A 224071-nucleotide genomic window follows, 5' to 3' on the forward strand; every position below is an offset into this window, starting at 1 on the left:
GAACGCTACCGGCACTGAGGGGGCTGTGGATCGGGCGATCTGAGCGGTGCGAGGCCCCGGGACAGACGCTGCCTTCGCGTCGCGGCCGAACATCGCCACGGGCTCCGCGGGGAGCCGTTGGCGGGGGCCGCCCGGGATAGGCTGGTTGTGCCACCGGCAAACGAAAAAACCCAGAAGCGCATGCTTCTGGGTTAGGGCGGATCGTGCGATCGGCCTGGTGAGACCGGCCTGTCAGAATGCGCGAGCGCGTTCCTCGCCGTCCCTGACCGGGCCCGGCCCGAAGGCCGGGCGGGTGTTGGGTCTTAGTACGAGCCGAACTTGTAGTTCAGGCCGGCGCGGACCACGGCGAACTCGTCGTCGCGGCGGCCGATGGCGCTGTAGGCGACCGGGACGAGGTTGGCGGCGTTGACCACCAGCGCGCCCTGGTTGCGGTTGCCGCGCTCCAGGTTGACGTACAGACCTTCGATCTTGAACGTCACGGCCGACGAACGGAAGAAGTTCAGGAACGACTCGGTGGGCAGGGCGAACTCGACGCCGCCGCCGACGGCGTAGCCGGTGCGGAAGCTGTCGTTGCCGGCGTAGCCGCCGAACGAACGGTCAGCGCTGCCCGAGCCGTAGGCGAAGCCGCCGGTGCCGTACACGAGGGTGCGGTCGAAGGCGTAGCCGAGGCGGCCGCGCACGGTGCCGAAGTAGTCGAGGCTCGACAGGCCGCGCGGGTCGGTGACGTAGTAGCCCGGGGCGACGGCGCCGCTCACGAAGGCGTTGTTCCGGCTGCGACCGAAGTCGAGGTACTGGGCGTCGGCCTCGATGCCGACCACCACGCCCGAGCCCGGGGTGAACTGGACGTTGTAGCCGACCTGGGCGCCGCCGGAGAAGCCGTCCTGGCTGCGGTTGCGGAACGTGGCGGTGGTGCCGGGGACGGCGTAGGGGAAGGGCACGCCGAAGGTGGAGTTGTTGGAGCGGCTGCTGGCGTCGAAGGCGTAGCCGGCGTTGATACCGAAATAGGCGCCGGTCCAGGTGAACACGGGCACCGGGGTGAAGACGGGCGGCGGGGCGGCGCGGCGCGGCAGGTCGGCGGCGAAGGCCGAGCCGGCGAGGGCGACGCCCGCAAGGGCGGTGGTGGCGCGAAGCAGGGATTTCATCATCTGGTCCTCACGGGTGGCCCCGCCCCGGCCTCGCAAGACCGAAACGGAACGCGGATCTGGCTGCATTCCAGCGGTTCCAGGGCTGCTTTACGCGCTGCGGTATCGCCGACCGCTCATCACGGCCCCTTCTGGCAATCCGCGGTTCTTCCCCGGCACCTCGAGCGTCTAAACGCGCCCGAATGGTCAAGGTTCGCTTATGGCCACGCTTTTTTCCGCCCATTCGGTTTGACAAAGTGTCGCACCCCCTGGACGGCATCGGCCACGCTTGCGTCGGGCCGTGTCAAAAGGTCAGGGCGTCAGCGCGATGGCCGAGATCAGGCGCCCGTAATCGGGCTCACCGCGGTGGGTGGTCCGGCGATAGCTGTAGAAGCGATCCGGATCGGCATAGGTGCAGAGGTTCAGCGTCGCAGCCTCGCCGATCTCCGCCTCGCCAAGCCGGGCCAGGATGAAGCCCGGGAGATCGAACTGCGCGTGGTCGGCGCGGGTGCCCGGGCCGAGGAACCGGTCCATGCCGGGCGCCTCGGTGCGGAAGCGTGCGACGAAATCCGGGCCGACCTCATAGGAGGCCTGGCTGATCGTCGGCCCGAGCACGGCCACGATCTGCCGTCTCCGGGCGCCCAGCGCCTCCATGGCGCGGACGGTCGCCTCGATCACCCCGGTGAGCGCGCCCTTCCAGCCGGCATGGGCTGCGCCCACAACCCCGTTCTCGGGATCCGCGAACAGGATCGGCCCGCAATCGGCGGTGGCGATTCCCAGGGCGAGACCGGGCATCCGCGTCACCATGGCGTCGGCCTTCGGGCGATCCGCGGCCGGGATCGGCGCCTCGACGGTGACCACTGCGGCGGAATGGACCTGATACAGGCTGACGAGCCGGTCCGGCGCCAGGCCTAGCTGCGCGCACATGCGTGTCCGGTTCTCGGCGACACGCTCCGGGACGTCCTGGGAACCGAGCCCGCCGTTGAGCGTCGCGTAGATGCCCTCGGACACGCCGCCGACCCGGGTGAAGAAGGCGTGGCGCACGCGTGCATGCGACGAGAGTTCCGGCGCCTCGATGTACATGCCTGTGGTCACGGTCGGCTCCCTCGCGGTCTTGGTGCCGCGCTCGATAGCGGAATGGCTGCCCCTTGACGATGTCGTGGAACCGTCAGATTCTTGCTGCATTGCAGCATGAGTCCGGGTTCCGGATTCTTCCGAGAAGGATCGCAATGTCACGACGGACCGAGAACGACTCCCCGATCGAGACCAAGGCCCCCGAGGTCCCGGAACACCGGAACCCGAGCGCATCCGAACACCCCGTCGTGCGTGAGCTCGGCGAACTCGACCCCTCCGACCCGAACCCGCCCGCACCGCCGACCCCGCGGGCACCGAGCGGCTCCGACGCCGGCTTCGGTTCGTTCGGCTGAGCAGATCCCGCGCTGCCGTCCGGGTTCGAAGCCTCAGGCTTCGGGAAACCCGGGCAGCGGCCCGAGACCCGGACCCATCACGGCCAGGGCCTTGAACAGACTGCCCATTCCCGTCGGGCTCGCATCCGTGAGTCGCTCGACGGCCGCATCGATCGCCGCAGCCTGAGCCGGGGTGGCGCGGGCCTTCAGGCGCTCGGCGCGGGCGTTCAGGCCCAGGGTAAGCAGAAAGTCCCGCTGCACCACCGGCCCGTGAACAATCGCGCCCTCGGCCTGGGCGGCTTTCGCGAGGGCGGCGAAATCGACGTGATGCGTGAGATCCGCGTCTCCGGGCGCCGCCAGCGGATCGGTGAAGCGATGCCCGGACAGGGCCTGAAGGGTGTCGCCGAAGCCCGGCCGGCTATGGCCGTAATCGATCGCCAGCAGCGCGCCGCCTGATTCGCGCAGGCGGCGGGCGAGTTGCCGCATCAGCGCCAGCCCGACCCCCGGCACGCTCAGCAGTCTGCCCTCCGGGCCCTCCGCCTCGATCCCCGGGGTCGCTTCGGGAGCCAGGCCGTAGACGAAATCGCCTTCGGGGCCGAGCCCGATCTGGCGCTCGTGCCAGCCGGTCGCGCGACGCTCGAACTGCCGGACCGGCAGGCAATCGAAGAACTCGTTGGCCAGGATGATCGCCGGGCCCGCGGGCAGCGTCTCGATTCCGGCGTGCCAGGTGGCGCCTCTCCCCGCGAGGGTTCGCTCCTGGACGGCCCGTAGCACCGGGCCGGTCTCGACGAGATGCGGTGTCACCCGCACGCCCGGAGCCGCCGTCCCGAGGGCCCGCAGGGCATCCGCCATCAGCGTGCCCCGGCCGGGGCCGAGTTCCACCAGGACCAGCGGCTCCGGCCGGCCCATCCGGCCGTGAACGTAGCCCGACCAGGCGCCCAGCAGCTCGCCGAACATCTGGCTGATCTCGGGCGCGGTCGTGAAATCGCCGCGCACGCCGAGCGGATCACGGGTGCGGTAATAGCCGTGGACCGGGTGGCCGAGACACAGCGCCATGTAGCGGTCGATGCCGATCGGCCCGCCATGGCGGATCAGCGCCGCGATCTCGGCTCCGAGCGGCGTCACGCCTTGGCGGGCGCCTCGCGCGCCTCCTGGTCGGTCCCGGACGCGGCCACCGGATTGCGCGGGCGGGTCCGCCCGGTCGCGGCGAGCAGGATGTAGGTGAGCCCGACGATCATCATCGGCACGCAGAGCAGCATGCCCATGGTGACACCGCCGCCCATCGGCCCGAGATGGTCGCCGAACAGGAAGCCGAGCTGCCGGTCCGGCTCGCGGAAGAACTCGCAGAATGTCCGGGCCAGCGCGTAGCCGAGGACGAAGATCCCGCCGAGCAGGCCCGGCTTGCGGAACCCGAACCGGCGGACAGCCAGCGCCATGACGATGAACAGCAGCAGGCCCTCGGTGACGGCCTCGTAGAGCTGGCTCGGATGGCGCGGCAGCGGCCCGCCGGTGGGGAACACGATCGCGTAGGGAAAATCCGGCGCGACCCGCCCCCAGAGCTCGCCGTTCACGAAATTCGCGATCCGCCCGAAGAACAGGCCGATCGGCACGACCACGGCGCCGATATCGAGCAGGGTGTAGCCGTTGAGCTTCTTGGCGCGGGCGAACAGCAGGAAGGCCAGGATCGCCCCGAGGAACCCGCCGTGGAACGACATGCCGCCGTTGCGGATCGCCAGGATCTCCATCGGGTCGGCGATGTACATCGGCAGATTGTAGAACAGCACGTAGCCGATCCGCCCGCCCAGCACGACGCCGAGCGCCACCCAGACGACCAGGTCGTCGATGTCGACCACCTGCGGGCGCTTGACCACGCCCCACAGGCTGTCGGCCATGACCAGGCGGCGCGCGTAGTACCAACCGCCGATCAGGCCGGCGATGTAGGCCAGCGCGTACCATTTGATCGTGATCGGCCCGATCGCGATCGCCACTGGATCGATGGCCGGAAAGGGCAGGGCGAGGAGCGGCATCGGTCTGACCTCCGGGGCGGCCGGATTGGACGCCGGAGGGGCGGCGCGTCAAGTGCGCTGCACGCAGCATCCGCCTGCGGGCGTCAGGCCTTCACGAACAGGAACCCGTGCCCGTCCGGGCCCGTGCAATAGGCAGCCCGGCCGTCCGCGGAGGCGTGCGGCGCGACTCCATTCTCGCGCAGTGCTGCCAGCAGGCTGCCCATATCCGCGACCGCAAAGACGAAACGGGTCGAAGCGCGGTCGGCCGGCCCGAACACGGTGCGTGACGCGTGCCGGGGCGCCGGGTGCCGGTAATGCAGCAGCTCGACATGCGGCGCCGGCACCGGCGGCTCGAGCGCGATGACATCGACCTCGGGATCGTCGATGCCGTCGAGCCGGGCCTGTTCGGGCCCCCGGTTCAGGCCTTTCTGCGCGACCGTGAGGCCGACGGGCCCGGTGAGGAACGACAGGGACGCGTCGAGATCGGCGACGGTGATCGCCGAATGGTCGATCCCGAGGAACAGGCCCGGCGCGTCGCGCCAGCGTTCCGCCGGCGGGCCATCGGGAAAGAAGATCAGCTCGAGCGGATGCCCGTCCGGGTCGCGAAACTTGTAGGCGGTGACGCCCCCCGTGGCGGCGGGCAGGAGCTGCGCGCCGCCCCGGCTGATCGTGGTCGGGTTGCACCGGGCAAGCCGAGCCATCGCGGCGTCCATGTCGCGAACCGGAATGGCCAGGTGCTGGAAGAACGGATCGGTCGCCAGGGGATCGTCCGGGTAGGTGGCGCCCGCCGGTTCGACGGCCACGAACGTCACGGTCTGGCGGCCGAGCCGCAGGCGCAGCTGCCGCGCCTTCTCCCCGGCGAGCCCCATCGCCTCAACATGCGCGGCCGGCACCGGCTCGGGTGGTGCGACCCGCTCGAAGCCGAGGGCGTCGCGGTAGAAGTCCTCGGCGACCGCGAGGTCCGCAACGGTACGGCTGAAGCCGGCGACGGCCCGAACGCCGCTCACAGCAGCCGCGCGCCGCGCACGTTGGTGTAGATCGCGTAGAGCGCATGCGAGGCGCACAGGAACAGGCGGCTGTTGTTGCGGCCGCCGAAGGCGAGGTTCGCCACCGGCGAGGGCACCAGGATCTTGCCGACCAATTCGCCGGCGGGATCGATGCAGTGGACGCCGTCGCCGGCGCTCGACCAGAGATTGCCCTGCTCGTCGCACCGGATCCCGTCGGCATTGCCCGGTGCGATCGTGCAGAACACGTTCCCGCCGGACAGACGGCCATCCTCGGCCACATCGAACACACGTATGTTCTGGAGCGGATCGGTGGCGAATTGCAGCCCGGTCTCGACCACGTAGAGTTTTCGCTCGTCCGGCGAGAAGCACAGGCCGTTCGGCCCCTGGAAGTCGTCCGCGACGACGCGCAGCGAGCCCTCGCGCGGGTCGAACCGGTAAAGCGCGGCGGGCAGCTCGGATTCCTGCTTGCCGCCCTCGTAGTCGGTCTGGATGCCGTAGGGCGGGTCCGAGAACCAGATCGTGCCGTCGGACTTGCAGACGATGTCGTTGGGCGAGTTCAGCCGCCGTCCCTGGTAGCGCTCGACCAGGCTGGTGATGCTGCCGTCGAGCTCGGTCCGGTGGATGCGCCGGCCGCGATGCGAGCAGGACAGGAGCCGCCCCTGGCGGTCCCGGGCATGGCCGTTCTCGAAGTCGCTCGACGCGCGGTAGACGCTGAGGCCGCCCGCATCCGTCCAGCGCATCACCCGATTGTTCGGGAGATCCGAGAACAGCAGCTCGTTGCGGTCGCCGAAGAAGACCGGGCCTTCGGCCCAGCCGAAGCCGTCGGCGAGTTTTTCCAGCGGCGCGTTCGGCAGCACATACGCCTTGAAGCGTGGCTGCGTCAGTTCGAAACCGTCCATGCCGCGGCCCCTACTTGAAGCGGCCGGGCTGGTTCACGGTGGGCTCCACCTGGAGCCCCGTGACGATCATCGTGCAGGGCTCGTCGCCCACGGTGCCCGAGAGGTGGCCCTTCCTGCCGTCGCGCGCCCTGGTGTTCTGATCCTCGCCCATCATCAGCTCGCCCGGGCCCATCTCGACCCGGTGGCCATCCATGGTCTCCACGAACCAGCGGCCGGAGAGGATCGCGATCCATTGCGGCCGCGGATTCTCGTGCCATTCGCCGACCCAGCCGACCGGCAGGACCGTGAAGGTCACGACCGACGGCGCCGGCTCCATCTTGTCGTTCCATTGCGGCGCCGTCTCGGGGTTGATCCCCTCGAACTTGAAACGCTCGATGAAAAATCGCTCCTGGCGGCTCACCCCCTCCGCGTCGGTATAGACGTGCCAATACGGCATCTTCGGAGGGGTCGGCTCGCTCATCATCGCTCCTGCGGCGGCGGGACAATCGTCTTCCGCACAACGGCCGGGTGTGGCGATGGTTCGCGGCGGCGCGGAGCGGCCGCCACGAAGGTGATCACATCTGCTCGGGCAGCCGCTCGCTCTGCGCCAGGTTCGAGAACCGGGTGATGTTGGCGTCGAACTGCAGCTCGACCGTGCCGGTCGGGCCGTGACGCTGCTTGCCGAGGATGACCTCGGCCTTGCCGTGAACGCGGTTCATCTCCGCCTCCCAGGCGAAGAACTCCTCCGTGCCCTCGCGCGGCTTCTTGTTGTTGACGTAGTATTCCTCGCGGAACACGAACATCACCACGTCGGCGTCCTGCTCGATCGAGCCGGATTCACGCAGATCCGAGAGCTGCGGGCGCTTGTCGTCGCGGTTCTCGACCTGACGCGAGAGCTGCGAGAGCCCGATGATCGGCACCGCCAGCTCCTTGGCGAGCGCCTTCATGCCGGTGGTGATCTCGGTCATCTCCTGCACGCGGTTGTCGCTGCGCTTGCCGGACCCGGAGAGCAGCTGCAGGTAGTCGACGATCAGCAGGTCCAGGCCCTTCTGGCGCTTCAGGCGCCGGGCCCGGGCGGCGAGCTGGGCGATCGAGATGCCGCCGGTCTGGTCGATGTAGAACGGGATCGTCTGCATGTCCCGGGCGGCGTCGGTGATCTTGTAGAAATCCTCCGGCCGGATGTCGCCGCGGCGGATCTTGTACGAGGGCACGCCCGATTGCTCGGCGATGATACGGGTGGCGAGCTGCTCGGCCGACATTTCCAGGGAGAAGAACCCGACGATGCCGCCGTTGACGGTCTGCATCGTGCCGTCCGCCTGCTTCTCGCCGCGATAGGCCTTGGCGATGTTGAAGGCGATGTTGGTTACCAGCGAGGTCTTGCCCATGGCCGGGCGGCCCGCGAGGATGATCAAGTCGGAGGGCTGCAGGCCGCCCATCTTGGCGTCGAGGTCGGACAGGCCGGTGGCGATGCCCGAGAGCTTGCCGTCGCGCTGGTAGGCCTTGGCGGCCATGTCCACCGCGGCGGTGAGCGCGTCGGAGAATTTTTGGAAGCCGCCGTCGTATTTCCCGGCCTCGGCGAGCTCGTAGAGCCGGCGCTCGGTCTCCTCGATCTGGTCGCGAGGCGCCTGCTCCACCGGCGCCTCGTAGGCGCCGTTGACCAGATCCTCGCCGATCGTGATCAGGCGACGGCGGATCGCGAGGTCGTAGATCGTCCGGCCGTAGGCGCCGGCATTGATCACCGTGGTGGCGTCGGCCGCCAGCCTCGCGAGGTACTGCATCACCGTCTGGCCGCCGAAGTCGGCGTCGCCCAGATAGGTCTTCATGGTGATGGGCGTGGCGAGCTTGCCGGCCCGAATCAGCGAGGCGGCCACCGAGAAGATCTGCTGGTGGGCATCCTCCATGAAGTGCTCGGCCAGGAGGAAGTCCGACACCCGGTAATAGGCGTCGTTGTTCACCAGGATGGCGCCGAGCAGCGCCTGCTCCGCATCGATGTTGTGCGGGGCGACGCGGTACTCAGCTTGAACCGCTTCCAGCTTGGCCGTGAGCGCATTGGGCAGGGCCATCGGCGGACGACTCCGAATCAGGCGCCGCGACGGGCGCACCAGGATCACACCGCGCGACATTGGCCACGGTAAGGTTACCGAAGCCTAGCCGACGGCCGGCTCATCCGGTCCTCGGCCCGGACGAACGGACGCCCGCCGACTCTCGCGAGGGGCGGGCGTCCATGCTGGAACAAAACTGGAACGTGTCAAGTCTTGGGGCGAATGATCCCCAATGTTCACCGCTATACAGGGATGCGGGCGACGCCGCCCCACGCGAGCCGGAGGGCCCTTGCGGAGCGGCACCAGCCGTGGATCCCGACGGACTCAGCCGCGGTCGTCGGCACCTTCGCCGGCATCGGCGAGCGCCATGCCGACCTCCAGGCCGAGGTCGTCGAGGTTGAACGCCTCGCGCTCGGTGACCGACTCGCCGCGCGCCTGACGCTCGGCCTCTTCGGGGCTGCGGGCGACGTTGACGGTGATCTGGACCTCGACCTCGGGGTGCAGCACCACCGGGACCGTGTGCAGGCCCAGGGTCTTGATCGGCTGGTTCAGGATGAACTGGCCGCGATCGACGGTGAAGCCCTCCTTGGCCACCACCTCGGCGAGGTCGCGGGTGGAGACGGAGCCGTAGAGCACGCCGGTCTCGCCCGACTGGCGGATCAGGATGAAGCTCTGGCCGTTCAGCTTCTCGGCGACGGCCTCGGCGTCCTTCTTCCGGTCGAGGTTACGGGCCTCGAGCTGGGCGCGCTGCGACTCGAAGTGCTTCTTGTTGGATTCCGTCGCGCGCAGCGCCTTGCCGCGGGCGAGCAGGAAGTTGCGGGCGAAGCCCGGGCGGACATTCACGGTCTCGCCCATCTGGCCGAGCTTGGCCACGCGCTCGAGCAGGATCACTTCCATCGTCATTCTCCTTCAGTTGGTCGGCCGCACGGGCCGGGGACTCACGGCGCCGGGTTGTCCTTCGGACGGCGGCGATCGAGGGCTGTGTCGGCCAGGCCGAACAGGGTGAGTGCCACCAGGGCGACGCCCTGGGTCACGAACAGGATCAGGTACATGCCGAACAGCATCAGCCCGCGCCCCGGCCGGCCGCGCGAGCGGTCGTGGAAGGCGGCGAGCCCCTGGAGCGCGAAGGCCGCGCTGAAGGCGCCGACCAGCGCAACGCCGAACACGCCGATGAAGCCGGGGGCGAAGCACATCAGCACGGCGGCTGCGAGGGTCACCAGGGTCGTGCGCGGCATGGCGGTCGACGGCAGGTCCGGCCAGGGCCGGGGCAGGCGCCCGGAGATCTTCACGATCCGGGCCGAGGCCCAGAGATAGAAGGTCAGGAGCAGGGTGAGCCCGTTGGCCGCGAAGGCCGGTACGACGCGCGCGAGGGCGTCGGCGACTTCGCCCCGCGTCACCTCGGCCTCGTCCTGGCCGGGCTTGGGCGTCGCGTCCGGCTCGGTCCCCGCGTCGGGGGCGGGAGTGCCGGCCTCGGCTTGCGGCGCGTCGGTGCGGCGGGGTTCGGTCGCCGGCCGGGCGGCGGGGTCGCGCACCTGCACCAGCGTGCGGGCGAGCCCACGCAGCTGCGTGTCGAAGGCCGCGTGGTTCGGCGAGGACAGGACCGCGATGGCGATGAAGGCGAGGGCGGCCGTGGCGGCGGTCCAGCCGAGGAGGCGGCCGGTCGGGTACCATTCGAGGCCGGACGGCGTCTCGCGGCCGAGCAGCGTCAGGTAGGCGAGCCACCAGGCGGGCAGGGCGATGTAGGCGGCGTAGGCGAGGCCCATGAAGGGCGCGATCACGAGCGCCAGGGCGAGGCTGCCGGCGGCCGCCGCCGTCAGGGCGGCCTTGTGGCTCCAGCCCAGGCCGACGATGAGGATCGGCAGAGGCGCGACGAGGTAGAGCAGGATCGCCAGCGGGGTCGCCTTCAGCAGCACCCCGAACAGGAGTGCGGAGACGAGGCCCGCGCCGATACCGATGCCGATATGCTGTGCCATGGGTTCCGCTGTCCCGCTGCCGTCACGGCAGGGTTAGAGGCGTCGCTGCGCCCCAACGATCGAGCGATGTCGCATCGCTCTCTGAGGAAGCCGGCCCGGGTCGATGCCGGGCCGGCCAGTCGAATCAGCCTACTTGATCACGTAGGGCAGCAGGCCGAGAAAGCGGGCGCGCTTGATCGCCTGGGCGAGCTCGCGCTGCTTCTTGGCCGAGACCGCGGTGATGCGGGACGGGACGATCTTGCCGCGCTCGGACACGTAGCGGGACAGGAGCTTGACGTCCTTGTAGTCGATCTTCGGCGCGTTCGCGCCGGAGAACGGGCAAGTCTTGCGACGACGGAAGAAGGGACGGCGTCCGCCGCCTGCACCAGCACCGAAAGCCATGGTTTAGCCCTCCCCGCCGAAGCTGCGCTCGGGACGATCGCCGCGCTCGGGGCGCTCGCCGCCGCCGAACCCGCCGCCGCCACCGAAGCCGTCATCGTCACGACGCCGGCCGCGCTCGCGATCCTTGCGGTCGTCGCGGTCGCGCTTCTGCATCATCGCCGACGGCTCGGAATCGAGATCCTCGACCCGGACGGTCATGAAGCGCAGCACGTCCTCGGAGATCTGCATCTGACGCTCCATCTCGGCGATGGCGGCCGGGGGGGCGTCGATGTTGAGGAGCGCGAAATGCGCCTTGCGGTTCTTCTTGATGCGGTAGGCCAGGGACTTCACGCCCCACATCTCGATCTTCTCGAGGCGGCCGCCGTTCTGCTCGATCACACCCTTATAGGTGTCGATCATCGTCTCGACCTGCTGGGACGTCACGTCCTGCCGGGCCAAGAGCACGTGCTCGTAGAGAGGCATATCGGGCCTTTCAGTGTCAAAAGGAGCCCGGCCGCCCGGAGGCGGCTGGTTCGGGCCGGTTCATTCGCGAGACGCTCGGCGCCAAGCCCTTCGAGCCGTTTTTGCAGGCCCGAGCGGTTGATCGAAGGCGGAGACACCGGACGACGGATCGTTCAGGATCCTATGCCGCAAGCGGCACCGTCCGTTCAGCCCCCGGCCGGAGCGAACGCGAGGGGCGGCGCATAATCGGTTTTTCGCAGGCTGGCAAGACCGGCCGGTCTCGACGCGGCTCGTCCGCTTGAGCGCCGGCGCGGCTTGCCCATCGGGCGGATCGCCAACATATCGGCGGTTCGAGGGCGCCCGCCGGACCGTGGCGGCCCCGGGACGAATCGGCCCATGACCTCCGAAAAGCTGCGCCTCGGCGTCAACATCGATCACGTCGCCACGGTGCGCAACGCCCGCGGCGAGTCCTATCCCGACCCGGTGCGGGCCGCCCTCCTGGCGGTCGAGGCCGGGGCGGACGGCATCACCGCGCATCTGCGCGAGGACCGGCGCCACATCCGGGACGCCGACATCGCCGCGCTGAGGCGCGATCTCACCGTGCCGCTCAACTTCGAGATGGCGGCCACGGATGAGATGGTGACGATCGCCCTGGCGACGCGCCCCCACGCCGCCTGCCTGGTGCCGGAGAAGCGCGCGGAGCGCACCACCGAGGGCGGCCTCGACATCGTCGGCGGGCGCGATCACCTCGCCCCCCGGATCCGCGCCTTGGCGGAGGCCGGGATCCGCGTCTCTCTGTTCGTCGAGCCCGAGCCTGCGGTGATGGACGCCGCCCGTGCGCTCGGCGCGCCGGTGGTCGAGCTGCACACCGGCAGCTATTGCGAGGCCGCCGTGGCGGGCGATGAGGCGCGGGTTGCCCACGAGCTGGCGCGGATCACGCGGGCGGCCGAGCATGGCGCCGGGCTCGGCCTGGAGATCCATGCCGGGCACGGGCTCACGGTCCGGAGCGTCGGGCCGGTGGCGGCGCTGCCGCAGATCCGGGAGCTGAATATCGGCCACGCCCTGATCGCCGACGCGATCTTCGTCGGGCTCGCCCAGGCGGTGCGCGACATGCGGGCCGCCATGGATCGTGCGCGGCGCCCATGATCATCGGCATCGGCTCGGATCTCTGCGACATCGACCGGATCGCCCGGACGCTCGCGCGCCATGGCGACCGCTTCACGCACCGGGTGTTCACCGATGGCGAGCGGGCGCGCTGCGACCGCCGCGCCGCGCGCGCGCCGGGCTACGCCAGGCGCTTTGCCGCCAAGGAGGCCTGCGCCAAGGCCCTGGGCACCGGCCTCAGCAACGGCGTGTTCTGGCGCGACATGGAGGTGGTGAACCTGCCCTCCGGCCAGCCGACCCTGCGGCTCTCCGGCGGTGCCGCCGCGCGACTCGCCGAGATGCTGCCCGCGGGGCATGAGGGCCGGCTGCATGTCAGCCTCACGGACGATCCGCCCATGGCTCAAGCCTTCGTGATCATCGAGGCGCTGCCGGCGTGAGACCCGGGATGGCGGATTAGCCCGCTACCCTCGCGCGTTGCCGGGGGCTCGCGCTTGGTCTAGACCGCCGCACCAGCGGACACGATTGCGGCGCATTCCTCGGGACAACCGCAGATCAGCCGCAGGCGGCGGGGCCGGGCCTCGCGGGCGGCTGGCGTATGATGCGGACGGGCGGAAGCCGGTTCCGGCCCCATCGTACGAGAACGGAAGAGCTGGGGCGTGCTCCGGCGACGGAAGCTGAGTCTGAAGATGGAACGCGCACGCGTGGATCACGACGGCAAGCCGCTGACGAAACCGGTCGAGACCGGCACCTGGGCCAGCATCCGCGAGACGCTGAAGGTCGGCGTCCAGGCGCTGCTGATCGCCCTGGTGGTGCGCACGCTGCTGTTCCAGCCGTTCAACATCCCGTCGGGGTCGCTGGTGCCGACGCTGCTGATCGGCGATTACCTGTTCGTCTCGAAGTATTCCTACGGCTACTCGAAATACTCCCTGCCGCTCTCGGAATACATTCCGATCCAGGCGGATGGGCGCGTCTGGGCGGCCGAGCCGAAGCGCGGCGACATCGCGGTGTTCAAGCTGCCCAAGGACAACGCCACGGATTACATCAAGCGCGTGATCGGCCTGCCGGGCGACAAGATCCAGATGATCGACGGCGTGCTCAACATCAACGGCAAACCGGTCAAGCGCGAGCGGATCGCCGATTACGAGACCACCGATCCCTACGGCCAGGCGACCAAGGTGCCCCAGTATCTCGAGACGCTGCCCAACGGCGTCGTCCACCGGGTCATCGAGCGCGACGGCGACAACGGCTTCTGGGACAAGACCGAGCTCTACACCGTGCCCAGCGGCCATTTCTTCATGATGGGCGACAATCGCGACAACTCCACCGACTCGCGCGATCTCGCGAGCGTCGGCTACGTGCCCTTCGCCAATCTGGTCGGGCGCGCCGAGATGATCTTCTTCTCGATCGACGAGGGCACCCCGGCCTGGCAGCTCTGGAACTGGCCGGCCCATGTGCGCTGGTCGCGCCTGTTCTCGACCATCCATTGAACGGCCCGAACTTGGACGAGGCTGGACAGGCCCGACCGTCTTCCCGGGCACGGCGTTCCCACAAGCCCAGGCCGCCGCTCGGCGTCCTGGAGGAGCGGATCGGCCATAGCTTCGCCGATCAGAACCTGCTGACCCGGGCGCTCACCCATACCAGCAAGGCCACCGGGCGTGGCGGCAGCTACCAGCGCCTGGAGTTCCTGGGCGACCGGGTGCTCGGGCTCGCCGTGGCCGACCGCCTCTACGCCGCCTTTCCGGACGCGGACGAAGGCGACCTGTCGCGCCGCCTGGCCGGCCTCGTGCGCCGGGAGACCTGCGCGGCGGTGGCGGCTTCCTGGGAGGTCGGGCCGCATCTGATCCTCGGCCAGGGCGAGGTGATGGGCGGCGGCCGGCGCAACCAGACGATCCTGGCCGACGTCTGCGAGGCGATCCTCGGTGCGATCTACCTCGATGCCGGCTTCGAGGCCGCCCGGGTGATCGTCGAGGCGCATTTCCATCCGGCCGAGCCGATGGCGGCCCATCGCGGCCGCGACGCCAAATCCGCCCTGCAGGAATGGGCCATGGGCCGGAGCCTGCCGATCCCCGTCTACGCGGTGGTCGAGCGCACTGGCCCGGATCATGCGCCCCGGTTCCGCATTGCCGTACAGGTCGAGGGGCTCGAGCCGGGTCACGGCGAGGGCACCTCGAAGCGTGTCGCCGAGCAGGAGGCCGCCCGCGCGCTGATGGAGCGCGAGGGAATCGGCACCGTCCCGGAGACGGGGCCGACGGAGACAGCATGACCGACCACGAACAAGACGACGGACAGGACGAGGGGCATGCCGAGGGGCCGACCCCCAAGGCGCCATCGACGCTTCCGGGCACGCCCGCGGATTCACGGGCGGGCTTCGTCGCGCTGATCGGCGTGCCGAATGCCGGCAAGTCGACCCTCCTCAACAACCTGGTCGGCACGAAGGTCTCGATCGTCTCGCGCAAGGTGCAGACGACCCGGGCGCTCGTGCGCGGCATCCTGATCGAGGGCTCGGCCCAGGTGATCCTGGTCGACACCCCGGGCATCTTCGCGCCCAAGCGCCGCCTCGATCGGGCGATGGTGCATTCCGCCTGGAGCGGCGCCGCCGACGCGGATGCGGTCTGCCTGCTGGTCGATGCCCGCAAGGGCCTGGACGAGGAGGTCGAGGCGATCCTGAGCCGCCTCGGCGAGGTGAAGCGCGAGAAGATGCTGATCCTCAACAAGATCGACCTGATCCCGCGGGAGCGGCTGCTCGATCTGGCCGCCAAGCTCAACGCGGCCTCGCCGTTTGCCGAGACCTTCATGATCTCGGCGCTCAAGGGTGACGGCGTCGGCGACCTGCGCCGCGCGCTCGCCGCCCGGATGCCGCCGGGCCCGTGGCTCTACCCGGAGGATCAGGTCTCGGACGCGCCGCTGCGCATGCTCGCCGCGGAGATTACCCGGGAAAAAATCTACGACCGGCTGCACGAGGAGCTGCCCTACCGCTCCACGGTCGAGACCGACCAGTGGCAGATCCGGCCGGACGGATCGGTCCGGATCGAGCAGACGATCTTCGTCGAGCGCGAGAGCCAGCGCTCGATCGTGCTCGGCAAGGGCGGCCAGACCATCAAGGCGATCGGTCAGGCGGCCCGCATCGGGATCGCCGAGGCGGCGGACGCCAAGGTCCACCTGTTCCTGCACGTGAAGGTGCGTGAGAACTGGGCCGACGACCCCGCCCGCTACCGCGAGATGGGCCTGGAATTCCCCCGCGGCTGAACCGGGTTTCCGGGGGCTCGCCCTTCGGCGGACCCCCCGAGACTTTCAGGGCTCTGCCCTGCACCCGCAAAAGGTCGAAGACCTTTTGAGACCCGGACTTTAGGCCTCCGGGGCATCCCAGCCGATCGAGCGACGCAGGAAGGTCAGGCCGAGCGCCAGGAAGGACGCCGTCTCGGCATTGTCCTTGCCGTAGCCGTGACCGCCTGAGGCGGGCTCGTAGAAGGACGCGTCGTAGCCGAGGGCGTTCAGCTTCCGGGCCATCTTGCGGGCATGGCCGGGATGCACCCGGTCGTCGCGGCGGCTGGTGGCCAGAAGGATCGGCGGATAGGGCCGGCCCGCCTCGGCTTTGTGGTAGGCCGAGATCGCGCCGAGGAAGGCCCAATCCTGCGGATCGTCCGGGTCGCCGTATTCCGCGATCCAGCTCGCCCCGGCCAGGAGCTTGGTGTAGCGGCGCATGTCGATCAGCGGGATCGTGCAGAACAGCGCCCCGAACCGCTTCGGATACCGGGTCAGCATGTTCGCGATCAGCAGGCCGCCATTCGAGCCGCCCTCCGCGGCGATCCGGCCCGGCCGGGTTACGCCGCGCGCCACGAGGTCGGCCGCGACCGCGGCGAAATCGTCATGGGCCCGTGCCTTGCCCTCGCGACGGCCAGCATCGTGCCAGCGCGTGCCGAACTCGCCGCCCCCGCGGATATTGGCGACGACGCTCGTGCCGCCCCGCTCCAGCCACAGCTTGCCCAGGACCGGGGAATAGCTCGGCAGCAGCGGGAGCCGGAACCCGCCATAGGCGGTCATATGCACCGGAGCCTCGCCAGTCAGGGCCTCCGGTCCGGTCTGGACGTAGGGCACCCGCGTGCCGTCCGCCGAGATTGCCTCGTGCCGGGTAACCCGCAGGCCCTGCGCGTCGAAAGCCGGCGGAGTCCGGCGCAGCACCGTGGGCGCTTCGAGGCTCGGCGGGATGCTGAGCAGCGTCGCAGGAGTCACAGGGTCGTGCACGGTCGCTAGCAGCGTGCCGTCCGCTTCCTCGGGGTCGCCGTCGAGGGGCCAGACATGGACGCTGCCGAGGGCCGGCAGCCCGTCGAGCGGCCGTGTCGTCCAGGCACCCCCTTCGGGCGTGCAGATCGTGTAGGTCGGGCGCAGGTCGTCGAGCGCATGGACGAACAGGCGCCCCGCCGACCAGAACACGTCCTGGAGCGCCCGTCGCTCGTCCGGCCGCCACAGGACCGTGAAGTCGCGGCGCCCCGCCAGGAAGGCCGAGAGCGGCATCGCCAGCACCGTGTCGGTCGCGTGCTCCACGCCGCCCACGAGCCAGGGCTGGCGCGGCCGCACCGCGAGGTAATCCCGGTCGATCTGGACGTCCGCGTCCGAGGGCAGGTCGAGCCGGGTGCGCGGGCCGCTCCGGTCGCCGAGGTGGATCGTGGTGTCGAAGAAGCCGATCTGCTCGATGAAGACCAGCCGCTCGACGCCCGTCTCCCGGTCCACCGAGGCCCAGGCGGCCATGCTGGTCTCCGGTACCTCGAACAGCACTGCGGCGGCCAGCGGATCCGAGCCGCGCGACAACATCCGGGTGGCGCGGGGGTAGCCCGCGCGGGTGGCCATGCCGTCGCCGTAGGCGCTCGCGACCAGCAGCGTGTCGCGGTCGAGCCAGGCCGCACCGCCCTTCGACTCCGGCAGGACGAAGCCGTCGGCCACGAAGGTGCGGCTGATCAGGTCGAACTCGCGCACGACCTTGGCGTCGCCGCCGCCCCGGCTGAGGGACAGCAGGGCGCGGTCGTGACCCTCCTTCAGGACCGACGACCCGGCCCAGACCCAATCCTCGCCCTCCGCGGCGGCGAGCGCATCGAGGTCGAGCAGGATGTCCCAGTCCGGCGCCTCAGTCCGGAAGCTCGCCTCGTCGGTGCGCCGCCACAGGCCACGCGGGTGCTCGGCATCCGTCCAGAAATTATAGAGCAGCCCGCCCCGGCGCGAGACGAACGGGATACGCTCCGGCCGATCCAGGATGGTCCGCGCGGTGTCGCGATCCCGGGCGAAGGCGGCATCGCCGTAGCGGGCCAGGGTCTCGGCGTTGCGGGCCTCGACCCAGGCCAGCGCCTCCGGCCCGTCGATCTCTTCCAACCACAGGTAGGGATCGTCGTCCGGATTCTGGAGGGTCGGGCGCGGGTCGTTCGGAGCGGTCATGACCGCAAGATAGACCCGGCTTCGGGGATTCGGGAACCGCCCCGATGGCGCAGGGGCAGGGGCTCGCCCGCGGCGGACGGTCTGCCCTCTGACAAGTCCGTGCGGCGACCCCGAGGCTGGGCTTTCGGAGCCATTCCGGGTAACAGGCGACGTTCCCTCCGGATGATCCGAGTCGGGTGCGGGCTTCCCGCTCCGCTGTGGATTCGCGTTCCGATGCCAGCTCTCCAGATCCTGAATTGTTCATGCGCCATGCCGTTTACGGCCTGCCGCCGGTCGACCTCGCAGAGGTCCCCGGCGACGCCGTCCAGCTTTCCCCCCTGATCCCCGGCTCAGCCCGGCTCGAGGACCTGACCGAGGGCAGCCTCGATGCCGCGACCGTGCTGGCGCCCCCGGGCACGATCGAGCGGCGCTACGTGCTCGCTCACACGTTGCGGGCGCTCGTGCCCGGCGGCCGAATGCTGGCGCTCGCGCCGAAGGACCGGGGCGGCACGCGGCTGGCCAAGGAACTGGCCGCTTTCGCGTGTCACGCCGCCGACGAGCCGCGCCGCCACCACCGGATCTGCAGGCTCGTGCGACCGCCCGAGCCGGCCGGACTCGGCGCAGCCATCGAGGAAGGCGGCCCGCGCCACGTCGACAACCTCGCTTTGTGCACGCAGCCCGGCGTCTTCTCCTGGGACCGGCTCGATCCCGGTACGGCGTTGCTCCTGGCGAACCTGCCGCCGCTGAAGGGCAAGGGGGCCGATCTTGGCTGCGGCCTCGGGATCCTCGCCCGGGCGATCCTGGGCTCGCCCGCGGTCACCGCGCTGACGCTGGTGGAGATCGATCGCCGGGCCGTCGAGATGGCGCATCGCAACGTCGCCGATCCGCGGGCGACGATTGTCTGGGCCGATATCCGGGCGGCCGGCGCGGTGCCGGGCAGCCTCGACTTCGTGGTGATGAACCCGCCGTTCCACGATGGCGGCACCGAGGATCAGGCGCTCGGCCGAACCTTCATCGCCCGGGCCGCGGAGGCGCTGCGCAAGGGCGGCACGCTGTGGCTCGTGGCCAATGCACACCTGCCCTACGAGACGGCTCTCGGTGCCGCGTTCCGCGACGTCTCGGTCACGGTGCAGGCCGGGGGCTACCGGGTCTACGAGGCGCGCCGATGAAGGCGGCCAAATCCGTCCGCCTCGACAAGCTGCTGGCCAATCTCGGCTACGGGTCGCGCCGCGAGATCCAGGGGCTGGCCCGCGCCGGCGCGATCCTATTGGACGGCGCCGAGCTGGCGGATGCCGGCGACCGGATCGCCCTCGATCCCGATCTTCCGGAGCGTCTGACCGTCGACGGCGCGCCGGTCGATCCGCTGCCGGGCCTGTGCCTGATGCTGCACAAGCCGCTCGGCGTGACCTGCTCGCACAAGGAGGCCGGGCCCCTCGTCTACGGGCTGTTGCCCGAACGCTGGCGCTGGCGCGACCCGCCGCTCTCCACCGTGGGGCGCCTCGATAAGGAGACCTCCGGCCTGTTGCTGCTCACCGATGACGGCGCGCTGCTCCACCGGATCATCGCGCCCAAGGCGAATGTGGCCAAGCGCTACCGGGTCACCCTAGACCGGCCGCTCGACGGCACCGAGGGAGCGACCTTCGCGTCCGGCACGCTAGTGCTGGAGGGTGAGGACCGGCCCTTGCTGCCGGTGCATCTGGACGTCAAGGATCCCACCCATTGCGCGGTGACGCTGACGGAAGGCCGCTACCACCAGGTGCGCCGGATGTTCGCCGCCATCGGCAACCACGTCGTGGCTTTGCATCGGGACCGGGTCGGCGGGCTCGACCTGCCGGCGGACCTGCCGGCCGGGGGCTACCGGGTTATGGGTCCGGCCGATATCGCCGCCGTGTTCGCGGGCACCTGATCGCTCTGCACCTGGACTACGGCCTCAATGAAGCGACCGGGCGAGGGCGACGACGGCTCCGATGATCGCCAGCGTCTGAAAGCCGATCAATCCGGCGACCCAGCGCACGATCTCGGCGCGAGTCTCTGCCAATTCGGCGCGCAGATCTGCCTTCGTGACGAGATCACCCTGAAGCGCTTCGGCCATGGCATCGGCCAAGCCCTCGGCCTGCTCGGGCGAGAGCTTGGCCTTGTCCCGGAGGGTCCGGGCAAATTTCAGCGTATCGAACGCAACGCCCGCCATGCGGGGACTTATCGGCGTCGGAGGCATCGGGTTACAAGCTCTGAGAGGCGGCCGCCCCTCGATTTCACCCGAATCCTTGCGCCCCGCCCCGGGCTCTGCTAAGCGCCCGCCCATCCCACACGCGGAGCCGGCCTCATGCCTGAATGAGGCGTCTTCCGGTGGCCGTCCGAATGCGTCGGGCGGCTGCATCCCTCCGCGGCGGATCCAACCGGAGAGTACAAAGACATGGCCGTCGATTTCACTATGCGTCAGCTCCTCGAGGCGGGCGCCCATTTCGGTCACCAGGCCCACCGCTGGAACCCGAAGATGCAGCCGTACATCTTCGGCACCCGCAACAACATCCACATCATCGACCTGGCCCAGACCGTGCCGGCGATGCACACCGCGCTGCAGGCGGTGAGCGACACCGTCGCCAAGGGCGGCCGCGTGCTGTTCGTGGGCACCAAGCGCCAGGCGGCCGACACGATCGCCGACGCCGCCAAGCGCTCGGCCCAGTACTACGTCAATTCCCGCTGGCTGGGCGGCATGCTCACCAACTGGAAGACCATCTCGGGCTCGATCGCGCGCCTGCGCAAGGTCACCGAGACGCTGGAGACCGGCGGCCCGGGCCTGACCAAGAAGGAGCGCCTGATGCTGTCCCGTGAGAAGGACAAGCTCGAGAAGGCGCTCGGCGGCATCAAGGACATGGGCGGCGTGCCCGACCTGCTGTTCGTGATCGACACCAACAAGGAGCAGCTGGCGATCAAGGAGGCGAACCGCCTCGGGATCCCGGTGGCCGCCATCGTCGACACCAACTGCAACCCGGACGGCATCACCCACATCGTCCCGGCCAACGACGATGCCGGCCGCGCCATCGCGCTCTACTGCGACCTGATCGCCAAGGCCGCCATCGACGGCATCTCGCGGGCCCAGGGCTCGTCGGGCGTCGATCTCGGCGCCTCCGAGGAGCCGCAGGCCGAGGAGCTGCCGGCGAACGACGACGCGGCCGTCTCGGTCGAGTCCGACGCGCTCGACCCGGCCGACGTGGCGATGCTCGCCGAGTCGACCGAGCATTTCGAGCTGCTCGCCGCTCCGCGCGGCGCGCCGGACGACCTGACCAAGCTGCATGGCGCCGGTCCGCAGATCGTCCAGAAGCTCAACGATGCCGGCATCTACCATTACTGGCAGATCGCCGCGATGACCCCGGACGAGGTTGCCAAGGTCGATTCCGACCTGAAGCTCAACGGCCGCATCGACCGCGATTCGTGGGTCTCGCAGGCCCGCGGTTTCGTCGAGGCCGCCGCCGCGGTCTAACTCTCGGTACGTCGCGGCGCCCCGTCATCGGGGCGTCGTGAACCCAGGCATACCGGGCCCGGCCGCTTACCCGCGCGCCGGGCCTCTCTCATCCAGACCACACGAAAGGGACCGCCATGGCCAACATCACCGCCGCGATGGTGAAGGAGCTCCGGGAGAAGACCGGCGCGGGCATGATGGACTGCAAGGGCGCGCTCAACGAGACGCAGGGCGACATCGAGGCGGCCATCGACTGGCTGCGCAAGAAGGGCCTCGCCAAGGCCGCCAAGAAGGCCGGCCGCGTCGCCGCCGAGGGCCTGGTCGCCGTCGAATCCGCCGGCCATCACGCCGCGATCGTCGAGGTGAATTCCGAGACCGACTTCGTCGCCCGCAACGACGCCTTCCAGGCCTTCGCCCGCGAGGCCGCCAAGATCGCCCTCAACACCGACGGCACCCTGGAGGGCCTCCAGGCCGCCAAGTTCCCGGGCGCCACCGAGACCGTCTCGGAGAAGCTGCAGAGCCTGATCGCCACCATCGGCGAGAACATGAACCTGCGCCGGGTCGCCAAGCTCGAGGTCAAGAAGGGCGTCATCGCCTCCTACGTCCACAGCCAGGTCTCGGACGGGCTGGGCAAGATCGGCGTGCTCGTGGCGCTCGAGTCCGAGGGCGACGTCGACGCCCTGTCGAATCTCGGCCGCCAGATCGCCATGCACGTCGCCGCCACCAACCCGGTGGCGCTGGACGCGTCCGGCGTCGACGCCGCGACCCTGGAGCGCGAGTCGAACATCCTGCGCGAGAAGAACGTCGGCAAGCCGGACCACGTGCTCGCCAAGATCGTCGAGAGCGGCCTGAAGAGCTACTACAAGGAGGTCACCCTCCTGGAGCAGCCCTTCGTGCATGACGGCTCGAAGACGGTCAGCCAGGTGCTCAAGGAAGCCGCCGGCAAGGTCGGCGGCCCCGTCACCCTGACGGCGTTCGTCCGCTACGCGCTGGGCGAGGGCATCGAGAAGGAAGAGGGCCCGGACTTCGCCACCGAAGTCGCCCAGCAGGCCGGCCGCGCCTGATTCGTTCAGACCTTTCGGTCTGACGATTTCGAAAACCTCGTTCGGCGTGAGCCGGGCGGGGTTTTCTTGTGTTTCGCGACGATGGTTTTGGCGAGAGGGCAGAAGGCTGGGTCGGAACAGCCGGTTGGATCGAGCTCGGTCAGACAGTATTCCGCTTCATCGAGACGGTCTGTATCGATCACACCGCCCAGGATGCAGCGCGGCTCCCCTCTTCCGCACGTGAGAGGGGGGGCGTCATGGCCTGCATAAGCTGAAGCGTGAACATCGTAGCCGATGCGGGCGGGGGCCTCTCGTCGCAAAATCAGCAGCACCGCTGGACCAGCCGTTTGCGCCGCGACTTTATCTGTTCAGAAGACACAAGTCATTGCCGGACAATATCATTCCGGCCTGGGCCACTCTCAGCCCCGTATCGCGGAAACCTGATCCCGCCCGCCCCGTGTTGCAGCGCACACCGGCCGCGGCACGGCCGCGCTAGATCACAGGCATGGCTTTGAAAACCTTCTCCTACCTGATGATCGGCGTGTTCGCGTCCGGTCTCGTCATGACGCTTCTCGGCTCCGTCGGCGTCTTCACCGGGAGCTGACAAGATCGGCGCCGGCGCGACTATGTCGGTCATGCCGGCGCCGCATCGACCCAGGCGCGCCCGTCCCACAGCCGCACGGTGACGGTCGCTAGACCGCCCGCGATGGTGATCCGGTTGTAGGCGTTCGGCTCGTTGCCCCGCAGCCGCGTCGAGGTCGCCGAGCCGGCCTGGACGGCGAGCAACCGCCCCGGGCGCGAGCGGACCGCGCTCTGATCCACCAGGGCATCCTCGGGGGTCTCGGGGTCCGCGTAGCGCGCGTAGTGCCGGTGCAGATGGCCCGCCAGGGTCAGGCCGACCCCGCAGCGGCGGAACGCGGCCAGGGCCCGATCGGCCCGCCCGACCATCCGGGCTTCCGCGTCCCAGGGGGGCGGCAGGAACGGGTGGTGACCCACGACGATCTTGAACAGGTGATCCGGCATCGCCGAGAGCCGCGCCTCGGCCCGGACGATCTGGCTGCGGCGGATCACGCCGTGCGACCAGTCCGGCTCGGGCGCCCAGCGCCGCACCGTGTTCAGGCACACGATCCCGATCTCCGCATCCTCGAAGCACGGCTCAGTCTCGGCAGCGATGGCGCGCCGGTAGCGCGTGAACGGCCACAGGAAGCGCTGGATCAGGCGGAACGGCGAGATGTCGTGGTTGCCCGGCACCCCGATCCAGGGCGGCGCCAGCCGGTCGAGGAAGGCGCGGGCCTCGGCGAATTCCGACGGGCGCGCCGCCATGGTGAAATCCCCCGAGGCGACGATCAGGTCCGGGGCGTCGGCGTTCAGCTCGTGAACCAGCGCTTCCACGACCGCCGGGTCGGTGCGGCCGAAATGCAGGTCGGAGATATGGCTGATCCGTCTCACGGATGGCCGCCCGTCGTCGGCACGATCACGGTCAGCGCCTGCCGGTGGATCCGGTAGCGCAGGGGCGCGGGGATCAGGGTCACCTCGCCGTCGTTCATGACCCGGAGCGCCCGGGCCTCCGACGCGATGGTCAAGTTCGTGGCCGGCACCCGCTCCACGTCCGGCAGCCGCCGCCAATCGCCCAGGGCGAAGCCGAGGGCGAGGCGCAGGGTCCGGGCCAGTGAGAGATGCGCCAGGACATAGAGCGTGAGCCGCCCGGCATCGACGGGCGCCCGCACCAGCATGTGGCCCGGGCGCTCGACGTAATCGCCGATCACGACGGCCAGCAGCCGGAACCGCCAGGTCCGGACCGCGCCGTCGATCGTGCCGGTCACGGTGAGGCGCGGATACCGGCCGAGATGGCGCAGGACCCCCACGACCCAGCGCAGCAGGCTGCGCAGGCCGAGATGGCGGCGATGCGCTTCCCGGTGCCGCGTCACCCGGGCGGGCAGGCCGAGCACCGAGTTGATCAGGAACGTGCGGCCATTGACCTCACCGACATCGATCCGGCGTCGGCCGCCCGCAACCAGCGCGGCCACCGCGCCGTCGATATCGAGCGGTACCCCGAGATCCCGGGCCAGAAGGTTCAGGGTGCCGAGCGGCAGGATCCCCAGCGGCGTGGTCTTGCCGACGAGGGCCGCGGCCGCGCACGCGATGGTGCCGTCGCCGCCGGCCACCACAAGGGCGTCGATATCGGGCTCCGAGGCCGCGGCGGCGATCCGCACCGGCAGGGGCGCCCCCCGGTCGGCCTCGCCGAGCGGTTCGATCCCGGCCGCGACCAGCTTCTCCCGGATCGCCTCCGGCGTCGTGCCCGACGCCACCGCCCCGGAGGCGCCGTTGATGACGAGTGCGATGCGCATGGAATCCCGGGCGTCCATCCCGATGGCGGGCCCCGCTCCTCTGCCAAAGCTGCACGTCGATCGCGTGTCGGTGGCAGATCGTCCCCGTGATCCCCGCCTGGATCGCCGCGCGCCCCTCGACGCCGCTCCCGCGGCTGACGTAGAAGCCTCGCGGGTTCGCGCGATGCGGTGGGGAGCCGGAGATCGAGATGCCGGAAGCGACGCCGTTTCGCCGTATCCTCCTCAAGCTGTCGGGCGAGGCCCTGGCCGCTCCGGACGGCTACTGGCTCCATCCGCCCACGCTGGCGGCCCTGGCCGAGGACATCGCCCGGACCATCGAGGCCGGGGCCGAGATCGCCATCGTGGTCGGGGGCGGCAACATGATCCGCGGTGCCCGCATCTCGGCGGCCGGCTGGATCGACCGGGCGACCGGTGATTCCCTGGGCATGATGGCCACGGTGATGAACTCGCTGGCGATCGAGACCGCGCTCAACGCCGCGGGCGTGCCGGCCCGGACCATGTCGGCGGTGTCGATGCCGACGATCTGCGAGACCTATGCCCGCCAGCCGGCCCTGCACCATCTCGACAAGGGTCAGGTGGTGGTGCTCGCCGGCGGCACCGGCAACCCGTTCTTCACGACCGACACCGCCGCGGTGCTGCGCGCCGCCGAGCTGCGCTGCGACGCCGTGCTCAAGGCCACGCAGGTGGACGGCGTCTACTCGGCCGATCCCAAGAAGGATCCGAGCGCCACCCGCTACGACCGGCTGACCCACGACGAGGCGATCGCCCGCGACCTCAAGGTGATGGACACCGCGGCCTTCGCGCTCGCCCGCGAGAGCCGGCTCTCGATCGTCGTCGGCTCCCTGCATCCGCCGAGCTCGATCGCCGGGATCCTGTCGGGCGAGGCGCCCTCGACCCTCGTGGCGCCCTGATCCGGCACCCGCGCGCCTCGCGATTCGCATCGCGGCCTTCGGAATGCCGGTGACCCGCTTTCCGGAGGATGCGCCGGAGGTTTGCGGCACCGGGAAAATTCCGCCATTGAGGCCGCGACTGCCCGTACCGGGCGAGAAGACAACGTCAGACGTGTCGGGACGACCACCATGGCCACACCGGAATTCGACCTCAACGACATCAAGCGCCGCATGCAGGGCGCGGTCGCGTCGCTCTCCAAGGATCTCGGATCCCTGCGGACCGGGCGCGCCACGCCCTCGCTGCTCGACCCGATCCAGGTCGACGCCTACGGCTCGTCGATGCCGATGGCGCAGGTCGCCACCGTGAGCGTGCCCGAGCCCCGGCTCCTGTCGATCTCGGTCTGGGACCGCAGCATGGTCACCGCCGTCGAGAAGGCGATCCGCGAATCCGACCTCGGCCTCAACCCGCAGACCGAGGGCCAGACCATCCGGCTGCGCATCCCCGAGATGAACGAGCAGCGCCGCAAGGAGATGGTCAAGGTCGCCCACAAATACACCGAGGAGGCGCGCGTCGCCGTGCGCCACGTCCGCCGGGACGGGCTCGACCACCTGAAGAAGCTCCTGAAGGACAGCGCCATCTCGGAGGACGACGAGAAACGCCAGGCTGCCGACGTGCAGAAGGCGACCGACCAGTTCATCGCCGAGATCGACGGCGTGCTGGCCGCCAAGGAGAAGGAGATCATGCACGTCTGAGGCGAAGGCCGAGACGCGCGTGACCCCCACCGCCCCACCGGCCGCACGCCCCTCCGGGCGGCGCGAACTCTGGCTGCGCGTCGCCTCGGGCGTGGTGCTCGCCCCGGCGATCCTCGCGGCCCTGGTCTATGGCGGCTGGCCCTTCGCGGGGATCTGGCTCGCCGCCGGCATCATCGGCTTCGCCGAATGGATGGTGATGAGCCGGACCGAGCCGCGCGAGGTGCTGATCGCGCTGGGCGCGGCGACGCTCGGCGCCCTGCTGCTCTGCCAGCGCGGCGGCGCCCCGGCGCTCGCCTGCCTCGCCGTCCTGCTCCTCGGGGCCGCGGCCTGCGCCACGGTGGCGCGCACCGGCTTCGGCCGGGTACGGGCGCTCGCCGGCGTGCTCGGAGCGGCTTCCATCGCGTCGGTGCCGGTGGCCCTGCGCGACGATCCCGGGATCGGCCTCGTCGGCCCGGCCTGGATGTTCGCCGTGGTCTGGTCCACTGACATCGCCGCCTATTTCGCCGGCCGCAAGATCGGCGGGCCGAAGCTGATGCCCCGGGTCTCGCCCAACAAGACCTGGGCGGGGGCGATCGGCGGCCTTGTCGGTGCGGTGGCAGCCGGGTCGCTCGTGGCGGTGGCCGCCGACCTCGCCGGGCTGGACCTGCCGAGCGCCGCCTCGCTGCCGGTGGTGGCCGGGGTAAGCGCCCTGGCCTCCGTGCTGAGCCAGGCCGGCGACTTGCTCGAATCCGGCCTCAAGCGCCGCTACGGGGTGAAGGATTCGGGCAAGATCATCCCGGGCCATGGCGGCGTCATGGACCGGCTCGACGGATTTTTTGCGGTGGCCGTGTTGGCCGGGCTCTATCTCGCCCTGCGTGGAAGCGGTCTGATCCCGTGACGATGAGGGAGTTTCACCCGTGACCCAGACCGTCGCCGTCTTCGGCGCCACCGGCTCGATCGGGCGCTCCACCGCCGACCTGCTGGCCCAGCATCCGGACCGGTTCCGCACCGGCGCCGTGGTCGGCGGTCGCGACGCGGTCGCGCTCGCCAAGGTCGCGCGTGAGCTCGGCGCTTCGTTCGCGGCGCTCGCCGACGCGAGTGCCGGCCCGGCCCTCGCCGAGGCGCTCTCGGGCAGCGGCATCCCCAACGGGGCGGGGGAGGGCGCCGTCATGGAGGCCGCCGCCCGCGACGCCGATATCGTCGTCGCCGCGGTGAGCGGCGCGGCCGGGCTGAAATCCACCCATGCCGCGCTCCGGCTCGGCCGCAAGGTCGCGCTCGCCAACAAGGAGAGCCTGGTCTGCGCCGGCGACGCCTTCATGCGCGACGCGGCGCGCTACGGCGCCACGATCCTGCCGATGGATTCCGAGCACGACGCGCTCAGCCAGGCGCTCGCCGGCCGGCCGCTGGCGGATGTTCGCACCATGATGATCACCGCCTCGGGCGGCCCGTTCCGGACCTGGACCCGGGAGCGGATCGCCGCCGCCTCCGCGACCGAGGCCGCGGCCCATCCGACCTGGTCGATGGGCATGAAGATCAACATCGATTCGGCCAGCCTGATGAACAAGGGCCTGGAGCTGATCGAGGCGCACCACCTGTTCGGCATCGAGCCCGAGCGCCTGGACGTCGTCGTCCACCCGCAATCGGTGATCCACGGCCTGGTCTACTGGCTCGACGGCGCCGTCACCGCCGAGCTGGCGCTCCCCGACATGCGCGTGCCGATCTCGCACTGCCTCGGCCTCGGCGACCGTCTGACCATCGCCCGGGGTCGGCCCCTGGACCTGGTAAAGCTCGGCGCGCTGACCTTCGAGGCGGCCGACGAGGAGCGCTTCCCGTGCCTGCGCATCGCCCGGGCGGCGCTCGCCGCCGGGGGGGCGGCGCCCACCGTCATGAATGCCGCGAACGAGATCGCGGTGGCCGCCTTCATCGCCGGCCGGATCGGCTTCTACGGGATCAGCGACCTGGTCGAGCGCGCCTGCGGGCACTTCGCCGGGCAGTACCGGACCGCGCCCGCCGACGTGGACGAGGCGCTGGCCATCGACGCCCATGTCCGCGTCTGGAGCACCGAGGCTCTGCCGGAGCTGCGCGCGGCGGGATAAGGCAGCTTCCTCTCGTGCGTGCCGCCTTCGATGGTAACGCAGCATGACGAGCGCTTCCAGGCTGTGAGCTTGGTGGCATCGTGGGCGGCCCTCCATCGTAGCAGGCGAGAAAGGGCTTCTTCCAAATCCGCTGGGCAACATCCTCTGCGTTCCGGAGCCGCAACACAGGACGCGTTCCATTCGGCTCCGAGAAACCACGCAAGGGCGTTAGGACGGCCGCGTGCCGCAAGCGTGAAAACATTTCAAATGTAGGCTCTGCACACTGCATGTGATAACATAATCTCGATCCTCTACTCTTCGGTATTTTTCCAATAATCAACAAAGATGTCAGCAAGGTACCATATTGCAACAATAAATTATTAAATATGAGGCCGAGATGCGCTTGTGTTTATTATCAATCATCGCAATATTTAGTTTTGGCGACGGCTGTTGAGGCGGCCGGCTTTCAAACATTCTCGGTTCCATCCGACCCAGGTGGTCCAGCTTTGGAAGCGGCCATGTGGTCGCCTTGTGCTACCGCTGCCAAAGATATCAAACTCGGGAGTTCCGTGATTCCAGGTGTCCGTGATTGCTCAATCGCGGGCCAAAATTTGCCGCTTATTGTCGTTTCGCACGGGTTTGGTGGATCTTACCTCGGCCACCGCGACACCGCAGAAACTCTTGCGGATGCGGGCTTTATCGTCGTAGCGATTAATCACCCTGACGATGCTTACACAAACGAGGCAAGGTTTCGCGATTATTGGGCCTTAATCAGCCGTCCCTCGGATGTCAGGCGCCTTATCGATTTCTTGCTAGGCCCGGCATCAGGCCCAGCGAGGATTGACCCGAATCGGATCGGCTTTTTCGGGTTCTCGCGGGGGGGCTATACTGGCCTCGTGCTCGGCGGTGGCCAGCCGAATTTTTGCGCTTGGTTCTCGCCTTGCACTGGTTCCAATGCGGAGAGGTGCACGCATGGAAGCCTGGACGTCTGGTCAATTCACAGCTTGGTTCATGACACTCGGGTCAAGGCTATCGTTATAGCTGATCCTCTCAGCAAAATGTTCCCGACGAGCGATAGCCTAAGATTGATCTCGGTTCCCGTTCAGCTCTGGGGGTCCCAGTTTGGGGGCGACGGCGTGTTTCCTGAAGATGTCGCCACGATCGCTCGGAGTTTGCCCGGAAAATCTGAATTTCATATTGTGCCACGAGCAGCACATTTCGCGTTTATAAGGCCCTGTCCAGACGAGTTGAAAAAATCTCGGCCAAATATTTGTGTCGACGATGCGAGTTTCGATCGCGTAGCCTTCCACAGAGATTTTAATCAACGGGTGCTAGCGTTCTTTCGACAGCAACTTGGTGTAGGCGAACGTCCCTAGGCAAGACATGGGAATGGGGCCGACGAATCCGGTTTCGCCCTCTCGATCGAAATGTCTTCCGCCCATTCGCTTGAGCGGAGGAAAGTTAAGTCGAGGCATCCGCCCCGTACCCGGCCAGAAACACCCGCACCGCCTCCGCGACCTGAAACCGCTTCCGGGCTTCGTCCGCCATGCCGCCGGCCGCGAACAGGAGGCGGGTCAGGAGGCCCGCCAGGCACAGATGCAGGAAGTGCTGGGCCGCGAGGGTCGTATCGGTGATGCGCAGCCGGCCGCTCTCCACCTGGACGTCGAGATAGGCCGCCAACCGGGCGACACCGCAGGCCGGCCCGGCCTCGTAATAGACCTGGCCGAAATGCGGGAACTTCTCGCAGACACCGATGACCATGCGATGCACGGAGATGTGCTCCGGCTTGGACATCTCGGCCAGGAAGCTCATCCCCAACCGCGTCAGCACGGCCGGGACGTCCGAATCGGCCGGGTCGAAGGTGAACAGGGTCTCGGCCAGGCTGGACTTCTCCAGGATGATCAGGGCCTCGAACAAGGCTTCCTTGCTGTCGAAATAGACGTAGAGCGTGCCCTTGGAGACGCCCGCGGCCCGGGCGATCTCGCCCATGCTGGCCCCGTCGAACCCGGAGGCGAGGAAGACGCGGCGCGCGCCCTCTAGGATCTGCCGCCGCTTGTCGCTCTCGGTCGAGGCCGAGCCCCGCTCCAGCACCACGCCCTGAACCATCACCCTGCTCCGCGTCGGAGACGCTGCTTCGCTTGACCGAACCGTTCGGTCAATCTACCCTGAAGGCAGATTCGACGTGCGTCAAGGCGCGTCCTGTCGGCTGACCGAACGGTTCGGTCATGAGACCAGAGGCTCGACGATGTCCCTTCGCGAAGATGGCGACCGGCCGGTTGCCGACAATGCGTTCGTGGAGGACGAGCGCGCCGAGGGTCCGGCGCCCCGTCACGCCACCCCGCGCAACGCCGAGGCGCCGCAGGCTTCGGCGCCGACCGCGCCGGACTCGCCCCCCGCCCGCAAGCGTCCGCTCCGGCGGGCGCTGCTGCTCGGCGTGCTGGCGGCGGCCCTCGGCGGCGGCACCTACGAGGGCTGGCAATGGTGGAGCGTCGGGCGGTTCTTCGTCTCGACCGACGACGCCTACGTGCAGGCGGACATCTCGGTCCTGGCCGCCAAGGTCTCGGGCTATCTCGAATCCGTGCCCGTGGTGAACGGCGTCTCGGTGAAGAAGGGCGACGTGATCGCCAAGCTCGACGACGGCGATTATCGCCTCGCGCTCCAGGCCGCGCAGGACAAGCTCGCCACGCAGGAGAGCACGATTGTGCGGATCGGCCGGCAGGTTGAGGCCGCGCAGGCGCAGGTCACCCAGGCCGCCGCGCAGATCGACGCGACCCGCGCCGACGCCGTGCGCGCCCAGGCGGATTTCGCCCGCGCAACCCAGATGCAGGCCGATTACGTCGCCAAGTCGCGGATCGACCAGGCCCGCGCCGACCGGGACCGCACCGAGGCCTCGGTCAAGGGCATGGAGGCCGGCCTCCTGGCGGCCCGGGCCAATGTCGACGTGCTCCAGGCCCAGAAGCGCGAGGCCGAGCGGCTTTCGGCCGAGCTGCGCACCGCCGTCGATCGCGCCCGGCGCGACCTCGACTTCACGGTGATCCGCGCGCCGTTCGACGGTGTGGTCGGCAACAAGGCGGTCGAGGCCGGTGCCTACGTGGCGCCCGGAACCCGGGTCGCCGCCCTGGTCCCGCTCCAGAGCGTGCGCATCGACGCGAACTTCAAGGAGACGCAGGTCCAGCGCATGCGCCCGGGCCAGCCGGTGATCGTGACGGTGGACGCCTATCCGGACCGCGAGATCCATGGGGTGGTCGAGTCGTTCTCGCCGGCCTCCGGCTCGGTGTTCAGCCTGCTGCCCCCGGATAACGCCACCGGCAACTTCACCAAGATCGTCCAGCGCCTGCCGGTGCGCGTGCGCGTGCCCGAGGACGTCGCCCGCGAGGGGCTGCTGCGGCCCGGCCTCTCGGCCGAGGTTCGGGTCGATACCCGCGGTGGCACCGACCGCTCGGTCCTCGACCAGGCCGCGAACCGGCGGTTCGACGCCGCGAGTCGCTGAGCCCCGCCGTGGCTGCCAGCGCCGCCCTCCCGGCCGCAATCCCGGCCGCCGCAGAGCCCCCCATGGACCGCCGCCGCATGGTGGCGTTCTTCTGCATGGTGTTCGGGATGTTCATGGCGATCCTGGACATCCAGATCGTCTCTGCCTCGCTGAACGAGATCCAGGCCGGCCTCTCGGCTTCCGGGGACGAGATCCCCTGGGTCCAGACCAGCTACCTGATCGCCGAGGTGATCTCGATCCCGCTCTCGGGCACCCTGTCGCGGGTGCTCTCGACCCGCTGGATGTTCGCGCTCTCGGCGGGGGGCTTCACGCTGATGAGCGTGATGTGCGCGACTTCCTCGTCGATCTCCGAGATGATCGTCTGGCGGGCCGCGCAAGGCTTCATCGGCGGCGGCATGATCCCGACCGTGTTCGCCGCGGCCTTCACGATCTTCCCGCCGTCGAAGCGCACCATCGTGTCGCCGGTGATCGGCCTCGTCGCGACGCTGGCGCCGACCATTGGCCCGACGATCGGCGGCTACCTCACCGACCTGATGTCCTGGCACTGGCTGTTCCTGATCAACGTCGTGCCGGGCATCGGGGTGACGATCTCGACCTGGCTCCTGGTCGATTTCGACAAGCCGAACCACGCCTTGCTGAAGTCCTTCGACTGGTCCGGCCTCGCCTTCATGGCGGGCTTCCTCGGCTGCCTCGAATACGTCCTCGAGGAGGGACCGAACCACGACTGGATGCAGGACGAGGCGGTCTTCGCCTGCGCGGTCATCTGCGCGGTTTCGGGGCTGCTGTTCTTCTGGCGGGCCTTCACGGCCAAGCAGCCGATCGTCGACCTGCGCGCCTTCTCCGACCGCAACTTCGCCAGCGGCTGCGTGGCGAGCTTCGTGCTCGGCATCGGGCTCTACGGCCTGACCTACATCTACCCGGTCTACCTCGCCCGGGTACGCGGCTACTCGGCGCTGATGATCGGCGAGACGATGTTCGTCTCGGGGCTGTGCATGTTCGCCACCGCCCCGATCGCCGGCCGCCTCTCCGGCAAGGTCGATCCGCGGATCATGATGGCGATCGGCTTCGTCGGCTTCGCCAGCGGCACCTGGATCGTGACCGGGCTGACCAAGGACTGGGATTTCTGGGAGCTGCTCTGGCCGCAGATCCTGCGCGGCTGCTCTCTGATGCTGTGCATGATCCCGATCAACAACATCGCGCTCGGCACCCTGCCGCCGGCCCGGATGAAGAACGCCTCCGGCCTCTACAACCTCACCCGCAACCTCGGCGGCGCGGTCGGCCTGGCCCTGATCAACACCGTGCTCAACGCCCGCTGGGACCTGCACCTCGCCCGGCTGCACGAGCGCTTCACCTGGGCCAACAACGCCGCGCTGGAGCGGCTCGATTCCATGCAGCGCGGCTTCGAGTCCTTCGGCAGCGCCGCGCCGAGCATGGCGCTCAAGGCCATGTCCAACACGGTGCGGATCCAGGGGCTGGTGATGGCCTTCGAGGACGTGTTCATGGCGCTCACCGTGCTGTTCCTGGCGATGGCCTGCGCCGTGCCGCTGATCCGCCGCCCGCGCGCGGCCGCCGGCGGGGGCGGGGGCCACTGACGGCTTCGGGGGCATGGGAGCGAGGATAGCGGGGATCCTTCGCCCCGATGTGCGCGCCCGCGCCCCGCGACCTCCCGCGGCAGTCCCGGCGGATTGCGTTGGCGATAAACAACACCGATCTGCTAAACCGGCTCGATGGCCGGCCTGAGACGCCGGCGCAGAGACGGCCAGGGATCGGCTCATGGACTTCCTCAACGCGATGGGCGGGACCGCCGGCGGCTTCTTCGGCGCCGTGATCCCGTTCCTGTTCGTGCTCACGGTCGTGGTCTTCGTCCACGAGATGGGCCACTTCCTGGTCGGGCGCTGGTGCGGCGTCGGCGTGCATGCCTTCTCCCTCGGCTTCGGCCCGGAACTGTTCGGCTTCAACGACCGCCGCGGCACCCGCTGGAAGCTCTGCGCCATCCCGCTCGGCGGCTACGTCAAGTTCCACGGCGACGTGAACGGCGCGAGCATCCCGGATCCCGAAGCGATCGCCCGGATGAGCCCGCAGGAGCGGGCGACCAGCTTCCCGACCCAGCCGGTGGCCAAGCGCGCCGCGATCGTGGCCGCCGGACCGGTGGCGAACTTCCTGCTCGCGATCCTGCTGTTCGCCGGGGCGATCTGGCTCGCCGGCCGCTACGAGCTGCCCGCCCGGGTCTCCTCGGTGGAGCCCGGCAGCGTCGCCGCCCAGGCCGGCTTCCAGCCGGGCGACGTGATCACCGCCATCGACGGCCAGAAGATCGGCGACTTCAACGCCATGTACCGCACGGTGACCGGCAGCGCCGGCACGCCCCTGACCTTCACGGTGGAGCGCGGCGACCAGCCGATCACCATCCAGGCGACCCCGGCGACCTACGAGGAGAAGACGCCGTTCGGCCGCCACCGGATCGGCCGGCTCGGCATCCGCTCGCCCGCGGGTTCGGAGGCGCGGCTCGTCCGGTACGGGGCGCTGGACTCCCTCGATCTCGGCGTGCGCGAGACCTACTTCGTGGTCGAGCGGACCTTCTCCTACCTGAGCAAGCTCGCCACCGGCCGCGAATCCGCCGACCAGCTCTCGGGCCCGATCGGCATCGCCCGGGTCTCCGGCGAGGTCGCCAAGACCGGCGGCGTCGGCGGTCTCGTCGGCCTGATCGCGCTGCTTTCGGTCTCGATCGGCCTGCTGAACCTGTTCCCGGTGCCGCTCCTCGATGGCGGGCACCTGCTGTTCTACGCTTTCGAGGTGATCCGCGGCCGCCCGCTCAGCGAGCGCGCTCAGGAGATCGGCTTCCGCATCGGCCTCGCCCTCGTGCTGATGCTGATGCTGTTCGCGGCCTGGAACGACATCCTCAACCTCGGCGCCTCCTGGCGGAACACCTGATCCCGGGAGGGGGCGCCGGGTCCGATCTCCACCGGATTCGGCGCCCCAATCCCGCCGCGATCCCGCCCGGAGAGCGCCGCGAACGCGCCCCGGCGGGTGCTTAAAACAGCGTTAAAGCTCAGATTCGCCGACGCGAAAACAGAAGTGGCCGCAAAGATTTACGGGCCATTTACCATGATCGGCGCTTTGCCCCGGCGGGGTCCGCGCCGTTAAGTGGCGCGAAGGCCACGACCCCCCAAAATCCCCTGACGATGGCCTCCCGCGCGTTTGCTTGGCAGGGGAATCCCGCTAAGAGCTACGCTTGGACCTGAAGCCACGCTTGGACCAGGGTGACAGGACGACCGGTCAACGGCCGCCTGTGACGGGCTAACCCCCGCGACCAGAACAGAAACGGGCGATTGCATGATGTCGTTGACGGGGAAGCCCCGACGTAAGTCGGTGCGGAAGACCATCGTCCTAGTCGCTGCCGGTGCGGGCCTCGTCCTGAGCGGTGCCGCGCAGGCGCAGCAGATCGTCGTCCAGGGCAACCAGCGCGTCGATGCCGACACCATCCGGTCCTACGTGACCGGGACCGCGTCCGGCTCCGCCGAGGAGGCCCGGCGCAACCTGCTCGCCAGCGGCATGTTCTCGGACGTGAAGGTCGCCCAGTCCGGCGGCCGCACGGTGGTCACCGTCCGCGAGAACAACCTGATCAACCGGGTCGTGTTCGAGGGCAACAAGAAGGTCGAGAAGGCCACGCTCGAGGGCATCGTCGAGGCGAAGGCCCGCGGCCCCTACAGTGAGGCCATCGTCAACGCCGACCTCGCCCGCATCCGCGACGTCTACAAGCGTTTCGGCCGCGGCACCGCCAAGGTTACCTACCGGACCGTCGACCTGCCCAACGGCCGCGTCGACGTGATCTACCAGGTGGACGAGGGCGACAAGACCGGCATCATCTCGATCAACTTCGTCGGCAACAACGCCTATTCGGAGCGGACGCTGAAGGGGCTCATGAGCTCCTCCGAGATGAACTTCCTGTCGTTCATCAAGACCTCCGACGTCTACGATCCCGACCGCATCACCGCCGACCTCGACCAGGTGCGCCGCTACTACCTGAAGAACGGCTATGCCGACTTCCAGGTGGTCAGCGCCGACGCCCGCTACGTCGAGGGCGACAGCTCCGGCTACGTCATCACCATCACGGTGAACGAGGGCGAGCAGTACAAGGTCGGCGCGGTGGCGGTGGATTCCCGCCTGCCCGGCATCGACACCGCCAAGCTCGACGGCCAGATCACCGCCGCGGTGGGCGACGTCTACAACGCCGACGACGTGGAGCGGACGCTCAACAACGTCACCCGCGAGGTCAACCGCGCCGGCTACCCGTTCGCCCAGGTCCGCCCGACCGGCCAGCGTGATCCCGCCTCCCACCAGGTCTCCCTGGGCTTCGTGGTCGAGGACGGCCCGCACGTCTACGTCGAGCGCATCAACATCCGCGGCAACACCCGGACCCGCGACTACGTCATTCGCCGCGAGCTCGATATCGCGGAAGGCGACGCCTACAACCGCGTGCTTACCGACCGGGCCGAGCGGCGCCTGAACGGCCTCGGCTTCTTCAAGAAGGTCCGGTTCTCTAACGAGCCCGGCTCCGCGGCCGACCGCGTGGTCATCAACATCGATGTTGAGGATCAGCCCACGGGTTCGTTCTCGGTGGCGGGCGGCTACTCCACCCAGGACGGCATCATCGGCGAGGTCTCGGTCTCCGAGTCCAACTTCCTCGGTCGCGGCCAGTATGTCCGCCTCGCCGGCACCGGCGGCCAGTACTCGCGCGGCGTCGACTTCTCGTTCACCGAGCCGTACTTCCTCGGCTACCGGCTCGCCGCCGGTTTCGACGCCTTCTACAAGTACTCCGACCTGACCCGGTACTCGCGCTACGAGACCACGGTGTATGGCGGCCAGCTGCGCCTGGGCCTGCCGATCACCGAGGAGTTCGGCATCACCCTGCGCTACTCGCTGTACAACACCGAGCTGAAGGTCCCGAACACCCTCAAGCGGCCGTACAACGACTGCTCGACGCCGATCCCGGGCTACACCGCGACCTACGCCGGCGGCACGATCGACCCGAACAGCGGCCGGAACATCGGCGGCCAGTCGATCTACCCGAACTGCGCGTATGACGGCGAAGCCTCGATCGCCATCAAGGGCTCGCAGGGCAACACGCTGACCTCGCTGGCCGGCCTGACGCTCGCCTACTCGACCCTCGACGTGGTCGGCGCGCCGCGCAACGGTCTCTACGCCGAGTTGAAGCCCGACGTCGCGGGTCTCGGCGGCGACTCGAAGTTCTTCCGCGTCACCGCGGATGCGCGCTACTACAAGGAGCTGTTCGAGGACGTGATCGGCTTCGTCCGCTTCCAGGGCGGCCACATCAACGCCATCGACGGCAAGCCGCTGCGCGTCACCGACGAGTTCTTCCTCGGCCCGTCGCTGGTCCGCGGCTTCGCGCCCAACGGCATCGGCCCGCGCGACGTCGGCATCGCCGACGCCCGCTCCAACGCCATCGGTGGCTCCACCTATATCGGCGGTACCCTCGAGGTGCAGTTCCCGCTGCCGCTCATTCCGCGGGATCTGGGCCTGAAGGGTGCGGTCTTCGCCGATGCCGGTACGCTGTTCGGCTATAACGGTCGGCGCAACTTCAACGTGAACGGCGACGGCTTCATCAACGGCATCTCGCCCCAGACCGGGAAGTGCAACTTCTCCGCGTTCAACATCGGCGTCGAGCCGGAATGCGTGAACGTCCGCGACACCGCCGCGATCCGCTCCTCGATCGGCGCCTCCATCCTGTGGAACTCGCCGCTCGGCCCGATCCGCTTCGACTACGCCTACGCCCTGACGAAGGACGAGGGTCAGTCGGTCTACGTGCCGCTGCTCGGCAAGGTCGGCCATATCGGCAAGGATCAGACCCAGGCGTTCCGCTTCTCGGGCGGCTCGCGGTTCTGATAAAATCCACGCGCGCCGGTCGGATTTCTCCGGCCGGCGCGTTGTCACGCATGTCAGATCCCGCTTTCTTCGCCGCGACCGGCTCGCTCACTCTCGCCGACATCGCGGCCGCCGCCGGTGCGGTCCTGCCCGAGGGCGCGGACCCGGAATACCGGCTCACCGGAGCCGCCCCGCTCGAGAGCGCCGGGCCGCACCACCTCGCCTACATGGACAATGCCCGCTACGGCTCGGCGCTGACCGAGACCCGGGCCGGGGCCTGCCTGGTGAGCCCGCGCTTCGCGGCGCGCTGTCCGGCCGGCACCGTCGCGATGGTCAGCCGCGACCCGTACCGGGCCTACGCCGCCCTGCTCGGCCGCCTCCACCCGGATGCCATGCGTCCCGGCTCGCAATTCGGCGGGCGCAGCATCGCTCCGGGCGCCCATGTCCACCCGGATGCGCGCCTGGAAGAGGGCGTCACGGTCGATCCGGGCGCCGTGATCGGCCCCGGCGTCGAGATCGGGTCCGGCAGCGTCATCGGCCCGAACGCGGTGATCGGCCCGGGGGTGCGGATCGGGCGCGACTGCTCCATCGGGGCCGGCACGACCTTGAGCCACGCCCTGCTCGGAAACCGGGTGATCCTGCATCCCGGCGCCCGGCTCGGCCAGGACGGGTTCGGCTTCGCCATGGGCGCGAGCCATCTCAAGGTGCCGCAGATCGGCCGGGTGATCGTCCAGGACGATGTCGAGATCGGCGCCAACACGACGATCGACCGGGGCGCCTCGCGCGATACGGTGATCGGCGAGGGCACCAAGATCGATAACCTGGTCCAGATCGCCCACAACGTCGTGATCGGGCGCCATTGCGTGATCGTCTCCGGGGTCGGCATCTCGGGCTCGACCACGCTGGAGGATTACGTGGTGCTCGGCGGCCAGGTCGGCGTCGTCGGCCATCTGCGCATCGGCCGCGGCGCCCAGATCGCCGGCTCGTCCAACGTCAACCGCGATGTCCCGCCGGGCAGCCGCTGGGGCGGTACGCCGGCCAAGCCGGTGCGGGCCTGGTTCCGCGAGCTGACGACGCTGGCGCGCCTGGCCGAGCGCTCGGGCAAGGATCCCGAGAAGGATCCGACCCCCGAGGCCGAGTGATCCCGGTCGCGATATCGGCCGCGCCGCCGGGAAACCCTTGCGCTTCCGCCGATTTCTTCCGAAGAGGGCGTCCGCCCGTCATGGAGGGCGGATATCGGTCCGCCCGGTGGCGGTGACGCGAGGTACGGGATTCGATGAGCGAGGCGGCGCGCGACACCAACGAGGAGCTGGGCACAGCCGACATCCAGACGCTGCTGGAGTTGCTGCCGCACCGCTACCCGTTCCTGATGATCGACCGCATCGTCGAGATCGACCGCGACGAATCCTGCGTCGGCATCAAGAACGTCACCGCCAACGAGCCGCAATTCATGGGGCATTTCCCCGGCCTGCCGGTCTTCCCCGGGGTGCTGCTGATCGAGGGCATGGCCCAGACCGCTGGCGCGATCTGCTGCCGTCACATCCGCACTGAAGAGCTGCAGACCAAGCAGGTGTTCTTCATGACCATCGACAAGTGCAAGTTCCGCAAGCCGGTCACGCCGGGTGATCAGGTGCGCTTCCACATGAGGAAGATGAACCGGCGCCGGACGATGTGGTGGTACCGCGGCGAGGCCCGGGTCGACGGTGTGCTGGTGGCGGAGGCCGAGATCAGCGCCATGCTGGTGACGGAGTGAGCGAGCCCCTCATCCACTCGAGCGCCGTGATCGAATCCGGCGCCGTGGTCGGCGACGGGACCCGGATCGGCCCGTTCTGCCATGTCGGCCCCGAGGTCGTGCTGGGCGAGGGCTGCGAGCTGCTCAGCCACGTGGTGCTGGCCGGCCGCACCACGATCGGTCCCCGCACCCGGATCTTCCCGTTCGCCTCCATCGGCCATCAGCCGCAGGATCTGAAATACCGGGGCGAGCCCTCGACGCTGACAATCGGATCCGACTGCTTGATCCGCGAGGGCGTGACCATGAACCCCGGCACCAGCGGGGGTGGCCTCGAGACCGCGGTCGGCGATCACTGCACCTTCCTGGCCAATTCCCATGTCGGCCACGATTGCCGGGTCGGCGACCACGTTATCTTCTCCAACAACGTGATGCTGGCCGGCCATTGCAGCGTCGGCGATTACGCGATCCTGGGCGGCGGCGCCGCCGTAATCCAGTTCGCCCGGGTCGGCGCGCACGCCTTCGTGGGCGGCCTCTCGGGCCTGGAGAATGACTGCATCCCGTACGGCATGGTGCTCGGCAACCGCGCCTACCTGTCGGGCCTCAACATCATCGGCCTGCAGCGCCGGGGCTTCGCCCGGGAGGACATCCACGCACTCCGGCGGGCCTACCGGCTGCTGTTCGCCCCCGAGGGCACGCTCATGGAGCGGGTCGAGGACGTGGCCGCGACCTTCGAATCCCACGCCGCGGTGTCCGAGATCCTCGCCTTCATTCGCGCTGGCGGCAAGCGCTCGATCTGCACCCCGCGCGAGCTTCCGGTTCCGATCGGGGCGGCCTGAGCCTCCCCATGGCCGAGGCCGCTCCGCTGCCCGAGGGCACGCTCGTCCTGATCGCCGGCGCCGGCCGGCTGCCCGAGCTGGTGGCCGAGTCCCTGAACCGGACGCACCGGCCGTTCCGGCTGATCGCCCTGCGCGGCTTCACCGACCGGTCCCTGCGCGCCCGGGCCGACGCCACCGTCGACCTCCTCGACCTCGCCGCGATCCTCAAGCTGCTGCGCCGCTGGGGACCGGCCGTGATGGTGCCGGCGGGCGGGGTCTCGCGGCCGAGCCCGGCCGCGCTGCTCAATGCCGGCGCGGCGCTCCGGAACCGCGAGACCCTGCGGGCGATCGCCGGGGGCGGCGATGACCGCCTGCTGCGCGCCGCCCTGGCCCTGGTCGAGGAGGAGGGCCACCGGGTACTCGGCGTCCACGAGGCCGCGCCGGATCTGCTCTGCCCCGAGGGCCGGCTCGGCCGCCTCGGACCCGACACGGAGTCCGACGCGTCGATCCGCACCGGCCGCGGGGTGCTCAACGCGCTCTCGCCCTACGATCTCGGGCAGGCGGTGGCGGTCTCGGGCGAGCGCGTGATCGCCGTCGAGGGGCCGGAGGGGACCGACCGCATGCTCGCCCGCGCCCGGGCGCTCGGGCGCAAACCGTTCGGGCGGGGCCGGGCGCTGCCCGCGACCGTGCTGGTGAAGGCGCCGAAGCTCGGCCAGGACCTGCGCATCGACCTGCCGGCGATCGGCCCCCGCACCGTGCGCAACGCCGCCGCGGCCGGCTGCGTCGGCCTGGCGCTCGAGGCCGGCGGCACCCTGGTGATCGACCGCGTGGCCACCGCCGAGGAGGCCGACCGCCTCGGGCTGTTTCTCGTCGGCTACCGGCCCGGGGCCGGACCATGAGCGGGCCGAAGACCGTCTGGCTGGTGGCCGGCGAGGATTCCGGCGACCAGCTCGGGGCCAAGCTGATGCGGGCGCTGCGGGCGGCCGCGCCCGGGACCGTATTCGGCGGGGTCGGCGGCGAGGCCATGGCCGAGGAGGGGTTCACCTCCCTGTTCCCCCTCGATGACGTCGCCGTCATGGGCTACCTGCCGGTGCTCGCCCGCGCCCGGACCCTGCTGCGCCGGATCCGCGAGACCGCGACCGCGGTGGTGCGCGCCCGGCCCGACGTGCTGGTGATCATCGATAGCCCGGGCTTCACTCATGCCGTGGCCCAGCGGGTCCGGAAGGCAGCGCCCGGCATCCCGATCGTCGATTACGTGTCGCCGAGCGTCTGGGCCTGGCGGCCGTGGCGGGCCAAGGGCATGCGCGGCTTCATCGACCACGTGATGGCGCTGCTGCCGTTCGAGCCGGACGCGCATCTGCGGCTCGGCGGCCCGTGCTGTACCTATGTCGGCCACCCGCTCATCGAGCGCTTCTCGGATTTGCGTCCCTCCGCGACGGAGAGCCGGCGACGGGAGGCGGTGCCCTACAGCCTCGTGATCCTGCCGGGCTCGCGCCGCGCCGAGATCGACCGGCTGATGCCGGTCTTCGGGCAGGTGCTGGAGCAGGTCTCCCGCATCCTCGAGGTCGAGGCGGTGCTGCCCGCCGTGACCCGCCACCGGGCGCTGATCGAGCGGCTGGCCCGGGATTGGCCCGTCCCGGTGCGTGTGCTCACCGGCGAGGACCGGAAATACGCCGCCTTCCGGGGCGCCCGGGCGGCCCTGGCGGCCTCCGGCACCGTCACGCTGGAGCTGGCGCTGGCCGGCGTCCCGATGGTGGTGGCCTACAAGGTCTCGCGCGCGGAGGGATTCATCGCCCGGCGCCTGATCCAGGTCCCCAGCATCGTGCTGCCGAACCTGATCCTGGCCGAGAACGCCATGCCGGAATTCGTCCAGGCGGACTGCACCGCCGAGCATCTGACCCGGGCGCTGCTGCCCCTGCTGGTCGGCGGTGCGGAGCGGGACGCGCAGAGCGACGCGCTCGCCCGGATCGACGGCCTGATGCGTCTCGCCGGCGACGACACCCCGAGCCGGGCCGCGGCGCGGATCGTTCTGGACGCGGCCGCCGGGCGGTTGAGCGGGGCCGCCTGACGGATCGGTGACACGTCCGACGGACGAAGACGTCGTATCGTCCTTGCGAGCCCAGCGAAGAAGCGCGGTGCAGCGTGGGATCTCAAACCGTGGCGTTTCCCTGGGTCGCTGCGCTGCGCTCGCAAGGACGGAGTTAGGTTATCACCCCCCGCGCCGGCCGCAGCGGATATAGGCGGCCGTGCCGCGGCCGCTCGACCAAGTGAGGCGGTCGCCATCGACCACGAGGCGGACCTGCGAGGACCAGCGCCGGCCGCGATCGCTGCACTCGGCGCCCATCACCCAGCCGTTGCCGACCCGGCGGCTGTCGTGGAAAGTGCAGATCGTCCGCCCGGCCCGGGCCCGGTCCTGCGTGATCGTGGCCGGGATGTAGCCCCGGCGACGGGAGCGGGCCGCGCAGGCATCGGCGGTCGGACCCCAGATGCCGACGAAGTCCGGGCTGGACGTGCTGGCCGGCTTGGCCGCCGAAGGCGTGACCGGAGTCGTGATCGTCGCTTGCAGGCCCGGCGCCGCCGGGCGCGGGCTCGCCGGCGCGGCGGCGAGCGACGCGGCGTCCGGCCGCTGCACGTCCGGGACGGATTCATCCGGCGTGTCGAGCATCACCACCCGGCGGCCCAGCGGTTTCGGCGCCGGGGCGGGCCGGGTCTCGGCGGTCTGCGAACGGAACGGCAGGTCCTCGGTCAGGTAGGCGGCGCTGTAGGTGAACAGGCCGGCCCAGCCGAGGACGAGGAGGCCGGGCACGACGAAGCGACGCTTGGAACCGGTACGGGCGTCCTCACCCGGATCGGCCAGCACGACCGCGCCCATTCGATCCCCCTGGTCCAGGCATCCGGCCCCGATTCGGGTGCCGGCCTGCGGGTGAAAAGCATGCCCCAACAAGAGCCTGGGTGAAACCGCCGTCGTGTTCAGCGTCCGAAGATCCCCTTGAGGAATTGCGCCGTCCGGTTGCGCTTGCGCTTGCGCTCGAGCTCGGTGGCGTCCTTGAGCCAGGCGACCTGCACCACGCGCCGCTCGCCCTCGAACGGCTCGTGGCCGTGCCAGGAATTGTCGGCCCGCAGGAAGGCGAACATCGTGCCCATGGTCGGCGGCACCTCGACCGCGAAGGGCGCGTAGTTGCGGCCGTCGTAGAGCACCCGCAGGCGGCCGGCGGCCGGCGCGTCCCAGGCGTCGTTCATGTAGACGAGCAGCGTCAGTACCTTCGACGGGCCGTCGGTGTGGATCGAGCCGTATTTCAGTTGGCTCTTCCGCATGATCGTGGTGAGCCGCGGGCAGGAGACGAGGTCGATGCCGAACTTCTCGCCGAGGATTTCTGAGAACGCGTCGCTCTCCAGCTCGTCGATCAGCGCCTTGAACCGGCCCTTGAGGGCGACCTCGTCCACGGTGAGGTAGCCGGGCTTGGCGATGTCCGGGAAATCGCGTCGGATCGCGTCGATCGCGTCGGGGTTCAGGACGTTGGTGCCGAGCGTGTACGGGTAGGGCTCGCGGGCGACTGGGGCGGCGCGCACCGCGGAAACGTCGAGGATCGAGAGGGCGGACATCTGCGGGTCCCTGGGCTCCAGCGCACGACGGCCGGCACGCCGGGCGCCGGAGGCGCGTGCCGGAGGGCCGACCGGGAGGTCCGTGCCGGGGCGGCCCGAGGGGCGTCCGCGGTCACGAAATCTTAAGCGTTCTCGGTGGTCCCGGAATCCCATAATCCGGTGATTGCGGCGGTCCAACGGCGAAAGCCGTGTGGTGGCGCATTCCGGTGACAGTCTCGGGCCGCCCGGCCGTGCAGGATGGCGCGATGCCCGAGGACTTTCTTCTCGGGTGCGTCGTGTATTCTGGAACCCATCCGCGATGAGGCCGCAGGTCCTCGCCTTGCTGTGCATTCACCTGATCGCCGCGACGATTGGGGCGGAGGCGCTTGCCCAGCCGTCCCGCTCGCCGCGTCCCGCCGGCACGGCGCGGATGACCTGCGCGGAGGCGATGGCGCTGGTGAAGAGCGAGGGCGACGTGGTGATCGCCGGCGGCACGGCGCCGGAGCGCTTCGTCAGCGGCCCCGGCCAGTGCAGCGGCGCCGAGATCGCCGAGCTGCGCTTCGTCCCCACCCGCGACAATCCGCAATGCCCGATCGGCTATCGCTGCCGCGAGCCGGGCTTCGAGGAGTGGAACTGGTAGCGCCGCAGGGCGCCTCGCGACCCGCCTGCGCGGATCGTGACCAAAGTTTCACGTGACAGCGCCGACGATGTGCCACGTTCTCGCCACGACCCAGGGCCAAGGCCGCCGGGTTGCGTTCCCGAAGGGGCGCTCACGTTAGGCGGGAGACACGCGTGGCTTCACTCAGGACCGGGCTCGGGATCCAGGCCGTGCTCACGGCCGTGGCCGCGCTGATCCTGCTGGCGCTTCCGGGGATCCCCAGCCCGCCGCTCTACGTCTCGCTCGCCGGCTTCGTGATGGCCGGCATCCTGGTCGCGGCCAACGGCATCTCCGCCTATCTGAAGGTCTTCGTCTCGGTCTACGGGCTTGGCTACCTGCTGCTCGCCGGCATGAAGACGGTGGCCGCCATGGGCCTCCTGCCCCCGGTCGTGGCCGCGCTGCTGCCGCCCGACTTCGCCGCCACCGGCGCCGTGGTGTTCGGCGCCATCGTGCTCGGCGTCTCGTATCTCGAGCCGATCCGGGCGATCACCGACATCGCCGACCCGTATTTCGCCAACCGCGACAAGCCGACCAAGGAGATCGGCCTGTTCCGCTGGTTCGGCAGCACCGAGGGCCGGATCGGGCGCAACCTCGTCGCCCTGTCGATCTTCGTGAACTTCGCCGACGTGGCGCTGACCCTGCGGTTCAACTTCTTCTACCGCGACATCTACAACTCGCTTCAGGAATACGACGCGGCGGCGTTCTGGTACCAGCTGCTCTGGATCTTCATCCCGCTGGCGACGCTCAACATCGCCATCGGCATGTTCGACCTGTTCGTCGATTCCTCCCTGCACATCCGCTGGCGCACCTGGCTGACGCACAGCCTGTACGAGCGCTGGCTCGGCAACGGCACCCATTACCGCATCCCGTTCACCGACGAGGAGGCGGACAACCCGGATCAGCGCATCCAGGCCGACGTCAACCTGTTCATCCAGCAGACCGCGAGCCTGTCGATCCGGCTGCTCAGCCAGGCGGCGCAGCTCGTCTCGTTCATCGTGATCCTCTGGACCCTGTCGCGCGACTTCGTCGTGCCGTTCACCGATACGGTGATCCCGGGCTTCCTGGTCTGGCTGGTGATCGCCTACGCGGTGGTCGGCACCTGGCTCACCCACCTGATCGGCCGGCCCCTGATCGGGCTCAACTTCCGGCAGGAGCAGGTCGAGGCCGATTTCCGCTTCTCGCTGGCCCGCAACCGGATCTACTCGGAGCAGATCGCGCTGCTGCGCGGCGAGCGCGCGGAAGCCACGCGGCTCGGCTCGCTGTTCCACATGATCATCGACAATTACGTCGGCATCATCTTCCGCCGCATCAAGCTGATCGCCTTCACGTTCAGCTACCGGCAGGCGAGCGTGATCTTCCCGATGGTGCTCGCCGCGCCGTCCTTCTTCGCCAAGAAGATCACCCTGGGCGCGCTGCAGCAGACCTCGCAGGCCTTCTCGCAGGTGCAGAGCTCGCTGTCCTTCTTCGTGGATTCCTACACGACCCTCGCGTCCTACAAGGCCAACACCATCCGTCTCGGCTCCTTCCGCCGGGCGATGAGCAAGGCCGAGGCGCTGGAGGCGGCAGGCTACGGGCTGGTCCAGGGCAACGAGACCGCCAACGGCGTCACCGCCCGCGGGCTGGTGCTCGCCCTCCCGGACGGCCGCGAGATCGTCTCGGCCCCGGAGCTGACCCTCGCCAAGGGCGGCGCTACCCTGGTCACCGGCCCCTCGGGTTCCGGCAAGTCGACGCTGTTCCGGGCGATCGCAGGGATCTGGCCGTTCGGCAAGGGCCGGGTCGACGTGCCGGCCGGGCAATCGACGCTGCTGCTGCCGCAGCGGCCCTACATCCCGCAGGGCACTTTGCGCGGCGCCGTGGTCTACCCGAACACCACCGACCAGTTCACGGACGCGGCGATCCGCGACGCCCTGACGGCGGCCCAGCTGCCCCATCTCGTCGACCGCCTCGACGAGACCGATACCTGGGAGCGCCGCCTGTCGGGCGGCGAGCAGCAGCGCCTCGCCATCGCCCGGGCGATCCTGGCCAAGCCCGCCTGGCTGTTCCTCGACGAGTCTACCGCCTCCCTCGACGAGCCCTCGGAAGCGAAGATCTACCGGATGCTGCGGGAGCGCCTGCCCGATACCACCATCGTCTCCATCGGCCACCGCTCGACGCTCGACGCGTTCCACGAGAAGCGAATCGTGCTGGAGCCGCAGGGCAATCTCTTCACCCCGCGGGAGCGCCGGGAGCCGCAACCGGCGGAATAAGTGCATTCGGTCACGACATCCCGGGGAAAATGCCCCGCAGAAGTTGCGAGATGGAAATATTAAGGAACCAGTGACTGCTGGGTCCGTTTGTCATGCGCTATATAAATCGGAGGAACGCATGACCAAGATCACGACCCTTGCAGGTGCCGGCGCTCTCATCCTGATGTCGACCGCCGCCTTCGCGGCCCCGTGCGCAACCGGGACGACCGTTACGCGCGACAAGGAAGCCAGCAAGGCCTCGACGGTCGATCCGAGCGTGAAGGACCCGACCTCCCCGGGCGCCAAGGCTGAGTCCCCCGGCACTGTCGGCGCGATGAAGAACGCCGGCACCGCGACGTCGCCCTCCGACGTGCAGGCCCAGTCGAGCGGCAAGCCGACCGCCGCCCAGGCGGCCAAGGGCGGCGACGACTGCTGATCGGTCTCAGCCGCTTCGGTCTTTGATGGAACGCCCGCACGGCTCAAACCGTGGCGGGCGTTCTCGTTCGTCGGCGTCGTCAGGCGGCCTTACGCAGGTTGGCGGCGGTCCGGGCGGCGCGCTTGATGGCATCCGGGTCGAGCAGGCCGGGCTTCACCACCCAACTGCCGCCGACGCACAGCACCGACGGGATGGCGAGCCAATCCGGCGCGGTGGCCTCGGTGATCCCGCCGGTCGGGCAGAACTTCACCTGGCCGAACACGGCGGTCAGCGCCTTCAGGGCCTTGATCCCGCCCGCTGCCTCCGCCGGGAAGAACTTGAACCGGTCGAGCCCGTAATCGAGCCCGCGCATGATGTCGGCCGCCGTGGCGACGCCCGGCAGGTAGGGCACGCCGTTGGTCTTGGCGGCGTCGGTGAGCGGCTCCGTGAGCCCCGGCGAGACGATGAACTCGGCGCCCGCCGCCAGGGCGTTCTCGAGATCGACCGGGTTCAGGACCGTGCCGGCCCCGACCACCGCGCCCTCGACCTGGGTCATCTCGCGGATCACGTCCAAAGCGGCGGGCGTGCGGAGGGTGACCTCCAGGGCGGTCAGGCCGCCCCGGATCAGGGCCTCGGCGATCGGCCGGGCCTGGGCCACGTCCTCGATCACGAGGACCGGGATGACGGGCACGGAGCGCATCAGCGCGTCGATGCTGGTCAGATCGTTCATGATCGGCTTCTCCCGTTCGACGTTCAGAGACCGGCAGCCGCGAGCATGGCTGAGGCGCCCCGCTCGGCGGTGTCGGCCCCGTGGCGCATGAAAGCGAACAGCTCCCGCCCGGTTCCCGCCTCCGGGACCGGCTGGACCGCGTCCGCGCGGGCGGCCAGCTCCGCGTCGTCGACCATCACCTGCAGCAGCCCCTCGGCTGCGCTGAGGCGGATGATGTCGCCGTCGCGGATCCGCCCGATCGCCCCGCCGCCCAGGGCCTCGGGGCTCAGGTGGATGGCCGCCGGTACCTTGCCGGAGGCGCCCGACATCCGGCCGTCCGTGACCAGGGCGACCTTGTGGCCGCGATCCTGGAGGACGCCGAGCGGCGGGGTCAGCTTGTGCAGCTCGGGCATGCCGTTGGCGCGCGGGCCCTGGAACCGGACGACCACGACCACGTCGCGCTCCAGCTCGCCGGCCTTGAACGCCTTGAGCACGTCGTCCTGGTCGGAGAAGACCCGGGCCGGGGCCTCGATGGTCCGCCGCTGTTCCTCGACCGCGCTGGTCTTGAACGTCGCCCGGCCGAGATTGCCGGTCACCAGCCGCATGCCGCCATCGGGCTGGAACGGGTTCTCGGGCCGGCGGATCATGGTCTCGTCCAGGCTCTTCGGCACCGCGTCCTCGAAGGTGAGCTCGTCGCCGTCGAGCTTCGGGTCGCGGGCATGGTCGCGCAGGGACTGGCCGGCCACCGTCAGGATATCGTCGTGCAGCAGCCCGGCATCGAGCAGGGCGGCCATGACGAAGCTCATGCCGCCGGCGGCGTGGAAGTGGTTCACGTCGCCCGCGCCGTTCGGGTAGACCCGGGCGATGAGCGGCACGGCGTTCGACAGCCGGTCGATATCCTCCCAGTCGATCACGATGCCGGCGGCGCGGGCGATGGCCGGCAGGTGGATCGCGTGGTTGGTCGAGCCGCCGGTGGCGAGCAGGCCGACCGCGGCGTTCACGATCGCCTTCTCGTCCACGCACAGGCCGAGCGGCCGGTAATCGTTGCCGGCGCTGCCGATCTCCGTGAGCCGGTGGATCGCCGCCCGGGTCACGGCCTGGCGCAGCTTCGTGCCGGGATTGATGAACGAGGCGCCCGGCATGTGCAGGCCCATCATGTCCATCATCATCTGGTTCGAGTTGGCGGTGCCGTAGAACGTGCAGGTCCCGGCCCCGTGATAGGACGCGGATTCGGATTCGAGCAGCTCCGCGCGGCCGACCTTGCCCTCGGCGTAGAGCTGGCGGATCCGCTGCTTCTCCTTGTTGGCGAGCCCCGAGGGCATCGGCCCGGCCGGGATCAGGATCGTCGGCAGGTGGCCGAAGCGCAGGGCGCCGATCAGGAGGCCGGGCACGATCTTGTCGCAGATGCCGAGCAGCGCGGCGCCATCGAACATGCCGTGGCTGAGGCCCACCGCGGTCGAGAGCGCGATCGTGTCCCGGGAGAACAGCGACAGCTCCATGCCGCGCTGCCCTTGCGTGACCCCGTCGCACATCGCCGGGGTGCCGCCCGCCACCTGGGCTGTGGCGCCGCGCTCCCGGGCGAAGACCTTGATCTGGTCGGGATAGCGCCCGTAGGGCTGATGCGCCGAGAGCATGTCGTTGTAGGCGGTGACGATGCCGATATTCATCACCGTCCGGCCGTCGCGCAGAGCCGGCTTGTCCTCGCCGGAGGCGGCGAAGCCGTGGGCGAGGTTGCCGCAGGCCAGCGTCGGCCGATGCACGCCGGACTCGCGCTCCCGGGCGATCAGGTCGAGATAGGTCCGCCGGGACTCGCGGGAGCGCGCCACGACGCGCTCGGTGACCGCCGCGACCTCGGGATGAAGCTCGGTCATGCTGGTTCCTCCGTCCAGGGTGCCGACGGATCGTCAGGCCGGTACCGATCCCGGCCGCGACCGCGTCGCACCGGGCTATCTAGGCGGTGCCCGGGACGATGTAACCCGGCCCCCGCGCAGGGCGGCCGAGCGCGGCCGCCGCCGATGGCCTTGCCGATCCCGTCCGCATCCCGAGCTGCGCCAGCGCGCCTCGAAGGAGGGCTCCAGGCAGCGCGGGGCCGGCTGGCGGGTACCTTCGAGGGCGCCGTTGCGCGCCGCCGCCTCAGGATGAGGTCGCGGGTGCGCGGTCTGAGAGCGACGGGTGATCAATACTCCCAGAAGATGCGCTGCAGCTCCTTGGTGTCCTGGGTCTTGGTCAGCGCCACGGCGGCCAGGATCTTGGCCTTGGCCGGATTGAGGTCGTGGGCGACGACCCAGTCGTATTTGTCGTCGGGCTGCTCGGCGTTGCGCAGGACCAGGCCGTCCGGCACCCGCGAGGAGCGGATCACGATCGTGCCCTTGGAGCGGATGTCCTTGAGCTTGTCCACGAGATAGCCGGCCACCGAGCCGTTGCCCGTACCGGCGTTGACGATCGCCTTGGCGCCGGCCTGGACCTCGGCATCGTAGATGCCGGGGATCATGTTGCCGGAGCCGTAGACGATGCCGACCAGCGGCAGGCTGTCGATCTGGTCGATGTCGAACTCGGAGCTGGTGTTGTGCCGCTTGGAGAGCGCCCGGAAGAAGTAGGTCTTGCCCTCGATCACCATGCCGAGCGGTCCCCACTGGCTGTAGAAGGCGCTCGGGACGACGTTGGTCCGCTTGTTCACGTCGCGACCCGACTGGATCGTGTCGTTCATCGTCACGGTCACGCCCTTGCCGATCGCCTCCTTGCTGGCCGCCACCGTCACGGCGTCGAGCAGGTTGAGGGCGCCGTCGGCCGAGATCGCCGTACCCGGCCGCATCGACCCGACCACCACGATCGGCTTGTCGCTCTTGACCACGAGGTCGAGGAAGAACGACGTCTCCTCCAAAGTGTCGGTGCCGTGTGTGATGACCACGCCGTCCACGTCGTCCTGCTTGAGCAGGGCGGAGACGCGCTTGGCGAGCTGGACCAGCTGGGCGTCGGTGAAGCTCTCGGACGCGATCTGGAAGACCTGCTCGCCGCGCACATTGGCGATGGTGCTGACCTGCGGCACCGCCGCGATCAGCTTGTCCACCGGCACCTTGGCGGCCGTGTAGGTCGCGCTGTTGGCCGCGTCGGCGCCCGCGCCCGCGATCGTGCCGCCGGTGGCCAGGATCATCACGTTGGGCTTCTTCACCGCCGCCGCAGTGCTGGCATCCGTCATCTCGCGGGCGCGGAGCGGGGTCGCCCCGAGCGTGCCGGCGAGCACCAGCGCCAGGGTCGCTCCGCGCAGGGCTCGGCCCGCGCCGCTTCGGCATGAGATCATCGGGGATCCTTGTGGTCTGACGGTGGATCGCGAGTCGGGCTCGCCGGTCGGGATCGTAGACCCCGCCCGGTGCGAGGCAAGTTTCGTGCAGCCGATCCGCTGGCGGATGGATCCATTTCGTAAGCTTGGGCGTTGTTATGCGACGTCGTTCGTTCGGAGGTAGACCCCCATGCTGCATCTCGCCGGCCTGCTCGACGAACTCGAGCGGAGCGAGCCCGCACGGGCCGCGATGGCGATCCTCGAATCGGCCCTGGCCCGTCGGTCCGTCGAAGAACAGACCGCGTTCTGGCGCGCGGTCGATCTGTACTACGTCTCCCGCAAGGCCCCGCCCGAGCCCACGCCCGGGATGATCGGCGCCGCGCCGCAGATGGCGGCCGCGGTCTAACGGGGCGGGACATTCGTTTCGGTTTCGAGCATCCGGTGGAGGGTTAGGCGGCGACCTGACGGCCTTGTCCCATTCGTGACCGCATCCTGAAGCGCGCTGGCGCAGCGTAGGATGCGGACGTGGTTTCATTACTCGCAGGCCTTCCGTCGGCTTTCTCGCGAGCGCGCAGTCGGACGGTCTTCAGGGCGTCGCGTACGACTTCGCCTCACTGCGGTTCCGGCCCGCGGCGCGATCGAACGCGCGGTTGAGGTAGCGTCGCATCGGCCGCTCGATCAGGAACAGGCTCGCGATACCCAGGGCAATGGCCGGCAGGACGAGGGCCTTGGCGATGCGACCGCCCATCGCATCGTGCAGGACGTAGAACGGCTGCTGCCACAGGTAGATCGAGTACGACCAGGCGCCGAACAGGACGAGCGGCGTCGATGTCAGGCCCCGGCGCAGGACGTCCGCGGCGCTGGGGATCGTCGCCACCGCGGCGGCGAGCGATGCGGTGCCGAGGCTGTACTTGATCGGGTCCGGTACGGCGTCGATGTTCAGCATCAGGCCGAGGAGGAGCAGCACCGCGGGCCGCCAGGACGGCGTCGCGCGCGTGGGATCGCTGCGGCCGAACTTCAGGTAGGCCGCCGCCCCGAGCAAGATCGAGGCCGCCCGCACGTCGCTGCGCCAGTACACCTCCGTGTAGCTGCCGCCGAGCGCGGTGGAGATGAGGCCGTTCAGGCAGGCCAGGGCGGCCAGAGCAGCCAGCACCGGGGGCAGGGCGAAGCCGAACCGGCGCCAGAGCAGGGCGATCAGCCCGAGCAGGATGTAGCTGTGCTCCTCGACGCAGAGCGACCAGACATGGTCGACATTGGGCGCCTCGGCGAACCACAGGTGGTAGTAGTTGTAGGTCAGCGTCAGCGCGGCGAGGTAGCCGTAGAGGTGCCGCTCCCGACCGGTGGCAAGGGCGAGGACGGTCATCGCCAGCACGAAGCCGATCAGGGCCGGGTAGATCCGGGATGCGCGGCGGACGACGAACCGCGTCAACGGCACGGCGCGCACGAACAGGATCTCCGCCATCAGGCGCCCGCTCAGGACGAAGAACAGCTCCACGCCGAAACGGCCGAGATTGATCCCGCGGCTGGTGGCGAAATGGCCGACGAGCACCAGCAGGATCGCGCAGCCCCGCCAGCCATCGAGCACGGGAAGGTGACGCGGGAGCATGGGACGCCTGCCGGTTCGACTTCAGCGACGGTCCAGGCAGGCCCGCTCACCATACGGGGCCGAGATGGTCTTAAGGGGTAGGCCGCGCCGGCCGACCGGCCCGGCGCCTCGAAAGACGTAGCGGGTCCGGCGCGTCCCGAGCGCCGGTTCCGCGGGTCGGAGGTGCCGGCGTGGCTCGGGCCCGATCAAAACACCGAGATCAGCACGATGCCCGCGGCCATCAGCAGGCCGCCGATCAGCCGGCCGATGCCGGCGCGGACGCGCTTCATCCCGAGCCAGCCGAAATGGTCGATGGCGATGGAGGTGAACAGGTTCGCGGTGATCAACAGGCCGTTGAAGGCGCCGGCCCCGACCTTGTCGACGAAGAGCAGGCCGGCGAACACCGCAACCGCGCCGGCGATGCCGCCCAGCGCGCCCCACCACGGCACCCGCGCCACATCCGCCCGGGTCGGCAGCGGCGTCGGGCGGAGCAGGAACACGAACAGGAACACCAGGGCCACGGGCACGAACGACACGGTGGCGGCGAGCCAGGGGTTCACCAGGGCGCCGCGCAGCTGCGCGTTGAGCACCACGCCGACCGCCTGGAGCGAGCCCGCCACCAGGATGAACGGGTAGAGCAGCTTGGCCATCAGGCCGCCCTCGCGCGATTCCGCCGTCTCATCGTCCGATTTCGGGCCGGTGGCGCGGGCGATGAACACGATGCCGACCACCATCAGCAGGCCGCCGAGCCAGGGCATCGGCTTGAAGCCGCCGGCTTTGAGGCCGAACAGGCCGAGGCTGTCCAAAGCCAGCGAGGTCAGGATGTTGGCCGTGATGGTCAGGCCGTTGAACGGGCCGGCCCCGACCTTGTCCACGAAGGCGAGGCCGCCGAACACCGCCACCGCGCCGGCCACCCCGCCGAGCGGCGCGTACCAGGGCATCGAGCCCAGGGTCTGCAGCGTCGGCAGCGGTGTCGGCATGGTGAAGAACAGGATCGTGAACACGATCACGATCGGCATGAACGAGTAGGTCGCCGCCAGCCACGGATTGACCAGCGCGTCGCGCAGGCGCGCGTTCATGGAATTGCCGAGCGCCTGGAGCGCACCGGCGACCAGGATGAAGGGATAGAGCAGGGCGGCGTTCAAGGGTCCGGTCTCCGGTCGTGGGAGGGCGAGGCGGTTGGGAAAGGCGTCGTCCTGGGAACCGGAGACCGGGCTCTCAGACGAGGAGCAGGGCGCCCAGCGCGAGCACGAGGGCGGGCGGCATCACCAGCAGGCCGAGCTTGAGGAACTGCCAGGCCGACACGTCCTCGCCTTCGCGGCGGATCGCGGTGAGCCACAGGATCGTGGCCAGTGACCCGGTCACCGAGAGGTTCGGACCGAGATCGACGCCGATCAGGATCGCGCCCGCGACCTTGTGCGAGACCTCGGCCGCCTGGACCGCGGCCCCGGCCAGCAGCCCGGCCGGCAGGTTGTTCACGAGGTTCGACCCGAAGGCGACGATGGCCCCGCCCGCCCAGGCGGTGGCGGCAGGGTCGGCTCGGGCATAGCCCTTCAGGGTGTCGGCCAGCAGGGTGAGGATCCCGGTCTTCTCCAGGGCCTCGACCAGCACGAACAGGCCGGCCACCAGCGGCAGCACCGCCCAGGACACGTCCTTCACCACCTCGACCAGGCCGCCGCGGTTCAGCGCGACCACCAGCAGGGTCGTGGCGAGGCCGGCCACGAAGGTGGGCAGGCCGAGCTCGATTCCGGCGGCCGAGGCCCCGATCAGCGCGCCCGCGGTGGCGATGATGCCGAGCCCCGCGACCTTGCCGCCCAGCCCGAGGCGCACGGTCTCGACCTCGGTCTTAATGGTCTGGCCCTTGAGCCTTGCGTTCTGGGTCAGCCGCAGCACCGCATAGGTTGCGACGATCGCCAGGACCGAGGGCAGCGCGAAGGTGGCGAGCCACTGGCCGAGGGGCGGCATGTCGGTGGCGAACACCACGAGGTTGGCCGGGTTCGAGATCGGCAGCACGAAGCTCGCGGCGTTGGCGATGAAGGCGCAGATGAACAGGTAGGGCAGGGGCTCGGCGTCGGCGGCCTTGGCGGCGGCGTAGACCGCGGGCGTCAGCACCACCGCGCAGGCATCGTTGGACAGGAACACCGTCACCACGGTGCCGACGATGTAGATCAACAGGAAAAGCCGGGTCGGCGAGCCCTTGGCGGCGCGCACGGCGAGGCCGGCCAGCCAATCGAACAGCCCTTCCTTCCGGGCAATCTCGGCAAGCAGCATCATGCCAACGAGGAACAGGTAGACGTCGGTGCCCTTGGAGATGCCGTCGAGGGCGACCTGCCAGGGCAGCAGGCCGAGCACGACCAGCAGGGCGGCGCCGAGCACCGCCCAGATCGCCTCCGGCCAGGAGAACGGGCGCACGATCACGCCCAGGGTGGCGAGCGCGGCGATGCCCCAGGTCGCCAGGTTCGGTGTCAGGGTCAGTCCAGCAAACACGTCGAAACATCTCCCCCCGGAGTCGTGGTGAGGATCACCACAGGGTCACGATCACCACTTGCGGCCGTAGCGGTTGGGCCCGAGCTGGTCGCCGCGCACGCCCTTGCCGACCCAGGATGGGATCCGGCCCGCGTCGCTCCCCGGTTTATGCGGCATCGGTGGTGGTGCCACGCTGTCCGAGGCGGCGATCACCGGCTCGATCACGTCGGTGTCGACGAAATCGGGGCCGTGGCCGGGCCAGCGTCCATCGACCGCCTCGACCTGGATGCTGCGTCCGGCCCCGTCCCAGGCCAGGGCCGCCTCGTAGCAGCGCGAATCCGGACGACGCTCCATCAGCAGCCAGGGGCCGGTATCGACCCGGCAATGGACGTAATCCGGCGGGGCATCGGACAGCACGAGTGCCCGGACCGTGACCCGCCCTTCGGCGTCGAGCTCCATGCCGCTGCTAGCGGGCGACGTCGGAACGGTGGCGACCCGCCGGTCGGCCGGGCTGGTGATCAGCACGAACGGCGCGGTCCGGTCCAGGGCGCGGAAGCGCCAGCTCGTCACCGGCCCGTCGATGGCCGCGACCGCGTAGCCGACCGAGCCGTCCTCGTTCTGCCCCACCGAGCGGGCGGCGGCGTAGAGGGTCCGGCCGTCGGGGGCGAGCTCGTTGTAATGGGTGTGGCCCATCTCCACGAGGCGCACCCGCGTCGCCCAGAACAGGCCGCCGATGTCGAGGCGCTCGTCCGGCTCGCGCAGGTCGTCGGGATAGGCGTGCATGAATACCGCGCACGGCATGTTCTGCGTGCCGGCCTCGGCGAGCTGGTCGCTCAGCCACTGCGTCTGCGGGCGGCCGAGCCGGAAATCCAGCCCGATGCCTTTCCGGCCGAAGCCGGGGCTGACCATGTCGACGAACAGGCAGCGCACGCCCCGGATATCCGTGCTGGCGCTGTAATGCGGGATCGGTTCGACCGGCCAGGTTTCCGGGCAACCGGAGGGCGGCTGCTCCAGGTCCCAGACCACCGGCTCCGGCAGGCGGTCGCCCAGGCTCGCCGCGAAGGCCTGGAAATCGTCCATCCGGCCGTGCTGGCGGTCGTGGTCGCCGGGGATCAGGCGCACCGGCAGGTCGGGATGCCGGTCCAGCGCGGCCTTCAGGATCCGGTATTCCGAGGCGTAGCCGTTCTCGGCCAGGTCGCCGGGCAGGTACACGAAGTCAAACAGGTCGCGCGGGGCGATCGCGGCGATCTGGTCGAGGATCGCGTTCAGGTCGCGGGCATTCCGGGCCGCTTCGTCCTGCAGATGCAGGTCGCCGACATGCAGGAAGACGAGCGGCTCGCGGCGCGGCGCGGCGCGGGGATCGGGGGCGGACATGGGGCGCTCCTGCCGGCCGGTCAGGCGCGCGCCGGCACGGCCGGGGGCAGGCCGGCACCGCTATCGGGCGTGCCGGTGGCGGCTTCCCCGCCCCGGGTCTCGGGCATCAGCGTCAGGTAGAGGACGAAGCCGAGGCCGGCGATCGCCGCCAGCGCCAGGAACGCCGCGGAATACCCGGCCGACACGATGATCAGCCCGGCCAGCGTCGCGCTCACCGAGGCGCCGACACCCTGGGCGGTGGCCACCGCGCCCTGGGCGGCGTTGAACCGTCCCGCGCCCCGGGTCAGGTCGGCCACGACGATCGGGAACAGGGCGCCGTAGATCCCGGCCCCGACCCCGTCGAGAAGCTGCACGCCGACCAGCCAGAACGGGTTGTCCGAGAGGGTGTAGAGCACGCCGCGCAAAAGCAGCACGCCGAAGGCCGCGAGGAAGATCGGCTTGCGCCCGATGATGTCGGCCTTGGCGCCGACGAAGATCGCCACCGGCACCATCACGCATTGCGCCGCGACGATGCACACGGCGATCAGCGAGGTCGCGTGGTCCTTGCCGGAGAGGTGGGTGAGCAGCTGGCCGACCGAGGTCAGCATCGCCGCATTGGACAGGTGGAAGATCGCGCAGAGCACGGCGAACAGCATCAGCGGCTTGTTCTGCAGCAAGGTCGCCAGGCCCGACGGCTTCTCGTCCGCCTTCGCCTCCGCCTCGGTCATGCCGCGGGCGAGGTCGTCGTCGATCGCGTCGGCCGGGACCATCAGCATGGCGCCGATCGAGAGCGCGGCCAGCACGCCCATCAGCCAGAACACGACGATCGGCCCGAAGAAATAGGCGAGCCCCCCGGCGATCGCCGCGGATGCCGCGTTGCCGGCGTGGTTGAAGCCCTCGTTGCGGCCGATCCGCTTGGCGAACATTTTCGGGCCGACCACGCCGAGCGTGATCGCGGCGAGCGCCGGCGGGAAGATCGTGCCGGCCACGCCGGCGATCGATTGGGTGGCGGTGACGAGGTAGAAATTCGAGATGAACGGCAGGATCAGGCAGCTCGCCGTCACCGCGACGGCGCCGCCGATTACCACGGCGCGCTTGTGGTTGGTGGCGTCGATGAGCGCGCCGGCCGGCGTCTGAGCCACGAGGCCGAGGATGCCCGCGATGGTCATGACCAGGCCGGTGGTGGCCTCGTTCCAGCCCTGGTCCGGCCCGCGCACCGCGATCAGGTAGATCGCCAGATAGGGCCCGAGCCCGTCGCGCACGTCGGCCAGGAAGAAGTTGAGGGCATCGAGGCCGCGCAGGGCCTTGGCGGAGGGAGTCCGGACGGTCGCGCCGCGCGCCGCCGCTCCGGTATCGGTCCTGTCCATCCTGCCCTGGCCCCCGCACGCATGCCGCCGTGGCCGACCCGATCCGGGCCGGCACGTGACGAGCTTGACGCCCGCTTAATCCATCAGTTCCCTGGAATCGTTCAAGATTGCGCGTTTCGGCGTGATTCTCAGACCGTTGAGGGGTTTACCCCCTCCCCAGCTCGTCCGGTGCGTCGGGATTTGCGACATCCACCGTCGTTTCTTCGGACAGATCCGTCCCCGGGGCCGCCAGCCCGTAGCGCTCGATCTTCGCGTAGAGGAGCTGTCGCTGGATACCGAGGCGGCGGGCGGCCCGGGCGCGGTTGCCGTCCGCCTCGCGCAGCGCGAGGGCGATCATGGTCCGCTCCAGGCGCGCGACGGCGCCCGGGAGGTCGCCGTCGAGCCAATCCGCCGGCAGGCCGGCCTCCTCAATCCGCGAGGCCGGCCGCTCGACCGGTAGGTCGATGGCATCGGGGGCGATCACCCCGCAGCGGACCAGCACGGCCGCGCGCGCGACGACGTTGCGCAATTCGCGGACGTTCCCGGGCCAGCCATAGGCGAGCAGCCGCGAGGCCGCGCCGGCGCTGAGACGCTTGCCCGAGGGCGCGAGGAAATGCTCGGCCAGGGGCACGATATCGGCCAGGCGCTCGCGCAGGGGCGGCAGCAGCAGCGGCACGACGTTGAGGCGGTAATACAGGTCGGCGCGGAACAGGCCCGCCTCCACCAGGGCGGGCAGGTCGCGGTGGGTCGCGGCGACCAGGCGGACATCGACCCGGGCCGACCGGCCGCCGAGCGGCGTGACTATCCGGTCCTGGATCACCCGCAGGATCTTGGCCTGCATCGGCGGGGGCATGTCGCCGATCTCGTCGAGGAACAGCGTGCCGCCCTCGGCCTGGTGGAAGGCGCCGGCCCGGTCGCCGACTGCGCCCGTGAAGGCGCCGCGGACATGGCCGAACAGCTCGCTCTCCAGGAGGTCGGGCGGGATCGCCGCGCAGTTGATCGGCACGAACGGCCGGCCCCGGCGGGCGGAATAGGCGTGGAGTGCCCGGGCCACCTCCTCTTTGCCGGTCCCGGTCTCGCCCTGGATCAGCACGGTGGAGTCGGTATCGGCGACGAGGCCGATGGTCTTCAGGACCCGGCGCATGCCGGCGCTCGACCCGATCAGCCCGCCCTCGGGGGCCGTATCCCCCGGATCCGGGCGCGCGCTCGACAGCATGGAGTCGAGGATCGCCGCGAGGTCGGCACGGCCGACCGGCTTGGTGAGATGATCATGCGCGCCGAGCCGCATCGCCTCGATCGTGTTGGCCGGGCTCGCGAAGGCGGTGAGCACGGTCACGGGCGGCCGGCCAGGCAGCGCACAGATCCGCGCCAGGGTGGCCATGCCGTCGAACTCGCCGGGCATCCGCAGGTCGAGGAGCACCGCGGCGACCGGGGTCTCGCGCAGGCGCGCCAGGGCCTCCGCCCCGGAGGCGGCCGGCAGCGGGTGATGGCCGAGATCGGCGACGGTCTCGGCCAAACCCTCGCGCAGGGCGGAATCGTCGTCGACGATCAGGATGGTCGCCATGGCAGGTCCAGCACGAAGGTGGTCTCGGGCTCACCGTCGATGAGCCTGACCGCGCCGCGATGCGCCAGAGCGATCTCGCGCACGATTGCGAGACCCAGCCCGGTCCCGTCCGGCCGGCCGGTCACGAAGGGCTCGAACAGGCCGACCCGGATCGCCGGGTCGATGCCGGAGCCGGTGTCGGACACCCGCAGGTGCAGGCGCACCGCGCCGTCGACGGTCACCCGCTCGGCGGCGAGGCGGACCCGACCGCCCGGGGGCGTGTGCTGAAGGGCGTTGAGCAGCAGATTGTCGAGGGCGCGGGCGATCTGGGGCCCGTCGATCTGCGGCCGGTCCCCCCGGGGCAAGGATTCCGCCGCGATCGCGATCCGGACGGCGCGGGCGCTCGCCAGATCCTCGTGCAGCCGGGCGCAATCGGCCAGCAGCGCGGCGATGTCGGTGGGGGCGCGGTTCAGCGTCCGGGCCTGGGTGAGATTGAGCAGGTCGCGCAGCAGGTGGTCGACCCGGGCGATCTGGCCGAGCACGCTCTCCAGCGCCACCGTGGCGCGGGCCGGATCGCCGCTGACCAGGGCGTTCTCGGCCTTCAGCCGCATGGCCGCGATCGGGTTGCGGATCTCGTGGGCGATGCTGGCGGCGAGGCGGCCGACGGCGGCCAGGCGCTCGGCGGCGACCACCCGGGCGCGGGCCTCCCGCAGGCGCCCGCCCGCGGCGTTGAGGGTTTCGACCAGACGGTCGAGCTCGCGCTCGCCGGTCGGGTCGAGATGCGGCAGGTCCTCGCCGTCGGGCCGCGGCGCCGCCAGGGCGGCCTCCAGCCGGGCGATCCGGCCCGAGAACCCGTACAGGAACCACCCGAGAAAGGCCGCCGAGCCCAGCACCGTCACGGCCAGGAATCCGAGGCCCGCCAGGAAGCGGGTATAGGCCGGGCCGTCGTTGACATGGGCGCGGCCCATGGTCCAGGCGGTGAGCCCGGCTTCAGGCCCGTGCAGGGGGCAGCCCTGGATCAGCAGCACCTGCGTGCGGCTCGGTCGGCGGAGCGACACCGCGTGGTCGACCCGCAGCGCCTGGGCGTTCACCCCCGCGATGCTGTCGCGCTCGGCCTCGGGCAGGTCGGTCTTCGGCCCGGTACCCTCGTAGGTCGGATAGGCGTAGGCGACCGGCCCGTCCGCGGCGCTCCAGACCCCGCCCTCGATGCCCGGATAGAGATCGAGCGCGGCCGCGACGGTGGGGCCGAGCCGGGCCCGGGCGATGCCGCCCTCGCTGCGACGCGCCAGGGCGGCGTAGCGATCGATGATCTCCCGGCAGGCGCGATTGACCGCGACCTCGGCCTGCGCAACCTGGACGGCGGTGGATTGGCTGTAGAAACCGAACATGAGGTAGGCCGTGGCCGCCGCCGAGGCCAGCAGCAGGAACCACAGGGCGAGCAGCCGGGCGCGCAGGCTATAGGCCGTCACGGCGCAGGGTCCTCCGGGGCGCCGGCCGCCCCCGGCCAAGCGGATATCCGGGTGGGCACGCTGTGGAAACGGTGGCAGAGAGGTGCGCGATTGAAATCGGCCGCTGGACCTCGCGGCGTTTGCGCGCTTCTGTCGAAGCGTTCTGCCAATCGGCTGCCGGAGACGGATGGTGTCACAATCCCTCGTCGATCGGGCCGCGCTCGACGAACTTGAAGGTGTCATCGGCACCGAGAAGCTCGCCCGCCTGCTCGACCGTTTCACCGCGAGCCTCGCCACGGCCTTCGACGGCGCGGAGCGGGGCGAGGCGGATTACGCCCGCGAGGCGCACACCCTCGTGTCGATGTCGGGCATGCTGGGCTGCGCCGAATTGAGCCGGGCGTGCCGGGATTTCGAGCAATCCGCGAAGGGCGGCGGCGGCGATTTCACGGCCGCGCTCGTGGACCTTCGCAAGCTGCGCGACGCCACCGTGACGGCCCTGCGCGATCTGCGCGACGACAAGCGGGCCGCCGAGTAGGATCTCACCCGGCCGTGACGGCGGCGAGCGGCGCCTCGAATGTCAGCACCGCTCCGGCCGGCGGATAGCTCAGCTGCGCGGTGCCGCCGAAGCTGTGGGCGAGGCTCCGGGCTATCAGGCGGGTCCCGAACCCGGTCCGGGTCGGCGGGCTGACCGGCGGGCCGCCGACCTCCTCCCAGCGGAATCGCAGGGTCGCGCCCTCGCCGGCGCCGGTGACGGCCCAGGCGATGACCACCTGCCCGGTGGGCACCGAGAGCGCGCCGTACTTGGCGGCGTTGGTGCCGAGCTCGTGCAGCATCAGCGCCAGGACCATGCCGTGGCGCGGGCCGAGCGTGACGTCGGCCCCCTCCACCCGGAACCGCCCGGCGACGCCGTCGCCGTGGAGCGAGACCGCCCCCTCAACCAGCCCGACCAGGGAGGCCGCCGCGAAGGAGCCTTGAAGCAGCACGTCGTGGGCCTGGGCCAGCGCCAGCAGCCGGGCTGCCAGCGCCTCGCCGGCAGCTTCGAGCGAGCCGGCGTTGCGCAGGGTCTGCGCCGCAACCGCCTGGACCATGGCCAGGGTGTTCTTCATCCGGTGGGACAGTTCCTGCATCAGCAGGGTCTGGCGCGCCTCGGTGAGCTTCAGCTCGGTGATGTCGCGCGAGGCCGCCAGGATGCGGTCCGGGCGACCGGGCCGGCCGCCGACCGGGCTCACCGCGATATCCCACCAGGTCACGGTCCGGCCGGATTCGAGCTTGGCCTGGAAGCGGCTCGCGCCGCCGAGCCGCGCCTTGGCGAGCGACGCCGCGACCGCGTCCCGGTCCTCGTCGCGGATCCAGAGGTCGATCCAGGGGCGGCCGATCAGGTCCGTGAGGTTCCGGCCGCAGAGCCCGGCCGGACCGTTCTCGCCCGCAGTGATCAGGATGCCGTCGCAATCCAGGATCTCGAGGACGTCGGCCGCGACCTGCAGCATTCCGGGGGCGGTCAGCGCGCCCGCCCAGGAGGGCGCGGACCAGGTCTCGACGCGGCCGGATTCCGGGTGGTGGAGCGGTGACGGCGCCGGGGCAGGAAACGGCTCACGCCCGAGGCGCCCGGATTCGACGCGGCTCGCGGCTTCGATGATGCGGCCGAGCCGCCGGCTGCGCTGCCGTTCAGCATCCGCCTGTTTGGTCGCCTGCATCAGCAGGTCGCGCAGACGCAGGTTCTCGGCTTCCAGCGCGGCGAGGCGTCGGTCCGTCCCGTCCGCCCGCGGCAACACGAGGCCCGCATCCATCGCTCGCCCCCGTCTCGGCTACCATCCCCCCGCGGCGCAGGCGCCGCAAAAGACCCTCCGACGGTGCGGCGACGCGATGTCGAAGCTCGGGCGCGCCGGCGGATCGAACCGCTTCTGGTGACGCGCTCCGCTCGCGACCGCACGAAACGAAGGGTAGGCGAGGCTAGCACGATATCTGGGATAATCAAATGAGCCGTGTATTCGCCGCCGCCGGGCAACCAGAAGATCAAGTTCGGGCGGCGACGAAGTCCGTCATTTGTTCCGCATCAGCAGGACCAGCCAGCCGATCCCGAGGATGAAGATCACCAGGCCGATCGAGACGAAGACCGGCGTGCCGAGGTCGATCAGCCGCGGCGCCAGCTGGGTGGCGAAGGCCGCCACCACCAGGGCCACCGCGACTCGGGCGGCGGCCCGCTCGATGCCGCGGGTCACCTTGTCGAGACCCTTCACCTCGATCTCGACGGTGACGCGGCCCTGCTTGAGGCGCACCAGCATCAGGTGGATCAGCGTCGGCAGCTCGGAGGCGGCGCCGTAGAGGCCGACGCCCAAGGCCTCGGCCTTCTGCTTGAGGGCGCCCAGCGAGAACTGCGTCTGCATGCTCGCCTTGACCGTGGGGCCGGCCGCCGCGAACAGGTCGAAATCCGGATCGAGGTGGCGCATCACGCCGTCGGCGGTGACCAGGCCCTTGAACAGGATCGCCAGGTCGGTCGGCATGGCGAGGTCGTTCTCGCGGGCCATGTTCATGAAGTCGGTGAGCACCAGCCCGAGGTTGAGCGGGATCGAGGAGTGGCTCTCGACGAAGGACTGGGCCGAGACCTGGAGCCGGGTCAGGTCCGGGTTGCTGGTGCCGGTCCAGTCGAGCAGCACGGCCATCAGGCCGTCCGCGTCCTGCTTGAGCATGGCGCCGATCAGCACCAGCAGCTGCGAGCGCCGCCGCTGCGACAGCCGCCCGATGATGCCGAAATCGATGAAGCCGATCTTGTTGCCCGGCAGCGCCAGCATGTTGCCCGGGTGCGGATCGGCGTGGAACACGCCCTCGATCAGCGCCATCTGCAGGAAGGCGTCGGTGCCCTTCTGGGCGAGCAGCTTCTTGTCGAGCCCGGCCGCGCGCAAGGCCGCCTCGTCGTTGGGCGGGATGCCGTGGATGAAATCCTGCACCAGGACCCGCTCGGAGCAATACTCCCAGTGGATCTTCGGGAAGACGATGTCGTCGCGGTCCTCGAAGATCTGCGCCAGGAGCTCGCAGTTGCGCGCCTCGTTGAGCAGGTCGAGCTCGCCGTTCAGGCCCTCGGCGAGGTGCCGCATCTGCTCGCGCGGCTGGTAGCGGGCCATGTCCGGCCACTCGTTCTCGACGATCCGGGCGCCGTGGGCCATCAGGCGCAGATCCGCCTCGATGATCTTGCGCAGGTTCGGCCGCAGGACCTTGACGATCACGTCCTCGCCCGAGTGCAGGCGCGCCCGGTAGACCTGGGCGATCGACGCCGAGGCGATCGGGTTGGTGTCGAACTCGGCGAACACCGCGTTGGGCGGCCCGCCGATATCCAGCTCGAGCTGCGGGCCGATCTGCTCCCACGGTACCGGCACGACCTGGCTGTGGAGCTTCTGCAGCTCCTCGGTCCAGGCCGGCGACAGCAGGTCCGGCCGGCTCGCCAGAACCTGGCCGAACTTGATGAAGGTCGGGCCCAGGGCCTCGATCGCCCGGCGCAGGCGCTCGGGCTCGGACAGGCGGGTGACGTCGACCCGGGGCCGGCGCCGCGGCAGCAGCGGCAGGTAGCGCAGCCCGAGGCGGTCCACGACGCGGGTGACGCCGAAGCCGATCAGGATCGTCGCGATCTCCGACAGCCTCTGACGGTCGCGGGCGGCAACGAAGGCTGTCTTCAGCATGAAAGGGGCGATCCGTTCGGACACGATTGGGCGTCCGGACAGCACGAGCATAAGGACTTTTTTGCGGTCGCGAAGCCCCGGATGCGTCCCACGGCGACATTAGAGCCGCCGGGGCCGTCAGCGTACGGGCGTTACGGTCGCGGCGCCGCCGGCAGGGGCAGGGCGACCGCCGGGCGACGCGCGTCGCCGAAGCGGGCATTGACCACCAGCAGCGTCACCACCACGGCCGAGAGGGCGAGCGTGGCCAGGAAGTACAGGCCGGCCTCGAAGCTGCCGGTGGCCTCGCGGATCCAGCCGACCATCGAGGGGGCGACGAAGCCGCCGAGATTGCCGATGCAGTTGATCAGCGCGATCCCGCCCGCCGCCGCGCTGCCGCTCAGGAACACCGAGGGCAGCGCCCAGAACGGCGCCTTGGCGCCGTAGAGCCCGGCGGCCGCGAGGGCCATGAAGGCCACTGCCCAGAGCGAGCCGGTGGCGAGGCCGGCCAGCGCCAGCCCGGTCGCCGTGAGGCCGAGGGCGGTCGCCAGGGTGATCCGGCGGTCGTCGTAGCGGTCGGAGATCCAGCCGACGGTGAGGCCACCGACGACGCCGAAGAGGTAGGGCACGGCGGTCATCAGGCCGGTCTGCATGTCCGACAGGCCGGTGCTCTTGAGAATCTGCGGCAGGAAGAACGCCAGCCCGAGATTGGCGCCGGTGTTGGCGAAGTAGATGAACGACAGCGCGATCAGCCGCGGATCCGAGAGCGCCGCCCGCAGGCTGGTCCCGTGGGTGCCGGCGACGCTGCTCTGCTCGGAATCGATCAGGGTCTGCAGGGCGGTGCGGTCGGCCGGGGCGAGCCACAACGCGTCCTTGGGCCGGTCCGGGATCAGGGCCAGAAACACGAAGCCGAACAGGGTGGTCGGGATGCCCTCCAGCAGGAACAGCCATTGCCAGCCCTTTAGGCCCAGGGCGCCGTCCAGCTGCATGATCGTGGTCGAGAGCGGCGCGCCGATCGCCAGCGAGACCGGGATGCCCACCGCGAAGGCGCCGAAGATCCGGGCGCGATACGCTTTCGGGAACCAGTAGGTCAGGTAGAGGATCACGCCGGGATAGAACCCGGCCTCGGCCGCACCCAGCAGGAAGCGCAGGATCAGGAAGCTGGTCGAGCCCTGCACGAACATCATCGCGGCCGAGAGCAGGCCCCAGGTGATCATGATCCGGGCGATCCAGCGCCGCGCACCGACCTTCTCGAGGATCAGGTTGCTCGGCACCTCGAAGAGGAAATAGCCGATGAAGAAGATCCCGGCGCCGAGCCCGAACACCGCCGGCCCGATGCCGAGATCGGCGTTCATCCGCAGGGCCGCGAAGCCGACATTGATCCGGTCGATATAGGCCATGACGTAGCCCACGAAGAGTAGCGGCATCAGGCGGAAGAACACCTGCCGGACGATCCGGTCCTGTTCGCTGGCGACCATGGTGTCCTCGCTGTTTGGGTTGTTTTCGACGGCCGCCGTCGTGAGCGATGTGGCCCGGTACGGCGCGCGAGCCCCGAACGATGCGCGTCCCCGGGGTGCTTCGCAGCGCTCGCGAGGACGGCGGTCGCCAGCCGTCTCAGAAAGCCGGCTCGAGGCCGCTGGCGCGGTAGGCGGCGGCGGCCTCCGGGGTGGTCAGCCCGGCGAGGAAGCGCAGGGCGCCGTCCCGGTCGGCGGCGCCGCGCAGGATCGCGGCCGCGAAGGTCGTGACCTCCTGGACCGGCTCCGGGAACGGCCCCACCACTTCGATGCCCGGCACCACCATCAGCTCGCTGATCTGCTGGACCGCGATGTCGGCCTCGCCCGAGACCAGCTTCTCGGCGGTGAAGCCCTGCGGGATGATCGTCGCCCGGGCGTTGACCGCGTCTTCGAGGCCGAGCCGCGGCAGCAGGCCAGCGAAGTAGATGCCGCTGGCACCGGTGCGCGAATAGGCCACCGAGCGCGCCTCGACGAGCGTCCGCTTGAGCGCCTCGACGCTGCCGATATCGGGATGGGGCGCCCCGGCCCTCACGGCGATGCCGTAGCGGGAGCGCACCGCATCGACCCGGGTCTCCGGCTCGACCTTTCCGGCGGCGATCAGCCGGTCCATGGCGTCGGAGAGCACGAACACCGCGTCGGCGGTCTCGCCCGCCTCCAGCGCCTTCATGATCACCGCGGTGGGCGCCCAGTCGATCGCCGCCCGGCCGCCCGCCGCCGCGAAGGCGGGGACGACATGGGCGTCGAAGGCGCCCCGCACCACGAGGGCACATTTCAGCCGCGTCGCTTGCTGCTCGTCCGCCATGCCGGCTCCCATCGTCTCGGTGGCTGTGATCACCGGGCGGTCGGCTCGGTGCGGGAATAGTCGAGGGCGGTGAAGCCGCCGCCCTGGTAGCGCTCGATCACCGGGTTGCCGCTGGTCTTGCCCTCCAGCGCCGGGGCGTAGGAATCGGCGCTGTCCTGCGGCGCCCAGCCGATCACGTCGCGGCCGTCCCGGCGCCACCAGGTCATCCGGCTGTTGTTCGAGGCGCCCCAGATCACCACCGATCCCTTCGCCCCGAGGCTCGGGGCCAGGGTGGCGCGGGTGATCAGCCGGGTCAGGTCGGCATAGGACAGCCAGGTCGCCAGCATCCGGGCGTCGATGGGCTCCGGAAAGCAGGAGCCGATGCGCAGGAAGACGCTCTCGACCCCGTGCTTGTCGCGGTACAGGCCGCCCATCATCTCGCCATAGGCCTTGGACAGGCCGTAATAGCCGTCCGGCGCCAGGGCGCAGTCGTCGTCCAGCACCTCTTTCCGCTCGTGGAACCCGATCGCGTGGTTCGAGGAGGCGAATACCATCCGGGCGCGCTCCCGCCGGGCCGCCTCGTAGGCGTGGTAGAGCCCGCGAATGTTGGGGCCGATCACGGTCTCGAACGGGTGCTCCACCGAGACCCCGCCGAAATGCAGGATCGTGCCGCAACCCTCTGCCAGGCGCAGGATCGCCGGGCCGTCTTCCAGGTCGGCGAGCTGGAAGCGCGCGCCCTCGGGCAGCGGGTCGGGGAAGGGCACCCGGTCGGTCAGGCGCAGGGTCCAGCCCTGGGCGCCGAGCGCCTTCGTCAGCACCCGCCCGAGGGCGCCCGAGGCGCCGGTGAGCAGGACGGGCTTCTGCGGGATCGTGTCGGGGGATGCGCTCATCGGGTTCGCTCCGGGTTCAGGCGGTCTTCACCGCGTTGAGGGGAGGGGCCGCCTGCGGGCGGCGCGGACGTTTCACGAAGATCGCCATCGCGATGACGCCGGCCGCGGCGATCAGGGCGGCGATGACGAAGGCGCTGGCATAGCCTCCGAGATACTGCACGGCGAATCCCGTGGCGGTCGGGCCGATGATGCCCGAGATGTTGCTCAGCAGGTGGATGAAGCCGCTCACCCCGCCGACCCGCGCCTCCGGCACCAGCTCGTGGATCGTCGCCCAGCAGGATTGCACCGAGTTCGTCAGCATCAGCACCGCGAGTGCGATCAGGGATACCGCCACCGCGGCGTTCGGCGCGGCGTTGACGGTGATCAGCGCGACGCCCGCGATGGCGAGCGGCACGATCGTGGTGATCTTCCTTGCCGCCAGCTTGTCGTCCATGCGCTTGTACAGCAGGTCGGCGACGATGCCGCCGCCGACATAGCCGACGAAGCCGCAGGCCCAGGGGATCGAGGCCACGAACGCCATCTGCTGCACCGGCATGTGCAGGGCGTCGGTGAGGTAACTCGGGAGCCACGAGAGGAAGATGTAGAGGGTGTAGTTCACCGCGAACATGCCGAGCCCCAGCGACAGGGTGCTCGGCAGGAACAGGTAGTCGCGTAGGGACCGCTCGTGGTCGGAGGCGGCGAGGTGCGACACGGCGCGGCTGCGCTCGACCAGCGCGATCTCTTCCGCGGAGACCCGGGGATTGTCCCGGGGCCGGTCGGTCATCAGGATCCGCCAGGCCACCACCCAGATGAGGCCGACGGCGCCGATCACGATGAAGGCCACCCGCCAGCCGTACTGGATCGCCAGCAGGCCGACCACGGGAGCCGCGATGGCGCTGCCGACCGTCTGGCCCGAGAAGGTGAAGCCGATGGTCCGGGCCGTCTCCTCGCGGGGAAACCAGGTGGTGATGGTCCGGTTCGTGGTCGAGTTCATCGGCCCCTCGGCGAAGCCGAACAGGGCGCGGACCACGAACATCTGGGCGAAGCCGGTCACCGCGCCGGTGAGCATGCACAGGACCGACCAGGCGGTCGCCGCCCAGGTGTAGACGCTGCGCGGGCCGTAGCGGTCGGCGAGCTGGCCGCCCACGAAGGCGAAGAGGGCGTAGCCGAAGAAGAACGTGCTGAAGATCACCCCCAGCTCGGAGGGCGACAGGTTGAGGTCCTGCTTGACGAAGGGCGCGGCCACGCCGAGCGCGGCGCGATCCATGTAGTTGATGATCCCGGCGATGAAGAGCAGGGTCGCGATCAGGAACCTGTATCGTTTGGCGAACATCGGGTTTCCTCCGGGATCATCATGTTTTTGTTTTGTATTTTTACAGGAACGCGATCGTGCAGGGGCTCGGGCTCCGGCGTGAGCCCGTCTGGCTGAGGTCGCCGCTACCGGGGTCGATGGCGAATTCGACCAGGCTGTCGCCCTGCTCGTTGGCGACCAGCAGATGGCCGCCGTCCGGCGCGAGCGTCATGAAGCGCGGGTCCCGGCCGCCCGATGGCGTCCAGCCGGCCGGTTCGAGGCTGTCGCCCTCGACCCGGAAGCGCGCGATCCCGTCCTGGCCGCGGTTCGAGGCGTAGACGAAGCGTCCGCAGGGCGTGACCACGATCGCCGCCGCCGTGCTCGCGCCGAAGAAGTCCGGCGGCAGCGTCGGGACGCAGTGGAGGGGCGTGAGCGTCCCGGATGCCGCATACCAGCGGCAGGTCGCGACGGTGGAATCCAGCTCGTTGACCAGGAAGGCCAGCGCCCCGCCGGGGTGGAACGCGATGTGGCGCGGGCCGGCGCCCGGGCGCAGGACGGCCTCGGAGACGATCTCCAGGCGGTTGCCGTCGCGGCGCAGGATGAAGACCCGGTCGAGGCCCTTGTCGGGCACGAGCACGTGGCCTGCGTCCGGCGACAGGACGACGTGGTGCGGGTGGGCGCTGGCCTGCTCGGTCCGGTGCGGGCCCGGCTCACCCGGCATCGGCAGGACCTGCGCGGCCGGCTCCAGCCCGCCATCGGGGCGCAGGGGCATCAGGGCCACGGAGCCGCTGGCGTAGTTGGCCACGATCAGGAACCGCCCGCTCGGGTCGAGGGCCTGGTGGACGCTGTTGGTGCCGCCGGTCTCCGCGCTGCCGAGGTTGCGCAGGGCTCCGTCCGGCGCGACCGAGAAGGCGGTGGCCGCCGCGCCGTCGCCCTGGACCGTGTAGAGCACCGAGCGGGCCGGATCGGCGACCAGGAAGGACGGGTTGTCCAGCCCGTCGACCCGGCCGAGATGCGTCCAGCCCTCGAGCCCGGCCCCGACCCGGTAGATGTCGATGCCCCGGCCCCGGGCCCGGCGCCGCGCGGTGGTGAAGCAGCCGACGAAGGCGAGGCCGAGGGGGGAGCGGGGCGCGTCGTCGGTCATGCCGGTCTCCGGGTCAGCTTCGCCGCGGGACGCGGCGCAGGAAGTCCGGGTTGAGGTCGGTTAGGCGGTTGATCCCGATCAGCGCCATGTCGCGGTTGAGCTCCTCCTTGAGGATCCGCATGGCGTGCTCGACGCCCGCCGCCCCGCCGAGCGCGGCGCCGAACATGAACGGCCGGCCGAGCAGGACGAAGTCGGCGCCGAGGGCCAGGGCTTTCATCACGTCGGTGCCGCGGCGGACGCCGCTGTCGACGATGATCTTCAGGCTGCCCTTCTTCGCAGCGATCTCCGGCAGCACGTCGAGAGGCGCGATAGCGTGGTCGAGCTGGCGGCCGCCATGGGTCGACAGGATGACCCCGTCGGCGCCGCAGCCGCGGGCGATCTCGACATCCTCCGGGGCGAGCAGCCCCTTCACCACCAGGTTGCCGGACCACCGTTTGCGGATGGCCTCCAGGTTCTTCCAAGAGAGCTGGTCCCGGGCGATGGTGTTGCGCACCGCGCCTTGCGACATCATCGGCGGGCCGCGCTCGGCCTCGGTGTTCTCGAAATGCGGGGCGCCGTGCTTGAGGAAGGTCCGGGCCACGGTGCCCAGCAGCCAGCGCGGGTGGGTCGCGCTCTGCCACGCCACCTTGGGCGTGACCTTGATCGGCATCGAGAAGCCGCTGCGGGTGTTGTGCTCGCGGTTGCCCAAAGTCGGGGTGTCGGCGGTCACCACGAAGGTGCGGTAGCCGGTGGCCGCGACCCGGTCGAGCAGGCGGTCGATCCGGGTCTGGTCGCCGGGCAGGTAGCCCTGGAACCAGGCCTGCGGGTTCTGAGCGTAGACATCCTCCAGCTTGATCAGCGAGGAGGCGCTGAGGATCATCGGCAGGTTCATCCGCCGCGCCGCCTCGGCGAGCACGATGTCGCCGCGATAGGCGATGAACGCGGCCCCGCCGAGCGGCCCGACCCCGAACGGCGCCGCGTAGGTCTGGCCGAACAGCTCCGTGGCGGTGTCGCGGCCCGACGTGTCGCGCATCAGCCGCGGCACCAGGGCGTAATCCGCATAGGCGCCGCGGCTATGGGCGAGCGCGGCCCCGGTCTCCGCGCCGCCGGCGACGTATTGAAAGATCATGTGCGGCAGGAGCCGCCGGGCGTGGCGCTCGAAATCGTCGAGCGCGAGCAGGTCGCGGAACCGGTAGGGCGTGACCGCATCGCTGCGCTTGAGGCTGGTGACGAGGGCCTGCGGGCCGGCGATGCCAGGCGCCTCGGCATCCGCCCGCCCGACCGTGGCCGAGTCGCGCGCCGTCGCCCCCGGGCCGGAAGCCGGCTGGTCGAACGTCGCCATCCGCTCCTCCCTGGATTCCGCCGCCGTTCGCAAGACCCGGCGCCGCGCGGTTTCTGAAAGCGCTTTCAGATAGCCAGTGGCAGACCGGAGTGTCAATATACTGCCGGTCTCCATCGCTGGCCGTAGCCGCGCGGCGGCGATAGGGTGTCACGGGGAAAGTCGGATTTCAGTGCTGGGCGTGCCGGAAGAGATCCTCGAACCCCTGTCGCGCAGCCCGGTGGCGCGGGACGTGGCCCATCGCGCCGGGGTCTCCACAGCGACGGTGTCCCGGGTGCTGAACGGCTCGGCCGGGGTCCGGGCCGACAAGCGCGCGGCCGTGATGCGGGCCGCCCAGGATCTCGGCTTCGTCGCCAACGGCGCCGCCCGGGCGCTGTCGACCCGCCGGTTCATGGCGGTGGGCGCCGTCGTGCCCAACATCGAGAACGAGGCGTTCGTGCGCGTCCTGTCGAGCTTCCAGGAGCGGCTGCGCCAGGCCGGCTACACCCTGGTCGCCGCCAATGCCGGCTACGATCTGGAGGACGAGCTGCGCGAGGCGACCTTCCTGCTGGAGCGCGGCGTCGACGGGCTGATGCTGGTCGGCGACATCCACCACCCGGATCTCCACGCCCGCATCGCCCGGCATGGCATCCCGATGGTGCAGACCTTCAGCCTGTCGCGGGAGCGGCCGTGCGTCGGCTTCGACAACGCCGCCTCCGCGGCCCGGGCGGCGAACTACCTCGTGGATCTCGGCCACAGGCGGATCGGCGTGATCTCCGGCCTGCGCAAGGACAACGACCGCGGCGGCGCCCGCGTGAACGGCATTGCTCAGGCGCTGGAAGCCCGCGGCCTGCGCCTCGCCCCGGAGCACGACATCGAGATCTCCTACGGCATCGGCGGCGGCCGCGACGGCTTCCGCCAGATGCTGGCCGGCGGGCCGCCGCCCACCGCGATCATCTGCGGCACCGACCAGATCGCCTTCGGCGCCATGATCGAGGCCCGGGCCCGGGGGCTCGACGTGCCCGGCGACCTCTCGGTGATCGGCCACAACGATTCCGACTTCGCGCCCTTCCTCGACCCGGCGCTCACCACGATCCGGATCCATTCCGCCGAGATCGGCCACGCCGCCGGCGACCACCTCATCGCCCGGATGCAGGGCCGCCCGGTGGTGCGCCTCACCCAGATCGACGCCGAGCTGATCCTGCGCGGCAGCACGGCACCGCCGCGCAAGCCCAACGGCGCCTGACGCGGATCGGCGATATCTTGCCACCGCCTTGAAATCGCTTACAAGACGCCGAATGGCGACCGGACGCCCGACCGCGCCACATCCCGGGAGACAGCATGGCCCCCCGCATCGTCCTCCTGCACGCGACGCCGGTCGCGATGGCTCCGATCCAGGCGGCCTTCGCCGAGCGCTGGCCCGACGCCGAGACGGTCAACCTGCTGGATGACGGCCTGTCCCTCGACCGGGCCAAGGAGCCCGGCGAGATCTCCGCGGGCATGATCGACCGGTTCGTGCGCTTCGGGCGCTACGGCCACGACATGGGCGCCGACGGCATCCTGATCACCTGCTCGGCCTTCGGGCCGGCCATCGACCGGCTGAGCGAGACCGTGCCGGTGCCGGTGCTGAAGCCGAACGAGGCGATGTTCCGCGCGGCCATCGCGCAAGGGCAGCGCATCGGCATGCTGGCGACCTTCGGCCCCTCGATCGGCACCATGACCGACGAGTTCGAGGTCTTCGTCGGCCAGTCCGGCCGGGCCGCGACCCTGCGCACGATCCTGGTCGACGACGCCATGGCGCGCCTGCGTGCCGGCGACGCCGAGACCCACAACCGGCTCATCGCCGAGCGGGCGCCGGAACTCTCCGACTGCGACGCGATCATGCTGGCGCATTTCTCGACCTCCCGGGCGGCCGAGGCGGTGCGCGCCGCCGTCGACGTCCCGGTCCTGACCGCGCCGCACGCGGCGGTGGACCGGATGCGCGCCCTGATCGAGACGGCTGAGAGGGCCTGATCCATGAAGCTCGGTGCCTTCTCCGACCGCCTGAGCGGCCATTGCGGCTTCCTGTTCACGGAGCTGCCCTTGTCCGAACGGTTCGCCGCCGCGGCCAAGGCCGGGTTCCGGGCCGTGGAGCATCCGAACCTGTTCGCGACACCGGCCCAAGAGGTGGCGGGCTGGCTCGCGCGGGCCGGCGTGCCCCTGGTCCAGACCGGCTTTCCGGCCGGCGACGCCTCCAAGGGCGAGAAGGGCTTCGCCGCCCTGCCGGACAAGGTCGCCTATTACCGCTCCACCATCGCGCCGACCCTGGACTACGTCGAGCAGCTCGGCTGCCGGATGGTCCACCCGATGGCTGGCATCCGGCCCGCCGGGGCCGAGCCCGCGCGGCTGTGGGCGACCTATCTCGACAACCTCGCCTTCGCGGCCGATGCCGCCAAGGTCCGCGGCATGACCGTGATCGTTGAGCCGATCGGCCCGGGCTCCATCGCCGATTACGTGATCGACGACCCGCTCAAGGCCGTGGAGGCGATCCGGGCGATCGGCCGGGACAACGTCAAGCTGCTGTTCGACGCCTATCACTGCGTCTGCCTCGGCCACGACCCGGCCGCGCTGATCCGGGCGCACGCGCCGCTGATCGCCCATGTCCAGATCGCCGACGATCCGGGCCGTCACGAGCCCGGCACCGGCACCATCGCGTTCGACCCCATTTTCGAGGCCCTTGAGGCGGTGGGCTATGCCGGCTTCATCGGCTGCGAATACCACCCGGCCGCCGGCACCGAGGCCGGCCTCGGCTGGATGCGGGCGGCCTCGGCGTAGGGGCGGCCCTCAGAACCGTGCCGCGACGCCGCCCATGATGGTGCGCGGCTGGCCCGGGGTGGCGTAGCGGTTCTGGAAGGCGCGGTCGTAGTAGGTCTCGTCGAGCAGGTTATCGACGTTGAGGTAGACCCGGACATCCGGCGTGATCTGATAATACGAGATCAGGTTCACCAGCGTGTAGGCGGGCATCGTGAAGGTGGACAGGGCCGCTCCGGCGGCGCGCTTGTCGACGATTGTGAGCCCGCCCCCGAAGCCGAGCCCCCTCAGGTCGCCGCCCTGGATCTCGTAGACCGCCTGCATGGCGAAGCTGTTGGCCGGGATGTTGGCGAGCCGGGTTCCGACCGGGATCGAATTGTCCCGCGCCACCGCCGCGTCGACATGGGTGTAGGTGCCGATCGCGCGCAGGCCGGGTGCCAATTCGCCTGCCACGGTCAGGTCGAACCCGCGGCTCTGGACCACGCCGGCGGCGACGCTGAAGGCGGAATCGAGCGGATCCGTGGTCGGGACATTGGTGCGGCGGATGTCGAACACGGCCGCGGTGGCGTTGAGCCGCCCGTCGAGCAGCCCAACCTTCACGCCGGCCTCGTAGCCTTCGCCGCCCTCGAAGGCGAGGGGCTGGCCGCGCCGGTCCACGGCGGTGCTGGGCTTGAACGAGCGCGCGTAGTTTCCGTAGACTGAGACCGCGTCGGACAGGTCGTAGACGAGCCCGAAACGCGGCAGCGCCTGGGTGCCCTGCAGGTTCGTCGTGCGGTTGGTGATGTAGGATGTCGAATCCTGGCCGACATCCTCGACCCGGACCCCGACCAGGGCGTGCAGCTGCGGCGTGATGTCGATCTGGTCCTGGACGTAGCCCGCGAAGCTCTCGGTGTGCTGCAGGAAATTGGTGATGGTCGGCAGGCTGCGCGGCAGGGCCTGGCCGTAGCGCGGCGCCAGCAGGTCGAGCAGGAACGGGTAGGTCGCGGCGTTCGAGCGGTCGAAGCGTTCCCGGTAGCGGTAGCGGTCGTATTCGAGGCCGAGCAGCAGCGTGTGGTGCAGGAAGCCGGTATCGAACTTGCCGGCCAGGTTGACCTGCAGATCGGTGTCGGACCAGTTGAGGTCGCGCCATTCCAGGTTCCGGCGCAGGGTGCGGCCGTCCGGCAGGAAGCCGTTGGCGGCGGCGCCGACGCCCCAGCTCTTCAGGCTCCCGCCCAGCACTTGACCCCCGGCCGTCAGGACCCAGTCCTGGTCGAACCGGTGCTCGATCCGCAACTGGCCGAGGGCGTCCTGGACCACGCTCGGCGGCAGGCCGGGCTCCCCGAGGAAGCGGGAGCGCGGCACGTTGCGCAGCCGGCCCTGCAGGGGGACGATGCCGCGGTCGAAGGTCGTGCCGGTGCTGACGAACGCCCCCTCCAGGGTGATCGTCGTATCCGCGCTGGGCTTCCACGCGATGACGGGGGCGACGTGGTAGCGGTCGCCGCTCACGTAGTCGCGGAAGCTGCCATTGTCCTCCACCGCGCCGGTGATGCGGGCGAGCACCTGGCCGTTCTCGTCGAGCGCCCCGGTGGCGTCGAAGGTGCTGCGCTTGGCGCCGTAGCTGCCGTACTGCGTGCCGATCGCCAGCGAGCGCTCGGCCAGGGGCTGCTTGGTCACGATGTTGAAGGTGCCGCCGGGATCGCCGCGTCCGTACAGGAAGGCCGACGGCCCCTTCAGCACCTCGATCCGCTCGATCGCCACGACATCGGGCGTGTTCGGGTAGCCGCGATTGATCGGGAAGCCGTTGCGATAATATTCGAAGACGGAGAAGCCGCGGATCGTGACTTCGCTCAGGCCGAGGCCGCCGAAATTGTTGGAGCGGCCGACGCCGGCCAGATCGAGGGCGGTGTCGATCCGTGTTGCGGCGGCGTCCTCCAGCACCTGCCGGGTCACCGGCACGATTGTCTGCGGGACATCGCGCAGGGGCGTGTCGGTGCGGGTGGCGCTGATCGTGGTCGCGGGTGCGTAGCCCTGCGAAGCCCGGGCGGGGCCGCCTTGGCCGGTGACCGAGAGTTCCTCGAGCTGGACCTCGTGATTCGCGTCGACAGCAGGTTCCGCCCAGGCTTCATGCGCGCCAAATAGAGCGGAGATTCCGATCATGATGGCAGAGGCGGCGAGATTTGTTCTCCAATACGGAGAGTTCGTTCCAGTTTGGGTAAGTTCTGTCGACACGTTCGCAAGCCAAGACACTGCCAGGCCGCCGAGATGGTCGAGCGCGACCCGTGCGGTCAAGCTTGCCGGCCGAGATGCCGGCGGTCGAAAACCTGGAATGACTTTGATCTGGCAGACGAATAGCTTACAACGACTCAAAGCTACCGCACGCCGTCACCGCCCTGTTGCCGTTGAGCAACAAAGCGGAAGGCCGCTGCGCGCGAGTCCGGCTTTGCTACGGGGTGCCGATCAGCCGCGCCCGGCGCGCCAGCACCGCCGGCCAGACCTCCGGATTGACCAGCCGCGGCGGGGTCTCGCCCCGCAAAAGACCGATGATCTGCTCGGCGCCCCAGGAGGCCACGTTGCGGCGCGCCTCGTGGGTGACGCCGGCGGTGTGGTAGGTCGCCACCACGGTGTCGATCCGGAGCAGAGGCGAGTCCAGAGGCGGCGGTTCGGGCGCCCAGACGTCCAACCCGGCCCCGGCGAGATGGCCGGAGACCAGGGCCTCGGCGAGCGCGGCCTCGTCGTGGATGCCGCCGCGCGCCGTGGTGACGAACAGGGCCCCGGGCTTCATGGCCGCGAAGGCTTCGGCGCCGAAGCTGCCCCGGGTCGTGGCGTCGAGCGGGCAGTGCAGGGACACGATGTCGGATTCCGCGAGCAGCCGCGCGCGGTCCACCGGCTCGGCGCCGCGCGCTCGGATCTCGTCCGGAGAGAGCAGCGGGTCATAGGCCAGGACCCGCATGTCGAAGCCCCGGGCGAGCTTGGCGACCTCCCGGCCGGTATGGCCGATGCCGACGAGCCCGAGGGTCGCGCCGCCGATCTCGTGGCCCATCAGCGATTCCCGCGAGAATCCCCGTTCCGTCCGCAGCAGCCGGTCCGAGACGCAGATCTTGCGGGAGACAGCGAGCATCAGGCCGATGGCGAGTTCCGCCACCGAGCGGGCATTGCCGCCGACCTGGTTGACCACCGCGACGCCGGCACGCGTGCAGGCGGCCGCGTCCACCGTGTCGAAGCCCGCCCCGCCCGACGAGACCGCGAGCAGGTTCGGGCAGCCGGCGAGGAGGGCGTCGGTGACGTGCCAGCGGCGGGGCAGCTCGTCCCTTGCCGGCGAGACGTGGAAGACGTGGGCCTGCGCGAGCAGGGCCTCGAGCGGCTCCGCCGGGCCCTGCAGGTCGCCGACCTGCAGGTCGATGTCGGGTTCGGCCCTCAGCCGCGCATCGAAGACCGGGTTGATCCAGAGATTGAACCGGCAGACGCGCTTGCGGGCCGCCACCGGGTCAGCCCTTCACGACGGCGTCGATCGCATCGACCACGTGGTCGATGTTGTGGGTGTTGACTGCCGCCACGCAGATCCGGCCGGTCTCCAGGGCGTAGACCTCGTGCTCCTCGCGCAGGCGCGTGGCCTCCGTGGGGGTCAGGCCGGTGTAGGAGAACATGCCCTTCTGCGCCTTGATCGCGTCGAAGCCGCGCTCGGGATGGCGCTGCTGCAGGCTGTCGGCCATGCGCACGCGCATGGACCGGATCCGCTCGCGCATCTCGCCGAGCTCCCGCTCCCAATCGGCGCGCAGCTCCGGATCGGTCAGCACCATCTCGACGATGGCCGCGCCGTGGGTCACCGGGTTCGAGTAGCTCGCCCGCACCAGCCGCTTGGCCAGAGCCTCGACCTTGGTCTTCATGGCCGGGTTCTCGGCCACGATCGTCAGGGCGCCGACGCGCTCGCCGTAGAGCGAGAACGACTTCGAGAACGACGAGGCGACGAAGAATTCCTGGCCGGATTCGGCGAACAGCCGCACCGGCGCGGCATCCGCGTCGAGGCCGTCGCCGAAGCCCTGGTAGGCGATGTCGAGGAACGGGATCAGGCCGCACTCGGCCAGCAGGGGCGCGAGGTCGCTCCACTGGTCGGGCGTCAGGTCGGCGCCGGTCGGGTTGTGGCAGCAGGCGTGCAGCACCACGATCGAGCCCTTGGGCAGATCCTGGAGGTAGGCGCGCATCGCCGGGTAGTCGACGCCGCCGGTCTCGGCCGAGAAATACGGGTAATCGACGACCGTGAAGCCGGCCTGGGTGAACAGCGCCTTGTGGTTCTCCCAGCTCGGGTTGCTCACCGCCACGGTAGCACCGGGATTGAGCCGGGCGAGCACGTCCGCGCCGGTCTTGAGCGCGCCGGTGCCGCCGATGCTCTGGAGCGTCGCGGTGCGGTTCTGCTTCAGGATCGGGGCGCCCTCGCCGAACAGCAGGGCCTGGACCGCGTCGCGGAACGGCTTGGTGCCCTCGATCGGCCGGTAGGTCTTCGGCAGGCCCTTCTCGATCCAGCGCTTCTCGGCGGTCTGAACGGCGCGCAGACGCGGCACCTTGCCGTCGGCATCCGTGTAGACCCCGACCACGAGGTTGAGCTTTTTGGTGCTCGTATCGGCGTTGAAGGCCTCGAACAGGCGCATGATCGGGTCGAGCGGCGCGTCCTGGATGCCGGCGAACAGCGAGGTCATGATCGTCAATCGTCCCAGAGGGGCTTCGATGCGGCGCGTGCGGGCGGTTCTATTCAAAGTCGCGGGCCGGCCGACGCCCTTATTTCCCACAACGCGCCCGCCCGCCAGCGCTCTTACGCGCGGCAGCATCCCGATCCCTTCAACGATGAACGGGTTCTGAAACCGCGGGGCGTCCGGACCGGGCCCGATGCGCGCTTCCCGCGGCGGCCGCCCGACCTTAACGTGTATCGATGAAGCACGCCCTCGCCCCGATCCTCGCCGGCCTCCTGATGACGGCGCCGGTTGCCGCGCAGGCGCCGGTGCGGATCGGCCTGTCGGCGCCGCTCTCCGGGCCGGATGCCGCCTTCGGGCTGGGGCTGCGGCAGGGTGCCGAGCAGGCGGTGGCCGAGCTCAACCGCGCCGCGGGCGGGCGGCCGCGATTCGCCCTCGTGCCGGCCGACGATGCCGGCGACGCCCGGCAGGCGGTCGCGATCGCGAAGAAATTCGCCGCCGACGGGGTGCGGCTCGTCATCGGGCCGTTCGAATCCATCGCGGTCGCGGCCGCGACGCCGGTCTACGAGGAGGCCGGGGCCCTGCTGGTCACACCGGGGGCGACCTACACGCCGCTGACCGGCCGCGGCGCGTGGAACCTGTTCCGGCTGGCGCCGAGCGATGCGCAGCAGGGCCGGGCGGCGGGCGCCTATCTCGCCAAGGCGTTTGCCGGACGGCGCATCGCGATCCTCAACGACCGCTCGACCTTCGGACGCGGGCTCGCCGAAGCCGTGTCGGCGCGCCTGAAGGAGGCCGGCATCCCGGAGGTGCTGTTCGACGGCTTTCCGCGCGGGACCCGCGACCTCGCCGATCTCGTCGGCCGTCTGAAGGCGGCCCGGGTCGAGGCGGTGTATTTCGGCGGCCTTGCGCCGGAGGCGGCGACCCTGCTCCGTGCCCTGCGCGAGGCCAATCTCGGTGCCACGCTGGTCGCCAGCGACGGGATCCTCGACCCCGCCTTCGCGGCCGCCGCCGGGCCGGCCGGGGAGGGGACCGTGATGACCCTGCCGCCCGACCCGCCGCGCCTGCCCGAGCCGAAGGGCGGCAAGGCACCGGCGCGCGGGCCCGAGGCCGAGAGCGTGGCGGCGTCGGGCTACGCGGCGGTCGAGCTGCTGGTCCAGACTTTGGAGCGCGCCCGCGCGGCCGATCCGAAGGCCGGCCGGGTCCCGGAGGGCCGCAAGCTCGCCGACGCCCTGCGCAGCGCCCCGCCGCTGCGCACGATTCTCGGCCCGGTGGGGTTCGATTCCCGCGGCGACCGCACCGGCGGCACCGTCGCCCTGCGGATCTGGCGCCGGACCCCGGACGGACGCCTCGATTACGCCGGCAACGAGGTCCCGGGGCCTTGAAGACCGACGAATCATGTCCACGACTCAGGGCGCGGATGAGAGCATGACTTGCAGCGGGATCGTGTGACGACTACATGCGGGCGGCGTCGCTCAGCAGGCGCGGACCGTCCGTCGGATCGGATCCGCGCCCTGCGGCGTTTCCCGAGCTTGATGACAGCCGTAGAAGTTTTGCCGGAACGCCTGCTGCCGGACGGTCCGACTGGAGAAGGTGCATGGCGAAAGAAGAATTGATGCAGTTCGACGGTCTCGTGATCGAGATCCTGCCGGACGCGCGCTACCGCGTGCAGCTCGACCAGGGCCACGAGATCGTGGCCTACACGGCCGGCAAGATGAAGAAGAACCGCATCAAGACGCTGGCGGGCGACCGGGTCACGGTCGAGATGTCGCCCTACGATCTGGAGAAGGGCCGCCTCGTGTTCCGGCACAAGGACGAGCGCTCCGCAGGCCCGCGACCCCAGGTCCGGGGCGGCCAGTTCCGCCGCCGTTGACGTCCGCGCGCGCGACCCGGGTCTCCTCGGTCGCGCCGGCCTATCTGCTTCTCACACTCACGGCCCTGCTCTGGGCCGGAAACGCGGTCAGCAGCCGCTGGGCGCCGGGCCACGTCTCCCCCCAGGTCATCACGACCCTGCGCTGGGCGGTGGCCTGCACGGTGCTGGCGCCGTTCGCGGCCCGCCGGCTCGCCGCCGAATGGCCGCTCCTGCGCCCGCACTGGCTGCGCATCCTGCTGATGGGCGGCCTCGGCTACACCGCCTTCAACTGCCTGTTCTACGCGGCCGGCGTCCATACCGGCGCCGTCAACCTGGCCCTGTTCCAGGGGGCGATCCCCGTCTTGGTGATCGTGCTCAACCGGCTGGCGTACCGGGTGCCGGTGACCCTCGGGCAGATGCTCGGCGTGGTCCTGACCCTGATCGGCGCCGGGATCGCGGCGACCCACGGCGACTGGACGGTCCTGACCCGGCTGGACTTCAACCGCGGCGACGTGCTCGTGTTCGGGGCCTGCCTGCTCTACGCAGGCTACACGATCTTCTTGCCGACGCGCCCGAAAGTCTCGGCCCTGGCCTTCTTCGCCGCCATGGCGATCGCCGCCTTGGTGACCTCGCTGCCGCCGCTCGCCGTCGAATGGGCCACCGGGCACGCGGTCTGGCCGGGGCTGGAGGGCTGGGCGATGGTCGCCTTCGTCGGCCTGGGGCCGTCGCTGCTGGCGCAGCTGTTCTTCATGCGTGGGGTCGAGCTGATCGGCCCGAACCGGGCGGGCCTGTTCGTCAACCTCGTGCCGATCTTCGGCGCGGTCCTCGCCGTCCTGCTGGTCGGCGAGCCGTTCGGGGCGGTTCAGGCCGTCGCCCTGGCTCTCGTGCTTGGGGGGATCGCCTGTGCCGAGCGCCTGAAGCCGGCGCCGGCCGTGGCGACCCCCGAAGCCGCTTATTCGCAGACGCGCACGCGCCGGATGTAGACGTCGCCATAGGGATCGACGGTGCGGCGGCGCTCGAAGTGGCAGACCGGGCCGTAATCCTCTTCCACGTAGACTGGCGGCGGGGCGCGGTAGACCGGGCGACCCGGGTAGTAGCCGTTGTTGGCCGACGACGCGATGGCGCCGCCTACCGCGAGGCCGCCGAGCACGCCGAGGGCAGCCGCGCCGCCTGCGCCGATCCCGTCACGGGCCTGGGCGGCCGGCGCGAGGGTGGCGAGGCTCCCGACGACGAGGCTCGTCGCGAGAAGGTACTTCATGACATTCCCCCTGGTGGGTGCGATTCGGTCAGGCTTAGGCTGCCTACCACATCTCAGCTTTGGGGCGTTTGTTCGGCCGCACATCCCGACTTGACGTGGGGTGTTCCGACGCACCAAACCCGGATCAGACGCACCAAAACAACAACCGACAGCGGAGGCCGGCATGGTGACACGGGGCTTCGTCGGGCGCAGGCAGCCGCCCGAGGCGGGCGCGCGCATCCCGCCCGGCCAATATCTCACCGAGGATTTCCCGATCCTGCAGATCGGCCCCAACCCGACCGTGGATCTCGCCACCTGGCGGTTCACGCTGCGCGAGGGCTCGCGGCCGATCAAGACGTGGAGCTGGGAGGAATTCGAGGCGCTGCCGCGCACGACCTGGCAGGGGGACATCCACTGCGTCACCAAGTGGTCGAAGTTCGACACCGCCTGGGAGGGCGTGAGCTTCGACGACCTGCTGGCCGATGCCGGCATCGCGGCCCCGACCGCCTTCCTGCTGGCTGAATCCTTCGACGACTACACCACCAACGTGCCGGTGGCCGACCTCGTGAACGGCCGGGCCATGGTGGCGACCCGCTATGCCGGCCAGCCGATCCACCCGGATCATGGCGGCCCGGCGCGGCTCCTCGTGCCGCACCTCTACTTCTGGAAGAGCGCCAAATGGGTGAAGGGCCTCCGCTTCACCCAGACCGACACCGCCGGCTTCTGGGAGCTGCGCGGCTACCACATGTACGGGGATCCCTGGCGTGAGCAGCGCTACACCGGTGACTGAGCCGATCGTCTTCCGCTGGCATCAGGCCGAGATCACCGCGATCGCGCCCGTCACCCCGCAGGTGAAGAGCTTTCGTCTGCGCTGCGAGCTCGCCCAGGCCTACCGGGCCGGCCAGCACGTCGACGTCCGGCTGACCGCTGAGGATGGCTACCAGGCCCAGCGCAGCTACTCGATCGCCTCGGCGCCCGACGGCAGCGGCACCCTGGAGCTGATGGTCGAGGCGCTGCCCGACGGCGAGGTCTCGGGCTGGTTCTCGCAGGCCGCCGAGGTCGGCGACCGGGTCGAGCTGCGCGGGCCGATCGGCGGCTCGTTCTCCTGGGACGGTCCCGATGGCGGCCCGCTGCTGCTGGGGGCCGGCGGCTCCGGCGTGGTGCCGCTGCTGGCGATGCTGCGCCGGCGCGCCCTGGTCGCGCCGCAGATCCCGGCGGCCCTGATCTACTCCGCCCGCACCCGCGAGGAGGCGATCGCGCTCCCCGAGCTGGAGCGCCTCGCCGGCGACGGCACCGGATTCTCCCTGCACCTCACCACCACGCGGGATGCCGGCGGCCGGCGGATCGACGCCGCCCTGGTGGCCGGTGCCCTGGCGCGGGTCGGACGGCCGGGAAAGGTCTTCCTCTGCGGCTCGAACCGTTTCGTCGGGGCCGCCTCGGACCTGATCCTGGAAGCGGGCGTCCCGGCGGGGGTGATCCGCACCGAGCGGTTCGGCAGCTGATCAGGGGCTGAAGATCAGCACGAGGTAGACGAAGAACACCACGAGGTGCACCGCGCCCTCCAGCACCGTGGTGCGCAGGCCCGAGAAAGTCTGGGTGCTGAGGATCAGCGTCACCGCGAGCAGCGTCATCTCGGTGGGCTTGAGGCCGAGCACCACGGTCTGCCCGGTGAGCAGGCCGATCGTGAGGATCGCCGGCACGGTGAGACCCACCGTCGAGGTCGCCGCGCCCAGGCACAGGTTGATCGCCCGCTGCAGCTCGTTGCGGGCGATGGCCCGCAGGGCCGAGATCGCCTCCGGGGTGAACACGATCGCGGCGATCAGCACGCCGCCGAGCGCCGAGGGCGCGCCCAGCGCCGCGATGCCGTGGTCGAGGATCACCGCGAGGCTCTTGGCCAGCAGGACGATCGGCACGACGTTGGCGAGCAGCAGGACCACGTGCTTGCCGATGGCGCTGGCCGAGCGCGCCCCCGCGGCGGCCTCCGCTTCCGCCGCCTCCTCGGCATCCTGGAAGAAATCGCTGTGCCGGCTGGTCTGGATCAGCAGGAACACGCCGTAGAGCGCCAGGGTGAAGACCGAGAAGGCCACCGCCTGAAGGGTCGTCAGCGTCCCGTCGGCGGTGGAGCTGGTGAAGTTCGGGATGATCAGCGCGATGGTGGTCAGCGGAATGATCACCGACAGGAAGGCCGAGGCCCCCTGCAGGTTGTAGCTCTGCTGGTGGTGGCGCAGGCCGCCCATCAGCAGCCCGAGGCCGACCACGCCGTTCAGGACGATCATCAGCACCGCGAACATCGTGTCGCGGCCCAGCGTCGGCGCTTCCTTGGCCGAGAGCATCACGGCGGAGATCAGCGCCACCTCGATGATCACGATCGACAGGGTGAGGACCAGGGTGCCGAGCGGTTCGCCCAGCCGGTGCGCCAGGTCCTCCGCCTCGTGCACGACCCCGAAGGCCGACCAGACGATCACGGCCAGAAGCCAGGCGAACAGCCCACCCGCGAACCAGGGCTGCGCCAGGTCGCCGAGCCAGCCCTTTCCGAACCACGCGAAGGCGAGAACCGTCGCCCACGCCACTACCAGCCGCAGGGCTCCCGTCATGGTCTTGGTCGTCTCCGCTCGGATCGCCTTGATGCGGCACTGCGTAAGGTCAGGCCGTGTCTTAGGTCAGACGAGCGGCAAGGCCAGGGTTGGCGAAGCGCGACCGGCATTTTGACGTGGACGGCGACCGCTCGCCCGCAGGACCGAGCCCGCGCAACCGGCCCATGCCGTGGCGGGAGTGGTCAGCGGGCCCGGTTGGCGCTACCATCTAGGCACCCGAATAAAGTCCGGTGCCTGATTCCTCCGCCGCGCGATGGCGCGCTGCCGGGCGCGGCGCGGCCGTTGAGAGTTTCCGTCACTTGCCCTTCCCGACCCTGCCCGCCCCCCTCGCGCGGGCCCTGTCCGAGCGCGGCTACGCCGATCCCACCCCGGTCCAGGCCGCGGTGCTGGAGGCGGCTGCCGGCGCCCGCGACCTCCTGGTCTCCGCCCAGACCGGCTCCGGCAAGACCGTGGCCTACGGCCTGGCTATGGCCAACATGCTCATCGGCCCAGAGGCCGGCGAGGCCGAGATGCTGCCGCCCCCCGGCGCGCCGCTCGCCCTGGTGATCGCCCCGACCCGTGAGCTAGCCCTCCAAGTCCAGCGCGAGCTGCTGTGGCTCTACGCTCCGGCCGGCGGCCGGGTCACCGCCTGCGTCGGCGGCATGGATCCCCGCCGCGAGGCCCGGATGATGGCCGACGGCACCCATATCGTGGTCGGCACCCCGGGCCGCCTGCGCGACCATCTCGAGCGCCGCAACCTCGATCCGACCAACCTGCGGGCCGTCGTCCTCGACGAGGCCGACGAGATGCTCGATCTCGGCTTCCGCGAGGACATCGAGTTCATCCTCTCGGCCACCCCGCCGGAGCGAGCGACCTACCTGTTCTCCGCGACCCTGCCCAAGGCGATCGAGGCCCTGGCCGAGCGCTACCAGCGCAACGCCCTGCGGCTGGCGATCAAGGGCGAGAGCAAGGGCCACGCCGACATCGCCTATCGGGCGGTGCGGATCATGCCCCGGGAGACCGAGCACGTGGTGCTCAACCTCCTGCGCGAGGCCGATGCGCCGACCGCGATCGTCTTCTGCAACACCCGCAACGCCGTGCGCCATCTTCAGGCGAGCCTGACCGAGCGCGGCTTCTCGGTGGTGGCGCTCTCGGGCGAGCTCGGCCAGGGCGAGCGCAACGCCGCCCTGCAGGCGCTCCGGGACGGCCGGGCCCGGGTCTGCGTCGCCACGGACGTCGCTGCCCGCGGCATCGACCTCCCGTCGCTCAGCCTCGTGATCCACGCCGATCTGCCGCACGATGCAGAGGTGCTCCAGCACCGCAGCGGACGCACCGGCCGCGCTGGCCGCAAGGGCACCTCGGTGCTCCTGATCCCGAATTCCCGGCGCCGCCGCGCTGAGCAGATGTTCGCCATCGCCAAGGTCAGCCCGGAGTGGTCCGGCCCGCCCTCGGCCGATGACATCCGGAAGCTCGACGGCGAGCGCATGCTCTCCGACCCGCTCTTCTCCGAGCCGCCGGCCGAGGAGGATGTCGCGCTCGCCGGGACCCTGCTCGCCAGCAAGACCCCGGAAGAGCTCGCCGCCCTCCTGGCCCGGGTCTACCGCACCCGCCTGCCGGCCCCGGAAGAGGTCAGCGATCCGGGCGAGGGCCGCGCCCCCCGCGGCGTCAGCGAGCGCCCGCCCTACGATCCGATGAATCCTGAGCAGATCGCCGCCCTCGGGCCGGCGGTGTGGTTCCGGCTCAACCTCGGCCGGCGCGACAACGCCGATCCGCGCCGCCTGCTGCCGATGCTCACCCGTCGCGGCGGCATCGGCCGCCAGGAGATTGGCGCGATCCGGATCTTCGACCGGGAGACCAAGTTCGAGATCCGCGGCAACGCCGCCGCGCGCTTCGCCGAGGCCTTCGCCCGCAACGGCTCGCCGGAGATCCAGGTCGAGGCGCTGGCGGGGGACGCCGCCCCGGCCGAGCGCAAGAGCGCACCGGGCGGCCCGAAGGGGTTCGCCAGCCCGCGCGCCGGCAAGCATCAGCGCCACGCCGAGCGGTCCGGTCCCCGGTCCGAGTCCAAGCCGGGCCGGAATACCGGCCGCAGCTGATCCTGTTCGGATCGACCTGCGGAGGCGCTGACGCCCCCGCAGGCGGAGGTCTCAGAAAACCTTCTTGACCGCGTCGCCGAGCGCGTCGACGCTCTCCCGCAGCTTCCGGCCGGCGGGCGCCAGCGACGGCAGCTTGATGCCGAGCACCTCGGTCTCCTCGTCGGCGGTCTCGGCCTGCGCGACCGTCGCGGGTGCGGCGCCGGGTTTCACGCCGGGCTTGGCGGCGTCCGCGGCCTTTGCGGCGGCGGGCGGCTTGTGCGCCGCGACCGCCTTGCGGGCGGTTTTCTCCGGTGGGGCTGCGGCCGGAGCCGCAGCAACCGGCTTGGCCGCGGGCGCGACCGGGGGCACGGCGACGTCGCGCGCCTTGACGGTCTCGGAGGCGCGCGGAGGCTGGAGCGCGGCGGTCCGCGCCGGCTGCAGCGGCACGACCACCTGACGGGTGGCGATCGGCGTCACCGGGGTCGGGGTGGGGATACGCTTGGTCGGCGCCTCGGGCACGGTCACGCTCTTGGCCGGCGGCGCTGCGGCGACGGGCGCGGCAACGGGCGCGATTTTGGCGGGGGGCGGGGCGACCGGGCTCGCGGGGACGGGCGTGACCGCCGGTGCCAGAGCTTCCGGCAGCGCCGCCATGCGCAGGGCCGGCTTCTCAGGTTCCGCGGGCTTCGCCGCGACGGGGGGCGCCGGCGCGATCCCGGCCACGGCCGGCAGGCCGTCCTTCAATTCGGGCCAGTCCGCGGCCCGGCCCATCGGGGCGTGCTTGATCGGCGTAGGGGCGGCAAGCCCGGCCATCAGTGTCGAGGCGGCGACGCCGAATCCTGCGATCGCGCTCGCGCCGACCAGCCCGGCGAGGACGAGCTTCAGGCCGGGCTTGCGGCCGGGACGTGGCTCCGGCGACCGATGCGGTCTTCTGTCGGACGGGTCCAGGGCGAGATCGTTCATGATCCGGGGTCTCTGACACGATGCACGACACGCGCGACCGGGCCCCCCATGACCGGCCGCCGCTCTCCATCACGTTGGAGATAAGTCGACTCTGTCGTCGATAGAGAAACCGCAATACGGCGCAAAGATGTCGCCGCCCATTGCAGGCCCGGCCAGTCGAGGCTCGGCTATCCACAAGATAAAGCGAAGCCGCTTAAGAATCCGTATTCGGTTCCGCCCTGCTGGCGCGCCCGGCAAGGGGCGGCGGGTCGGCCTTCCCGATGCCGGGCGGGACGGGGCGGCATGGACTTCGCCGGAGCGCTCGCTATGCGTCTGCCGGTGGATACAAGATCAACCGTGATTTCGATGCCCGACACCGCGCCTGCAAGCCGCCGGGCCGGCTTCCGGCCCTGGGCCGATTGGTCGACCCGCGCGCGCCTCGTCGCCGTGGTGCTGTTCATCGATGCCCTGGCGGCGCTGATCTCCTGCGGGGTGATCGTGCTGAACGCCCGGAACGCGGTGCGCGTGGAGACCCGCGCCTCGCTGGCCACGGTCGAGTCCCTGGTCGCCGACACGATCCGCCTGTCCGACGCGGCCTCGCCCGACACGCTGCTGCAGACGCTGGACCTGCGCTTCAAGACCCTGCGCCACGTCCGCGTCGCGGTGCTCGACGCGGATGGCGATCAGGTCGGCAGCCCGATGCCGCCGCACCGGTCCGAGCGCGAGGCGCCCCGCTGGTTCGCCGAGCTGATCATGCCGCCGATCGAGCGCCACACGCTGCCGATCGTCGTCAACGGCCAGAGGCTGGGCACCGCGCAGATCACCACCCAGCCGATGGACGAGATCGACGAGATCTGGGGCTATGCGAGGGCCCTCTCGATGACCACCCTGGCGATCAACGCGGGGATGCTGATCGCGCTCTACCTGGCGCTCGGCCGAATCCTGGCGCCGCTGCAGCGGCTCGGCGACGGCCTGACCCAGCTGGAACATCACGATTACACCGCGCGTCTTGAGACCCCGGGCGCCCGCGAGCTGGCGGTGATCGCCGAGCGGTTCAACAAGGTCGCCGAGGCGCTGAGCGAGGTCCGCGCCGCCAACGGGCGCCTCAACCGCCAATTGCTCACCGCCCAGGACGACGAGCGCCGCCGCACCGCGCTCGAACTGCACGACGAGTTCGGCCCCTGCCTGTTCGCCCTGGAGGCCAACGCCGCCTCGATCGCCCGGATCGCCTCCGGCCCGGCCGAGCCCGACCGCGAAAAACTCGCCGCTCGGGCGGCCGAGATCAGCGCCATCGTCGGGCAGGTCCAGACCGTCAACCGGGAATTGCTGAACCGCCTGCGCCCACACGGGCTCGGGCAGGCGCCGCTGGCCACCTGTCTCGACCTGTTGCTGCGCGGTTTCGGCCAGCGGCATCCGGGTACGACCTTCGTGGGGACGTTCGACGGCTTGGCCCGCGGCTACGGCGACCTCGTGGATCTCACGGTGTTCCGCTGCGTGCAGGAGAGCGCAACCAATGCGGTCCGCCACGGTGGCGCGACCCGGGTCGAGGCCGAGGCCACCGAGGTCGAGGGCCAGCTGCGCGTCACGATCCGCGACGACGGCAGCGGAATCCCGGCCGAACACCGCACCGGGCTCGGTCTTTCGGGGATGCGCGAGCGTGTCGAGGCCTTGGATGGTACCTTCGGCCTTGACAATGACGGCCCCGGAGCAATCGTCCGGATCATGATCCCCGTTCCGCCCGAGCGGGTCGACGAGAACAACAACGCGCCGAGCGCATGAACGCCATCGCCTCCCAGATCGACGCCGCCGCGACACGCTTGCCGGTCCTCGTGATCGACGATCACCCGATCGTTCTCCAGGGCTGTCGACGGGTCCTCGAGGATTCCGGGGTCGAGACCATCGCGGAGGCGACCACGGTGGTCGGCGGCTACCGGATCTTCCACCGGCTACGGCCGCCGGTGGTGATCTGCGACCTGACCTTCCAGGGCAGCGGCATGGCCGGGCTCGGCCTGATCCGCCGCATCCGCGCCGTCGCCCCGGAGACGCGGATCCTGGTCTTCAGCATGCACAACGACCCGGTGATCGTCGCGCGGGCGCTGGAGGCCGGGGCGCTCGGCTACGTATTGAAGGACCACGCCTCGGCCGAGCTGTTCGAGGCGTTCGGCAAGGTCCGGGTCGGCGAGGTCTATCTCGACCGCCGGCTCGCCACCGAGGTCGCGATGCTGCGCGCCGATGCCCGCCGCACCCCGGAATCCCAGCTCACCCCCCGCGAGCAGCAGATCCTGGCGCGTCTCGCGCAAGGGCGCTCCTACGGCGCCATCGCGGCCGACCTGTCGGTGAGCTACAAGACCGTCACCAATGCCTGCTCGCAGATGCGCCAGAAGCTCGGCGTGCGGACCCTTGCGGAGTTGATCCACGTCGCCGTCACGCACGCGCAGCGGCAGGGATAGCGTCCGCGACCGAGGAGGATGTGCCTTTGACCGACGGTGACGGTGGCCCGAATGCCTTCTCTCAGGCAGCCTGGGCGCGCAACGCGGCGGCCTACGAGACGATCCGGACGATGCCGTTCAACGCGGAGCTCGCCGCTGGCACGCTGCCGAAGGCCACGTTCCGCCACTACATCGTTCAGGACGCGCATTACCTGATTGGCTTCGGCCGGGCGTTGAGCCTCGCGGCCGCGAAGGCCCCGGACCCGGATGGGATCGTCCAGTTCTCCCGCGCCGCGCAGGACGCCATCGTGGTCGAGCGCGCGCTGCATGGCGGCTTCTTCCGCGATTACGGGATCGGCCCGGAGGCCTTCGCGGGCACGCCGCTGACCCCGGCCTGCCACCACTACATCTCCTACCTGGTCGCCACGGCCTATGCCGAGCCGTTCGAGGTCCTGTGCGCGGCCCTGCTGCCATGCTTCTGGATCTACAAGGCGGTGGGCGACGACATCTTCGCCCGCGCCACGCCGGACAACCAATATCGCGCCTGGATCGACACCTATGCCGGCGAGGATTTCGCCGATGCCGTAGCGGGCATGATCGCCGCCACCGACCGCGCGGCGAACTCGGCCTCGCCGGCCCTGCAGGCGCGGATGCACGACGCGTTCACGCAGGCGACGCGGCTTGAATGGCTGTTCTGGGACAGCGCCTACCGGGACGCGTCTTGGCCGCTGTGACGCGCCCGGCCCGGGCATGACGTCGCCGGATCTCAGCCGCCGGGCCGTGGTCGCGGCCGCCGCGGCCGCTGCCGCCTTCGGGCCGGTCCGCTCCGAGGCCGCCGACGCGCCGGGTCCGATCCCGCAGGATCGTCCGGTCCGGATCGCCATGGTGCTGTATCCGGGCATGACCGCCCTCGACCTGGTCGGCCCGCAGGCGCTGCTCGCCGGCCTCGCCCCTGGCAGCCTGTATTGCGTGGCGCAAGCCGAAGGCCCCGTCGCGAGCGACACGGGCCTGAGCCTCGTGGCAACGCATACCTTCGCGACCTGCCCGCCCGATCTCGACGTCCTCTTCGTCCCCGGCGGCGACGGCACGCCCGACCAGATGCGCGACGCTGCGCTGCTGGCCTTCCTGCGCGCGCGTGCGCCGCGCACCGCCTGGGTGACGAGCGTCTGCACCGGGTCGCTGATCCTCGGGGCGGCCGGCCTGCTGCGCGGCTACCGCGCCACCTCGCACTGGTGCGTGCGCGACGCCGTCCTGCCGCTGCTCGGTGCCGCGCCGGTGGCCGAACGCGTCGTCTTCGACCGCAACCGCGCCACCGGCGCCGGCATCTCGGCCGGGCTCGACCTCGCTTTGGCGCTCGCCGCCCGCCTGCGCGGCCCCGACTACGCCCGCACCGCGCAGCTCGTCGCCGAATATGCCCCCGAGCCGCCGTTCCGGGCCGGAACCCCCGCGCAGGCCGGGCCGGCGATCCTGCGCGCGGCGGACGCGATCCTGGCGCCGCTCGTGACGGGGTCGACCGAGGCGGCTCGGGGGTGAGACCGCCAAAACGATGCAGCCGTGCCACGCTGGCCGCCGACGTGATCCGGCATCCTTGACGGCGTGTCCCACGAACCGAACTGTGCGTCAGGAACCCCCGGAGCCGACATGTCCCTGATCGCCCGCCTGCGCGCCTACGCGACCGAGGCCCTCGGCGTCGGCGCCACCGAGCCGGTGGACGACACCCACCTCGCCGCGACCGCGCTCCTCGTGCACGTCGCCCGGGTCGACGGCATCCTGGCGCCCGCCGAGAGCGAGCGCCTGTCCCGGCTGGTGCAGGGCCACTATGCCGAGGGGCCGGACGCCGCCCGGGCGCTGATCGCGCGCGCCACCGCGGTCGATGCCGAGACTCGCGACCTGGCGAGCCTGGTCGAGATGATCCCGCACGAGGCCAACAAGGCCGAGCGCCAGGACCTCCTGACCATGGCCTGGTCGGTCGCCGCCGCCGACGGGACCGTCGACGAGTTCGAGGAGGCGCTGGTCGAGCGCCTCGGCCGGCTGCTCGGCTTCGACGAGGCGGCGATCGCCGCGTCCCGTCGAACCGGTCAGCGGGGCGTCGGCGCCGTCTAGCGGCCCGGTCGGACGATGATCGCGAGCCTGGCGCTGATCCTGCTCGCACAGCTCCTGGGCGAGATCCTGGCCCGGGGCGCCGGCGTGCCGGTCCCGGGGCCGGTGATCGGCATGGGGCTGATGTTCGGCTTCCTGCTCCTGCGCGACAGCCGCCTCGGCCTGCCCCGGATCCTGCCGAAGCCCCTCACCGACGGCACCCTCGAGACCACGGCCCGGGGGCTCCTGATGAACCTGTCGCTGATGTTCGTCCCCGCCGGCGTCGGCGTCGTCGGCCGCCTCGACCTGCTCCGGGCGCAAGGGCTCAAGCTCGCCATCGTGCTCGTGGTCTCCACCGCCCTGTCCCTGCTGGTGACCGTGCTGGTGTTCCGCGCGGTCGCGTCCCGGGTCGAGCGGCGCCGGCCCGACGGGGAGACCTGAGCGGTGCACGGCGATTTCTCGCTCTGGGTCTATCTCGCCGGCACGCCGCTGCTGTGGCTGACCGTGACCCTGACCTCCTACGTCCTGGCCGACCGGATCGCGGCCGCCACCGGCCGGCACCCGATCGCCAATCCGGTGCTGATCACCGTGATCCTGGTCGGCACCGTCCTGGCGGTGACGGGCACGCCCTATCCGACCTATTTCGAGGGCGCGCAGTTCGTCCACTTCCTGCTCGGGCCGGCGACCGTGGTGCTGGCCATGCCCCTCTACGAGCGCCGGGCCACGGTCCTGCGCGCCCTGATTCCGATGCTGGCCGCGCTCCTGGCCGGCGCGGCCACGACGCTGGCCGTGGTCATCGCGCTGGCGCGGCTCCTCGACATCCCGCAGCCGATCCTGATCTCGCTGGCGCCGAAATCCGTGACCTCGGGCGTGGCCATGGGCATCGCCGAGGCGCTGGGCGGCGACCCGACGCTCACCGCGATCCTGGTGATCCTCACCGGCATCATCGGGGCGATCCTGGTGACGCCGCTGATGAATCTCCTTCGGATCCGCGACATGCGCGCCCGGGGCTTCGCGGCCGGGCTCGCCGCCCACGGCATCGGCACGGCCCGGGCCTTCCAGGTGAGCGAGACCGCCGGCACCTTCGCGGGGATCGCCATGGGGCTCAACGCCTTCCTGACCGCGATCCTCGCGCCCCTGGCGCTGCACCTGCTGTTCTGAGCCTCAGGCGTCGAGCTGCCCGGCCACCGCCTCGGCGAGCGACAGGCTCGAGGTCAGCCCCGGGCTCTCGATCCCGAACAGGTGGACGATCCCGGGCAGCCCGTGCTCCTCCGGTCCGTCGATCCGAAAGTCCGCCGCCGTCTCGCCCGGCCCGGTGAGCTTGGGGCGCAGGCCGGCATAGTCCGGGTAGAGCGCCCCGTCCGGCAGGCCCGGCCAGTAGCGGCGGATCGCGCCGTAGAAGCTGTCCGCGCGGGCCGGGTCGACCCGGTAGTCGAAGCCTTCGACCCATTCCACGTCGGGGCCGAACCGGGTGCGGCCGGCGAGATCCAGGGTGAGGTGGATGCCCAGCCCGCCGTCGATCCGCGGCGCGGGATAGATCAGACGCGAGAAGGCCGGCTTGCCGGTGCAGCCGAAATAATTGCCCCGGGCGAGGCGCAGCACCGGCACGCGCTCGGCCGGATAGCCCTCCGTGCGTGCGGCGAGCGCGGGCGCCCCGAAGCTCGCGGCGTTGACCACGGCGTCGAAGGCCAGCTCGACCGGCTCGCTGCCGCCGAAGGCCGCGTGCCATTGTCCGTCCCGGCGGGACAGGCGCTCCACCGGCGTGCGCAGGGCCAGGGCGCCGCCGTGGTCCTCGATCACGCCGAGCAGCGCGAGCATCAGCGCGTGGCTGTCGACGATCCCGGTATGGGGCGCGTGCAGCGCCAGGGTGCAGGCGAGGTTGGGCTCCAGGCGCTTCGCCGCTGCGGCGTCGAGCAGTTCGAGCCCGCGGACGCCGTTGGCCTCGCCCTGCTGCCGGATCGCCGCGATCGTGTCGGCCTCGGCATCGTCGCAGGCGACGATCAACTTGCCGCAGGCCCGGTGCGGCACCCCGTGGTTCGCGCAGAAGTTGTATAGCTTCTCGGCGCCGTCGACGCAGTGTTGGGCGCGGGCGGAACCGGACGGGTAGTACATGCCGCCATGGATCACCTCGGAGCTACGGGCGGACACGCCGGTCCCGAACGCCTCCTCGGCCTCCGCCACGATGACGGCGTGGCCGCGCAGCGCGAAGGCCCGCCCCACGGCCAAGCCGACCACGCCGGCGCCGACGACCAGAACCTCCATCCCCGCCACTCTCGATGTTCGCCCCAACAGGGCCGGTGAGTCCTCAATACCGCACCCGTGCCGTCTCGTAGGCCCGCATGTTGATTCGGCGTTGACCGTATTTATCAATTCTAAGTAGAAACAGGCGCCAAATAGATGCTCGCGGTGGTTGTAAGCGTAGCGAGCGGGCGCATAATGCCACCACGCGCTGCCCGATGGTGGACCGGATTTCTGTTCCGGGCTCCATCGCCGGCCGCCGACAGCACAACAGCCTAACGACCCGACAAAGCCGCATCGTCCGACCGAGAAACCTTAGGAGATGACCATGCAGACGACCTCGCCGAGCGTCGAACTCGCCGCCAAGATCCTAAGCGCCTACGTCACCAAGAACAGCGTGCCGGCGGGTGCTCTGCCCAGCCTTCTGTCCGAGGTGCACCGCTCGATCACCGCGCTGGATGCGCCGGCCGAGCGTCAGGTCAAGCGGCCGACCGAGGCGCAGATCCGCGCGTCGATCCGGCCCGATACGATCATGAGCTTCGAGGACGGCAAGTCCTACAAGGCCCTGCGCCGGCACCTGACCCTGCGCGGCCTCACCCCGGAGGCGTACAAGGCCAAGTGGGGCCTGCCGGTGGATTACCCGCTGGTTTCGGCGGCCTACAGTGCCCGGCGTTCGAAGATCTCCCGCGAGATCGGGCTCGGCCAGAAGCTGCGGATGCAGCAGGCGGCCGAGTAGGAGCGGGTCCCATCGGGTCGATCGAGCCGGCCGTGCCCGTCACGGCCGGCTCTCTGCTGTCGAGACCTCCTGGATCAGGAGCGCCACGAGGCCGGACCAGCCGGTCTGATGCGAGGCGCCGACGCCCCGTCCGTTATCGCCGTCGTAATACTCGTAGAACAGCACCAGGTCCCGGAAATGCGGGTCCTCCTGCTCGATCCGGCTCGTTCCGTAGACCGGCCGGTGCCCGTCCGGGCCGCGGGTCGAGAGGCCGATGAGCCGCAGGGACAGCTTCTCCGCGATCTCCCGGAGCGAGTAGGTCCGCCCCGAGCCGGTCGGCGCCTCCACGCGGAAATCCGGGCCATAATAGGCGTAGAACTGTCTCAAGCCGGCGATCAGCAGGTAATTCACCGGCATCCAGACCGGCCCGCGCCAGTTGGAATTGCCGCCGAACAGGCGTGAGCGCGATTCCGCCGGCTCGTAGGCGAGCCCCATGTCCCGGCCGTTCCACGGGAAGCAGAACGGCTGGTCCGCGTAGCTGCGCGAGACCGCCCTCAATCCGTGCTCGGACAGGAACTCCGTCGGGTCGAGGGCCCGGTGCAGCAGCGCCTTCAGCCGGTGGCCGCGCAGCAGCGACAGCAGCACGGTCTGGCCTTCGCCGGGCACGTTCCAGCGCGAGACCAGGGTGGCCAGATCGGGGCGGTTCCGGAGGAAGAACGCCATCCGGCTCCGGAGGGAGGGCAGCTTCTCCAGATCGCGCTCGCTGATCGTCGTGACCGCGAAGATCGGGATCAGCCCGACCATGGTCCGGACCCGGATCGGCAGGCGGTTCCCGTCGCGGGCCTCGATCACGTCGTAGAAGAAGCCGTCGGCCTCGTCCCAGACGCCGTCGCCGGTCGCCGCGGCGATGAGCAGGAAATGCTCGAAGAACTTCTCCGCCATGTCCTCGTAGGTCGGGTCCTGCATCGCCAGCTCGATGGCGATGCGCATCAGGTTGAGCGCGTAGGCCGCCATCCAGGCGGTCGCATCGGACTGGGTGAGAGTGGCGCCGTCGCCGACCGGCTTCGAGCGGTCGAAGATGCCGATATTGTCGAGCCCGAGGAAGCCGCCCTGGAACAGGTTGCGGTCGTCGGAATCCTTGCGGTTGACCCACCAAGTGAAGTTCAGGGTCAGCTTGTTGAAGATGCGCTTCAGGAAGACGTGATCGGGCGTGCCGGTGAGCGCCCGGTCGATCTCGAACACCCGCCAGGCGGCGAGCCCGTGGATCGGCGGGTTGGCGTCTCCGAACCCCCATTCATAGGCGGGAAGCGCCGCGTTCGGGTGGGCATAGGCCTCGTCGACGAGCAGCAGCAGCTGGTTCTTGGCGAAATCCGGATCGAACAGGGCGAACACGATCGCCTGGAGGGCGAGGTCCCAGGAGGCGAACCAGGGATATTCCCAGGCATCCGGCATCGAGATGATGTCGTTGGCGCGCAGATGCGCCCAGTCGGCGTTGCGGCCGTGCCGCCGCGCGGGGGCGGGGGGCGGCTGGGCCGGATCGCCGGCCAGCCACTCGCGCACGTCGTAATGGTAGAGCTGCTTCGACCACAGCATGCCGGCCAGCGCCTGCCGCTGCACCAGCCGCATCTCGGGATCGGGGATCGACGCCTGCAGGGCGTCGTAGAACGCGTCGGCCTCGTCCGCGCGGGACGCGAACACCGCATCAAAATCCGCGAAGGGCTCGCCCGGCGCATTCTCCGGGCGCAGGCGCAACCGGAGAATGCGCGACTCGCCCGGGCCGAGATGCAGGTCGTAGCGCGCCGCGCATTTGGTGCCGGACAGGTGGTTGGCCCCCCCGGCCTCGCCCCGGACGACGCGCCGGTCGATCCCGTCCTTGTAGAAGCCCGCTTCCGGGCCGCTGCCGAACAGCCGGTGCGTGTTGGTCTCGTTCTCGGTGAACAGCAGCTCGGCCGCGCCCTCGGCGAAGAAACGCATCGGCGCCACGCTCGGATGGCGCGCCCAGACCGACCCGTCCGAGCCGGCGGACAATTCGGGCTTCTCGGTCCCTGCCTTCCACGACCACAGGTTCCGGGCCCAGAGCTGCGGCAGCAGGGTGACGTCGGCGGGCTCCGGGCCGCGGTTGGTGGCGGTGACCCGCATCAGCACGTCGTCGGGGCCGGCCTTGGCGTAGGCGATCTCGACGTCGAAGTAGCGGCCTTCGTCGAACAGGCCGGTGTCGAGCAGCTCGAATTCCGGGTCGTCGAGGCCGCGGCGTCGGTTCTCCTCGACCAGGCGCTGATAGGGGAACGCGCCCTGCGGGTACTTGTACAGCATCCGCATGAAGGCGTGGGTCGGGATACCGTCGAGGTAGTAGTACAGCTCCTTCACGTCCTCGCCGTGGTTGCCCTCGGCGTTGGTCAGGCCGAACAGGCGCTCCTTCAGGATCGGGTCGCGGCCGTTCCACAGGGCGAGCGCCAGGCACCAGTTGAGGTGCCGGTCGCCGAAGCCGCCGATCCCGTCCTCGCCCCAGCGATAGGCCCGGGAGCGGGCGTGATCGTGGGGCAGCGCGTCCCAGGCCTCGCCGTCGGCGCTGTAATCCTCCCGCACCGTGCCCCATTGCCGGTCGCTGAGATACGGCCCCCAGCGCCGCCAGGCCGGGTCGGTGCGCGCCTGCACCAGCCGCTGCCCCTCCGCGGTCTCGAAGAGGCCCGGCACGCCGTTCGGCTTGGTCATACGGTCGATGCTCCCGCGCACGTTCTGGATGTACGCCTGGATACTGCCGTGGTTGAGCGGGGAGAAGTCAATCGGGGCGCGGTCTCCCGGATCGCGCTCATCGATTCTGCGAGCAGCACTCGAGCGACCGCAGGAGAATCCACCCTGTCATTCCGGGGCCGCGAAGCGGAGCCCGGAATCCAGAACCATTGGTCGAGCAGGATCTTGCACCGTCGACGGCTCTGGATTCCGGGCTCGCCTCCCGCGCCCCGGGATGACGGGGTGAAGGCTTATGCGGCGATGCAAGGCCTGGGATTTTGGCGGATCGTATGTCCAGATACGATTGCCAGGATTAACCGCATCGAGCGCGCTCAGTTGGCGGGAACGATACGGAGACCATCCGGCCCGGCATCGACCGTCAGCGCCCGATAATCGGGAATCGTCGCGTGCGCTGTCTCGATCGGGGCGTGATGCGTGGCCGTGATCACCACGACGGTGGCGCCCGCCGCCGCGCCGGCTTGGATGCCGGCTGGCGCATCCTCGAACACCAGGCAATCCGCGGCCGCGACGCCCAGGCGCTCGGCGGCCAGCAGGAAACAATCCGGCGCGGGCTTGCCCCGATCGATGTCCTCGGCGGCGACGAGCAGGGCCGGCACCGGCATGCCGGCGGCGTCCAGCCGGCGCAGGGCGAGCTCCCGGGGCGCCGAGGTGACGATCGCCCAGCGCTCGGGCGGCAGAGCTTGCAGGAACGCGCGGGCGCCCGGGATCTCGGCGATGTCGCCGACATCCTCGATCTCCGCCCGGGTGATCGCGGCAGCCTCGGCCTCCGGATCGACACCGGGCAGGCCGAGCCGGCGGATCGTGTCCACGGACCGGACCCCGTGGATCGTCGGCAGGAAACGCGCCACGTCGAGGCCGTGGCTCTGTGCCCAACGGGTCCAGGCCCGCTCCGCCGAGGCGATCGAGCTGATGATCGTCCCATCCATGTCGAACAGGAAGGCGGCGAAGCGGCGCGTCGGGAGGTCTTGGGTCGTCATGCCCGAGGGCTACGCGGGCCGGGGCGGGCGGGCAACCGCGCCGTGCGCACGGCCGCTGCCCGCCCGGTCCCCGTTGACCGGCCTCAGGACTCCTTCGTCTCGGAGCCGGGCGCCTGCCGGTTGGCCGCGTGGTCCTGGTACTGCTCGGTCTGGACCGCCTTGCCGTCGAGCCCGCGCTCGTCGCTGTGCCGGGACTTGTCCCGGTTGCTCAGGACCTCGTTCTCGCCGAGCACGCCGTCCGGCAGATCGGTCATGCCGCCGCTGCCCGAGCCCTTGCCGTGACCGCCCGGGCCCATGTGGTGCTTGTCGGCCTTCGCCATGTCGCGCTCCTCATCATCCTGGGGGTGTGGACGCCGGGAGATGGAGTCCGCGATCGGCAGGACAAGGCGGGGCGGCCGTCCCCGTGGCCGCAGGGGCGAGCGCTTCACGGGCCGACGCCGATGGTGTAGCGCGGAGATAATCCTGGGCCGGATCCGGTCCCGACGCCGCGAAAACCCGTATCAGATCCATGCCGAGCCGCATCGACGCCACCTTCGCCCGTGCCCGCGCGGAGAACCGGGCCGTCCTGGTCACCTACGTGATGGCGGGCGATCCCGACCCGGAGACCTCCCTGGAGATCCTGAAGGCGCTCCCCGGCGCCGGCGCCGACATCCTGGAATTCGGCCTGCCCTTCACCGACCCGATGGCCGACGGCCCGGCGATCCAGGCCGCGGGCCTGCGCGCCCTCAAGGCCGGCCAGGGCGTGGCCGGCACGCTGGACCTCGTGCGCCGCTTCCGCGCCGAGAACGACGGCACGCCGATCGTGCTGATGGGCTATTTCAACCCGATCCACACCTACGGGGTCGAGCGGTTCCTCGACGACGCGGTGGCGGCCGGGGTTGACGGGCTGATCGTGGTCGACCTGCCGCCGGAGGAGGATTCGGAGCTGTGCCTCCCGGCGCTTGCCAAGGGGCTGGCCTTCATCCGGCTCGCCACGCCGACCACCGACGAGCGCCGCCTGCCGGCCGTGCTCGCGAACACCGCGGGCTTCGTCTACTACGTGTCGATCACCGGCATCACCGGCACGGCGACGCCGGATTTCGGGAAGGTCTCGGAGGCGGTCGCCCGCATCCGCCGCCACACCGATCTGCCCGTGGTGGTCGGCTTCGGGGTGAAGACTGGCGCCCATGCGACGGCGATCGCCAAGGGCGCCGACGGCGTGGTGGTCGGCTCGGCGCTGGTGGACACCCTGGTCCGCTCGCTGGATTCGGAAGGCCGGCCGCAGGCCGGTACGGTCCCTGCGGTGGCGGAGCTGGTCCGGGAGCTGGCCGCCGGCGTCCGCGCGGGCGGGGTCGAGCGGGCCGCCTGAACCGCGCGCCCTGGCGGAAGGGGCCACACCACCTGATATCAGCGCGAGCTTGAAGCGAACGGACGCGAGGCGATGGTCGAACCGATGAACTGGATCTCGGAGGTGGTGCGCCCCCGGATCAAGACCCTGTTCAAGCGCGAGACGCCCGAGAACCTCTGGGTCAAGTGCCCGGATACCGGCCAGATGGTGTTCCACAAGGAGGTGGAGGCCAATCACTGGGTGATCCCGGGCTCCGAGCATCACCTGAAGATGAGCGCCACCGCGCGCCTCAAGATGATGTTCGACGAGGGCACCTGGATCGACGTGGCGCTGCCCGAGGTCGCCACCGACCCGCTGAAGTTCCGCGACGAGAAGCGCTACGTCGACCGCCTCAAGGAGGCCCGGGCCAAGACCGGGCTGCAGGACGCGTTCAAGATCGGCTTCGGCCGGGTCGGCGGCCTGCCCATGACCCTGGCGGCGCAGGAATTCGGCTTCATGGCCGGCTCCCTCGGCATGGCGGCCGGCGAGGCCTTCGTGCGCGGTGCCGAGACCGCCCTGGAGAAGCGCACCCCCTACGTGCTGTTCTCGGCCTCCGGCGGGGCACGCATGCAGGAAGGCATCCTGTCCCTGATGCAGATGCCCCGGACCACCGTGGCGGTGCGCCGGCTCAACGCCGCGCGTCTGCCCTACATCGTGGTGCTGACCAACCCGACCACCGGCGGCGTCACCGCGTCTTACGCGATGCTCGGCGACGTGCACCTGGCCGAGCCGGGCGCACTGATCTGCTTCGCCGGCCCCCGGGTGATCGAGCAGACCATCCGCGAGAAGCTGCCGGACGGATTCCAGCGGGCGGAATATCTCCGCGAGCACGGCATGGTCGATCAGGTGGTCCACCGTCACGCTCTGAAGGAGACGATCACGCGCCTCTGCGGCCTGCTGACCAACGCCGCGACGAGCGATGCGCCGGTCCCCGCCCAGGCAGCGGCCTAGCCGGCCGCTATGGCATCCTCCGACGCCCTCATGGCGCGATTCCTCGCGCTCCATCCGCGCACCATCGACCTGTCGCTGGGGCGGATCGAGCGGCTGCTGTCCCGGCTGAACCATCCGGAGCGGCGCCTGCCGCCGGTGATCCACGTCGCCGGGACCAACGGCAAGGGCTCGACCATCGCGTTCATGCGGGCGATCCTGGAGGCTGGGGGCCTGGCCGCGCATGTCTACACCTCGCCCCATCTCGTCCGGTTCCACGAGCGGATCCGGCTCGGCGGGATCGGCGGCGGCCAGTTCGTGGACGAGGACCGGCTGGCCGACGCGTTCTCGCGCTGCGAGGCCGCCAATGCCGGCGAGCCGATCACCATGTTCGAGATCACCACGGCGGCGGCTCTGCTGCTGTTCTCGGCGAGCCCGGCCGACGTGCTGCTCCTCGAGGTCGGGCTGGGCGGGCGGCTCGATGCCACCAACGTCATCGCCCAGCCGGCCTGCGCGGTCGTGACCCCGATCGGCCGCGACCATGCCGAGTATCTCGGCGACACGGTCGAATCGGTGGCCGCCGAGAAGGCCGGGATCTTCAAGCGCGGTTGCCCGGCGGTGATCGCCGCCCAGGACTATGCCGAGGCCGACGCCGTTCTCTGCCGGCACGCCGAGGCCGTGGGGGCGGGGCCGATCCTGATCGGAAACCAGGATTTCTCCGTCCACGAGGAGCGCGGCCGCCTCGTCTACCAGGACGAGACCGACCTGTTCGACCTGCCGCGGCCGCGCTTGGCCGGACGCCATCAACTGGTCAATGCCGGCACCGCGATCACGGCTCTGCGGGCGGCCGGGTTCGGCGATATCGGCAACGCCGCACTGGAGCGCGGCCTCACCGAGGTCGACTGGCCCGGGCGGCTGCAGCGGCTCGGCCGCGGGCGGCTGGCCGCGCAGCTCGATCCCGGCGCCGAGCTGTGGCTCGACGGCGGCCATAACATCGACGGCGGCCGGATCCTCGCCGCCGCCATGGCCGATCTCGGCGAGCGCAGCGACGTGCCGCTGGTCCTGATCGTCGGTCTCCTCAGCACCAAGGATGCCGACGGGTTCCTGCGCAACTTCGTCGGTCTGGCCCGGGCGCTCATCGCGGTCCCGATCACCACCTCGATGGCGGCGCGGCCGGCCGAAGAGGTGGCGCGAATCGGCGAGGATGTCGGCCTGTCGACCCGGACGGCGCCGAGCATCGAGGCGGCGCTGGCCCAGGTGAAGGACATCGCCTTCGAGCAGCCGCCGCGAATCCTGATCTGCGGCTCGCTCTACCTGGCCGGGCTGGTCCTGGCGGCCAACGACACGCCGCCTGTGTGAGGCGCGTCATGCCTCAGTCTTGGGCACTGGCTTTTTCGCGAAGGTTTGGTTAGCGCCCGGTAATCGCCGTCGATTCGCCGCATTCGACGCCGCGAAATCGCTCCCAAGGCCACGCTTTCCCCCGGCTGTGGCCGCGAAGCTACATCCTGCATAGGTTTGATCCCCTAGCTTCGGGTTCGATCGGGCTTGTGATGGGGATCACAGACATGAAGACGCTTCTCACCTCTCTCGCGGCGTTCACCGCGCTCACCGCGGCGGCCTCCGCTGCCGACCTGCCGCGTCGCGCCGCGCCGCCGCCGGTGTTCACCCCCGTTCCGGTGTTCACCTGGACCGGCTTCTACTTCGGTATCAACGCCGGCTACGCTTTCGATGCCAGCGACACCGACAGCAACCGCGGCTTCGTCCAGACCGCCGGTAGCCCGGCCGTTCTCGGCGCCAACGGCCTCGTGCCCTACCGCGCCCTCGCGCCGCTCGGCTCGTCGCTGATCTACAACAAGAACAACCGCGAAGGCTTCTCCGGCGGTGGCCAGATCGGCTACAACTACCAGTTCACCCCGGGCTCGGGCGTCGTGATCGGCTTCGAGGCCGACGCGCAGTACCTCGATTTCGGTGGCCGTCCGCGCTACGCCACGAACGCCGCCGCCATCAACCAGGGCTTCATCCCGGTCAACGGCACCCTGAACACGCTGGACTTCTTCGGTACCGTGCGCGGCCGTCTCGGCTACGCCTTCGACAAGACCCTCGTGTACGCCACCGGCGGTTTCGCTTACGCCACCGGCGACCAGGGCACCCAGGGCGTCGCCTTCCAGAACTTCGCTGGCCGTCGCGACGACTTCAAGACCGGCTACACCGTCGGCGGCGGCGCCGAGTACGCGCTCCCCACCGACTCGTTCCTGAACTTCTTCCGGTCGTCGGCCGTGACGTTCAAGGTCGAAGGTCTGTACGTGAGCCTCGACCGCAACCGCACCGGCCTGCCGCTGGTCGGCGCTGCCCTCAACACCGGCACCGTGCTGCCGGTCTACGCCGTCACCGGCAACACCAGCCGCAACACGAACGACTTCGCAGTCGTCCGCGCCGGCCTGAACTACAAGTTCGGCTCGTACTAAGACCGGACGATCGGTCCCGGGCACCAAGCCCGGGACCACGGGATTGGGTCCCGAAACCGAGAAAGCCCGGCCTTGCGGCCGGGCTTTCTTTTTGTCGTCGCGTCGAAGGGGGCAGCGGCTCAGGCGACCTGTGCGCCGATCCAGCGGGAGAGATCGCCCTTGGGGGCGGCGCCGACCTTCTGATCGACCCGCTCGCCGTTCTTGAACAGCAGCAGCGTCGGGATCGAGCGGATGCCGTACTGGGCGGCGATCTGCGGGTTCTCGTCGACGTTGACCTTGGCGATCTTCACCTTGCCCTGGAGATCGGTCGCGATCTCCTCGAGCGCCGGGCCGATCTGGCGGCAGGGGCCGCACCACTCTGCCCAGAAATCCACCACGACGGGCTCGGCGGACTTGAGAACGTCCTGCTCGAAGCTCGCGTCGGTTACTTTCACCGTCGCCATAACGTCACCTTTCGGAACTGGCCGCCGGTCGGGCGGCCTCGGACGGGCAGGGGCCCGCGCGGTTCGACCAGAATTGGCGACGGCCCACCGCCCGGTCAAGCAGTCCGCCCGCCGATGCATGGGGGCGCCTCGAGGGGCGCATTGCGATGTGCGCTGGCGCATGTCGGCCGGGGAGGGGCGGGGGAGAAGGCCCTTCCACAGCATGGGGCCGTGTCGCTGATTCCTTCGCCGAAAATCGCTTCCCGCCGTCATTGCGAGCGTAGCGAAGCGACCCAGGGAAACACCACATTCGGAGAACGCGCGCCGCACTGGGTTGCTTCGCTGCGCTCGCAATGACGGTCCGCGCCTGTCAGCCCGCGATTCCCGCCTGGTCCAAAGCCGCCCGGATGTCGTCGCCGCTCAAGGCCCGGATCACCGGCCCCGAGGTCCAGATCAGCATCGGGCGAATCGTCCGGTCCGGATAGATCTGGCCCAGCAGCTTCGCGTAGAGCGCGATCTGGCCGGCTTCGGCGGGGGGCAGGGGCTCGTCCTCGGCCGGGGGGCGCCCGGTCTTGAAGTCGGCGATCCGGATCGTGTCGGCGGAGACGGCGAGGCGATCGACGCGGCCCTGCACCACCCGCTCGGACCCGCCGGCCCGGACGCGGCCCGTAAGGTTCACCTCGGCGCGGGCGTCGGGGGCGAACAGGGGGGCGAGATCGGGATCGTCGATCAGGCGCAGGACCGAGCGGACGATGCCGTAGGTTGCCGGGCGCGGCAGGCCGGGGGCCCGGGCCCGCACGAAGGCGAGGCCGGCCGATTCCCGGCGCTCCGTCTCGATCCGGGGCAGGTGCTGCAACAGGGAATGGATTAGGATGCCCCGGCGGCGCGCCTGGGCATCCGCCAGGCGGGGCGGCGGCACCCGCGAGCCGTCGGCCGCATGGAGGGCACCGGACGGGTTCAGGACCGGGATCTCCGGCTCCGGCGGGACGGGGCTGCGCAGCCAGTCCGGCTCGGCCATGCGGGCCGCTGCCGCCGCGGCCGGAATCTCCGGCGGGCGCAGCGTCTCGGTGCCGTCCCGCCACAGGGTCGCGGGACCGTAGGGCAGCTCCAGAGCCTGGCCCGCGCCGAGGGCGGCTTCCAGGCCGGCCCGGACCATCCGGCACCAGGCCGCCTCGCTCTCGCGCTCGTGGCCCCGGAACGGTGCCACGATGAGCCGGTCGGCCGCCCGGGTCATCGCGACGTAGAGCAGGCGGTTGTGCTCCTGCCGAGCCCGGGCGAGCAGGGCCGCGCGGGCCTCGCCGGTGGCCGCGCAATCCTGCGTCTTCCCGCTCGACCAGACCGGCGGCAGAGCCGTGCCGGTGCCCGCCAGCGGCAGGAGCGGCGGGTCGTTGCGCCCCAGCGGCTCGCAGCCATCGAGGACCACGACCACCGGCGCCTCGAGGCCCTTGGCCCCGTGGACGGTCATCACCCGCACCTCGTCGCGGCCCGATTCCATGTCGCGCTTGACCGTGTGGCCGGCCTCGGTGCCGACATAGCGGGCCAGGAAGCCGCCGAGCGAGGGCGCGTCCTCGCCGGTCTCGGCCTGGGCGGCGGCGGCCAGGAACACGTCGATGGCGTCCCCCGCCTCGCCTCCCAGCCGGGCGACCAGCTTCGCGCGCCCGCCCTGCGGCCCGAGGAGCCGTGCGTAGAAGCCGAACGGGCCGTGGAGCCCCGCGAGCGCGATCCAGTCCGAGAGCGCGGAGAGGCCGCGGATCGCCGCCGGATCCCCGGCCGCGGCGTGGCGGTGCAGGGCATCCTCCAGGGTCTCCGACAGGTCGCGGCGGGCGGCCAGCCGCACCAGATCCTCGTCCGTGAGCCCGACCAGCGGCGTCTTGAGCGCGGTGGCGAGGGTCAAATCGTCCGCCGGCAGCAGCCCGGCCCGCCCGGCGGCGACGAGGTCGGCCACCGCGATATGGGCGGAGACTTCCAGCCGGTCCTGGCCTGCGACCGGCACGCCGAGATTCTTCAGGGCGCGGATCACCTCCTCGAAGGCCGGCCCGCGCTTGCGCACCAGGATCAGCACGTCGCCCGGGCGCCAGACCCGGCCGGTGGCGTCGCCCTGGCTCGTCCAGGTCCGCACCGCCTGCGCGACCCGTCGGGCCGTGACGATCGCCGGGGCGCTGGTCTCGGGGGCGTCCACCGGCGCCGTCCAGGCATCGGGCTCCGGTGTCGGCTCGGGCTCGGCGATCGGCCACAGCTCCACCGCCCCGGGGGCGCCGGGCCGGGCGCTGGCATGGACCGTCCGCCGCGCGGAATCCTCGAAGGACAGGCCCTCGTTATGCGCGTCGAGGGCGAAGACCGCATCGACCGCCTGGAGGACCAGGCCGGTGGAGCGGAACGACAGGGTCAGCGGCACGTCCTCGAAGGTGAGGCCGGCCGCGCGCGATTCCTGGATCCAGGCCGCCCGGGTGAGGGCGAATTCCCGGGGCTCGGCGCCCTGGAAGCCGTAGATCGACTGCTTCGGGTCGCCCACCGCGAAGCGGGTCCGGGTCCCGGACCGGGCGCCCTCGCCGGCGGCGAATTCCTGGGTGATCGCCCGCAGGATCTCCCACTGCTCCGGGTTGGTATCCTGCGCCTCGTCGACCAGCACATGGTCGATGCCGCGGTCGAGCTTGTACAGCACCCAGCCGGCCCCGACCCGAGCCAGCAGGTCGAGCGCCTTGTGGATCAGGTCGTCGAAATCCAGCGCCCCGAGCCGCGCCTTCTGAGCCTCGACCCGGCGGTGGATCTCGGCGGCGAGCTGGAACAGCGCCTGCGTCCGGGCATGGGCCCGGGCAGCGCGCAGGCGATCGAACAGCGGCGCCAGCCGGTCGCGTTCGGCGATCAGGCATTCCTTCACCGCCGCCGGGACGCTCTTGGTGCCGAGGCTGCTGTCGGCCTTGGGCTCGTCCTTCTGGGTGAAGAACACCCCACGGTAGAGATCGAGCGCCTCGGACCGGTCCGGCAGACCCTCCGACTGCGCCCGCTCGGCCTCGGCCGCCACCAGAGCCTCGGCGAGCTTCTCGTCGTTGGCCTTGCCGGTGCGCAAAGCCTCGATCAACGCCGCTCGATCCTCGGGGCGGCAGCCCGGGCCGCCCTCCAGGATCGCCGCCTCGATCGCCTCCGCGTTCTCTTCGGCGGCAAGCCCCAAAGCCCCGTGCAAGTCTTCGAAGGACCGGTCCATCCGGGCCCGGTCGCCGATCAGACTCCGCGCGCGCAACGCGGAGCGGATCGCCGCCCGCAGGGTGTCGCCGGTGGCCTCCGGGGTGACCCGCGCCAGGGCGGCGCTGAGCGGCGTGTCGCCGTTCGAGACCGCGTCGGCCAGCACGTTGGACATCTCGATGTCGAAGATCTCCCTGGCCTTGGTCTCGTCCAGCACCACGAAGCGGGCGGGCACATTCGCCTCGAACGGGAACATGTGCAGGAGACGCTCGCACAGGGCGTGCAGAGTCTCGATCTTGAGGCCCCCCGGCGTCTCCACAGCCCGGGCGAACAGGCGCCGGGCCATGCGCAGCCGCTCCCCGTCGGCCCGCTCCCCGGTCAGCGCCTCCAGCTCGGCGGCGAGCGCGGAATCGTCCAGCGTCACCCAGCGGCCGAGGAGGCGGAACACCCGGATCGCCATGTTGGCGGCCGCCGCCTTGGTGAAGGTCAGGCACAGGATCCGGCCCGGGGGCGCGCCGTCGAGGAGCAGCCGCACCACCCGGTCGGTGAGCACCTTGGTCTTGCCGGCCCCGGCATTGGCCGAGACCCAGGCCGAAGCCCGCGGATCGGCCGCCCGGCGCTGGTTGGCCTGGGTCAGATCGTCGACGACGAAGGGTCTGGGCGCGTGTACGCTGCTCAACGGTCTCGTCCGGATTGGGCTGGCCGACCTCTCTACAACAGAAATGCACCGGCGGGCCGAGCAAGGCGTCACACTGCGCCGAGCGGGATTGCCCCGGGCGCAGTCGCGCCGCATGGATGCGTCAGACATCCTCACGCCACCGAAAACGCCCGTGACCCAGCCGACATCCGAGCCGGCGCGCCCGCCGATCCGCTTCCGCGGCCGCTCCTTCATGGCCACCGTGCTGGCCCCGATACCGCCCGTGGCCGAGTGGTTCGGCGACCTCGACGCCCTGAACCGGCGCGCACCTAACTTCTTCGCCGGCCGGCCGGTGATCCTCGACCTCGCCGGGCTGAAGCTCACCCGGGAGGATCTCGACGGCCTGCTCGCGGAACTCGCAGCCCGCAGGATCGCGATCCTGGGCATCGAGGGCGCGCCGCCGTCGATCCTCACCCCCGAGCTGCCGCCGGCCCTGTCGGGCGGTCGCCCGGCCGGCGAGGTCGCCACACCGGGCGAGGAGACGCCGCCCGAGCCGGCGCTCAAGGAGAACGCCGCGCGCTCGCTGATCCTCGACGCGCCGGTGCGTTCCGGCCAGACCGTGCTGCATCTCGAGGGCGACGTGACCGTGCTCGGCGCTGTCGCCTCGGGCGCCGAGGTGATCGCCGGCGGCTCGATCCACGTCTACGGCGCCCTGCGCGGCCGTGCGGTGGCGGGCGCCGCCGGCAACCCGGGGGCGCGGATCTGGTGCCGCCGCTTCGAGCCGGAACTGGTGGCGATCGACGGCCTCTACCGCGCCGCCGACGACCTCGACCCGGCCTTCCGCGGCCAGGCCGTCGAGGTTCGGCTGGTGGAGGATGCGATCAAGCTGGGATTGTTCGAACGGGGGTGAGGAAAACAGACGGTACGGACTCGTGTTCGCCGCTGAGCCAACGCCACGCGTGGACGCAGGGGCAGAGCCTGACGGGCGGAAAACCGGCCCGGGATATTGATGAATACGCGAAGCTGCGCCGGGATCGCATTGGCGCCCAACCGCGGTAAGCGGCGCGCGCGGTGATGTTCAGCGTGCCGCGAATATCGCGCACTACAGATGCCCCGCGCAGGTCCGAGCAATCGCGTCGCATCGGCAAATGCGATCTGCGCTAAGAGCTTAGCCAGGATCGACCCTGCGCGGTCGCGAGGTACTATCGGACTGCGTCAGCCGGAAACCAGGCGGTGGTCGGGCCCCCTCTGACCACGGGCCGCACCGACCCCTCGGTCCATCGATCCCAGGATCCCGGCAGAATTTGCCGACCGGATCCAAAACTTAACCCTTCGGTAACCATGCCCGCCGTCAATGGTCCGGTAAGGACTCTTAACGGGCCGACATGAGCGAAACCCTCCCCGAGCCGATCGACGACCCGGAGACCGCCCCAGCGGCGGCTCCTGCGCCCCGGCCGCTCAGCCTTCGCGGGCGGGCGTTCAAGGGCCTGGCCCTCACCCCCGAGCCGCCGCTTCCGGAGTGGCTCGCGGGCCTCGACGCGGCGCTCAAGCGCTCGCCGACCCTGCTGAAAGGCCGGGCCGTGATCCTGGACTGCGCCCAGCTCAAGCCCGAGCCGGACGCGCTCGAAACGTTAATGGCCGAGCTCAAGGCCCGCGGCATCGCGGTCCTGGGGATCGAGGGGATCGACGCCGTCGCGTCCGGATTGCCGCCGCTGCTGGTGCAGGGGCGCCCGTCGGACACGGTCGAGATGCCGGCCGCCCCCGCCGAGCCGGAGCCGCAGGTGGTCACGTCGATCACCGTCGAGGGTTCGGTGCGCTCCGGACAGAGCGTGATCAACCCGACCGGCGACGTCACCGTGATGGGCTCTGTCTCCTCCGGCGCCGAGATCCTCGCGGGCGGCTCGATCCACGTCTACGGCGCCCTGCGGGGCCGCGCGATCGCCGGTGCGGCGCGCAACCCGCGAGCACGAATCTACTGCCGCAAATTCGAGCCCGAGTTGCTGGGGATCGACCGCCTCGTGCGGACGGCGGAGGACATGGGCACGGCCCTGCGCGGCAAGGCCGCTCAGGTCTGGCTCGATGGCGGCAACATCCGAATGGCAAGCTTAGACTAGTAAGCTCAGGATCAAGGGAGATCGACGCGTGGCAAAGGTTCTCGTCGTCACATCGGGCAAGGGCGGCGTCGGCAAGACGACGACGACCGCGGCCCTCGGAGCGGCCCTGGCGCAGGGTGGGCAGAGCGTGTGCGTCGTCGACTTCGACGTCGGCTTGCGTAACCTCGACCTCGTCATGGGTGCCGAGCGCCGGGTGGTCTACGACCTCATCAACGTGGTCAACGGCGACGCCAAGCTGCCGCAGGCCCTGATCAAGGACAAGCGGCTCGACACCCTCCACCTGCTGCCGGCCTCGCAGACCCGCGACAAGGACGCGCTCACCGATGCCGGCGTCGCCCGGGTGATGGAAGAGCTGCGCGAGCGGTTCGACTGGGTGGTGTGCGACTCGCCGGCCGGCATCGAGCGCGGCGCCCAGCTCGCCATGCACCACGCCGACGTGGCCGTGGTGGTGACCAACCCCGAGGTCTCCTCGGTGCGCGACTCCGACCGGATCATCGGCCTCCTCGATTCCAAGACCGCCAAGGCGGAGAAGGGCGAGGAGATGGAGAAGCACCTGATCCTCACCCGCTACGACCCAATGCGGGCCGACCGCGGCGACATGCTCAAGACCGAGGACGTGCTCGACATCCTGTCGATCCCGCTGCTGGCGATCATCCCCGAGAGCCAGGAGGTGCTGCGCGCCTCGAACCTCGGCTGCCCGGTCACCCTCAACAACCCCCTCTGCGCCCCGGCGCGGGCCTACGCCGATGCGGCGCGCCGGCTGAAGGGCGAGGACGTGCCGATGAGCATGCCGACCGAGCGGAAGTCCTTCCTCGACAAGCTGTTCATGCGGAGGGCGGCATGAGCATCCTCGGTATCTTCCAAAAGCGCAATTCCGGCGCGGTCGCCCGCGACCGCCTGCAGCTGATCCTCGCCCATGAGCGCGCCGAGTCGGGTCGCCCCGACCTGGTGATCCAGCTCCGCGAGGAGATCCTGGCGGTGATCGCCAACCACGTCTCGGTCGAGCCGGACAAGGTGAAGGTCACCCTGGAGCGCGGCGAGGGCGTCTCGACGCTGGGCCTCGACATCGAGCTTCCACTCGGTGCCTCGGCCAAGCTCGATGCGAAACTGGCGGCCAAGCTCGCCGAGGTCGCGGCGAACAAGGTCGGACGCAAGCCGGCCGCCAAGAAGGCCGCTTGAGCCCGGCCGCACGCGCCACCGCCGACACGAACCTGCGCGAGCCGCGCCCGCTGAGCCGGGTGCGGCTTTGCCTTTTCGTGGGGCCTCGACCGGGAGCGGTGCCGCCCCATCTCGTCCGCACGGCGGCGGCTGACCGTCGACCGCGTCGGGGAGTTGACCGTGCCGAGCGCCACCACGGATGACGGTGTCCGACTGCATTACGAAGCGAGCGGCACCGGCACGCCGCTGATCTTCGTGCACGAATTCGCCGGGGATCACCGCAGCTACGAGGCGCAGCTGCGCCATTTCGGCCGGCGGTACCGCGCGATCGCGTTCAATGCCCGCGGCTACCCGCCCTCGGACGTGCCGGAATCCGTCACGGCCTACTCGCAGGCCCGTGCCGCCGACGACATCCTGGCGATCCTCGACGCCATCGGGGCGCCCCGGGCCCATGTCGCCGGGATCTCGATGGGTGCCTTCGCGACCCTGCATTTTGGGCTGCGTCACCCCGATCGCGCCCTGTCCCTGTGCCTCGGCGGTTGCGGCTACGGCGCAGAGCCGGACCGGCAGGAGATGTTCCGCGCCGAGGCCGAAGCCACGGCGGAGATCCTGCGTCGCGACGGCATGGAGGCCTTCGCCGAGCGTTACGCCTACGGGCCGACGCGGGTGCAGTTCGAGACCAAGGACCCCCGCGGGCACGCCGAGTTCAAGCGCATGCTGGCGGAGCATTCCGCGACCGGCTCGGCCAACACCCAGGCCGGCGTCCAGAAAGGGCGGCCCTCGCTCTACGACCTGCAGGACGCCCTGGCGCAGATCTCCGTGCCGACCCTGATCGTCTCGGGCGACGAGGATTGGCCCTGCCTCGCCCCGAGCCTGATGCTGAAAAGGGTGATTCCGTCGGCCGCCCTCGCGATCCTGCCCAATACGGGCCACGCGCTGAGCGTCGAGGAGCCCGACGCCTACAATCACCTGCTCGATGCGTTCCTGGCGCAGGTCGAGAGCGGACGCTGGCCGATGCGCGACCCGCGGGCGGTCTCGACGACCATCACGGGGATCCGGGGCTGAGCGGATCGCGCGGGATCAGCCGGAACTTGGCGAAACGCTGCGGCTGGGTGGTGACCACCGCGTGCGGCAGGATCGGCTCGCGGTCCTCCAGCACCAGCCGGAAGCGGGCGAGCAGCCGCGCCAACGACAGGACCGTCTCGATCAGCGCGAATTGCGCACCGATGCAGACGCGCGGGCCCGCCCCGAACGGCAGGTAGGAGAAGCGGGCCGGCGGTTTCGCTCCCGGCAGGAAGCGGCTGGGGTCGAAGGCCTCCGGATCGGACCAGAGCGTCCGGTGCCGGTGGAGCACCCACGGGCTCACCATGACGATGTCGCTCTTCTTGACCGGGTGACCCGCGATCGTGTCGGGGCCCAGCGCCCGGCGGACGATCACGAAGGCCGCCGGGTAGAGACGCAGCGTCTCGTCCACCGTCGCGCGGATGAGCGGCAGCCGCCCGTCACTCTGGCAATGGGTCGGGTCGGTGAGGTCGGCCGCTCGCGCCTCGGCGGCGAGCCGCTCCTGCAGTTCGGGGGCAAGCGCCAGCATGTAGGCGGCCCAGAACAGGGTCCCGGCCGTGGTCTCGTGGCCGGCCAGGATCATGGTCGCCACCTGATCGCGCAGCTCCGCGGCACTGAACGGGGCGCCGGTATCCGGGTTGCGGGCGGTGGCGAGCAGGTCGAGCAGGTCTCCGGAATGGCCCGCCTCCCGCGTCGCCGCCTGGCGGGCCGCGATGATCCGGTCGAGGAACGGGATCCAGCGCCGCCGGAAACGCGCCCGGGACCAATCGAGCGGCACCGGCCAGCCCGGCGGGATCACGATGTCGAGGAGATGCGGCCGGCCGATCTTGATGCTGTACTCGGCGATGAAGTCGCGCAGCTCCGGGCCGTACTGATCCATGCCGACCGAGAACATGCTCCGGCCGGCGATCTCCAGGGCCAGCCGGTGGAAGGCCATGAACAGGTCGATCGGACCCGCCGCCGCCTCGGCGACGATCCGCTCCATGCCGTCATCCACGGCGGCGGCGATGTGCGGCACCAGCCCGTCGATCGCCCGGGGCGTGAAGGCCGGCGCCAGGGTCCGGCGCTGGTGGCGCCAGGCCGAGCCCTCGCTGATCAGCAGCCCGTCGCCGAGGATCGGGCGCAGGATCCGCACCGTCCCGCTGGTACGGGCGTAGTTGGCCTGGTTCTCGACCAGGAAATGGCGGATCGCCTCGGGATCGCTCAGCACGTAGCTCGACCGGCCGAGCAGGCCGCGGCGGGTGATCGGTTCCTCGAAGGCGCGCCGGGGGAAGCCCGCCAGACCGTTGTCACGGATCGAGCGCAGATAGGCCGGGAGCGGCAGCTCGTGCTCCGCCAGGGCCGGGTGCGGCGGCACCAGGCGCGGCAGGCCGGCGAGGCTCGGGCTGGTCCGGGCCGAACTCGCGATCGCGTCCGATAATGGGGGCATGTCGGACATCCTGTGCCGGAGACGGCCCGCACTGTAAACCGCCGGGTGACGCAGGTCGCGCGTCGCGGCTGATCGAACGCGTGCCCAACCGGAGCGGTGTCCGGGCCGGCCGCGCGGGGATCACTCGGCTGCGTTGCGCAGGCGGGATTCGTTGGGTCGCAGCGGCAGCCGCGCGGGGAAACGGGCGGCGTCGGCTTCGCTCGACACGCTGGCGACCAGGCTGGCGCGCGGCAGGACCGCCGCGGTCACGTCGAGCAAGGTCTCGACGCCGCGCTCCAGCTGCTCGCTCACCCGGTCCACCACCAGGATCTCCGGGTCGCGCAGCAGCGCCCGGCCCAGGCCGATCCGGACGCGCACCCGATCGGTGAGGAGCTGGCCGCGATTGCCGACCTCCCTGTCGAGGCCGCGTCTCTGGACCGGGCGCTCGAGGTCGAACTGGCGGAACACAGCCCGGGCCTCGCGCTGGATGATCGCCTCGCCGTGCATCCGGGCCGTGTCGATGCGGCCGAACAGGAGGTTGTCGAGCACCGTGCTGCGCGGGTTGATCCGGTTGGGATCGTAGGATTCGATATCGCAGCCGTCATGGCCGTGCATGAACGCCTGCACCACGCCGCGGGCACCGACGATGCGGAGCTTGAGCGGCTGGTCGAGCAGGCCGAAGCGCATCCGCGGCTCGACATAGGCCAGCGCGAGCGCCAGGAACGCGACGCTGTCGGCCTCGTCCAGGCGGCCCTCCGCGGGCAGGCGGGCGAGCCGGCGCAGGTAATCCGGCAGCGCGTCCGGGGTGATCAGCGAGAAGCGCCGGAACAGCGGGTGACCGGGCGGCACGTCCGCGAAGATGTCCTTGAGGTTCTGGGCGATCGCCACGCCCATGCGGTCGAGGTCGTCCAGCAGCTTCACCCGCTCCAGCGCCTCCCGGAACAGCCGCACGCTGGCCAGCCGCCGCGGATCCGTCAGGCTCGGGTCGCGCGGCACCCCGAACATCAGGTTCTCCGCCACGGTCGCCTGCTGGTTGTAGGTCCCGCGGGAGAACGGGATCACCAGGTCGGCGAGCCCGCTCCGGGCGAAATGCTCGCGCAGATGCTCCCGGGCCGCGATCATGCGCTGGCCCGCCGGGGTATCGTGGACCACCGTGCTGAGGGCGCCGAGGCCGAACCGGTACAGGTCGTCGCCGAGATCGAGGCGGAAGAGCAGGTCGAGCAGGCGCTCGTCGAGCTCCCGGGCGTCGCGGACGCCGAACCGGCCGTAGTCGATCCACGGATCGTCGATGCTGTCGGCGGGATTGCCGGTCTTCACCGCCTCGTTGATCCGCGTCTTGCTCAGGTCGATGCCCTTGGTCCGCAGCGGCTTGATCCGCAATCCGTAGAGCAGGTTGTCGCGCACCGTGCCGGGGAACAGGATCGGTTCGAGATCCGCGAAGGCGATGCGGCGGGACCGGGTCGCGCGCGGCAGGGTGGACAGGTCGTGATCGCCGATCCGCACCGTGCCGCTGGGGGGAACGCGCAGGCCGGCCAGGACGCGGGCGAATTCCTGCGCGACCGGCCCGGGGGGAACCAGGGCGAGCTGGCCGGGCAGGTCGGCCTGGATGTCGCCGACCTCGATCGGCAGGCCCCCCTGGGGATCGCGCAGCGCCAGCGCCTCGACCCGCAGCGGGCTGCCGAGCCGCGGCGGCGTCCCCTGGATCTCGCGCTCCGCGGGCTGGAGGCGCTGCGGCCCGAAATGCGCCGCCACGGTCTCGTACTTCACCTCGACGTCGAGGCGCTGCTGGTCCCAGTCGATCAGCTCCTTCAGGGGTGGCGGCAGGTCGCGATAGGCGGCGAGCACCGCCACGAGCTGGCCGATATCGAGCTCGCCCTTGAGCGCGAACACGCCGCCGATGGCGTAGAACAGGAACGGGGTCACCTGCGCGAGCAGGTTGTTGAGATATTTGACCGCGAATTTCCGGCGGTAGATGCGCAGGCGCAGGTCGTAGAGGCTGTAGAGCCGGCCGCCGATCTCGGCCCGCTCCCAGCGGCCGGTGTCGTTGAGCGTCACCGCCGGCAGGCCGTCGAGCACTTCGGCGACCCGGCCGGCCAGGTTGCGCGAGGCGATCTGGCGCTGGCGGCTGAGCAGGATGATCTGGCGCCGCAGCCGCGGGATCACGGTCATCTGCACCGCCACCATCCCGCCGGCCGCGAGGCCCAGCCAGACGTTCTGCATCATGATGAAGGCCAGGGCGGTCGCCGCCTGGGTGCCGAGGAAGACCGGCACCACGATCGCGTCGCCGATGAAGGAGCCGATCGGCTCGACCTCGTCGCGGATGATCGTCGCCGTCTCCGACGACTTCACCTCGCGCTGCGCCTCCGGGGTGAAGCGCAGCATCAGCGAGAACAGCTGGAAGCGCAGCCGGCGCAGCATCCGTTCGCCGAGGATGCCTTTCTGCAGGTTGATCCAGAACTTGAAGGCGCCGTTGATCAGGACGAGTGCCAGGAACAGGGTCGACAGGCCCAGCAGCAGCTCGAACCGGTCGAACTGAAACCCCTCGAACAGCCGCGTGGTCCCACCGCCGAGCGGGGCCGGCCAGTCGATCGTGATCTCGAGGAACGGAGCGGTCGCCTCGCCATGCGCGAACGCCTTGCCGGTGATCGCGTCGTTGACGATGCGCTTCGGCAGATCGAGCGACGCGAAGTAGAATGGCAGCGACGCCAGGACCACCGCGCAGATCTTGAGCTGGTCGGCCTTGGAGTAGCGCCAGATATACGGGAAAAGTCGCGGCTCAAGCTCGCGCATCGCGTCCGTCCGGTGTGCGCCCGTACTGGCGGAGTCGATCCGGGTTTGTCGTGCGCCCGCGCACAGATCCGAGCCGGAACGCCATTGAGGGTCGCAGTTCCATTCAAGAGGCCTGGCGGGGAGCGGGGCTTCGGGGGCGCGTCAACGGACCGGTGCCGCCGGCCGGGCCCGAGGAACCGGGCTCCGGCAGCGCTGCGTCCGTCGGCGCGACTCCGCTTCCCCGATGCGAGACAGCAGCGTCATTCCACCGTCATATAGGGCAACAGGGCCGTGCGGCGGCACCGCCGCGGCTCAGAACTTGCGCCTGCGCAATCCGCGCGGGACGCCGGGTCAGATCGAGCGGGTCAGGCCGCCGTCGACGCGCAGGTTCTGACCGGTGATGTAGGCCGCCCCGTCCGAGGCGAGGAACGCGATCGTGGCGGCGATCTCGTCCGTGCTTCCGTAACGGCCCATCGGGACGCTCTGCCGGCGCTCCTCCGTGGCGGGCAGACTGTCGATCCAGCCGGGCAGCACGTTGTTCATCCGGACATTGTCGGCCGCGTAGGTGTCGGCGAACAGCTTGGTGTACGCGGCGAGCCCCGCCCGGAACACCGCCGAGGTCGGAAACATCGGGCTCGGCTCGAAGGCCCAGGCGGTCGAGATGTTGATGATCGCGCCGGCACGCTGCGCCTGCATGACCGGCGTCACGAGGCGCGCCGGCCGCACCACGTTCAGGAGGTAGGTGTCCAGGCCGGCGTGCCATTGCGCGTCCGTGATGTCGAGCAACGGCGCCCGGGGCCCGTGGCCGGCGCTGTTGACCAGGACGTCGATCCGCTCCCACCGGGCCATCGCCCCGCCGACCAGGCGCTCCAGATCCTCGGTGGATTGGTTCGAGCCGGTGATCCCGAAACCGCCCAGCTCCTGCGCCAGCGCCTCCCCCTTGCCGGACGACGACAGGATCGCGACCGCATAGCCCTCGGCCGCGAGCTTCCGGGCGGCGGCCGCCCCCATGCCGCTGCCGCCTGCCGTGACGAGGGCCACCTTCCTGCTCATAGCGTACGCTCCGTTCTCGCCCGGCACTGCGATCGCCGCCGGGGAGGGGCGGCGAATCGCCACCGCCGGCAGACCGGGTCCGTTTACGGCACCGGAGCCGTCGAACGCAGCGGCTTCTCCTGAAAATATCGCGCCGTGCAGCCGGCCGGCAGGCCGATCGCGGCGTCGCCGGCAGAAAAATCCTGGCACCACGTGTGGTTTAGCCGGGCACGACGCACGCCACGAAAGGCCGGCATGTGCGCGACGGCCTTGCGGGCGGACGCGTGGGCTTATATTGCGACGCAACCACCACGACCGTACCTCACCCGGCGCGGACGGCCGCGCCGCGCGGCCGCCAGGGAGCCGGCACAACCCGTTTCGGGCCGCCATGAATCTGCGCAACATCGCCATCATTGCCCACGTCGACCACGGCAAGACGACGCTCGTCGACAAGCTGCTGGCCCAGTCCGGCACCTTCCGCGAGAATCAGCGGGTCGAGGAGCGGGCGATGGACTCCAACGACCTGGAGAAGGAGCGTGGCATCACGATCCTGGCCAAGGCGACCTCGGTCGTCTGGGAGGACACCCGCGTCAACATCGTCGACACCCCCGGCCACGCCGATTTCGGCGGCGAGGTCGAGCGCATCCTGTCGATGGTCGACGGCGTGATCGTGCTGGTGGATGCCGCCGAGGGGCCGATGCCCCAGACCAAGTTCGTGGTCGGCAAGGCCCTCAAGATCGGCCTGCGCCCCATCGTGGCGATCAACAAGGTCGACCGTCCGGATGCGCGCATCAATGAGGTCGTGAACGAGGTGTTCGACCTGTTCGCTGCTCTCGACGCCACGGACGAGCAGCTCGACTTCCCGATTCTCTACGGGTCGGGCCGCAACGGCTGGATGGCCGACAGCCCGGATGCCGACCCGTCGGTGGGCCTCAAGCCGCTGTTCGAGCTCGTGCTCAAGCACGTGCCGCCGGCCAAGGTCGAGGACGGCCCGTTCCGGATGCTCGGCACCCTGCTCGAGGCCAACCCGTTCCTGGGCCGGATCATCACCGGCCGCATCGCCTCCGGCACCGTCAAGCCGAACCAGCAGATCAAGGTCCTGTCGCGGGACGGCAAGGTGGTCGAGACCGGTCGGGTCTCCAAGATCCTGGCTTTCCGCGGCCTGGAGCGCGCCCCGATCGATGTCGGCGAGGCGGGCGACATCGTCTCCATCGCCGGCCTGATCAAGGGCACGGTGGCGGACACGTTCTGCGATCCGCAGGTGGATACCCCGATCCAGGCCCAGCCGATCGATCCGCCGACCGTGACCATGTCGTTCATCGTCAACGACTCGCCGCTCGCCGGCACCGAGGGTGACAAGGTCACCAGCCGCATGATCCGCGACCGCCTGTTCAAGGAGGGCGAGGGCAACGTCACGCTCAAGATCGAAGAGGCCGCCGACAAGGACTCGTTCTACGTGTCCGGCCGCGGTGAGCTTCAGCTCGCCATCCTGATCGAGACGATGCGGCGCGAGGGTTTCGAGATCGCCGTCTCCCGGCCGCGCGTGGTCTACGAGAAGGACGAAGAGGGTAACCTGCTCGAGCCGATCGAGGAGGTCGTGATCGACGTCGACGAGGAGCATTCCGGCGTCGTCGTGCAGAAGATGTCCGAGCGCAAAGCCGAGATGCTGGAGATGCGGCCGTCGGGCGGCGATCGCCTACGCCTGGTGTTCCACGCCCCGACCCGCGGCCTGATCGGCTACCAGGGCGAGCTGCTGACCGACACCCGCGGCACGGCGATCATGAACCGCCTGTTCAAGGCCTACGAGCCCTTCAAGGGCGAGATCGCCGGACGCCGCAACGGCGTGCTGATCTCGAACGACAAGGGCGAGGCCGTGGCCTACGCCATGTGGAACCTCGAGGATCGCGGCCCGATGATGATCGAGCCCGGCTGGAAGGTCTATCAGGGCATGATCATCGGCGAGCACAACCGCGAGAACGATCTCGAGGTGAACGTGCTCAAGGGTAAGAAGCTGACCAACATCCGCACCACCTCGAAGGACGAGGCCGTGCGCCTGACGCCGCCGATCCGGATGACCCTGGAGCGCTCGCTCGCCTGGATCCAGGACGACGAGCTGGTCGAGGTCACGCCGAAGTCGATCCGGCTGCGCAAGACCGTGCTCGATCCCAACGACCGCAAGCGCGTCGAGCGCTCGTCGAAGGACACTGCCGCCTGAGCTGAAGGGCGCGCGGCGACCGGGCCTTCATGTCCGGTCGCCGGTGGCAATTCCTGTGCTCCCGCGTTGATGCATCTAATCCTGCCGCCGAGCCTCTGGGCTCGGCGGATCTGTTTCGAGAGGGCCGCGTGAAACCCGCGGGTCCGACGCCCGATCCGGCGAAGGTCCGCCTGCCGTCGCGTTCGGCCTCGGCCCTGGCGTCGGCGAGGATCGCGCGGACCGATGGGTCGCCGCCGAAACCGGCGTCAGGGCAGGGGGGCGCACCGACGGGACGAGATTCGGCACGCCTGCGCCGCGGCCGGATGCGCGCCGGATGTGATCGTCCGGGCGGTCCGGCCGCTTCGCATCCCGCTGTCTTGTGTAAAAGACCTCCGGCCGACCTCGAGACGGATGCCTCGCGGTCGCCGGCGCCGGTTAGGATCCTTAGCTGCTGCCCGGATCGGTCTCGTCGTTCTGGCTCTTGCCGCCCTGCGGACCCATCCCGGGCTTGCCGTCGGTCTTCTCGTTCGGGTCCTTCACCGCGTCGGGCGCCACGTTGGCCGGCTTCTTCGGTTTCGGATCTTCACGCTCACTCATTCTTGTTCTCCTGCTCGACACGATAGTGGCCGTCAGCCACCTTTTGGTTGGCAGCCGGGCCCCGTGACGCCGTCTGGTCGGAATGGCCGCCCGAGGAGCCGCCGATGGCGGGCGGTGCGCGTCCGGCCTCGCCGGATTTGCCCCAGCCCTCCTTGGATTCGGTCTTGGCCGCTCCGCCCGCGCCCATATCGGTGATCGCCGCCTGTTCGGCGGTCTGGTGACCACCGCCGGCCGGGTGCTCGCCCGGTGAGCCGACCGTATCGTCCGGCTTGCGGGTGACCGTGCCGGAGTCGCTGGTGATTCTACCCATCACCGCTTCCCGTCATCCTGGCCGACCGCGGCGGTCGCCCGGTCGATCGCTTCGCCCAAATTCGAACCCTTGCCGGACGCGGTGCCGAAATCGCCCTGCAACTTCTTCAGGTTCTCAGGCGGCGTCTCGGCCTCGGTGGCGTCCGTGGCATCCGAGCCTGGCGTGCCGGAGGCGATCCGGGCCGCCTGGGCGTCGCCCGCCGGGTCCCGCTTGAGATCGGTCTGGGTGTTGGCCGCCAAGCCCACGTCGAGGGGCGAATCCTGGCCGAGATCCTGGCCGTTGCGGTCCGCGTTGGCGTTGAAATCCTTCAACGACGGCCGCTTGGTCTGCTCTGCCATGGCGTCTGCCTCTCCTGTGTCGCGCTGTTGCGGGACAACGGGGGCGGGAGACCAGAGTTGCGTCGGGCGTTCCGATCCGGCGCGAGCGGTGCTCGGCCTGCCGCAATCGAGCCCGCTGCGGCGTCAGGGCCCGACGATCCTGGGTGTCATGCCCTGGACGAGCGCCAGAACCGAATCCTCTGCGTGGCCGGGGCTGTCGGCCTTGGCCTGGATGGTCAGGAGGTCGCCGTCGCGCAGGATCACCGCGGTCGAGCCCCCGCCATTCCCGAGCCCGTAGACCGTGATCCATCCGACCGCCGGGCTGACCGGCAGGGATGAGAGGCGGCAATCGGGATTCTGCTTGATGCAGAGCGATTCGAGCTTGGCGAAGGATGTCTCCCCGGATCGCACGCGCTTCTCGGTCCCGTCAGTCAGCCGTCCGAGCTCTATGTCGACCGTGGGCGAACCCTTGCACGGGGAACACGTCATGGTCAGGCTCAGCGGCGTCGCCTGCACCGACGCCTTCGGGTCGATCGCGATCCTGACCTGATCCACGACACCTGTGAGATCGTGGCTCGCGAAGCCCTGAGCCTGCGCCGTCTGGGCAAGCAGGCAACTGATGAGAACGAGAAGCCAGCGCATGCGAGTCAGTCCGTCCGGTGCCGGATCGCGGGTGGAGCGACGGCCCGTGATCCAGATGACCTATGCGCGCGGTTTTTCCAAGGTTCTCATTCGGGAACAGCGCCGCTCCGGACGCATGGCCAAGTCAAAGTGAAAGGATGGTGCCTGCGACCGCGTTAAAGCTTCGGATTTCTTCGGCCATAAAATCGTTGCTGTCGATTTCGGTCACCAAGGGTCTTCCGTCATCTGCGGCATCTGAGGAGTGATGGCGGTTGATTACTGAAACATTCCTGTGGCACGGTATCGTCCCGGCCTCCCGCCAAAGAAAAAGCCGCGCCGGCCCCATGGGGACAGACGCGGCTTGAAACGTCAGCGTCGGCGCGCGGCGCGCCTTCGCCAAACCATGCTAGCCGATACCGTCGAACAGGGCCGACGAGATGTAGCGCTCGGCGAACGAGCAGGCGATCGTGACGATCCGCTTACCCTGGAATTCCGGCCGCTTGGCCAGTTCCAGCGCGGCCGCGACGTTGCCGCCGGTCGAGATGCCGCCCGGAATCCCCTCCAGCCGGGCCAGCGCCCGCGAGGTCTCGAAGGCGGTGTCGTTGGAGACCTTGAGCACGCCGTCGAGGATGTCGGTGTGCAGGTTCTCCGGGATGAAGCCCGCGCCAATGCCCTGGATCTTGTGCGGGCCGGGCTGGCCGCCGGAGATCACCGGGGAATCCACCGGCTCGACCGCGAAGACCTTCAGGTTCGGCAGGCGCGGCTTCAGCACCTCGCCGACGCCGGTCACGGTGCCGCCGGTGCCGACGCCGGCCACGAACGCATCGAGCTGACCGCCGGTATCGGTCCAGATCTCCTCCGCGGTGGTCTTGCGGTGGATCTCGGGATTGGCCGGGTTCGAGAATTGCTGCGGCATCACCGAGCCCGGGATCTCCTTGAGGAGTTCCTCGGCCCTGGCGATGGCGCCCTTCATGCCCTGCGCGCCCGGGGTGAGCGCCAGCTCGGCACCCAGGAAGGCCAGCATCTTGCGCCGCTCCAGGGACATCGTCTCGGGCATCACCAGGATCAGCCGGTAGCCCCGGGCCGCGGCCACGAAGGCCAGCGCAATGCCGGTGTTGCCGGAAGTCGGCTCGACCAGCGTGCCGCCGGGCTGCAGCTTGCCGGCGGCCTCCAGCGCGTCGATCATGTTGACGCCGATGCGGTCCTTCACGCTCGCGATCGGGTTGAAGAATTCGAGCTTCAGCAGGATCTCGGCGTCGACGCCGTGCTCCTTGGGCAGACGGTTGAGGCGCACCAGCGGGGTGTTGCCGATGGTCTCGGTGATCGAGCCGTAGACACGACCGTGGCCGACCTTCGCCGGCGCGTTGAGGGAATCGGCCATCGCGGAACTCCTGCAGGTGTCGGGTCGGATCAATGTCGGGTCCGGCGGGCCCGAGCCAAGGGAAGCGCTGGCGCGCCGCCGGACACGAGGCTGCGATATCGCGTCGCCGAAGCCGGGGCAATCAGGCTAAGTGTCCTGTACGAAAGTTCTTTTTGCCGGCGCTGGGGAATACCCGAAATCGTGGAAGAAGGTCTCTGATGCGCCGGCCTTTTCTGGAATATCGTTCTCCGTATGAACGCTGCCCACCGCGCACGCCCGGGGCGGACGACCAGGATTCTCAGATGACGCGCCATTTGGCCGATGGCCGCGGACCGACTCGCCGCGCCGGTCTGCTCGCGGCCCTGGGCCTCCTCCTCGGCCGGTCGGCCCATGCGGCGGAGCCGACGCGCGTCGTCCTCGCCACCGCGACGCCGGGCGGCGGCTTTCCGGCTTTCGGAGATGTCTTCGCGGCGGCGATCCAGGCGGCGGATCCCGATCTGATCATCGAGGCACGGGCCAGTGGCGGCTCGGCGGAGAATGTCGGGCTGCTGCGTGCCGGCCGGGTCGACCTGGCGTTGGTCCAGGGAGAATACGCCACCCCGGCCCTGGCCGAGCCCGGCGGTCTCACGATCCTCGCTCCGATGTATCCGACGCCCGGCCTGTTCGCCGTGCCGGCGGGGAGCGCGATCCGTACCGTGGACGACTTGCGCGGCCGGACCGTGGTGCTCGGCACGCACAATTCCGGCCTCACGGTGATGGGCCGCAGCGCGCTCCAGGCTTCGGGGCTCGACCCCGAACGCGACATCCGCCCGATCCTGCTCGACCGGGCCGGCGACGGGCCACCGATGGTGCTGGACGGGCGCGCGGACGCACTCTGGGGCGGTGGGCTCGGCTGGCCGGGCTTCCTCGCCCTGGCGCATGCGCCCGGCGGCGCTCGGTTCTTCGGACCGTCGGAGGCCGGCATCGCTCGCCTCGCCCAGCCGGGCGCGACGCTCCGGCGGCTGACGGTCCCGCCCGGAAGTTTTCCCGGCCAGGCCGATGCGATCGAGACGATCGGATCCTGGAGCCTCGTTCTCGTCCGGCCCGGTTTCGCGGCCGACACGGCCTACCGGATCGTCAGGGCGCTAGCCCGGTCAGACATGGCGGCGCGCCACCCGCAGGGCTCGGCGAGCCAGCCGAAGAACCTCTCCGGGATCGTGCCGGCCGCACAGATCCATGACGGCACCCGTCGCTACCTCAGCGAGGTCGGGGTCCCGATCCGCTAGGGCACCCGATCCTAGCGGAACGAGGCGACGCGCCGGTCGCGCTTGCGCTCCGCGGCCGGCTGATAGGCGATCTCGGCGTGGTGCGTGCAGTAGGGCAGGCCGGTGATCGAGCGGGCGCCGCAAAACCGGAATTCCGGCGTGGTCGGATCGCCGAGCGGCCAGCGGCACATGGATTCCCGCAGGTCCATGATCGTGACGCGCTGCGACACCGACAGCGCCACGGGCTCCGGTGCCGCCGGGGCGGGCGTCGGGAAGACCGGCGCGGGGCGATGCGAGAGGATCGCCACCGGCTCGGGCGCCTGGGTCTCGACCACCGCGATGGCGGTCTCGATCTCCACGGCCTTGGCGGCCTGCGGCGCAACCTGAGCTTCCTCGCCGCCCCGGGCACGACCGCCGAGGCCGAGGCGATGCACCTTGCCGATCACCGCATTGCGCGTGACGCCGCCGAGTTGCGCCGCGATCTTGCTCGCGCTCTGCCCGTCTTCCCACAACCGGCGCAGGAGCGCCACGCGATCATCCGTCCAGCTCAGGCCCGCTTCCATAGTCCCCCTCCGCCCCCTGCGGCCCGTGCGCTGTAACTGGGCGACGATCTGCGGTCCGGGTCGGCCAGGAACCTCGGCCGGAAGGCCGTGCGGACCGCACCCTTGCGCGTCACCCATGCGCGTCGGCTGCCGCACCGCGTGCGACACCCTGTCTCGTCAGGCCACGACCGAACCCTAGCGCGGCGCTCGCGACGCTTGCAAGGGCGGCCCCGAGACCGAGACCGGCCCTGTCCACCGGCAATGGCCGCCGCATCGGGGAAGGTGGTTACCGCCGCCTCGGGCTCGGCGGGGCGTGGCGCCGGCGTCACAGGCTGGAGCAATCGCACCGAATGCTCAGCGTGACCGGAACGTGGTCACGGCCAAGCTGCTTTCGTGTGGCAGAAGGGGCGAGCGTTGCTGTTATTTAGGGTGAGGACGATGGGTTACCGTCAGGGGTCGCTGCGGGCGCTGGTCGCGCTCACGCTGGCCGGCCAGGTCGCGGCCTGCGGCAGCGTCCCGCGCACTGCCTACACGGCCGAGCAGGCGGCCTTCGCCAGCGTGCCCGGAATCCCGGGCGCGCGGGTCTATGCCGACGCGTCGGTCGAGACCATCGCCGAGCTCGCCGGAAATCCGCAGCGCCGGTCCGCCGGCTTCAACTACCTGGCACTGTCGGGCGGCGGCGGGGACGGCGCCTACGGGGCCGGCGTGCTTAACGGCTGGACCGCCTCCGGCACCCGTCCGGAATTCACGCTGGTCTCGGGCGTCTCGACCGGCGCGCTGATCGCCCCCTTCGCGTTCCTGGGCCCGGCCTACGATCCCTACCTCACCGAGTTCTACACCAGCGGCGTCGCCGGCGAGCTGGTGACCTCGCCCAACCTCGCCAACATCGTGTTCGGCTCGGGCCTGTTCGGGGACGGGCGGCTGCGCAACCTGATCGGCCGCTACGTCACCCCGGAGCTGCTCACGGCCATCGCGGAGGAGCACGCCAAGGGCCGGCGGCTCATGGTGGTCACGACCAATCTCGATTCGCAGCGCGCCGTGATCTGGAACATGGGCGTGATCGCCTCGAGCGGCGCACCGAACGCGCTGGAGCTGTTCCGCGACGTCCTGGCCGCCTCGGCCAGCATCCCGGCGGTGTTCCCGCCGCAGATGATCGACGTGACGGCCGCCGATTCGCGCTTCCAGGAGATGCATGTCGACGGCTCGGTGGTCACGCCGGTCTTCACGCTCCCGCAGACGCTGCTGCTGCGTGACGGCAGGATCCGCACCGGCGGCAAGGCCAACATCTACGTGGTGATCAACGGCCGTCTCGAGCCGGATTTCGAGGTGACGAAGAACAACACCCTGTCGATCGTCGAGCGCTCGTTCACGACGGCGAGCCGCGCCCGCTCGCGCGCCACGCTGTCGGCGACCTATGCGCTCGCGCGCAACAACGGGATGGGCTTCAACCTCACCTATATCGACGAGAACGGCCCGAAGGTGTCCGCCGCCAAGGGCTTCGATACCGCCTACATGCGGGCCCTGTATCAGGAGGGGCTGGAAAAGGGCCGGACCGGCACCTTCTGGCAGCACACCGTTCCGGCGTCGCCGACGCTCAAGCAGACCGCAAACGCGGTGGCGAACTGACGGCGCGAGAACTCAGCGCCGCGCGCCCTCTCGGGCGCGCGGCGATCGGGACCCTTACTTGCCCAGGATCTTGGTGACCAGACGGCCGATCGGGGTCGCCGTGCTGGCGTTCCGGTCGTCGCGGTCGATGGGGCGGTTCTCGTTGCCGAGAAGCTTGGTGACGATGCGTCCGATCAGGCTCATGGCTCTCTCCGGCATTCGCGCCAAAACGGCGCAGCTTGCCCATTAACGGACGATGCGCGGGCGACGTTCCCCGGCTCCCGGCCTCACACCTGCATCAGGCGAATGTTGTTGGTGTTGCCCATCGTATGGAACGGGATGCCGGCGGTGACGACGATGATGTCGTTCGGCTTGGCGAAGCCTTCCGCCTGCGCGTGCAGGCCGGCCTTGGCGGTCATCTCCTCGTAGGAATCGACATCGTCGGTATGCACGCTGTGCGCGCCCCAGAGCAGGCACAGCCGGCGGGACGTGGCGAGGCTCGGCGTGAGCGCCAGGATCGACGAGGCGGGGCGCTTGCGGGCGACGCGCGCCGCCGTCGTGCCGCTGGTCGTGTAGGTCACGATCGCGGCGGCCCGCACCGCCTCGGCGAGATTCGCGGTGGCGGTCGCCACGGCATGGGGCGGCGTCTCCTCCTCGCCGGGCTCGGAGGCGGCCACGATCGAGTGGTAGAGCTTGTGGCCCTCCACGCTGCGGATGATCCGGTCCATCATCGAGACCGCCTCCACCGGATATTTCCCGGTGGCCGATTCCGCCGAGAGCATCACGGCATCGGCGCCGTCGTAGATGGCCGTGGCGACGTCGGAGGCCTCCGCCCGGGTCGGCGCCGGCGCCTGGACCATCGAGTCGAGCATCTGGGTCGCCACGATCACCGGCTTCACGGCGAGCCGGCAAGCGCGGATCAACTCCTTCTGCCGCCCGGGCACGTCCTCGTGCGGGATCTCGACGCCGAGATCGCCGCGGGCGACCATCACGGCGTCCGAGAGCCGGATGATGTCGTCGATCCGCTCGAGCGCCTGCGGCTTCTCGATCTTCGACATGATGCCGGCGCGGTCGCCGATGATCCCGCGCGCCTCGATCACGTCGGACGGCTTCTGGACGAAGGACAGGGCGACCCAATCGACGCCGAGTTCGAGCCCGAAGGCGAGGTCGGCCCGGTCCTTCTCGGTGAGCGGCGACAGGTCCAGCAGGGTGCCGGGCAGGTTGACGCCCTTGCGGTTCGAGATCGGGCCGCCGGTCACCACCTCGGCGGTGATCGAAGCCCGGTCCGGCCCGACGACGCGCACCCGCACACGCCCGTCGTCGATCAGGAGTTCCTGCCCGGGCACGACCGCGGCGAAGATCTCCGGATGGTGGAGCGGGATGGCCTGCTTGTCGCCTTCGGCTCCCTCGAGCACGAAGCGGATCGTCTCACCGGCCAAGAGATCGAGGCGGCCGCCCTGCAGCGTACCGATCCGGATCTTGGGGCCCTGCAGGTCCTGCAGGATGCCGATCGGGCGGCCGACCTCGCGCTCCAGCGCCCGGATCGCGGCATGGACCTTGGCGTGATCCTCCTGCACCCCGTGGCTAAAATTGAGCCGGAAGGTATCGACCCCGGCGAGGAACAGGGCGTGCAGCCGGTCGGGCGCGGAGCTTGCGGGACCGACCGTGGCGACGATCTTGGCGTGGCGGTGACGGCGCATGCGGGTCTCTGCCTTGAACACGACCTCCGGGAATCGGCCGGGCGATCGGGCCTGCCGACGCTGCTCACATTGGTAAGGATGCGCACGGAGGCGAGCTTTTTCTGCTGCACCGCGTCAATTGCCTGTGCGGACCGGCCGCCTAGCGGGCGACCTCGCGGGCGATGCCGGCAAGGCCCGCGTCGTAGACGCCGGTGATGTCCTTGACGGCCTCCGCGTCGGTCATGCCCTCGGCGTCGAAGGTGGCGGTCCAGATCACGGTCGCGCCCGCGCCGTTCGGCCGAACTGCCAGCGTCGCGTTGTAGGCGCGCACCGGCAGCGGGCCCTGGATGAAGCTGTAGCTGTAGCTCATGGCCGCCTCGTCGCGGGCGGTCTCGACCTCGACGATCGTCCCGAGCCCGCCTTTGGTCACGAGGCCGCGGATCTGCGCGCGGATGCCGTCGTCGTCATCCTCGCGCGACAGAATGCAGCGCTCGACCTGCGGATGCCACAGGCCGATGGCGCAGAACTCGCCGACCAGCGCCCAGACCGCCGCGGGCGGCGCCGGGATATCCCGGCTGCGGGTGACCTCCAGGGCGCAGGCCGGACCGGCGCTGAGCAGGGCTGCGATGCCGGACACGGCACGGACGGATCGCTTCACGGTTGGGTCTCCGCCGGATGTCCCGAACGAAAGTAGGGCCTCTGGTGACGGAAACCCATCCGGGCCCTGGCGGCCGATCCCTGGAAACCGCCGGGCTCAGCCGATAAGACGGCACCGGGTCGATCGCTCGGCCGCTCGGCCGTCTTTGCGAGCGCAGCGAAGCGACCCAGTGCGGCGCGCGATCTTCGAATGTCGCGTTTCCCCCGGTTGCTGCGCTGCGCTCGCGATGACGGTGGGGCGCGCTTCGACCGGAAACCGCATGTCAGGCTTTGAGCCGGAGAGGTCGATGGACGATCGCATCAAGTCGGCTTCCCCATCTCGGCACGGCAGGCATCCGGGGTTGTGCGCCTTCAGGCTCGGGATCGCGGCCCTGGCGCTGGCTCCGGGGCTGGCCGTCGCGGCGCCGGAGCCAGCGCCGCCTCCCGCGCCCGCCCCATCGTTCGAGGCCTGCCGCACCGATCTGATCGCCTGGGCGACCGGGCACGACGTACCGCAGGCCGTCGCGCAGGCGCAGCTCGGCGGCCTGGAGCCGGACCCGGACGTGCTGGCCGCCACCCAGAACCAGGGCGAGTTCGTCCGACCGATCTGGGACTACATCGACGCCAGCGTCACGCCGGCGCGGATCGAGGCGGGGCAGCGCAAGCTCGCGGCGTTGGCGGGGCCGCTCGCGGCGATCGAGACCCGGTACGGGGTGGACCGCTACACCCTCGTGGCCTTCTGGGGGGTGGAATCGACCTACGGCACCGTGCTCGACAATCTCAGCGTGGTGAAGCCGGTGGTGCGCTCGCTTGCGACCCTGAGCTGCGGCGATCCCACCCGGGCCGCCTATTGGCGCGACGAGCTGACCGCCGCCCTGCAGATCCTGGCGCGCGACGAGGCGCCGCTCGACCGGATGCCCGGCGGCCTGACCGGGTCCTGGGCCGGCGCCATGGGCCATACCCAGTTCATGCCGACCGTGTACCAGCGCCACGCAGTCGATTTCGACGGCGACGGAAAGCGGGACATCTGGACCTCGGCGCCGGACGCGCTCGCCTCCACGGCGAATTACCTGCGCGCCCATGGCTGGCGATCCGGCGAAGGCTGGGGCTACGAGGTCGTGCTCCCAGAGGGGTTCGACGCCGCACGCGCCGACGAGACGACATCGCGCAGTCTCGCGGCCTGGCGGGACCTCGGCGTGAAGCCCGCCCATGACCGTCCGATCGCGGATGATTCCGCGCAGGCGACCCTGATCCTCCCGGCGGGCATCCGCGGCCCCGCCTTCCTGCTCCGGCCGAATTTCGCGGTGATCCTGCGCTACAACACGGCGCTCGCCTACGCGCTGACGGTGGCGCTGCTCTCGGACCGCCTGCGCGGCGATCCGGGTCTGTCGCGCGACTGGCCCCGGGGCGACCGCGCCCTCACCGGCGACGAGCGCCGCGACCTCCAGACCCGGCTGACCGAGCGCGGTTACGCCACCGGCGGCGTCGACGGGAAGATCGGCCCGAAGACCCGGGCGGCCCTGCGGGCCTATCAGGGATCGCAGGGCCTGCCGGCGGACGGCTACGCCGATCCCGCTCTACTGGAGCGGATTCGGACGGCGCCCTGATCAGGCCAGGAAGGCCGGCTCGTCCCGGGCCAGAACGCGCTTGACGCTTTCCAGGTGCAGCCGCGCGCTCTCGGCGCGTCCGGCGGCTTCCTGGGCGGCGACGTGCCTGACGATCTCTTCCGGCACGACCTTCAGGGTGCGTCCCGTGCTCATGGCGAGCACCTGCGCCTGGGCGGCGCGCTCCAGGTAGTAGAGGTCGTCCCAGGCCTCCGCGATGGTCTCGCCCAGCACCATCACGCCGTGGTTCTTCAGGAACACCACGTCGGCGTCTCCCGCGCTGCGGGCGATCCGCTCGCCCTCGCGGGAATCCAGCGCCAGCCCGTTGTAATCCTCGTCCACGGCGATGCGGCCGTAGAAGCGCAGGGCGGTCTGGCCGGCCCAGAGCAGCGGCTGGCCCTCCAGCATGGCCAGAGCCGTGGCGTAGGGCATGTGGGTGTGGAAGGCGGCCCGGGCCTTCGGCTTCAGCCGGTGCAGCTCGGCATGGATGTGGAACGCCGTCGCCTCGGGCTGGCCGTCGCCCTCCACGACGTTGCCGTGGAAGTCGCACAGGAGCAGGCTCGACGCCGTCACTTCGGCGAAGGCCAGGCCGTAGGGGTTGACCAGGAACAGGTCCGGTCGCTCCGGCAGGACCGCCGAGAAATGGTTGCAGATGCCCTCCTCGAGACCGTTGCGCGCGGCCCAGCGCAGGCAGGCGGCCAGGTCGACCCGGGCGCGCCGGACGCTGTCCGCGTTCAGGGGCTCGTTGCTGCGCAGGGGCGGCGTGCTCGAAGCGGTGACGGCGTGCGCCATGCGTGAGGGCTCTCTCTCGGTTCGGATCTGGGCCGCCGGACTCGGCCGGCCCGGCATGTTACGCGGTCCTGCGGCGCGGTGAACCACCCTGCGCCCCGTCGGTCAGGCGCGCCCATCGGTGACGCCATCGACGAGGTTGAGCCCGAGCAGGAAATCCGACGCGAAATCCGTCCGCACCACAGGCTCGCGCGGCACTGGCTCGCGCAGCGTGTCGCGCTCGGCCCGGCGCGCGGCCACCGCTTCCGCGACGGTGACGCTCCGGAACGACAGGAGCGTCCCGCCCTGCGCCTGCGCGAGGCGCCCGAGATCCGGGCCGATCACGGTGGCGATCTTCGGATAGCCGCCGGTGGATTGCCGGTCGGCCATCAGGATGATCGGCAGGCCGTTGCCGGGCACCTGGATCGCCCCCATCGCCACGCCGTCCGAGACGATGTCGTGGCCCTTGGCGTGCTTGAGCGGGGTCCCGTCCAGGAAACAGGCCATGCGGTCGCCGCGCGGCGAGACGCTCCAGGGGCCGGCGAGGAAGGCGGCGATCTGGTCGGGGGCGAAATAGTCGTCCTGCGGGCCGAGCACGACTCGGATTTCACTGGGATCCCGGTCGAGCCAGGGGGCGATCAACCGGTGCGGCGAGCCCTCGCCGGGCCGGGCCTCGGCCACGGGAAGGCGGTCGCTGGCTGTCAGGCCGCGCCCATTCAGGCCGCCGAGGCCGGAGCGGGTATGCGTCGCGGTCGATCCGAGAACCGGCGCCACGTCGATGCGCCCGCGCACGGCGAGGTAGCCCCAGGCGCCGGCGGCGCCCGCGCGGACCGTCAGCGTCTGGCCGGGTTCGAGCGTCACCGCCACGGCATCCGGCAGGGGCGCGCCGTCGAGGGCGATCCTGAAGCTCCGGGACACCATCGCGATGCCGACAGGACCTCGCTCGGCCGTGACCGTCAGGCCGCCGGTGGAAACCTCGATCGCGGTGGCGTCCAGGGGATTGCCCACCGCGCGGTTGGCGGTCGCGTGCATCAGAGGATCCATCGGACCCGCGGCCGTGATGCCGTAGCGCAGGTAGCCGTGCCGGCCGCCATCCTGCAGCGTGATGCCGGGGCCCGCGGCCTCGACGACCAGGGCGGTCATCGACGAGCCTCCTCGCGACGGGCGACACGCTCGCCGGCCGCTTCCCGCGCATCCAGCGCAGCGAAGGTCGCGGCATCGACCGGCTCGAACCGGATCAGGTCGCCGGCGCCCACGAAGAAGCTCTCGTCGCGTTCCGGAGCGTAGAGCCGGGCCGGCGTCGCGCCGATCACGTACCAGCCGGTCGGCATCGGCACCGTCGCCACCGCGGCGAGGCCGCCGCCGATCACCACGGCGTTGCGCGGATGCGGCGGACGCGGGCTCGCCCGCCGGGGTACTGCCAGAGAGTTGGGCAGGCCGCCGAGATAGGCGAAGCCCGGCGCGAACCCGTACATGTAGACCCGGTAGGTCGCGTTCGCATGGGTCGCCACCACCGCATCGGGCGACAGGCCGGTGCGCTCGGCGACCTGGCCGATATCCTCCCCGTGCGGAGCGTCGTAGCAGCAGGGCAACGTCCAGAGGGTCGCCGTGCCGGCGCGCGCGGAGGTCTGTGCGGCCAGCGTGCGGACGCGGGCGACGAGCGTCTCCCGATCGAGCACCAGCGGATCGTAGTGGAGCATCAGGGAGCGGTAGGTCGGCACGCGCTCGCGCAGGCCCTCGGGCGGGTCGGCGCCGAGGGCGTCGTCCAAGGCCAGGACGCGATCGCTGATGTCGGGATCGACGGTGCTGCCGAACTCCACCACCAGCGCCGCCTCGCCGGAATCGAGCAGCCGCGGCTCGTGCTCGGCGTCGCTCATGGACGGAATGGCGCCAGCGTGACGCCGGCGCCTTCCAGCCGGGCGCGCACCGCCCGGGCTGTGGCCACGGCGTGGGCGGAATCCCCGTGAACGCAGATCGAGCGGATCGGCGTCGGCAGCGTCTTGCCGGAGGCGGTGAGGATCGCCCCGCCCTCGACCATGCGCAGGACCCGCTCCGCGGCCGCATCGGCCTCGGTGATCAGGGCGCCGGGCTGGTTGCGCGGGATCAGCAGGCCCGCCTCGGTGTAGCCGCGGTCGGCGAAGATTTCCTGGTGGACTTCGAGGCCGCACGCCTCACCCGCCTCGACTTGGGCGGTGAGCGCGATGGCGAGCAAAGCCAGGTCCCGGTCGACCGCCCGGACCGCCTTCGCGATCGCGTCGGCCACCGCGCGATCCTCGGCGGCGAGATTGGCGAGCGCCCCGTGCGCCTTCACGTAGGTGATCCGGTGGCCGGCATAGGCAGCGAGCGCCTGCGCGGCGCCCACTTGGTAGGCGACCAGCCGCTCGATCTCGGGCGGGCTGAACGGCATGCGCCGCCGTCCGAAGCCCCAAAGGTCGGGGAAGCCCGGATGGGCGCCGACCGCCACGCCACGGTCCTTGGCCAGCGCGAACGTGCGGGCCATGATTTCGGGATCGCCCGCGTGCAGGCCGCAGGCAACGTTGGCCGAGGTGACGATGCCGAGGATCGCCGCGTCATCGCCGCAGGCGTAGGCACCGTAGCCCTCGCCGAGATCGGAGTTCAGGTCCACGCTGGCCAACGGACTCGTCCCCTCTGTGCTGCGCACCGGCCCGGGCAGGCAGCGCGCATCGCGACCGGATGGTGCACCTTCCACACCGACCACGCTCAGAAGTCGAGAGTATCGCGTCGGAGGAAGGTGCGCGAGCACCAGCAAGGGCGATGCCGGGGGACCGCCGACGGTTCAGAAACCGGCCGCGCGGGCCGGAGGCTTCAGAGCGGCAGGCCGGGATCCGGCCGGGCGATCAGCCCGCGGCCGAGGAGCGCGAGCGTCGCGCGCCGCCCGAGCTTCATCGCCGGATAGAGCAGGCGGGCGCGGGTCGGGCTCCGGAGCAGCCGCGACAGCGCCCGGCCGATTGCGCCCCTGTCCTCGCTCAAGGTCGAGAGCAGGACCAGAGCATCCGGCCCGTAATACAGGCTGCGGCCGTGGCGCACGACCATGCCGTTGTCGAGATCATAACCGCGCCGGGCCAGATCCTCGACCAGAGGGCCGCCGGCCCGGGCATCGACCAGCGCCACGGTGCCGACCGACCGGCGCAGGGCCATCAGGCGCACGTAATTGCTGCAGAACGGGCATTCGCCGTCGTAGACGACCGTCAGATTGGCGTCGCTCATGGCCTCAGCTCGATCCGATGCTCGGCTTCCGAGACCAGCCGCCGGACCGGCACGCCGTCCTGCATGCCGAGGCAGACGGATTCGCGCCGATAGATGTAGGCGACGATGTCGTTCAGGGCCACGCCGTCGAAGCTCGCCCCGTGCTGCAGCGGGACGAAGAAGTGATGCGGGTAGAGGGCGTGCGGGAAGGATCCGAGCGTGTCGGCAATCCTGCTGACCAGGCCGTGATAGCCGCGGATATAGGCATCCACGGCGGGCCGGTCGATCTCGTTCTTCGAGAGGTCCTGCCCGGCGCCGTCCCGGGCGGTCAGGACCGGGACGTCGCATGTCAGCGAGGCCAGCACCTTGCGGTAGACCTGCGTTCCGCCGTTCGGGTTGTCGAGGGCGAAGGCGGTCTCGGCGTCCGGCGATCCGTAGGCCATGTGGGCGAACGGATACGAGTAGAAGGTGAAGAAGTTCGTCGGAACGTAGTGGCGTCCGCCATCCTTATCGACCGCTTGAAAATACAACTTGTTGTTTGCGGCGGTGTCGTACCAGCCCAGCCGCGCCTGGGTCATGAAGCTGTTGTCGGTCAGGATGAACAGCACCGAGAGGATCCCGACGAGCAGCGGCGGCCGCTGATAGTGCCGGCTGACGACAACGGCGCCGATCGCGAGGTTCAGCAGGATCCAGGGGGCGAAATTGGCGCCCATGACGATCACGATGGACAGGTGCATCGCGTCGAAGCCGAGCAGCAGCAGCAGGAGCCAGCGCCGCGGCATGAGGATGCCGACCAGCGCCGCGCCCTGCGCCAGCAGAATGAGCGCGTTCGTCACCGCTCCGCCATGGTTCAGGACCGTCCGCATGCCCTCCACCAGCCAGGACCAGCTCGCGTAGAACACGTGGTTGTTGTCGAGACCGACGCTGAACAGTTTCGCAGGGTCGTTGGCGAGCAGCCAGGATGTCGGGCCGGCATCCAAGGTCACCTTTGCCAGGAACGATGAGTAGTAGTTGCCCAGATGGATGCTGATCGCCGCGGCGATCAGGATTTTCGAGAACAGCGCGCTCGCCGTCGCCACGTCCCCCCGCGCGGACTCGGTCAGGTCCGGCCGGGCGCGCACGCGATCGGTCACTGCGATGACGGCGAGGCCGGCCAGCAGGCAGAAGCTGACTTCCGCGAGGGGGACGACATCGATGATGTGCCCGTGCCAGAGGCCCGTCACCCGGCTGACAGCGAGCTTGCTCCAGACCAGATAGGCCGCCCCGACGACGCCGAGCGACGGCCAGCGCAGGCACAGGATTCCGGACGCCACCGACGCGATCCAGAGGCCCACGATGGCCCAGAGCGTTATTGTCGCCTTGAAACCGTGCTCGACCATCGGGAAGAGCGGGTAGTGAACGAGCGCGTAGGCGCCCGAGATCACGCCGATCAACTGAAGCAGCCGAACCGCGGCTGTGTCCGAGGCGGCATAGGTTCGGCGGAGCATCGCGGCGGCGAGCACCAACGGCAGGACCATGATGTAATAGTTGTTCCGCTCGTCGATGACTCGGGACAGCTTGATGATCGTCAGGAGGGCGGCGATCTGCGCGAGCAGGATCAGGTAGGGCCGCGCCTGTGCGAACGAGACCGTGCCCGCCAGCCGGGATTCCCGGAGCCGGACGGTACCGTTCGGATCCACGCCTGAAAGAGATCTGATCATCGTCAATCTTCGCTGCCAGCTTCGCGTGGCGGACGCAGCGGCAGCGCGGCGGCCGGGTGGCTCTCGAAGGCACCGCGAGCGTGGGACGGGCGGAGGGGCATCACCCCTGTGCGCGTGGTCCTCAAGCGGTCCAGTGCTTCGACAGCGAGCGTGCCACGGTCGCGGTTCGGACCAAGCGCAAAGTCGGCGGATGCCGGCTACGCCTTTCGGTGTGAGCCGGCAAACAAAGCCAAGCTTCGCATTCCGTTTCGGCGCATCGTCGGGCCAGCGCGACGGGGTTCGCGGTTGTCCGGGCGAGCGGCCCCATGGCGGGTCCGAGATACCTCGTGAGGCCCGGCGTCTTTATCCGAAAGGATGACCTGCCCCGCCGGCCAAACGCCTGCGAGATGGGTTCGCTCGTGGCCCGAGCCCGACGCGCCGGCACAGCGTGAGTTCACCGCCCGGATCCGGCGATCACTGAGATGACGCGCGCGACCAGTTCAGGGGATCGCCGGCCACGCGACGAAGGCTGCCACGCGCGCGACGCGATCGAGACAGGAGGATATGAGATGCTGCTGATCAAGCAGAGCGCCGGCCGGTTCCTCGCCCAGCGGCCCGCCCTGCGGTCGTCGATCAAGGAGCTGGTCGAACTGGCCTTCTGGCGCAAGACCCTGTGGAAGTCGAAGGGGCGCTTCTACAACGCGCATCTGGTGCCGTTCTACACGACGTTCTTCGGCCTGGATCGCGAGTTCTATGCCGGCAAACGAGTTCTCGATGTCGGGTGCGGCCCGGTCGGAAGCCTGGAATGGGCCACCGAGGCTCTGGAGCGGGTCGGTCTCGATCCGCTGGCGGATTCCTACGTGAAGCTCAATCGCGGCCTTCACCAGATGCGCTACGTCGCGGCGCCGAGCGAGAGCATTCCGTTCCCCAACGGCCGGTTCGACGTCGTCACGATGTTCAACGCCCTCGATCACGTCGAGGATGTCGGCCGCACCGTCGGCGAGCTCAAGCGCGTCTGTGCGCCCGGCGGGACGATCCTGCTGATCGTCGAGATCAACCATCCGCCGACCGTCACCGAGCCGCACCTGCTGGACATGAGCATCGTCGGCCAGTTCGACGACTTCACCGTCGCACGCATCGAGGTGTTCGGGATCCGGGACGATCACGACGTGTACGGCAGCCTGACGGACCGCCATCCGTTCCCTGGCTCGGACAAGCCCGGCATCCTCTGCCTGCGGCTGACGAAGAAGCTGAACTGAACGGTCTCATGCGGGGCTTCGGCCGGGCAAAGCGCCCCGACCGGAGCCCTAATGCGCGCCGCTATTGCGGCGACATGGTCCCGTAGGGCGAGGCTTCGTCCACGAAGACCGCGCTGCCTGCCATGCGCGCGTCCAGGAACCTGCGGCTCGCAGCGAGGAACGGCCGGAGGAGGCGGCTGCCCTTCACGAGGCCGCGGGCTTTCGACCCGGCCGGAAGAAGCGGCGCATCGAAGGCATGGATCGAGACCGGATTCGGCGACATCACGCGCGCTCGGCTGACGGCCTTGCGCTCGTAGAAGTATCCCCACTCATACGCGGCCGCCACGACCGGCCGGTTCGCCGCCAGGATGCCTTCCGCGGCCTGCCGGGTGATCACGTAAGCTGCACTCGTGCCGAGCCCGCTCATGCGCATCGGCAGGCACAGCCGATAATCGCCGATCGAGACGGCATCCACGGTGCTGAAGCTGGCGCGGTGCGGTGGGCGATTGTGAAGCAGCACCACGTCGCCCCGGCGCAGGGTTGCCTCGACCCGAACCAGAATGTCGTGAATGTCGGGCGGCAGGACAGCGTCATCCGCGACGATCAGCGCCCAGGGCATCTTGCGGGCGATCACCGACTCGTAGGCCGCCAGATGCGACAGGGCGCAGCCGACCTGTTCCGGCGTCAGATCGGAATTGGGCGACGCGTCGCGGCCGGCTATCGTTCCGTCGATGCCCATGATCTCAAAGTCCGGCCCCCAGATCGAATGGAGATGCCGGGTGATATAAGCATGTCTCTCGCGATATCGCGGTGCGGATATTGCAATGCAGCACATGGAACCGACCTTCGATGCGCAATAATGCGCATCTGCCCGATGTATTGCAATAAAAATCTTCACCGAATTCAGTAATCGGGACGGTGAGAATTTTTCAACTGACCGATCTGTGCGGAATAAATTTTACGACTGTATGCGTGTGAATAGACGACCGGAAACGAAGGGTGGGTTCATGATTTTCGGTGTGACAAAAATATGTAAATTTGCCCGTATGACTATAAAAAGTTGGAATTCAGGACTAACGACCGGTATCTGACGAAAGGGCGGGCAAAAAAACACGCCACGCGAGGCGTGGGAGCTTCGAGCGCCTCACCGTTGCGCGTCTCGATGCCGGTTCACGCGTCCGGCAGCGGATCGTCAGCGCGCCCGCGGTGACCGCAGGACCGGCAGGATCGCGGCCATCAGGAATTGATGCACGCCGTGGTTCACGAAGAGCGGGCATTCGAAACAGATCAGTACTGTGATCTGCGCGAGGAACAGGATCGGCCAGGCTTCCACATAGCCGGGCGAGCGGGCGAAGTGCCGGATGATCCGGCGCGCCGTATCGAGCAGGACGCAGGCGAAGACGAGCAGGCCGACGGTTCCGAAGGCCACGGCGATGTCGATGAAGTTGTTGTGGAAGAACCAGACCTTCTGCTTGGTGGTGAAGTGGAGGTAGGGGGCCGTGGTGATCGGGCTTTCCCAATAGGCCTTGTAGCCGATCCCGATGAAGGGTTCCCGCCAGAACTGGTCGATGCCGAATTGCCAGAGGATCGTACGCCCCGTGAGCGTCGTGTCCTTCCCGAGATCGGAGAGGAGGCTCGTCGACAGGGCAGCCCCATGTGTCGCCGCGATCAGGATGCCGATGCCGGCAAGCGCGATGGCCACGCCGAGGCAGAAGCCCGTGACGAGGTTTCCCTGGCGCCACGCGATGATGACGACAAGCGGCGCGAGCCCCAGGGCACCGGCCACGAGGGCGGTGGCGGAATGGGACGATGCGAGCAGCCCCAGCGCTCCGAGAAAGGCGGCACCGGTCAGGAGCCGGTGCCAGCCCTGGAGGAACAGGCACGCGGCGCAGAGGAGCTGGAGGCTCATCAGGCTGCCCAGCACGTTCTTGTGCGAGTAGACGCCGGACCATTCGCCGCTGAGCCCGCGGGTCATGCCGGGGGCGGCCACGCCCAGCACGATCGACAGGATCTGACCCCCGAGCAGCCCGAGGAACACAATCCGGACGATGCCCGACAGTCCCACTGTGGCGCGCAGGGCGATGCCGGCCACGATCGTGGCGAGCAGCTGGAGGCCGTGATAGGCCGTGATGCCCGGCGTCAGGGACCAGGCCGCCGACAGCATGGCCAGCGCCGGCCAGAGCAGAAGGATCGGCCGGCTTCCGAACAGCGTGCTGGTCAGATCCCGCCGCAGGACCAGGAAGGCCAGGGCGGCCAGGTCGGCACCGAGCCAGACGGCCTTATCGAGTCCCGGAAGCTTGAGCTGCTCCCCGCTCAAGGGCGCCAGCAGGATCAACAGGATCCAGGGGATGGCGGCGAGCCCGAGGCGCGGCAAGTCAGCGGGGCGGTTCCGGCGTCGCGCGCGCCGTCCGGAGAGCCGCTCCATCGCCGCCCCGGGGGCACTGGTCGCAAGCCAGTTCAACCCGGCGGTGTGGTCCAACCCGAAGCCGGCCGTGTCTCGACGCAAAGCCATCGCACCCCGTCCCGAACCTCCCGATCGCCGCTGTCGGGCGGAGGCGTCGGGCGTTCCTTACGAAGGGCAGTCTATCGGGGCGCGGTGCCGGGCCGAATCCGCCAATCGAGGTAGGCCGGATGGGTGGTCGACCCGACCAGCAGTTTGGCTAGGCCGTTCCATCCGGTTCGGCGGCCGATCCGCGAACGCGGCGCCTCCGCGTTTCGCAGCACGCGCGGAGACGGGAGGCTCATGGGCGCCGCGTCGGAAACCGGATGGCTTGAGGCCGCGCGCCGTGCGGGGGCATCGTCCGGCTGGCGCAGACAGGCGATTACCCTGATGCGGGTTCGCAAGGCCGTTCGACGATGACAGGAAAGACGATGGAGCGGGCGATCGGGATCGAACCGACGACATTCAGCTTGGGAAGCTGACGTTCTACCACTGAACTACGCCCGCGGACACGAACAATCACAATAACTTAGCGAGCTAGAACCTGGGGTCCGATCTCGCCGTGTGCCGTTTGTGCGCCGGCGGGATTTAGCAGGCTTGCCGCAATCGCGTCAAAGGCATTTTTGTGGGTCTCGCTCGGAAAGAGATGGCCGTAGCGATCCATCGTCATTTCGAGGGACGAATGACCTGCGAAGGTTTGAACGGCCTTCGGCGACAGGCCGGCTTCGATCCAGGTCGAAATCGCATAGTGCCGTAGGGCGTGCCAGCGGAGCGACGGAACACCGGCCGCGAGACACAGCGGCCGGAACAGCCGATGCATCTGGTTGTCGTGATTGACGTACCCCCCGCGGCGGTTTGGGAACACGAGATCGCCCGCCTTCGACGAGCGGGACTTCAGCCGCCACGCTTTCAAGACGCGACCGAGATCCGCCCCGAGATGGACGGTCCGAACGCCCGCGTCGCTCTTCGTCGTGCCCTCCGCTTGAAACCGGTCGACTCTCGTCTCGACGACGATCTCGCCGGCAACGAAGTCGATATGGCGCCAGCGGAGCGCCCATACCTCACCGGCCCGCAGGCCGCTTGCCGCCGCGAAAAGGATGACCACCCGGAAATCGTCGCCCGCCAAGGCGAGCAGGCGTTGCAAGTCGTCCTTCGAGGGCGGAACGACCTTCCTCGATCCTTGGTCCCGGCGGGCGATGACCTCGATCTTCTGCGCCGCGTTGACGGCGATAAGGTCAGTCGCAACGGCGTGGCCTAGGACGCGGGAGAGGGCGCCGAGCACCTTGCGAGGGAGCGGAACAGAGACCCCCGCGCCTCGCAGACGATCGCGGAACAATCGCACCTTCGAGGCCGTCAAATGGGCGAGCTTCATGCCGCCGACGCCGTACTCGACGTTTAGAATGTGATTGCGGATCAACCCTTCGACAGTCTCGAAGTGGTGCCGCGTCATCCTCTCGCCGCGCTCCATCCGTCCGCGGCACTCGACAAGGTACTGATCGACGACCGTGCTGATCACGACCTTGTCGGCTTCGGGCCTGAACGTCCCGGCCCGAACCTGCCCCTCGGCCTCGACGCGGAAGGCGTCGGCCTCTCGCTTTGTATCGAACTGACGCCTCTGCCGAGCGCCTGAGGCGTCGGCAAAGTCGACGGACCATGCCGTACGCGTCTCGCCTTTCGAGGTCGCCCATGATCGTTTTCTAACGCTTGCCATTGTGGCCGCTCCTTCGTTCGAACGCGACGGCGCCGCGTCCATTCGGAATATGTTCGAATGGCGCTTGACAGGCAAGCCCATTCGGAAATATTCACAATGAACGGAATGAGAAGAACGGAAGCCGAAGCGTGGCGAGCCCAATGATGCTGATCGAGAGCGTCGCCGATGCGCTCGGCGTCGACGTTGCGACCGTCGTCACGCACGATCGAAACCTTCTAATTGCCGGTCTGAGAACGAGGGGAGGGCGAGGGCGAGCGGCGGCACGGATGACACCCAACGACGCCGCAAACCTCATCATCGCGGTCGCCGGTGCCGATCAGGTGCAAAACAGCGTCGTTGCCGTTCAGAATTTCGCAAGCCTCAGGTTCGACCCGATCAGATCATCAAGTCGTGAAATCCCCGGTCTTTCCGCGAAACACACATTCGGCGAGTTCTTAGCGGAGTTCATCGAAGGATTTCGGAGCGGAGATCTAGCCGGCGCCTCGAACATTGAATTGGAGATCAAGTTGACTAGACCGCTGTACGAGGCTGAAATCGTCGGGGTTTTCGACGGATCACAGTGGAGCTTTAAATATAGCCGACCCTCGCCAAAGGGTTGTGATCCACCGGGTCGTGAATTGAGCATCACCGCTACTTTCACGCATCGGACTCCGTGGCAGGTTGGCGAAGCCTTGAGGATTTAGAATGCAAACCGAAGACGCCCCCGCGGCACTCGCCGACGACATGATCGAAGGCGCTGGCCCGATCGCGAAGTTCCTTTTCGGCGCGCAAGACGCGAAAGCCCGCCGGAAGATCTACCACATTATCGAGCACCATGACTTCCCGTCGTTTAAGATCGGCGGAAAGATCTACGCCCGCCGCACTGCGATCTTGGCGTGGGTCGCCGCGAAAGAACGGCGCGCGGCCTAGACCGTCGCCGGGGCGTGCTTCGACTCCCCCGGCATTTGTCCCGAACATCAACGCATCATCAAGGCCCGGCGTCCCGCGGGGTCAGAACGGACGCACGCGAGTGCGCCGAAGGGGAACCTATGACCGAAGCCCAGCACGCGCTTGATCTCGTCGCCTTCATCGAAGGAATGAACTACGGCCAGGATGAGGATGGCGTTCATCTCGCACCGACCGACGCCGCCCTTGTCGCAAAAGCACTTCGCGCGCTGGCGGCAGCCTGTAAGGAGACGGCCCTCAATCGAGAGTAACGCCCCGGCAACCAAAGTCTCCATCAAATATCTAAGAGCCATGAGCCGAGCAGAATATCTGCTCGGCTTTTTTGATGCCGAGAATTACTTTTGCTTGACGAGTAATTTTGCATCGTGTGAACTGGTTCGAACACAAGCGAACGAGCGAACGAGGCACCTATGACTGTCCTTCGGATCAAAGAAGTTATCGAGCGCGGCCCCTTCGGTCGCACCAAGCTCTACGCGGACATAGCCGCGGGGCGTCTCGTGACGCGCAAGATCGGCGGCTCGCGGATCGTGCTTGAGTCCGATTGGAACGACTACCTGCGGGGCGTCTCGCGGGCAGCCTCGGCCGCATAGCGCGCAAACGAAGAAGGCCCAAGCGCTTCCGACGCTCGGGCCTTCAAGATCTCAGTTCAACATTTGGTGGAACCATGAATAACCTTTCCGAAACGGTCGAGCAAGACCATTTCGTCGCCCGCGCCGTAGAACAACGTAGCGAATCCACGATGGCTCAGCGCCCGCACACAGCTGGGGGCGCGTTGTGAGCACTTTCCAGCCTCGGGCGAAATTCACCGACCGCGAGGGAGGCGCCGAAAAGTGTATTGTCGACTTCTTCGTCGGCGACGACCGGGCCGATTGGCTTCTGAACAAGGCGCAACACGCTCGCGGCCGGCGCGCAATCGACCTCATGAAGCATGCCGCGTCTCGCCTCGGTGAGGTACAAGCCGAACGTCGGTTTGGCGAACTTTTGAATTGGCATGCCTTGAAGCAGGCCGGCTCTTTGAACGGCTACAGTGCGGGGCTTCGGCACGATCGACTGCTGACGGCGCTGGCTCCTGCTATCGAGCGGGGACTGCAGTCTCGGGCTGTTGAGCTTGCCACGACGCATCTTTCGGCAGCGAAAGCCGAGATCAGTCTCGCCCTGAAAGCTGAAGGCAAATTTTTTGATCCGGACGATCGGTTTAACCTTCGTGATACTGTGGCGGGCGCCGCGGTGAGGTGCGCTCGGGACACCCTTTTGCCCCTTCACGGCATTTTGGGCGAACTGACCCAATACGCCGGCCTGAACGCCGCCGAGATGCGCTCGGCGCACGATGGTCGCACGCGCTGGTGGAAGCGCATTCTTCGGGAGATGGAACAGGCGAGGGACAAGCCCACGATCAAGCGCGAGTATCAGTCGATTGAAGGGCGGAAAGCGCCGCGGGTGCTCCTCAATCCGATGGTAGCGACTGCTCAGCGGGGCCGCTTCGAGATCACCATGTTCGGTGACATTGAAGCCGAGCCCGTCAAGGAATGGCTGATCGACGACCTGTTCGGGGCCGGCGAGTTCACGTGCGCTTGGGGCATGCCGGGTTGCGGGAAGAGCGTCATCCTCGGAGATGCCGCCTTCCACGTTGCTGCGGGTCGGCCGTGGCACGGGAAGGCCGTGAAGCGCGGCCTCGTCGTCTTCGTGGCGGCCGAGCGCGCCGATCTCACGAAGAGGCGCTTCGCCGCCCTGCGCAAGACCTATGGCGAGGCTGACGCGCCGCTGGCGGTCATCAAGGGCAGGCTTGATCTCACGTCCGACATTGAAGACGCGAAAGACATTATCGCGGCTGTGCGCGGGCTCGAAGAGCGCACGGGCGAACAATGCGTGTGGCTTGTGATCGACACGATCGCGCGCACGTTCGGGGCAGGCGACGAGAACAAGCAATCGGACATGGGGGCCTACGTTCAGGCCTGTGATCTGATCCGGGAGGAATTGTCGGCTCACGTGAGCCTGATCCACCATTGCTCCCGGACCGGCGAGAAGCCGCGGGGCTCGATCGCACTCGACGGTGCGGTCGACGCGACGTTCAAGGTGCATAAGAACGGCAACCTTCACACCTTCGGCGTCGACAAGGAGAACGACGCGCCGGACGGCGGCTCGATCCGCTTCCGCATGGAGGGCGTGGAACTCGGTCGCGACCATCGGGGCAAAGTTACGACGGCTCCGATCGCCGTGCCCGACACGACGACGATCGTCGACTTCGAAACGGCCGACGGCACGCGGATCGTTCTCGGCAATCGGAAGGCACCTCGGAAAGCCGTTGTCGCGCTCCATAAAGCGCTTGCTGAGGCCGGGCAGGACCATCCCAACGGACGGCGCGCCGTTGCCGCTGACGCCCTTCGCAAATGCCTCCGCGAAGCCTTCGCAGGCCCGAACGTGAAGCCGGAATCGCTGGCGGCGATGGAACGTCGCGAACTGAAAAACCTCTTCGAGAAAGGCGATGCGGAGAAAATTGGAGAATGGGTGATGCTCCCCGTCAATCCGGCCTGCTCGTAACTATCGGCGGTCAGGCGAACACCGAACAGGCGAACACCCCCTAAAGGGGGGGTGTGTTCGCTGTTCGGGTGTTCGCTCCCAATGACAGGCGAACAGAAAGGCGAACTGTTCGAACTGCTCGCGATGTTCGTGTTATAAATGCAACACAGCGCTCGATGTAAGCTTGTTGCATAAAAGCATCATGGGTCCTTTGGCGGGCACCCCCATGCGGGTGACGCGCAAGCGTCCGACCAGGCTAGATATCATGCAACTCAATTTGATTTATGACTCCCGCACACGAAGCCACCGCGCGATGTTTCATGTCCGTGTGCTGTGGACGTTGTCGTAATTGGCTTGCACTAAGTCTGTCATTATGAACATTGATTCACTGAGAATAAGCCCCAACTAGAGGCAGCTCAGATCGCATGTCCGTCTCAATTCAAAAAACAAGACAGCAAGTTGAGTCTCACAAAAATAAGCATTTGATATTCTTATTTGATGGCACGTGGAACTCAGCCGCATTAGGCCGGCCGCAAGATCTAACAAATTTATACAAGATAAATTTAAGTCTAAAGTCATACGATAGACACTCAAATCCTCAAATTGTGTTTTATGTTCCTGGCCCCGGAAATAGAGGTTGGATAGACAAGAATATTGGCGGTGCTTTTGCGTCAGGTATCGATCAAATTATTAAAGAGGCATATGTCAATCTTAGCTCGAATTATGCAAAGGGGGATAAGATATACTTTTTTGGTTTTTCACGCGGAGCGATCGTCGCTCGCGCCTTGACTGGTCTCATATCAAAGTGCGGACTACTCAAGTCGAGGCACATCGATCACTTGTGGGTGGTATGGAACCACTTTATTGATCAGACTGTCGGCATCGACAGCTACCAGCGAAAGCAAAACGGGATTGACCCATATATTCATGATCAACCCAAAATTCAGATGCTTGGCCTGTTTGATACCGTTTTAGGACGGAATTACCGCAAATCCGATCGTTTTGCGCAAGTACGGTTCGATAATAACAAACTGGATGTAAGCGTTCGAAATGCGGTACAACTTCTATCGATCGACGACAACCGCAGAAAATTTACTCCCCTTGTCTGGGATGGGTTGTATCCACACCAAAATGTCGAACAGATATGGATGCCAGGAGTACATGGTGACATCGGCGGTGCCGGAGACGATAACTTTCTTTCAGATGTAGCCCTTTTAACAATGTTTGATCGAATACAGTTCTATACAAGACTGCATCTGGATCGAAACTACATTGCGCAAATTGAGCGAAGACTTGATTTCTACAGATCGATTGCGGTCAGCAACGAACGGCTGGCACCATATATGAGGGTTCTGCGCCATAAGGCGAGAGATGGATCTGCTGGCGTGCGGCAGTTTCATCACCCTTTGTTACCACTTATCGCTAATAAAAAAATCGTATTGAGGGGAATATATATGCCTTATGATCGAAAGGGTATAGAAGATTTTACAAGATTGAACCCTGCACCAACTCGATATGATGGGTACTATCGCGAACAGGTTCGAAGACTGGACAATGAGATGAGGGGAAGAGGCTGGTTCATTTTCGGGCGTCGATAGTAAGATATCGAAACGCGCTTTAGATAATCCATGAAGCGGTTACGATCGCTTCATGAAAGAAATTACCCACCACTCTCATCGTAAGCTGAGCCCCAAAAGGCGTCGCGCCTCGACCGTGACCGTGCCCGAGCGGGTCGGCCCTCATGTGAAGCTCGTCTTCGCCGAGATGAAGCGCCTCGGGCAGACTTATGACGCCGTCGAGGCCGGCTCGGGCGTGAACCGCCCGACGATCAAGGCGTGGCGCCATAAGAACCGCCCGAACCTAGACTCGATCGAAGCCGTTCTCGGCTTCCTCGGATGGGACTTCCTGCCGGTGCCGCGCGCCTCGGCCCTCCCTCGCGAAGTCGAGGCCGAACTTCGCGATGTGGCAGCCCGGCTCGACCTCGACATGAAGGCGACGGTGCAAGCCCTCGTCGAGATCATTGCCGGCATCCACGGCCGCTTCGGCGAAGCGCCCCGGCCAGCCGAGCCAACGACATAGCGACTGAACCGGGCCTGCGCCTCGCTCGCAGCAAGACCAATATACCTTTGCTCCATCGGTCACTAGCGGGTGCCTTCTCACGAGGGCACCCGCTTTTTTTCTGTCTCCTCGGGGGCGACTCGATCAGCCCCGACAAGCGCGGTTAAGCGCGGTCTAATTGCATCATCGACATTAACTGATGCGGTGGCTCGAAATGACCGAGACGGCTTCCAAAGATTATTGCACGCGTGCGGAGGTTTCACAGATCCTCGGTATCAGCGCCACAACCCTTCGCGAAATGGAACGGAAGGGCGAAGGCCCGGCTGTTGTTAGGTTCTCGGAGCGCAAGGCGCTGTACCCGAATGTAGAGCTTGTGAAGTACCTCAAGTCACGGACGGTCGGGGGTGTCGCGTGAATAGCCTCATCGCCCGCTTACTCGGCCGCCGCCTACCGACTTCCGACGCTCTTGTCGATCAGATCGAAGCGCAGAAGGTCGCTCTGAACGACGCAAAGGCCCGTGCCGCGGCTTCGGCAGACGCCCGGCGCCACGCGCTCGACGCTGGCGACAACGGCGCTCTACGGGCCGCTGACGAAGCCCGCGACGGCGCCCGCCGCGATGCCGAGATCGCCGAGCACGCGATCAAGGTCCTCGAAGCGGCCCTCACCGGCGCGCGCGAGACCGAAGAGCGCGATGCGTTCCAGGCCGAGGTCGCTGAAGCCCGCGCGGCGGGTGACGACCTCTCCGAAAAAATCCGGGTCGAGTACCCCCGGCTTGCGACCGCTCTCGCCGATCTGCTCGCCGGGATCGAGGAACACAACTCGGCACGGCGCCGGCTGGCGGCTCGCGGTCGGGAACTCGGCGAGACCATTGAGATCGAAGAAGTCGAAGCGTTCCGCCGCAAGCCCCGCCTCGGCAGGCACTACGCCGGGCTTGGCTACAAAGATCTGATCGACGCGATCGAGCATCTTCCGGGCCTTCATGCCGGCGACGACTCGATCCGTTTCGTGGGGTTCCGGTAATGGTCCCGCGCCTCACCATTCCGCTTGCCGCTCCAGTCGTCGTCGACGGGGTTCGGCATGACGCGCTGCATCTGCGCGACCTCAAACGCCGCGACGTGGGGGCCGTCCGCGGCGGCTTCGACGGCGAGGTCGGGATCGCCCTGGCGGCTCGTCTCGCCGCGGTCCCCACGGCCGTCATCTACGCTCTAGACGAAGCCGACGCCGAGCGTGTCGGCTTCGTCGTAAGCCGCCTGCTCGATCGCGTGCTCTGATGGCGAAGCAATTCTCCGTCTTCGTCGATATCGGAGGCCGGCTCTCGCCGAGCCTCGGAAAAGCCGTCGACGGCGCGAAGAGCAAGATTGCCACGCTCGGCCGCGGCCTGTCCGGGGTCAACGCGGGCGTCTCGGCCGCCGTCAACAGCGCCAGCCGCGGTGTCGCCGCCGCCGGGAAGCGGCTTCAGGACACCGGTCGGGGTGTCACGGCCGCCGTATCAGCCCCCCTGGGCCTGCTCGGGATCGGGGCCGCGAAGGCGGCGTTCGATTTCGAGAAGGCCGGCAACGCCCTCGAAGCTCTCGGCGACGCCACCGCTGAGCAGCGCGCCGAGCTTGAGAAGTACGCCAACGTCCTCAACAAGAAGTACCCGCAGACGCTGACCGGGATCATTCAGACCGGCAACGAAATGCTGAAGGGCGGCTTCAACTTCGAGCAGATGAAGGGCGCGCTCGATCAGACGCTCGCGACCGCCGTGCTCGGCGAGATGACCCCGGCCGAGGTCGGAAACATGATGGCTCGGACGATCAACTCGTTTCAGCTTCCGATGAAGACCTACCAGGACTCGATGGCCTCGGCGAACCGGGTCTCGGATCAGATGACCTATGCGGCCGTGAAGACGACCGCGAGCCTTCGCGACATGGGCGAAGCTTATCGTTACGTTGGCGGCGCTTCGTCTGCCGCCGGCATCCCGCTTGAGCAATCGACCGCCTTCATCATGGCGATGGCGAAGAACGGGTCGGTCGGTTCCGATGCGGGCGTCGCGTTGCGCTCGGCGATCGTCCGCATGGTGAAGATGCCCGCTAAGGGGCTCGCCGCGATGGAACGGATCGGGATGAAGCTGTCCGATTATCAGGGCGGTTCGCGCAAACTCACGTCGGGCAACATCGTCGCCGGCCTTTCGGCCGACGGCCTCGACGCGAAGCCGGTACAGGGTCAGATCGATAAGTTCCTGAAGAACCCGAAGATCGCCGGCTCGCCGGTCAAGCTGGCGCAGGCGATCACGAAGGTCGTTCAGGCGGGCGTCGCGAACGCCGGTTCGAGCACGATCGACACGAAGACGCTCACCGAGAACGTGCAGTCGTCGATTGTTGCGGCTGGATCGAAAGTCGACCTGCTGAAATTTTTCGTCGATCTGAAAAAGAAGTTCGATTCAGGACAAGCCGGGCTCGGCGACCTCGCGACGATCCTCGAAGGCCGGCATGTCTCGCGGTACATGCCGATGTTGCAGTCAGACATTCCGGCGCTACTCCGCGAGATAGAGAAGAACTCCCCCGGCTTCACACAGTCGAAGATGGGGACGATGATTCAGGGCATCGTCGGCGCGGTCTACGATCTGAGTGCCGCCTTCGAAGCCCTGGCCGTCGCGTTCGGTCGGTCGACGTTCCCGGTCCTGGCGAAGGGCATCCGCGTCGTGTCGGAAGCCGTCGGCAGTCTGGCCGAGGGCAGCCCCAAGCTGATCGGCTTCGCGAGCGCAGCCGGTATCGCCCTGATCGCGCTCGGCCCGCTCATGATGGCGGGCGGCGCCAGCGTGCGTGCACTTGCTCTTTTGTCTCGGGGCCTGCTCTTGCTCGGCAACGCCGCGACCCTTGGGCTCGTGACTCGGCTGATCTCAGTAGCGAAGGGGATCGCCGCCGTGTCGCTTGCAGCCGGTGCGGGGGCCGTGGGGCGGCTTCGTGCCATGGCCGCGGGCCTGTGATCGCTCTCGGCGCCGTCGGCGGCTCTCGGGCCGTCCTGGGGGCGATCGGCGCCTCGCTGCTCGGGTTCGGCCGGGCCGTGCTGATGTTCCCGCTCGTCGCCCTTCGCGCGATCCCGGCGGCGCTGATGCTGCTCGTCGGGAACCCGGTCGGCCTGACGATCGCCGCGCTCGTCACCGCCTTCGCCGCCCTCGGCGTTTGGGTGTCGAACAACTCGGCCGGGATCGTCACGTTCTTCTCGTCGTTCGGCGAGGCGTTCATGAAGGCGCTCGGCCCTGGCGCGGCCGGGGCTGTGACCTCGATCGTCTCCGGGCTGCAGTCGGTTTGGGACGCGGTCAATAAGGTTCTCGGCCCGATCGACGAGGTCGGCACCAAGTGGAAATCTTGGGGCGAGGGCGCCGGTCAGGCGGCGGCGGCCGTCGTCAACGCGATCTCGGCGCTTCCCGGTCAGGTCGCGGCCGTCGGCGGGCAATTCGCATCGGCGATGACGGCTCTCGGGCAACAGGGCTGGAATGCCTTCAAGGCGATCAATTGGGCGAGCCTCGGTTCGGCGCTGATCGAGGGGATCGTGAGCGGTGTCACTGGCGCCGCTGGCCGTCTGGCCGCCGCGGTCGGTGCCGCCGCGTCCGGTGCCCTGGCGCGTGCCCGGAGCGCGAGCGGCCTCGGTGGCGGCGCCCCGGCGGCTCCCGCGTCCGGCCCGGCCATTGCCGGCGCTCGCGCCCTCGGCGGCCCGGTCCGCTCGCGCGCCCCGTACCTCGTCGGCGAGCGTGGCCCGGAGATCTTCGTTCCGAGCAGCGCCGGCAGGATCGAGACAAACAACTCTTATCGGCGCCTCGCGTCGGCCGGGAGCCTCGAAGCCAAGACCGGGCTTCGGGCGCCGTCGGCGAGCGACGTAGGGCAGGCCGGGGCGGGAGGCTCGTCGAACACGACGCACGTCACGCGCGGCGACCTCAACGTTCAGATGCACATTCAGGGCGGTGGGGGCGGGAACGCCGATATCGCCCGCGAGGCCGAGCGCGCCGTTCGCCGCGTGCTCGAAAGGTACGAGTCCGAACAACGCGGTCTTCTGAGCGACTGAGAGAGGAAACGAGAATGAAGATGTTTTACAATGGGCAGATCGCAAAGCCGCATCCGACCCTGGCCGATTGGTGCCTTTTGCCGGGCGGCGGCGAGACCCTGAAGGCAAATGCTCGGAAGTATGATATGCTGATCGAGGGCGAGACGCCCCCGGTTGCAAAGCTCCCGCCGAAGCCGACCGTATCCCTGGCTTGCCCGAAGCCCGTCGCGCCCCCGCCGTCGGCTGCCGTTCTGGCCGATCGGGCACGGATGCAAGAGATCATCGTGCTCGCGAACTCCGTCGGCGCGTCTGCCGAGGCGAGCGAGGCGATCCGGTCCGGCATGTCGGTCGACGCGTTCCGGGACGTGCTAGCGGCTCGCGCAGTCCTCGCGGCGGGAAGGTTGGCTCGGGGACGGTAGAATCAATTTCGAGGCAGTAGCTCGTGCCCCGGCGCGTGATCCGATCAGCCGGGTACGTTTAGCCTTTATCACTAAGGCGTTCGGGTGGGTTCAAGCGACGACGGCGGGGATTGTCGTTTTCAACCGTGGAGCCTCATCACTAGGACCTGCTCTCGACCCTTCTCGGACCCTAAAAAGGTCCGCTTCGCAGAAGGTGATGGGGGATGACCTACGACCGGTTTGGGCGGTTTTCCGCCGGTCTGCTTTTGGGCAGCAATCGATAGAACCGGACATCGCCTCCGCGCCCGCTCGCGACCCCATCCGGACCTTCGGCGGAAGTGGCTCGAATGTCCGCATTGTGGATCCTGCTCACCACCGCGGTCGCCTCGGGGAGGCGCCATCTTGCACCGGCAGACCGGAAGGAACTGTGGGTGTGACGACAACCAGCCGCCAGAAGTGTGAGCCTCCAGTGATGTGGGCCGATCATCGTGCGTTCGCAATCAGCTGAAGAGAATTTGCAATCTGATTCTGCTTGACGTTTGCGATGACGCTGTAGGCGTCGACCCGCGCTAGGGCTCGCCCTTTTCCAGCTTTCGGCCCCTCAACGAACCCAAACGTCAACTTGTCGACATTCTTATTTCCAGCGCTTACGTTCGGCGCAGTGCCTGCGAATGACGTCAACATCCAGCTCGGGCCAGTCGGCGTGAGTTGACTGTCGACAGTGAACGTAATCGAGCCACCGAAGACGCCGGTATCCTTCGTCGAATCCCATTTCTGGAAGAAACCTGAGGACGTCGCCAATTGAAACATCTGAGCGATCCCTAGGGTCCCAGAAAGATTGGTATCTGCGGGCAAGTCACACAATTTGCTACGTGGTGTTCGAGCAAGCTCTTCCATCGAAAAGGTAAGATAGGTGGTGAAGTTCTGCTCACGGGATTTCTCGAAGGAAAATCCAGTTGCGATCGAAACCGCTCCCTGAGGGAACGAGAAAGATGGAGCGATCTTACCGTCCTGCGTTACCGACAGGCTTAATTCTATCACAGCCTGAATATCGCGATCAGCGATCAATAGCCTATCGATGTCCTCGCCCTCTGGTGACGCGATCTCAATTAGTTCACAGCGGATACGTCGTACGATTGATGAGACCGTGGGAACCGGAGAACCCGACGTAGAAGGCATGTGCGGGATGTCGAAGGAGGGGACGACATTCGCGCATCCGCCGATCTGAATAGACGCCGCAACGATCGCAAGCATGGGAATGAGGCTCGTCGAAATTCGAGACACGCTCATTTCCTCTTCTTCTCAAGGTAAAACTTGAACTCATCACTGTATTCATCAAACAATACTCCCCATATCACCCGACTTACGGTGTCGGGGCCATAGACATAGTTTCCTCCACGTTTGTAGAAGATGTATCCGGTTGCCTTCGGTGGTCCGTTGTATCGCTCATCAGCATCCAGTTCTTTCAAGCGCCTCACAACGGGGAGATCGTCCCCCGACGGACGAGTGAAATCCCGTGGATCAGGCCTGAACGACGCCCACTGAACGTTGTTCCTCACAAAATCAGCAGGAACGGCCGCCTTGTCTCTAATTGATTTGAGCCATTCAAGCAGACGCTCAATAATATCTATAAAGACGAATAGCAATTTCGCCTCCGTCGGCTGAAGCTCGGCCAGGAGATCAGTAATCAGTTGGCGATGCAATGGCGGTTTTGAAATTGATAGTGAATAGGACCGGATTGCCGCCGATTGCATGTGGACGGCATGCGGAGCCTTCCAGGGAATAGCTTCATCAGCAAAGTGGCTCTCGAGGCGCCCTCTTGAACGAAAGGCCTACGGGCGAATCGCTGGTACTCCTAACCCGGGCGCGCTCCGCAGCCGTCGCCGGTGCTGCGGCGGCCAGAGCTGGGACGTACTACATGCGCGGCGTGCTCTGCTGGGGGGTTGCCCCGCTCTGGGGCTTCGCGGCGCTGGCGGGGGGCCTCCTCGCGGGCAGCCTGCCGACGTTACTCGGAGTCGGCGCCATGGCAGCTTTCATGGCGTGGTCCTGCAAATGGTTGTTCGCCAAGGCGCGGGGCTAACGTCGCGACCTAGCCGAGAAGTTTTAGTCCCGCCTAGGCACCACAGACTGCACGTTTGGCACTGATATCAGAGGCAGGCTGCCGCAACGACAGCAAGGGCGAAGCCAAGTGACTGAACCTGTTGGCGCCGGGCGCGCTCGGGCCGGAGTACTTCCAGGAGATGGCTACCCTCGCGGAGGCCGACCCCCACGATGCGAGCGCCATGGAGGCAGTAATGACGCGATACGGCCTGATCTCGAGCGGGCATGGATGAGCGAACCTCCTCCCGGGTTGGTGGGGCGAATGCGTCGTTCCTGATTCCTGACCGTATGACGTTCGTTTTCCCACCCGGAGCTGGAGTTGCCGGTTGGCAGACGGATGGCTGCTTTTGGGAAGTGCCTACGACTGTTCGCGCAGCTGCTATGGGTCGGATCCGGAACGTCTGCTGTAGGACGAAAGGTCAAAGTCTGGTGGCAAGGTTGTTCGCTTGCGCCGAAGATTGGCCCCTACGGCTGTGTCACCCCTGCGGTGACCGCCAACCAGCTGACTTAGCCTCGTCTTCGCTGCAGAACATGCGCTCACCGGAGCCGGTGTCGATCACCGCGCGGTCGTAGTCGCTGGTCCCGGGCAGGAGATAGATCTCGTCGCCTTTCCGCGAGATGTTGCCCTTAATCGCACAGGCTGCCTGCGCCGGCGCTGGCGTAGCGGCAGGGGGCTTCTCCATCTCGGGCCTAGTCTCGACGCCACCCGCACGCTCGGCGCGCCGCGAGCGGTTTGCGCGAATCGCGCCGCACCTGCCAACCGACACGCGGGGCAAGGAGCGCGTAGATGATCGGCGCGTGATTAGCGGCATCGTCCATGTGCTCAAGTTTGGAGGGCGCTGGACGGACGCAGCACACGAGATCTATGGGCCGAAGAAGACCCTCTACAATCGCTTCGTGCGCTGGGCAGCCAAGGGGGTCTGGGTCGGGCTGCTCGAGGCCCTCGCCAAAGCCGGCGGACCGCCGTCCCAGAAACTGATCGACCCCACCGCCTAGAAAGCCCACCGCTGCGCCGCTGGACGCAAAGGGGGGAGCAGAGCCAAGCCATCGGTCGCTCCCGGGGCGGGCGCACGACCAAGATCCATGCGCTTACCGGCCGTGACTACCGTCCGCTCGCCTTACCGCTTACACGCGGTGAAGCCACAGATTCAAATATCGGCTTGCTGCTGTTAAAGCGCTTGCCCCCTTCTCGCATCGCGTTGGCCAGCAAGGGCTACGAATGCGCCGCCGTCCGCCGACAGTTCGTGGGGGCCAAGGCCGCACCCCAACATACCGATCAAGCATGGCCGGCGCGGACATTCGTGCTTCTCGCTGGTCCGAGATCGCGATCGCAACGCCATTGATCGCGCGCTCAGGTGGCGCAAAAACTTCCGCAGCTTCACCATTTGATATGATCGGCTCGCCCGAAACCGACTCGCCGCCATCTGCCCCACGGCCACCGCCACTAACTCATTATGAATTTAACGGGCAACCAGTGGGCAAATTATTCGTGCTAATCGGAGAACGCTTACACTAAAATCAAATGGATAACTCCTCAAGTCATTCTCTCAAAATGCAATTTTATACAGATATAGGGCATTCTGTACTCTTGATCTCGAAGCCATGATAGATATCTCTATCCATATGAGTCCTTAAAAATCTATAGATCACGCTCTTGAATCGCACAAATCGCTCTCCCTGGTAGTCAATTGACAGCAGCAGGGCAGCTTGAGCGTCGTTATCGCTGAGCGACATCGGGGAGATATAGACTCCGTTCATCGTGTAACCGATTTTCTTGTGCTTGGGTGACGCCTCAAACTGAGGCCACATACCGATAAAATTTTCTACGTCGATTACATTATATATCGGACACTCGCTCTGCATTACACTTTCCACCAGCATTAAATCTTTACTCTTGAACAACTTAACGCCTCCGAAACTCAGCCACTTCGGAAAAAAAACTACAACCTCAGAAGAAATTTCAGCCGGCACCCTGGCTGTTTTGTCGCCGAACTTCATTAGCTGCACGGGCACCCTATCTTCAGAGGAGAGCTTTGCCAGGTTACGGGTATATAAATACCATCTTTGCCTTAAGTCTTTATCTTTGATCTTGTTAATCGCGGAGCTAAAAACTGTCCCGTCACTGATGCAGGCACTTTGTTCAATTACCTCGTCGTATACGATCTCGAAAGCGCCGGCTCTTGAAGCCGGACCGACGTAATTCAGGCATTCCAGGAAAACTTCCAACGCGGACTCAAAATCGTCCAGGCTGTGAAAGGCGTGCGCGACAGATAAGTGATTCAAAAATAGTTGATGCGGCATTCTATAACTGCGCCAAATCCGTTTCGATCTGGTCGAAAAAGCCTGTCGGCCAATGTTTTAAGCGACCACGGGGATCGATAATCGTCTTAACCGGGTTCACGCCCCTTCTCTCCTCGTACAATTGGTTTGTGGAGGACAATGCATTCCGATCAAAGAAATAAACAGCAGCACTGTCGCTTGGAAGTATGCCCTTCTTGATCGAAAGCCTAACGCCATTGAGAACATGATCACTATGAGTTTCGATTATAACTTGCACGCCAGCGGCTGCGGTTACTGCTAAAAATTGGCCCATCATGGACTGCGCCGCTGGATGCAGGTGCGCCTCTGGACTATCAATATAAATCGTTTGGCCTTTTCTGGCTATCAAACAGGCCACTATAATCGGGAAAGCATAGCTTAGACCGTAACCGACGTTCTCCGGTCGCCTATATACCTCGCGCTCGCTTGTTCGAAATTCTAGCTGTACAAAATCGCTATTGGCGATGATCGCCGCGTTTGCTTCGAACCCGCCGAACAAGCTTTGGCCCCAAGCGTTGACTTGCCTACGAAGTGTCTTGGCTGGATCGTTCGAACACATTCGCTCAGGATCTATGTCATCGTCTAGCAACTTGGCGAACCACCAGGGTGCCAGTTCACCAGCTATGCCAACCCATCCGCGCAGCGGCTCAGAAACTTTTGGAGTAGGGTAAAGCTCGCGGCCAGAAGATCGAAGTGCGCCTATGACACTAAGCTCACGGATATCCTTGATTAGGTTGCTTGCAGCCTCATTGCTGATTCTCGCCGGCATTAACCCCTTAGCTGAACTAGGTCGGATTTTGTGTGAGACCGTAACATTGCCAGTTGTTTTTCTGATTTCGGAGATGACAGCTCTCGAATTTTCGTTGTCCTCGTCTTGGGTTAGCACCCACTCAATCTTGATGTCTTTGGTATGGGCACCAATCTGAAATTTTGGCCGCTCTAATTCCAAATCTCCTAGCAAATCGCTGAACGAGCCAAGCTGCACCAAGCGTCCCGACAATGATAACTTCGCGCCGTCCGGATCTTCGCGAAGCTTCTGTGAGACCAACAATAGTCCTTGCATCGATGATGTTTTACCCCCGGCATTGAAGCCGCTGAGTAACGTCAGCGCCGGAAGATCAATCGAAAGATTGTTGTGGCATTTAAAATTTACAAGACTAAGCCCGGATATCATTGCATTGCGCCATCAATTGTCTCAGAAAACATTTGGAATCGGGTTGTAATCGCGTTCGTGCTATTCGTTGAATACGTTATTGCCAAATTAAAGTCATCGTCGTTCAAAAGATCGATGACTAGTTTCTTTACCTTATTCGCCTGCCTTCTGCCAAAGCTACCTTCAATATCGCTGAAATACACTGACATTACATCAAACAAAGCAATGTTTAATATGGTTCTTTTGGCGTTCGGAGCATCTTCACGTAGAGATTTCCGAAAACAATGCGACCCAAAAAGATCGATATTATGTCTCATCGAATTTTCGAGGCTTTTTGCGAGCTCATTCAAACTTCTGGAGCTCATCGTATTCATTTCTTCGAGAGATTTACTTAGAAAACCATCCATGTCGCCGCGGTACGTTTCATATCCGAGCAATTTGAAAGCGCAAAACCGATTTAAGGCTTCTCGATCGCGCATAGATTTCGGATCTAAAGATTCTCCGGTTGCGTCTCTGAATAAATCTAACTGCGCCAGTTTCTTCAGTAACTGCGTAGCGGTCCCACTATATAAGCTATTCCGCATTTGCTGACGACTCAATGGAACGCCGCTATTAACTCGGTCGAAAATATCTAATTTCGCTCGCTCGGGAGCTCGCGAATCCAGGATGTAGAAAACTAACTGAGTGTCTTCAATTCGTTCCTGAAGCTTCAACGGCAGATCCTTAAAACGCTTTCCATCCAACGTGTTCCCGCTGCCACTCGAGCCATCGGTGTTCAACCCGCGCAGTGCGAAGCTATTTTCGGAATATCTCAATAGCGTCGTGAGCCGCTGCAAACCATCGACGACTATTACAGTTCCATCGACGGCTTCAGCTACGTAAAAAACCGGCAAGGGGATTCGCATCAAACACGATTCGATCAATTTCGACTGCTTCTCGATACTCCAGACAAAATCACGCTGAAAATCGGGGTTAAGTTGATAGCGATTGTTTTTGATCCTTTTCACCACCTCGCTTACCGATCTTTCTTCTTTTCGGACGAAGACGCTGTCGAGCGGGTAATCCGCCCAACCTGAAGAGTGGGCTTCGTCCAAGCCTTCGATTGATTCGTCGTCGCTCATTCTGTTACTCTGCCGCTGGTCATATATTTCCCATCATACAGCTGCCTATAACATCTATGCCCCGCTTCGGTGTAGTGATCCGAGGTTTGATCGGTTTCAATCGCGCATTTTTTGTCGATCACTCGTGTCAGGTTCGGTCCAACTGGCACGATCGGACGTCCGCGGAGCAAAGGCGAGCGGCTGCCCGCACAGGCTGCGATCCTCGCTGGAAAGTACGCGCACTGGCATGCGGTCGTGGTGCGCGGCTGGTACGAGGCAGGCGAGCGCACGATCGAGATCGCCTCGGACACTGCGGTGTGGCGGCACGGAGGTTTGCCCATCGTACCCATCCGCCCGGTTCTCATCCGCGGTCTTAAGGCGCGCTACCCGTCTCAGGCTCTGCTCTAATCCGACGCGCGAGCCCGCGCGGATCTTAGGGTGGTACGGGGCTGGACCATCGAGGTCACCTTTCAGGAAACGCGCGCCCATCTTGGGGTGAAGACGCAGCGGCATTGGGTCCGACACGGCGATCGCCCGCGCCACGCCCCGCCTACTCGCCCTGTTGTCGATCATCACACTGCTGGCCGCACGCCTCTTAGCTCGCCAACGGGGGCACGCCGCGGCAGCCGCGTGGTACACCAATCCGTGCCCAACCTGAGCCGCCTCTCTGGCAGCCGTGCGCTGTGCGATCTGGTGCGAGCGGATTTTGGCAACATAACCGCTCCGACGCGACCGAACAAAACCCTGATTCCGGTTGTCCGCACCTCAGCCGAGGCGCTATGTCACGCCGCATGAATGGCCAAAGTTGAGTTGAGAGGGGACGCTCGTGCCGCGCGCAGTGGCTCGGTTGGATAGGCGAACAGCTGTTCGGCGGCCATCTGCAGCACGGCTTCCTGCGCGTGAAACATGCCAGGGCGCTGATGGTGAACGGCAACCCGGTGGTCGGCGTCGAGCTCAACCGGATCGTATTCGACCGGTTCAGCGGCTACCGGACGAAGCCGGGTCAGACCTGGTGGCTGCCGGTCTGGAGGTTCGCGGTACGGGACGGCAGGTTAGTGAGCTACAGACTGCGAGCGCGGAGCGGCTCGGGCTTTTGCCCGTCCGGCAGGATCTCTTGAAGGTGTGCCCGGACCATCTCAGCCGAGAACAGCTTGGGAATGAAGCGGGCTCCGTCCGACAGTTCTCCGGGCTCAGGGCGGATGTCGCCGGACGCGACCACGATGGAGATGTGAGGCCAACGGCCGGCCACCTCGTGGGCGATTTCGAACCCGTTGCGTAGGCCGGGCAACTTCAGCCCTGTGAACAGCAATACGATATCTCGCTGATGCTCGTTCAGCAGGATCAGAGCTTTGTCTCCGTCGATGGCTTCGAAGGTGCGGAACCCCGCCTCCTGCAAAATGTCCACCGCTCCCATCCGGATGACACCGTCGCCGTCCACCACCAGGGTGTAAGGCGTCGACTGATCAGCGGGCTGGTTCATTCTGGGGTAAGTTTCAGCTCGCGGGAAAGGTTCGACCCGAGCGCACTCGTAGTTGTAGGCTGAGCCATCGGAGTGCTGTCCACTACGACCCGGATCATCTCGGACCGGTTCTCAAGCATCGCGGCCAGTGGCTCGCCGCCCAGCGTTTTCCAGCCGGATCGGCGGCAAGCCGCATTGGCCGCGCGAAGCTTAGAACGCCTAACAGAACGGCACCGTGAGCGTCGATGTGCGTTGGTGCGGCATGGCCCGCGCTATTCTTCCCGACGGTCTTCGGAGCGAGATCGCCCCGCTGCTTCCGCCGCCCCGGCCGCGTCCGAAGGGCGGGCGACGGCCCATCGAGAACCGAGCGGCCCTGACCGGTATCCTGTTCGTGCTGCGCTCCGGACTGCCGTTGGAGATGCTGCCGGCCGAGATGGGCTGCGGCTCGGGCATGACGTGCTGGCGCCGCCTGCGCGACTGGCAGGCGGCGGGTGTCTGGACGCGCCTGCATCACGTGCTGCTGGGGTGACTTCACGCGGCCGGTCAGCTCGACTGGAGCCGGGCCAGCTTGGACAGCGCGTCTGTACCGGCGAAAAAGGGGGTTCTGCCACCGGCCCGAACCCGACGGATCGGGGCAAACCGGGGACCAAGCGCCACCTCGTCGTCGATGCCCGCGGCACGCCCCTCGGCCTGACCTTCACGGGGGCCAACCGCCACGACAGCGTAATGATGGCCCCGACCCTCGATGCGATCCCGCCCGTGCGAAACGGCCGGCGCGGTCGCCCACGCCGCCGTCCCCACAAGCTTCATGCCGACAAGGCCTACGACGCCTGCGCCCGTCGCCAGGAGTGCCGCGCCCGGGGGATCGTACCCCGCATCGCTCGGCGCGGGATCGACAGCAGCGAGAAGCTCGGGCGGCACCGCTGGGTCGTCGAGCGAACCCACGCCTGGTTCAGCCGCTTCCGGCGCCTGCCCGTCCGCTACGAGCGACGCGCCGACATCTACGAAGCCTTTACCAAACTCGCGGCCAGCCTCATCACCCTCAACCAAATCAGGCGGTTCTGTTAGGCGCTCTTAGTCGCGGCGTTGCTGCCCGTTTAACGGCACGCCCGGCGCTCTAAGCACCGTCGGCGTGTCGGCAAGCTCGAATTTGAGGAACGAAAAAAGATTGAGGATGAGATGCGGATCGAAGTCGAGCGCCGGCTTCAAGCGGCGTGTGACGACCGCGCCAGGGCCGGGCTCCCGCCGCCCGTGAGCGTTGACGCGCTGCGGGCGATTGTGCGAAGCGACCTTCTCGCGGAGATCGAGGCCCAGCACGTGGCTCAGAAGGCCGCCGCCAAGCCTAAGCCGGCCTCTGCCGCACCCAAGCCCCCCCCGTCCTCTCGCCGACGATCCCGACCCGGCAGGCGCCAGTTGCGATGCCCCCAAGCCCACGACGCCGCCGAAAGCGACGGGGATGAACCTCCTGTATGAGATGGCTCGGCAGGGTAACCGGATCGAGCCGATTCTTCCTTCGCTCCGTGCCGCGCCCCCTGCGCCGGCTCGAAAACCGAGCACCGACCCGGGTGAGACGGCCGCGCGCGTGATCCTCGAAGCCGCGCGGGTCGCGCGGGGCCGGTAGTCGCGCGGCACGGCCGACGGCCACGACCGTGCCCAATACGTTTAGCCGTCAATTAAAGCCGCCTGAGGCGGGCTCGGGCGGCGACGGCGGGGATTGTCCCCCTCGGCGCTGGCGGCGGCTCACAGGCCTCCCTCGAAGCGGCTGTCCGCACCCTCCGATAGGGTTCCGATCTACACCGTTCGAAATGTCTCGGTCGCGACCGCAAGCAAGGCCTGAGCGGCGCCTAGCGATGAAGAGTAAGTTGCATCCGCGGCTCGTAACTGGTTCGAACGCTTCACCTGCACGGTAAGAGTCGGAAGCTTCACAAGAATCCGGTCGACCAAGTCAGGCGGTAGCTCGATCAGACCCGTCGAGCCTGTGAAAAGGCGAGCAATTTGTGCCGCGCCGAATCCCGCACGAAGATAGTCGCACAGGTACTCGGGATGAACCTTGTTCTGATTCACGCGAATGAGCGTCACATGACCGTCAAATATCGCGGGCTTATCGCCCCGATACACGGCGCATTTTCCGAGAGTACCGTCTCCAGTCGACGATAGAAGAACGTCGCCATCCTGCACGTGAACCGACTTCATGTCGTCGTACACGCTCTTCTCTATATAATCACCATCTTCCAAGACCAAGCCGTGCTTGCTGATGTTAGTACCCGCCTTTATAACAAGAGCATGACCATCCACATCATCGACATACAGACTAGAACTAGGACTTTTCCCGCGCTTAGTCTTTAATGTATTTATAGTTTCTATGCTTTCCGCCCCGTCTTCAAGAAGTTTGTCGAGTTGCGTTGTTATTTTGGCATCCCAGTACTTCAAGTCGAAGCGCTTAGTAGGGTCTTTGGCGAGCTCAACGGCAGACCGAGTGAACCATCGCCACTGCGATGTCTGCTTAGCGGCCCCTATCTTCTGTCGAGACTTGCCATGATATTCTTTCGAGATCTCGTCGACGATACTCTTAAAATCAAGGTTGCGGATAGGCTCTCCCGATCCTTGATATCCTATAGTCTGAACGTCGAGGAAGAAAACCGGATATTCGTCATCCAGGTCGGGCACGGGAGCGTCCCGCTTCGTCATATGAAGCACTGATGACTTTACGTTGATCTTGTTCGGCTTGAACGTGACGTCGGGCAGTCTCACGATACTCTTTATCACCATATGTTCCATGATATATCCGCGAAGCGCGGCCGCCTGTTCAGTGTTCAGCAGCCCTTCGTCGATGACAGTGCAAATCTCGCCACCCGGTTTAACAGCCTGGATCATTTTCTGAAGAAATAGAATTTGACCTTTCGCCCCCTTTACCGGGAAATGGCCTAGATCATCGGCGGCCATCGCTTCTGTTTCAGAAGTTCCGAAAGGCGGGTTCGTGATGATCAGATCAATATCAGGGCTTGTTATACTCCAAATCTTCGAGGTCGAAGCAAGCGTGTCTTTGTATCGAATATTCGAATGCCCGTCGCCCGCTATAATCATGTTCATTTTCGCGGATGAAGCTACGCCTTCGTGAGCGTCCGCCCCAAAAAAGACGTTCTGCTTCATTTTGTTGACAAGGACGTCTCGACGGCTGGCGTTTATTTTGCCGTCGCCGAGCATATCGTCGGCCTGTTCAACCGCGTTCAACATGAACGCAACGAGGAAGCCGCCCGTCCCGCAAGCCGGATCAACAACACGCATGTCGCCGGTCAAGGCTAGAGTATTGATCACCTTCTCCCGTCCGACCATGCCCTGCATAAGGTCGACTAGCGCCCGAGGGGTAAAATACTGCCCGAGTTTTTTGCCTTTGAGGGTCGCTCGAACGAAGTACTCAAAGGCCGCGCCCTTCGTATCAGCACGGCTGTCGCGGAACGATACGGCGGCAAGCTCTTGAACGATCTTCTGAAAAGTCTTGGCATTCTTTAGATAAAAGTCCTCTCGAATAACGTCTCCGTATGGGGTCTTTTTCTTTACGTCGTCGAGCATCGAGACCGCCGCCGTCTTCACTTGGTCAGCCTCGGCGTCAGGTTTTTCGGCTAATTCGTGAAAGCGATACGTGTAAGTAAGGGTAGTGCCTTCGCTGTCCGCTTTTTCTTCGAGCAGCTTAAGAAAAAGCAGCTTTGCGAAGTCGGTAAACGCGTGATCTTCGTTCCGCTCGATCTTCCGAATGGTGTTGTGGCAGCGGGCAAAAAGGGCGTTAAGCTGTTTCAGGGGCAGGCCGGGCCTGAACGGCAGCGACGAGTCTTTCGCTAACGGCACCTCGGTAAGTGTCGGGTCTTTTCGAAGCGCCTTCAGGGCGTCCGGAAGTTCTTTCTTGCTAGGAATCTTATCGCTTAGCTTGCCGTTCCAGCGGATGCGCTTCCCGGACGTGGAATTGTAGCTCTCGAACTGAGTGCCATTCGTCAGGACGACAAAAGGAGCTTTCACGTCCGCGCCGTAGGCGACGGCTTGATCACGGTCTTTTTGGGAAAGGGTCTTCGCGATGCGTTTCGCCTCCACGAGGAAAGCGATTTTCCCCGAATGGCGGACAAGAATATCGATGAAACCGAGGTTCGCCCTCGCCGATCCGCTGGTTGGGTACTCGAAAGTGAAATCCGTCTGTACGTCGAACCCGCGTCGCGTCAGGTACGGGATGATTTTTTTGATGACGGTTTCGGTTTCGCTCGCTGTCGCCACAGTGAACCCTTGCTCGATTTTAGGCCTCGTGAAGCCATTCTTAGATCCCGCGGCTCGGTAAGGAGAGGGCTGAGGCGCCTTCGCGGGCGATTAAGAACGGCTGAGGCTTCTACGCCGCTACCTCGCCGGACCGCCCGATTGCACTCTGGAAGCCGAGCGCCGAGGTTGGTTAGGGGTATCCGGGGACGGGCCGGGAGACCTTACGAACGGCGGATAGCGGGAGGCGTGGCCTTCTGCCCCATGGTCCGGGGCGAAGTCGCTTCAGCGCCCGCTTACCGATGGAGGGCTAACTGTGGTCGCACGGGGCGAACGCCGGGGCGGATGAAGGAGATAGGCCATCCGTGGTTTCTAGGGCGCCGTGGCCGCCCGCGCGATGCTTGACGAGGGGAGGCCCGGTTCGGGGGTCAGGTCAGGACGGCTTTCCATGGCCTCGCCAAACAAACTATCGTCAGTGGTATGGCCGCCCCTGACGATCCCGCCCCGAAACACCTTCCCCGCGTCCTGTCGAAGGCAGACGCCGCCGCCTACTGCGCATTGACGGAGAAGGGCTTCGATCAATGGGTGAAGACCGGCAAGTTACCTCGCGCGATGAAGGGCACCCGACGATGGGACAAGGTCGCAATTGATTATGCGATCGACCGCATGTCCGGCGTATCTCGGGACGCTCCGCCGTCGAAGCCGAGCAGCCTTCAAACCTGGATCGAGAAAGACAAGGCGCGGAAGGCAGCCGACAGGGCTCGATACGCGAAGATCGACCAAAAGTGCCTTAACCCGCAACGGCGCAGCAAACTTTAAAACCGTGTGCCATTCGTGTGCCACGGAACAACCGGAGTGGTTCGTACGAAGCGCCGGAATGCTTCGTAACGCGTTGAAAAAGATCAATAATTTTGTAGAGGAAGCTGAACGGTCCGAAAAACGCGGGATCGAACGCTAAGCTATTCAGATTGCTAAGGAAATTCGAGCCCGCGGGCACTTTCGGGCCAGCTTGGGAAGCTGACGTTCTACCACTGAACTACGCCCGCGACACGATCGGTGCGGTGTTCTCGGCACCGACGAGGCCGCAGCGCCGTCGGGGCTCCGCGCGCCCGTGTACGGGACCGATCTAGCAGCCCCGCGGCGATGGCGTCAAACGGGGTTTTGCGGTTTCGACAGGATCGGCGGCCCGTGGCCTCCGCGACGTGACGTGCGGAGCCGGGATCGGGTCAGGCGACGCGGGACAGTTTTCCGGGCTGGGCCTCGCGCGCTTCGCGCGCGGCGTCGTAGGCGCGGTTGCGCAACGCCGTCTCGCTCGGGAGTTGGTCGATCACGGTGCCGGAATTCGGATCGACCACCTGGAACACGATCGAACTGGTGTCCGGATCCTGGATGTAGCGCGCCTTGTCGCCGGCCGGGGCGATGTCGAGCTTCACCGCGGGTTCGAGCGGGGTGGTCGCGTCCTGCGCCGGCGTGTTCTGCTGCGTGACGGCCGAGGCCGCGGATGCCGCGAGGGCGTCGAGACCCTGCGGCCCCGGCGTCGTCGCACTGAGCGGACGGATATCCATGGCTGATCTCCTACGATCCTGTGATCGGGGGATTCAGCGGATCTGGCGCCTAAGCGTTCGTTAACACCGCCCCCCGCCGGGCGGGATGGGCGCTGCCGGTCCGGACTCGCGATGAAGATCGGGTTACCGGATCAGGATAAATTGACCGGCACGCCCCGCCCTGAACGGGCGAGGCGTGCCCGGCCCTCACTCGGCGGCGTCGACGTAGAGCTTGCCGCCCTCGGCCAGGAACTCCTGCGACTTCGCCCGCATGCCGGCTTCGGCCTCGGCCTTGGACATTATCGGCGACGCGCCCACCACCTCGCCGGCCTCCTCCATCGCCAGCACCTCGGCGCGGAGATCCTGCGTAATCTTCATCGAGCAGAATTTCGGGCCGCACATCGAGCAGAAATGCGCGACCTTGTGGGCGTCCTTGGGCAGGGTCTCGTCGTGGTAGCGGCGGGCCGTATCCGGATCGAGGCCCAGGTTGAACTGGTCCTCCCAGCGGAAGTCGAACCGGGCGCGGCTGAGCGCGTCGTCGCGCAGCTGGGCGGCCGGGTGGCCCTTGGCGAGGTCGGCGGCGTGGGCGGCGATCTTGTAGGTAATCACGCCGGTCTTCACGTCGTCCCGGTCCGGGAGCCCGAGATGCTCCTTCGGGGTGACGTAGCAGAGCATCGCGGTACCGAACCAGCCGATCATCGCGGCGCCGATGCCCGAGGTGATGTGGTCGTAGCCGGGGGCGATGTCGGTGGTCAGCGGGCCGAGGGTGTAGAACGGCGCCTCGCCGCATTCCCGCAGCTGCTTCTCCATGTTGACCTTGATCTTGTGCATCGGCACGTGGCCGGGGCCCTCGATCATCACCTGGCAGCCCTTGTCCCAGGCGACCTTGGTCAGCTCGCCCAGCGTCTCGAGCTCGCCGAACTGCGCGGCGTCGTTGGCGTCGGCGATCGAGCCCGGGCGCAGGCCGTCGCCCAGCGAGAACGAGACATCGTAGGCCCGCATGATGTCGCAGATCTCGTCGAAATGCTCGTACAGGAACGATTCCCGGTGCCCGGCCAGGCACCAGCGCGCCATGATCGAGCCGCCGCGCGAGACGATGCCGGTGACCCGGCGGGCGGTGAGCGGCACGTGGGCGAGTCGCACGCCGGCATGGATGGTGAAGTAATCGATGCCCTGCTCGGCCTGCTCGATCAGGGTATCCTTGAACACCTCCCAGTCGAGCTTCAGCGGGTCGCCGCCGACCTTCTCCAGCGCCTGGTAGATCGGCACGGTCCCGATCGGCACCGGGCTGTTGCGGATGATCCACGAGCGGATGTTGTGGATGTTGCGCCCGGTGGACAGGTCCATGACCGTGTCGGCGCCCCAGCGGATCGACCAGACCAGCTTCTCGACTTCCTCGGCGGCCGACGAGGTGACGGCCGAGTTGCCGATATTCGCGTTGATCTTGACCAGGAAATTCCGGCCGATCGCCATCGGCTCCAGCTCGGTGTGGTTGATGTTGGCCGGGATGATCGCCCGGCCGCGGGCGATCTCGTCGCGCACGAATTCGGGGGTGATGAACGGCGGGACCGAGGCGCCGAAACTCTGGCCGTCGGCGAGCGTGGCCTCGGCGCCCGCCAGCATGGCGTCGCGGCAGGCATTCTCGCGATGGGCGACGTAGATCATCTCCTCGGTGATGATCCCGGCCCGGGCGAACTCGTACTGCGTCACCATCTGGCCGGGACCCGCCTTGCGGATCGTCCGCTCGGCCGGGCAGGGGGCCACGAGCTTGTCGCCGGCGAAGCCGTTATCCTCGGGCTTGACCGCGCGGGGCTCGACGGCGGCGTAGCCGCGCGCAGCGATCCAGGGCTCGCGCACGCCGGGCAGGCCGGCGGTGAGGTCGATGCGCGCATCGGTCTCCGTGTAGGGGCCCGACGGATCGTAGACCCGCACCGGCTCCTCTTTCGGATCGGACAGGACGATCTCGCGATAGGGGACGCGGATGTCCGACCGGCCCGCCGGGCTCGCATAGACCTTGCGCGATCCGGTGACCGGACCGGTGGTCACGGTCTCCGGGCTGCCTTTCACGTCCTTGGGAAGAACGGGTGCGTTCATCGTGGGCCTCTCCTCGTGTTGGAGTGCTCCGGACCACGCGATGGCTGAGATGAGATCCGGCCGCACGCAGGCAGCCGCAGGTTCCCGTCCCTCCGCCGGTATGAGCCGGATCAGGTTCAAGGGTCAGGGCAGCGTGCCCAATCTCAGCCCCCTGCAGGGCCCCCCTCGGAACGGTTCAAGACTCGGCCCCGGCAAAGGGTTTGTCAATGCTGCGGCAAGCGCGGAGGCTGACAGGACAGTGGGACTCGGTCTCAATGCTCCGGCGGACCCGCCGACAATGCGGTGAGGCCGCGCGCTGTCGGATCGGACTTGCCTCCCGGGCAGGTGAAACGCGGCTATAACCTTCGCCGCCTGAAGCCGCCGAACATCGCCGATGCGCATCCTGCTCCTGCTGCTGGCCGTCGTGGCCCTGATCTATCTGGCCGCGCTCATCGCACTCGCGGTGCTCCAGCGGCGGCTGATCTATCCCGGCGCCGCCTGGAAGGGTGAGCACGCGATCGGCCGCTTCACCCCGCCCGGGACCGAGCCGATCACCCTGACCACGGAGGACGGCGAGCGGCTCTTCGCCCTGTGGCGGGCGCCGAGGCCGGGATGCGGGGTCATCGTCAGCTTCCACGGCAACGGGTCCCGGCCGGAGCCGCACGCCGCCCGCTTCGCCGCGGATCCCTGGCGGGCCGCCGGGTGGGGCCTGCTGGCACCCGCCTATCGCGGATATCCCGGCTCGACCGGGACGCCGACCGAGGACGGGCTGATCCGCGACGGGGCGGCGGCGATCGCGGCCGTGCAGGAGCGGGCCCCGGGGGCGCCGATCCTGCTGCACGGCCATTCCCTGGGGGCCGCGGTGGCGGTCGCGCTGGCCGGGCGCATCGCGTCGATCGGGCTCTATCTTGAGGCGCCGTTCGACTCGCTCGCCCATGCCGTGCGGCTGCATGTCCCGCTGGCCCCGTCCTGGCTCCTGCGCGACACCTACCGCTCGGACCTGCGCATCCGCGGCGGGATCGAGCCGATCCTGATCGTCCAGGGCACCGACGACCCTGTGGTGCCGGCCAAGCTCGCGCGGGCTTTGGCCGAGGCCGCGGGGCCGCGGGCGCGGTTCGCGCTGGTCCCGGGCGATCACGTCTCGATCTTCGGCGTGCGGGATCGCGAGGCCGAGTCGGCGTTTCGCGGTCGCGTCGGAGCGGCCTGTTGTCCTGCGGACGGCGCCGTGCCGTGATCGGGTTGAGAGGAGGGATCGCTTGGTCGGACGCCGCTCCCGGCGCTGGAACGCCGACGATCCGGAGATGCCCGGCGCCGTCCCCCGGGCGGACCCGGTCTGCCCGCTCTGCGGCCGATCGATCCCGCCGCGCGCCCGCTCCAGCCTGCATCACCTCACCCCGAAGCTGAAGGGCGGCACCCACCAGGGCACGGTCCGCCTGCATCAGATCTGCCATTCGGCGATCCATGCCCGCTACAGCGAGGCCGAGATCGCCAAGCGCCTCGCCGACGTGGACGCGCTGCGGGCCGATCCCGAGATCGCGCGCTTCCTGGTCTGGATCCGCGGCAAGCCCGACGATTTCTACGCCGCCACGCGCATGACCCGGGACCGCCGTGCCGGCCGGCGCCGGGACTGAGCGCGCTGTTTACCTGGCGCTCAGCACATCCTGAGGTTACGGCCCAGCTCACGCATCCCCGTCAACCTTCTCGGTGCACGCTCGCCTCGGTCTCGGAGTGGCGTGATGGGCGGGGCAGGGGACGCGGATGGCCGGCTGGCCTGGGTCGATGTCGCCAAGGGGATCTGCATCCTCCTGGTGGTGATGATGCATTCCGTCATCGGCACCGGCCTGGCGATGGGGGGCGAGGGGTTCCTCCACCCGGTCGTGGCCTTCGCCAAGCCGTTCCGGATTCCGGACTTCTTCCTCCTGTCCGGCCTGTTCCTGGGCCGGGTGATCGACCGGGACTGGCGCCTGTTCGCCGACCGCCGGGTGGTGCATTTCGCGTATTTCTACCTGCTCTGGCTCGTGATCCAGTCGGCGGCCCGATACGGCAGCCTCGTCGGCGAAGCCGGGCCCGGGGCGTTCGCCGCACATCTCGCCCACGCGCTGATCGAACCGTATTCCAGCCTGTGGTTCGTCTACCTGCTGGCCGTCTTCTCGGTGGTGACCAAGGCCCTGCGCCGATGCCCGGGGGCTCTCCTGCTGGCCGGGGCCGCCCTCCTGCAGATGGCCGATCTCCGCAGCGACGCGACCCTGATCGAGGAGTTCTGCGGCCGCTACGTCTACTTCGTGGCGGGCTACCTGTTCGCGGGCCGGATCTTCGCTTTGGCGGAGGATGCCCGCCGGCATGCCGGCCTCGCCCTCTGCGGTCTCGCCGCCTGGGCCGGCCTGGAGGGATGGCTCGCCCTGACGGCGACGGGCAACCCGGTCTACCCGACGCTGGCCAGCCTGCCGCTGGTCAGCCTCGCCCTCGGTGCGGCCGGCGCGCTGGCGATCGTGGTCACGGCTGCGCTGATCGAACCGGCGGGCGGCGTCCTGGCCGAGACCCTGCGGATCTGCGGCCAACGCTCAATCGTGATCTATCTCGCCTTCTCGCTGCCGATGGCCGCGACCCGAGAAGTCCTAATCCGCACCGGCCTCGTGACGGATATCGGTTTGGCCGGGCTAATCGTGATGGCCGCCGCCCTCCTGCTGCCGCTGGCACTCGAGCGGCTGGTGCGCGATACGCCGCTCAACCTGCTGTTCGTGCGCCCGAAGCTGTTTCGGCTGGCGAGCCGGCCCCGGCCGCGCTCGACCTTGGCGACGACCTGAGCGGCGGAGGTCAGCCCTCGAAGGCGACGCCGATCCGGCGGCTCCGCCGCCAGGCCACCGCGGCCGGCCGCGGGTCTGCGCCCTCGGCGAGGCGGATCGGGAACCGGTCCGGCACCGCCTGATCGCTCTCGACCTCGATCTGCGCGCCCGTCTCGGTCGCGTCCCAGACGAGGCAGCCGACCTCGCCGCAGGCGAGCAGCAATGTGCCGAACGTGAAGGCATTCTTGCGGAATGCCCCGCGGCGATCCTCCGTCATCGCACCCTCCAGCCGGCCCGCGAAGCCAAGATTCGCGAGCCGAACGATGCCGGAAGCCGGTTAACAGCCTGGATATGGCGGCGACACTGATCTCGCCGCCGACCGATCAATACTCGTCCCGGTCATCCCGGTAGCTGCGGCGGGGCGGCCCGTAATCCTCGTCGTAGGATCGGCGCGGCCGCGGGCGGTCGTAGTCGCGGCCGTCGCGATAATCGTCGCGCCGCCGGTAATCGTCGCGCCGGCGGTCGTCGTAATCGTCGTCGCGGTCGCGGTCACGGGCACGTGGGCCGCCGCCGAGGGTTTCGCTGAGGCGCGGCGCGTACCAGCAGCTCTTGGGCTGGCCCGGGGCGGGATCGCCGAACGTCTGGCTGTTGCATGGGACCATGCCGCCCTGCGGGAACGGCCGGCCGTTGGTCTTGCCGGGCACGCCGTAATAGACATTGGTCGGGTAGGGCATCCGGCACACCCCGCCGTCCTGGGCGCAGGCGACCAGGTTCACCGTGTCGAGCTGCTCGACCCGCGCCGATGCTGGCTCGACCAGAGCTGGGCCGAGCAAGAGGCCTCCGAGGGCCACGGCAATCCTGCAACGCACGTCGTCGATCCCTTTCTGGCCGTTGATCGCGGCCTCGATATCGCGGCGCGGTGGCTTCCGGCTAGAGCCCGGCACCGGTATGGCGAACCCATGACGGTCCACACGCGGTCGCAGGCCGGGACCGACATCGTGTGACAGGGATCGGGCGCGCGCCGGGTTGTCCACCGGGACTGGCGCGTCGGGAGGAACCAATGCGGGATGCGTCGGCGCAGGAGCTCATGATCCTCAGCGCGCTGCAGGAATGCCGGCTGCAGCTCGAAGCGGCGCGGCAGGACGAGGCGTCTCGCGCCGCCGTGCGTCTCGAACTCGACGCGGCCCTGCAACGCGAAGCCGCGCTGAAGGCCGAGATCGTCGAGGAGCGCGAACGCACCGAGGCGGTGCGGACCGTCCTGCTGGCGTTGAATGCCAGCATCGGCCGGTTCGGGCTGCGCCGGCGCCTGTTCAAATCGCGCATCGCCCGGCTCGGCCGCGAGACCCCCGATGCCGGCCCGCAATCGGTCCGGCATCCGGTGCTGCTCGCCGAGGCGCGTCGGGTGCTCGGCCAGGATCCGACGGCGGCCGGTTAGAGCCCCGATCGCCTTAAGCCGTCATCGGGCGGACGCGCAGCGAAAGCGCTGTCCGAACGCGGGGCCCCGTCCAAAGGAGTTCCGCCGGCATCGCGCGATCGATTGCGGACGCTCGGCGGTGCCTCCGCGGCTCCGAAACGGATCCCCCGCGAGGCGGGGCCGGTCGGTCAACGGATCCGCATGCCCGCCGCCGGATCGAATCGCAGGGGTTTGTCCGATCTGGGCAGCGGCGCATCGGCAGGGCCGATCGCGACGCCGTGCGGCCAGTCCGGCGGGCAGATGGCGACGTAGCGCGCGTAGCCTCCGGTGCCGCCGCCGAACTTCGGATAGCCGATCGCGACAAGGGCGCCGGCCTCGGGTACTTGGTCGAGATGGGCGACGCCCTCCGCCTGGGCGTAACCGTTGTGCATGAGCCAGTGCTCGCCCTCCAGCGTGGGCGTCGAGTCGGTGTCCAGCGGCTCGTGGCCGTGGAACAGGATCTTGCGCTCCAGGTGCAGGAACTTGAGTGCGGCGAGCGAGACGCCGGGAAACTGCTTGAGGGTCGCGAGAGCCGGGTCCGGCCAGCGCTTCGACCAGTCGGAGCGCACGAAGACCACGGCGCCCTCCGGGATACGGCCGTGGGCCGCCTCCCAGCGCGCGATGTCGGCGACTCGGAGCGCGTAGTTCGGGTCCGCCCGCACGGCATCCACGATCGAGATCACGACGAGCGGACGCACCGCATAGGTCGGAGGAAGCTCGTCGATGGCGGGGTATTCGGGCGCCCAATGCGCGGGCGGATCGAGTTGGGTGCCGAGCTGGTCGGTGGCGAGCCGGTATTGCGTCGCCTCGAAGCCGTTCTTCTCGAAGGTGAAGGCCTCGCCCCTTTTCGCGAAATCCGGCAGATCGGCCCCGGCCTGCGCCCGTGCGAAGGTGGAGGGACCGAAGCCCGCCCAGACCGGGATCGCGGGCGTGATCGTATGGGTGAGATCGACGTATTTCGCGCGCTTCAAGGCGGTCTCGTAGACCGTCCAGAGGGCGGTGTCGTCCGCCGCGCGCGCCGGTACGCCGAGGAGCGCGAGCCACATCACGGCCCAGGGGAGCCGGCTGGCGAGCGTTCGATGCCGGGTGCCGCGCGCGAGGGCGTTCGATGGCGATCGAGACATGGATTCGGGTTCCGAGCCGTGTCCGGAGCGCCGATTAAGGCCCGAAACGCGATCGTCGCAAATCCCCCACCCACTTCTTTTGAATGGAGCCAAGAGGTTTCGGTGCGCCTCCCGGCGTATCGAAGCAGACGGCGCAGGACAGTCATTCTGCCGAAGGTCTGGGTCGGCGAGGGGGCCGCTTTCGTCCTCCGCTGCCTTCGGTGACCGCCCGAAAGCCAGAGGTCCTCACCGCCGCCCGCCCATCCGCTTAACCGGTTGGACACCGTGTTGCCCCAAGCTGACCGCAGGGTCGCCATCGGCAGCGGTCAAGACCCGGGGGCGCGGTCGAGGTACGGGCGTGATCGAGCGTCCGATCCGTCCTCCCCGCTAATCCGCCGCAATTCGCGTGCGGTAACCGGGTCGCGCCGCAATCCACGCGCGCGCCGGTGTCGGATCGTTCGAAGACGGGATGCATGGCCAAGGGTCGGGGCAGGATGGAGCCGAATTTCGACGTGCCGGAAGGGCGCGTGCGGGATCGCGGCGAACTCGACCTGCGCCTGTCCCGGGACGACCGGGCCGGGACAGGAGAGCGCGTGGGCAAGCGAGCGGGCGAGACGACGCGGGCCCCGGCCAAGACCACGGCGCGCCGGTCCCCGAAGAAATCCGGCCGGTGGCGGCGCTCGTGGCTCGGCCGCATCGTCTACGGCACCGTGGTGCTCGGCCTGTGGGCGGTGATCGGCATCGCGGGTCTCATCGCGTACCACGCCTCGCAGCTGCCGCCGATCGACCAGCTGGCGGTGCCCAAGCGGCCGCCCAACATCGCCATCCTGGCGAGCGACGGCTCGCTGCTCGCCAATCGCGGTGAGACCGGCGGCCGGGTGGTCTCGATCAAGGAGCTGCCGCCCTACCTGCCCCGGGCCTTCGTGGCGATCGAGGACCGGCGCTTCTACCAGCATTTCGGCGTCGATCCGGTGGGCATCCTCCGGGCGATCGGCCAGAACCTGACCCGGCGCGGCGTCGCGCAGGGCGGCTCGACGCTCACCCAGCAGCTCGCCAAGAACCTGTTCCTGACGCCTGAGCGCTCCGCCTCGCGCAAGATCCAGGAGGCGATCCTCGCCCTGTGGCTGGAGCACAAGTACAGCAAGGACGAGATCCTCGAACTGTACCTGAACCGCGTCTATTTCGGCGCCGGCGCCTACGGCGTCGAGGCCGCGGCGCAGCGCTATTTCGGCAAGCCCGCCAAGGAGGTGTCGCTGGCCCAGGCGGCGATGCTCGGCGGCCTCGTCCAGGCGCCCTCGCGGCTCGCCCCGAACCGCAACCTGCCGGCCGCCCAGGCCCGCGCCGCCCAGGTGCTCGCGGCCATGCAGGAACTCGGCTTCGTGCCGGCGCAGGACGCCAAGGTGGCGCTGGCTCAGCCGGCCCGGCCTGCCAATGCCCGGGGCGGCGGCTCGGCCAACTACGTCGCCGACCTCGTGATGGACGTGCTCGACGATTACGTCGGCAAGTTCGACACCGACATCACCGTCCAGACCACCGTGGATACGAGCCTTCAGGCCCTGGCCGAGAAGGCGCTCACCGACGAGCTGAACGCCAAGGGCACGCGGTTCAATGTCGGCCAGGGCGCCCTGGTCTCGATGCGGCCCGACGGGGCGATCCGCGCGCTGATCGGCGGGCGCGACTACGCGCAGAGCCAGTTCAACCGGGCGACCACGGCCAAGCGCCAGCCCGGCTCCTCGTTCAAGCCGTTCGTCTACCTCGCCGCCGTGGAGCACGGGGCGACGCCCGAAACCGTGAAGGACGACGCGCCGATCCGCATCGGCAACTGGGCGCCGGAGAACTATTCGCACCGCTACGACGGCCCGGTCACCCTGCGCACGGCGCTGGCGCATTCGCTCAACACCGTGGCGGTGCGGCTCGGCCAGGAAGTCGGCCCGAAGACCGTGGTGCAGACGGCGCAGCGGCTGGGCATCACCTCGCCGCTCCAGGCCAACGGCTCGATCGCGCTCGGCACCTCTGAGGTGACGCTTCTGGAAATGGTCGGCGCCTACGGGGCCTTCGCCAATGGCGGCACCGGGGTGATCCCGTACGTGGTCACCTCCGTGAAAAGCGCCGCCGGCAAGGTCCTGTACAAGCGCTCCGAGAACGGGCTCGGCCGGGTCATCGACGCCAATGCCGACGGCATGATGAACGCCATGATGCACGAGACCTTCGCGTCCGGCACGGCCAAGAAGGCCGACATTCCGGGCTGGGAGCTCGCGGGCAAGACCGGCACGACCCAGGATTTCCGCGACGCCTGGTTCATCGGCTATTCGGGCACCCTCGTCACCGGGATCTGGCTCGGCAACGACGACGGCGAACTCACCAAGAAGGTCACCGGCGGCAATCTGCCAGCGGAGATCTGGAAGACCTACATGACCCAGGCGCTGAAGGGTCAGAACCCGGTGCCGCTGCCCGGCCTGAACCGTTGGCGCAAGCCGCCGCCCGAGACCACCGCCTCGGTGGCGAGCGCGGCACCGAGCGCCCCGACCGACATCCTCGGCCAGATCTTCGGGGATCCGGCCGCCCCGGCGCCCCGCCAGCAGGCTCCCTCGCGTCGGGCGCCCGCGAAGGACGACCGCAACTTCGTCGAGAAGCTGTTCGGGATCGGCGAATAGCCGGCCCCGCTCAACGGCGGATCAGGACCACGCCGCCGATCAGGAGCGCGACGCCGAGCGCGCGCGGCACGTCGATCGGCCGTTGGGCGAGGCCGAGCCAGCCGTAATGGTCGAAGATCACCGAGGCGAGCATCTGGCCGGTGACCAGGAGCGCCAGGAAGGTCCCGGCCCCGAGCTGCGGGACGAGGACGATCCCGAGGCCGATGAAGATCGCCCCGAACATCCCGCCGCTCCACGCCCACCAGGGGATTCGCGCCAGCATCCCGGCGGACGGGATCGGGTCGCGGGCCACGAGGGCGAAAACCACCATGCAGGCAACCCCGACCGTGAAGCTTACGACGCCCGACAGGGCGGCCGAGTTGAGCGCCGTGCGGAGATTCGCGTTCAGCGCCTGCTGGATCACGATGCTGACGCCCGCCGCGAGAGCGAGAGACAAGGGCAGAAGCAGTTTCAGCATGATGGGCGGCTGCTTTCGGTCGGCGCGGGGGTGACGGTCGCAGGGCGGCGGTGCCGTCTTGACAACCATCCGGCGCCCATGCCGTCAAATGCCTCGGATCGCCGTGTTCATGCGTGAGGGGCATGATGAACCCCGGTCACCTCGACCTTTTCCGCGCCGTCTTGCGTCATGGCGGAATGACGAAGGCTGCGGCTGCACTCGGTATCGGGCAGCCCCATATCAGCCGCGCAATCGCGCAGCTCGAGGCCGATGTCGGCTTCGATCTCTTCGTCCGAGGTCACGGAAGCGCGACGCCTACCCGTGAGGGCGAGGCTTTCGCTCGCGAGGTCGAGCGATCCTATGCGGGACTTGAACATCTGCGCGACGTCGCGCGCGAGATTCGCGATGTCGGGACCGGACCGCTTCGTATCGCGTGCCAGCCTTCGCTCGCGGCGTCGCTGCTTCCGCGGGCTATCCGGCGCTTGAGTGCCGAATGTCCGGGCGCTCGCGTGGCGGTACATGTGCCGAGCCCGGACACGATATGGTCGTGGGTCGCTTCTGGCCAATGTGAGATTGGGCTCGTTCGACCGCGGTCAGGTATTGCGGGCGTGACCTGCGAGCCCTTCCTATCGGTCGATGCCGTCTGCGCGCTCCCCCGGCATCATGCGCTGGCGCGCCGGGCGGTGGTCACGATCCAGGATCTCGCCGGCGAGACACTGATAGCGGGAGCGCCGGGCGCTTTTCAGGGCGAATTCGAGCGTCTTTTAATAGGAGCCGGGATCGCGCCGCGCTTTCCGTTCATGGCTCAGTACACGGCGGCCCGCTGCGGTCTTGTGGCGGAAGGTCTCGGGCTTGCCATCGTCGATCCGGTTCCGGCACGCGCGCTCGCGCATCTGCCGATCGTGCTGCGGCCGTTCGAACCATGCCTGCCCATCGAGACGGTGCTGATCGGCCCGAAGGGTCGACCGCCGGACCACATGGCGGGCCGCCTCGTCGCGCTGCTCGCTGCCGAGCGCGACGCACTGATCGCCGACGCTGCGCCCCATCGATGCTCAACCCGATGACCGGCTGCCCCGATAAGCGTCCTCGGCTCCTCACAGCATCGGCAGCATCCGGGGGCGCGGCCCGCGCGGGAAATGCGCGTCGATCATGGCGAGTTCGGCCGGGCCGAGATGCAGGTCGGCCGCGGCGGCATTCTCGATCGCCCGGGCCGGACGGCCGGTCTTGGGGATCGTGAACGTGCCGGGCAGCCGCGTGAGGAAAGCCAGGGCCACCGCGTAGGGGGTCGTGCCGTGGGCGCGGGCGATCCCGTCGAGGACGCGGCCTCCGGCGCTAGCGGGATCCGGAAACTCGCCGCTGCCGAACGGCGAATAGCCGACCATCGCGACCCCGTGCTTCTCGCACCAGGGCAGCACCGCGTGCTCGATCGCCCGTTCGTTGAGGTGGTATAGGACTTGGTTGCAGGCGATCCGGTCCGGCCCCGCGATCGCGAGGACCTGGTCGAGATCGTCGACGTCGAAGTTGCTCAACCCCCAGGCGAGGATCTTGCCCGCCCGGCGTAGATCCTCGAATCCCGCGATCGTCTCGGCCAGGGGATGCTGCCCGGGCCAGTGCAGCAGGTAGCAGTCGAGCCGGTCGGTCTTCAGCCGCCGCAAGGAGGCCTCGCAGGCCCGCACGACGCCCCGGCGCGTGGCATTGCCCGGGACAACCTTCGAGACGAGGAAAACCTCCTCGCGGCAATCGGCGGTCGCCTCGGCCACGATCGCCTCGGCATCGCCGTACATCTCCGCGGTATCGATATGGGTCATGCCGACATCGATGCCGGCCCGCAGGGCGCGCACCGCGTCGGCCCGGTCCGACCCGTCGATGTGCCACGTGCCCTGGCCGATGACCGGCACAGAAACGCGCGTCGATCCGAAGCTCCTGGCATACATGGCAGCGCTCCCTTCCCGGCCGCGATGGTTGTTGTTGTTTGGCGTCGGCGTGCAGGTCCGGGCCGAGCCCGCATCCGCCCGAGCGATGGGCGACCCGGCCTGCAGGCCCGAACGCCCGCCGCGCCTTACTCGCGCCATCTTGGGGGGATGAGCAATGGGCGGTCGCCGCTCCGGTGCGAAACTTTAGGCCAGTGTCTCACGCCGCGCTCAATGAGGCTGCCAGGGTGTCCGCGAGGCTGCGTGCCGCGCTTCGGACGCGGCTCCCCAAGCTTGGGCCCGACGGGGACGCGTCGCGCGTTCCGGCCGCGCGTTCGGTCCAGTGGGAGACGCGCTGATGCTGCCGGCCCACCGGATGTTCTGGGGTCTGATCCTGCTCGCCGCCGCCGGCGCGGGGCTGCTCTACAACGTCATCTTCGCGGATGCCGCCGCGCCGCTCGCCGGCTTCACCTACGGCCTGTGCATGGGCGCCACCGTGCTGGCCTTCGACCGGGGCCTGATCCTGGCCGGGCTGCAGGCGCGGATCCGGCGCCTGCCGGCCTGGCTCTACGTGATCGCGGCGGAACTCGCCTACGTGCTGATGATCGTGGCCGGCAACGCGCTGGGCGGCCTGATCGTCTGGAGCCTCGGCCTCACCGGGGACGAGCTCGCCGTGGCGACCCGGATGACCGCCCGGGTTCTCGCCTACGCGCTGGCGGTGGCGGGCCTCCTCGTCTTCGTGATCCGGATGCGCGACCTCGTCGGCGGCGAGATCTTCGTGAACTTCATGATCGGGCGCTATCACAAGCCGGTCGCCGAGGAGCGGATCTTCCTGTTCCTCGACGTGGTCGGCTCGACCGCCTTCGCCGAGACGCATGGCGATCTGCGCGCGCAGGAATATCTCAGCGCGGTCTTCGCCACCCTGGCCGAGCCGGTGCGCCGCAACGGCGGCTCGGTGGACGATTACATCGGCGACCTCGCGATGGTGACCTGGCCCATGAGTCGCGGCCTGAAGGACGCGCGCTGCGTCACCTGCGTGTTCGACGTCATCGACCGGATCGAGGCCGACGAGGCGGCCTGGATCGCCCGGTTCGGCACGGTGCCGAAGCTGCGGGCGGCCCTCCATGGCGGCTCGGTGGTGACCGCGGAAGTCGGGGTCGACCGCCACAAGATCGCGTATTTCGGTGATGCCGTGAACGTGACCTCGCGGATCGAGGCCCTGTGCCGTCCGCTCGGCGTCGGCATCCTGATCTCGCAGGATCTCCTGGGCCGGCTGCCGCGGCTTCCGCCCGGGGTGCGGGCGCGCTCGCTGGGGGCGCACGCCCTGCGCGGGCGGGGCGCGCCGCTCGCGGTGGCGACGCTGGAGCGTGGTGCCGTCGATACGGGGATCGCCGAGGAGCCCGCTCCCCGCCGGGTCGCGGCCGCGCGCTGATGGCGTCCTCCGGAACCGGGCCCTGGACGGGGCTGACCGTCCTGAAACTGGTGCTGCGCTTCGGGCCGCCGCTGGTCGGATTGGTGGTGATCGGTCGCGCGGTCATCCTCTCGATCGGCGGCGATATCGAGCGCTGGCAGTTCGCCCTCGGGGCGCTCCTGATCCTGGCGGGCTTCGCCTCGAAGCTGGTGCCGCGGCGATGAGCGCGGAGGAGAGCCGGCCGCCGATCTACCTCGACGCCGATGCCTGCCCGGTCAAGGACGAGACCTATCGGGTCGCCGCGCGCTACGGCCTCACCGTCTATGTCGTGGCCAACAGCGTGCTGAATCTGCCGCGCGAGCCCTGGATCGTGCGCGTCGTCGTCGGATCGGCGCTGGATGCGGCCGACGACTGGATCGCCGAGCGCGCCGGCCGCGGCAGCATCGTGCTCACCGCCGACGTGCCGCTCGCCGCGCGCTGCGTGAAGGCCGGCGCCACCGTGCTGGCCTTCACCGGCAAGCCGTTCAGCGAGGCCTCGATCGGCATGACGCTGGCGACCCGGGACCTGATGCAATCCCTGCGCGAGGCCGGCACCATCACGGGTGGGCCGGCCCCCTTCTCCCGCGCCGACCGGTCGTCGTTCCTGTCCGCCCTCGACCGCGCGGTGAACCGGATTCTGCGGGAGCGGCCGGCTGCCGGATGAAGGTTGGCCGGCTCGGGGCTCGGGTCACGCGAAACCGAGAACGGCCCGAGCTTTCGCCCGGGCCGTTCTCGCTCGTCGGTTGAATGACGACGGTCAGATCTTACCTTCGAGACCCATCGTGTAATATTTGTGGACGATCTTGTCCTGGTTCTCCAGCAGCCAGTCGATTGACGGCTCGTTGGTCATGGCCTTCCGGATCGCCTCGGTCATGCCCTTGCGCTGGATCTCGAACAGAGCCTTGTGGTCGACGGTCTCCGCCTGGATCACGCCGGGGCTCAGCCAGACCGAGCAGATGATGCCGAGGTCGTTGGCCTTGTCCTTCGGGATGTAGCCGGCCCGCACCGCGTCGAGGACGCCGTTGGCGATGGCGAACTGCACGGTGCCCATCAGGATCGAGGTGTACTTGCTCTCGGTCACGCTGACCTTGGACACGCACAGGGTCACCGGACGGACCATGATGTCGGTGTTGAGCAGCGCGAAGACGCGGCTGTGGCCGACGACCTGATCGCCCGTCAGCGTCGCGATGGCGGTGCCGACCGGCCCGTCGAGCTCGCCGATGATGACCTCCGGCTCGGATGCGGTGTTGGGCGGGCCGCCCGCCACGAGGGCTTCGCCGGCCCGGAGGATGATGCGTTCACTCATAAGGGTAGGCTCCATCGCAAGCGGCGCCGACGCATCGCCCCGAAGGTCGGTGACCGACCGTCAGGTTGGCGTTCGGGCGCGCGGTCTCAAGTTTCGGGTATCGGTCTGGCGCAAGGCCCAAGGGCCCACGATCGTGTCCCGCCGCGGCCGCGCTCGCTGGCGGCCGCGTCCCGGGTTCAATCGTCCGAGGCTGGGACGAGGGCCTTCAGCGCCTCGTTGACGCGATCCTGCCAGCCGGGACCGTCCTTCTGGAAATGGGCGAGCACGGCGCTGTCGAGGCGCAGGGTGACCATCTCCCGGGCCCCCGGGACCGCCGCCGGGCGGGGAGACGCGGGCGGGGGCGGGGCAGCCGGCTTGGCGGTCGTGGCAGCCTTGAAGGCTGCCTCGGCGGCCGAGCGCGGATCGGTGAATCGGCGGCGGTTGCGATCGTCGGCCATCGGCCCTCAGTCCTTCGCGGCAGCTTTCTTCGGCGCGACCTTCTTGGCGGCGCCCTTGGCACTCTTGCTCGCGATCTTGGCGGCGGCCTTGGCTTCCTTCTCGGCAACCTTGGCCTGAACCTCGGCGGCCTTGGTCTCGGCCTCGGCGGCCTCCTTGGCCAGTCGCAGCGAGCGGAGCTTCAGCGTCCGCTCGTCGATCGCCTTGATCGAGGCATGGTGCTCGGCCATCGCCTGCGCGCCCTCGCGCGCCATGCGCTCGGCGCGCTCCGCACGCTCGGCGCGGTTGTCGGCGCGGGTCTTGGCTTCGGCTTCCGCGTCGCGGATGTCCTCGGCCTCGTCGAGGTCGGTCTCAGTCTCGTCGCTCATCCTGTGCCTTTCGCCCCGGGCCAGCGGCACAGCATCCTGCGCGCAGGATCAGTGTCTGGAACGGGTCCGGCCTGTTCGAGGGGTGGAGGGGCAAGGCCGGATGATCCGCCCCGCCGCGTCGTCCTGCGACGACTGTTCGAGGCCGTGATCAGAAGCGCAATAGCACGCTCTGGCGGTCCCTGGCGAATCCGGCCGATCGGTCGAGCAGGACAGGGGAGCGTATTCGTCTCAGAACGCGGGGCGCCTGTTCAATCGAACCACGCGTCTCTGCCTCGGCGAGCGTCGCTTAATCCCGCTCAACGCACGCGATAGTTGAGCGGGATCGTCACCGAAAGGCTCGGTTGCGTCACGCCGGGGGGCGCCGGCGGCATGCCGCCGCGCACCGCCGCGAGCGCGGCGCTGTCGATCTGGCCGACGCCGCTCGACCGGGCGAGGCCGGCGCCCGTCACCGAGCCCGAGCGCGTCACCGTGAACCGGACCATGGCGGTGCCCCCGGCGGTGCCGGCGGCGGCGCCCGGATTCATCCGGCTGTGGATGGCCGCGCTGATCGCTCCGGTCCACTGGCGCAGCGCGCTGGGATCGCTGCCCGCGGCGGCCCGACCGGCGGCGTTCTGGCGGGAGGCCGAGGCGGAGTTGCGCGCCTCCGCACCCTGCTGGGCCTTGGCCTGCTTCGCCTTGGCTTCGCGCGCCGCCTTCAGCTTCGCTTCGCGAATCTCCTCCAGGCGCTCCTCGCGCTTCTGCTCGCGCAGTTTCTCTTCGCGGATCTTGCGAAGCTTCGCCTCGCGCTCGGCCTTGAGCTTCGCCGGATCGGGCTTCGGCTTCGGCGGATCCTCGGTCTTGGCGACCTCGGTCGGCGGCGGCGCCAGCGGTTCGGCCGCCTCGGAAGCCGAGGTGATCACCTCGCTCTGCGCCTCGACCGGGACGGCTTCCTGCGGCGGCTCGGTGACGGCCTGGGTCTCGTCGGGCTTGACCTCGGTCATCTCCGGCGGGGGCGGCTGCACGGCCTCGTCGGGCGGCAGATCCACCGGCTTGGCCTCGGGGGGCGCGGCCTGGCTCATCTGCTGCTCCGAGGGCGCCTCGGTCGCCGCATCGCTCATCACCGGTGCCAGATCGATGGAGATCTGCTGCTCGCCGGGGGGCGCGGGCGGCGTCAGCCGGTAGAACATCATCCCGACGAGCGCGAGCGCGTGCAGCGCGAACGCGACCAGGAAGGCAGCGAGCAGCCCGGAGGGGCGGCGGTCGCCGGGACCTGCCGACAGATCCGTCGAAGTCAGCGTACTCATCGATTCAGCGAGCGGTCCCTGCGGGAGCGGCCGGGGCCGCCGGGGCGGGGCCGCCCGGCGACTGCGCGATCAGCGACACCTTGGTGAAGCCCGCCTGACCGACGAGGCCCATCACCTCCATGATCTTGCCGTAGGGCACGTCGCGATCGCCGCGCACGAGGATGACCTGGTCCTTGTCGGCCGCCGCCATCTCGCGCAGGCGCGGCATGAGGCTGTCCATGGTGAACACCTCCTTGGCGATCGACGGGTTTCCGTCCTTGTCGACCGTGACCTCCTGCGGCTTCTTCGATTGCGCGACCTTGGCCGCCGCGGTCTTCGGCAACTGCACCGGCACACCGGTGGTCATCAGCGGCGCCGCGACCATGAAGATGATCAGCAGCACGAGCATCACGTCCACCATCGGGGTGACGTTGATGTCGGACATCGGCATGTCGTCGAGGTCGTCATCGTCGCTTGCGCGGATCGATGCCATCGCCATTGCGGCGTCTCCGGTTGGTTGCAGGCGGCCCCGGTCGGGCCATGGGTCGGGCCGCTCTCGGCCGGTACGGCGTCGGCGGGCGCCTCAGATCATAGGGTCGGTGCCGAACCGCGTCGCAGCGCGACGCGACCCGGCACCGGCCGACGGCTACTCCGCGGCGGCGCGGTGCTGCCCGGCGCCGGTCCGTTCGCGCGCGAGCCGGTCGCCCAGCAGCGAGATGTAGGAGGTGAAGGAGCTCTGGATGCCGCCGATGTCGCCCGAGAGCTTGTTGTAGGCCATGACCGCCGGGATCGCGACGACGAGGCCGATCGCGGTGGCGAACAGGGCTTCGGCGATGCCCGGCGCGACCACCGCCAGCGAGGTGTCCTGGCTCCGCGCGATCGACGAGAACGAGTTCATGATGCCCCAGACCGTGCCGAACAGGCCGACGAACGGGGCCGTGGAGCCCGAGGTCGCCAGCAGCGGCAACCCGGTGCGCAGGCGCTTCATCTCGAGGCCGAGGGCGCCGCGCATGGCCCGCTCGATCCGCTCGCGCCGCTCCGCCCGGGTCTCGGTCGGATCCTGGTCGCGCCACGCGTCGATGGCGGCCTTCACGACATGCCCGGTGAGGCCCTTGTGCTCGCCGTCGAGGCTTCCGCCCGAGCGCACCAGCGTCTCGAAGGCCTTGGCCTGACGCCGGGCGGCGGAGAGCCGGATGATCTTCTCGAAGACCACGGTCCAGCACGCGATCGAGGCGATGATCAGCAGGATCATCACGCCTTTCACGATCGGGTCGGCCTGGAGGAACAGGCCGAGGAACGAGAAGTCGTGGGCGGCCTCGGCCGGGGCTTGTGTCGGGTCCATCGCGGGCTCCTGGCGTCGTGGTGTCATGCGGCCCACGGCCGCCGTCTCATCGGGATGCGGCGAAAGCCGCTGACCGCCCGGCGGCTCTCGCTGCCGGGCGGCGTCGTCGCAACGTCCGTCGGGCCGACCGCATCAGCGGTCGAAGGCTGGTCCTGCCTTCGTCTCGGTCTCGGTCCGCTCCAGGCAGGCCTCCCGGGCGGCGTCGCCGCCGTCGCAGGCCAGGACGTCGTTCAGCAGCACCCGGCCAACCTTGGCGCAGGCGATGCCCGGGAAATCGAAGATCTTCACGGTCGTCTTGCGGCCCGGAAGCGGGCCGAGCTCCACCGCCACGCGCTTCTGGGCGACCCCCTCAGGGTCGAAGGCGAAGAGATCGACCTTGTAGGATTTGAGGCCGGCGCCCTTCGCATTGTCGACCACGAGGGTCACCCGGCAGGCCTCGCCCGCGGTCTCGAGCTTGTTCAGCTGCAGCTTCAGCGGTGCCTTCTCGGGCGCAGCCTCCTGGGCCAGGGCCGAGACGACGAGGAGCGCCGAAAGCGCCAGGCAGGCCACCGTGTCGAGGGCGATCCGCCCGATCCGCCGGCGGTACAGAGGGACGCTTAAGGCAAGCACCAACCGATTTCCTCTTCTCGTGAGCCCGACCGAGGCCGGGGAAGGCCGCTGACGCAGCCGATTCAGTGGAGCACGACCCGGTTCGGGCACGCCGTCGGCGCCAGGCGCTCGGCCGCCTCGTCGAGGGTGGCGACGGCGGCGCGAACCGCCGCGACGAGTCGGGGCGCCGCCTCACGCCCGGTGATCGCGGCCGCGGCCTCCTCGAGATCGGCCCAGAGCCGACGCCGGGCCCGGCCGATCAGCGCCACCAGGGCGCATTCGTGTCCCGTGACCCGACAGCAGCTCGCCGGCATGAACGACCAATCGTCCTCGCGCTCGGCCCGGAGCGCCCGGACGATCGCGACCACGCTGGCGACGAATCGACACCCTTCCGCCGGACCGAGGAGCTGCTCCGCACCGTCGAAGGCGGCATTCCAGCACGCGACATCGCTGGTCATGTAGCCGGCTGCGACGAATCGGGCGACCGACAACGCGAGGATGTCGGCCTCGTCGCCGCACACGTCGACGACACGCTGCATTGCCGTATGACTTGCCGGACTCGAAGGCGCGCTCATCGGGGCTCCGCTGCATCCCGCTGGGTTCCGGGAAGGCTCGGCAATCGCCCGCCCAGGCCGACGATTACCAGCGGCGGCAGTAGCTATGCCGGCCTTTCGGATCAAGGCCCGGCGAGAAAATCAGAGCAGTTCCAAACTGTTAGACGAAAGCGTAGCTGTGGCGAAGCTTGCTGGAAGATCCCGCCTTCTCTTGCCTGAACCTCCCACATCGTTGGCCTGTGTGGGGCGCGAATAGTGATCCTCGGAGGAAATTAACCGGTTCCCTTGATGGGCTTGGGGCCGCCGGCCATATCTCCCTCTTGCCGGCGGCGTTCCGCCCGGTGGAGCGCTGCCCTGTGCGGGCTCCATGGTGTCGAGGTGCTCGGAGATCCGCGGGCTGCGGCTAGTCCCAGGGTCGGAGGCCTCGCTGTGAGGATGACGGCCGCGATGACTCGACCCTCGCCCTTCGGGCATCCGTTCCTGCTCGGCTTCGACGAGATCGAGCAGGCGCTCGACCGTGTCGCGAAGGGCGCCAATGACGGGTATCCTCCGTATAACATCGAGCGCCTGCCTCGCACCGAGCGGGAGCCGGAGCGTCTGCGCATCACCCTGGCGGTCGCCGGGTTCACGCGCGATCAGCTCGACGTGATGCTGGAGGACAGCCAGCTCGTCGTCCGCGGCCGGCAGGTCGAGGAGCGCGAGCGGCACTTCCTGCACCGCGGCATCGCGGCGCGGCAATTCCAGCGAACCTTCCTGCTGGCCGACGGCATGGAAGTATTGGGAGCCGATCTCGCCAACGGCCTGCTCTCGATCGATCTCGTCCGGCCGGAGCCGGATCGGATCGTGCGCAAGATCGATATCGGCGCCCGCGGCTAGCCCGCGGACGATTTCGGGACCGGTATGGATCCTGCCCGACGATGCGTTAGGTCGATTGATTGGGCGCCGGGAATCCCCACATCAGCGTGGAGCCACCGGTGCCTCCGGGACCGGAGGTGGACGCTCTGCCACCCCAGGAGGGCAAGACATGACGAACTTGAACGCATCGCCCCTGACCCCTGCCGATCTCGACCCGGCCGAGTTCAACCCGGCTGATTTGGCTGCGCTGGGCGAGGGGCACATCGCCTACGTCCGACCGATCCGGTCCGACGAGGTTCGCCGCCTGTTTCCGCAGGCACCGGAACTGATGCCGGGTCTCGACCTGTTCGCCCTGTTGTCGGCGAGCGGCGAGCCGATCATGCTGGCGGATTCGCGGGACGTGGTGCTGGCCAACGCGGTCGCCCAGGATCTCCACGCCGTCAGCCTGCATTGATCCTGGTCAGCCGATTCCGGCCACCGCCGCCACGAGCCGCTCGATATCCTGCGGCCGCGACAGGCGGTGGTCGCCATCGGCGATCAAGGTGAGCACCGTGCCTTCGGCCGGAAGCCGCGAGACGGTCTTGAGCGCGTGCGGGTATGGGACGTCCGGGTCGCGCATACCCTGTAGGATGTGAACCGGGCAGCCCGGATCGAAAGGCCGCTCGAGCAACCTGTTGCGGCGACCGTCCTCGATCAGCGCGTAGGTGATGGGGTCGGGTTCGGGCGCGTAGTCACTCGGCCGCCGGAGGATTCCGGATTGCATCAGCGCGGCGCGCCCAGCCTCGTCTAGCTGCGCCCAGATCAGGTCTTCCGTGAAGTCGAGCGCCGGCGCGATCAGGACCAGCCCCGCATTCCTCTGGCCGCTCGCCATCCGGTCCCGCGCGGCGAGGCAGGCGATCCAGCCCCCCATCGACGAGCCGACCAGAATTGGCGGCTCCTTGACGTAGGCCGCCAGGACAGCCTTTGCGTCCTCGAGCCAGGACGAGATGGTGCAGGCGGTGAAATCCCCGCTCGATGCGCCGTGGCCGGTATAATCGAACCGCACCAGGGCGCGGTTCTGCTCCGACGCCCACGCGTCCAGGGCCGCGGCCTTGGTGGCGGTCATGTCCGAGCGAAATCCCCCCAGCCAGACCATGGGTGGCCCTGCGCCCTCGCGCGCCCTGACGGCGATGCGCCGTTCGGCCGCTCCCGCGCCGACGGTGATGAACTCCGGCCCTGTATCGGTCATCGATGCCTCCCGTAGGCCTATGTCGAGCTTGAACAAGTCCTTCCCTGACCGGGTCGGCTTCAACCTCCGTTTACCAGACCGTAAAGCGCGACCGCGATGCTGGGGCAATGGGTACGAGCATGTTGCAGATGCCGGCGGGGGGCTTGCGTCTCCACGTCGACCGAGCGCGGATGGGTGACGTGACGCGCAGCCTGTCGGGCTTCCCCGCCGAAATCGATGTTCTCGCGGGCGCCCGCGTGCTGCAGATCATCCCGGAGCTCGATGCCGGCGGCGCCGAGCGGACCACGGTCGACGTGGCCGCCGCCCTCGCGGCGGTCGGCGCCAAGGCCCTGGTCGCCACCGAGGGCGGGCGCCTCATCGGTGAGCTGCAGGCCAAGGGCGGGCACTGGCTGCGATTCCCGGCCGCATCGAAGAACCCGGCCAGCATGGCGATCAACGTCGTGCGGCTGATGGCCCTGTGCCGGCGCGAAGGCGTGCAGATCGTCCACGCCCGGTCGCGGGCCCCGGCCTGGGTGGCGCTCGGCGCGGCGCGCCGGCTCGGCCTGCCGTTCGTGACCACCTATCACGGCAGCTATTCCGGCCGCACCGGCGTGAAGGTGCTGTACAATTCGGTGATGGCCCGCGGCGACGTGGTGATCGCCAACTCGCGCTACACCGCCGACCTGATCCATCGGCTGCATGCCGAGCAGGCCGGCGACCGGGTGCGGGTGATCCATCGCGGCACGGACCTCGCCGTGTTCAATCCGGTGGCGGTGGGGGCCGGACGCGTCGAGGCTCTGCGCCGGGCCTGGAACGTGGCGCCGCATGAGCGGGTGATCCTGCTCGCCGCAAGGCTCACCGCCTGGAAGGGGCACCGGGTGCTGATCGACGCCGCCGCGCAGATGCGCGACCGGGGCGTCCCGGATCTCGCCGTGGTGCTCGCCGGCGACCCCCAGGGTCGGGCCGCCTACGAGCGCGAGCTCGATGCGCTGATCGCAGCACGCGGCCTCGGGGGCATCGTCCGCCGGGTCGGTCATTGCACCGATATGCCGGCCGCGTTCCGGGCGGCGTCCGTGGTCGCCGTGCCGTCCGTCGAGCCCGAGGCGTTCGGCCGCTCGGCCGTGGAAGCCCAGGCTCTGGGCACGCCCGTGGTCGTCTCCGATCTCGGCGCCGTCCCCGAGACCGTGCTCGCACCGCCCGACGTCTCGGCCAGCCAGCGGACCGGCTGGCGCGTTCCGCCCGGCGATGCGTCTGCGCTCGCCGCCGCCCTGACCGAGGCCCTGTCGCTCGGCGCCAGCGCCCGTGATGCGCTGGTCCGCCGTGGCCGCGCCCATGTCGAAGCGAATTTCTCGCTGGAGCGGATGGCCGGCGACACGCTCGCCGTCTACGCCGAATTGCTTGGCCGCCGCTCCTGAGGAACGGGCAGGCCGGAGACAGCGCGGCGATCGGCAAGAGACCAACCGTTCGACAGCCTGTCGATTATTTCACCGGCCGCGCCGGCAACCCGTTGACTCTGGGCGGGCTTCCGCCAACGTAGTATGTCCGGAAGAGACCGGAGCGGCTGGCGGTCAGGAGATCCTTGGAACGGGTCATCCGGTCCGCCGTTTCGTCGTTGCAGCAGGAGATCGAAGCCATTCGTAGACCGATGAGAGCCATGCCGGCCCCGCAGAAGGACGGGCCGCGCGCCAACCGCGACATTCGCGGGGTGCGAGAAGTGCAGCTGATCGACGATACCGGGCAGAACCGCGGCGTCGTCCCCTTCTTCGACGCGCTGACCCTCGCTGAAGAGGCCGGCCTCGATCTCGTGGAGATCGCGCCGAACTCGGTGCCTCCCGTCTGCAAGCTGCTCGATTACGGGCGCTTCCGCTTCAACGAGCAGAAGAAGCAGAACGAGGCGCGCAAGCGGCAGAAGACCGTCGAGGTCAAGGAGATCAAGCTCCGCCCCGGCATCGACAAGCACGATTACGACACCAAGATGAAGTCGGTTCACCGCTTCTTCGAGGAAGGCGACAAGGTCAAGGTGACCCTGCGCTTCCGCGGTCGTGAGATGGCTCACCAGGATATCGGTCTGCGCCTCCTGGAGCGCGTTAAGAACGAGACGGCCGAGATCGCCAAGGTGGAAAGCGAGCCGATGCTCGAAGGCCGCCAGATGATCATGATCCTGGCGCCGCGCTGATCCGTTCGCCAATTGCTGTTTACGCCGCCTCCTGATCGGGGCGGCGTTCGCGTCTGTGGTGCTTCCGTCCGGGGACGTGGGCGACTATCTCCTGGCGATGGCCCTGGCTCCCGAAGAGATCGAACGCTACGCCCGCCACCTCGTCCTGGCCGAGGTCGGCGGACCCGGTCAGGCGCGCCTCAAGGCGGCCCGTGTGATGGTCGTCGGGGCAGGGGGGCTCGGCGCCCCGCTGATCCAGTACCTCGCCGCGGCCGGGATCGGCACGATCGGCATCGTCGATGACGACACCGTCTCGCTCTCCAATCTCCAGCGGCAGGTGATCCACGGCACGCCGGATCTCGGCCGGCCCAAGGTCGAGAGCGCGGCCGACGCGGTGGCGCGGCTCAACCCCCACGTGACGGTGGTCCCGCACCCGTTCCGCATCACGCCGGACAACGCCGTCGATCTGATCGCGGGCTACGACCTCGTCGCGGACGGCTCGGACAACTTCGCCACCCGCTATGCGGTCTCGGACGCCTGTTTCCACGCGCGCCGCCCGCTGGTGACGGCCGCACTCGGCCGGTTCGACGGCACGCTCACCACCATCCGGGCGCACGAGACTGGCCCCGGCAGCACGCCGAACCCGACCTACCGCTGCCTGTTCCCGAATCCGCCGCCGCCGGGCAGCGTGCCCGCCTGCGCGGAGGCCGGCGTGCTCGGGGCGCTGGCCGGCGTGATGGGCTCGCTGATGGCCATGGAAGTGATCCGCGCCGTGGCGGAGTTCGGCGAGCCGCTGGTCGGCCGCCTGCTCATGGTCGATGCCCGGTCGATGCGGTTCGAGACGCTGAGCTACGGCTGGGATCCGGACAACCCGCTCAACGGCGCCTCAGCCGAGTAGGGTGCCCGGCGGCATCCACGGCCCTTCGGCCTCAAGCTTGCCGAGGCAGCATTTCTTGAACTTCTTGCCCGAGCCGCAGGGGCAGGGATCGTTGCGCCCGACATCCTTGAGCGGGTTGCGCTGCGGCTCGCCCGCGCCCTCCGCGGTCCAGTCGAGGGCTTCGACCGGATCGTCGAGATAGCCGTACTGGTAGGGGCCGAGGCGGTCCCGGTCCTCGGGCTTGGTCTCGGCCTTGCGCAGAGCCTCCTTGAACCAGGCCGCGTCGCTGATCTCGTCGGTGATCCGGCCGTCGGCCCGGGCCGCCGCGGCGCGGGGCGCGAGATCGCGGAAGCCGAGATGCGCGATCGCCTCCTCCCAGCCGACCCAGGCGGGCCCCTCCTCGACGGCCGCCTTCGCGTCGTCGAACCTGACCAGCAACGCGTGCATCGCGTCCCGTTCGATGCGGCCTTCCAGCGTCAGGAACGTGCAGGCCGACAGCAGCGCCATGCGGGTGAGGTCATCGACGGTGCTGTCGAGGATCAGCCGGAACAGGGGCTGGTGATCGCCGTCGAACAGGCTGGACACGACCTTGGACAGGGTCGCGGTCACGGCGTCGCCCAGAACCGCGTCGAGCGTCTCCTCGTCCTGCCGGAGCAGCTTGAGGAGCGGCGCCAGGGCACGGGTGTCCCGGGCATGCGCCATCACGTGCAGGCCCCAGAACAGGAGGTTCTCCTGCTCCAGCGCAAGTTCGCGCCCCTCGGCGGCGGCCTCCAGCAGCGGCAGGGTCGCCTCGGCGATCTCGGCCGGGTGTGCCAGCGCCTCGCGCAGGGCCTTGGTCGGCCGGTACTCGGACGCCGCCAGGTCTTCGATCAGCGCTGCGATTCGGCTCATGCCGTCCTCCTCAGGCCCGCAGGGTCGCGCCGGTCCGGCGGGAAACCTCGGCCACGATCCTGGCGCTCACAGCCTCGATCTCGGCATCGGTCAGGGTGCGCTCCACCGGCTGCAGGCGGACCGCGATCGCCACCGATTTCGAGCCTTCCGGCACGCCGGTCCCCTCGTAGAGGTCGAACACCTCGACGCCGGCGACGAGCTTGCGCTCCGCCCCCTGGGCCGCCTTGACGATGTCGCCCGCCGGCACGTCCCGCCCGACCACGAAGGCGAAGTCCCGGGACAGGGGCTGGAACTCCGAGAGGGCCAGGGTGGGCTTGGCCTTGGTCGGCTTGTGCTTGGGCAGCGGCAGCGCGTCGAGCACGATCTCGAACGCCACCAGGCTGCCCTTGAGGTCGAGGGCCTGGAGGGTCCGCGGATGGACCTCGCCGAACCAGCCGATCTCGGATTTCGGGCCGAAGCGCAGCGTCCCCGAACGGCCCGGATGAAGCCAGGACGGGCCGCCCGCGGTCACCTGCAGGCCGCCGGTCGGCACGCCGAGGCTGCCCAGCAGCGCCAGCGCATCGGCCTTGGCGTCGAAGACATCCACGGTCTTGGCCGATCCGTCCCAGTGGCGTCCGGCGCCCGCCAGGGTGGCGCTGCCCCGCCGCACCGCGGCGGCGCGGATGCTCTGGCCCTCCGGTTGGTCCGTGGCGAAGCACTGGCCCACCTCGAACAGGGCCGCGTCCGGATAGCCGCGATCGGCGTTGCGCTGCGCCGCCCGCAGGAGCCCCGGCACGAGGCTCGGGCGCATGTCGGACAGTTCAGAGGCGATCGGGTTGGCCAGCACCAGATCGGCGCCGCCGCCGCCGAACAGCTCGGCATCGGCATGCGGGACGAACGACCAGGTCACCGCCTCCATCAGGCCGCGGCTCGCCAGGGCGCGCTTGGCGGTGCGGGTGCGCTTCTGCATCACGGTGAGCAGCGGCCGGCCGATCCCGGCGAGCCGCGGCAGGGGCTTCGGCTCGACCCGGTCGAGACCGGCGATGCGGATGACCTCCTCGACGAGGTCGGCCTTGCCTTCCACGTCCGGCCGCCAGGACGGCGTCAGGACCTTTACCCGGTCGCCGGTGCCGGAGATGTGGAAGCCCAGCGTCTCCAGGATCAGCTTGATCTCGATCCGCGGCAGCTCGATGCCGGCCAGGCGCCGCACCTCGGTCCACGGGAAGTCGATGATGCGCTCCGATTCCGGCGGCTCGCCGGCGATTGCCGCCTCGGACGGCGTGCCGCCGCAGAGATCCATCACCAGGCGCGTTGCCAAGTCCAGACCCGGCAGCGTGAAGGCCGGATCGACCCCGCGCTCGAACCGGTAGCGCGCATCGGTGATGATGCCGAGGCGCCGGCCGGACTGGGCGATGTTGGCCGGGTCCCACAGGGCCGATTCGATCAGCACGTCCGTGGTGCTCTCGTCGCAGCCGGAGGCCTGGCCGCCCATGATGCCGGCAATCGATTCGACGCCGGCCTGATCGGCGATCACCACCGTGTCGTCGGTGAGGGTGTGGGTGCGCCCGTCCAGTGCGACGAGGCTCTCGCCGTCCCGCGCGCGCCGCACCGTCAGCTTGCCCGAGACCTTCGCGGCGTCGAACACGTGCAGGGGCCGGCCCCGGTCGAAGGTGACGTAGTTGGTGATGTCCACCAGGGCGTTGATCGGGCGAAGCCCGATCGCCCGCAGCCGGGCCTGCATCCAGGCGGGCGACGGACCGTTCTTCACGCCGCGCACCAGCCGCAGGGCGAAGAGCGGGCAGAGCTGCCGGTCCTCCGGCGCGAAGCTGAGGTCGATCTCGACCGGGCAGGGGCCTTCGCCCCGCACGCCCGGAAGCGTCGCATGCTTGAGCGTGCCGAGCCCGGCCGCCGCGAGGTCGCGGGCGATGCCGTGCACCGAGGTGCAGTCCGGGCGGTTCGGCGTCAGGTTGATCTCGATGACCGGGTCGTCGAGGCCGGCATAGAGCGCGTAGCCCTGGCCCAAAGGCGCCTCGGCCGGCAGCTCGAGGATGCCGTCATGGTCCTCGCCGAGCCCGAGTTCGGAACCGGAGCACAGCATGCCGTGGCTCTCGACCCCGCGGATCGTGCCGACCGAGAGCGTGATCCCCTTGCCGGGCACGTAGGTGCCGGGCGGCGCGAACACCGTGACGAGGCCAGCGCGGGCGTTCGGCGCACCGCAGACCACCTGGACGGGCGCGCCCGCGCCGGTCTCGACGGTGCAGACCCGGAGCCGGTCGGCGTTGGGGTGCTGCTCGGCGGTCAGGATCCGGGCGACCACGTAGGGCTTGAGGGCGGCCGCCTTGTCCTCGACGCCTTCGACTTCGAGGCCGATCCGCGTCAGCGTCTCGGCGATCGTGTCGAGGGACGCCTCGGTGTCGAGGTGTTCCTTGAGCCAGGAGAGGGTGAATTTCATCGTTCTTCTAGGGGCGAGAGGACGAGAGGGATGATGGGACTGGTTTCCCGGTCGGTTGCGCCGACCTCCGTCGAATCACCCCGTCAAACCGCCGATCAGGCTCGGCACGTCCAGCGGCCGGAAGCCGTAATGGTCGAGCCAGCGGACATCCGCCTCGAAGAACGGGCGCAGGTCCGGCATGCCGTATTTGAGCATGGCGATCCGGTCGATGCCGACCCCGAAGGCGAAGCCCTGCACCGCGTCCGGATCGAGGCCGCAATTGCGCAGCACGTTCGGATGCACCATCCCGCAGCCCAGGATCTCCAGCCAGTCGGTGCCCTCGCCGAAGCGGATCTCGCCGCCCTTGCGCGAGCACTGGATGTCGACCTCGGCCGACGGCTCGGTGAAGGGGAAGAACGAGGGGCGGAAGCGCATCTTCACGCCGTCGACCTCGAAGAAGGCTTTGCAGAACTCTTCCAGCACCCATTTCAGGTTGGCGATGTTGGCCGCCGTGTCGATCACCAGCCCCTCGACCTGATGGAACATCGGCGTGTGGGTCTGGTCGGAATCGTGCCGGTAGGTCCGGCCTGGGATGATCACCCGGATCGGCGGCGTCTGCGACCGCATCGTGCGGATCTGGACGGGCGACGTGTGGGTGCGCAGCACCTTGCGTTTCCCGGTATTGTCAGGCGCCAGGAAGAACGTGTCGTGCATCTCCCGGGCCGGATGGCCGGGCGGGAAGTTCAGCGCGGTGAAGTTCAGCTCGTCCGTCTCGATATCCGGGCCCTCGGCGACGGCGAAGCCCATATCGGCGAAGATCGCGGTGATCTCGTCGATCACCTGGGTGATCGGATGGATCCGGCCGCGCACCTCCGGGGCCTCGCGCAGGGGCAGCGTGACGTCGACCCGCTCGGAGGCGAGCCGGGCCTCGAGGGCGGCCTCGACCAGGGCGGTCTTGCGCTCCGTGACGGCGCCCTGGATCCGGTCGCGGAGGCCGTTGATCAGCGGCCCGCGCTCCTTGCGCTCCTCGGGCGTCATGGCGCCCAGCGTCTTAAGCAGGTCCGAGACGCTGCCCTTCTTGCCGAGCGCGGCCACGCGCACCGCGTCGAGGGCGGCTTCGTCGGACGCCGCCGTCACCTGGGCCAGGAGATCGCGTTCGAGGGTGTCGAGATCGGTCATCGTTTTTTTCGAACTAGGTTGGCGGTCCGCGATCGCGGCATGCTTTTGCGCGCCGTTTGCATTCGCGCAAGTCAGGGCTTCTGCGCAAATGGTGACGGGCCGCCCCGCGGCAGCTCGAAAACGACGAAGGCGCAGCTCCCTGAGGAGAGCCGCGCCTTCCGTCCGCTTGCGCGGGAGATTGAGCCTCAGGCGGCCTTGGCGGTGGTCTCGGGGAGGGCGGCCTTGGCCTTCTCGACCACGGCGGCAAAGCTCGCCGGCTCGTGGATCGCCAGCTCCGACAGCGCCTTGCGGTCGACGACGATGCCGGACTTGGCAAGACCGTTGATGAAGCGCGAATAGGTCAGGCCGTGCTCGCGCACCGCCGCGTTGAGGCGCTGGATCCAGAGCGCGCGGAACGTGCGCTTCTTATTCTTGCGGTCGCGATAGGCATACTGCATGCCCTTCTCGACCGCCTGCTTGGCGATGCGGATCGTATTCTTGCGCCGGCCGTAATAGCCCTTGGCGGCCTTCAGAACTTTTTTGTGCTTCGCGTGACTGGTCACGCCGCGCTTGACGCGGGCCATCGGTTATCTCCTGCGTTCGACGAAAGACAGTGGCAACGGGTGTCGAAGGCTTACCGCGCGTTCGGCAGGAAGTACTTCTTCACGTTGGCGGCATCGCCCTCGAACAGGGTCGTGGTGCCGCGCAGGTTGCGGATCTGCTTGGTCGTCCGCTTGATCATCCCGTGGCGCTTGCCGGCCTGGGCGTACATCACCTTGCCGGTGCCGGTGATCTTGAAGCGCTTCTTGGCGCCTGATTTGGTCTTCAGCTTGGGCATTTGGCTCTCCGTTGCGCGAAAATTCCTCTGGCCGCCCCGCGAGGGTCGGATGAGGTGTGCGCGATGATGCTTCTGGTGGAGCAGCACGAGCCGCCACGGCAGCCCTATCGGCCGGGCGGTTCGACGCGGGCCGGCTTATGACAGAAACACGCAGCCACGGCAACGGCTTCCGTGCCGGACGGGTGCAGCCCGCCCGCCACCGCGTCTACCAAAGCGTGAGGCCGCTCGCATCGGGGAATGCGGGGACAGCTCCCGCGCCGCACAAAACTGGTCGCGACAACCCCTCGGCGGAGGAACCATAACCTTGGCCGTCGGTTTCATTCATGTCCCGCTCAGGCCGGCAGGGTTAGACCCCCCGTCAAATACGGCCAACCAGGAGACACTTCGTGCGCATTGCCCAGATCGCTCCGTTGTCGGAGGCCGTCCCTCCGAAGTTCTACGGCGGCACCGAGCGCGTCGTCAGCTGGATCACCGAGGAACTGGTCCGCCAGGGCCACGACGTCACCCTGTTCGCCAGCGGCGATTCGGAGACGTCCGCCAAGCTCGCGGCCTGCACGCCGGAAGGGCTGCGGCTGCTCGGCTACCGCGATCACACGGCCAGCCACCTGGCCATGCTGCATCAGGTACACCGTCGGGCCCACGAGTTCGACATCCTGCACTTCCACATCGACCTGCTTCAGTATCCGATGTTCGAGGATCTGAACCACAAGTGCATCACCACGATGCACGGTCGGCTCGACGTACCGGACTTCATGCCCGTCTACCGCACCTTCACGGGCATGCCGCTGGTCTCGATCTCCGACAACCAGCGCGAGCCGATGCCGCCGAACGTCAACTGGCTGGCGACGATCCATCACGGCCTGCCGTCGCAGAACTGCCCGTACTCCCCGGAGGCCAAGGGCGGCTACCTGGCGTTCCTCGGCCGCATCTCCCCCGAGAAGCGTCCCGATCGCGCCATCGAGATGGCGATCCGGTCCGGCACGCCGCTGAAGATCGCCGCGAAGGTCGATAAGGCCGACCAGGATTACTGGGATGAGGTCATCGAGCCGATGACCCATCACCCGCTGGTCGAGTATATCGGCGAGATCAACGAGGAGCAGAAGAAGGCCTTCCTGGGCAACGCCCTGGCGCTCGCCTTCCCGATCGATTGGCCGGAGCCCTTCGGCCTGGTCATGATCGAGGCGATGTCGGCCGGTACGCCGGTGATCGCCTTCCGGAACGGTTCGGTGCCGGAGGTGATCAAGGACGGCGTGAGCGGTGTGCTCTGCCAGACCATGGACGACGCGGTCGAGGCCGTGGCCAAGGTGAAGACCATGAGCCGCGAGGGCGTGCGCCGCCACTTCGAGGGTCAGTTCACTGCCGAGTGCATGGTCAAGAAATACGTCGCCGCCTACGAGGAGTTGCTCTCCCGCGGCGCCGACGTGATCCAGCTGCCGAAATCCGGCTTCACGCCGCATTACGGCGACGTGAATGGCTCTGCGCGGCCGGCGATCTCGGTCGCGGCGATGCCGGCCTGAGCCCCGGCATCGGGCTTGCGAGAGACGGCCGGCCCGGCCTAGCGTCGTAAAGGCGCCTCATCCGAATGGTCACGAGGGCCGCCGCATCAGAGCCGATGCGGCGGCCCTCTCGATTCGTACCCCTTACACGCACTCGGAGACGTTCTGCATGGCGGCGGAGAATACGGCGGCCCACAATGCGGCCGCCCGGACACAGGCCAGCACCGTCACGGTGGCGCCCGGCTTCCAGGACGCCGACGATGTGCTGCCGACCTACCACATCGAGGCCCATACCTCCCTGGTCGAGCGGCCCCTGCGGGCGCTGAAGTTCGGGGAGGCGTTCGGGGTTCTGGATTCCTACGGCGATATCGGCGTCCAGCCCGGGCCGGAGGGCCTGTATTTCCAGGATACCCGCTATCTCTCCCGGCTCGAACTGACCGTGGAGGGCCAGCGCCCCCTGATGCTGTCCTCGGTAATGCAGGACGACAACGGCGCGCTCAGCGTCGACATGACCACCCCCGACATCCGTCTCGACGCCCATGACGAGACCTCGATCCCGCGCGAGACGATCGCGATCGAGCGCACCAAGTTCCTGTTCCGGGGCGCCTGCTACGACCGGATCGGCCTGCGCTCGTTCGATTCCAAGCACCGCCGCCTGCGCATCGCCGTCACCTTCGACGCGGATTACCGCGACCTGTTCGAGGTGCGCGGCACCGACCGCAAGGAGCGCGGCAAGCGCGGCGTCCTGGTGGCGAGCGACCGGGAGGTGCAGTTCCGCTATGTCGGGCTCGACGAGATCGTGCGCACGACCTCGTTGCACTTCGGCCCCAAGCCGGATCTGATCGAGCCGGGCCGCGTCGCCTTCGACGTCTCCCTGCCGCCGGAGGGCCGCGCCTCCCTGTTCATTCGCGTGACCTTCGAAGCGCATCGGGCCTTTACCAAGCCGCCGAGCGGCGAAATGGTCGGCGAGGATGCGGCCGCGAAGCTGACCCTGGCGGCCAATGTCGGGGGCGCCCGGCGTGAGCCGAAGGATCTGAGCGAGGGGACGATCTTCGCCCGGGCCTACCGCGATTCGCGCCGGGACCTGCGCGAGCTGACCGCCGGGATCACCACGATCATCTCGTCGAACGACCAGTTCAACGAGGGCCTGTGCCGGGCCACCGCCGACCTCTACATGCTCGCGAGCCGGACCCCGGAGGGGATCTACCCGTTCGCCGGCATCCCCTGGTACTCGACGGTGTTCGGCCGCGACGGCATCATCACGGCCCTGATGGCGCTGTGGATCGATCCGAAATTCGGCCGCGGCGTCCTGCGCTACCTCGCCGCCACCCAGGCCAAGGCGGTCGATCCCGCGGCCGATGCCCAGCCCGGCAAGGTGCTGCACGAGACCCGCCGGGGCGAGATGGCGATGCTCGGCGAGGTGCCGTTCCGCCACTATTACGGCACCATCGACGGCACGCCGCTCTTCGTGATGCTGGCCTGGGAATATTACGCGGTGACGGGCGACCTGGAGACCATCCGGGCGATCTGGCCGTCGCTCGAACTCGCGCTGGAATGGATGGACCGCTACGGCGACCGGGACGGCGACGGCTTCGTCGAATACGCCCGCGACACCGACAAGGGCCTCGAGAACCAGGGCTGGAAGGACAGCCACGATTCGATCTTCCACACAGACGGCCAGCTGGCCAAGGGCCCGATCGCCCTGTGCGAGGTCCAGGGCTACGTCTACGCCGCCAAGAACGGCATGGCCAAGCTCGCCGCGCTCCTCGGGCACGACCCGATGGCCGAGCGCCTCTCGCACGAGGCGGCCGCCCTGCGCGAGCGGTTCGATGCGGCCTTCTGGAATGAGGAGATCGGCACCTACGCTCTCGCCCTCGACGGCGCCAAGAAGCAATGCGCGGTGCGCTCGTCGAATGCCGGGCACGCGCTGTTCACCGGCATCGCCAAGCCGGAGCGGGCGGCCCGGGTCGCCGAGACCCTGCTGTGCAAGGACGGCTTCAACGGCTGGGGCGTGCGGACCATCGCCAAGGGCGAGGCCCGCTACAACCCGATGTCCTACCACAACGGCTCAATCTGGCCGCACGACAACGCCCTGATCGCGATGGGGCTCGCCCGCTACGACCGCAAGCACGAGGCCGCGCGCATCTTCCAGGGGATGTTCGACACCGCGCTCTACCAGGACCAGAAGCGCCTGCCGGAGCTGTTCTGCGGCTTCATGCGCCGGCGCCAGCGCGGCCCCGTGGCCTACCCGGTCGCCTGCAGCCCGCAGGCCTGGGCGGCGGCGGCGCCGTTCGCGTTCCTGGCCGCCTGCCTGGGCCTGGAGCTCGACCACGACCGCAACAGCGTCCGGCTGAAGAACCCGATCCTGCCGGGCTTCCTCGACGGCGTGACGCTCTACAACGTCAAGCTGGGAGCCTCGCGCCTGGATATCCGGTTCCAGCGCTACGACGACGACGTCACCGTGTCGGTGCTGCGCCGCCACGGCGACGTGCAGGTGATCGTGACGAAATAGGCCGCTCGCCTCCCGCCGCGGCCCGGTGCCGTGGCGGGAGACGCCGGAAATCAGGCGTCGCCGCCCGGCAGATCGAGCACGATCGCGGCGGCATCGGCCCGCTGCCAGACCCGCCGGACCGGGTAGCTCCTGTCATGCCCGGGCACCGCAAGGGTGAAGGTCAGCGGCAAGCGATGCCGGCGCGAGACCGAGAGCATCGCGCCGGTCGGCGACATGTCCCGCACAATGCAGGGGACCGAATCGCCGTCGGGATACTGGATCGTCGCCGGGATCAGCACGTCCCGTCGCTCGCCGTCGCGCCTGTTGGCCGTCGCATCGACCGGGACGCCACCCGCCCTGCTTCCCATCCGCTCCATCCCTTCGTGCGCTGATTGATTGCGCGCAGCATACGGACCTCAGGACTGACAAAGTCTGACCGTGCCGCCGATCAGGACTGACTTCACGCACTCGTGTGACAGGCCGGCAATCCGGCAAACTTTGGCTGACCGTATGCGATCCACGTTCGGGATACTTGGAGCCTGCCCTGCGGTGACCCGGTTCCGCTCCTCGTCGGGCCGCGGATGATCGGACGCGGTACGCGAGGCAGCCCGGATCCGCGCGATTTGGTGTAAGGGGCACAGCCAGCCTCTCCACCTCGGGACACGCCCCATGCCGGCCGATCATTCCGCTCTGTCGCTCGCCCAAGCGCTGATCTGCTGTCCCTCGGTGACACCGGAGGATCGCGGCGCCCTCGATGTGGTGGCGCAGGCGCTGAGCGGTGCGGGTTTCTCGGTGGAGCGGCCGGTCTTCTCCGAGCCGGGCTATCCCGACACCCCGAACCTCTACGCGCGGATCGGTGATCGCGGGCCGTGCCTCGTCTTCGCCGGGCACACCGACGTCGTGCCGGAAGGCGACGGCGCCTGGCGCTACGGCCCGTTCGACGCCACGGTGGCGGATGGTCTGCTCTACGGGCGCGGTGCCGCCGACATGAAGGGCGGCGTCGCCTGCATGCTGGCCGCGACCCTGGCCTTCATCGCCCGACGGGGCGGCACGTTCCCGGGCTCGATCGCCTTCCTGATCACCGGCGACGAGGAGGGGCCCGCGGTCAACGGGACGGTCAAGCTGCTCGACTGGGCCCGCGCCCGGGGCGAGCGCTTCGACCATTGCCTGCTGGGCGAGCCGACCAATCCGGGGCGGCTCGGCGAGATGATCAAGATCGGCCGCCGCGGCTCGCTCACCGGCAAGCTGACCGTGCTCGGGCGCCAGGGCCACGTCGCCTACCCGCACAAGGCCGAGAATCCGATCCCCGGGCTGCTGCGGCTCGCCTCGGCGCTGGTGGCGGAACCGCTCGATGGCGGCACCGCGCATTTCGACGCCTCGAACCTCGAATTCACGACGATCGATGTCGGCAACCCCGCCACCAACGTGATCCCGGCGACCGCCCGGGCCACCTTCAACGTCCGGTTCAACGACGACTGGACCGCGGCCAGCCTCGGAGCTGAGCTCCGTCGGCGGCTCGAGCAGGCCGCCGGCAACGCCGTGCGCTTCACCCTCGACCTGCAACCCTCGAACGCCCCGGCCTTCCTGACCCAGCCCGACGCCTTCGTGGATCTGGTCTCCCGGGCGATCCAGGCCGAGACCGGCCTGACGCCGACGCTGTCGACCACCGGCGGCACCTCGGACGCGCGGTTCATCAAGGACGCCTGCCCGGTGATCGAATTCGGCCTGGTGGGCGAGACCATGCACCAGATCGACGAATGCGTGGCCGTGGCCGATATCGAGCGGCTGACGGCGATTTATGAGCGGGTGCTGGAGGCTTATTTCCCCACGAAGCGCTGACAGCGCGGCGCAGGGGCAGATCCCGTTCGAGCGTTCTTATCCAAGTCACGCCCACATCCTGAGGTGCCCGGCGATCGCAGATCGCTGGGCCTCGAAGGAGCGTTCCAGGGGGCGCGCGTCCGGCTGGAAGGCACCTTCGAGGCCTTCGCGTCGCTCCATCACGCCAGGCTGAGGGGAGGGGTGGGATCTCGGCGCCGAGATCCCACCCGCCGGAAGTCGCGATCCCGAAAAATCCCTCAGGTGTAATCCACCCCCACGAAGGTCAGCCCACAGGCCGGCGCCAGCGGCCCGCACCGGCGCTTCTCGCCCGAGGCCAGGATGTCGGCGACGTCGTCACCCGAGAGGCGTCCGCAGCCGGCGAGCATCAGCGTCCCGACCATGGCCCGGACCTGGTGGTGCAGGAACGAGCGCGCGCAGGTCGTCACCACGATCTCCTCGTGCAGCGCCATGGTGGTGCGGGCCACGTCGAGCTGGTCCAGCGTCCGCACTGGGCTGTTGGCCTGGCACTCGGCCGCTCGGAAGGCGGAGAAGTCGTGGAGGCCGACGAGGCGCTGGGCGGCGTCATGCATCGCATCCGGGTCGAGCGGCCAGGGCACGTGCCAGACATGGGCGCGGGTCAGGGCCGCGGGGCTGCGCCGGTTGAGGATGCGGTAGCGGTAGTGCCGGCGGATCGCCGAGTGCCGGGCGTCGAAGCTCGGCGGGACGATTTCGGCGGAGAGCACGGCCACGGGTTGCGGCCGCAGATGGGCGTTAATGGCGTCGCGGACCGTGTCGGTCCGCCAGTCCTTGGCCAGGTCGAGATGCGCGACCTGGTGGATGGCGTGCACACCGGCATCGGTCCGGCCGGCGCAGGTGAGCCGGGCATCCTCGCCGGAGAAACGCGTCACCGCCGCCTCGATCGCGCCCTGGACCGTGGCTTCGTCGGACTGACGCTGCCAGCCGCAGAACGGCGTGCCGTCGTATTCGATGACGAGCTTGTAGCGGGGCATCAGCCGAGATGCGTGCCGGGCGCGATGCGCGCGCCGCGCACGAACTCGGCGCCGCTGGCGCTGCCGCCCTTGCCGGCCCGGCGCAGCTCCGTCAGCCGGACCGCCCCGGTGCCGCAGGCGACCAGGCCCTCGGCATCGAGGAGCGTCCCCGGCGCGCCCGTGCCGGCGCCGGCCGCGGCGCGCAGGACCTTCACCCGCTCCGGCCCCTTGCCGAGATCGACCGCGAAGAACGCCCCCGGGAACGGCGAAAGGCCGTTGATCCGGTTCGCGACCTCCGCGGCCGGAAGCGACCAGTCGATCCGCGCCTCGTCGTTGCTGATCTTGTGCGCGTAGACGACGCCCTCCGCCGCCTGCGGCGTGAAGGTGAGGTCGCCGCTTTCCAGGCGCTCGAGGGCCTGGGACATCAGCTCGGCCCCGAGGGGCATCAGGGCATCGTGCAATTCCCCGGCGGTCATGCCCGTCACGATCGGGACGCGTCCCTCCAGGGCGACGGGGCCGGTATCGAGCCCGGCCTCCATGCGCATGATGCCGACGCCGCTCTCGGCATCCCCCGCCATCACGGCGCGCTGGATCGGTGCGGCCCCCCGCCAGCGCGGCAGCAGCGACCCGTGGAGGTTGAGACAGCCGTGCCTTGGCACATCCAGGATCGCCTGCGGCAGAAGCATCCCGTAGGCGACCACCACGGCGACGTCGGCCCGGTGCCCGGCGAAGGTCTCGACGGCGTCCGGGCTGCGCAGGCTCGCCGGCGTCAGGACCGGGATCCCGAGGTTGTCGGCCAGCGCGTGGACCGGCGAGGGCCGCAGGCTCATGCCGCGGCCGGCCTTGGCAGGCGCGCGGGTGTAGACGGCGGCGATGTCGTGGCCGTCCTGCGCGAGCCGCGCCAGTGTCGGCACCGCGAAATCCGGCGTGCCCATGAAGACGACGCGCATCGGGGGTCAGGCCGCGTCGCGCTTGGCCGCCTTGGTGAAGCGCTTGATCACCCGGTCGCGCTTCAGCTTCGAGATGTGGTCGATGAACAGCACGCCGTTCAGGTGGTCGATCTCGTGCTGGATGCAGGTCGCCAGAAGGCCGTCGGCCTCGATCTCCTGCTCCCGGCCCTCGATGTCGCGGAACTTCACCCGGACCCGGTCCGGCCGCTCGACCTCGGCGTAATATTCCGGGATCGACAGGCAGCCCTCGTCGTAGAGCCGCTTCTCCTCCGAGGACCAGACGATCTCGGGATCGATGAAGACCCGCGGCTCGCGCACGCCCTCTTCCTTCGAGGTGTCGATGGTCACGACCCGCTTGGCGACGCCGACCTGGATCGCCGCGAGCCCGACGCCCGGGGCGTCGTACATCGTCTCGAACATGTCGGCCACGAGGGTTCGGATCTCGGGCGTGATCGGTCCGACCGGCTCCGAGGTGCGGCGCAGGACGGCGTCGGGGAGGATGACGAGCGGACGGATGGTCATGGCGGAAACCGGCAAGGGGAGCGCCGCAGGCGCGGACCCCGGGGATTCCGAGGCAATATGGCGTGGGTCGGGGCCGGTCAAATACCGCTTCTGCGGGTCGCCGCGACACCGCGCCGGCAAAACCCTCAGAAGGTGGTGCGGCTGCGGATCGCCGCGGTGAGCGTGCCCTCGTCGAGATAGTCGAGCTCGCCGCCGACCGGGACGCCGTGGGCGAGGCGGGTCACCTTGCGGTCGAGGTGCCGGATCGATTCGGTGACGTAATGGGCGGTGGTCTGGCCGTCGACGGTGGCGTTCAGCGCCAGGATGATCTCCTTCACCGCCGGATCGGCCGCACGCTCCACGAGGCTCGCCAGGTTGAGGTGCTCGGGCCGCACGCCGTCCAGGGCCGACAGGACGCCGCCGAGCACGTGGTAGCGCGATTTGACCGCTCCGGACCGCTCCAGGGCCCAGAGGTCCGAGACATCCTCCACGACCACCAGGGTCGAGGGATCCCGCTCGGTGTCGCGGCAGATCGTGCACGGCTCCGAGGTGTCGACGTTGCCGCAACTGGAGCAGACCACGATGCGCTCGGCGGCCACCCGCATGGCGTCGGCCAACGGGGCGAGCAGCGTCTCGCGCTTCTTGATGAGCTGGAGCGCGGCCCGCCGCGCCGAGCGCGGTCCCAGCCCCGGCATCCGGGACAGAAGCTGGATCAGGCGCTCGATTTCGGGGCCGGCGACGGCTTGGGGCATCGTGCCTCTGGGGCGGGGAATTGCTGAATGGGCGTCTGCGGAACGTTCGGCAGGGCATAGCCGGCCCCCGGCGGTGCGCAAGAGCGCATCTCCGCCCACCCCGATCCGGTCGTTCGGGCCGATGAGCCTGCGCCGCGCCGAAGAACATCCGTCTGCCGACTGTTACAACGGCGGCATCCTGCGATCATCACCGGGGTCAAACGCCCGCGTTCACGTTGCGGCCCCCCCGCGACACCCGGTAAGACGGCAACGCTTGGCCGCCTATCCAGTATGGGGCGGACGAGCGACCGGGGAACGGAGATCCAGCGTGCGGCGGACCTGTACGACCGCACGGACGTCCCCCGGGTAAACCCGGACACCGCTGGCGTCCGGTCATGTCGCGTCGACGGCACGAACAGGGGCCCCGGGAGATACGCTCTTGACCAATATCGGTGACCACAACGCGGCCCACGGTGCCGACGCCGCCGGCTTCCGCGGCCTCAAGGCCGTCCGCTGGAACTTCGAGGCGCCGAGCCTCTACGAGGAGGCGCTGACCCGCAAGGAGGGCCAGCTCGCCCGCGGCGGCGCCCTCGTGGCGACCACCGGCAGCCATACCGGCCGCTCGCCCAAGGACAAGTTCGTGGTGCGCGATGCCAGCACCGAGAACGAGATCTGGTGGGACAACAACGGCGCGATCACGCCGGAGCAATTCGAGACCCTTCGCCAGGACTTCCTCAAGCACGCCGAGGGCAAGGAGCTGTTCGCCCAGGACCTCTATGGCGGTGCCGACCCGGCCCACCGGGTCAAGGCCCGGGTGTTCACCGAGTTCGCCTGGCACTCGCTGTTCATCCGCAACCTGCTGATCCGGCCGGACCGCTCCGAGCTCGCCACCTACGTGCCGGACCTGACGATCATCGACCTGCCGAGCTTCCAGGCGGATCCCGCCCGGCACGGCTGCCGCTCCAAGACCGTGATCGCCATCGATTTCGCCAAGAAGCTCGTGCTCATCGGCGGCTCGGCCTACGCGGGCGAGATGAAGAAGTCGGTCTTCACCTACCTGAACTACATCCTGCCCGGCCAGAACGTGATGCCGATGCATTGCTCGGCCAATGCGGCGCTCGACCCCGAGGGTGGCTCGGCGATCTTCTTCGGCCTGTCGGGCACCGGCAAGACCACCCTGTCGAACGATTCCTCGCGCCAGCTGCTCGGCGACGACGAGCACGGCTGGTCGGACGAGGGCATCTTCAACTTCGAGGGCGGCTGCTACGCCAAGACGATCCGCCTCTCGCGCAACGCCGAGCCCGAGATTTACGCCACCACCGAGCGCTTCGGCACCGTGATGGAGAACGTCGTGATCGATCCGGTCACGCGCGTGCCGGATTTCGACGATGCCTCGCTCACCGAGAACACCCGCTGCGCCTACCCGCTGGACTTCATCGCCAATGCGAGCGCCACCGGCCGGGCCGGGCATCCGAAGAACATCGTGATGCTGACCTGCGACGCCTTCGGGGTGATGCCGCCGATCGCCAAGCTCACCGGCGCCGAGGCGATGTATCACTTCCTCTCGGGCTACACCGCCAAGGTGGCCGGCACCGAGCGCGGGCTGACCGGGCCCGAGGCGACCTTCTCGACCTGCTTCGGCGCGCCGTTCATGCCCAGGCACCCGAGCGTATACGGCAACCTGCTGCGCGACCTGATCGCCAAGCACGAGGTCGATTGCTGGCTGGTCAACACCGGCTGGACCGGCGGCGGCGTCGGCACCGGCCAGCGCATGCCGATCCGCGTCACGCGACGCCTGCTCGCCGGCGCCCTCGACGGATCGCTCGCCCAGGCCGAGTTCCGCCGCGACCCGTATTTCGGCTTCGCGGTGCCGGTCTCGGTCCCGGGCGTCGAGGCGGACATCCTCACCCCGGTCAAGACCTGGGGCAACAAGAGCGCCTTCGTCGAGACGGCGGCGCGGCTGGTGAAGATGTTCGACGACAACTTCAAGCGCTTCGAGGCCCATGTCGATTCCGACGTGCGCGCCGCCGGGCCGACCGCTCAGGCGATCGCCGCGTAGGCGTCGTACCGACCGGGCGGCCCATCCTGCGGCCGCCCGCGCTCAGCCGAGCCCGGCGATCAGCTTCGCGAGAAGCCTGTTCAGGATGCGCTGCTCATCCTCGGTGAGCGGCACCAGCACCCGGCGCTCGGCCTCGATATGGCGCGGGAGCAGGGCATCGATGAGCCCCGAGCCCTTCTGGGTCAGCGCGACCAGTGTCCCACGCCGATCCGACGGGTGCTTCTGACGCTCGATCAGGCCGGCCTTCTCGAGGCGGTCGATCCGTGCGGTCATCCCGCCCGATGAGATCATCGCGGCCTCGCACAGGGCGGTGGGCGTCAGCGCGTAGGGCGCGCCGGACCGCCGCAGCGTCGCCAGCACGTCGAACTCACCCTGCTGCAAGCCGAATTCCGCGAAGACCGGATTGAGCCGGTCGCGCAGGACGACCTGCGCCAGCTCGGCGAGGCGGCCCAGAACCTCCATGGGAAACGCGTCGATATCGGGCCGTTCACGCTGCCACTGCGCCACGGCCTGGGCCGCACGATCCATCCCGTCCACCACGGCGCAGCCTCCGATATCTTGACGTAAAGATACTTTGCGGCGAGATTTTAGGTCCGCTGATTCCGGATGGCAATCGGCTGGGATCGCCTATGGATCGAGAGGGGACGATGAATGCACCGGCTGGGATCGCGACGCCCCGTGCCGCGCCGCCGGCCTACCTTCTTCTCCTGTCGACCGGCGCCTTGCTGGGTCTCACGACCGTGGTCGCCGGCCTCGCCAGCGGGCTGGGCTGGCCTCCGATCGCCTTCCTGTTCTGGTCGGCGCTCGGCGGGGGGCTGATTCTGGCAATGCTTGCAGCCGTGGCGGGCGAACGGCTGACACCGTCGCCGGCGCTCCTGCGCTACGGGCTGCAGGCGGGGCTGTTGAGCTTCGCCCTTCCGAACATCCTGTCCTTCGCGGCGATCCCCCATGTCGGGGCCGGCTTCGTGGCGCTCTGCCTCGCCTTCCCGCCGCTACTGACCTACGGCCTCGCGCTGGCCTTCGGGATGGATCGGCTCTCGGTCCAGGGGCTGGCCGGCATGGCGCTCGGGCTCGGGGGCGCGCTGCTGTTTGCCGTGTCGCGCCTGACGGGGGCCGACGGGGGAGGGCTCTGGACCGGGCTCGCCCTCGCGGCGCCGCTTAGCGTCGCCGCCGGCAATATCTATCGCTCGGCGGCGTGGCCCGACCACGCGTCGCCGCGCCTGTTGGCGCCGATCATGGTTTTGACCGCCACGGCGCTCATCGGGGCCTACGCAGTTGCCTCCGAAATCCCGCTTCTCGCAGTGCCCTCGGCCTCGACGGCCGGCCTGCTGCCGATGCAGGCGGCAATCATCGCCGCCACCTACGCGCTGTTCTTCGTCTTGCAGAAGCGCAGCGGCCCGGTCGGGCTCAGCCAGATCGGTTGGATCGGCGCGATCACCGGCAAGGGGCTGGCAGTGGCACTGCTGGGTGAACGCTTCCCGCCGATCCTCGCGCTGGCGATCCCGCTCATCCTGGCCGGGATCGTCCTCGTCAGCCGGCGACCGCGTTGACGAGGACGTGGCACGCGTTTGCTGGACCCATCTGTCCGATCCTCACCCTCATCCTGAGGTGCCCGCGCCATCGGGCCTCGAAAGACGAGGGGAGAGATTCAGGGGGCCGTCGCCCCGAACCCGTAGTCCGGGCCGCCCCTAGAACGGCAGCTTCATGCCGGGCGGCAGGGGCAGGCCCTTGGTCAGCTCGGCCATGCGCTCCTGCATCGTCGCCTCGGCCTTGCCGCGGGCGTCGTTGCAGGCGGCGACGATCAGGTCCTCGAGGATCTCCCGCTCGTCGGCGACCATCAGGGACGGATCGATGCTGACGCCCTTCATCTGGCCCTTGGCGCTCATGGTGACGCGCACGGAGCCGCCGCCGGAGGCGCCGGTCACCTCGATCTCGTCGAGCTCGGCCTGCAGGGAGCCCATCTTCTCCTGCATGGCCTGAGCCTGCTTCATGATGCCCATCAGGTCGCGCATGCAGCTCTCTCTCGTCGCGTGAAGATCAGTCTAGGTGGGGATGATCGCGGCACGCCGCCATGTGCGGCCGTGCCCGCTCCTCAGAAGTCGTCGTCCGGGACCTCGTCCGCCGGCACCGGGTCGCCGTCGCCCGTGATCGCCGGATCGGTGGTCGGCGGAGGCGCGGTCTCGCGGACATCGACGATCTCGGCACCGGGGAAGCGCGTCAGCACCTCGCGCACGAACGGGTCGGCGGCGGCGTTCTCGCGGCGGGTCTCGGTGGCGGCCTTGACGGTGGCATCGAGGGTCGGCGCGCCCTCTTCCTTGGAAACCGAGACGACCCAGCGCTGCCCGGTCCAGCGCAGGATCGCGGCGGCGATATCGGTGGCTAGGCTCGACCGGCCGCCCTGGGCGAGGCGGAACTCGATCTGCCCCTCCGCGAAGCGCACGAGGTGGACGTCCCGTTCCAGAGCGGTCTTCAGAAGGATGTCGCGGTTGGCGTCCGCGAGCGCGACCAAGTCCTCGAAGCGGGCGAGCCGTGGCGCGGGCGGTGCGGCCGGCCGCTCCGCCGGGGCGACCATCGCGATCGGGGCAGGGGCCGACATCGCCACCGGTGCCGCCGCGGCAGAGGCCATGGGCGCGCCGACCGGCATCGGCCGCGGTGCGACGGCCGCCGCCGCACTCGGGCCGCCGCCGCGCAGGTCGGGGATCGGCGGCAGGGGCGGACGGCCGGAGGTGGCCGGGGCCTCCTCGACGGGCGCCGCCGCGGCCTCGGCCTTCAGCTGGCGCAGGGCCTCGTCGGGGGTGGGCAGGTCGGCGGCGTAGGCGAGGCGGACGATCGCCATCTCGGCCGCCGCTAGCGGGCGCGGGGCAGCCTGGACCTCGGGAATCGCCTTGAGCAGGATCTGCCAGGCCCGCGACAGGGCGCGGATCGAGAGTTTTTCCGCGAACTGGCCGCCGCGCACCCGCTCGGTCTCGCTGAGCGTCGGGTCGGAGGCGGTCTCGGGCACCACCTTCAGGCGGGTCACGAGGTGCGTGAAGGCCGCGAGGTCGGACAGCACCACCGACGGGTCGGCGCCGGAATCGTACTGCGCCCGCAACTCGGCGAAGGCTGCCGGCACGGCGCCGCGCATCACCGCCTCGAACAGGTCGAGGATCCGGGCCCGGTCGGCGAGCCCGAGCATGTCGCGCACGCTCTGGGCCGTGACCGCACCGGCGCCGTGGGCGATGGCCTGGTCAAGCAGCGAGAGCGCGTCGCGCACGGAGCCCTCGGCGGCGCGCACGATGGCGCCCAAGGCCTCGTCCTCGGCCTCGACCTTCTCGGCCGCGCAGACCTTGGCGAGATGGGCATGCAGGACCGGCGCCTCGACCCGACGCAGGTCGAAGCGCTGGCAGCGCGACAGGATCGTCACCGGGACCTTGCGGATCTCCGTGGTGGCGAACACGAACTTGGCGTGGGGGGGCGGCTCCTCGAGCGTCTTCAGGAAGGCGTTGAACGCCTTCTCGGAGAGCATGTGGACCTCGTCCACGATGTAGACCTTGTAGCGCGCGGAGACCGGCCCGTAGCGGATGCCGTCGATGATCGCGCGGACGTCGTCGATGCCGGTATGCGAGGCGGCATCCATCTCCAGCACGTCCATGTGCCGGGATTCCATGATCGCCGCGCAGTGCAGGCCGAGTTCCGGCATCGACACGGTCGGGCCGGTATCGGGGATTCCGGCCCGGGCGTAGTTGAGGCCGCGGGCGAGGATGCGGGCGGTGGTGGTCTTGCCGACCCCGCGCACGCCGGTCAGCATCCAGGCCTGGGGAATGCGGTTGGCCGAGAACCCGTTGGCCAGGGTCCGCACCATGGCGTCCTGACCGATCAGGTCGCCGAAATTGGTCGGGCGGTATTTCCGCGCGAGCACCCGGTAGGGCGTCGCCGCGCTGGCGGGGCTTGCGAACCCGGGCAGGCCCGGCTCGTCGTCAGGCGTGCCGGTCGAAGCGTCCATGCCGTGTCGGGTCGGGCTTCCGAGCGCCAGGAGATAAGGTGGGAGGCTGGACGAAGACCCGCTCGGTCTCGTTAGGGCTGCTTCCTTCCGGACCTGACCCGGTTGGCGAGTGAAACGTCCCTCGCCAACCCCCCGCCGGCTATATGGCCGGGCTCTTGGCCGAACGCAAGCGCCGGCTACTCGGCCTCGCGCTTGACCACAGCCAGGGTCTTCGGATCGAGCTTCAGGTCGAACTGCTTGCCGTTGGCGTCGATCGCGTCGTCGACCTCGATCATGCCGTCGTCGAGCTCGATCTCCTTCCACTTGGTGAAGCCCTCCTGGCGGAGCATGGCCTCGACCTTGGCCTGCTGGTCGGGCGGGAGCTTCTCGTCGGCCCGGGCGACGCTGGTGAGGCCGGCGGCCAGGGTGAGGGCGAGCAGGGGGGCGGCGAGGCGCATCGAAGTCTCCGTGTCTCGATTGTGTGCCGGCTTTGAACAGCGGGACGGCGCCGGGGTTCCCCGCGAACCGCGATCCTCTTGAGCCCGCTTCGATTTTCCAGCACAGCTAAGGTTGCCCGCCACGCCGCGCCGGCACCGGGGCTCAGGACTGCCGACCTATGGTCACACGCGTCGCCACCGTGGCGTTCGAGGGGATCGAGGCCCGGTCCGTGGACGTGCAGGTCCAGATCATCCCGGGCAACGTCGTGTTCAACGTGGTCGGCCTGCCCGACAAGGCGGTGGCCGAATCGCGCGAGCGGGTGCGGGGCGCCCTGATCGCCTCCGGGCTGGCGCTGCCGGCCAAGCGCATCACCGTCAACCTCGCCCCGGCCGACCTGCCCAAGGAGGGCTCGCATTACGATCTCCCGATCGCCCTCGGCGTCATGGCGGCGATCGGGGCGATCCCGGCCGACGCCCTCGGCGGCTATTGCGTCCTCGGCGAGCTGGCGCTGGACGGCAGCATCACGGCGGTGAACGGGGTGCTGCCGGCCGCGATCGCGGCCGGAGCCCGCGGCCTCGGGCTGATCTGCCCGGCCGCCACCGGGTCCGAGGCGGCCTGGGCCGGGGGCGGCCTCGACGTGCTCGCCCCGCGCTCGCTGATCCAGCTCGCCAACCACTTCAAGGGCAGCCAGGTTATGGCCCGGCCGGAGCCCTCGGTGGCCGGCCTGGCGGGGCCGCTGCCGGACCTCTCCGACATCAAGGGCCAGGAGGGTGCTAAGCGCGCCCTGGAGATCGCGGCGGCCGGCGGGCATAACCTTCTGATGAACGGTCCGCCCGGTTCCGGGAAGTCGATGCTGGCCGCCCGGTTGCCCTCGATCCTGCCGCCGCTCACGCCCCGGGAGCTGCTCGACATCTCGATGATCCAGTCGGTGGCGGGCGAGCTGAAGGACGGGGCGCTCTCGAACCGCCGGCCGTTCCGGCAGCCGCACCATTCCGCCTCCATGGCGGCACTCGTCGGCGGCGGCCTCGGGGCCCGGCCCGGGGAGGTGTCGCTCGCCCATGGCGGGGTGCTGTTCCTGGACGAGCTGCCCGAATTCGCGCCGCAGGTGCTCGACAGCCTGCGCCAGCCGATGGAGACCGGCGAGGTCATGATCGCCCGGGCGAACCACCGCGTGACCTATCCGGCCCGCTTCCAGCTCGTGGCGGCCATGAACCCGTGCCGCTGCGGCCAGGGGCTCGAGCCGGGCTATGCCTGCCGGCGTGGGCTGAACGAACGCTGCATGGCGCAGTACCAGGCGCGGATCTCCGGGCCGATGCTGGACCGGATCGATCTGCGCATCGAGGTGCCGGCGGTCACCGCCGCCGACCTGATCCTGCCGCCGCCGGCCGAGGGCTCCCGCGAGGCCGCCGCCCGGGTCGCCGCCGCCCGCACGCTTCAGACGACGCGCTACACCGCCCGCGCTTTGCCGGCCGCCACCACGAACGCCACCTGCCCAGCGACCCTGATCGAGGAGGTGGCGAGCCCCGACGCCGAGGGGACGGCCCTGATCCGGCAGGCTGCGGAGAGCATGCGGCTCTCGGCCCGCGGTTTCCATCGGACCCTGCGGGTGGCGCGTACGCTCGCCGATCTCAACGGCGAGGCGCAGGTGCGCCGTCTGCATCTGGCCGAGGCCCTGTCCTATCGCGGCCGGGGCGACGCGTCGGCTGCGGCCGCGTGAGGGCGGACCTGACCGTCACGATCGGCCAGGCCAGCGCGGCCGGGCGGAAGGAGGCCAATCAGGATTTCCACGGCGCCCTGGTGCCGTCCCAGCCGGCGCTCGGCCTGAAGGGTATCGCGGTGGCGCTGGCCGACGGGATCAGCAGCAGCGCGGTCGGCGCCCTGGCGAGCGAGACCGCGGTCAAGAGCTTCCTCAGCGACTACTACGCCACCCCCGATACGTGGTCGGTGAAATCCTCGGCGCAGCGCGTGATCGCGGCGACGAATTCCTGGCTCTACGCCCAGACGCGGCGGGGCCTCGACCCGCACGATGCCGACAAGGGCTACGTCACCACCTTCAGCGCGCTGGTGCTGAAGGCGCGCACGGCGCACCTCTTCCACGTCGGCGATGCCCGGATCTGCCGCGTCGCCGGCCGGTCGCTGGAGCAGCTCACCGAGGATCACCGGGTCGTGGTCTCGGCCGCGGAATCCTATCTAGGCCGCGCCCTGGGCGCGGGCGGGCATGTCGAGATCGATTACCACGCGGTGAGCGTCGAGGCCGGCGACGTCTTCGTGCTCACCACCGACGGCGTGCACGAGCATGTCCGGCCCCGGGACGTGGTCGCGATGATCGCGGCGGCCGGGGACGATCTCGATGGTGCCGCCCGGGCGATCGTGGAGGCCGCGCACGAGGCCGGCAGCCTGGACAACCTGACCGTCCAGATCGTGCGGCTCGACTCCGTGCCCGAGGGCGAGCCGGCGGATCTGCTCGGCGGTGTCGAGGGGCTGGATCCCGCCCCGCTGCTCGACCCGCCGGCCGAATTCGACGGCTACCGGCTGCTGCGCACGCTCCATTCCGGGCCGCGCAGCCGGGTCTATCTCGCGATCGACGCGGAGACGGGCGATCGGGTCGCGCTGAAGGTTCTGTCGCTCGACCTGCGCGACGACCCGGCCCAGCGCAAGCGCTTCGCCCTGGAGGAGTGGATTGCCCGGCGGATCGACAGCCCGCACGTCCTCAAGGCCCATCCGCAGACCCGCCGCCGCAGCCACCTCTACACGGTGATGCGCTACGTCGAGGGCCAGACCCTGACGCAGTGGATGCGCGACCACGCTGCGCCCGAGCTGGAGGCGGTGCGCGGGCTGATCGAGCAGCTCGCCAAGGGCGTGCAGGCCTTCCACCGGCGGGAGATGGTCCACCAGGATCTGCGACCCGACAACGTCCTGATCGACAAGGCCGGGACCGTGCAGGTCATCGATTTCGGCGCCACCAAGGTGGCCGGGGTGGTCGAGGGCGATCCGCGGATCGACGCCGCCGAGATCTTGGGGACGGTGCAGTACACGGCTCCGGAATGCTTTCTCGGCGAGCCTTCGACCGCGTCCTCCGACATCTTCACGGTGGGTGTCATCGCCTACCAGATGCTCACCGGCCGGCTGCCCTACGGCGATCGGGTGCCCCGGGCCCTGACCCGGGCCGCTCAGCGCAAGCTCCGTTACGCCTCCGCCCGGGGCGTCCGGCCGCTATTGCCGGTCTGGGTCGACGGGGCACTACGGAAGGCCGTCCATCCCAATCCCGCCCGGCGCTACCAGGCGCTCTCGGAATTCGTCCACGACCTCCGGCACCCCAACCCGGCCTTCACGGAGACGCGGCGCGCTTCGCTGCTGGAGCGGGACCCGCTGCTGTTCTGGCGGCTGCTGTCGCTGGTGCTGGGGCTCATCGTGCTCGTGCTGGCCGGCATCCTGATCGCCCACCCGCCCCGATAGATTGCGGGCTTAACCGTCGAGCTCCGGATACCGGCGGAAGATCCCGTCCTCGTTGAACGGGATGCGCCGGTCGCTGGCGAGATAGGCGGCGATGCGCGGACGCTGTGCCACCGCCTCGTGCAGCCGCGCGACATGGGGCGTCTCGCGCAGGGCCGCCGCGGATGCCTTGGGGAAGGCGTAACGCAGGCCGGCAACGAGCTGGAACAGGGACAGGTCGGCATAGGACAGTTTGGCGCCGACGAGATGCTCGCCGCCGTTGGCCGTCAGCACCCGCTCGAAATAGCCGAGGAATTTGGGGATGCGTTCGTCGCGAAAACCCTGCGCTCTGCGCTGCGCTTCCGGCTTCTGGTCCGCGTAGTAGAGGCCGACGCCGAGGGGGTGGTGGGTGTCGTGGGCCTCGTCCACCGCATCCGCGATGGTGAGCTGCAGCTGGTGCGTCCAGATCCGGTCCGGCTCGGATTCACCGACGAGGCCGAGGCGGGGGCCGAGATAGAGCAGGATCGCCGCCGTCTGGCCGATCACGACGGCGCCGTCGCGCAGGAATGGCGGCGCGAAGGGCGGCCGCGGGTTCTTCGGATCGTCGAGGCGGTCCAGCATCGGCTCGATGCCGCCGTCGTCATCGTCCCGGCGGGCGACGTCCACGTAGGCGGCGCCGGCCTCTTCGAGGGCCAGGCGGACGAACTCGCCGCGCCCCTGGATCATCGGCCAGTAATGCAGCTCGTAGGGCATCGCATCTCCTCGACCGAGAAGACGTGGCGCCCCGCGTGGTTCCCGCTCAGTTCGCCGGAGCGTCGCTGTCGGACACCTTCTCCGGCGGCGGCTCGGCGCTGGCCACCGCCTTGTGGGCGAGCATCGGCTGCAGATGCTCGGCGAGCTGCTGGTCGAGGTGCTTGACGTAGGCGCCCTTGAAGTAGCGCTCGCCGGTCTTGGCACCGTAGATCCGATCATGCGCCTGGATCATCGCGGCGACCTCCGGGCGGCACAGGAAGCCCGTGATGCCCACCGCCTCGTACCAATGGCCGGCGCGGGCCTCGGCGGTCGCCTTCGGGTTGGCCAGCACAGTCTCCGCGAAGCACTCCGTCGCCGCCTGCCGCAGCGGGCCCAGGACCTTCTCGGCCTCCGCCTGGTTCACGGCCGGAGCCGCCGGGTGGCGGTGGGGACGGGCCTGCGCGGTCGAGACCAGCGTGAGGACGGCGAAGGTGGCGAGGATCGTGGACTTCATGCGGGCGGCCTCGTCGGGTGTCCGAATGGCGTTCAGCATTCCCTCATGATTGCGTCGGGATCGCGGCTGAGGGGACGTTGCATCCGCCCGATCTCGGGCAAGATGCGGACCATTTCGCGACGCGTCAGCCGCGCCGCTCGGCCCGCCAGCGGCCGCGGCATGCGACGGCGCCGGTAGCGACCCAGGTGCCGGCCCCGAACCCGTTGGGGCCGAGCCGGCCGGCGACGTCGGCGGTGGCGATGCCGCTGGCGATCGAGCCGCGCACCACGCCGTTCCGGGTGACGCTGCCCTGCACCACGAAGGCGGTCCCGACGTGCCGGGCCTGCCCGTGCTCGATCCGCACCGGGTACCGATAGGCGCGGTCACAGGCGCCGGCCTCGGTGAGGATCTCGACGCTCCAGGTGCCGTCGAACCGATCCGGGATCGGGACGCCCCGCGGCATGGCCGCCGCGGGACGCGCGCATCCGAGGATCAGGCCGGCGCCGATCAGGCGCGCGAAACGGTGTCGGCTCATGGCGGTGGTCGGGGCAGGCAGGTCGGGGGCGTCTCAGCGGGTCGCGGGAGGCCGCATGGCGGCGCGCAGCGCGCCGTCGAGCAGGGCTTCCAGATCGCAGCCGACATGCAGGAAAGCGTGAACGCCCGCGGCCTTCAGCGGATCGAGCAGTTCCGTCGGTTTACCGGCAAGGTAGATCGTGCCGGCTCCGGCCTGCTTCAGGGCCTGCGCGGCCGGCACGGCCTGCTCGGCGTAGATCGCGTCGGTGGAGCAGATGCAGGCGAGCGCGGCGCCCGAGTCCCGGAACGCATCCGCGAGGGCGGCCGTATCGGTGAAGCCGTCATTCGAGACCGCCTCGATGCCGCCGGCCGCGAAGGCGTTGGCCGCGAAGGTCGCCCGGGCGTTGAACGCGGACACCGCGCCGAGATTGGCGAGGAACACGCTCGGCCGCCGGCCGGTCTTGGCCAGGTAGGCATCGGCGGCGTCGCGCAACGCCTCGAACGGCTCCGCCAGGCGGGTCGCGGGCAGCGCATCGCAGGCGACCGCCGAGCCCGAGCCGAAATTCGAGCTCGGTCCGGCGGTGACCGGCTTCACGTCGAGGACCGTGACCGGCTTCTCGGCGAGGTTCGGGAACTCACTCGCGCCGGTCAGCGGCGCGCGGCGGGTCGCCACCGCCTTGGCCCGGGCTTCGCGGGTCGCCTCAATGCGCCGCTGCAGCTTGCCGACGCTGAGCGAGGCGACGATGCCGCCCTCGGCCTCGATCGCCTGGAACGCCGCCCAGGCCGCCTTGGTGAGCTGGTCGGTCAGGGCCTCGAACCCGCCCGCGCCGGCGGCGGGGTCGGCGACCCGGGCGAGGTGCGATTCCTCCAGGAGCACGATCTGGCTGTTGCGCGCCACCCGGCGGGCGAAGGCGTCGGGCAGGCCGAGCGCCTGGGTGTAGGGCAGGACCGCGACCGCATCGGCGCCGCCCATGCCGGCAGAGGCGGCGGCCATGCCGGTGCGCAGGATGTTCACGAACGGGTCGCGCCGGGTCATCATCCGCCACGCGGTCTCGGCGTGGAGGCGCAGGGGCTTCGGCTCCAGACCGCAGGCCTGCTCGATCCGGGCCCAGAGCCGGCGCAGGGCGCGGAACTTCGCCACCGTCACGAACTCGTCGGCATCGGCGGCGAGCAGCACGGCGATGCGGTCGCGGGCGGTGGCGAGGTCGTGGCCGGCGGCCTCCAGGGCGCGCAGGTAGGTCACGGCGGTGGCGAGCACGGCGGCGAGTTCGGCCGCCTCGCCGGCGCCGGCCTCGTGGTAGGGGCGTCCGTCGGCCAGGAAGGCCCGGCCGCCGAAGCCCGCCGCTTCGAGGTCGGAAACGGTGGCGGCCAGCCGCGGGGCGATCTCGCTCCAGACCGCGCCGAGGCTGCCGGTGGCGGCGAGCGTCCCGACCGGATCGATGCCGAGGTCGAGATCGTAGCTGGACAGGTCCTCGCCCCGGTGTGCCGCCAGGGCCTTCACCAGGCCGGCGACTTCCAGGCCGCGGGCGCCGGCATCGAGGCGCAGGCTGATCAGCGGCAGCATCACGCCCTTCAGCAGGGCGTCGAGATCCGCGACGCTGCTCACGGTGAGGCCGTAGCCGCGGGCGGCGGGCGAGCCGGCAAACACGAGAGTCAGGGCATCGGCGCCGCCCTCGAGGTCGGTCATCGCCTGGGCGTTGGCGGCGGCGATCTCGGGATGGTCGACCCGCTGGGAAACGCGCCAGGGGCCCGGCTCGCGGAAGGGCTGGGCGGTCGGCTCGGCCCGGGGATAGAGCGGCTCGATCCGCAGGCCGTCGCTCGTCCGGGAGACCAGACGCTTCTCGAAATCGGCACCCTTCAGGACGTTGTCCACGAGGCCGAGCCAGCGCGCCCGGTCGGCGGGCTCGAACAGGTCGGCGAGCGGTGTGTCTTCCATCGGAACGTCCCTGGGCGCGGCGTCTTGTGCACCGCTTTCAGGGTCGTGCCTCGCACGCCGCTCGCCCGGAGGCAATCGCCCGAAGGGCGGGGATTGTTATCCGAGGATGATCAGCCCGGCGAAGCCCAGCGCGCCGACGATGATCCGCCACCAGGCGAACAGCCGGAACCCGTGGCGGGACACGTAGTCAAGCAGGACGCGGACCACGAACAGCGCCGAGAGGAACGAGACGATGAAGCCGATCACGATCAGGCCGACATCGTCGCGCGACAGGAATTTGTAGTTGTCGAACAGGTCCTTCGCGAAGGCGCCGGCCATGGTCGGCATCGCCAGGTAGAACGAGAACTCGGTGGCGGAGCGCTTGTCGGCGCCCATCAGCATCGCGCCCACGATGGTGGCGCCGGAGCGCGACACGCCCGGGATCATGGCGAGGCACTGGAAGATGCCGATCTTCAGGTCCATCGGCAGGGTGAAGTCGTAGACGTCGGTCTTCTTCACCTCGAGGTCGGTGTCGTCGATGACGAGGAGCACCAGGCCGCCGGCCACCAGGGTCGCGCAGACGATCCACGGGTTGAACAAGTAGGCCTTGATCACCTTCGAGAAGAGGCCGCCGATGATCGCGGCCGGCAGGAACGCCACCAGGATGCCGATCACGAAGCGGCGAGCCTGCGGATTCGTCGGCAGCGCGGTGGCGATGCCGATCAGCCGGCGGAAATAGACCGCGAGGATCGCCAGGATCGCCCCGAGCTGGATCAGCACCTCGAAGGTGTTGTTGGGCGAGTGGAAGCCGATGAAGTGGCCGACCAGGAGCTGGTGACCGGTGGAAGAGACCGGGATGAACTCGGTCGCGCCCTCCACCAGGGCGAGCAGGACCGCCTTGCCGATGCTTGCCGGATCCATTGTCGAGCCTCGCGCCGCGGGCGCGCGACCGCCCCTCGTGAGCGTGCCGCGGACCATGGGAAAATTGCGCCCGGAGGCATCGCCCATCAGGGTTGACGGGAAGTTACCGGAACAGGCGGCGCGTGTTAAGGGCTCGGCAACGATCGAGCAATAACGCTCGCTCTGAAGTCCTGCGCGCCGAAGACCCGCGCGCCTGGGCCGACGACCGGCGCGGGACTGGCCGCGCCGTCAGACCGAGCAGTCCTGACGGCCTCAATGGCGACCCTCTACCACTTCCCCTTCTGCGCGAATTCCCGGTTCATCCGTCTCGTCCTGGCCGAGATGGGCCTGGAACCGACGCTGTTCGAGGAGCGCCCCTGGGAGCGCCGGGACGACTTCCTGCTGATCAATCCCGCCGGGTCGACGCCCGTGCTGCTCGAGCAGACCGGTCTCGTCGTGCCGGGTGCCGGGGTGATCGCCGAATATCTCGACGAGACGCGCGGGCTCGGCCTGTCCGGGCGGCGGATGCTGCCGGACGACACGGTGGAGCGGGTCGAGGTCCGGCGCCTGCTCGACTGGTTCCTGATCAAGTTCGACTCGGAGGTGACCGGCTACCTGGTCAACGAGAAGATCTCGAAACGCTTCATGTCGGCCCACGAGGGCGGCGGCCCGCCGGACATGAACGCGATCCGGGCGGCGCGGACCAACGTGCGCTACCACCTCAAATATATCGGCTACCTGATCGCCCGGCGGCGCTGGCTCGCGGGCGACAACCTGACCTATGCCGATCTCGCGGCGGCCGCCCATCTCTCCTGCGCCGACTATCTCGGCGACGTCCCGTGGGACGAGGACGAGATGGCGCGCAACTGGTATGCTCGGGTCAAGTCGCGGCCCTCGTTCCGGGGGCTGCTGGCCGACCGGGTGGCCGGGATGCCGCCGGCGGCCCATTACGCGGATCTGGATTTCTGAGCCCGAGACGGACCTATTTCGGCGCCGAGTTGCGTCGCCTCGTCGAGGCGCGGGCGCAGCATCTCGGCTTCTGCGGGCTGCGGATCACCCGGCCCGACCGCCTGCCGGACCTACCCGACCGTCTGTCGCGCTGGCTGGAGGAGGGCGCCCACGGCACGATGGACTGGATGGCGGAGCGCGCCGACCAGCGCGCCAGCCCCGTCGGCCTGTGGCCCGGCCTGCGCAGCATCCTGGTCCTCGCCATGAGCTATCGCCCGGAGGACGACCCGCTCGACCTCGTGGCCCGGACGGATCGCGGCGCGGTCGCGGCCTATGCGCGGCGCCGGGACTATCACGAAGTTTTGAAGGGCCGGCTCAAGGAGCTCGGCGGCTACCTGTCCGCCAAGGGCGACGTCCGGGTGAAGGTGTTCTGCGACACCGCCCCGGTGATGGAGAAGACGCTCGCCGAGGCGGCCGGGCTCGGCTGGCAGGGCAAGCACACGGTCCTGCTGTCGCGCGAGCACGGCAACTGGCTGCTCCTCGGGGCGATCTACACCAGCGCGGAGTTCGAGCCCGACGCGCCCGGGCGCGGGCATTGCGGCTCCTGCCGGGCCTGCCTCGACATCTGCCCGACCGACGCGTTCCCGGCGCCCTACCGCCTCGATGCCAGGCGCTGCATCTCGTACCTGACGATCGAGCATGCCGGGCCGATCGCGGACGAATTCCGGACTGCGATCGGCAACCGGGTCTTCGGCTGCGACGACTGCCTCGCCGTCTGCCCCTGGAACAAGTTCGCCCGCACAGCCGCCGATGCCCGGCTGGCCGCCCGGGCGGATCTCGAAGCGCCGGCCCTGGCCGAACTCGCCGAACTGGACGACGCGTCCTTCCGCAAACTCTTCGCCGGAACCCCGGTGAAGCGCACCGGCCGGGACCGGTTTCTGCGGAACGTCATGATCGCGGTCGGCAATTCCGGCGACCCGCGCTTGGCGGGTTCGGCGATCGCGCGACTGGACGACGCCTCGCCGCTCGTGCGCGGCATGGCGGTCTGGGCCTGCGGTCGGCTGCTGGAGCCGGACGCCGTGCGGGCGCTGCACCGCCGGCATGGGGTCGCCGAGACGGATTCGCATGTGCGCGACGAGTGGAGCGCCGCCACCGCCTTGACGGAGCTTCGCCTCGGCGAGACATCCCCGGCATGAACCTCTTCATCTTCGGGCTCGGCTTCACCGGCCGCCGCTTCGCCGAGCGGGCGCGCGACCGCTTCCAGACCGTGCGGGCGACCGTCACCGATCCGGCGGCCGCGGCGCGCATCGCCGCCGAGACCGGCTTCACCATGCGGGGCTTCGGCCCGGAGGCCGACGATCCCCGCATCGCGGAGGATCTCGCCGACACCGACGCGCTCCTCGTCTCGGCGCCGCCCTCCGAGCAGGGCGACCCGGTGCTGCGGCGCTACGAGGAGGCGATTGCGGCGAGCCGGATCGGCTGGATCGGCTACCTCTCGACCATCGGCGTCTACGGCGACCAGGGCGGGGCCTGGATCGACGAGACGACGCCCCCCGCGCCGCGCAGCGCCCGCTCCCGGATCCGGCTCGACGCCGAGGCGGCCTGGTTCGCGCTCGGTGCGCGCACCGGAAAGGCTGTGCAGGTGTTCCGGCTGGCGGGCATCTACGGCCCCGGGCGCAACCCGATCGTGAAGCTGCACGAGGGCCGCTCGCAGCGCATCGTGAAGGCCGGCCAGGTCTTCAACCGCATCCATGTCGACGACATCGCGACCACGCTGCTGGCCTCGCTGGACCGTCCCCGTCCGGGCGCGGTCTACAACGTCACCGACGACGAGCCGGCCCCGCCGCAGGTCGTCACCGAGCACGCCGCCGCGCTGACCGGCCTGCCGCTGCCGCCCGAGATCGACTTCGAGACCGCCGACCTGTCGCCGATGGCGCGCAGCTTCTACGGCGAAAACAAGCGGGTTCGGAACGGTCTGATCCGGGACGAGCTCGGCGTCGCGCTCGCCTACCCGACCTATCGCGAGGGCCTCGCCGTGCTGAAGGACGAGGCCTGATCAGGCTTCGAGGTGGCGCGGCCGGATCAGGCGGCGGAGCAGGCCGCCGCGCGGCCCGGCCAGCATCGAGACGAGGTAGAGCGCTCCGGCGGCCAGCACGATGGCCGGGCCGCTCGGCAGGTCGAGCTGGTAGGACAGGCTGAGCCCCGACACGCTCGCCACCGCGGCGATCAGCATCGAGATCGGGATCAGGCCGCCGAGATCGCGCGCCCAGAACCGGGCGGCCACCGCCGGCAGCAGCATCAGCCCGACCGCCAGCAGGGTCCCGAGCGCCTGGAACCCGCCGACGAGATTGATCACTACCAAAGCCAGGAAGGCGAGATGCACCGGCCCGCCGCTGCGGCTGACCGTGCGCAGGAACAGCGGATCGACGCATTCCATCACCAGCGGCCGGTAGATCGCGGCGAGCGCGACCAGCGTCAGCGTGCTGATGCCGCCGAGCAGGATCAGGGCGGCGTCGTCCAGCGCCAGGACCGAGCCGAACAGGAAATGCATCAGGTCGATCTGCGAGCCGCGCAACGACACCAGAAGGACGCCCCCGGCCAGCGAGATCAGGTAGAAGGCCGCGAGGTTGGCATCCTCGCGCACCACCGTCGCCCGGGTGACGGCGCCGGCCAGCAACGCCACCGCCAGGCCGGCCACCAGCCCGCCGACGGTCATGGCCGGCAGCGACAGGCCGGCCACCAGGAATCCCGCCGCGGCGCCGGGCAGGATCGCGTGGCTCATCGCGTCGCTCATCAGGCTCATGCGGCGCAAGGTCAGGAACACCCCGACCGGCGGCGCGGAGACCGACAGGGCGAGGCAGCCCGCCAGCGCCCGGCGCATGAACCCGAACTCGACGAACGGCGCGAGAATCGGCCCGAACGGATCGATCACGCGGCGTCCTCGTGGTGGTGATGGGTTTCCGGGCCGTGGTCGTGGCCCAGCGCGACGGCCGGCTTCGGGCCGACGCACACCGCGGCATCCTCGTCCCAGGCTTCGGAGAGATTGCGCGCGCGCGCCAGATTCTCCGGCGTGAGCACCCGCGCGGTCGGCCCCCAGGCCACGGCTTCGCGGGCGAGCAGGAGTGTCGTCGGAAAATGCTCGCGCACCTGGGTGAGGTCGTGCAGGGCCGCGACGACGGTGCGGCCCTGGCCGTGCCAGAGCCGGATCAGGGCCAGCAGGTCCTCGACGGTGCGGTTGTCGATGCCGGTGAACGGCTCGTCGAGGAGCATCACCGGGCAATCCTGCAGGATCAGCCGGGCGAACAGGGCGCGCCGGAACTGGCCGCCCGAGAGCGTGCTGATCGGGCGCGCCTCGAAGCCGCCGAGCCCGACCGCGTCGAGGGCCGCCCCGATCTCCGGCCGCCAGCGCTCCAGGCCACGCCAGGATCCGGCCTTCCGCCACAGGCCCATGCCGGCGAGGTCCATCACGCTCAGCGGGAAGCTGCGATCGATCTCGTCGGCCTGCGGCATGTAGGCGAGGGCGCCGGAGCGATCGATATGACCCTCTAGGCAGCGGATCTCGCCGGCCATCCCCTTGAGCAGGGTGGACTTGCCGGCGCCGTTCGGCCCGACCAGGGCCAGCAGGTCGCCGGCGCGCACGGTCCCGGACAGGTGGTGGACTGCCGGATGCCGGTCGTAGCCGAGGGTGATGCCGACCAGGCGGATCGAGTCTCGTGTGGCGGGGCGGATGCTCATGCCGCGAGCGCCCAGGCGATCACGAGCCAGACCAGGGTGGAGAGCACCACGGCGAGGGCGAGGCGCGGGCCGATCCCGCTGCGGAACAGGGATCGTGGGGCCGCTCGGCGTGGGGTGGCGATGGTCGGCAAGACGTCCTCGTCGCGCGCTCGGGCCGGCGCGGGGACCGTTCGGCTACTGGTGCGGTCCGGGGCGGCAGTGATACACTGTAACAAACCCGCTGGACAACCGGCGGATTTGCGGTTGGAGCGAACATGCACCGTCACGAGGGCCACGACGCGTGCCACGGCGACGTCGCCGACATGCTCGCGCGGGCGGAGGCCGTCTGCCGCGAGCGCGGATTGCAATTCACGCCCCTGCGCCGGGAGGTGATGGAGGCGGTGGCCGAGGCCGGTAAGGCCCAGGGCGCCTACGACATTGCCGAGAAGCTCAGCGCACCGGGCAAGCGCGTGGCGCCGGTCTCGGTGTACCGCGCCCTCGATTTCCTGATGCAGCAGGGTCTGGTCCACCGGATCGCGAGCCGCAACGCCTTCATCCCCTGCGCCCATGGGCATGCTCCGGGGGAGGGCGTGGTGTTCCTGATCTGCCGCACCTGCGGCGGCGTGGACGAGGCCTCCTCGGAGATGCTGGAGGACGGTCTCGACCGTACCCTGAAGCGGGCGGGCTTCACGCCGGCCCACAGCATCCTCGAAGTCGAGGGCGATTGCGGCGCCTGCCGGGAGCGGCAGCAGGCCGGCTGACGCGTCAGCGCGCGTTCTTGTAGGCCCGGCGCGACACGATCGTGAGCAGCATGATCTGGATGTCGAACCAGATCGACCAATTGTCGATGTAGTGCAGGTCGCAGGCGACGCGCCGCTCCATATCGAGGTCGGTCAGGGTCTCGCCGCGATAGCCGTTGACCTGCGCCCAGCCGGTGATGCCGGGGCGGACGTTGTGCCGCCGCGCGTAGAGCGCGATCCGCCGCTCGAAGCTGCGGTCATGCGCCAGGGCGTGCGGCCGGGGACCGACCAGCGACATCTCGCCCCGCAGG

At 68.9% G+C, this 224071-nt stretch carries 214 protein-coding genes, 1 tRNA gene, 1 other RNA gene, 3 pseudogenes and 1 riboswitch (1 of these 220 cut by a window edge); of the genes and pseudogenes, 100 read left to right on the top strand and 119 right to left on the bottom strand.

The window, feature by feature from the left end:
• Nucleotides 1-302: 302 nt before the first annotated feature.
• Nucleotides 303-1142, bottom strand: a complete 840-nt coding sequence (locus WYO_RS07970; RefSeq protein WP_039902568.1) for a porin family protein — start codon at nucleotides 1140-1142, stop codon at nucleotides 303-305.
• A 291-nt stretch (nucleotides 1143-1433) separates the two neighbouring features.
• Nucleotides 1434-2204: a peptidoglycan editing factor PgeF gene (gene pgeF / locus WYO_RS07975; protein WP_039902522.1), complete on the bottom strand. Its 771-nt coding sequence runs from the start codon at nucleotides 2202-2204 to the stop codon at nucleotides 1434-1436.
• A 146-nt stretch (nucleotides 2205-2350) separates the two neighbouring features.
• On the opposite strand from pgeF, the gene WYO_RS32135 reads away from it, so the two are divergent.
• Nucleotides 2351-2548 carry a hypothetical protein gene (locus WYO_RS32135; RefSeq protein WP_007561019.1) on the top strand — a complete coding sequence of 66 codons (198 nt, stop codon included), beginning with the start codon at nucleotides 2351-2353 and terminating at the stop codon, nucleotides 2546-2548.
• Nucleotides 2549-2581: 33 nt separating this feature from the next.
• On the opposite strand, the gene WYO_RS07985 is transcribed toward WYO_RS32135, so the two are convergent.
• The 10 genes from WYO_RS07985 to rpsF all read right to left on the bottom strand — a co-directional run bounded on the left by WYO_RS07985 (nucleotide 2582) and on the right by rpsF (nucleotide 11276).
• Nucleotides 2582-3652 (bottom strand): SAM-dependent methyltransferase, encoded by a 1071-nt coding sequence (locus tag WYO_RS07985; protein ID WP_007561021.1) that lies wholly within the window; start codon nucleotides 3650-3652, stop codon nucleotides 2582-2584.
• Nucleotides 3649-4554, bottom strand: coding sequence for a prolipoprotein diacylglyceryl transferase (gene lgt, locus WYO_RS07990; RefSeq protein ID WP_007561023.1), 906 nt, complete (start codon nucleotides 4552-4554; stop codon nucleotides 3649-3651). Before lgt ends, WYO_RS07985 begins: the two co-directional genes overlap by 4 nt.
• A gap of 83 nt (nucleotides 4555-4637) precedes the next feature.
• On the bottom strand, nucleotides 4638-5540 hold the full coding sequence (locus WYO_RS07995) for a VOC family protein (RefSeq protein ID WP_007561025.1): 903 nt from the start codon (nucleotides 5538-5540) through the stop codon (nucleotides 4638-4640).
• Complete coding sequence (locus WYO_RS08000) at nucleotides 5537-6439, bottom strand: SMP-30/gluconolactonase/LRE family protein (protein WP_007561028.1); 903 nt, start codon at nucleotides 6437-6439, stop codon at nucleotides 5537-5539. Before WYO_RS08000 ends, WYO_RS07995 begins: the two co-directional genes overlap by 4 nt.
• Nucleotides 6440-6449: 10 nt before the next feature.
• Nucleotides 6450-6899, bottom strand: a complete 450-nt coding sequence (locus tag WYO_RS08005) for a hypothetical protein (protein ID WP_007561030.1) — start codon at nucleotides 6897-6899, stop codon at nucleotides 6450-6452.
• A gap of 94 nt (nucleotides 6900-6993) precedes the next feature.
• Entirely contained in the window at nucleotides 6994-8481 is a 1488-nt protein-coding gene (locus tag WYO_RS08010) for a replicative DNA helicase (RefSeq protein ID WP_007561032.1), read from the bottom strand.
• A gap of 303 nt (nucleotides 8482-8784) precedes the next feature.
• Nucleotides 8785-9357 carry a 50S ribosomal protein L9 gene (gene rplI, locus WYO_RS08015; protein WP_007561034.1) on the bottom strand — a complete coding sequence of 191 codons (573 nt, stop codon included), beginning with the start codon at nucleotides 9355-9357 and terminating at the stop codon, nucleotides 8785-8787.
• A gap of 41 nt (nucleotides 9358-9398) precedes the next feature.
• Nucleotides 9399-10433 (bottom strand): hypothetical protein, encoded by a 1035-nt coding sequence (locus WYO_RS08020; protein WP_007561036.1) that lies wholly within the window; start codon nucleotides 10431-10433, stop codon nucleotides 9399-9401.
• Nucleotides 10434-10562: 129 nt separating this feature from the next.
• A complete protein-coding gene (gene rpsR / locus WYO_RS08025) occupies nucleotides 10563-10814 on the bottom strand; it encodes a 30S ribosomal protein S18 (RefSeq protein WP_007561044.1) in 252 nt (83 codons plus the stop codon).
• 3 nt (nucleotides 10815-10817) lie between these two features.
• Complete coding sequence (gene rpsF / locus WYO_RS08030) at nucleotides 10818-11276, bottom strand: 30S ribosomal protein S6 (RefSeq protein ID WP_007561046.1); 459 nt, start codon at nucleotides 11274-11276, stop codon at nucleotides 10818-10820.
• Nucleotides 11277-11651: 375 nt separating this feature from the next.
• Here rpsF and WYO_RS08035 point away from each other — a divergent pair, with 375 nt between their 5' ends.
• The 5 genes from WYO_RS08035 (at nucleotide 11652) to era (ending at nucleotide 15605) form a co-directional block, all read left to right on the top strand.
• Nucleotides 11652-12401, top strand: a complete 750-nt coding sequence (locus tag WYO_RS08035; protein WP_007561047.1) for a pyridoxine 5'-phosphate synthase — start codon at nucleotides 11652-11654, stop codon at nucleotides 12399-12401.
• The gene (acpS, locus tag WYO_RS08040) at nucleotides 12398-12796 is read left to right on the top strand and encodes a holo-ACP synthase (protein ID WP_007561049.1); all 399 of its coding nucleotides are present in this window, start codon (nucleotides 12398-12400) and stop codon (nucleotides 12794-12796) included. The genes WYO_RS08035 and acpS overlap by 4 nt, the downstream gene beginning before the upstream one ends.
• Nucleotides 12797-13045: 249 nt before the next feature.
• Nucleotides 13046-13846, top strand: coding sequence for a signal peptidase I (gene lepB / locus WYO_RS08045; protein ID WP_007561051.1), 801 nt, complete (start codon nucleotides 13046-13048; stop codon nucleotides 13844-13846).
• 11 nt (nucleotides 13847-13857) lie between these two features.
• Nucleotides 13858-14622, top strand: a complete 765-nt coding sequence (rnc, locus tag WYO_RS08050; RefSeq protein WP_039902523.1) for a ribonuclease III — start codon at nucleotides 13858-13860, stop codon at nucleotides 14620-14622.
• Nucleotides 14619-15605, top strand: a complete 987-nt coding sequence (era, locus tag WYO_RS08055; protein ID WP_007561055.1) for a GTPase Era — start codon at nucleotides 14619-14621, stop codon at nucleotides 15603-15605. The genes rnc and era overlap by 4 nt, the downstream gene beginning before the upstream one ends.
• Before the next feature lie 99 nt (nucleotides 15606-15704).
• On the opposite strand, the gene WYO_RS08060 is transcribed toward era, so the two are convergent.
• Nucleotides 15705-17783 (bottom strand): prolyl oligopeptidase family serine peptidase, encoded by a 2079-nt coding sequence (locus WYO_RS08060; protein ID WP_007561056.1) that lies wholly within the window; start codon nucleotides 17781-17783, stop codon nucleotides 15705-15707.
• A gap of 242 nt (nucleotides 17784-18025) precedes the next feature.
• Here WYO_RS08060 and WYO_RS08065 point away from each other — a divergent pair, with 242 nt between their 5' ends.
• Both WYO_RS08065 and WYO_RS08070 read left to right on the top strand, forming a co-directional pair.
• Nucleotides 18026-18931 carry a methyltransferase gene (locus WYO_RS08065; RefSeq protein ID WP_007561058.1) on the top strand — a complete coding sequence of 302 codons (906 nt, stop codon included), beginning with the start codon at nucleotides 18026-18028 and terminating at the stop codon, nucleotides 18929-18931.
• Nucleotides 18928-19668, top strand: coding sequence for a pseudouridine synthase (locus tag WYO_RS08070; RefSeq protein ID WP_007561060.1), 741 nt, complete (start codon nucleotides 18928-18930; stop codon nucleotides 19666-19668). The genes WYO_RS08065 and WYO_RS08070 overlap by 4 nt, the downstream gene beginning before the upstream one ends.
• Nucleotides 19669-19692: 24 nt before the next feature.
• Here the strand turns inward: WYO_RS08070 and WYO_RS08075 are convergent, their stop codons facing one another.
• On the bottom strand, nucleotides 19693-19950 hold the full coding sequence (locus tag WYO_RS08075; RefSeq protein ID WP_039902524.1) for a hypothetical protein: 258 nt from the start codon (nucleotides 19948-19950) through the stop codon (nucleotides 19693-19695).
• Between the two features lie 225 nt (nucleotides 19951-20175).
• Between WYO_RS08075 and WYO_RS08080 the strand changes: the two genes are divergently transcribed.
• Together WYO_RS08080 and tsf are read left to right on the top strand one after the other, a co-directional pair.
• Nucleotides 20176-21243, top strand: a complete 1068-nt coding sequence (locus tag WYO_RS08080) for a 30S ribosomal protein S2 (RefSeq protein WP_007561064.1) — start codon at nucleotides 20176-20178, stop codon at nucleotides 21241-21243.
• 116 nt (nucleotides 21244-21359) lie between these two features.
• Nucleotides 21360-22286: a translation elongation factor Ts gene (gene tsf, locus WYO_RS08085; RefSeq protein WP_007561066.1), complete on the top strand. Its 927-nt coding sequence runs from the start codon at nucleotides 21360-21362 to the stop codon at nucleotides 22284-22286.
• A 612-nt stretch (nucleotides 22287-22898) separates the two neighbouring features.
• Here tsf and WYO_RS08090 read toward each other — a convergent pair.
• Both WYO_RS08090 and WYO_RS08095 read right to left on the bottom strand, forming a co-directional pair.
• Nucleotides 22899-23714, bottom strand: coding sequence for a metallophosphoesterase (locus WYO_RS08090; protein ID WP_007561068.1), 816 nt, complete (start codon nucleotides 23712-23714; stop codon nucleotides 22899-22901).
• On the bottom strand, nucleotides 23711-24613 hold the full coding sequence (locus tag WYO_RS08095; protein WP_039902570.1) for a diacylglycerol kinase family protein: 903 nt from the start codon (nucleotides 24611-24613) through the stop codon (nucleotides 23711-23713). Before WYO_RS08095 ends, WYO_RS08090 begins: the two co-directional genes overlap by 4 nt.
• Before the next feature lie 188 nt (nucleotides 24614-24801).
• Between WYO_RS08095 and pyrH the strand changes: the two genes are divergently transcribed.
• From pyrH to WYO_RS29775, 5 genes are all read left to right on the top strand, one after another.
• Nucleotides 24802-25524: a UMP kinase gene (pyrH, locus tag WYO_RS08100; RefSeq protein WP_007561072.1), complete on the top strand. Its 723-nt coding sequence runs from the start codon at nucleotides 24802-24804 to the stop codon at nucleotides 25522-25524.
• 168 nt (nucleotides 25525-25692) lie between these two features.
• Nucleotides 25693-26256 carry a ribosome recycling factor gene (gene frr, locus WYO_RS08105; protein WP_007561074.1) on the top strand — a complete coding sequence of 188 codons (564 nt, stop codon included), beginning with the start codon at nucleotides 25693-25695 and terminating at the stop codon, nucleotides 26254-26256.
• Nucleotides 26257-26275: 19 nt separating this feature from the next.
• Complete coding sequence (locus WYO_RS08110; RefSeq protein WP_007561076.1) at nucleotides 26276-27133, top strand: phosphatidate cytidylyltransferase; 858 nt, start codon at nucleotides 26276-26278, stop codon at nucleotides 27131-27133.
• A 19-nt stretch (nucleotides 27134-27152) separates the two neighbouring features.
• Nucleotides 27153-28331 carry a 1-deoxy-D-xylulose-5-phosphate reductoisomerase gene (gene dxr, locus WYO_RS08115; RefSeq protein ID WP_007561079.1) on the top strand — a complete coding sequence of 393 codons (1179 nt, stop codon included), beginning with the start codon at nucleotides 27153-27155 and terminating at the stop codon, nucleotides 28329-28331.
• 497 nt (nucleotides 28332-28828) lie between these two features.
• On the top strand, nucleotides 28829-29686 hold the full coding sequence (locus WYO_RS29775; RefSeq protein WP_007561081.1) for a dienelactone hydrolase: 858 nt from the start codon (nucleotides 28829-28831) through the stop codon (nucleotides 29684-29686).
• 85 nt (nucleotides 29687-29771) lie between these two features.
• On the opposite strand, the gene WYO_RS08120 is transcribed toward WYO_RS29775, so the two are convergent.
• Nucleotides 29772-30416, bottom strand: coding sequence for a TetR/AcrR family transcriptional regulator (locus WYO_RS08120; RefSeq protein ID WP_007561083.1), 645 nt, complete (start codon nucleotides 30414-30416; stop codon nucleotides 29772-29774).
• A gap of 139 nt (nucleotides 30417-30555) precedes the next feature.
• Here WYO_RS08120 and WYO_RS08125 point away from each other — a divergent pair, with 139 nt between their 5' ends.
• The 9 genes from WYO_RS08125 to lpxB all read left to right on the top strand — a co-directional run bounded on the left by WYO_RS08125 (nucleotide 30556) and on the right by lpxB (nucleotide 42295).
• Nucleotides 30556-31800: an HlyD family secretion protein gene (locus WYO_RS08125; protein ID WP_007561084.1), complete on the top strand. Its 1245-nt coding sequence runs from the start codon at nucleotides 30556-30558 to the stop codon at nucleotides 31798-31800.
• 8 nt (nucleotides 31801-31808) lie between these two features.
• Nucleotides 31809-33392, top strand: coding sequence for a DHA2 family efflux MFS transporter permease subunit (locus WYO_RS08130; RefSeq protein WP_039902526.1), 1584 nt, complete (start codon nucleotides 31809-31811; stop codon nucleotides 33390-33392).
• Between the two features lie 181 nt (nucleotides 33393-33573).
• Nucleotides 33574-34728, top strand: a complete 1155-nt coding sequence (locus WYO_RS08135; RefSeq protein WP_007561088.1) for an RIP metalloprotease — start codon at nucleotides 33574-33576, stop codon at nucleotides 34726-34728.
• Between the two features lie 402 nt (nucleotides 34729-35130).
• The gene (bamA, locus tag WYO_RS08140) at nucleotides 35131-37701 is read left to right on the top strand and encodes an outer membrane protein assembly factor BamA (RefSeq protein ID WP_007561090.1); all 2571 of its coding nucleotides are present in this window, start codon (nucleotides 35131-35133) and stop codon (nucleotides 37699-37701) included.
• A gap of 50 nt (nucleotides 37702-37751) precedes the next feature.
• A complete protein-coding gene (gene lpxD / locus WYO_RS08145; protein ID WP_007561093.1) occupies nucleotides 37752-38822 on the top strand; it encodes a UDP-3-O-(3-hydroxymyristoyl)glucosamine N-acyltransferase in 1071 nt (356 codons plus the stop codon).
• A gap of 134 nt (nucleotides 38823-38956) precedes the next feature.
• A complete protein-coding gene (gene fabZ / locus WYO_RS08150) occupies nucleotides 38957-39433 on the top strand; it encodes a 3-hydroxyacyl-ACP dehydratase FabZ (protein WP_007561095.1) in 477 nt (158 codons plus the stop codon).
• Complete coding sequence (gene lpxA / locus WYO_RS08155; protein WP_007561097.1) at nucleotides 39430-40248, top strand: acyl-ACP--UDP-N-acetylglucosamine O-acyltransferase; 819 nt, start codon at nucleotides 39430-39432, stop codon at nucleotides 40246-40248. Before fabZ ends, lpxA begins: the two co-directional genes overlap by 4 nt.
• Before the next feature lie 8 nt (nucleotides 40249-40256).
• Nucleotides 40257-41126, top strand: coding sequence for a UDP-2,3-diacylglucosamine diphosphatase LpxI (gene lpxI / locus WYO_RS08160; RefSeq protein WP_007561099.1), 870 nt, complete (start codon nucleotides 40257-40259; stop codon nucleotides 41124-41126).
• Nucleotides 41123-42295: a lipid-A-disaccharide synthase gene (gene lpxB / locus WYO_RS08165; protein WP_007561102.1), complete on the top strand. Its 1173-nt coding sequence runs from the start codon at nucleotides 41123-41125 to the stop codon at nucleotides 42293-42295. Before lpxI ends, lpxB begins: the two co-directional genes overlap by 4 nt.
• 141 nt (nucleotides 42296-42436) lie before the next feature.
• On the opposite strand, the gene WYO_RS08170 is transcribed toward lpxB, so the two are convergent.
• Together WYO_RS08170 and WYO_RS08175 are read right to left on the bottom strand one after the other, a co-directional pair.
• Complete coding sequence (locus tag WYO_RS08170; protein ID WP_007561104.1) at nucleotides 42437-43099, bottom strand: hypothetical protein; 663 nt, start codon at nucleotides 43097-43099, stop codon at nucleotides 42437-42439.
• A gap of 98 nt (nucleotides 43100-43197) precedes the next feature.
• Nucleotides 43198-43830: a 2OG-Fe(II) oxygenase gene (locus WYO_RS08175; RefSeq protein ID WP_007561106.1), complete on the bottom strand. Its 633-nt coding sequence runs from the start codon at nucleotides 43828-43830 to the stop codon at nucleotides 43198-43200.
• 298 nt (nucleotides 43831-44128) lie between these two features.
• Between WYO_RS08175 and WYO_RS08180 the strand changes: the two genes are divergently transcribed.
• The 3 genes from WYO_RS08180 to WYO_RS28935 all read left to right on the top strand — a co-directional run bounded on the left by WYO_RS08180 (nucleotide 44129) and on the right by WYO_RS28935 (nucleotide 47128).
• Nucleotides 44129-44449, top strand: coding sequence for a hypothetical protein (locus WYO_RS08180; protein ID WP_007561107.1), 321 nt, complete (start codon nucleotides 44129-44131; stop codon nucleotides 44447-44449).
• Nucleotides 44450-44601: 152 nt separating this feature from the next.
• On the top strand, nucleotides 44602-46713 hold the full coding sequence (locus tag WYO_RS08185; RefSeq protein WP_007561109.1) for an ABC transporter ATP-binding protein/permease: 2112 nt from the start codon (nucleotides 44602-44604) through the stop codon (nucleotides 46711-46713).
• A 118-nt stretch (nucleotides 46714-46831) separates the two neighbouring features.
• Nucleotides 46832-47128: a hypothetical protein gene (locus WYO_RS28935; RefSeq protein WP_007561111.1), complete on the top strand. Its 297-nt coding sequence runs from the start codon at nucleotides 46832-46834 to the stop codon at nucleotides 47126-47128.
• 79 nt (nucleotides 47129-47207) lie between these two features.
• Here WYO_RS28935 and eda read toward each other — a convergent pair whose 3' ends face one another.
• From eda to WYO_RS08205, 3 genes are all read right to left on the bottom strand, one after another.
• Entirely contained in the window at nucleotides 47208-47828 is a 621-nt protein-coding gene (gene eda, locus WYO_RS08195) for a bifunctional 4-hydroxy-2-oxoglutarate aldolase/2-dehydro-3-deoxy-phosphogluconate aldolase (RefSeq protein ID WP_039902577.1), read from the bottom strand.
• 32 nt (nucleotides 47829-47860) lie between these two features.
• Nucleotides 47861-49687 (bottom strand): phosphogluconate dehydratase, encoded by a 1827-nt coding sequence (edd, locus tag WYO_RS08200; RefSeq protein ID WP_007561114.1) that lies wholly within the window; start codon nucleotides 49685-49687, stop codon nucleotides 47861-47863.
• 305 nt (nucleotides 49688-49992) lie between these two features.
• The gene (locus tag WYO_RS08205) at nucleotides 49993-51114 is read right to left on the bottom strand and encodes a type II asparaginase (protein WP_007561117.1); all 1122 of its coding nucleotides are present in this window, start codon (nucleotides 51112-51114) and stop codon (nucleotides 49993-49995) included.
• Between the two features lie 169 nt (nucleotides 51115-51283).
• On the opposite strand from WYO_RS08205, the gene WYO_RS08210 reads away from it, so the two are divergent.
• Nucleotides 51284-51499 carry a hypothetical protein gene (locus tag WYO_RS08210; protein WP_007561119.1) on the top strand — a complete coding sequence of 72 codons (216 nt, stop codon included), beginning with the start codon at nucleotides 51284-51286 and terminating at the stop codon, nucleotides 51497-51499.
• A gap of 180 nt (nucleotides 51500-51679) precedes the next feature.
• Here the strand turns inward: WYO_RS08210 and WYO_RS28940 are convergent, their stop codons facing one another.
• The 7 genes from WYO_RS28940 to WYO_RS08245 form a co-directional block, all read right to left on the bottom strand.
• Nucleotides 51680-52699, bottom strand: a complete 1020-nt coding sequence (locus WYO_RS28940; protein ID WP_007561121.1) for an acyltransferase — start codon at nucleotides 52697-52699, stop codon at nucleotides 51680-51682.
• A 185-nt stretch (nucleotides 52700-52884) separates the two neighbouring features.
• Nucleotides 52885-53823, bottom strand: a complete 939-nt coding sequence (locus WYO_RS08220) for a DMT family transporter (protein WP_007561123.1) — start codon at nucleotides 53821-53823, stop codon at nucleotides 52885-52887.
• 73 nt (nucleotides 53824-53896) lie between these two features.
• Nucleotides 53897-55165 (bottom strand): arsenic transporter, encoded by a 1269-nt coding sequence (locus WYO_RS08225; RefSeq protein ID WP_007561125.1) that lies wholly within the window; start codon nucleotides 55163-55165, stop codon nucleotides 53897-53899.
• Nucleotides 55166-55216: 51 nt separating this feature from the next.
• The gene (locus WYO_RS08230; protein WP_007561127.1) at nucleotides 55217-56518 is read right to left on the bottom strand and encodes a metallophosphoesterase; all 1302 of its coding nucleotides are present in this window, start codon (nucleotides 56516-56518) and stop codon (nucleotides 55217-55219) included.
• Between the two features lie 20 nt (nucleotides 56519-56538).
• Complete coding sequence (locus WYO_RS08235; RefSeq protein WP_007561129.1) at nucleotides 56539-57864, bottom strand: MFS transporter; 1326 nt, start codon at nucleotides 57862-57864, stop codon at nucleotides 56539-56541.
• A 145-nt stretch (nucleotides 57865-58009) separates the two neighbouring features.
• A complete protein-coding gene (locus tag WYO_RS08240; RefSeq protein WP_007561131.1) occupies nucleotides 58010-59407 on the bottom strand; it encodes a sigma-54 dependent transcriptional regulator in 1398 nt (465 codons plus the stop codon).
• Entirely contained in the window at nucleotides 59392-60855 is a 1464-nt protein-coding gene (locus tag WYO_RS08245; protein WP_007561133.1) for a HAMP domain-containing sensor histidine kinase, read from the bottom strand. Before WYO_RS08245 ends, WYO_RS08240 begins: the two co-directional genes overlap by 16 nt.
• 166 nt (nucleotides 60856-61021) lie before the next feature.
• Here WYO_RS08245 and WYO_RS08250 point away from each other — a divergent pair, with 166 nt between their 5' ends.
• Entirely contained in the window at nucleotides 61022-61369 is a 348-nt protein-coding gene (locus WYO_RS08250; protein WP_007561135.1) for an Hpt domain-containing protein, read from the top strand.
• A gap of 4 nt (nucleotides 61370-61373) precedes the next feature.
• Here the strand turns inward: WYO_RS08250 and WYO_RS08255 are convergent, their stop codons facing one another.
• The 8 genes from WYO_RS08255 to WYO_RS08290 all read right to left on the bottom strand — a co-directional run bounded on the left by WYO_RS08255 (nucleotide 61374) and on the right by WYO_RS08290 (nucleotide 71401).
• A complete protein-coding gene (locus WYO_RS08255) occupies nucleotides 61374-62621 on the bottom strand; it encodes a PAS domain-containing sensor histidine kinase (RefSeq protein ID WP_007561136.1) in 1248 nt (415 codons plus the stop codon).
• A gap of 252 nt (nucleotides 62622-62873) precedes the next feature.
• Nucleotides 62874-64505 carry an AarF/UbiB family protein gene (locus tag WYO_RS08260; RefSeq protein WP_039902527.1) on the bottom strand — a complete coding sequence of 544 codons (1632 nt, stop codon included), beginning with the start codon at nucleotides 64503-64505 and terminating at the stop codon, nucleotides 62874-62876.
• A 131-nt stretch (nucleotides 64506-64636) separates the two neighbouring features.
• On the bottom strand, nucleotides 64637-65959 hold the full coding sequence (locus WYO_RS08265; protein ID WP_007561140.1) for an MFS transporter: 1323 nt from the start codon (nucleotides 65957-65959) through the stop codon (nucleotides 64637-64639).
• Between the two features lie 136 nt (nucleotides 65960-66095).
• Complete coding sequence (locus tag WYO_RS08270) at nucleotides 66096-66830, bottom strand: substrate-binding domain-containing protein (protein WP_244424109.1); 735 nt, start codon at nucleotides 66828-66830, stop codon at nucleotides 66096-66098.
• The gene (locus WYO_RS08275; protein ID WP_007561145.1) at nucleotides 66827-67666 is read right to left on the bottom strand and encodes an NAD(P)-dependent oxidoreductase; all 840 of its coding nucleotides are present in this window, start codon (nucleotides 67664-67666) and stop codon (nucleotides 66827-66829) included. The genes WYO_RS08270 and WYO_RS08275 overlap by 4 nt, the downstream gene beginning before the upstream one ends.
• A 16-nt stretch (nucleotides 67667-67682) precedes the next feature.
• Nucleotides 67683-68978 carry an MFS transporter gene (locus WYO_RS08280; protein WP_007561147.1) on the bottom strand — a complete coding sequence of 432 codons (1296 nt, stop codon included), beginning with the start codon at nucleotides 68976-68978 and terminating at the stop codon, nucleotides 67683-67685.
• Nucleotides 68979-69018: 40 nt separating this feature from the next.
• A complete protein-coding gene (locus WYO_RS08285) occupies nucleotides 69019-70080 on the bottom strand; it encodes a lactonase family protein (RefSeq protein ID WP_007561149.1) in 1062 nt (353 codons plus the stop codon).
• A 13-nt stretch (nucleotides 70081-70093) separates the two neighbouring features.
• Nucleotides 70094-71401 carry an alpha-hydroxy acid oxidase gene (locus WYO_RS08290; protein WP_007561151.1) on the bottom strand — a complete coding sequence of 436 codons (1308 nt, stop codon included), beginning with the start codon at nucleotides 71399-71401 and terminating at the stop codon, nucleotides 70094-70096.
• 178 nt (nucleotides 71402-71579) lie between these two features.
• On the opposite strand from WYO_RS08290, the gene WYO_RS08295 reads away from it, so the two are divergent.
• The 3 genes from WYO_RS08295 to WYO_RS08305 all read left to right on the top strand — a co-directional run bounded on the left by WYO_RS08295 (nucleotide 71580) and on the right by WYO_RS08305 (nucleotide 74191).
• Nucleotides 71580-72623, top strand: coding sequence for a LacI family DNA-binding transcriptional regulator (locus tag WYO_RS08295; protein WP_244424110.1), 1044 nt, complete (start codon nucleotides 71580-71582; stop codon nucleotides 72621-72623).
• Nucleotides 72624-72718: 95 nt separating this feature from the next.
• Entirely contained in the window at nucleotides 72719-73390 is a 672-nt protein-coding gene (locus tag WYO_RS08300) for an aspartate/glutamate racemase family protein (RefSeq protein ID WP_007561155.1), read from the top strand.
• Between the two features lie 3 nt (nucleotides 73391-73393).
• Nucleotides 73394-74191 carry a TIM barrel protein gene (locus tag WYO_RS08305; RefSeq protein ID WP_007561157.1) on the top strand — a complete coding sequence of 266 codons (798 nt, stop codon included), beginning with the start codon at nucleotides 73394-73396 and terminating at the stop codon, nucleotides 74189-74191.
• Between the two features lie 9 nt (nucleotides 74192-74200).
• Here the strand turns inward: WYO_RS08305 and WYO_RS08310 are convergent, their stop codons facing one another.
• From WYO_RS08310 to WYO_RS08320, 3 genes are all read right to left on the bottom strand, one after another.
• Entirely contained in the window at nucleotides 74201-76303 is a 2103-nt protein-coding gene (locus WYO_RS08310; RefSeq protein WP_007561160.1) for a TonB-dependent receptor, read from the bottom strand.
• 286 nt (nucleotides 76304-76589) lie between these two features.
• A complete protein-coding gene (locus WYO_RS08315; RefSeq protein ID WP_007561162.1) occupies nucleotides 76590-77627 on the bottom strand; it encodes a hydroxyacid dehydrogenase in 1038 nt (345 codons plus the stop codon).
• A 4-nt stretch (nucleotides 77628-77631) separates the two neighbouring features.
• Nucleotides 77632-78837, bottom strand: coding sequence for an amino acid aminotransferase (locus tag WYO_RS08320; RefSeq protein WP_039902530.1), 1206 nt, complete (start codon nucleotides 78835-78837; stop codon nucleotides 77632-77634).
• Nucleotides 78838-79067: 230 nt separating this feature from the next.
• On the opposite strand from WYO_RS08320, the gene WYO_RS08325 reads away from it, so the two are divergent.
• From WYO_RS08325 to WYO_RS08335, 3 genes are all read left to right on the top strand, one after another.
• Complete coding sequence (locus WYO_RS08325; RefSeq protein ID WP_007561166.1) at nucleotides 79068-80210, top strand: branched-chain amino acid ABC transporter substrate-binding protein; 1143 nt, start codon at nucleotides 79068-79070, stop codon at nucleotides 80208-80210.
• A 212-nt stretch (nucleotides 80211-80422) separates the two neighbouring features.
• The gene (infA, locus tag WYO_RS08330) at nucleotides 80423-80698 is read left to right on the top strand and encodes a translation initiation factor IF-1 (protein WP_007561169.1); all 276 of its coding nucleotides are present in this window, start codon (nucleotides 80423-80425) and stop codon (nucleotides 80696-80698) included.
• Entirely contained in the window at nucleotides 80695-81660 is a 966-nt protein-coding gene (locus tag WYO_RS08335) for a DMT family transporter (protein ID WP_007561171.1), read from the top strand. Before infA ends, WYO_RS08335 begins: the two co-directional genes overlap by 4 nt.
• Here WYO_RS08335 and WYO_RS08340 read toward each other — a convergent pair.
• A complete protein-coding gene (locus WYO_RS08340) occupies nucleotides 81630-81935 on the bottom strand; it encodes a hypothetical protein (RefSeq protein ID WP_007561173.1) in 306 nt (101 codons plus the stop codon). The two genes, WYO_RS08335 and WYO_RS08340, sit on opposite strands and share 31 nt — an antisense overlap.
• A gap of 163 nt (nucleotides 81936-82098) precedes the next feature.
• On the opposite strand from WYO_RS08340, the gene WYO_RS08345 reads away from it, so the two are divergent.
• Together WYO_RS08345 and WYO_RS08350 are read left to right on the top strand one after the other, a co-directional pair.
• Nucleotides 82099-82704, top strand: a complete 606-nt coding sequence (locus WYO_RS08345) for a sulfite oxidase-like oxidoreductase (RefSeq protein WP_007561175.1) — start codon at nucleotides 82099-82101, stop codon at nucleotides 82702-82704.
• Entirely contained in the window at nucleotides 82679-83416 is a 738-nt protein-coding gene (locus WYO_RS08350) for an FAD-binding oxidoreductase (RefSeq protein WP_230365752.1), read from the top strand. Before WYO_RS08345 ends, WYO_RS08350 begins: the two co-directional genes overlap by 26 nt.
• Here WYO_RS08350 and WYO_RS08355 read toward each other — a convergent pair whose 3' ends face one another.
• On the bottom strand, nucleotides 83417-84508 hold the full coding sequence (locus WYO_RS08355; RefSeq protein WP_007561179.1) for a calcium:proton antiporter: 1092 nt from the start codon (nucleotides 84506-84508) through the stop codon (nucleotides 83417-83419).
• Between the two features lie 299 nt (nucleotides 84509-84807).
• On the opposite strand from WYO_RS08355, the gene WYO_RS08360 reads away from it, so the two are divergent.
• A complete protein-coding gene (locus WYO_RS08360; RefSeq protein ID WP_007561182.1) occupies nucleotides 84808-86580 on the top strand; it encodes a DEAD/DEAH box helicase in 1773 nt (590 codons plus the stop codon).
• A 51-nt stretch (nucleotides 86581-86631) separates the two neighbouring features.
• On the opposite strand, the gene WYO_RS08365 is transcribed toward WYO_RS08360, so the two are convergent.
• Complete coding sequence (locus WYO_RS08365) at nucleotides 86632-87519, bottom strand: hypothetical protein (protein ID WP_007561184.1); 888 nt, start codon at nucleotides 87517-87519, stop codon at nucleotides 86632-86634.
• A gap of 345 nt (nucleotides 87520-87864) precedes the next feature.
• Here WYO_RS08365 and WYO_RS08370 point away from each other — a divergent pair, with 345 nt between their 5' ends.
• The 7 genes from WYO_RS08370 to WYO_RS08400 all read left to right on the top strand — a co-directional run bounded on the left by WYO_RS08370 (nucleotide 87865) and on the right by WYO_RS08400 (nucleotide 93167).
• Nucleotides 87865-89277 (top strand): ATP-binding protein, encoded by a 1413-nt coding sequence (locus WYO_RS08370; protein WP_244424112.1) that lies wholly within the window; start codon nucleotides 87865-87867, stop codon nucleotides 89275-89277.
• Nucleotides 89274-89948, top strand: coding sequence for a response regulator transcription factor (locus tag WYO_RS08375; RefSeq protein WP_007561188.1), 675 nt, complete (start codon nucleotides 89274-89276; stop codon nucleotides 89946-89948). The genes WYO_RS08370 and WYO_RS08375 overlap by 4 nt, the downstream gene beginning before the upstream one ends.
• Before the next feature lie 26 nt (nucleotides 89949-89974).
• Nucleotides 89975-90661 carry a TenA family protein gene (locus WYO_RS08380; RefSeq protein WP_007561190.1) on the top strand — a complete coding sequence of 229 codons (687 nt, stop codon included), beginning with the start codon at nucleotides 89975-89977 and terminating at the stop codon, nucleotides 90659-90661.
• Nucleotides 90662-90677: 16 nt separating this feature from the next.
• Nucleotides 90678-91460, top strand: a complete 783-nt coding sequence (locus tag WYO_RS08385; protein ID WP_007561192.1) for a DJ-1/PfpI family protein — start codon at nucleotides 90678-90680, stop codon at nucleotides 91458-91460.
• 108 nt (nucleotides 91461-91568) lie between these two features.
• Entirely contained in the window at nucleotides 91569-92030 is a 462-nt protein-coding gene (locus tag WYO_RS08390; protein WP_007561194.1) for a TerB family tellurite resistance protein, read from the top strand.
• A gap of 15 nt (nucleotides 92031-92045) precedes the next feature.
• Complete coding sequence (locus WYO_RS08395; RefSeq protein WP_007561195.1) at nucleotides 92046-92447, top strand: CidA/LrgA family protein; 402 nt, start codon at nucleotides 92046-92048, stop codon at nucleotides 92445-92447.
• 3 nt (nucleotides 92448-92450) lie between these two features.
• Entirely contained in the window at nucleotides 92451-93167 is a 717-nt protein-coding gene (locus WYO_RS08400; RefSeq protein ID WP_007561198.1) for an LrgB family protein, read from the top strand.
• Nucleotides 93168-93170: 3 nt separating this feature from the next.
• Here WYO_RS08400 and WYO_RS08405 read toward each other — a convergent pair whose 3' ends face one another.
• A complete protein-coding gene (locus tag WYO_RS08405) occupies nucleotides 93171-94268 on the bottom strand; it encodes an NAD(P)/FAD-dependent oxidoreductase (RefSeq protein ID WP_007561201.1) in 1098 nt (365 codons plus the stop codon).
• Nucleotides 94269-94572: 304 nt separating this feature from the next.
• Here WYO_RS08405 and WYO_RS08410 point away from each other — a divergent pair, with 304 nt between their 5' ends.
• Nucleotides 94573-94980, top strand: a complete 408-nt coding sequence (locus WYO_RS08410; RefSeq protein WP_007561203.1) for a MucR family transcriptional regulator — start codon at nucleotides 94573-94575, stop codon at nucleotides 94978-94980.
• 39 nt (nucleotides 94981-95019) lie between these two features.
• On the opposite strand, the gene WYO_RS08415 is transcribed toward WYO_RS08410, so the two are convergent.
• From WYO_RS08415 to WYO_RS08425, 3 genes and pseudogenes are all read right to left on the bottom strand, one after another.
• The gene (locus WYO_RS08415; protein WP_007561206.1) at nucleotides 95020-97671 is read right to left on the bottom strand and encodes a hypothetical protein; all 2652 of its coding nucleotides are present in this window, start codon (nucleotides 97669-97671) and stop codon (nucleotides 95020-95022) included.
• 350 nt (nucleotides 97672-98021) lie between these two features.
• Entirely contained in the window at nucleotides 98022-98687 is a 666-nt protein-coding gene (locus tag WYO_RS08420) for an HAD-IA family hydrolase (protein WP_007561208.1), read from the bottom strand.
• 128 nt (nucleotides 98688-98815) lie between these two features.
• Nucleotides 98816-99007, bottom strand: a pseudogene (locus WYO_RS08425) (hypothetical protein); the annotation flags it as partial.
• 188 nt (nucleotides 99008-99195) lie between these two features.
• Here WYO_RS08425 and trpA point away from each other — a divergent pair.
• From trpA to WYO_RS08445, 4 genes are all read left to right on the top strand, one after another.
• Nucleotides 99196-100035 carry a tryptophan synthase subunit alpha gene (trpA, locus tag WYO_RS08430; RefSeq protein ID WP_007561212.1) on the top strand — a complete coding sequence of 280 codons (840 nt, stop codon included), beginning with the start codon at nucleotides 99196-99198 and terminating at the stop codon, nucleotides 100033-100035.
• A gap of 72 nt (nucleotides 100036-100107) precedes the next feature.
• Entirely contained in the window at nucleotides 100108-101004 is an 897-nt protein-coding gene (accD, locus tag WYO_RS08435; RefSeq protein WP_007561214.1) for an acetyl-CoA carboxylase, carboxyltransferase subunit beta, read from the top strand.
• Nucleotides 101005-101013: 9 nt separating this feature from the next.
• On the top strand, nucleotides 101014-102339 hold the full coding sequence (locus WYO_RS08440; protein ID WP_007561216.1) for a folylpolyglutamate synthase/dihydrofolate synthase family protein: 1326 nt from the start codon (nucleotides 101014-101016) through the stop codon (nucleotides 102337-102339).
• Between the two features lie 206 nt (nucleotides 102340-102545).
• Nucleotides 102546-103445, top strand: a complete 900-nt coding sequence (locus WYO_RS08445) for a porin family protein (protein ID WP_007561218.1) — start codon at nucleotides 102546-102548, stop codon at nucleotides 103443-103445.
• A 119-nt stretch (nucleotides 103446-103564) separates the two neighbouring features.
• Here the strand turns inward: WYO_RS08445 and trxA are convergent, their stop codons facing one another.
• Together trxA and addA are read right to left on the bottom strand one after the other, a co-directional pair.
• Nucleotides 103565-103888, bottom strand: a complete 324-nt coding sequence (gene trxA, locus WYO_RS08450) for a thioredoxin (protein WP_007561219.1) — start codon at nucleotides 103886-103888, stop codon at nucleotides 103565-103567.
• A 349-nt stretch (nucleotides 103889-104237) separates the two neighbouring features.
• Complete coding sequence (addA, locus tag WYO_RS08455; RefSeq protein ID WP_007561221.1) at nucleotides 104238-107726, bottom strand: double-strand break repair helicase AddA; 3489 nt, start codon at nucleotides 107724-107726, stop codon at nucleotides 104238-104240.
• A 211-nt stretch (nucleotides 107727-107937) separates the two neighbouring features.
• On the opposite strand from addA, the gene minC (WYO_RS08460) reads away from it, so the two are divergent.
• The 5 genes from minC (WYO_RS08460) (at nucleotide 107938) to WYO_RS08480 (ending at nucleotide 112021) form a co-directional block, all read left to right on the top strand.
• Nucleotides 107938-108594 (top strand): septum site-determining protein MinC, encoded by a 657-nt coding sequence (minC, locus tag WYO_RS08460; protein ID WP_047170773.1) that lies wholly within the window; start codon nucleotides 107938-107940, stop codon nucleotides 108592-108594.
• A gap of 475 nt (nucleotides 108595-109069) precedes the next feature.
• Nucleotides 109070-109798 carry a septum site-determining protein MinC gene (gene minC / locus WYO_RS08465; RefSeq protein ID WP_007561226.1) on the top strand — a complete coding sequence of 243 codons (729 nt, stop codon included), beginning with the start codon at nucleotides 109070-109072 and terminating at the stop codon, nucleotides 109796-109798.
• 28 nt (nucleotides 109799-109826) lie between these two features.
• Nucleotides 109827-110642 carry a septum site-determining protein MinD gene (gene minD / locus WYO_RS08470; protein ID WP_007561227.1) on the top strand — a complete coding sequence of 272 codons (816 nt, stop codon included), beginning with the start codon at nucleotides 109827-109829 and terminating at the stop codon, nucleotides 110640-110642.
• The gene (gene minE, locus WYO_RS08475) at nucleotides 110639-110977 is read left to right on the top strand and encodes a cell division topological specificity factor MinE (RefSeq protein ID WP_007561229.1); all 339 of its coding nucleotides are present in this window, start codon (nucleotides 110639-110641) and stop codon (nucleotides 110975-110977) included. Before minD ends, minE begins: the two co-directional genes overlap by 4 nt.
• A 159-nt stretch (nucleotides 110978-111136) precedes the next feature.
• A complete protein-coding gene (locus tag WYO_RS08480; protein WP_007561231.1) occupies nucleotides 111137-112021 on the top strand; it encodes an alpha/beta hydrolase in 885 nt (294 codons plus the stop codon).
• Here the strand turns inward: WYO_RS08480 and WYO_RS08485 are convergent.
• From WYO_RS08485 to WYO_RS08495, 3 genes are all read right to left on the bottom strand, one after another.
• Entirely contained in the window at nucleotides 112002-113447 is a 1446-nt protein-coding gene (locus WYO_RS08485; RefSeq protein WP_007561233.1) for a cytochrome P450, read from the bottom strand. The genes WYO_RS08480 and WYO_RS08485 overlap by 20 nt on opposite strands.
• Nucleotides 113448-113567: 120 nt before the next feature.
• Nucleotides 113568-116216, bottom strand: a complete 2649-nt coding sequence (locus tag WYO_RS08490) for an ABC transporter ATP-binding protein (protein WP_007561235.1) — start codon at nucleotides 116214-116216, stop codon at nucleotides 113568-113570.
• 330 nt (nucleotides 116217-116546) lie between these two features.
• Nucleotides 116547-117248, bottom strand: a complete 702-nt coding sequence (locus tag WYO_RS08495; RefSeq protein ID WP_007561237.1) for an SDR family oxidoreductase — start codon at nucleotides 117246-117248, stop codon at nucleotides 116547-116549.
• 367 nt (nucleotides 117249-117615) lie between these two features.
• Between WYO_RS08495 and typA the strand changes: the two genes are divergently transcribed.
• Nucleotides 117616-119442 (top strand): translational GTPase TypA, encoded by a 1827-nt coding sequence (gene typA / locus WYO_RS08500; protein WP_007561238.1) that lies wholly within the window; start codon nucleotides 117616-117618, stop codon nucleotides 119440-119442.
• Nucleotides 119443-119865: 423 nt separating this feature from the next.
• Here typA and WYO_RS31495 read toward each other — a convergent pair whose 3' ends face one another.
• From WYO_RS31495 to cysK, 5 genes are all read right to left on the bottom strand, one after another.
• Entirely contained in the window at nucleotides 119866-120018 is a 153-nt protein-coding gene (locus tag WYO_RS31495; protein ID WP_007561240.1) for a hypothetical protein, read from the bottom strand.
• Nucleotides 120011-120328: a hypothetical protein gene (locus WYO_RS08505; RefSeq protein ID WP_007561242.1), complete on the bottom strand. Its 318-nt coding sequence runs from the start codon at nucleotides 120326-120328 to the stop codon at nucleotides 120011-120013. Before WYO_RS08505 ends, WYO_RS31495 begins: the two co-directional genes overlap by 8 nt.
• The gene (locus WYO_RS08510; protein ID WP_007561244.1) at nucleotides 120328-120666 is read right to left on the bottom strand and encodes a hypothetical protein; all 339 of its coding nucleotides are present in this window, start codon (nucleotides 120664-120666) and stop codon (nucleotides 120328-120330) included. Before WYO_RS08510 ends, WYO_RS08505 begins: the two co-directional genes overlap by 1 nt.
• Nucleotides 120667-120789: 123 nt before the next feature.
• Nucleotides 120790-121287, bottom strand: a complete 498-nt coding sequence (locus WYO_RS08515; RefSeq protein ID WP_007561246.1) for a hypothetical protein — start codon at nucleotides 121285-121287, stop codon at nucleotides 120790-120792.
• Between the two features lie 385 nt (nucleotides 121288-121672).
• On the bottom strand, nucleotides 121673-122647 hold the full coding sequence (cysK, locus tag WYO_RS08520; RefSeq protein WP_007561248.1) for a cysteine synthase A: 975 nt from the start codon (nucleotides 122645-122647) through the stop codon (nucleotides 121673-121675).
• 281 nt (nucleotides 122648-122928) lie between these two features.
• Between cysK and WYO_RS08525 the strand changes: the two genes are divergently transcribed.
• Nucleotides 122929-123891: a TAXI family TRAP transporter solute-binding subunit gene (locus WYO_RS08525; protein ID WP_007561250.1), complete on the top strand. Its 963-nt coding sequence runs from the start codon at nucleotides 122929-122931 to the stop codon at nucleotides 123889-123891.
• An 11-nt stretch (nucleotides 123892-123902) separates the two neighbouring features.
• Here WYO_RS08525 and WYO_RS08530 read toward each other — a convergent pair whose 3' ends face one another.
• Nucleotides 123903-124433: a GcrA family cell cycle regulator gene (locus WYO_RS08530; RefSeq protein ID WP_007561252.1), complete on the bottom strand. Its 531-nt coding sequence runs from the start codon at nucleotides 124431-124433 to the stop codon at nucleotides 123903-123905.
• Nucleotides 124434-124850: 417 nt separating this feature from the next.
• Here WYO_RS08530 and WYO_RS08535 point away from each other — a divergent pair, with 417 nt between their 5' ends.
• Nucleotides 124851-126038, top strand: a complete 1188-nt coding sequence (locus WYO_RS08535; protein WP_007561254.1) for a patatin-like phospholipase family protein — start codon at nucleotides 124851-124853, stop codon at nucleotides 126036-126038.
• Between the two features lie 54 nt (nucleotides 126039-126092).
• Here WYO_RS08535 and WYO_RS08540 read toward each other — a convergent pair whose 3' ends face one another.
• The 3 genes from WYO_RS08540 to WYO_RS08550 all read right to left on the bottom strand — a co-directional run bounded on the left by WYO_RS08540 (nucleotide 126093) and on the right by WYO_RS08550 (nucleotide 128354).
• Complete coding sequence (locus tag WYO_RS08540) at nucleotides 126093-126221, bottom strand: hypothetical protein (protein WP_007561257.1); 129 nt, start codon at nucleotides 126219-126221, stop codon at nucleotides 126093-126095.
• An 83-nt stretch (nucleotides 126222-126304) separates the two neighbouring features.
• The gene (gene pyk, locus WYO_RS08545) at nucleotides 126305-127717 is read right to left on the bottom strand and encodes a pyruvate kinase (RefSeq protein WP_007561259.1); all 1413 of its coding nucleotides are present in this window, start codon (nucleotides 127715-127717) and stop codon (nucleotides 126305-126307) included.
• A 139-nt stretch (nucleotides 127718-127856) separates the two neighbouring features.
• Nucleotides 127857-128354 carry an SRPBCC family protein gene (locus WYO_RS08550; RefSeq protein ID WP_007561261.1) on the bottom strand — a complete coding sequence of 166 codons (498 nt, stop codon included), beginning with the start codon at nucleotides 128352-128354 and terminating at the stop codon, nucleotides 127857-127859.
• Between the two features lie 286 nt (nucleotides 128355-128640).
• Between WYO_RS08550 and WYO_RS08555 the strand changes: the two genes are divergently transcribed.
• Complete coding sequence (locus WYO_RS08555; RefSeq protein WP_007561263.1) at nucleotides 128641-129939, top strand: lytic murein transglycosylase; 1299 nt, start codon at nucleotides 128641-128643, stop codon at nucleotides 129937-129939.
• Here the strand turns inward: WYO_RS08555 and WYO_RS08560 are convergent, their stop codons facing one another.
• From WYO_RS08560 to WYO_RS08585, 6 genes are all read right to left on the bottom strand, one after another.
• Nucleotides 129940-130728: an aldolase gene (locus WYO_RS08560; RefSeq protein ID WP_039902535.1), complete on the bottom strand. Its 789-nt coding sequence runs from the start codon at nucleotides 130726-130728 to the stop codon at nucleotides 129940-129942.
• A 102-nt stretch (nucleotides 130729-130830) separates the two neighbouring features.
• On the bottom strand, nucleotides 130831-131847 hold the full coding sequence (locus WYO_RS08565) for a biotin-dependent carboxyltransferase family protein (protein ID WP_007561267.1): 1017 nt from the start codon (nucleotides 131845-131847) through the stop codon (nucleotides 130831-130833).
• Nucleotides 131844-132581, bottom strand: coding sequence for an allophanate hydrolase subunit 1 (locus WYO_RS08570; protein ID WP_007561269.1), 738 nt, complete (start codon nucleotides 132579-132581; stop codon nucleotides 131844-131846). Before WYO_RS08570 ends, WYO_RS08565 begins: the two co-directional genes overlap by 4 nt.
• Nucleotides 132578-133339, bottom strand: coding sequence for a 5-oxoprolinase subunit PxpA (locus tag WYO_RS08575; RefSeq protein ID WP_007561271.1), 762 nt, complete (start codon nucleotides 133337-133339; stop codon nucleotides 132578-132580). The genes WYO_RS08570 and WYO_RS08575 overlap by 4 nt, the downstream gene beginning before the upstream one ends.
• A 191-nt stretch (nucleotides 133340-133530) precedes the next feature.
• A complete protein-coding gene (locus WYO_RS08580) occupies nucleotides 133531-133932 on the bottom strand; it encodes a DCC1-like thiol-disulfide oxidoreductase family protein (protein ID WP_007561274.1) in 402 nt (133 codons plus the stop codon).
• Nucleotides 133929-135611, bottom strand: a complete 1683-nt coding sequence (locus tag WYO_RS08585) for a hypothetical protein (RefSeq protein ID WP_007561276.1) — start codon at nucleotides 135609-135611, stop codon at nucleotides 133929-133931. The genes WYO_RS08580 and WYO_RS08585 overlap by 4 nt, the downstream gene beginning before the upstream one ends.
• Nucleotides 135612-136159: 548 nt before the next feature.
• Between WYO_RS08585 and WYO_RS29300 the strand changes: the two genes are divergently transcribed.
• A complete protein-coding gene (locus tag WYO_RS29300; RefSeq protein ID WP_007561278.1) occupies nucleotides 136160-136849 on the top strand; it encodes a class I SAM-dependent methyltransferase in 690 nt (229 codons plus the stop codon).
• Nucleotides 136850-136910: 61 nt separating this feature from the next.
• Here the strand turns inward: WYO_RS29300 and WYO_RS08595 are convergent, their stop codons facing one another.
• The 4 genes from WYO_RS08595 to WYO_RS28945 form a co-directional block, all read right to left on the bottom strand.
• On the bottom strand, nucleotides 136911-137726 hold the full coding sequence (locus WYO_RS08595) for a glycosyltransferase family 25 protein (protein WP_244424114.1): 816 nt from the start codon (nucleotides 137724-137726) through the stop codon (nucleotides 136911-136913).
• A 294-nt stretch (nucleotides 137727-138020) separates the two neighbouring features.
• Nucleotides 138021-139340, bottom strand: a complete 1320-nt coding sequence (locus tag WYO_RS08600) for an O-antigen ligase family protein (protein ID WP_007561282.1) — start codon at nucleotides 139338-139340, stop codon at nucleotides 138021-138023.
• A gap of 360 nt (nucleotides 139341-139700) precedes the next feature.
• Nucleotides 139701-139775: transfer RNA gene (locus WYO_RS08605), tRNA-Gly, on the bottom strand.
• A gap of 22 nt (nucleotides 139776-139797) precedes the next feature.
• Nucleotides 139798-140979, bottom strand: coding sequence for a site-specific integrase (locus WYO_RS28945; RefSeq protein WP_007561284.1), 1182 nt, complete (start codon nucleotides 140977-140979; stop codon nucleotides 139798-139800).
• A gap of 143 nt (nucleotides 140980-141122) precedes the next feature.
• Between WYO_RS28945 and WYO_RS30785 the strand changes: the two genes are divergently transcribed.
• From WYO_RS30785 to WYO_RS08660, 12 genes are all read left to right on the top strand, one after another.
• On the top strand, nucleotides 141123-141662 hold the full coding sequence (locus WYO_RS30785; RefSeq protein WP_128754963.1) for a hypothetical protein: 540 nt from the start codon (nucleotides 141123-141125) through the stop codon (nucleotides 141660-141662).
• A 1-nt stretch (nucleotide 141663) separates the two neighbouring features.
• Nucleotides 141664-141888, top strand: coding sequence for a DNA-binding protein (locus WYO_RS08615; RefSeq protein WP_007561287.1), 225 nt, complete (start codon nucleotides 141664-141666; stop codon nucleotides 141886-141888).
• 119 nt (nucleotides 141889-142007) lie between these two features.
• Entirely contained in the window at nucleotides 142008-142175 is a 168-nt protein-coding gene (locus tag WYO_RS31500; RefSeq protein WP_165486549.1) for a hypothetical protein, read from the top strand.
• Nucleotides 142176-142334: 159 nt separating this feature from the next.
• Nucleotides 142335-142514 carry a hypothetical protein gene (locus WYO_RS08625; RefSeq protein ID WP_007561291.1) on the top strand — a complete coding sequence of 60 codons (180 nt, stop codon included), beginning with the start codon at nucleotides 142335-142337 and terminating at the stop codon, nucleotides 142512-142514.
• Nucleotides 142515-142698: 184 nt separating this feature from the next.
• On the top strand, nucleotides 142699-144462 hold the full coding sequence (locus WYO_RS29305; protein WP_081496948.1) for an AAA family ATPase: 1764 nt from the start codon (nucleotides 142699-142701) through the stop codon (nucleotides 144460-144462).
• A 404-nt stretch (nucleotides 144463-144866) separates the two neighbouring features.
• Complete coding sequence (locus WYO_RS29780; RefSeq protein ID WP_007561295.1) at nucleotides 144867-146039, top strand: DUF2235 domain-containing protein; 1173 nt, start codon at nucleotides 144867-144869, stop codon at nucleotides 146037-146039.
• A 52-nt stretch (nucleotides 146040-146091) separates the two neighbouring features.
• Nucleotides 146092-146520, top strand: a complete 429-nt coding sequence (locus WYO_RS08635) for a hypothetical protein (RefSeq protein WP_007561297.1) — start codon at nucleotides 146092-146094, stop codon at nucleotides 146518-146520.
• A 390-nt stretch (nucleotides 146521-146910) separates the two neighbouring features.
• Nucleotides 146911-147519, top strand: coding sequence for a hypothetical protein (locus WYO_RS08640; RefSeq protein ID WP_007561301.1), 609 nt, complete (start codon nucleotides 146911-146913; stop codon nucleotides 147517-147519).
• A complete protein-coding gene (locus WYO_RS08645) occupies nucleotides 147519-147770 on the top strand; it encodes a phage tail assembly protein (protein WP_007561302.1) in 252 nt (83 codons plus the stop codon). Before WYO_RS08640 ends, WYO_RS08645 begins: the two co-directional genes overlap by 1 nt.
• Nucleotides 147770-149467: a phage tail tape measure protein gene (locus WYO_RS08650; protein WP_007561305.1), complete on the top strand. Its 1698-nt coding sequence runs from the start codon at nucleotides 147770-147772 to the stop codon at nucleotides 149465-149467. The genes WYO_RS08645 and WYO_RS08650 overlap by 1 nt, the downstream gene beginning before the upstream one ends.
• A 125-nt stretch (nucleotides 149468-149592) precedes the next feature.
• Complete coding sequence (locus WYO_RS30445) at nucleotides 149593-150543, top strand: hypothetical protein (protein ID WP_128754965.1); 951 nt, start codon at nucleotides 149593-149595, stop codon at nucleotides 150541-150543.
• A 14-nt stretch (nucleotides 150544-150557) separates the two neighbouring features.
• Nucleotides 150558-150941 carry a hypothetical protein gene (locus WYO_RS08660; RefSeq protein ID WP_007561310.1) on the top strand — a complete coding sequence of 128 codons (384 nt, stop codon included), beginning with the start codon at nucleotides 150558-150560 and terminating at the stop codon, nucleotides 150939-150941.
• 462 nt (nucleotides 150942-151403) lie between these two features.
• On the opposite strand, the gene WYO_RS30795 is transcribed toward WYO_RS08660, so the two are convergent.
• Together WYO_RS30795 and WYO_RS30800 are read right to left on the bottom strand one after the other, a co-directional pair.
• Nucleotides 151404-152174 carry a hypothetical protein gene (locus WYO_RS30795; protein WP_128754966.1) on the bottom strand — a complete coding sequence of 257 codons (771 nt, stop codon included), beginning with the start codon at nucleotides 152172-152174 and terminating at the stop codon, nucleotides 151404-151406.
• A 32-nt stretch (nucleotides 152175-152206) separates the two neighbouring features.
• Nucleotides 152207-152674: a hypothetical protein gene (locus WYO_RS30800; protein ID WP_128754967.1), complete on the bottom strand. Its 468-nt coding sequence runs from the start codon at nucleotides 152672-152674 to the stop codon at nucleotides 152207-152209.
• Nucleotides 152675-153701: 1027 nt separating this feature from the next.
• Here WYO_RS30800 and WYO_RS28950 point away from each other — a divergent pair.
• A pseudogene (locus tag WYO_RS28950) lies at nucleotides 153702-154478 on the top strand (IS5 family transposase).
• Nucleotides 154479-154580: 102 nt separating this feature from the next.
• Here the strand turns inward: WYO_RS28950 and WYO_RS30805 are convergent.
• From WYO_RS30805 to WYO_RS08680, 4 genes are all read right to left on the bottom strand, one after another.
• Nucleotides 154581-155246, bottom strand: a complete 666-nt coding sequence (locus WYO_RS30805) for a hypothetical protein (protein WP_128754968.1) — start codon at nucleotides 155244-155246, stop codon at nucleotides 154581-154583.
• Between the two features lie 76 nt (nucleotides 155247-155322).
• Nucleotides 155323-156513 carry a DUF3696 domain-containing protein gene (locus tag WYO_RS29790; RefSeq protein ID WP_007561323.1) on the bottom strand — a complete coding sequence of 397 codons (1191 nt, stop codon included), beginning with the start codon at nucleotides 156511-156513 and terminating at the stop codon, nucleotides 155323-155325.
• Nucleotides 156510-157613: a DUF262 domain-containing protein gene (locus WYO_RS29795; RefSeq protein WP_007561325.1), complete on the bottom strand. Its 1104-nt coding sequence runs from the start codon at nucleotides 157611-157613 to the stop codon at nucleotides 156510-156512. The genes WYO_RS29790 and WYO_RS29795 overlap by 4 nt, the downstream gene beginning before the upstream one ends.
• Before the next feature lie 1039 nt (nucleotides 157614-158652).
• Nucleotides 158653-159072, bottom strand: a complete 420-nt coding sequence (locus WYO_RS08680) for a response regulator (protein ID WP_007561329.1) — start codon at nucleotides 159070-159072, stop codon at nucleotides 158653-158655.
• Nucleotides 159073-159313: 241 nt separating this feature from the next.
• On the opposite strand from WYO_RS08680, the pseudogene WYO_RS29800 reads away from it, so the two are divergent.
• Nucleotides 159314-160119, top strand: a pseudogene (locus WYO_RS29800) (IS5 family transposase).
• A gap of 6 nt (nucleotides 160120-160125) precedes the next feature.
• Here WYO_RS29800 and WYO_RS08695 read toward each other — a convergent pair.
• Complete coding sequence (locus WYO_RS08695; RefSeq protein WP_039902543.1) at nucleotides 160126-160368, bottom strand: hypothetical protein; 243 nt, start codon at nucleotides 160366-160368, stop codon at nucleotides 160126-160128.
• A 474-nt stretch (nucleotides 160369-160842) separates the two neighbouring features.
• Nucleotides 160843-163311, bottom strand: a complete 2469-nt coding sequence (locus WYO_RS29805) for an N-6 DNA methylase (RefSeq protein ID WP_007561335.1) — start codon at nucleotides 163309-163311, stop codon at nucleotides 160843-160845.
• A 456-nt stretch (nucleotides 163312-163767) separates the two neighbouring features.
• Here WYO_RS29805 and WYO_RS30815 point away from each other — a divergent pair, with 456 nt between their 5' ends.
• Nucleotides 163768-164106 (top strand): hypothetical protein, encoded by a 339-nt coding sequence (locus WYO_RS30815; protein ID WP_007561337.1) that lies wholly within the window; start codon nucleotides 163768-163770, stop codon nucleotides 164104-164106.
• A gap of 407 nt (nucleotides 164107-164513) precedes the next feature.
• On the opposite strand, the gene WYO_RS08700 is transcribed toward WYO_RS30815, so the two are convergent.
• Entirely contained in the window at nucleotides 164514-164852 is a 339-nt protein-coding gene (locus tag WYO_RS08700) for a flagellar protein FlaG (RefSeq protein WP_007561339.1), read from the bottom strand.
• Between the two features lie 186 nt (nucleotides 164853-165038).
• Entirely contained in the window at nucleotides 165039-166925 is a 1887-nt protein-coding gene (gene thiC, locus WYO_RS08705) for a phosphomethylpyrimidine synthase ThiC (RefSeq protein ID WP_007561340.1), read from the bottom strand.
• A gap of 70 nt (nucleotides 166926-166995) precedes the next feature.
• Nucleotides 166996-167101, bottom strand: a riboswitch (TPP riboswitch).
• 197 nt (nucleotides 167102-167298) lie between these two features.
• Here thiC and WYO_RS08710 point away from each other — a divergent pair.
• From WYO_RS08710 to WYO_RS08720, 3 genes are all read left to right on the top strand, one after another.
• Nucleotides 167299-168138, top strand: a complete 840-nt coding sequence (locus WYO_RS08710; RefSeq protein WP_007561342.1) for an alpha/beta hydrolase — start codon at nucleotides 167299-167301, stop codon at nucleotides 168136-168138.
• 22 nt (nucleotides 168139-168160) lie between these two features.
• On the top strand, nucleotides 168161-168535 hold the full coding sequence (locus WYO_RS08715) for a hypothetical protein (protein WP_007561344.1): 375 nt from the start codon (nucleotides 168161-168163) through the stop codon (nucleotides 168533-168535).
• Between the two features lie 105 nt (nucleotides 168536-168640).
• Nucleotides 168641-169708, top strand: coding sequence for an acyltransferase family protein (locus WYO_RS08720; RefSeq protein ID WP_007561346.1), 1068 nt, complete (start codon nucleotides 168641-168643; stop codon nucleotides 169706-169708).
• Between the two features lie 10 nt (nucleotides 169709-169718).
• On the opposite strand, the gene WYO_RS08725 is transcribed toward WYO_RS08720, so the two are convergent.
• Nucleotides 169719-169964 carry a hypothetical protein gene (locus tag WYO_RS08725; RefSeq protein WP_007561348.1) on the bottom strand — a complete coding sequence of 82 codons (246 nt, stop codon included), beginning with the start codon at nucleotides 169962-169964 and terminating at the stop codon, nucleotides 169719-169721.
• A 106-nt stretch (nucleotides 169965-170070) separates the two neighbouring features.
• Nucleotides 170071-170538, bottom strand: coding sequence for a hypothetical protein (locus WYO_RS08730; RefSeq protein ID WP_007561350.1), 468 nt, complete (start codon nucleotides 170536-170538; stop codon nucleotides 170071-170073).
• A 236-nt stretch (nucleotides 170539-170774) separates the two neighbouring features.
• On the opposite strand from WYO_RS08730, the gene WYO_RS08735 reads away from it, so the two are divergent.
• Nucleotides 170775-171122: an ATP-dependent helicase gene (locus WYO_RS08735; protein ID WP_244424115.1), complete on the top strand. Its 348-nt coding sequence runs from the start codon at nucleotides 170775-170777 to the stop codon at nucleotides 171120-171122.
• Between the two features lie 167 nt (nucleotides 171123-171289).
• Here WYO_RS08735 and WYO_RS08740 read toward each other — a convergent pair whose 3' ends face one another.
• The gene (locus WYO_RS08740; protein WP_007561354.1) at nucleotides 171290-172264 is read right to left on the bottom strand and encodes a cyclase family protein; all 975 of its coding nucleotides are present in this window, start codon (nucleotides 172262-172264) and stop codon (nucleotides 171290-171292) included.
• A 452-nt stretch (nucleotides 172265-172716) separates the two neighbouring features.
• On the opposite strand from WYO_RS08740, the gene WYO_RS08745 reads away from it, so the two are divergent.
• Entirely contained in the window at nucleotides 172717-174897 is a 2181-nt protein-coding gene (locus tag WYO_RS08745; RefSeq protein ID WP_039902546.1) for a transglycosylase domain-containing protein, read from the top strand.
• Nucleotides 174898-174907: 10 nt separating this feature from the next.
• Here WYO_RS08745 and WYO_RS08750 read toward each other — a convergent pair whose 3' ends face one another.
• Entirely contained in the window at nucleotides 174908-175354 is a 447-nt protein-coding gene (locus WYO_RS08750; RefSeq protein ID WP_007561357.1) for a DMT family transporter, read from the bottom strand.
• 176 nt (nucleotides 175355-175530) lie between these two features.
• Between WYO_RS08750 and WYO_RS29810 the strand changes: the two genes are divergently transcribed.
• The gene (locus tag WYO_RS29810; RefSeq protein WP_244424125.1) at nucleotides 175531-176397 is read left to right on the top strand and encodes a LysR family transcriptional regulator; all 867 of its coding nucleotides are present in this window, start codon (nucleotides 175531-175533) and stop codon (nucleotides 176395-176397) included.
• A 30-nt stretch (nucleotides 176398-176427) separates the two neighbouring features.
• On the opposite strand, the gene WYO_RS08765 is transcribed toward WYO_RS29810, so the two are convergent.
• Complete coding sequence (locus WYO_RS08765; RefSeq protein ID WP_007561362.1) at nucleotides 176428-177267, bottom strand: aldo/keto reductase; 840 nt, start codon at nucleotides 177265-177267, stop codon at nucleotides 176428-176430.
• A 334-nt stretch (nucleotides 177268-177601) separates the two neighbouring features.
• Here WYO_RS08765 and WYO_RS08770 point away from each other — a divergent pair, with 334 nt between their 5' ends.
• The 3 genes from WYO_RS08770 to WYO_RS08780 are packed head-to-tail and all read left to right on the top strand — an operon-like array spanning nucleotide 177602 to nucleotide 179357.
• The gene (locus tag WYO_RS08770) at nucleotides 177602-178675 is read left to right on the top strand and encodes an adenylate/guanylate cyclase domain-containing protein (RefSeq protein ID WP_007561364.1); all 1074 of its coding nucleotides are present in this window, start codon (nucleotides 177602-177604) and stop codon (nucleotides 178673-178675) included.
• Nucleotides 178675-178878, top strand: a complete 204-nt coding sequence (locus WYO_RS08775; RefSeq protein ID WP_007561365.1) for a hypothetical protein — start codon at nucleotides 178675-178677, stop codon at nucleotides 178876-178878. Before WYO_RS08770 ends, WYO_RS08775 begins: the two co-directional genes overlap by 1 nt.
• Nucleotides 178875-179357 (top strand): YaiI/YqxD family protein, encoded by a 483-nt coding sequence (locus tag WYO_RS08780; protein WP_007561367.1) that lies wholly within the window; start codon nucleotides 178875-178877, stop codon nucleotides 179355-179357. Before WYO_RS08775 ends, WYO_RS08780 begins: the two co-directional genes overlap by 4 nt.
• A gap of 93 nt (nucleotides 179358-179450) precedes the next feature.
• Here WYO_RS08780 and WYO_RS08785 read toward each other — a convergent pair whose 3' ends face one another.
• The 8 genes from WYO_RS08785 to WYO_RS08820 all read right to left on the bottom strand — a co-directional run bounded on the left by WYO_RS08785 (nucleotide 179451) and on the right by WYO_RS08820 (nucleotide 184533).
• On the bottom strand, nucleotides 179451-179999 hold the full coding sequence (locus WYO_RS08785) for a formaldehyde-activating enzyme (protein ID WP_007561369.1): 549 nt from the start codon (nucleotides 179997-179999) through the stop codon (nucleotides 179451-179453).
• Between the two features lie 176 nt (nucleotides 180000-180175).
• Nucleotides 180176-180436 carry a BrnA antitoxin family protein gene (locus WYO_RS08790; protein WP_007561371.1) on the bottom strand — a complete coding sequence of 87 codons (261 nt, stop codon included), beginning with the start codon at nucleotides 180434-180436 and terminating at the stop codon, nucleotides 180176-180178.
• A gap of 6 nt (nucleotides 180437-180442) precedes the next feature.
• Nucleotides 180443-180802 carry a hypothetical protein gene (locus WYO_RS28965; RefSeq protein WP_007561372.1) on the bottom strand — a complete coding sequence of 120 codons (360 nt, stop codon included), beginning with the start codon at nucleotides 180800-180802 and terminating at the stop codon, nucleotides 180443-180445.
• A 296-nt stretch (nucleotides 180803-181098) separates the two neighbouring features.
• Complete coding sequence (locus WYO_RS08800; RefSeq protein ID WP_007561374.1) at nucleotides 181099-182085, bottom strand: cell envelope integrity protein TolA; 987 nt, start codon at nucleotides 182083-182085, stop codon at nucleotides 181099-181101.
• Nucleotides 182086-182089: 4 nt separating this feature from the next.
• Nucleotides 182090-182563: an ExbD/TolR family protein gene (locus WYO_RS08805; RefSeq protein ID WP_007561376.1), complete on the bottom strand. Its 474-nt coding sequence runs from the start codon at nucleotides 182561-182563 to the stop codon at nucleotides 182090-182092.
• A gap of 147 nt (nucleotides 182564-182710) precedes the next feature.
• Entirely contained in the window at nucleotides 182711-183406 is a 696-nt protein-coding gene (locus WYO_RS08810) for a MotA/TolQ/ExbB proton channel family protein (protein ID WP_007561378.1), read from the bottom strand.
• Between the two features lie 132 nt (nucleotides 183407-183538).
• Nucleotides 183539-183994 carry a hypothetical protein gene (locus WYO_RS08815; protein ID WP_047170775.1) on the bottom strand — a complete coding sequence of 152 codons (456 nt, stop codon included), beginning with the start codon at nucleotides 183992-183994 and terminating at the stop codon, nucleotides 183539-183541.
• 83 nt (nucleotides 183995-184077) lie between these two features.
• Nucleotides 184078-184533 (bottom strand): hypothetical protein, encoded by a 456-nt coding sequence (locus tag WYO_RS08820; RefSeq protein ID WP_244424117.1) that lies wholly within the window; start codon nucleotides 184531-184533, stop codon nucleotides 184078-184080.
• 462 nt (nucleotides 184534-184995) lie between these two features.
• Here WYO_RS08820 and WYO_RS08825 point away from each other — a divergent pair, with 462 nt between their 5' ends.
• Entirely contained in the window at nucleotides 184996-185424 is a 429-nt protein-coding gene (locus WYO_RS08825; protein ID WP_039902549.1) for an Hsp20 family protein, read from the top strand.
• A 148-nt stretch (nucleotides 185425-185572) separates the two neighbouring features.
• Nucleotides 185573-185857, top strand: a complete 285-nt coding sequence (locus WYO_RS08830) for a DUF1150 domain-containing protein (RefSeq protein ID WP_007561386.1) — start codon at nucleotides 185573-185575, stop codon at nucleotides 185855-185857.
• Nucleotides 185858-185863: 6 nt separating this feature from the next.
• Here WYO_RS08830 and WYO_RS08835 read toward each other — a convergent pair whose 3' ends face one another.
• Complete coding sequence (locus WYO_RS08835) at nucleotides 185864-186631, bottom strand: alpha/beta hydrolase (RefSeq protein WP_007561389.1); 768 nt, start codon at nucleotides 186629-186631, stop codon at nucleotides 185864-185866.
• 170 nt (nucleotides 186632-186801) lie between these two features.
• Here WYO_RS08835 and WYO_RS08840 point away from each other — a divergent pair, with 170 nt between their 5' ends.
• The 3 genes from WYO_RS08840 (at nucleotide 186802) to moeB (ending at nucleotide 189663) form a co-directional block, all read left to right on the top strand.
• Complete coding sequence (locus tag WYO_RS08840; RefSeq protein WP_007561391.1) at nucleotides 186802-188025, top strand: glycosyltransferase family 4 protein; 1224 nt, start codon at nucleotides 186802-186804, stop codon at nucleotides 188023-188025.
• 239 nt (nucleotides 188026-188264) lie between these two features.
• Entirely contained in the window at nucleotides 188265-188786 is a 522-nt protein-coding gene (gene infC / locus WYO_RS08845; RefSeq protein ID WP_007561393.1) for a translation initiation factor IF-3, read from the top strand.
• A gap of 97 nt (nucleotides 188787-188883) precedes the next feature.
• Nucleotides 188884-189663 (top strand): molybdopterin-synthase adenylyltransferase MoeB, encoded by a 780-nt coding sequence (moeB, locus tag WYO_RS08850; RefSeq protein WP_039902612.1) that lies wholly within the window; start codon nucleotides 188884-188886, stop codon nucleotides 189661-189663.
• On the opposite strand, the gene WYO_RS08855 is transcribed toward moeB, so the two are convergent.
• From WYO_RS08855 to rpmI, 5 genes are all read right to left on the bottom strand, one after another.
• A complete protein-coding gene (locus tag WYO_RS08855) occupies nucleotides 189652-190533 on the bottom strand; it encodes a DUF1186 domain-containing protein (RefSeq protein WP_007561397.1) in 882 nt (293 codons plus the stop codon). The genes moeB and WYO_RS08855 overlap by 12 nt on opposite strands.
• 10 nt (nucleotides 190534-190543) lie before the next feature.
• Complete coding sequence (pheT, locus tag WYO_RS08860) at nucleotides 190544-192964, bottom strand: phenylalanine--tRNA ligase subunit beta (RefSeq protein ID WP_007561398.1); 2421 nt, start codon at nucleotides 192962-192964, stop codon at nucleotides 190544-190546.
• A gap of 75 nt (nucleotides 192965-193039) precedes the next feature.
• Nucleotides 193040-194122, bottom strand: a complete 1083-nt coding sequence (gene pheS / locus WYO_RS08865; RefSeq protein WP_007561400.1) for a phenylalanine--tRNA ligase subunit alpha — start codon at nucleotides 194120-194122, stop codon at nucleotides 193040-193042.
• Nucleotides 194123-194307: 185 nt separating this feature from the next.
• Nucleotides 194308-194685, bottom strand: a complete 378-nt coding sequence (gene rplT, locus WYO_RS08870) for a 50S ribosomal protein L20 (RefSeq protein WP_007561402.1) — start codon at nucleotides 194683-194685, stop codon at nucleotides 194308-194310.
• A gap of 50 nt (nucleotides 194686-194735) precedes the next feature.
• Nucleotides 194736-194939 (bottom strand): 50S ribosomal protein L35, encoded by a 204-nt coding sequence (rpmI, locus tag WYO_RS08875; RefSeq protein ID WP_007561407.1) that lies wholly within the window; start codon nucleotides 194937-194939, stop codon nucleotides 194736-194738.
• A gap of 386 nt (nucleotides 194940-195325) precedes the next feature.
• Between rpmI and WYO_RS08880 the strand changes: the two genes are divergently transcribed.
• Both WYO_RS08880 and WYO_RS08885 read left to right on the top strand, forming a co-directional pair.
• Nucleotides 195326-196456, top strand: coding sequence for a glycosyltransferase family 4 protein (locus tag WYO_RS08880; protein WP_007561409.1), 1131 nt, complete (start codon nucleotides 195326-195328; stop codon nucleotides 196454-196456).
• Nucleotides 196457-196604: 148 nt separating this feature from the next.
• A complete protein-coding gene (locus WYO_RS08885) occupies nucleotides 196605-198947 on the top strand; it encodes a glycogen debranching N-terminal domain-containing protein (protein ID WP_007561411.1) in 2343 nt (780 codons plus the stop codon).
• Nucleotides 198948-198997: 50 nt separating this feature from the next.
• Here WYO_RS08885 and WYO_RS29315 read toward each other — a convergent pair whose 3' ends face one another.
• Nucleotides 198998-199294 carry a PilZ domain-containing protein gene (locus tag WYO_RS29315; protein WP_007561413.1) on the bottom strand — a complete coding sequence of 99 codons (297 nt, stop codon included), beginning with the start codon at nucleotides 199292-199294 and terminating at the stop codon, nucleotides 198998-199000.
• Between the two features lie 301 nt (nucleotides 199295-199595).
• Between WYO_RS29315 and dapE the strand changes: the two genes are divergently transcribed.
• Nucleotides 199596-200765, top strand: a complete 1170-nt coding sequence (gene dapE / locus WYO_RS08895; protein WP_007561415.1) for a succinyl-diaminopimelate desuccinylase — start codon at nucleotides 199596-199598, stop codon at nucleotides 200763-200765.
• Between the two features lie 236 nt (nucleotides 200766-201001).
• On the opposite strand, the gene truA is transcribed toward dapE, so the two are convergent.
• The 4 genes from truA to recR form a co-directional block, all read right to left on the bottom strand.
• Nucleotides 201002-201754: a tRNA pseudouridine(38-40) synthase TruA gene (truA, locus tag WYO_RS08900; protein WP_007561418.1), complete on the bottom strand. Its 753-nt coding sequence runs from the start codon at nucleotides 201752-201754 to the stop codon at nucleotides 201002-201004.
• Nucleotides 201754-202683, bottom strand: coding sequence for a methionyl-tRNA formyltransferase (fmt, locus tag WYO_RS08905; protein WP_007561419.1), 930 nt, complete (start codon nucleotides 202681-202683; stop codon nucleotides 201754-201756). Before fmt ends, truA begins: the two co-directional genes overlap by 1 nt.
• 6 nt (nucleotides 202684-202689) lie before the next feature.
• Nucleotides 202690-203205: a peptide deformylase gene (def, locus tag WYO_RS08910; protein ID WP_007561421.1), complete on the bottom strand. Its 516-nt coding sequence runs from the start codon at nucleotides 203203-203205 to the stop codon at nucleotides 202690-202692.
• A 125-nt stretch (nucleotides 203206-203330) separates the two neighbouring features.
• A complete protein-coding gene (gene recR, locus WYO_RS08915) occupies nucleotides 203331-203936 on the bottom strand; it encodes a recombination mediator RecR (protein ID WP_007561422.1) in 606 nt (201 codons plus the stop codon).
• Nucleotides 203937-204354: 418 nt separating this feature from the next.
• On the opposite strand from recR, the gene WYO_RS08920 reads away from it, so the two are divergent.
• On the top strand, nucleotides 204355-205974 hold the full coding sequence (locus tag WYO_RS08920; protein ID WP_007561424.1) for a phosphoenolpyruvate carboxykinase: 1620 nt from the start codon (nucleotides 204355-204357) through the stop codon (nucleotides 205972-205974).
• Between the two features lie 42 nt (nucleotides 205975-206016).
• On the opposite strand, the gene WYO_RS08925 is transcribed toward WYO_RS08920, so the two are convergent.
• Complete coding sequence (locus WYO_RS08925) at nucleotides 206017-206502, bottom strand: MarR family transcriptional regulator (RefSeq protein WP_039902553.1); 486 nt, start codon at nucleotides 206500-206502, stop codon at nucleotides 206017-206019.
• A gap of 119 nt (nucleotides 206503-206621) precedes the next feature.
• On the opposite strand from WYO_RS08925, the gene WYO_RS08930 reads away from it, so the two are divergent.
• A complete protein-coding gene (locus WYO_RS08930; protein ID WP_007561427.1) occupies nucleotides 206622-207524 on the top strand; it encodes a DMT family transporter in 903 nt (300 codons plus the stop codon).
• Between the two features lie 138 nt (nucleotides 207525-207662).
• Here WYO_RS08930 and WYO_RS08935 read toward each other — a convergent pair whose 3' ends face one another.
• The 4 genes from WYO_RS08935 to WYO_RS08945 form a co-directional block, all read right to left on the bottom strand.
• Nucleotides 207663-207986 (bottom strand): YbaB/EbfC family nucleoid-associated protein, encoded by a 324-nt coding sequence (locus tag WYO_RS08935; protein WP_007561429.1) that lies wholly within the window; start codon nucleotides 207984-207986, stop codon nucleotides 207663-207665.
• An 80-nt stretch (nucleotides 207987-208066) separates the two neighbouring features.
• Nucleotides 208067-209956 carry a DNA polymerase III subunit gamma/tau gene (locus WYO_RS08940; protein WP_007561431.1) on the bottom strand — a complete coding sequence of 630 codons (1890 nt, stop codon included), beginning with the start codon at nucleotides 209954-209956 and terminating at the stop codon, nucleotides 208067-208069.
• A 36-nt stretch (nucleotides 209957-209992) separates the two neighbouring features.
• Nucleotides 209993-210091: signal recognition particle sRNA small type (gene ffs, locus WYO_RS29815), an RNA gene on the bottom strand.
• A gap of 41 nt (nucleotides 210092-210132) precedes the next feature.
• Complete coding sequence (locus WYO_RS08945; RefSeq protein ID WP_007561433.1) at nucleotides 210133-210393, bottom strand: PepSY domain-containing protein; 261 nt, start codon at nucleotides 210391-210393, stop codon at nucleotides 210133-210135.
• A 158-nt stretch (nucleotides 210394-210551) separates the two neighbouring features.
• Between WYO_RS08945 and WYO_RS08950 the strand changes: the two genes are divergently transcribed.
• Together WYO_RS08950 and WYO_RS08955 are read left to right on the top strand one after the other, a co-directional pair.
• Nucleotides 210552-212090, top strand: coding sequence for a YifB family Mg chelatase-like AAA ATPase (locus WYO_RS08950; RefSeq protein WP_007561435.1), 1539 nt, complete (start codon nucleotides 210552-210554; stop codon nucleotides 212088-212090).
• Nucleotides 212087-213829, top strand: coding sequence for a bifunctional protein-serine/threonine kinase/phosphatase (locus WYO_RS08955; RefSeq protein WP_007561436.1), 1743 nt, complete (start codon nucleotides 212087-212089; stop codon nucleotides 213827-213829). The genes WYO_RS08950 and WYO_RS08955 overlap by 4 nt, the downstream gene beginning before the upstream one ends.
• Before the next feature lie 9 nt (nucleotides 213830-213838).
• Here WYO_RS08955 and WYO_RS08960 read toward each other — a convergent pair whose 3' ends face one another.
• The 5 genes from WYO_RS08960 to WYO_RS08980 all read right to left on the bottom strand — a co-directional run bounded on the left by WYO_RS08960 (nucleotide 213839) and on the right by WYO_RS08980 (nucleotide 218379).
• Nucleotides 213839-214558, bottom strand: a complete 720-nt coding sequence (locus tag WYO_RS08960) for a glutathione S-transferase (RefSeq protein WP_007561438.1) — start codon at nucleotides 214556-214558, stop codon at nucleotides 213839-213841.
• A 46-nt stretch (nucleotides 214559-214604) separates the two neighbouring features.
• A complete protein-coding gene (locus WYO_RS08965; protein ID WP_007561441.1) occupies nucleotides 214605-215051 on the bottom strand; it encodes a hypothetical protein in 447 nt (148 codons plus the stop codon).
• 124 nt (nucleotides 215052-215175) lie between these two features.
• Nucleotides 215176-215565, bottom strand: coding sequence for a hypothetical protein (locus WYO_RS08970; RefSeq protein ID WP_007561443.1), 390 nt, complete (start codon nucleotides 215563-215565; stop codon nucleotides 215176-215178).
• Nucleotides 215566-215598: 33 nt separating this feature from the next.
• Nucleotides 215599-217479 (bottom strand): methylmalonyl-CoA mutase family protein, encoded by a 1881-nt coding sequence (locus WYO_RS08975; protein ID WP_007561444.1) that lies wholly within the window; start codon nucleotides 217477-217479, stop codon nucleotides 215599-215601.
• A gap of 96 nt (nucleotides 217480-217575) precedes the next feature.
• Nucleotides 217576-218379, bottom strand: a complete 804-nt coding sequence (locus tag WYO_RS08980; RefSeq protein WP_007561446.1) for an undecaprenyl-diphosphate phosphatase — start codon at nucleotides 218377-218379, stop codon at nucleotides 217576-217578.
• Nucleotides 218380-218634: 255 nt separating this feature from the next.
• Between WYO_RS08980 and WYO_RS08985 the strand changes: the two genes are divergently transcribed.
• The 3 genes from WYO_RS08985 to WYO_RS08995 are packed head-to-tail and all read left to right on the top strand — an operon-like array spanning nucleotide 218635 to nucleotide 221362.
• Nucleotides 218635-219327, top strand: a complete 693-nt coding sequence (locus WYO_RS08985; RefSeq protein ID WP_007561448.1) for a glutathione S-transferase family protein — start codon at nucleotides 218635-218637, stop codon at nucleotides 219325-219327.
• 29 nt (nucleotides 219328-219356) lie between these two features.
• The gene (gene queG, locus WYO_RS08990) at nucleotides 219357-220502 is read left to right on the top strand and encodes a tRNA epoxyqueuosine(34) reductase QueG (RefSeq protein WP_007561450.1); all 1146 of its coding nucleotides are present in this window, start codon (nucleotides 219357-219359) and stop codon (nucleotides 220500-220502) included.
• Nucleotides 220499-221362, top strand: coding sequence for an SDR family oxidoreductase (locus WYO_RS08995; RefSeq protein ID WP_007561452.1), 864 nt, complete (start codon nucleotides 220499-220501; stop codon nucleotides 221360-221362). The genes queG and WYO_RS08995 overlap by 4 nt, the downstream gene beginning before the upstream one ends.
• On the opposite strand, the gene WYO_RS09000 is transcribed toward WYO_RS08995, so the two are convergent.
• From WYO_RS09000 to WYO_RS32365, 3 genes are read right to left on the bottom strand one after another with little or no spacing between them, the layout of a single operon-like run.
• The gene (locus tag WYO_RS09000; protein ID WP_085985782.1) at nucleotides 221363-222187 is read right to left on the bottom strand and encodes a metal ABC transporter permease; all 825 of its coding nucleotides are present in this window, start codon (nucleotides 222185-222187) and stop codon (nucleotides 221363-221365) included.
• Nucleotides 222188-222234: 47 nt separating this feature from the next.
• Nucleotides 222235-223041, bottom strand: a complete 807-nt coding sequence (locus WYO_RS09005; protein WP_007561455.1) for an ABC transporter ATP-binding protein — start codon at nucleotides 223039-223041, stop codon at nucleotides 222235-222237.
• Nucleotides 223038-223172, bottom strand: coding sequence for a hypothetical protein (locus WYO_RS32365; RefSeq protein ID WP_268868448.1), 135 nt, complete (start codon nucleotides 223170-223172; stop codon nucleotides 223038-223040). Before WYO_RS32365 ends, WYO_RS09005 begins: the two co-directional genes overlap by 4 nt.
• 123 nt (nucleotides 223173-223295) lie before the next feature.
• Between WYO_RS32365 and WYO_RS09010 the strand changes: the two genes are divergently transcribed.
• Nucleotides 223296-223781 (top strand): transcriptional repressor, encoded by a 486-nt coding sequence (locus tag WYO_RS09010; protein ID WP_007561457.1) that lies wholly within the window; start codon nucleotides 223296-223298, stop codon nucleotides 223779-223781.
• Nucleotides 223782-223785: 4 nt separating this feature from the next.
• Here the strand turns inward: WYO_RS09010 and WYO_RS09015 are convergent, their stop codons facing one another.
• Nucleotides 223786-224071: the 3' portion of an undecaprenyl-phosphate glucose phosphotransferase gene (locus WYO_RS09015; RefSeq protein ID WP_007561459.1), read on the bottom strand. The gene runs 1220 nt beyond the window's last position; the window shows 286 of its 1506 coding nt (coding positions 1221-1506); its start codon lies off the right edge, out of view; it ends in the stop codon at nucleotides 223786-223788.

This window comes from Methylobacterium sp. GXF4, from assembly GCF_000272495.1.
Lineage (GTDB): Bacteria > Pseudomonadota > Alphaproteobacteria > Rhizobiales > Beijerinckiaceae > Methylobacterium > Methylobacterium brachiatum.

Coding starts and splice junctions, on each gene's coding strand:
- WYO_RS07970 (WP_039902568.1), bottom strand. CDS start 1,142: ATGAAATCCCTGCTTCGCGCCACCACCGCCCTTGCGGGCGTCGCCCTC.
- pgeF (WP_039902522.1), bottom strand. CDS start 2,204: ATGTACATCGAGGCGCCGGAACTCTCGTCGCATGCACGCGTGCGCCAC.
- WYO_RS32135 (WP_007561019.1), top strand. CDS start 2,351: ATGTCACGACGGACCGAGAACGACTCCCCGATCGAGACCAAGGCCCCC.
- lgt (WP_007561023.1), bottom strand. CDS start 4,554: ATGCCGCTCCTCGCCCTGCCCTTTCCGGCCATCGATCCAGTGGCGATC.
- WYO_RS08000 (WP_007561028.1), bottom strand. CDS start 6,439: ATGGACGGTTTCGAACTGACGCAGCCACGCTTCAAGGCGTATGTGCTG.
- WYO_RS08005 (WP_007561030.1), bottom strand. CDS start 6,899: ATGAGCGAGCCGACCCCTCCGAAGATGCCGTATTGGCACGTCTATACC.
- WYO_RS08010 (WP_007561032.1), bottom strand. CDS start 8,481: ATGGCCCTGCCCAATGCGCTCACGGCCAAGCTGGAAGCGGTTCAAGCT.
- rplI (WP_007561034.1), bottom strand. CDS start 9,357: ATGGAAGTGATCCTGCTCGAGCGCGTGGCCAAGCTCGGCCAGATGGGC.
- WYO_RS08020 (WP_007561036.1), bottom strand. CDS start 10,433: ATGGCACAGCATATCGGCATCGGTATCGGCGCGGGCCTCGTCTCCGCA.
- rpsR (WP_007561044.1), bottom strand. CDS start 10,814: ATGGCTTTCGGTGCTGGTGCAGGCGGCGGACGCCGTCCCTTCTTCCGT.
- rpsF (WP_007561046.1), bottom strand. CDS start 11,276: ATGCCTCTCTACGAGCACGTGCTCTTGGCCCGGCAGGACGTGACGTCC.
- WYO_RS08035 (WP_007561047.1), top strand. CDS start 11,652: ATGACCTCCGAAAAGCTGCGCCTCGGCGTCAACATCGATCACGTCGCC.
- acpS (WP_007561049.1), top strand. CDS start 12,398: ATGATCATCGGCATCGGCTCGGATCTCTGCGACATCGACCGGATCGCC.
- lepB (WP_007561051.1), top strand. CDS start 13,046: ATGGAACGCGCACGCGTGGATCACGACGGCAAGCCGCTGACGAAACCG.
- era (WP_007561055.1), top strand. CDS start 14,619: ATGACCGACCACGAACAAGACGACGGACAGGACGAGGGGCATGCCGAG.
- WYO_RS08060 (WP_007561056.1), bottom strand. CDS start 17,783: ATGACCGCTCCGAACGACCCGCGCCCGACCCTCCAGAATCCGGACGAC.
- WYO_RS08065 (WP_007561058.1), top strand. CDS start 18,026: ATGCGCCATGCCGTTTACGGCCTGCCGCCGGTCGACCTCGCAGAGGTC.
- WYO_RS08070 (WP_007561060.1), top strand. CDS start 18,928: ATGAAGGCGGCCAAATCCGTCCGCCTCGACAAGCTGCTGGCCAATCTC.
- WYO_RS08075 (WP_039902524.1), bottom strand. CDS start 19,950: ATGGCGGGCGTTGCGTTCGATACGCTGAAATTTGCCCGGACCCTCCGG.
- WYO_RS08080 (WP_007561064.1), top strand. CDS start 20,176: ATGGCCGTCGATTTCACTATGCGTCAGCTCCTCGAGGCGGGCGCCCAT.
- tsf (WP_007561066.1), top strand. CDS start 21,360: ATGGCCAACATCACCGCCGCGATGGTGAAGGAGCTCCGGGAGAAGACC.
- WYO_RS08095 (WP_039902570.1), bottom strand. CDS start 24,613: ATGCGCATCGCACTCGTCATCAACGGCGCCTCCGGGGCGGTGGCGTCG.
- pyrH (WP_007561072.1), top strand. CDS start 24,802: ATGCCGGAAGCGACGCCGTTTCGCCGTATCCTCCTCAAGCTGTCGGGC.
- frr (WP_007561074.1), top strand. CDS start 25,693: ATGGCCACACCGGAATTCGACCTCAACGACATCAAGCGCCGCATGCAG.
- WYO_RS29775 (WP_007561081.1), top strand. CDS start 28,829: ATGTGGTCGCCTTGTGCTACCGCTGCCAAAGATATCAAACTCGGGAGT.
- WYO_RS08120 (WP_007561083.1), bottom strand. CDS start 30,416: ATGGTTCAGGGCGTGGTGCTGGAGCGGGGCTCGGCCTCGACCGAGAGC.
- WYO_RS08125 (WP_007561084.1), top strand. CDS start 30,556: ATGTCCCTTCGCGAAGATGGCGACCGGCCGGTTGCCGACAATGCGTTC.
- WYO_RS08135 (WP_007561088.1), top strand. CDS start 33,574: ATGGACTTCCTCAACGCGATGGGCGGGACCGCCGGCGGCTTCTTCGGC.
- bamA (WP_007561090.1), top strand. CDS start 35,131: ATGATGTCGTTGACGGGGAAGCCCCGACGTAAGTCGGTGCGGAAGACC.
- lpxD (WP_007561093.1), top strand. CDS start 37,752: ATGTCAGATCCCGCTTTCTTCGCCGCGACCGGCTCGCTCACTCTCGCC.
- fabZ (WP_007561095.1), top strand. CDS start 38,957: ATGAGCGAGGCGGCGCGCGACACCAACGAGGAGCTGGGCACAGCCGAC.
- lpxI (WP_007561099.1), top strand. CDS start 40,257: ATGGCCGAGGCCGCTCCGCTGCCCGAGGGCACGCTCGTCCTGATCGCC.
- lpxB (WP_007561102.1), top strand. CDS start 41,123: ATGAGCGGGCCGAAGACCGTCTGGCTGGTGGCCGGCGAGGATTCCGGC.
- WYO_RS08170 (WP_007561104.1), bottom strand. CDS start 43,099: ATGGGCGCGGTCGTGCTGGCCGATCCGGGTGAGGACGCCCGTACCGGT.
- WYO_RS08175 (WP_007561106.1), bottom strand. CDS start 43,830: ATGTCCGCCCTCTCGATCCTCGACGTTTCCGCGGTGCGCGCCGCCCCA.
- WYO_RS08180 (WP_007561107.1), top strand. CDS start 44,129: ATGAGGCCGCAGGTCCTCGCCTTGCTGTGCATTCACCTGATCGCCGCG.
- WYO_RS28935 (WP_007561111.1), top strand. CDS start 46,832: ATGACCAAGATCACGACCCTTGCAGGTGCCGGCGCTCTCATCCTGATG.
- edd (WP_007561114.1), bottom strand. CDS start 49,687: ATGACCGAGCTTCATCCCGAGGTCGCGGCGGTCACCGAGCGCGTCGTG.
- WYO_RS08205 (WP_007561117.1), bottom strand. CDS start 51,114: ATGATCTCATGCCGAAGCGGCGCGGGCCGAGCCCTGCGCGGAGCGACC.
- WYO_RS08210 (WP_007561119.1), top strand. CDS start 51,284: ATGCTGCATCTCGCCGGCCTGCTCGACGAACTCGAGCGGAGCGAGCCC.
- WYO_RS28940 (WP_007561121.1), bottom strand. CDS start 52,699: ATGCTCCCGCGTCACCTTCCCGTGCTCGATGGCTGGCGGGGCTGCGCG.
- WYO_RS08230 (WP_007561127.1), bottom strand. CDS start 56,518: ATGTCCGCCCCCGATCCCCGCGCCGCGCCGCGCCGCGAGCCGCTCGTC.
- WYO_RS08235 (WP_007561129.1), bottom strand. CDS start 57,864: ATGGACAGGACCGATACCGGAGCGGCGGCGCGCGGCGCGACCGTCCGG.
- WYO_RS08240 (WP_007561131.1), bottom strand. CDS start 59,407: ATGGCGACCATCCTGATCGTCGACGACGATTCCGCCCTGCGCGAGGGT.
- WYO_RS08250 (WP_007561135.1), top strand. CDS start 61,022: ATGGTGTCACAATCCCTCGTCGATCGGGCCGCGCTCGACGAACTTGAA.
- WYO_RS08255 (WP_007561136.1), bottom strand. CDS start 62,621: ATGGATGCGGGCCTCGTGTTGCCGCGGGCGGACGGGACGGACCGACGC.
- WYO_RS08260 (WP_039902527.1), bottom strand. CDS start 64,505: ATGCTGAAGACAGCCTTCGTTGCCGCCCGCGACCGTCAGAGGCTGTCG.
- WYO_RS08265 (WP_007561140.1), bottom strand. CDS start 65,959: ATGGTCGCCAGCGAACAGGACCGGATCGTCCGGCAGGTGTTCTTCCGC.
- WYO_RS08275 (WP_007561145.1), bottom strand. CDS start 67,666: ATGAGCGCATCCCCCGACACGATCCCGCAGAAGCCCGTCCTGCTCACC.
- WYO_RS08280 (WP_007561147.1), bottom strand. CDS start 68,978: ATGTTCGCCAAACGATACAGGTTCCTGATCGCGACCCTGCTCTTCATC.
- WYO_RS08285 (WP_007561149.1), bottom strand. CDS start 70,080: ATGACCGACGACGCGCCCCGCTCCCCCCTCGGCCTCGCCTTCGTCGGC.
- WYO_RS08290 (WP_007561151.1), bottom strand. CDS start 71,401: ATGGCGACGTTCGACCAGCCGGCTTCCGGCCCGGGGGCGACGGCGCGC.
- WYO_RS08300 (WP_007561155.1), top strand. CDS start 72,719: ATGGCCCCCCGCATCGTCCTCCTGCACGCGACGCCGGTCGCGATGGCT.
- WYO_RS08305 (WP_007561157.1), top strand. CDS start 73,394: ATGAAGCTCGGTGCCTTCTCCGACCGCCTGAGCGGCCATTGCGGCTTC.
- WYO_RS08310 (WP_007561160.1), bottom strand. CDS start 76,303: ATGATCGGAATCTCCGCTCTATTTGGCGCGCATGAAGCCTGGGCGGAA.
- WYO_RS08320 (WP_039902530.1), bottom strand. CDS start 78,837: ATGACCTCGCTGTTCGCCGGCATCCAGGACGCGCCGCTCGACCCGATC.
- WYO_RS08325 (WP_007561166.1), top strand. CDS start 79,068: ATGAAGCACGCCCTCGCCCCGATCCTCGCCGGCCTCCTGATGACGGCG.
- infA (WP_007561169.1), top strand. CDS start 80,423: ATGGCGAAAGAAGAATTGATGCAGTTCGACGGTCTCGTGATCGAGATC.
- WYO_RS08340 (WP_007561173.1), bottom strand. CDS start 81,935: ATGAAGTACCTTCTCGCGACGAGCCTCGTCGTCGGGAGCCTCGCCACC.
- WYO_RS08345 (WP_007561175.1), top strand. CDS start 82,099: ATGGTGACACGGGGCTTCGTCGGGCGCAGGCAGCCGCCCGAGGCGGGC.
- WYO_RS08355 (WP_007561179.1), bottom strand. CDS start 84,508: ATGACGGGAGCCCTGCGGCTGGTAGTGGCGTGGGCGACGGTTCTCGCC.
- WYO_RS08365 (WP_007561184.1), bottom strand. CDS start 87,519: ATGAACGATCTCGCCCTGGACCCGTCCGACAGAAGACCGCATCGGTCG.
- WYO_RS08370 (WP_244424112.1), top strand. CDS start 87,865: ATGCCCGACACCGCGCCTGCAAGCCGCCGGGCCGGCTTCCGGCCCTGG.
- WYO_RS08375 (WP_007561188.1), top strand. CDS start 89,274: ATGAACGCCATCGCCTCCCAGATCGACGCCGCCGCGACACGCTTGCCG.
- WYO_RS08385 (WP_007561192.1), top strand. CDS start 90,678: ATGACGTCGCCGGATCTCAGCCGCCGGGCCGTGGTCGCGGCCGCCGCG.
- WYO_RS08390 (WP_007561194.1), top strand. CDS start 91,569: ATGTCCCTGATCGCCCGCCTGCGCGCCTACGCGACCGAGGCCCTCGGC.
- WYO_RS08395 (WP_007561195.1), top strand. CDS start 92,046: ATGATCGCGAGCCTGGCGCTGATCCTGCTCGCACAGCTCCTGGGCGAG.
- WYO_RS08405 (WP_007561201.1), bottom strand. CDS start 94,268: ATGGAGGTTCTGGTCGTCGGCGCCGGCGTGGTCGGCTTGGCCGTGGGG.
- WYO_RS08410 (WP_007561203.1), top strand. CDS start 94,573: ATGCAGACGACCTCGCCGAGCGTCGAACTCGCCGCCAAGATCCTAAGC.
- WYO_RS08415 (WP_007561206.1), bottom strand. CDS start 97,671: ATGACCAAGCCGAACGGCGTGCCGGGCCTCTTCGAGACCGCGGAGGGG.
- WYO_RS08420 (WP_007561208.1), bottom strand. CDS start 98,687: ATGACGACCCAAGACCTCCCGACGCGCCGCTTCGCCGCCTTCCTGTTC.
- trpA (WP_007561212.1), top strand. CDS start 99,196: ATGCCGAGCCGCATCGACGCCACCTTCGCCCGTGCCCGCGCGGAGAAC.
- accD (WP_007561214.1), top strand. CDS start 100,108: ATGGTCGAACCGATGAACTGGATCTCGGAGGTGGTGCGCCCCCGGATC.
- WYO_RS08440 (WP_007561216.1), top strand. CDS start 101,014: ATGGCATCCTCCGACGCCCTCATGGCGCGATTCCTCGCGCTCCATCCG.
- WYO_RS08445 (WP_007561218.1), top strand. CDS start 102,546: ATGAAGACGCTTCTCACCTCTCTCGCGGCGTTCACCGCGCTCACCGCG.
- trxA (WP_007561219.1), bottom strand. CDS start 103,888: ATGGCGACGGTGAAAGTAACCGACGCGAGCTTCGAGCAGGACGTTCTC.
- minC (WP_047170773.1), top strand. CDS start 107,938: ATGGCCACCGTGCTGGCCCCGATACCGCCCGTGGCCGAGTGGTTCGGC.
- minC (WP_007561226.1), top strand. CDS start 109,070: ATGAGCGAAACCCTCCCCGAGCCGATCGACGACCCGGAGACCGCCCCA.
- minE (WP_007561229.1), top strand. CDS start 110,639: ATGAGCATCCTCGGTATCTTCCAAAAGCGCAATTCCGGCGCGGTCGCC.
- WYO_RS08485 (WP_007561233.1), bottom strand. CDS start 113,447: ATGCCCCCATTATCGGACGCGATCGCGAGTTCGGCCCGGACCAGCCCG.
- WYO_RS08490 (WP_007561235.1), bottom strand. CDS start 116,216: ATGCGCGAGCTTGAGCCGCGACTTTTCCCGTATATCTGGCGCTACTCC.
- WYO_RS08495 (WP_007561237.1), bottom strand. CDS start 117,248: ATGAGCAGGAAGGTGGCCCTCGTCACGGCAGGCGGCAGCGGCATGGGG.
- typA (WP_007561238.1), top strand. CDS start 117,616: ATGAATCTGCGCAACATCGCCATCATTGCCCACGTCGACCACGGCAAG.
- WYO_RS31495 (WP_007561240.1), bottom strand. CDS start 120,018: ATGAGTGAGCGTGAAGATCCGAAACCGAAGAAGCCGGCCAACGTGGCG.
- WYO_RS08505 (WP_007561242.1), bottom strand. CDS start 120,328: ATGGGTAGAATCACCAGCGACTCCGGCACGGTCACCCGCAAGCCGGAC.
- WYO_RS08510 (WP_007561244.1), bottom strand. CDS start 120,666: ATGGCAGAGCAGACCAAGCGGCCGTCGTTGAAGGATTTCAACGCCAAC.
- WYO_RS08515 (WP_007561246.1), bottom strand. CDS start 121,287: ATGCGCTGGCTTCTCGTTCTCATCAGTTGCCTGCTTGCCCAGACGGCG.
- cysK (WP_007561248.1), bottom strand. CDS start 122,647: ATGGCCGATTCCCTCAACGCGCCGGCGAAGGTCGGCCACGGTCGTGTC.
- WYO_RS08525 (WP_007561250.1), top strand. CDS start 122,929: ATGACGCGCCATTTGGCCGATGGCCGCGGACCGACTCGCCGCGCCGGT.
- WYO_RS08530 (WP_007561252.1), bottom strand. CDS start 124,433: ATGGAAGCGGGCCTGAGCTGGACGGATGATCGCGTGGCGCTCCTGCGC.
- WYO_RS08535 (WP_007561254.1), top strand. CDS start 124,851: ATGGGTTACCGTCAGGGGTCGCTGCGGGCGCTGGTCGCGCTCACGCTG.
- WYO_RS08540 (WP_007561257.1), bottom strand. CDS start 126,221: ATGAGCCTGATCGGACGCATCGTCACCAAGCTTCTCGGCAACGAGAAC.
- pyk (WP_007561259.1), bottom strand. CDS start 127,717: ATGCGCCGTCACCGCCACGCCAAGATCGTCGCCACGGTCGGTCCCGCA.
- WYO_RS08555 (WP_007561263.1), top strand. CDS start 128,641: ATGGACGATCGCATCAAGTCGGCTTCCCCATCTCGGCACGGCAGGCAT.
- WYO_RS08560 (WP_039902535.1), bottom strand. CDS start 130,728: ATGGCGCACGCCGTCACCGCTTCGAGCACGCCGCCCCTGCGCAGCAAC.
- WYO_RS08565 (WP_007561267.1), bottom strand. CDS start 131,847: ATGACCGCCCTGGTCGTCGAGGCCGCGGGCCCCGGCATCACGCTGCAG.
- WYO_RS08570 (WP_007561269.1), bottom strand. CDS start 132,581: ATGAGCGACGCCGAGCACGAGCCGCGGCTGCTCGATTCCGGCGAGGCG.
- WYO_RS08580 (WP_007561274.1), bottom strand. CDS start 133,932: ATGAGCGACGCCAATCTGACGGTCGTCTACGACGGCGAATGCCCGTTC.
- WYO_RS08585 (WP_007561276.1), bottom strand. CDS start 135,611: ATGATCAGATCTCTTTCAGGCGTGGATCCGAACGGTACCGTCCGGCTC.
- WYO_RS29300 (WP_007561278.1), top strand. CDS start 136,160: ATGCTGCTGATCAAGCAGAGCGCCGGCCGGTTCCTCGCCCAGCGGCCC.
- WYO_RS08600 (WP_007561282.1), bottom strand. CDS start 139,340: ATGGCTTTGCGTCGAGACACGGCCGGCTTCGGGTTGGACCACACCGCC.
- WYO_RS28945 (WP_007561284.1), bottom strand. CDS start 140,979: ATGGCAAGCGTTAGAAAACGATCATGGGCGACCTCGAAAGGCGAGACG.
- WYO_RS30785 (WP_128754963.1), top strand. CDS start 141,123: ATGCTGATCGAGAGCGTCGCCGATGCGCTCGGCGTCGACGTTGCGACC.
- WYO_RS08615 (WP_007561287.1), top strand. CDS start 141,664: ATGCAAACCGAAGACGCCCCCGCGGCACTCGCCGACGACATGATCGAA.
- WYO_RS31500 (WP_165486549.1), top strand. CDS start 142,008: ATGACCGAAGCCCAGCACGCGCTTGATCTCGTCGCCTTCATCGAAGGA.
- WYO_RS08625 (WP_007561291.1), top strand. CDS start 142,335: ATGACTGTCCTTCGGATCAAAGAAGTTATCGAGCGCGGCCCCTTCGGT.
- WYO_RS29780 (WP_007561295.1), top strand. CDS start 144,867: ATGTCCGTCTCAATTCAAAAAACAAGACAGCAAGTTGAGTCTCACAAA.
- WYO_RS08635 (WP_007561297.1), top strand. CDS start 146,092: ATGAAAGAAATTACCCACCACTCTCATCGTAAGCTGAGCCCCAAAAGG.
- WYO_RS08645 (WP_007561302.1), top strand. CDS start 147,519: ATGGTCCCGCGCCTCACCATTCCGCTTGCCGCTCCAGTCGTCGTCGAC.
- WYO_RS08650 (WP_007561305.1), top strand. CDS start 147,770: ATGGCGAAGCAATTCTCCGTCTTCGTCGATATCGGAGGCCGGCTCTCG.
- WYO_RS30445 (WP_128754965.1), top strand. CDS start 149,593: ATGCTGCTCGTCGGGAACCCGGTCGGCCTGACGATCGCCGCGCTCGTC.
- WYO_RS08660 (WP_007561310.1), top strand. CDS start 150,558: ATGAAGATGTTTTACAATGGGCAGATCGCAAAGCCGCATCCGACCCTG.
- WYO_RS30795 (WP_128754966.1), bottom strand. CDS start 152,174: ATGCTTGCGATCGTTGCGGCGTCTATTCAGATCGGCGGATGCGCGAAT.
- WYO_RS30800 (WP_128754967.1), bottom strand. CDS start 152,674: ATGCAATCGGCGGCAATCCGGTCCTATTCACTATCAATTTCAAAACCG.
- WYO_RS29790 (WP_007561323.1), bottom strand. CDS start 156,513: ATGATATCCGGGCTTAGTCTTGTAAATTTTAAATGCCACAACAATCTT.
- WYO_RS29795 (WP_007561325.1), bottom strand. CDS start 157,613: ATGAGCGACGACGAATCAATCGAAGGCTTGGACGAAGCCCACTCTTCA.
- WYO_RS08680 (WP_007561329.1), bottom strand. CDS start 159,072: ATGAACCAGCCCGCTGATCAGTCGACGCCTTACACCCTGGTGGTGGAC.
- WYO_RS30815 (WP_007561337.1), top strand. CDS start 163,768: ATGGCCGCCCCTGACGATCCCGCCCCGAAACACCTTCCCCGCGTCCTG.
- WYO_RS08700 (WP_007561339.1), bottom strand. CDS start 164,852: ATGGATATCCGTCCGCTCAGTGCGACGACGCCGGGGCCGCAGGGTCTC.
- thiC (WP_007561340.1), bottom strand. CDS start 166,925: ATGAACGCACCCGTTCTTCCCAAGGACGTGAAAGGCAGCCCGGAGACC.
- WYO_RS08710 (WP_007561342.1), top strand. CDS start 167,299: ATGCGCATCCTGCTCCTGCTGCTGGCCGTCGTGGCCCTGATCTATCTG.
- WYO_RS08720 (WP_007561346.1), top strand. CDS start 168,641: ATGGGCGGGGCAGGGGACGCGGATGGCCGGCTGGCCTGGGTCGATGTC.
- WYO_RS08725 (WP_007561348.1), bottom strand. CDS start 169,964: ATGACGGAGGATCGCCGCGGGGCATTCCGCAAGAATGCCTTCACGTTC.
- WYO_RS08735 (WP_244424115.1), top strand. CDS start 170,775: ATGATCCTCAGCGCGCTGCAGGAATGCCGGCTGCAGCTCGAAGCGGCG.
- WYO_RS08740 (WP_007561354.1), bottom strand. CDS start 172,264: ATGTCTCGATCGCCATCGAACGCCCTCGCGCGCGGCACCCGGCATCGA.
- WYO_RS08745 (WP_039902546.1), top strand. CDS start 172,717: ATGGCCAAGGGTCGGGGCAGGATGGAGCCGAATTTCGACGTGCCGGAA.
- WYO_RS08750 (WP_007561357.1), bottom strand. CDS start 175,354: ATGCTGAAACTGCTTCTGCCCTTGTCTCTCGCTCTCGCGGCGGGCGTC.
- WYO_RS29810 (WP_244424125.1), top strand. CDS start 175,531: ATGACGAAGGCTGCGGCTGCACTCGGTATCGGGCAGCCCCATATCAGC.
- WYO_RS08765 (WP_007561362.1), bottom strand. CDS start 177,267: ATGTATGCCAGGAGCTTCGGATCGACGCGCGTTTCTGTGCCGGTCATC.
- WYO_RS08770 (WP_007561364.1), top strand. CDS start 177,602: ATGCTGCCGGCCCACCGGATGTTCTGGGGTCTGATCCTGCTCGCCGCC.
- WYO_RS08775 (WP_007561365.1), top strand. CDS start 178,675: ATGGCGTCCTCCGGAACCGGGCCCTGGACGGGGCTGACCGTCCTGAAA.
- WYO_RS08780 (WP_007561367.1), top strand. CDS start 178,875: ATGAGCGCGGAGGAGAGCCGGCCGCCGATCTACCTCGACGCCGATGCC.
- WYO_RS08785 (WP_007561369.1), bottom strand. CDS start 179,999: ATGAGTGAACGCATCATCCTCCGGGCCGGCGAAGCCCTCGTGGCGGGC.
- WYO_RS08790 (WP_007561371.1), bottom strand. CDS start 180,436: ATGGCCGACGATCGCAACCGCCGCCGATTCACCGATCCGCGCTCGGCC.
- WYO_RS28965 (WP_007561372.1), bottom strand. CDS start 180,802: ATGAGCGACGAGACTGAGACCGACCTCGACGAGGCCGAGGACATCCGC.
- WYO_RS08800 (WP_007561374.1), bottom strand. CDS start 182,085: ATGAGTACGCTGACTTCGACGGATCTGTCGGCAGGTCCCGGCGACCGC.
- WYO_RS08805 (WP_007561376.1), bottom strand. CDS start 182,563: ATGGCGATGGCATCGATCCGCGCAAGCGACGATGACGACCTCGACGAC.
- WYO_RS08810 (WP_007561378.1), bottom strand. CDS start 183,406: ATGGACCCGACACAAGCCCCGGCCGAGGCCGCCCACGACTTCTCGTTC.
- WYO_RS08820 (WP_244424117.1), bottom strand. CDS start 184,533: ATGCAGCGTGTCGTCGACGTGTGCGGCGACGAGGCCGACATCCTCGCG.
- WYO_RS08825 (WP_039902549.1), top strand. CDS start 184,996: ATGACTCGACCCTCGCCCTTCGGGCATCCGTTCCTGCTCGGCTTCGAC.
- WYO_RS08830 (WP_007561386.1), top strand. CDS start 185,573: ATGACGAACTTGAACGCATCGCCCCTGACCCCTGCCGATCTCGACCCG.
- WYO_RS08835 (WP_007561389.1), bottom strand. CDS start 186,631: ATGACCGATACAGGGCCGGAGTTCATCACCGTCGGCGCGGGAGCGGCC.
- WYO_RS08840 (WP_007561391.1), top strand. CDS start 186,802: ATGGGTGACGTGACGCGCAGCCTGTCGGGCTTCCCCGCCGAAATCGAT.
- infC (WP_007561393.1), top strand. CDS start 188,265: ATGCCGGCCCCGCAGAAGGACGGGCCGCGCGCCAACCGCGACATTCGC.
- moeB (WP_039902612.1), top strand. CDS start 188,884: ATGGCCCTGGCTCCCGAAGAGATCGAACGCTACGCCCGCCACCTCGTC.
- WYO_RS08855 (WP_007561397.1), bottom strand. CDS start 190,533: ATGAGCCGAATCGCAGCGCTGATCGAAGACCTGGCGGCGTCCGAGTAC.
- pheT (WP_007561398.1), bottom strand. CDS start 192,964: ATGAAATTCACCCTCTCCTGGCTCAAGGAACACCTCGACACCGAGGCG.
- pheS (WP_007561400.1), bottom strand. CDS start 194,122: ATGACCGATCTCGACACCCTCGAACGCGATCTCCTGGCCCAGGTGACG.
- rplT (WP_007561402.1), bottom strand. CDS start 194,685: ATGGCCCGCGTCAAGCGCGGCGTGACCAGTCACGCGAAGCACAAAAAA.
- rpmI (WP_007561407.1), bottom strand. CDS start 194,939: ATGCCCAAGCTGAAGACCAAATCAGGCGCCAAGAAGCGCTTCAAGATC.
- WYO_RS08885 (WP_007561411.1), top strand. CDS start 196,605: ATGGCGGCGGAGAATACGGCGGCCCACAATGCGGCCGCCCGGACACAG.
- WYO_RS29315 (WP_007561413.1), bottom strand. CDS start 199,294: ATGGGAAGCAGGGCGGGTGGCGTCCCGGTCGATGCGACGGCCAACAGG.
- dapE (WP_007561415.1), top strand. CDS start 199,596: ATGCCGGCCGATCATTCCGCTCTGTCGCTCGCCCAAGCGCTGATCTGC.
- truA (WP_007561418.1), bottom strand. CDS start 201,754: ATGCCCCGCTACAAGCTCGTCATCGAATACGACGGCACGCCGTTCTGC.
- fmt (WP_007561419.1), bottom strand. CDS start 202,683: ATGCGCGTCGTCTTCATGGGCACGCCGGATTTCGCGGTGCCGACACTG.
- def (WP_007561421.1), bottom strand. CDS start 203,205: ATGACCATCCGTCCGCTCGTCATCCTCCCCGACGCCGTCCTGCGCCGC.
- recR (WP_007561422.1), bottom strand. CDS start 203,936: ATGCCCCAAGCCGTCGCCGGCCCCGAAATCGAGCGCCTGATCCAGCTT.
- WYO_RS08925 (WP_039902553.1), bottom strand. CDS start 206,502: ATGGATCGTGCGGCCCAGGCCGTGGCGCAGTGGCAGCGTGAACGGCCC.
- WYO_RS08930 (WP_007561427.1), top strand. CDS start 206,622: ATGAATGCACCGGCTGGGATCGCGACGCCCCGTGCCGCGCCGCCGGCC.
- WYO_RS08935 (WP_007561429.1), bottom strand. CDS start 207,986: ATGCGCGACCTGATGGGCATCATGAAGCAGGCTCAGGCCATGCAGGAG.
- WYO_RS08940 (WP_007561431.1), bottom strand. CDS start 209,956: ATGGACGCTTCGACCGGCACGCCTGACGACGAGCCGGGCCTGCCCGGG.
- WYO_RS08945 (WP_007561433.1), bottom strand. CDS start 210,393: ATGCGCCTCGCCGCCCCCCTGCTCGCCCTCACCCTGGCCGCCGGCCTC.
- WYO_RS08950 (WP_007561435.1), top strand. CDS start 210,552: ATGGTCACACGCGTCGCCACCGTGGCGTTCGAGGGGATCGAGGCCCGG.
- WYO_RS08960 (WP_007561438.1), bottom strand. CDS start 214,558: ATGCCCTACGAGCTGCATTACTGGCCGATGATCCAGGGGCGCGGCGAG.
- WYO_RS08965 (WP_007561441.1), bottom strand. CDS start 215,051: ATGAAGTCCACGATCCTCGCCACCTTCGCCGTCCTCACGCTGGTCTCG.
- WYO_RS08970 (WP_007561443.1), bottom strand. CDS start 215,565: ATGAGCCGACACCGTTTCGCGCGCCTGATCGGCGCCGGCCTGATCCTC.
- WYO_RS08975 (WP_007561444.1), bottom strand. CDS start 217,479: ATGGAAGACACACCGCTCGCCGACCTGTTCGAGCCCGCCGACCGGGCG.
- WYO_RS08980 (WP_007561446.1), bottom strand. CDS start 218,379: ATGGATCCGGCAAGCATCGGCAAGGCGGTCCTGCTCGCCCTGGTGGAG.
- WYO_RS08985 (WP_007561448.1), top strand. CDS start 218,635: ATGGCGACCCTCTACCACTTCCCCTTCTGCGCGAATTCCCGGTTCATC.
- WYO_RS08995 (WP_007561452.1), top strand. CDS start 220,499: ATGAACCTCTTCATCTTCGGGCTCGGCTTCACCGGCCGCCGCTTCGCC.
- WYO_RS09000 (WP_085985782.1), bottom strand. CDS start 222,187: ATGCGCCGGGCGCTGGCGGGCTGCCTCGCCCTGTCGGTCTCCGCGCCG.
- WYO_RS09005 (WP_007561455.1), bottom strand. CDS start 223,041: ATGAGCATCCGCCCCGCCACACGAGACTCGATCCGCCTGGTCGGCATC.
- WYO_RS09010 (WP_007561457.1), top strand. CDS start 223,296: ATGCACCGTCACGAGGGCCACGACGCGTGCCACGGCGACGTCGCCGAC.